The organism is Streptomyces sp. NPDC002577 (assembly GCF_053594815.1).
The window spans coordinates 1-180978 of the sequence record NZ_JBSFWK010000013.1; the positions used below are offsets into that span (position 1 = coordinate 1).

General features: G+C 70.6%; 148 protein-coding genes, 6 pseudogenes and 2 riboswitches. Of the genes and pseudogenes, 58 read left to right on the top strand and 96 right to left on the bottom strand.

The genetic code is table 11. From position 1 onward, the window contains the following. From ACWD4J_RS19070 to ACWD4J_RS19090, 5 genes and pseudogenes are all read left to right on the top strand, one after another. A pseudogene (locus ACWD4J_RS19070) lies at positions 1 to 94 on the top strand (sulfate adenylyltransferase subunit CysD); the annotation flags it as partial. 56 nt (positions 95 to 150) lie between these two features. Next, entirely contained in the window at positions 151 to 1350 is a 1200-nt protein-coding gene (locus ACWD4J_RS19075; protein WP_451396683.1) for a sulfate adenylyltransferase subunit 1, read from the top strand. 5 nt (positions 1351 to 1355) lie between these two features. Then, complete coding sequence (locus ACWD4J_RS19080) at positions 1356 to 2123, top strand: ABC transporter ATP-binding protein (protein WP_451396544.1); 768 nt, start codon at positions 1356 to 1358, stop codon at positions 2121 to 2123. Further along, on the top strand, positions 2110 to 2985 hold the full coding sequence (locus tag ACWD4J_RS19085) for an ABC transporter permease (protein ID WP_451396545.1): 876 nt from the start codon (positions 2110 to 2112) through the stop codon (positions 2983 to 2985). Before ACWD4J_RS19080 ends, ACWD4J_RS19085 begins: the two co-directional genes overlap by 14 nt. A 161-nt stretch (positions 2986 to 3146) precedes the next feature. Next, positions 3147 to 3590 carry an ATP-binding protein gene (locus ACWD4J_RS19090; protein WP_451396546.1) on the top strand — a complete coding sequence of 148 codons (444 nt, stop codon included), beginning with the start codon at positions 3147 to 3149 and terminating at the stop codon, positions 3588 to 3590. Here the strand turns inward: ACWD4J_RS19090 and ACWD4J_RS19095 are convergent. From ACWD4J_RS19095 to ACWD4J_RS19200, 22 genes are all read right to left on the bottom strand, one after another. Beyond that, positions 3550 to 5079 (bottom strand): amino acid permease, encoded by a 1530-nt coding sequence (locus ACWD4J_RS19095; protein WP_451396547.1) that lies wholly within the window; start codon positions 5077 to 5079, stop codon positions 3550 to 3552. The genes ACWD4J_RS19090 and ACWD4J_RS19095 overlap by 41 nt on opposite strands. Positions 5080 to 5211: 132 nt before the next feature. Further along, a complete protein-coding gene (argF, locus tag ACWD4J_RS19100) occupies positions 5212 to 6219 on the bottom strand; it encodes an ornithine carbamoyltransferase (RefSeq protein WP_451396548.1) in 1008 nt (335 codons plus the stop codon). Between the two features lie 133 nt (positions 6220 to 6352). Further along, on the bottom strand, positions 6353 to 7591 hold the full coding sequence (locus tag ACWD4J_RS19105) for an arginine deiminase (RefSeq protein WP_451396549.1): 1239 nt from the start codon (positions 7589 to 7591) through the stop codon (positions 6353 to 6355). Positions 7592 to 7620: 29 nt separating this feature from the next. Then, positions 7621 to 9417, bottom strand: a complete 1797-nt coding sequence (locus tag ACWD4J_RS19110; RefSeq protein WP_451396550.1) for an HEXXH motif domain-containing protein — start codon at positions 9415 to 9417, stop codon at positions 7621 to 7623. Between the two features lie 36 nt (positions 9418 to 9453). Continuing rightward, positions 9454 to 9696, bottom strand: a complete 243-nt coding sequence (locus tag ACWD4J_RS19115) for a hypothetical protein (protein WP_451396551.1) — start codon at positions 9694 to 9696, stop codon at positions 9454 to 9456. 100 nt (positions 9697 to 9796) lie between these two features. Beyond that, positions 9797 to 10906 carry an effector-associated domain 2-containing protein gene (locus ACWD4J_RS19120; RefSeq protein ID WP_451396552.1) on the bottom strand — a complete coding sequence of 370 codons (1110 nt, stop codon included), beginning with the start codon at positions 10904 to 10906 and terminating at the stop codon, positions 9797 to 9799. Then, entirely contained in the window at positions 10903 to 12066 is a 1164-nt protein-coding gene (locus ACWD4J_RS19125; protein WP_451396553.1) for an alpha/beta fold hydrolase, read from the bottom strand. Before ACWD4J_RS19125 ends, ACWD4J_RS19120 begins: the two co-directional genes overlap by 4 nt. Before the next feature lie 180 nt (positions 12067 to 12246). After that, positions 12247 to 16641, bottom strand: coding sequence for an FxSxx-COOH system tetratricopeptide repeat protein (gene fxsT, locus ACWD4J_RS19130; RefSeq protein ID WP_451396554.1), 4395 nt, complete (start codon positions 16639 to 16641; stop codon positions 12247 to 12249). Further along, on the bottom strand, positions 16642 to 17751 hold the full coding sequence (locus ACWD4J_RS19135; protein ID WP_451396555.1) for an AAA family ATPase: 1110 nt from the start codon (positions 17749 to 17751) through the stop codon (positions 16642 to 16644). Further along, positions 17748 to 19466, bottom strand: a complete 1719-nt coding sequence (locus ACWD4J_RS19140; RefSeq protein WP_451396556.1) for a VMAP-C domain-containing protein — start codon at positions 19464 to 19466, stop codon at positions 17748 to 17750. The genes ACWD4J_RS19135 and ACWD4J_RS19140 overlap by 4 nt, the downstream gene beginning before the upstream one ends. 228 nt (positions 19467 to 19694) lie before the next feature. Beyond that, entirely contained in the window at positions 19695 to 22280 is a 2586-nt protein-coding gene (locus tag ACWD4J_RS19145; RefSeq protein WP_451396557.1) for a polynucleotide kinase-phosphatase, read from the bottom strand. After that, the gene (locus tag ACWD4J_RS19150; RefSeq protein ID WP_451396558.1) at positions 22277 to 23839 is read right to left on the bottom strand and encodes a 3' terminal RNA ribose 2'-O-methyltransferase Hen1; all 1563 of its coding nucleotides are present in this window, start codon (positions 23837 to 23839) and stop codon (positions 22277 to 22279) included. Before ACWD4J_RS19150 ends, ACWD4J_RS19145 begins: the two co-directional genes overlap by 4 nt. A 52-nt stretch (positions 23840 to 23891) precedes the next feature. After that, positions 23892 to 24815: an LLM class F420-dependent oxidoreductase gene (locus ACWD4J_RS19155; protein ID WP_451396559.1), complete on the bottom strand. Its 924-nt coding sequence runs from the start codon at positions 24813 to 24815 to the stop codon at positions 23892 to 23894. A gap of 106 nt (positions 24816 to 24921) precedes the next feature. After that, positions 24922 to 25410, bottom strand: coding sequence for a DUF6099 family protein (locus ACWD4J_RS19160; protein WP_451396560.1), 489 nt, complete (start codon positions 25408 to 25410; stop codon positions 24922 to 24924). Between the two features lie 238 nt (positions 25411 to 25648). Continuing rightward, positions 25649 to 25972, bottom strand: coding sequence for a nucleotide pyrophosphohydrolase (locus ACWD4J_RS19165; RefSeq protein ID WP_451396561.1), 324 nt, complete (start codon positions 25970 to 25972; stop codon positions 25649 to 25651). Further along, complete coding sequence (locus ACWD4J_RS19170) at positions 25959 to 27128, bottom strand: AAA family ATPase (RefSeq protein ID WP_451396562.1); 1170 nt, start codon at positions 27126 to 27128, stop codon at positions 25959 to 25961. Before ACWD4J_RS19170 ends, ACWD4J_RS19165 begins: the two co-directional genes overlap by 14 nt. Positions 27129 to 27378: 250 nt before the next feature. Further along, complete coding sequence (locus ACWD4J_RS19175) at positions 27379 to 27768, bottom strand: cell division protein SepF (protein ID WP_451396563.1); 390 nt, start codon at positions 27766 to 27768, stop codon at positions 27379 to 27381. A 450-nt stretch (positions 27769 to 28218) separates the two neighbouring features. Beyond that, positions 28219 to 28788 carry a hypothetical protein gene (locus tag ACWD4J_RS19180; protein WP_451396564.1) on the bottom strand — a complete coding sequence of 190 codons (570 nt, stop codon included), beginning with the start codon at positions 28786 to 28788 and terminating at the stop codon, positions 28219 to 28221. Positions 28789 to 29216: 428 nt separating this feature from the next. Then, complete coding sequence (locus ACWD4J_RS19185) at positions 29217 to 29642, bottom strand: CBS domain-containing protein (protein WP_451396565.1); 426 nt, start codon at positions 29640 to 29642, stop codon at positions 29217 to 29219. 339 nt (positions 29643 to 29981) lie between these two features. Next, positions 29982 to 31109, bottom strand: a complete 1128-nt coding sequence (locus tag ACWD4J_RS19190; protein WP_451396566.1) for a baeRF2 domain-containing protein — start codon at positions 31107 to 31109, stop codon at positions 29982 to 29984. Positions 31110 to 31256: 147 nt separating this feature from the next. Next, positions 31257 to 31766, bottom strand: a complete 510-nt coding sequence (locus ACWD4J_RS19195; RefSeq protein ID WP_451396567.1) for an inorganic diphosphatase — start codon at positions 31764 to 31766, stop codon at positions 31257 to 31259. A gap of 257 nt (positions 31767 to 32023) precedes the next feature. Further along, positions 32024 to 32749, bottom strand: coding sequence for a transglycosylase SLT domain-containing protein (locus tag ACWD4J_RS19200; protein WP_451396568.1), 726 nt, complete (start codon positions 32747 to 32749; stop codon positions 32024 to 32026). 4 nt (positions 32750 to 32753) lie between these two features. Beyond that, a riboswitch (cyclic di-AMP (ydaO/yuaA leader) is annotated at positions 32754 to 32926 on the bottom strand. Positions 32927 to 33825: 899 nt separating this feature from the next. Here ACWD4J_RS19200 and ACWD4J_RS19205 point away from each other — a divergent pair. Further along, positions 33826 to 35778: an amino acid transporter gene (locus ACWD4J_RS19205; protein ID WP_451396569.1), complete on the top strand. Its 1953-nt coding sequence runs from the start codon at positions 33826 to 33828 to the stop codon at positions 35776 to 35778. Between the two features lie 131 nt (positions 35779 to 35909). Here ACWD4J_RS19205 and ACWD4J_RS19210 read toward each other — a convergent pair whose 3' ends face one another. Next, on the bottom strand, positions 35910 to 36311 hold the full coding sequence (locus ACWD4J_RS19210; protein WP_451396570.1) for a hypothetical protein: 402 nt from the start codon (positions 36309 to 36311) through the stop codon (positions 35910 to 35912). A gap of 224 nt (positions 36312 to 36535) precedes the next feature. On the opposite strand from ACWD4J_RS19210, the gene ACWD4J_RS19215 reads away from it, so the two are divergent. Beyond that, a complete protein-coding gene (locus ACWD4J_RS19215) occupies positions 36536 to 41188 on the top strand; it encodes an HAD-IC family P-type ATPase (protein WP_451396571.1) in 4653 nt (1550 codons plus the stop codon). Between the two features lie 108 nt (positions 41189 to 41296). Here the strand turns inward: ACWD4J_RS19215 and ACWD4J_RS19220 are convergent, their stop codons facing one another. Beyond that, positions 41297 to 42397 carry an Lrp/AsnC family transcriptional regulator gene (locus ACWD4J_RS19220; RefSeq protein ID WP_451396572.1) on the bottom strand — a complete coding sequence of 367 codons (1101 nt, stop codon included), beginning with the start codon at positions 42395 to 42397 and terminating at the stop codon, positions 41297 to 41299. Positions 42398 to 42453: 56 nt separating this feature from the next. On the opposite strand from ACWD4J_RS19220, the gene ACWD4J_RS19225 reads away from it, so the two are divergent. Further along, positions 42454 to 43692, top strand: coding sequence for a M20 metallopeptidase family protein (locus ACWD4J_RS19225; protein WP_451396573.1), 1239 nt, complete (start codon positions 42454 to 42456; stop codon positions 43690 to 43692). Continuing rightward, entirely contained in the window at positions 43689 to 44510 is an 822-nt protein-coding gene (locus ACWD4J_RS19230; protein WP_451396574.1) for an MFS transporter, read from the top strand. The genes ACWD4J_RS19225 and ACWD4J_RS19230 overlap by 4 nt, the downstream gene beginning before the upstream one ends. Before the next feature lie 70 nt (positions 44511 to 44580). Here ACWD4J_RS19230 and ACWD4J_RS19235 read toward each other — a convergent pair whose 3' ends face one another. After that, positions 44581 to 45108 (bottom strand): cyclophilin-like fold protein, encoded by a 528-nt coding sequence (locus ACWD4J_RS19235; RefSeq protein WP_451396575.1) that lies wholly within the window; start codon positions 45106 to 45108, stop codon positions 44581 to 44583. Between the two features lie 17 nt (positions 45109 to 45125). Continuing rightward, positions 45126 to 45791, bottom strand: coding sequence for an SDR family NAD(P)-dependent oxidoreductase (locus tag ACWD4J_RS19240; protein ID WP_451396576.1), 666 nt, complete (start codon positions 45789 to 45791; stop codon positions 45126 to 45128). Positions 45792 to 45979: 188 nt separating this feature from the next. Here ACWD4J_RS19240 and ACWD4J_RS19245 point away from each other — a divergent pair, with 188 nt between their 5' ends. Both ACWD4J_RS19245 and ACWD4J_RS19250 read left to right on the top strand, forming a co-directional pair. Next, a complete protein-coding gene (locus ACWD4J_RS19245; RefSeq protein WP_451396684.1) occupies positions 45980 to 46861 on the top strand; it encodes a helix-turn-helix domain-containing protein in 882 nt (293 codons plus the stop codon). 30 nt (positions 46862 to 46891) lie between these two features. Continuing rightward, positions 46892 to 47563 (top strand): annotated as a pseudogene (locus ACWD4J_RS19250) (N-acetylmuramoyl-L-alanine amidase). A 93-nt stretch (positions 47564 to 47656) separates the two neighbouring features. On the opposite strand, the gene ACWD4J_RS19255 reads toward ACWD4J_RS19250, so the two are convergent. After that, a complete protein-coding gene (locus ACWD4J_RS19255; RefSeq protein WP_451396577.1) occupies positions 47657 to 48595 on the bottom strand; it encodes an aldo/keto reductase in 939 nt (312 codons plus the stop codon). 99 nt (positions 48596 to 48694) lie between these two features. On the opposite strand from ACWD4J_RS19255, the gene ACWD4J_RS19260 reads away from it, so the two are divergent. Further along, a complete protein-coding gene (locus ACWD4J_RS19260; RefSeq protein ID WP_451396578.1) occupies positions 48695 to 49282 on the top strand; it encodes a TetR family transcriptional regulator in 588 nt (195 codons plus the stop codon). A 455-nt stretch (positions 49283 to 49737) separates the two neighbouring features. Here the strand turns inward: ACWD4J_RS19260 and ACWD4J_RS19265 are convergent, their stop codons facing one another. The 7 genes from ACWD4J_RS19265 to ACWD4J_RS19295 all read right to left on the bottom strand — a co-directional run bounded on the left by ACWD4J_RS19265 (position 49738) and on the right by ACWD4J_RS19295 (position 54606). After that, a complete protein-coding gene (locus tag ACWD4J_RS19265) occupies positions 49738 to 50430 on the bottom strand; it encodes an MFS transporter (protein WP_451396579.1) in 693 nt (230 codons plus the stop codon). Between the two features lie 80 nt (positions 50431 to 50510). Then, entirely contained in the window at positions 50511 to 51380 is an 870-nt protein-coding gene (locus ACWD4J_RS19270) for a helix-turn-helix transcriptional regulator (RefSeq protein ID WP_451396580.1), read from the bottom strand. 93 nt (positions 51381 to 51473) lie between these two features. Further along, a complete protein-coding gene (locus tag ACWD4J_RS19275; RefSeq protein WP_360840583.1) occupies positions 51474 to 51812 on the bottom strand; it encodes a MoaF-related domain-containing protein in 339 nt (112 codons plus the stop codon). A 48-nt stretch (positions 51813 to 51860) separates the two neighbouring features. Then, positions 51861 to 52562: a type 1 glutamine amidotransferase domain-containing protein gene (locus tag ACWD4J_RS19280; RefSeq protein WP_451396581.1), complete on the bottom strand. Its 702-nt coding sequence runs from the start codon at positions 52560 to 52562 to the stop codon at positions 51861 to 51863. A 29-nt stretch (positions 52563 to 52591) separates the two neighbouring features. After that, complete coding sequence (locus ACWD4J_RS19285; RefSeq protein WP_451396582.1) at positions 52592 to 52981, bottom strand: nuclear transport factor 2 family protein; 390 nt, start codon at positions 52979 to 52981, stop codon at positions 52592 to 52594. 33 nt (positions 52982 to 53014) lie between these two features. Further along, on the bottom strand, positions 53015 to 53614 hold the full coding sequence (locus ACWD4J_RS19290) for a flavodoxin domain-containing protein (RefSeq protein ID WP_451396583.1): 600 nt from the start codon (positions 53612 to 53614) through the stop codon (positions 53015 to 53017). 134 nt (positions 53615 to 53748) lie between these two features. After that, on the bottom strand, positions 53749 to 54606 hold the full coding sequence (locus tag ACWD4J_RS19295; RefSeq protein WP_451396584.1) for an MmyB family transcriptional regulator: 858 nt from the start codon (positions 54604 to 54606) through the stop codon (positions 53749 to 53751). 236 nt (positions 54607 to 54842) lie between these two features. On the opposite strand from ACWD4J_RS19295, the gene ACWD4J_RS19300 reads away from it, so the two are divergent. From ACWD4J_RS19300 to ACWD4J_RS19325, 6 genes and pseudogenes are all read left to right on the top strand, one after another. Then, entirely contained in the window at positions 54843 to 55859 is a 1017-nt protein-coding gene (locus ACWD4J_RS19300) for a zinc-dependent alcohol dehydrogenase family protein (protein WP_451396585.1), read from the top strand. A gap of 88 nt (positions 55860 to 55947) precedes the next feature. Further along, on the top strand, positions 55948 to 56322 hold the full coding sequence (locus tag ACWD4J_RS19305) for a DUF2255 family protein (protein WP_451396586.1): 375 nt from the start codon (positions 55948 to 55950) through the stop codon (positions 56320 to 56322). Between the two features lie 74 nt (positions 56323 to 56396). Continuing rightward, positions 56397 to 57020: pseudogene (locus ACWD4J_RS19310) on the top strand (cation:proton antiporter domain-containing protein); the annotation flags it as partial. Between the two features lie 44 nt (positions 57021 to 57064). Beyond that, positions 57065 to 57604, top strand: a complete 540-nt coding sequence (locus ACWD4J_RS19315; protein WP_451396587.1) for a nucleotide-binding domain containing protein — start codon at positions 57065 to 57067, stop codon at positions 57602 to 57604. Then, positions 57601 to 57819 (top strand): class II aldolase/adducin family protein, encoded by a 219-nt coding sequence (locus tag ACWD4J_RS19320; protein ID WP_451396588.1) that lies wholly within the window; start codon positions 57601 to 57603, stop codon positions 57817 to 57819. The genes ACWD4J_RS19315 and ACWD4J_RS19320 overlap by 4 nt, the downstream gene beginning before the upstream one ends. Then, positions 57798 to 57872, top strand: a pseudogene (locus tag ACWD4J_RS19325) (ribonuclease E activity regulator RraA); the annotation flags it as partial. The gene ACWD4J_RS19320 and the pseudogene ACWD4J_RS19325, both read left to right, overlap by 22 nt. A gap of 150 nt (positions 57873 to 58022) precedes the next feature. On the opposite strand, the pseudogene ACWD4J_RS19330 reads toward ACWD4J_RS19325, so the two are convergent. The 4 genes and pseudogenes from ACWD4J_RS19330 to ACWD4J_RS19345 all read right to left on the bottom strand — a co-directional run. Next, positions 58023 to 59735: pseudogene (locus ACWD4J_RS19330) on the bottom strand (CocE/NonD family hydrolase); the annotation flags it as partial. Next, positions 59732 to 60412, bottom strand: coding sequence for a DsbA family oxidoreductase (locus ACWD4J_RS19335; RefSeq protein ID WP_451396589.1), 681 nt, complete (start codon positions 60410 to 60412; stop codon positions 59732 to 59734). The pseudogene ACWD4J_RS19330 and the gene ACWD4J_RS19335, both read right to left, overlap by 4 nt. Then, on the bottom strand, positions 60412 to 60561 hold the full coding sequence (locus tag ACWD4J_RS19340) for a hypothetical protein (RefSeq protein WP_451396590.1): 150 nt from the start codon (positions 60559 to 60561) through the stop codon (positions 60412 to 60414). Before ACWD4J_RS19340 ends, ACWD4J_RS19335 begins: the two co-directional genes overlap by 1 nt. Before the next feature lie 27 nt (positions 60562 to 60588). Beyond that, complete coding sequence (locus ACWD4J_RS19345; protein WP_451396591.1) at positions 60589 to 61329, bottom strand: SDR family NAD(P)-dependent oxidoreductase; 741 nt, start codon at positions 61327 to 61329, stop codon at positions 60589 to 60591. Between the two features lie 148 nt (positions 61330 to 61477). On the opposite strand from ACWD4J_RS19345, the gene ACWD4J_RS19350 reads away from it, so the two are divergent. Both ACWD4J_RS19350 and ACWD4J_RS19355 read left to right on the top strand, forming a co-directional pair. Then, positions 61478 to 62110, top strand: a complete 633-nt coding sequence (locus ACWD4J_RS19350) for a TetR/AcrR family transcriptional regulator (RefSeq protein ID WP_451396592.1) — start codon at positions 61478 to 61480, stop codon at positions 62108 to 62110. Continuing rightward, the gene (locus ACWD4J_RS19355; protein WP_451396685.1) at positions 62111 to 62278 is read left to right on the top strand and encodes an LmrA/YxaF family transcription factor; all 168 of its coding nucleotides are present in this window, start codon (positions 62111 to 62113) and stop codon (positions 62276 to 62278) included. An 87-nt stretch (positions 62279 to 62365) separates the two neighbouring features. Here the strand turns inward: ACWD4J_RS19355 and ACWD4J_RS19360 are convergent, their stop codons facing one another. Further along, positions 62366 to 62578: a hypothetical protein gene (locus tag ACWD4J_RS19360; protein ID WP_451396593.1), complete on the bottom strand. Its 213-nt coding sequence runs from the start codon at positions 62576 to 62578 to the stop codon at positions 62366 to 62368. Between the two features lie 406 nt (positions 62579 to 62984). After that, positions 62985 to 63545 carry a TetR/AcrR family transcriptional regulator gene (locus ACWD4J_RS19365; protein ID WP_451396594.1) on the bottom strand — a complete coding sequence of 187 codons (561 nt, stop codon included), beginning with the start codon at positions 63543 to 63545 and terminating at the stop codon, positions 62985 to 62987. A gap of 115 nt (positions 63546 to 63660) precedes the next feature. On the opposite strand from ACWD4J_RS19365, the gene ACWD4J_RS19370 reads away from it, so the two are divergent. From ACWD4J_RS19370 to ACWD4J_RS19390, 5 genes and pseudogenes are all read left to right on the top strand, one after another. Continuing rightward, on the top strand, positions 63661 to 64353 hold the full coding sequence (locus ACWD4J_RS19370; protein WP_451396595.1) for an SDR family oxidoreductase: 693 nt from the start codon (positions 63661 to 63663) through the stop codon (positions 64351 to 64353). 57 nt (positions 64354 to 64410) lie between these two features. Further along, the gene (locus tag ACWD4J_RS19375; RefSeq protein WP_451396596.1) at positions 64411 to 65466 is read left to right on the top strand and encodes an aldo/keto reductase; all 1056 of its coding nucleotides are present in this window, start codon (positions 64411 to 64413) and stop codon (positions 65464 to 65466) included. A 136-nt stretch (positions 65467 to 65602) separates the two neighbouring features. Continuing rightward, positions 65603 to 66607, top strand: coding sequence for an NADP-dependent oxidoreductase (locus ACWD4J_RS19380; RefSeq protein ID WP_451396597.1), 1005 nt, complete (start codon positions 65603 to 65605; stop codon positions 66605 to 66607). Between the two features lie 92 nt (positions 66608 to 66699). After that, positions 66700 to 67563 (top strand): alpha/beta fold hydrolase, encoded by an 864-nt coding sequence (locus ACWD4J_RS19385; RefSeq protein ID WP_451396598.1) that lies wholly within the window; start codon positions 66700 to 66702, stop codon positions 67561 to 67563. A gap of 83 nt (positions 67564 to 67646) precedes the next feature. Next, positions 67647 to 67808: pseudogene (locus ACWD4J_RS19390) on the top strand (IS1380 family transposase); the annotation flags it as partial. A 447-nt stretch (positions 67809 to 68255) separates the two neighbouring features. Here ACWD4J_RS19390 and ACWD4J_RS19395 read toward each other — a convergent pair. Together ACWD4J_RS19395 and ACWD4J_RS19400 are read right to left on the bottom strand one after the other, a co-directional pair. Beyond that, positions 68256 to 69584 carry a class I SAM-dependent RNA methyltransferase gene (locus tag ACWD4J_RS19395; protein ID WP_451396599.1) on the bottom strand — a complete coding sequence of 443 codons (1329 nt, stop codon included), beginning with the start codon at positions 69582 to 69584 and terminating at the stop codon, positions 68256 to 68258. A gap of 162 nt (positions 69585 to 69746) precedes the next feature. Then, positions 69747 to 71795 (bottom strand): APC family permease, encoded by a 2049-nt coding sequence (locus ACWD4J_RS19400; RefSeq protein WP_451396600.1) that lies wholly within the window; start codon positions 71793 to 71795, stop codon positions 69747 to 69749. Between the two features lie 214 nt (positions 71796 to 72009). Here ACWD4J_RS19400 and ACWD4J_RS19405 point away from each other — a divergent pair, with 214 nt between their 5' ends. The 3 genes from ACWD4J_RS19405 (at position 72010) to ACWD4J_RS19415 (ending at position 74200) form a co-directional block, all read left to right on the top strand. Beyond that, positions 72010 to 72534 (top strand): hypothetical protein, encoded by a 525-nt coding sequence (locus ACWD4J_RS19405; RefSeq protein ID WP_451396601.1) that lies wholly within the window; start codon positions 72010 to 72012, stop codon positions 72532 to 72534. A gap of 320 nt (positions 72535 to 72854) precedes the next feature. After that, positions 72855 to 73523 carry a potassium channel family protein gene (locus tag ACWD4J_RS19410; protein WP_451396602.1) on the top strand — a complete coding sequence of 223 codons (669 nt, stop codon included), beginning with the start codon at positions 72855 to 72857 and terminating at the stop codon, positions 73521 to 73523. Then, positions 73523 to 74200: a potassium channel family protein gene (locus ACWD4J_RS19415; RefSeq protein WP_451396603.1), complete on the top strand. Its 678-nt coding sequence runs from the start codon at positions 73523 to 73525 to the stop codon at positions 74198 to 74200. The genes ACWD4J_RS19410 and ACWD4J_RS19415 overlap by 1 nt, the downstream gene beginning before the upstream one ends. Before the next feature lie 149 nt (positions 74201 to 74349). Here the strand turns inward: ACWD4J_RS19415 and ACWD4J_RS19420 are convergent, their stop codons facing one another. The 7 genes from ACWD4J_RS19420 to ACWD4J_RS19450 all read right to left on the bottom strand — a co-directional run bounded on the left by ACWD4J_RS19420 (position 74350) and on the right by ACWD4J_RS19450 (position 81377). After that, entirely contained in the window at positions 74350 to 75144 is a 795-nt protein-coding gene (locus ACWD4J_RS19420) for a DUF3159 domain-containing protein (protein WP_451396604.1), read from the bottom strand. A gap of 3 nt (positions 75145 to 75147) precedes the next feature. Continuing rightward, positions 75148 to 75546, bottom strand: a complete 399-nt coding sequence (locus tag ACWD4J_RS19425; RefSeq protein ID WP_451396605.1) for an OB-fold nucleic acid binding domain-containing protein — start codon at positions 75544 to 75546, stop codon at positions 75148 to 75150. Positions 75547 to 75728: 182 nt separating this feature from the next. Beyond that, the gene (locus tag ACWD4J_RS19430; RefSeq protein ID WP_451396606.1) at positions 75729 to 76448 is read right to left on the bottom strand and encodes a response regulator; all 720 of its coding nucleotides are present in this window, start codon (positions 76446 to 76448) and stop codon (positions 75729 to 75731) included. 212 nt (positions 76449 to 76660) lie between these two features. Next, positions 76661 to 79207: a DUF4118 domain-containing protein gene (locus tag ACWD4J_RS19435; RefSeq protein ID WP_451396607.1), complete on the bottom strand. Its 2547-nt coding sequence runs from the start codon at positions 79205 to 79207 to the stop codon at positions 76661 to 76663. 289 nt (positions 79208 to 79496) lie between these two features. Then, positions 79497 to 80261 (bottom strand): DUF3710 domain-containing protein, encoded by a 765-nt coding sequence (locus tag ACWD4J_RS19440; protein ID WP_451396608.1) that lies wholly within the window; start codon positions 80259 to 80261, stop codon positions 79497 to 79499. A gap of 1 nt (position 80262) precedes the next feature. Beyond that, positions 80263 to 80796, bottom strand: a complete 534-nt coding sequence (gene dut, locus ACWD4J_RS19445) for a dUTP diphosphatase (protein WP_451396609.1) — start codon at positions 80794 to 80796, stop codon at positions 80263 to 80265. Then, positions 80793 to 81377: a PaaI family thioesterase gene (locus ACWD4J_RS19450; protein ID WP_451396610.1), complete on the bottom strand. Its 585-nt coding sequence runs from the start codon at positions 81375 to 81377 to the stop codon at positions 80793 to 80795. The genes dut and ACWD4J_RS19450 overlap by 4 nt, the downstream gene beginning before the upstream one ends. A gap of 81 nt (positions 81378 to 81458) precedes the next feature. Between ACWD4J_RS19450 and ACWD4J_RS19455 the strand changes: the two genes are divergently transcribed. Then, on the top strand, positions 81459 to 81926 hold the full coding sequence (locus ACWD4J_RS19455) for a DUF3093 domain-containing protein (RefSeq protein WP_451396611.1): 468 nt from the start codon (positions 81459 to 81461) through the stop codon (positions 81924 to 81926). A gap of 179 nt (positions 81927 to 82105) precedes the next feature. Here the strand turns inward: ACWD4J_RS19455 and ACWD4J_RS19460 are convergent, their stop codons facing one another. The 4 genes from ACWD4J_RS19460 to ACWD4J_RS19475 all read right to left on the bottom strand — a co-directional run bounded on the left by ACWD4J_RS19460 (position 82106) and on the right by ACWD4J_RS19475 (position 85662). Next, on the bottom strand, positions 82106 to 83014 hold the full coding sequence (locus ACWD4J_RS19460; protein WP_451396612.1) for a hypothetical protein: 909 nt from the start codon (positions 83012 to 83014) through the stop codon (positions 82106 to 82108). Positions 83015 to 83026: 12 nt separating this feature from the next. After that, positions 83027 to 83323 (bottom strand): DUF4193 domain-containing protein, encoded by a 297-nt coding sequence (locus ACWD4J_RS19465; RefSeq protein WP_003997302.1) that lies wholly within the window; start codon positions 83321 to 83323, stop codon positions 83027 to 83029. A 428-nt stretch (positions 83324 to 83751) separates the two neighbouring features. After that, positions 83752 to 84999 carry a sensor histidine kinase gene (locus ACWD4J_RS19470; protein WP_451396613.1) on the bottom strand — a complete coding sequence of 416 codons (1248 nt, stop codon included), beginning with the start codon at positions 84997 to 84999 and terminating at the stop codon, positions 83752 to 83754. 9 nt (positions 85000 to 85008) lie between these two features. Next, positions 85009 to 85662: a response regulator transcription factor gene (locus tag ACWD4J_RS19475; protein WP_451396614.1), complete on the bottom strand. Its 654-nt coding sequence runs from the start codon at positions 85660 to 85662 to the stop codon at positions 85009 to 85011. Positions 85663 to 85982: 320 nt separating this feature from the next. On the opposite strand from ACWD4J_RS19475, the gene ACWD4J_RS19480 reads away from it, so the two are divergent. After that, complete coding sequence (locus tag ACWD4J_RS19480; RefSeq protein WP_451396615.1) at positions 85983 to 86156, top strand: hypothetical protein; 174 nt, start codon at positions 85983 to 85985, stop codon at positions 86154 to 86156. Positions 86157 to 86232: 76 nt separating this feature from the next. Here the strand turns inward: ACWD4J_RS19480 and ACWD4J_RS19485 are convergent, their stop codons facing one another. Continuing rightward, entirely contained in the window at positions 86233 to 87033 is an 801-nt protein-coding gene (locus ACWD4J_RS19485) for an inositol monophosphatase family protein (RefSeq protein ID WP_451396616.1), read from the bottom strand. 88 nt (positions 87034 to 87121) lie between these two features. Beyond that, positions 87122 to 88249 (bottom strand): ferrochelatase, encoded by a 1128-nt coding sequence (locus tag ACWD4J_RS19490; protein ID WP_451396617.1) that lies wholly within the window; start codon positions 88247 to 88249, stop codon positions 87122 to 87124. Between the two features lie 150 nt (positions 88250 to 88399). Between ACWD4J_RS19490 and ACWD4J_RS19495 the strand changes: the two genes are divergently transcribed. The 3 genes from ACWD4J_RS19495 (at position 88400) to sepH (ending at position 92361) form a co-directional block, all read left to right on the top strand. Next, positions 88400 to 89635, top strand: coding sequence for an MFS transporter (locus ACWD4J_RS19495; protein WP_451396618.1), 1236 nt, complete (start codon positions 88400 to 88402; stop codon positions 89633 to 89635). Continuing rightward, positions 89604 to 90914, top strand: coding sequence for a D-arabinono-1,4-lactone oxidase (locus ACWD4J_RS19500; protein WP_451396619.1), 1311 nt, complete (start codon positions 89604 to 89606; stop codon positions 90912 to 90914). Before ACWD4J_RS19495 ends, ACWD4J_RS19500 begins: the two co-directional genes overlap by 32 nt. Positions 90915 to 91317: 403 nt before the next feature. Continuing rightward, the gene (sepH, locus tag ACWD4J_RS19505; protein WP_451396620.1) at positions 91318 to 92361 is read left to right on the top strand and encodes a septation protein SepH; all 1044 of its coding nucleotides are present in this window, start codon (positions 91318 to 91320) and stop codon (positions 92359 to 92361) included. Between the two features lie 139 nt (positions 92362 to 92500). Here sepH and ACWD4J_RS19510 read toward each other — a convergent pair whose 3' ends face one another. Beyond that, positions 92501 to 93346 carry a sulfurtransferase gene (locus tag ACWD4J_RS19510; RefSeq protein WP_451396621.1) on the bottom strand — a complete coding sequence of 282 codons (846 nt, stop codon included), beginning with the start codon at positions 93344 to 93346 and terminating at the stop codon, positions 92501 to 92503. A 420-nt stretch (positions 93347 to 93766) separates the two neighbouring features. On the opposite strand from ACWD4J_RS19510, the gene ACWD4J_RS19515 reads away from it, so the two are divergent. From ACWD4J_RS19515 to ACWD4J_RS19525, 3 genes are all read left to right on the top strand, one after another. Further along, a complete protein-coding gene (locus ACWD4J_RS19515) occupies positions 93767 to 94573 on the top strand; it encodes a VOC family protein (RefSeq protein ID WP_451396622.1) in 807 nt (268 codons plus the stop codon). Positions 94574 to 94914: 341 nt separating this feature from the next. Further along, positions 94915 to 96630: a phenylacetic acid degradation protein PaaN gene (paaN, locus tag ACWD4J_RS19520; protein ID WP_451396623.1), complete on the top strand. Its 1716-nt coding sequence runs from the start codon at positions 94915 to 94917 to the stop codon at positions 96628 to 96630. 164 nt (positions 96631 to 96794) lie between these two features. Next, positions 96795 to 99710, top strand: coding sequence for a helix-turn-helix transcriptional regulator (locus ACWD4J_RS19525; protein ID WP_451396624.1), 2916 nt, complete (start codon positions 96795 to 96797; stop codon positions 99708 to 99710). A 103-nt stretch (positions 99711 to 99813) separates the two neighbouring features. Here the strand turns inward: ACWD4J_RS19525 and ACWD4J_RS19530 are convergent, their stop codons facing one another. After that, positions 99814 to 100956 carry an esterase-like activity of phytase family protein gene (locus tag ACWD4J_RS19530; RefSeq protein WP_451396625.1) on the bottom strand — a complete coding sequence of 381 codons (1143 nt, stop codon included), beginning with the start codon at positions 100954 to 100956 and terminating at the stop codon, positions 99814 to 99816. 885 nt (positions 100957 to 101841) lie between these two features. Between ACWD4J_RS19530 and ACWD4J_RS19535 the strand changes: the two genes are divergently transcribed. After that, entirely contained in the window at positions 101842 to 102171 is a 330-nt protein-coding gene (locus tag ACWD4J_RS19535; RefSeq protein ID WP_451396686.1) for a helix-turn-helix domain-containing protein, read from the top strand. A gap of 41 nt (positions 102172 to 102212) precedes the next feature. Here the strand turns inward: ACWD4J_RS19535 and ACWD4J_RS19540 are convergent, their stop codons facing one another. The 4 genes from ACWD4J_RS19540 to ACWD4J_RS19555 all read right to left on the bottom strand — a co-directional run bounded on the left by ACWD4J_RS19540 (position 102213) and on the right by ACWD4J_RS19555 (position 107703). Beyond that, a complete protein-coding gene (locus ACWD4J_RS19540) occupies positions 102213 to 102851 on the bottom strand; it encodes a thymidine kinase (RefSeq protein WP_451396626.1) in 639 nt (212 codons plus the stop codon). A gap of 64 nt (positions 102852 to 102915) precedes the next feature. Continuing rightward, on the bottom strand, positions 102916 to 104151 hold the full coding sequence (locus tag ACWD4J_RS19545) for an alkaline phosphatase family protein (RefSeq protein WP_451396627.1): 1236 nt from the start codon (positions 104149 to 104151) through the stop codon (positions 102916 to 102918). Then, positions 104151 to 104738: a DUF5998 family protein gene (locus ACWD4J_RS19550; RefSeq protein WP_451396628.1), complete on the bottom strand. Its 588-nt coding sequence runs from the start codon at positions 104736 to 104738 to the stop codon at positions 104151 to 104153. The genes ACWD4J_RS19545 and ACWD4J_RS19550 overlap by 1 nt, the downstream gene beginning before the upstream one ends. Positions 104739 to 104811: 73 nt before the next feature. Beyond that, a complete protein-coding gene (locus ACWD4J_RS19555; protein ID WP_451396629.1) occupies positions 104812 to 107703 on the bottom strand; it encodes a bifunctional acetate--CoA ligase family protein/GNAT family N-acetyltransferase in 2892 nt (963 codons plus the stop codon). Positions 107704 to 107941: 238 nt separating this feature from the next. On the opposite strand from ACWD4J_RS19555, the gene ACWD4J_RS19560 reads away from it, so the two are divergent. Next, positions 107942 to 108223, top strand: coding sequence for an HPr family phosphocarrier protein (locus ACWD4J_RS19560; protein WP_067284065.1), 282 nt, complete (start codon positions 107942 to 107944; stop codon positions 108221 to 108223). Between the two features lie 200 nt (positions 108224 to 108423). On the opposite strand, the gene ACWD4J_RS19565 is transcribed toward ACWD4J_RS19560, so the two are convergent. The 4 genes from ACWD4J_RS19565 to ACWD4J_RS19580 all read right to left on the bottom strand — a co-directional run bounded on the left by ACWD4J_RS19565 (position 108424) and on the right by ACWD4J_RS19580 (position 113274). Next, entirely contained in the window at positions 108424 to 109110 is a 687-nt protein-coding gene (locus tag ACWD4J_RS19565; RefSeq protein ID WP_451396630.1) for a GntR family transcriptional regulator, read from the bottom strand. A gap of 217 nt (positions 109111 to 109327) precedes the next feature. Then, the gene (locus ACWD4J_RS19570) at positions 109328 to 110089 is read right to left on the bottom strand and encodes a M23 family metallopeptidase (protein WP_451396631.1); all 762 of its coding nucleotides are present in this window, start codon (positions 110087 to 110089) and stop codon (positions 109328 to 109330) included. 13 nt (positions 110090 to 110102) lie between these two features. Beyond that, positions 110103 to 110263, bottom strand: a riboswitch (cyclic di-AMP (ydaO/yuaA leader). A gap of 234 nt (positions 110264 to 110497) precedes the next feature. After that, positions 110498 to 111880, bottom strand: a complete 1383-nt coding sequence (locus ACWD4J_RS19575; RefSeq protein ID WP_451396687.1) for a M16 family metallopeptidase — start codon at positions 111878 to 111880, stop codon at positions 110498 to 110500. A 23-nt stretch (positions 111881 to 111903) separates the two neighbouring features. Next, on the bottom strand, positions 111904 to 113274 hold the full coding sequence (locus ACWD4J_RS19580; protein ID WP_451396632.1) for a M16 family metallopeptidase: 1371 nt from the start codon (positions 113272 to 113274) through the stop codon (positions 111904 to 111906). A gap of 376 nt (positions 113275 to 113650) precedes the next feature. Here ACWD4J_RS19580 and ACWD4J_RS19585 point away from each other — a divergent pair, with 376 nt between their 5' ends. Continuing rightward, positions 113651 to 116104, top strand: a complete 2454-nt coding sequence (locus ACWD4J_RS19585; RefSeq protein ID WP_451396633.1) for a DNA gyrase/topoisomerase IV subunit A — start codon at positions 113651 to 113653, stop codon at positions 116102 to 116104. A gap of 1 nt (position 116105) precedes the next feature. On the opposite strand, the gene ACWD4J_RS19590 is transcribed toward ACWD4J_RS19585, so the two are convergent. Next, positions 116106 to 117251, bottom strand: coding sequence for a CobW family GTP-binding protein (locus ACWD4J_RS19590; RefSeq protein WP_451396634.1), 1146 nt, complete (start codon positions 117249 to 117251; stop codon positions 116106 to 116108). 312 nt (positions 117252 to 117563) lie between these two features. Between ACWD4J_RS19590 and ACWD4J_RS19595 the strand changes: the two genes are divergently transcribed. The 5 genes from ACWD4J_RS19595 (at position 117564) to ACWD4J_RS19615 (ending at position 122050) form a co-directional block, all read left to right on the top strand. Beyond that, positions 117564 to 118097, top strand: coding sequence for a DUF6082 family protein (locus ACWD4J_RS19595; RefSeq protein WP_451396635.1), 534 nt, complete (start codon positions 117564 to 117566; stop codon positions 118095 to 118097). A gap of 155 nt (positions 118098 to 118252) precedes the next feature. Continuing rightward, positions 118253 to 118489 carry a hypothetical protein gene (locus ACWD4J_RS19600; protein ID WP_451396636.1) on the top strand — a complete coding sequence of 79 codons (237 nt, stop codon included), beginning with the start codon at positions 118253 to 118255 and terminating at the stop codon, positions 118487 to 118489. Positions 118490 to 118592: 103 nt separating this feature from the next. Beyond that, positions 118593 to 119543, top strand: coding sequence for a sucrase ferredoxin (locus ACWD4J_RS19605; RefSeq protein WP_451396637.1), 951 nt, complete (start codon positions 118593 to 118595; stop codon positions 119541 to 119543). A gap of 54 nt (positions 119544 to 119597) precedes the next feature. Beyond that, complete coding sequence (locus ACWD4J_RS19610; protein WP_451396638.1) at positions 119598 to 121373, top strand: ATP-binding protein; 1776 nt, start codon at positions 119598 to 119600, stop codon at positions 121371 to 121373. Beyond that, positions 121370 to 122050 carry a response regulator gene (locus tag ACWD4J_RS19615; protein ID WP_451396639.1) on the top strand — a complete coding sequence of 227 codons (681 nt, stop codon included), beginning with the start codon at positions 121370 to 121372 and terminating at the stop codon, positions 122048 to 122050. Before ACWD4J_RS19610 ends, ACWD4J_RS19615 begins: the two co-directional genes overlap by 4 nt. Positions 122051 to 122123: 73 nt before the next feature. Here the strand turns inward: ACWD4J_RS19615 and ACWD4J_RS19620 are convergent, their stop codons facing one another. Genes ACWD4J_RS19620 through ACWD4J_RS19630 form a run of 3 tightly spaced genes read right to left on the bottom strand, consistent with a single transcriptional unit; the run spans position 122124 to position 124912 of the window. Next, positions 122124 to 123182, bottom strand: coding sequence for an ABC transporter substrate-binding protein (locus ACWD4J_RS19620; RefSeq protein ID WP_451396640.1), 1059 nt, complete (start codon positions 123180 to 123182; stop codon positions 122124 to 122126). Positions 123183 to 123234: 52 nt separating this feature from the next. Further along, a complete protein-coding gene (locus ACWD4J_RS19625) occupies positions 123235 to 124107 on the bottom strand; it encodes an ABC transporter permease (protein WP_451396641.1) in 873 nt (290 codons plus the stop codon). Beyond that, complete coding sequence (locus tag ACWD4J_RS19630; RefSeq protein ID WP_451396642.1) at positions 124097 to 124912, bottom strand: ABC transporter ATP-binding protein; 816 nt, start codon at positions 124910 to 124912, stop codon at positions 124097 to 124099. The genes ACWD4J_RS19625 and ACWD4J_RS19630 overlap by 11 nt, the downstream gene beginning before the upstream one ends. 161 nt (positions 124913 to 125073) lie before the next feature. Here ACWD4J_RS19630 and ACWD4J_RS19635 point away from each other — a divergent pair, with 161 nt between their 5' ends. After that, the gene (locus tag ACWD4J_RS19635) at positions 125074 to 125769 is read left to right on the top strand and encodes a response regulator (RefSeq protein ID WP_451396643.1); all 696 of its coding nucleotides are present in this window, start codon (positions 125074 to 125076) and stop codon (positions 125767 to 125769) included. 97 nt (positions 125770 to 125866) lie between these two features. Here the strand turns inward: ACWD4J_RS19635 and ACWD4J_RS19640 are convergent, their stop codons facing one another. The 6 genes from ACWD4J_RS19640 to ACWD4J_RS19665 form a co-directional block, all read right to left on the bottom strand. After that, on the bottom strand, positions 125867 to 127459 hold the full coding sequence (locus tag ACWD4J_RS19640) for a solute symporter family protein (RefSeq protein ID WP_451396644.1): 1593 nt from the start codon (positions 127457 to 127459) through the stop codon (positions 125867 to 125869). Next, positions 127456 to 127935, bottom strand: a complete 480-nt coding sequence (locus ACWD4J_RS19645; RefSeq protein ID WP_451396645.1) for a DUF485 domain-containing protein — start codon at positions 127933 to 127935, stop codon at positions 127456 to 127458. The genes ACWD4J_RS19640 and ACWD4J_RS19645 overlap by 4 nt, the downstream gene beginning before the upstream one ends. Positions 127936 to 128039: 104 nt before the next feature. Continuing rightward, entirely contained in the window at positions 128040 to 128720 is a 681-nt protein-coding gene (locus ACWD4J_RS19650) for a response regulator (RefSeq protein ID WP_451396646.1), read from the bottom strand. After that, positions 128717 to 129874, bottom strand: coding sequence for a sensor histidine kinase (locus tag ACWD4J_RS19655; protein WP_451396647.1), 1158 nt, complete (start codon positions 129872 to 129874; stop codon positions 128717 to 128719). The genes ACWD4J_RS19650 and ACWD4J_RS19655 overlap by 4 nt, the downstream gene beginning before the upstream one ends. Beyond that, positions 129871 to 130401, bottom strand: coding sequence for a DUF1453 domain-containing protein (locus ACWD4J_RS19660; RefSeq protein ID WP_451396648.1), 531 nt, complete (start codon positions 130399 to 130401; stop codon positions 129871 to 129873). The genes ACWD4J_RS19655 and ACWD4J_RS19660 overlap by 4 nt, the downstream gene beginning before the upstream one ends. A gap of 204 nt (positions 130402 to 130605) precedes the next feature. Continuing rightward, positions 130606 to 132729, bottom strand: a complete 2124-nt coding sequence (locus ACWD4J_RS19665) for a DNA gyrase/topoisomerase IV subunit B (RefSeq protein ID WP_451396649.1) — start codon at positions 132727 to 132729, stop codon at positions 130606 to 130608. Positions 132730 to 133169: 440 nt separating this feature from the next. Between ACWD4J_RS19665 and ACWD4J_RS19670 the strand changes: the two genes are divergently transcribed. Further along, entirely contained in the window at positions 133170 to 133400 is a 231-nt protein-coding gene (locus ACWD4J_RS19670) for a DUF7455 domain-containing protein (RefSeq protein WP_451396650.1), read from the top strand. 110 nt (positions 133401 to 133510) lie between these two features. On the opposite strand, the gene ACWD4J_RS19675 is transcribed toward ACWD4J_RS19670, so the two are convergent. The 6 genes from ACWD4J_RS19675 to ACWD4J_RS19700 all read right to left on the bottom strand — a co-directional run bounded on the left by ACWD4J_RS19675 (position 133511) and on the right by ACWD4J_RS19700 (position 142497). Then, positions 133511 to 134341, bottom strand: coding sequence for a S1 family serine peptidase (locus tag ACWD4J_RS19675; RefSeq protein WP_451396651.1), 831 nt, complete (start codon positions 134339 to 134341; stop codon positions 133511 to 133513). A 154-nt stretch (positions 134342 to 134495) separates the two neighbouring features. Beyond that, the gene (locus tag ACWD4J_RS19680) at positions 134496 to 136040 is read right to left on the bottom strand and encodes an RNA polymerase sigma factor (RefSeq protein WP_451396652.1); all 1545 of its coding nucleotides are present in this window, start codon (positions 136038 to 136040) and stop codon (positions 134496 to 134498) included. A gap of 399 nt (positions 136041 to 136439) precedes the next feature. Continuing rightward, positions 136440 to 137327, bottom strand: coding sequence for a FadR/GntR family transcriptional regulator (locus ACWD4J_RS19685; protein WP_451396653.1), 888 nt, complete (start codon positions 137325 to 137327; stop codon positions 136440 to 136442). Between the two features lie 163 nt (positions 137328 to 137490). Beyond that, the gene (locus tag ACWD4J_RS19690; protein ID WP_451396654.1) at positions 137491 to 139404 is read right to left on the bottom strand and encodes an ATP-binding cassette domain-containing protein; all 1914 of its coding nucleotides are present in this window, start codon (positions 139402 to 139404) and stop codon (positions 137491 to 137493) included. Positions 139405 to 139770: 366 nt separating this feature from the next. Continuing rightward, on the bottom strand, positions 139771 to 140529 hold the full coding sequence (locus ACWD4J_RS19695; RefSeq protein WP_451396655.1) for an NUDIX hydrolase: 759 nt from the start codon (positions 140527 to 140529) through the stop codon (positions 139771 to 139773). A 477-nt stretch (positions 140530 to 141006) separates the two neighbouring features. Beyond that, the gene (locus ACWD4J_RS19700) at positions 141007 to 142497 is read right to left on the bottom strand and encodes a DUF4192 domain-containing protein (RefSeq protein ID WP_451396656.1); all 1491 of its coding nucleotides are present in this window, start codon (positions 142495 to 142497) and stop codon (positions 141007 to 141009) included. A 132-nt stretch (positions 142498 to 142629) separates the two neighbouring features. Here ACWD4J_RS19700 and ACWD4J_RS19705 point away from each other — a divergent pair, with 132 nt between their 5' ends. Both ACWD4J_RS19705 and ACWD4J_RS19710 read left to right on the top strand, forming a co-directional pair. Then, positions 142630 to 144792 (top strand): RecQ family ATP-dependent DNA helicase, encoded by a 2163-nt coding sequence (locus ACWD4J_RS19705; RefSeq protein ID WP_451396657.1) that lies wholly within the window; start codon positions 142630 to 142632, stop codon positions 144790 to 144792. A gap of 221 nt (positions 144793 to 145013) precedes the next feature. Then, the gene (locus tag ACWD4J_RS19710; protein WP_451396658.1) at positions 145014 to 145634 is read left to right on the top strand and encodes a hypothetical protein; all 621 of its coding nucleotides are present in this window, start codon (positions 145014 to 145016) and stop codon (positions 145632 to 145634) included. A 349-nt stretch (positions 145635 to 145983) separates the two neighbouring features. On the opposite strand, the gene ACWD4J_RS19715 is transcribed toward ACWD4J_RS19710, so the two are convergent. The 3 genes from ACWD4J_RS19715 to ACWD4J_RS19725 all read right to left on the bottom strand — a co-directional run bounded on the left by ACWD4J_RS19715 (position 145984) and on the right by ACWD4J_RS19725 (position 148235). Next, on the bottom strand, positions 145984 to 146643 hold the full coding sequence (locus tag ACWD4J_RS19715; protein WP_451396659.1) for a hypothetical protein: 660 nt from the start codon (positions 146641 to 146643) through the stop codon (positions 145984 to 145986). A 68-nt stretch (positions 146644 to 146711) separates the two neighbouring features. Continuing rightward, the gene (locus tag ACWD4J_RS19720) at positions 146712 to 147413 is read right to left on the bottom strand and encodes a ribonuclease HII (RefSeq protein WP_451396660.1); all 702 of its coding nucleotides are present in this window, start codon (positions 147411 to 147413) and stop codon (positions 146712 to 146714) included. Between the two features lie 186 nt (positions 147414 to 147599). Further along, a complete protein-coding gene (locus tag ACWD4J_RS19725) occupies positions 147600 to 148235 on the bottom strand; it encodes a TetR/AcrR family transcriptional regulator C-terminal ligand-binding domain-containing protein (RefSeq protein WP_451396661.1) in 636 nt (211 codons plus the stop codon). 150 nt (positions 148236 to 148385) lie between these two features. Here ACWD4J_RS19725 and ACWD4J_RS19730 point away from each other — a divergent pair, with 150 nt between their 5' ends. Continuing rightward, entirely contained in the window at positions 148386 to 149933 is a 1548-nt protein-coding gene (locus tag ACWD4J_RS19730; protein ID WP_451396662.1) for an MFS transporter, read from the top strand. A gap of 160 nt (positions 149934 to 150093) precedes the next feature. On the opposite strand, the gene ACWD4J_RS19735 is transcribed toward ACWD4J_RS19730, so the two are convergent. From ACWD4J_RS19735 to ACWD4J_RS19750, 4 genes are all read right to left on the bottom strand, one after another. Continuing rightward, entirely contained in the window at positions 150094 to 151743 is a 1650-nt protein-coding gene (locus tag ACWD4J_RS19735; protein ID WP_451396688.1) for a DUF4153 domain-containing protein, read from the bottom strand. A gap of 293 nt (positions 151744 to 152036) precedes the next feature. Next, positions 152037 to 152945 (bottom strand): ADP-ribosylglycohydrolase family protein, encoded by a 909-nt coding sequence (locus ACWD4J_RS19740; protein ID WP_451396663.1) that lies wholly within the window; start codon positions 152943 to 152945, stop codon positions 152037 to 152039. 12 nt (positions 152946 to 152957) lie between these two features. Beyond that, positions 152958 to 153617 carry a histidine phosphatase family protein gene (locus ACWD4J_RS19745; RefSeq protein ID WP_451396664.1) on the bottom strand — a complete coding sequence of 220 codons (660 nt, stop codon included), beginning with the start codon at positions 153615 to 153617 and terminating at the stop codon, positions 152958 to 152960. A 99-nt stretch (positions 153618 to 153716) separates the two neighbouring features. Beyond that, positions 153717 to 154322, bottom strand: coding sequence for a YdbC family protein (locus tag ACWD4J_RS19750; protein WP_451396665.1), 606 nt, complete (start codon positions 154320 to 154322; stop codon positions 153717 to 153719). Positions 154323 to 154503: 181 nt separating this feature from the next. Here ACWD4J_RS19750 and ACWD4J_RS19755 point away from each other — a divergent pair, with 181 nt between their 5' ends. Both ACWD4J_RS19755 and ACWD4J_RS19760 read left to right on the top strand, forming a co-directional pair. Next, entirely contained in the window at positions 154504 to 155031 is a 528-nt protein-coding gene (locus ACWD4J_RS19755) for a TerD family protein (RefSeq protein WP_451396666.1), read from the top strand. Positions 155032 to 155363: 332 nt separating this feature from the next. Beyond that, complete coding sequence (locus tag ACWD4J_RS19760; RefSeq protein WP_451396667.1) at positions 155364 to 155996, top strand: LysE family transporter; 633 nt, start codon at positions 155364 to 155366, stop codon at positions 155994 to 155996. Between the two features lie 227 nt (positions 155997 to 156223). Here the strand turns inward: ACWD4J_RS19760 and ACWD4J_RS19765 are convergent, their stop codons facing one another. Next, positions 156224 to 159124, bottom strand: coding sequence for a vitamin B12-dependent ribonucleotide reductase (locus ACWD4J_RS19765; protein ID WP_451396668.1), 2901 nt, complete (start codon positions 159122 to 159124; stop codon positions 156224 to 156226). A 161-nt stretch (positions 159125 to 159285) separates the two neighbouring features. Beyond that, complete coding sequence (nrdR, locus tag ACWD4J_RS19770) at positions 159286 to 159840, bottom strand: transcriptional regulator NrdR (RefSeq protein WP_451396669.1); 555 nt, start codon at positions 159838 to 159840, stop codon at positions 159286 to 159288. A 548-nt stretch (positions 159841 to 160388) separates the two neighbouring features. On the opposite strand from nrdR, the gene lexA reads away from it, so the two are divergent. After that, positions 160389 to 161174: a transcriptional repressor LexA gene (gene lexA, locus ACWD4J_RS19775; protein WP_451396670.1), complete on the top strand. Its 786-nt coding sequence runs from the start codon at positions 160389 to 160391 to the stop codon at positions 161172 to 161174. Between the two features lie 135 nt (positions 161175 to 161309). On the opposite strand, the gene ACWD4J_RS19780 is transcribed toward lexA, so the two are convergent. The 4 genes from ACWD4J_RS19780 to ACWD4J_RS19795 form a co-directional block, all read right to left on the bottom strand. After that, positions 161310 to 163322 (bottom strand): ATP-dependent DNA helicase, encoded by a 2013-nt coding sequence (locus ACWD4J_RS19780; protein ID WP_451396671.1) that lies wholly within the window; start codon positions 163320 to 163322, stop codon positions 161310 to 161312. A gap of 72 nt (positions 163323 to 163394) precedes the next feature. Next, positions 163395 to 164369 (bottom strand): GNAT family N-acetyltransferase, encoded by a 975-nt coding sequence (locus ACWD4J_RS19785; RefSeq protein WP_451396672.1) that lies wholly within the window; start codon positions 164367 to 164369, stop codon positions 163395 to 163397. A gap of 40 nt (positions 164370 to 164409) precedes the next feature. After that, positions 164410 to 166413, bottom strand: coding sequence for an IucA/IucC family protein (locus ACWD4J_RS19790; protein ID WP_451396673.1), 2004 nt, complete (start codon positions 166411 to 166413; stop codon positions 164410 to 164412). 130 nt (positions 166414 to 166543) lie between these two features. After that, the gene (locus ACWD4J_RS19795; protein WP_451396674.1) at positions 166544 to 167902 is read right to left on the bottom strand and encodes a diaminobutyrate--2-oxoglutarate transaminase family protein; all 1359 of its coding nucleotides are present in this window, start codon (positions 167900 to 167902) and stop codon (positions 166544 to 166546) included. A gap of 298 nt (positions 167903 to 168200) precedes the next feature. On the opposite strand from ACWD4J_RS19795, the gene ACWD4J_RS19800 reads away from it, so the two are divergent. Then, positions 168201 to 169421, top strand: coding sequence for a trypsin-like serine peptidase (locus ACWD4J_RS19800; RefSeq protein ID WP_451396675.1), 1221 nt, complete (start codon positions 168201 to 168203; stop codon positions 169419 to 169421). A gap of 205 nt (positions 169422 to 169626) precedes the next feature. Here the strand turns inward: ACWD4J_RS19800 and hflX are convergent, their stop codons facing one another. Both hflX and ACWD4J_RS19810 read right to left on the bottom strand, forming a co-directional pair. After that, positions 169627 to 171150, bottom strand: coding sequence for a GTPase HflX (gene hflX, locus ACWD4J_RS19805; RefSeq protein ID WP_451396676.1), 1524 nt, complete (start codon positions 171148 to 171150; stop codon positions 169627 to 169629). A 204-nt stretch (positions 171151 to 171354) separates the two neighbouring features. Beyond that, positions 171355 to 172902 (bottom strand): M1 family metallopeptidase, encoded by a 1548-nt coding sequence (locus ACWD4J_RS19810; protein WP_451396677.1) that lies wholly within the window; start codon positions 172900 to 172902, stop codon positions 171355 to 171357. A gap of 57 nt (positions 172903 to 172959) precedes the next feature. On the opposite strand from ACWD4J_RS19810, the gene ACWD4J_RS19815 reads away from it, so the two are divergent. The 5 genes from ACWD4J_RS19815 to ACWD4J_RS19835 all read left to right on the top strand — a co-directional run bounded on the left by ACWD4J_RS19815 (position 172960) and on the right by ACWD4J_RS19835 (position 180887). Then, entirely contained in the window at positions 172960 to 174174 is a 1215-nt protein-coding gene (locus ACWD4J_RS19815) for a hypothetical protein (protein WP_451396678.1), read from the top strand. Between the two features lie 149 nt (positions 174175 to 174323). Further along, a complete protein-coding gene (locus tag ACWD4J_RS19820) occupies positions 174324 to 176720 on the top strand; it encodes a tetratricopeptide repeat protein (RefSeq protein ID WP_451396679.1) in 2397 nt (798 codons plus the stop codon). A gap of 143 nt (positions 176721 to 176863) precedes the next feature. Then, a complete protein-coding gene (locus tag ACWD4J_RS19825) occupies positions 176864 to 178171 on the top strand; it encodes a VWA domain-containing protein (protein ID WP_451396680.1) in 1308 nt (435 codons plus the stop codon). 164 nt (positions 178172 to 178335) lie between these two features. Continuing rightward, positions 178336 to 179517, top strand: a complete 1182-nt coding sequence (locus ACWD4J_RS19830) for a hypothetical protein (RefSeq protein ID WP_451396681.1) — start codon at positions 178336 to 178338, stop codon at positions 179515 to 179517. Beyond that, positions 179514 to 180887, top strand: a complete 1374-nt coding sequence (locus tag ACWD4J_RS19835) for an extracellular solute-binding protein (RefSeq protein WP_451396682.1) — start codon at positions 179514 to 179516, stop codon at positions 180885 to 180887. The genes ACWD4J_RS19830 and ACWD4J_RS19835 overlap by 4 nt, the downstream gene beginning before the upstream one ends. The last annotated feature ends 91 nt before the right edge of the window (positions 180888 to 180978 follow it).

Here is a 180978-nt window from a genome sequence, read left to right on the forward strand (position 1 = left end):
CGCATCTCGCCTGACCGAGCGGGGCGCGACCCGCGCCGACGACAAACTGTCCGAGGCCGCGATGGAAGACCGCAAGCGCGAGGGGTACTTCTAAGAATGTCCAGCATCACCAGCATCCCTGGCGGCCCGAGCCGTACGGGGCGCACCGCCATGCCCGAGGTCGACACCCTCCGCTTCGCGACTGCGGGTTCCGTGGACGACGGCAAGTCGACCCTCGTCGGCCGTCTGCTGCACGACTCCAAGTCGGTCCTCGCCGACCAGCTCGAAGCCGTCGAACGCGCCTCTGCCAGCCGCGGCCAGGACGCCCCCGACCTGGCGCTGTTCACCGACGGCCTGCGCGCCGAGCGCGAGCAGGGCATCACCATCGACGTGGCCTACCGCTACTTCGCCACGCCACAGCGCCGGTTCATCCTCGCCGACACCCCCGGCCATGTGCAGTACACGCGCAACATGGTCACCGGCGCCTCGACGGCCGAACTGACGGTCATCCTCGTCGACGCCCGCAACGGCGTCGTCGAGCAGACCCGCCGCCACGCCGCCATCGCCGCCCTCCTCCGCGTCCCCCACGTCGTCCTCGCCGTCAACAAGATGGACCTCGTCGAGTACGCGGAGCCGGTCTTCACCAAGGTCGCCGCGGAGTTCGTCCAGTACGCGACGGAGCTGGGCGTGCCCGAGGTCACGGCGATCCCGATCTCCGCGCTCGCCGGCGACAACGTCGTGGAACCGTCCGCGAACATGGACTGGTACGCCGGTCCGACCGTCCTGGAACACCTGGAGACGGTCCCGGTCGGCGACGACGCGGCAGGGGCGCCAGCGCGCTTCCCCGTCCAGTACGTGATCAGGCACGACGGGGTCCGCTACTACGCGGGCCAGCTGGTCTCGGGCACGCTGCGCGTCGGCGACGAGGTCACCGTGCTGCCGTCCGGCCGCACGTCGACGATCACCGCGATCGACGTGCTGGGCCGGGAGGAGACGGCGGCCTGCGCCCCGCAGTCCCTCACCCTCTGCCTGGCCGACGAGATCGACATCGCCCGCGGCGACCTGATCGTGCCGACGGCCGCCGCGCCGGACACCAGCCAGGACGTCGAGGCGGACGTCTGCCATCTGGCGGACCGGCCGCTGCGGAACGGGGACCGGGTGCTGCTGCGGCACACCACCCGTACCGTGCGCGCGATCGTCAAGGACCTCCACGGTGCCGGGGAGTTCACGGCCAACGACCTGGGCCGCGTCACGCTCCGCACGGCCGAGCCGCTCGCGCTCGACCCGTACGCCGATGTGCGCCGCACCGGCTCGTTCCTGCTGATCGACCCGGCGGACGGCGCGACCCTGACCGCAGGCATGGCGCGGTGACCTGAGTGACCAGCACGTCCGTAACGAACACGGCTGCCGCACCGGCCGTACGACTGGCGGGGGCCACCAAACGGTTCGGCGACGCGCTGGTCCTGGACCGCATCGACCTCGATGTGGCCGAGGGCGAGTTCGTCTGCCTGCTCGGCGCCTCCGGCTGTGGCAAGTCCACGCTGCTCAACCTGGTGGCGGGGCTCGACGAGCCGACGGCGGGCACGGTGACGGCGCGCGCCGCCCGGCCCGCGCTGATGTTCCAGGACCATGCGCTGTTCCCGTGGCTGACGGCCGGCGGAAACGTCGAACTCGCCCTGGAACTGGGCGGGATGGACCGCAAGGAGCGACGGGCGGAGGCCGAGCGGCTGCTCGCCCTCGTCCGTCTCCAGGGTGCTCATGGCAAGCGCATCCACGAGATGTCGGGCGGTATGCGGCAGCGCGTGGCGCTGGCGCGCGCGCTCGCCCAGGGCAGTCGGATCCTGCTGATGGACGAGCCGTTCGCCGCGCTCGACGCGATCACCCGCGACGTCCTGCACGAGGTGCTGACCGACGTCTGGGAGAAGCGGAAGCTGAGCGTCATCTTCGTCACGCACAACGTCCGGGAGGCGGTCCGGCTGGGACAGCGGGTCGTACTGCTCTCGTCGCGGCCCGGCCGGATCGCGCACGAGTGGCAGGTGGGCATCCCCTACCCCCGTCGTATCGAGGACCACGACGTCGCCGAGCTGTCCCTCGAGATCACCGGACATCTGCGTGAGGAGATCCGCCGCCATGCCCGCCACTGACCTGAAGCCCACCGGCGCGGACTCCCACGAGGACGGGGACGACATCTCCCTGGGCCTCGACGCCCTGGAGTCGCCGTCCGTGCCCGCCACGCGCCGGGCCGTGAAGAAGGCGGTGGCGCCGCTGGCCGCCATCGCCTTCGTCCTGGTGGTGTGGCAACTGGCGTACGCCCTGGGTGTCCCGTCCACCCTGCCCGCGCCGGCATCGGTGGCCGGGGAGCTCGGTGATCTGTGGCGTGACGGCACGCTGCTGCCCGCCCTGGGGCACAGCCTGGAGCGCTGCCTGTTCGGCTTCGCCGCATCGGTCCTTGTGGGTGCCCCGCTGGGGCTCCTCGTCCACCGGTACGCACCGGTCCGCACCGTCATCGCTCCCGTCCTGTCCGCGTTCCAGTCGCTGCCCGCGGCCGCGCTGGTGCCGCTGGCGGTGATCGCGCTCGGCGAGTCGGAACAGGCCGTGTACGCGGTCATCCTGCTGGGCGCCGTGCCGTCGGTCTCGATGGGTCTTGTCAGCGCGCTCGACCAGATTCCGCCGCTGCTGCGGCGGGCGGGCGTGACGATGGGCGCGACAGGGGTTCGCGCCGTGCGCAAGATACTGCTGCCGGCCGCGCTGCCCGGTCTGGTCGCGGCCCTCCGCCAGGGCTGGACCTTCGGCTGGCGGGCCCTGATGACCGCCGAACTGATCACCGCGACGCCCCTGCCGGGTGTCGGGCAGATCCTGAACGCGGGCAAGGAGAGCAAGAGCTTCACCCTGATCGTGGCCGCGGTGATCGTGATCCTGGCGATCGGTGTCCTGGTGGAGGCCCTGATCTTCCGCCCGGTCGAGCGGCGGGTGCTGCGGGATCGGGGGCTTGCGGGGCCCAGGTGAGTGCACGCGGGGGCCGGGGGCTCAGCGGGGGCGAGTGGTCAATCCCACAGGGACGTTCGTCCCGTACACACCTGACGGGAGGCTCTGCTCATACACCCCTTACCATTCATACGGTTGAAAGCAGGACCACATGGACCACCTGCTCCCGAACGGACCCCGCCGTGCACGATTTCCCCGCCCACGCCCCCGCCAGCTGGCGCATCGCACTGCCGCACACCGCAGCCGCCGTGCCCGTCGCCCGTGCCCTGGTCCGTACGGCGCTAGCCGAGATCGACTGCGCGGCCGACTCCGACACCGCTGAGCTGCTCACCGCCGAGCTGGTCGCCAATGCCGTGGAACACACCGAGGGCAACACGCCCATAGAGCTGGTCGTGGAGCTGCTTCCTTCCGGCTGTCAGGTCGAGGTGCACGACCCCGACCCGTCCCCGCCCGCCAGCCTCACCCGGCCGGAGCCGATCGAGCCGCCGGACCCGTTGCAGGAGCACGGGCGCGGACTTCTGCTGATCCGCGCCCTGAGCGGCTCCTGCGGTCACCGCCCCACCGCGACCGGCAAGGCGGTCTGGTTCAGGCTTCCGAAGGTGCCTGAGCAGCGGCGGCCTTCGTAGCCTCCGGCTCGTCATCGGCCCCGGCGCCGGAGTCGGCCTCCGTACCCGCCTCCGCCGAGGCACCGTTCGCACCGTCGGCCCCGAACCGCGAGTGACGGCGCCCGTACCCCGCGTACACCAGGACCCCCACCGCCAGGAACACGGCGAACTGCACCCAGGTCTCGATCCCGGTGCCGTACATCAGATACACGCAGAAGCCGATGCCGAGGATCGGGCTGACCGGGTAGAACGGCACCCGGAAGCTGCGCTTCAGCTGCGGACGGCGGCGGCGCAGCACCATCACGGCGATGTTGACGACGGCCATGACGGCGAGCGTGCCGATGGTCGTCAGGTTCATGATCGCGTCGAGCGGTACGACGGCCGCGGGGATCGCGAAGACGACGGCGACGATCCAGGTGCCGGCGACCGGCGTGGACGTCTTCGGCGAGACCCGCTCGAACACCCGCGGGACGAGCCCGTCGCGGGACATCGACATCAGGATGCGGGTCTGCCCGTACAGCACGGCGAGCACGACCGAGGCGATCGCGACGACCGCGCCGAAGGCGATGACGGCGCCGCCGACGGTCGAGCCGGTGACCTCGTTGACGATCAGCGAGAGCGCCGCGGGCGTGCCGGCCACACCCTCCGCGGAGAAGGCTCCGATGGCGGCGACCGCGACCAGGCAGTACAGCACGGTGACGATGCCGAGGCAGATCAGGATGGCGAGCGGGATATTGCGCCGCGGGTTCTTGACCTCTTCACCGGCCGTGGTGACGGCGTCGAAGCCGATGTACGAGAAGAAGGCCAGCGATGCGCCCGAGGTGATGCCCGAGAGGCCGAAGGGCGCGAAGTCGGAGAGGTTGCCCTGCTCGTAGGCGGTGAAGGCGATACCGCAGAACAGGATCAGGATGGCGATCTTCAGAACGGCCATGGCGGCAGTCGCCCGCGCGCTCTCGCGCATGCCGCGCACCAGGAGCAGCGCGGCGAGCACCATCACGATCACGGCGGGGACGTTCACGACGCCGCCGTCACCGGGCGGGTTCGCGAGGGCGGCGGGCAGCTCCCAGCCGATGAGGCTGTTCAGCAGCTCGTTGAGGTACTGGCCCCAGCCGACGGCGACCGCGGAGGCCGAGACGCCGTACTCGAGGAGCAGACACCAGCCCACGAGGAACGCCATGCGCTCACCGAGCGTCGCGTAGGCGAAGGAGTAGGAGGAGCCGGAGACCGGGATCGCGCTGCCCAGCTCGGCGAAGGAGAACGCCGTGAAGATGCAGGTGATCGCGGCCAGCACGAAGGAGATGACGACCGCCGGGCCGGCCTCGGCGACCGTGTCGGACAGGCCGACGAAGATGCCGGTGCCGACGATCGCGCCGACGCCGAAGCACACCAGCTGGAACAGCCCCATGGTGCGTTTCAGGCCGTGGCCTTCGAGGTCCGCCCCCGATTCGGCGACGAGTCGTTCGGGGGACTTGATCCGGAGTCCTGCTCCGGAGGCGCCTGGACGGGCCATGGGTGGTTCTCGATTCTGGTGGTGCTGTGCGCGACGGGGTGGGCCGCGCGCCGGCAGGACTCGGGATGGGTGGTCCGGGCCTGCCGGTGTTACGGGTGGTGCGAAGAACGTACGAGTGTAGTGGGGCGGGGCTCAGGCGAGCGTCGCGACGAGCACCGCCTTGATGGTGTGCAGCCGGTTCTCGGCCTCGTCGAAGACCACCGAGTACTCCGACTCGAAGACCTCGTCGGTGACCTCGATGGAGTCCAGCCCGTGGCGCTCGTGGATCTCGCGGCCGACCTTGGTGCCCAGGTCGTGGAAGGCGGGCAGGCAGTGCAGGAACTTCACGTCGGGGTTGCCGGTCACGCGCAGCACGTCCATCGTCACGGCGTACGGCGCGAGCGCGGCGATGCGCTCGTCCCAGACCTCCTTGGGCTCGCCCATCGACACCCACACGTCGGTCGCGACGAAGTCGGCGCCCTGCACGCCCTCGGCGACGTCCTCGGTGAGCGTGACGCGGGCGCCCGAGGTCTCGGCGAGCCGCTGGGCCCGCTCGACGATCTCCTCGGCCGGCCAGTACGACTTCGGGGCGACGATCCGTACGTCCATGCCGAGCAGCGCGCCGGTGACCAGGTAGGAGTTGCCCATGTTGAAGCGGGCGTCGCCGAGGTAGGCGAAGGCGACGCGCTCCAGCGGCTTGCTGGTGTGCTCGGTCATCGTGAGCACGTCGGCCAGCATCTGGGTGGGGTGCCAGTCGTCGGTGAGCCCGTTGTAGACGGGAACTCCGGCGTACTGGGCGAGGTCCTCCACGTTCGCCTGGCTGTCCCCGCGGTACTCGATCGCGTCGAACATCCGGCCGAGCACGCGCGCCGTGTCCTTCACCGACTCCTTGTGCCCGATCTGCGAGCCGGACGGGTCCAGATACGTCGTGGAGGCGCCCTGGTCCGCGGCCGCCACCTCGAAAGCGCAGCGCGTACGGGTCGAGGTCTTCTCGAAGATCAGCGCGATGTTCTTGCCGGTCAGCTGCCGGGTCTCGGTCCCCGCCCGCTTGGCCGCCTTGAGCTCGGCGGCCAGGTCGATCAGGCTCCTGAACTCCTCGGCGGTGAAATCCAGCTCCTTGAGGAAGTGGCGGCCGGTGAGACCGGTCGGGACTGTCGCCATGGGAGCTCTCCTGGGTGGACGAATACAGGGACGAATACGGGAACCATGGAAGTCTATACGATCGTCAACATTTCTATGCGATCTCGGCGGCTGACGCGGCACGTTTCAGCGCCTGCCGCGCCCTCGCCGGGGCCTACCCGCCCACCGCGTCCCGCTCCACCGGACAGCTCATGCACCGCGGCCCGCCCCGCCCCCGGCCCAGCTCGCTCCCCCGTATCTCGATGACCTCGATGCCCTGTTTACGCAGGTGGGTGTTGGTGGTCGAGTTCCGCTCGTAGGCGACGACCACGCCCGGCTCGACGGCGAGGACGTTGCATCCGTCGTCCCACTGCTCGCGCTCGGCGGAGTGCACGTCCTGTGTGGCGGTCAGCACACGGATCTCGCTCAGCCCGAGGGCCGCGGCGATCGCCCGGTGCATGTGCTCCGGCGGATGGTCGGTGACCTTGAGCTCCCGGCCGTCGACGCCCGGCTCGATGGTGTACGAGCGGAGCATGCCGAGTCCGGCGTACTGCGTGAACGTGTCGCCGTCGACCATCGTCATGACGGTGTCGAGGTGCATCAGCGCACGCCGCTTGGGCATGTCGAGCGCCACGATGGTCCCCGCGGAACCTGCGGCGAACAGCTTGTGCGCCAGCATCTCGACGGCCTGGGGCGTGGTGCGCTCGCTCATGCCGATGAGCACGGCGCCGTTGCCGATCACCAGGACGTCGCCGCCCTCGATGGTCGACGGATAGTCGTGCTGCCCCTCCGACCAGGTGTGGAACGGCCCCGCCCGGTCGGCGTGGAACAGCGGGTGGTGCCGGTAGATCGCCTCGAAGTGCACGGTCTCGCGCTGCCGGGCGGGCCAGCGCATCGCGTTGATCGACACCCCGTCGTAGATCCAGGCCGAGGTGTCCCGGGTGAAGAGGTGGTTGGGCAGCGGGTGGAGCAGGAAGTCGTCGAGCTCCATGACGTGGAAGCGGACGGATATGGGCTCGGAATGCCGTTCCAGGAACTCCCGTTTGGTCATCCCGCCGACCAGCGCCCCGGTGAGCTCGCCCGAGGCCATCGTCTCGAAGGCCGCCCGCAGATGGTCCGTGGCCAGCGGTCCGTACTCCTTCTCGTCGAAGACCCGGTCCAGTACGAGGTTCCTGGCCGCCGGTACGTCGAGGGCCTCGGTGAGCAGATCGCCGAAGAGATGGACGGTCACGCCGCGGTCGCGCAGCACGTCGGCGAACCCGTCGTGCTCCTGCCGGGCCCGGCGTACCCACAGGACGTCGTCGAAGAGAAGGGCGTCCTTGTTGCTGGGGGTGAGCCTTTTGAGCTCGAGATCCGGCCGGTGCAGGATGACGCGCCGCAGCCGTCCGGCCTCGGAGTCGACATGGAATCCCATGTCCTCATCCTGACCACTCGGGCGCGCGTTCACCCCTCGCTTGCAGCGGTCAGCAGTTCGGGACGGGCCAGCGCGCGCCGCGTGTCGCCGCGGCCCGGGTGCAGTGCGGCCCGGGCGACGATCCAGCCGGCGAGGGCGGCCGGATCGTCGGGGGTGCGCGCCAGCATCTCGGCGTACCGGGCGACGGCACCGGCAGCGTCACCGGCGGCCAGGTACTCGTCGGCTGTTCGGGGCGCGGCGGGCGGCGCGGCGAAGGCGTGGGTCCGGGTGTCGGACCACGGCGGGGCGCACGAGCGGAGGCGGGGCCGGGCGTCGGAGCCGTCGCGGACGAGGTTGCGCAGCCGCCACTCGGTGCGATGCAGCGCGGCGGCCGTACGCGCCCGGGCGAGGGCGGCCGCGTCCACCGGCTCACGCAGCCAGCCGTCGAGGGTCGCGGCGAGCCCGGACACCAGGCGCCGCCCGGGCGCGGTGAGCCGGCCGCTGCCGAGCAGGGTCCGCACGACGAGACGGGTCTGGAGCCTGCGGAGCGCGAAGTGGTAGGCGGCGACGGGGCTGCCCGGATCGTCGGCGAGGCGGTCGCGCCAGAAGCCCGTGACGGCCGTGAAGGCGTACACCCCGTGCAGCAGGCCCGTGAGGTGGCGCGGGTCGGGTCGCCAGGGGGCGTAGTGGCACTCGGCGCGGTCGTCGTCGAGCAGCTCGAAGAGGTGGAGGAGAGCGGCGAGTTTGCTGTGCTGGAACTCGTGGACCAGGGTCTCGGCCAGGGCTTCGGCCGTCGCGGGGCGCGAGATCACCATGGCGCCGTAGGCGTCGCCGCTGGTGGCGGAGGTGCGGACGAAGGGCGGGGGCGGGGGCGCCGCCGTGGTGCGTCCCCACGGCACGACGACGCGGACCGCCGCCGGGACCAGCCGTCCGGGCCCGTGCCCGGTGTCCGGCACGTCCCCACTGTCCGGGCCGCCTGCGCTGGGCGGCCGGTCACCGGTACGTGTCCCGAGCAGCGCCAGAGCCTCGTCGAACAACCTCTGCCAGGCCAACGCCTCCTCGTCGTCGAGCCGTTCCGCCGACACGGGCTCGTCGAGGTCGCGGTACGGATCGAGGTCGTCGAGCAGGACGGTTCCGCCGCCCGCGGAGGCGGGAAGAGCGAGGGTGCGCAGCGGAAGCCAGTGCGGTCCTGCCGCGGCCATCGCTCCGGGACTGCCCACGGGGACCGTGGCGGGGCGGCAGTGCACGGCCGGGACGCCGGGGGCGCCCGGCACGGTCACCGTGACCTCTCCCCCGCTGACCCGCGCCCGCCCCACCGTGGGGTGCGGCCCCACGCCCGGCACCCTCTGGCGGCCGAGGCCGGGCAGGTGCAGCGCACCGTCCATGAGGGGGACCAGAAGGTCGGCGGTGGTGCCCGCGTGCACGGCCGCCGCGACGGCCAGGGCACACAGGTGCCCGGCCTCGGCCCACATCGGCGGCCCGGACGACGTGCCGTGGCTGCGGCGCAGTACGTGGCCGAGCCAGCTGCCGGTCCCCGGTGCGAGCAGCAGCTTCTCCACGGCGTCAGGCGCCGCCTCGGCCGCCTCCTTGACGACGGCCCAGGCCCGCACGGACGGCGTCAGCGGCGTGGGCAGGGCGTCGATCCGGTCGAGCAGGGTCCGCAGGAGCAGCAGCCGGCGCGCGCGCTCGCCGCGCTCCAGGAAGGCCAGGGCCTCCGCTGAGCCGCCGCCCGTGGCGAGCTGGGCGAAAAGGTGGTCGGGCATCGCGAGCGGCGGATGCGGCGGACGGTGCGGCTCCGGGCGGTACGGGGGTGCCATGCCGTGCGTGGTCGTACCGTGCTGGGTCATTGCGCGCGGCCTTCGTGAGTGGACGGGCGGGGGCGGCTACTCGGCGCGGCCGGGTGGATCGCCGCCTCCGCCGCGGATGCTGGAGCGGGCGCGCAGCACCTCTCCGAGCAGGCGGGCCCGTGGTGGCAGGGGGGCGAGTGACTCCACGTCGGTGAGGGGCATCCCCGTGAGGTCTGCCAGCTCCGACTCCCAGGCGCGGGCTCCCGCGGCGTCCGACGTGGGGGTCGGATGGATGGCGACGACGTCGGCGTCGTGCCGGGCGGGTGCTGGCTGATCCAAGATCGGTCCCCCTTCACGCACGGTGGCACGCAATGCCCCGTCTCCTACCATCATGGCCAAGCGGGCCCTCGTCGGAAACCTGTGCGATCAAGCCACATGATCATGCGGACCGCCCGGATTCGCCCTGCCCCCGCGTCAACTCCCGCAGGGCGACATCCAGTTCCGCTGCCCGTTCGGGATCGTCGTCGACGGTGACCACGGCGTCGTACAGCTCCTGCAGCGCGGCGGGGCCCCGGCGGCGCAGCGCGGTGAGGATGCCGGTGATGTCCGTACGCGCCCTGGAGTGCCGGGGCAGCGTTCCGATGAGGGCGGGACCGAGCTGCCCGACCACGGTCTGCCGTTCGGCCGGGTCGGCCATCAGCGGATACGCGAGCAGCGCGGCCACGGCGCGCGGCAGCGGGGAGCGGACGGGCACCTGTGGCGGGGAGGGCGGCAGCTCCTCCGCCCGTTCAGGGCCGCGCAGCAGGATCTCCGGGATCTGCGCCGTGCGGTGCGCGGACCGCAGTTCGGCCACGTGGGCGCGCACGGCGGGGAAGAGCTTCTCGGGGTCCGGCAGAGCGGGCAGGTCGGCAGCCCGCTCTGCGAGCAGGGCGAGCACGATCTCGGAGAAGAGGCCGGTGGCACGGACGGGATCGTTGGCGGCCTCCCGCCCGCGGCCCGCCGCCCGCAGCACGGTCTGACGGTGGACCAGAGTCCGGTGCCCGGTGGGCAGGGCATCCGGTGGCAGCGGCTCCCGGAAGTCCAGGTCCTCCTCGAACGTCTCGCAGGCGTCGATGATCCACATCTGATCGACGAAGGACGGCACGGCGTCACTCGTGTACCGGTCGAGTGCCGACTCGAGGTCGATGGCCACCTTGTCACCGGTCGTGGCATCGGCGCAGAGCAGCCGGGTGTGCCCGGCCCGGTCGAGGACGCCGTGGCCGCCCCACCACACCCACAGCACGTCGCCCTGCGCCGGGGAGAGTTCATGGACGAGGGTGCGCCGGAGCGTGGCGCGGTCGGCGGGCTCGTACGGGATGTCCGGCGTGAAGTTCTCCAACGGGGCCAGGTGGAGCCTGAGTTGGGAGCTCGGGACGCCTGCGGCACGCAGCAGGGCGTGGAAGGCGACTGCGTCGCGGGCGGGTCCCGGCAGGTCCCAGGTGGGCCCCGCGCCGTACCGCTCGATACCGACGATCAGTGCGTGCACCCGATCGGGGCGAAGGTGGTTCACGGCAGGCGGTCCACGATGTGGCGGTATACGGCGGGGTTGGTCCAGTAGGCGCTGTGCGCGGCGGGGAACGGCTGGCGGCTGTCCACGGACACGTCGGTGACGCGGCCGGGGAAGAGGCCCGCGCCGAGGTACGCGAGCAGGTCGCGGGGGTCGTACAGATTGAGCCAGTCCGGAACGTGGGACGGCAGGGGCTGCGGATGGGAAAGCGAGGGCAGGGAGCCTGACTCGTACAGGAACGGCCCCTGGGAACCGGCCGTCACCAGCAGACGGACCTGGGGAAGCAGCGCGCCGACGAGGGTGTCGAGGGCGATGATGCCGCCGAGGCTGTGCCCGATGAGGACCACGGGAGCGGGCAACTCGGCTATCAGTGCGCGCAGTTCGGCCCGCAGGGGCTCGCCGCGGCTGAGGTAGCGCAGGATGTCGCCGGCGGCGGGATGGGCGGCCTCGGTGAGGGCGCGACGGCGGCGCAGTGCGGCCCGTGCCGCGGCGCCCGTCGCGATGCGCAGCAGGCGTCCGCGCAGTGTGCGTCCGCTGCCGGCGGGCGGCGCGCCCAGGGCCTCGGCGAGGCGGGCGGCCACGGCGTCGCGGGTGTCGCCGTCGGGGATCAGCGGCGCGTCGGCGTCGAGCGCCTCGGCGACGACACGGGCTGTCAGGGCGCGGGCGAGGAGGACGGCCAGGTCTTCCGGGGACAGGGCGGCGGCAGCCGGTGCGAGCAGCGGGTGGGCGGCCAGCGCCGTCGCGGCCTCGGCGAGCCCCGGGCCGAGTCCGGCCGCGGCCACGTCGCCTTGGGCGGCCAGTTCGCCCAGGCGGACGCGCACGGCCTGCTCCGGGCGGGTTGCGCCGGGAGGGCGTTCGGCCTTGGGGGGCGCGGCGGCCGCCGCCAGGGCGAGTTCGGCGTCGGGGTCGTCGTAGAGGACTCCCCAGGCGGCGATGTCGTCCCCGTCTCCGGAAGCCAGGGCCCGTCCGTGCCCCGTGGACGGCGGCAGACTGGCTCCTCCGGCGCCGAGTGTCGCACCGTGGGTGCCGCCCCAGTAGAACGGCACGAACCGCAGCCCGGACCGCTCGGCGTCGAGCGAGGCCCGGACCGTTCCGGCCAGCTCGGTGAAGCGCGGCTCGCGCACACCGGTCCCGTGGATGAAGACGACCGTCGTCCCCGTCATACGCTCAGGCCCCCCGTCGGCGTCATGACCGTGCGCGGCACGGCCGCGGCAGTCACATGACTGTCACAGCGTCACATGACCAGTGTGGCATGGACGTTGTGATTGACACCCCGGGCGATGGCACGCGGTGTCACCGCGCCGGGCGTTGGACCTTCTGCAGCGGTCTTCTGCAGCGGTCTTCTACAGGGGCATCGGCGCGAGGTCGCACTCGATGCGCCGCCGCTGCTGCGCCGCCAGCAGCCAGGGATGGTCGCTGCGCACCACGCGGGCGAGGCCCTCGACGGCACGCCGGCCCAGTTCGTCGGCCTCCTCCCCGCGGCCGAGCCCCCGCAGGTCCAGGGCGAGGTTGGCGGTGCAGGCGAGGGTCAGCGGGTGGTCCCGGCCGACAGCCTCGGTCAGCAGCGGCAGATTGGCCTCGTCGGCTTCGTGGGCGCGCTCGAAGTCCAGGCGGGCGTAGTGGTTGTTCGCCTGGCCGATGGCGACGGTCCGGGTCAGCACATGGTGCTTGCCGAGGGTCGCCGCGAGGCGTGCCGCCGCCGCGTCGTCGAGCTCCTGCGCGGTGTACACGTCCCCGAGGGCACGCCGGGTGGCCGCCACGTTGGCCATGGTGATGAGGGTGTGGGCGTGGTCGGGGCCGAGACGCTGCGTGTTGCGGCGCACGGTGTCCTCCCCCAGGGAGCGTGACCCTTCCAGGTCGCCGACCAAACGCCGGTCGACGACCACGTTGATCGCCACAGTGAGGGTGGCCGAGTGGTCGTCGCCGTAGCGCACCGTCAGACGGCGCAGCGTGTCCTCGGAGAGCTTCGCGGCTTCGGACACGGCGCCGTCGCGGCGCCGGAACACGGCGAGGTTGCGAGCGGCCGCCATGGCGGTGGGGTTGCCCTCGCCGACCGCCTCGCGCTGCCTGCGGTACGTCTCCTCCTGGCGGTCCCGCGCACCGGGGTAGTCGCCGCTCTCGCACATGTCGAGGGCCACGGCATTGAGGGTGTTGAAGGTCAGGCCGCTGTTCGGGCCGAACAGCAGGTCGCGCAGACGGTACGTCTCCTGGTCGAGGGCGAGCGCCTCCCGGTACTGCCCGCACAGGCGCAGCCCCACGCCGAGGGCGTGCGCCGCCTGGAGCGTCGAGGGGTCCTCGGGGCCGAACTGCGACATGGCCCGGTCGTACGCCTCCTGGGCGAGGTCGCGCGCCTGGGTGAACGCGCCCTGGTAGCGCAGCGCGTCGCACATCTGGGTCATCGAGTCGAGGAGCTCCTCCTCGTCGACACCGGCGCGGCGGGAGATCTCCAGGGCCTGTTCGTTGAGCGGGATCGACTCGGCGACCCGGCCGAGCACCCGCAGGCAGAAGGCCAGGAGCTTGGAGATCCGCAGGGCCTGGGCGTCGTTCTCGCCGGAGGTCCTGGTCCAGGTCTCGCGCGCCTGCCGGGCGAGGACGACCGCGTTCTCGTGGTCGCCCCAGTAGTACAGGAACGACGTCGTGTCGTAGATGAGCTCGCGTACCCAGGTGTCGTCGCTGGCGACCGCCTCCGAGGTCAGGACATGCGGCAGCAGCGCCAGGTACGCCGGCCACTCCAGGGACGAGGAAGGCTGACCGGGCTTCGCCGCGGACAGCAGCTGGTGCGCGGCGTCCCGGGTCGTCCGGCGCTCCTCCTCGCCGAGCTTGGTCAGCAGCACGTTCTGCAGCAGTCGGTGCATCTGCAGCGTGTCGTTGCGCAGGTCCAGCTTCACCAGCGAGAACTGGCCCAGGTCGCGGATGGCCCGGCTGAGTTTGATCGACTCGCGCAGCACCGGGTTGACGTCGGGCGCGATGTCGATACCGCGGCTGCCGCGGAGCAGCGACAGCGGCACGGGCTCGGGGGCCATGCAGGCGCAGATGTCGAGGAGTTTGCGGGCGCCGGGGTTGTTCTCGGCGATCCGGCCGAGCGAGATGTCCCAGGCCGCGGCGACGGAGACCGGATAGTCCGGGTTGGGGTCGAGTTCGAGGATTTCCGGGCTGCGCTGGTCGAGCAGGGCGAGGTACTCGCTGACGAGCATGCCGGTGACGCCCAGCCAAGCGCCCGCCTGCTCGACGGCGAGGGGCAGGTCGCCGAGTTCCTGGGCGAGCCGCCCGGCCTCCTCGCGGGACAGGTCGGGAGAGCGCTTCTGCAGCAGCTGGACCGACTCGTCGCGCTCGAAGACGTCCACCGGCAGCGGGGTGGCGACCCGCTCCCATTCGCGGTTGCGCGACGTGACGATGATCTTGCCTGGGCCGTTCGCGGGGAAGTAGCCGCGGACGGTCTCGATGTCCTCCGCGTTGTCGAACACCAGCAGCCAGTTGTCGTACGGCACACCCGTGCGCAGTGCTTCCAGGGCCGCGGGCACCGCGGTGTTGGCGGCCGGGGCGCCCCGGTTCTCCGCGTCGACCGGGACGACGCCGAGACGGGCGGCGAGCTGTGAGAGCGCACCGAGGATGAGACTCTCGCGCTCGGCGGGGATCCAGCAGATCACCTTGTACTGCTGCTGGTGGGTGTACACGTACTCCAGGGCGAGCTGCGACTTGCCCACACCGCCCAGGCCCTGCAGTGCGTGCGGCAGCACCGCCGCCGCGTCCTGGGCCTCCAGTTGCTCCTCCACCTGGGCCAGCAGCGCCGTACGCCCGACGAACGATGTGTTCCGCAGGGGTACGTTCACCAGAAGGGCGTTCCCTGCGCTGGTGGTGCTGCTGTGCATGTGTGGCTCAGCCTCCGGGGCTTGAGGGGCGGACGTGGCGGGGAGTACCGGGATCGGCACGAGCTCTCCAGGGGGTCTATCGGCGTTCTCCCCCTGGTCAACGCCGTCCGTGACGGACGGTGACGACTCCGGAGAATGCCCAGCAGGAACGAGATCGTGACGATTCATACCATTTGACGCATTTGGCGCGAGTTCAATAGTTTGAGGTAGTTCAATGCGATTGGCCCGTTCGCTGTACAGGTGACCGGAGAGCGCCCGCATGATGGCGAGCTCGGGGCGCCACCAGTCGTCCCACGGGTCGGGCAACGGGCGGCCCGTGGGATCGCGCACGGCGGCCCGCAGCGCCACCCCGCCTTTGCCGGCCGCAGGCAGTTCGCCGAGCAGGCCGACGATGCGGGCGAGTTGAGGGCGGGTCGTGGTGGCGAGCAGGGCCTCGCGCACTCCGTCGGCGAAGTCGGGGCGCCCCTCACCGGCACCGTCCCAGTCGATGAGGCCGCCCATGAAGATCTCCGCGAGATGAGCGGGGCCCGTCTCGGGCATGGCGCGCCGCTGGAGTTGGTCGATGAGGCCGAAGTCGAGGGGCACGGTGGCCAGATGGGCGGCGAGGCGGCGCGCCGCCGGAGTGGCGAGGGTGCGGAAGCGGCGCACGATGGCCCGGGCGGCGGCGGGCAGGCCGTGACGGGGGGCGTTCAGCCCGGGCGCGGGTGAGCCCTTGGTGAGCGCGCCCGCCAGTACGACGGGCAGTGCGTGCCGCACTCCCCGCTCGCCGGTCACCAGGTCGGCCCAGGCGGCCAGCGACTGGGGCTTGAGCGAGAGCACCGGCACGGGCACGGTGTCGTCTCCGCCCTCCGGCAGGGGACGCACCGGGTCCGGTCCGCTGGTCGGCGGGCGGTGCAGCAGACTGGGGTTGGGTGCGCCGAAACCGCCCGCCTCCAGGACCGCCGGGTACGGGTAGAGCGACGAGCGGTGCCGTAAGTGGGGCGGCAGGAGATGGACGACCGCGGTGGGTCCGGCGCGGCCGAGGCGGGAGAGCAGCGCGTCGGCGGCCCGGCCGACCCAGCCGTGCGCGAGGCCGTCGGTGACCACGAGGAAGATCCGGGCCCCGCTGCCGTCGAGGAGCTCGGCGGGGTCGGCGCCCGACGTGGTGTTCCAGCGCAGCGTCGGCGCACCGTCGGTGGGCAGGACCACCTTGACGGGGCGCACGTCGCGAAAGGCTCCGCTGGCCTCCGCCGCGGAGGTGAGCCTCGTCAGGTCCTCGTCCCAGATCCGCATCGTGGGGGCGTCGTCGGCGAGCAGGACCAGGTCGAACGCCGTGTCCTCGGCACGCCGGAAGTACGGCAGCCACAGATCGTCGGCCAGGGCCCGCTCGGCGGTGGCGACCTCGTCGAGTTCCAGGGCGGTACGGGACGGCACCCGGCGGCCGACCCGGTGCAGGGAGCGCGCGATCAGGGCGGTGCGCCGGGCGGGGGCGGGCCGCTCGGAATCGGGCAGGGGAAGCCACGGCCGGTCCAGACGCAGGGTCAGCGGGCCTTCGGGGTCGGCGTCCGGCACCGGCGGCGGCACGGTGCCGGCGTCGGGGAGCGGTGGCGTGAACGGGATGTCCGGCATCGGCCCCGGCGGCGGCCCCGGCTCCGACGGCGGCAGGGGCGGCGGCGCCTCGGTCTCACCGCTGCCGGGGGTGCGGCCTCGGCTGTGCCAGTACGCGGCGAGCCAGACGGCGTCGGCGAGTTCCTGCCAGTGGGGAGCGGACTCCGTCGCGTCCGGCGCGTCGTGACCCGCGGGTGTGCGGGGAGGATGGGCCGACGGAATCGCCCGGCCGGTGTCGCCGTCGCCGGGACCGGGTGCACGCTCCCTGGGAAAGCCGTTCATTCAGCGGCCCTTCGCGAGGTCGCGGAGCAACGACTCGACGAGCTTACGCCCGTGACCGTCCGCCTGGAAACCACCCATAGTGGTCAACTGGACAGCGTTGAGCAGTTGGTCGAGGGAATGCGTGCCGCCGCCCTGCACCCGCTGCAGGAACTGGTCGACCAGCGGCTCTGCCTGCTCCTGGTCGGCCTCGAAGTGGCTGCGCACGATCGCCAGGAGCTGCTCCTTGCCCGGCATGCGCATCTCCAGGGGCAGACACCTCCTGCGGAACGCGGCCGGAAACTCGCGCTCGCCGTTGCTGGTGATCACCACGATCGGGAACTGGCGGCACTCCACCCTGCCCCGCAGGATGTCCGCTCGGCCGCTCGGGTCGTCCGTGTGGACGCTCGCCGTGTCGGCGGCGTCACGAGCCAGCTCCGCGACCTCGTAACTGCCGTTCTCGAGCGCGTGCAACAGGTCGTTGGGCAGATCGATGTCGCTCTTGTCGAGTTCGTCGACCAGGAGGACACGGGGTCGGTGGTAGGGCAGCAGCGCCGTGCCGAGCGGGCCGAGGGTGACGAAGTCGCCCAGCGTGGGCGGTTGGTGCGGCCGCCGGCCCGCGTTCGGGGACTCGCCGGCGTGCTCCGGCGAGGGAGAGTCGGACGACGGACGCGTGGAGTCGTCGGGCCCGGCGGCGCGCGACTCGGCTCGCCACGCGGCTATGGCCTGGGCACGGCCGATGGCGTCGTAGGCGTACAGACCGTCCCGCAGGCTGGTGCGGCTGACGATGTTCCAGGACAGGACGCGGCCCAGGCCCAGTTCACGCGCGATCAGATAGGCCAGGGTCGACTTGCCGACTCCGGGCGGGCCCGTGACGAGCAGCGGCCTGCGCAGCAGGAGGGCCGCGTTGACGGTGTCGACCTCGGACTCGTCGAGGTGCGGGGTGATGTCGACGCGGCCGAGGCGGCGCAGCTCGGCGTCCTCGTCCGCGGGCGGTGCGGGCAGCGCGGGGCCGCCCGCGAACCGGCGCCAGGCCGGCGGCTCGGGCAGCGAGGGCGCCTCGCCCCGCGGGGGCACGCCCGTGGCTTGGAACACCCGCCAGGCGTGCGGGTCGCGCTCATCCTGCGCCGTCATGGCCGTGCCTCCTCACTGTCGGTGCGCGGTTCTCCGCCGGGGTCGGCCGCGCCATCGGGGTGGACAACGCCGGAGCCGTTGACGGAGCCGGCGGAGCTGATCTCGTGGAGGTCACGGCTGTCGTGGGCGCCGGAGCCGGGGCCCTGCCCGGTCGGACCGCCGAGCCTGCGGTCGACGACGTCGCCGTACGCATCGGCCCCCGGGCCACCGGGTGCGTCCACGGCCGTGTCCGACGCGCCGTGCATGGCGAGGCCGGCTCCCGCGTCGACGTCGACGAGACGCGTCGGGTCGTCCCAGAAGAAGGCGATGTGCCTGCCCAGCAGCAGCGGGCCCGCCACATCGTGCTCGGCCCTGCGCCGCAGCCGCTGGATCGCCAAAGGGATCTGGGAGGACGTCGAGACCGAGGCGAACACGGCACTGACCACTTCCCTGCGCTCGTGCGCGAAAACCCCCCTGCGGTCCCAGACCGCGAGGCCGATGCCCTCCGCGAGCGCCGCCTTGAGCGCCGTGAGCGCAGGCTCGTCGCCGGGCGCGTCGAGAACGACCGCCGTGCAGCCGGGCTCGCCCGCGAGCGCGGTCTGCCATTTGGCGAGGTCGCCGGGGTCCGGCCCGAGCCAGCTGTGGACCTTCACACCGTCCCGGCGCAGCGTGCGCCATCGCTCGCGCCACGCTGCCATGACGACCGGGTCGTCCGTGCGCATCCGGTCCAGGCTGCGCAGGTGCACTGCGTATTTCAGCGCGAGCGACATGGCCGCACCGTCCCCGAAACGCAGCCTCAGACCGGCCATGTCGTGGTTGAGCAGCTCATACGGGAGTATGAACTCGACGTAAGCCGCGGGGCGTTCGGGGTCGGGATGTTCGGCGGGTCCGTCGGTGCGCCCGTCGGCCCACAGCCGCGAGGCGCGCCGCAGGGCCCGTTCGAGGGCGGGGGCGAGTTCCTCGAGGGTGGTGTGCTCTGGCTCTGCGGGCTGCGGGTCCCAGCGGCCCGGCCCTGTGTTGAACCAGGACCGTACGACGATGTCGCCCGAGGTGTCCCGGGCGGGGTCGACGGCGACGATCAGGCAGCGCGGGATGTCCGGGTCGAGGACGGCGGTGGCGCGGGCGAGGCGCCGGTTCTCGAGGACGTGGGTCAGGCCGGCGTGCTGTGCCCAGGAGTCGGCCCAGCCGGCGAGGGCCGCTGCGTGCTCGGTGCCCGCCGCGTGCCCGGCGGCGTGGTCGAGGAGCAGGACGGCCGGCGGCAGACCGTCCGGCTCGACCATGAACTCCGCCAGGTAGCGCAATAACTGCGTGGGGGAGCGATGGAGGGGCACCTCGCACACGACGTCGGCGGCGAGGTCGTTGCGCAGCCGGTCGGCGGGGAGGACGTCTTCGGCGGCCTCCAGCAGGCCGTGGGCGGTGCGGATGTCGTATCCGCTGAGCGGCCCCTGCTGGAGGCTCACCGCCGGTGGCTGCTGGGCGGCCGTGGCGATGAGGCGGTGCAGTTCTTCGGCGGCTTCGGGACCCTCGTAGGCGTGGACGACGTCCACCAGCACGAGCTCACCGTCCCTGACGCTCAGCGCCGCGCGCACCAGGGTGACCACGTCCGGGCGCTGTCTGCTGCCCCGCAGGTCTATCGGGCGGCCGAGGTCCTGTCCGAGTAACTGGGCCAGCTCAAGGCGGCTCTGGGCGTCCTCGGTGCAGCCGAGTCGGCACAGGGCATCGGTCAGCAGGTTCACGAGCGTGCGTTCCGACGCACGCCTCGCATCGCCCCCGGGTCTGCCGAGTCCCGCTCCTGCCTCCACCGACCGTCCCCCATGAGTCGGTACGCCTGTCTGTACCGACCAGCGAAGTTAGCACGTCAACTCTCCCTTAACCAGGAGGGTTTGATGCGACCAGCGGGACGGCAGAGGCGGGCCCGGCATCTCAGACGTGGATCCACCGGCTCAGAGCCGGGGATCACCGGCTCAGAGCCGAGGGTCCACCGGCTCCGACTCCAGCGCCAGCACCGCGAACACCGCCTCGTGGACCCGCCACAGCGGCTCGCCCGCCGCGAGGCGGTCCAGGGCCTCGAGCCCGAGTGCGTACTCGCGCAGCGCGAGGGAGCGCTTGTGGCCGAGGAAGCGGCCGCGGAGTCGCTCGAGGTTGTCGGGGCGCGTGTACTCGGGACCGTAGATGATCCGCAGGTACTCACGGCCGCGGCACTTGATGCCCGGCTGCACCAGCCTGCCCTGCCCGTCGCGGACCCGGGCCTCGACGGGCTTGACGACCATGCCCTCGCCGCCGCGGCCGGTCATCTCCAGCCACCAGTCGGTGCCCGCCTGGACGGACGCAGGGTCGCCGGTGTCCACGAAGAGCCTGCGGGTGGTCCCCAGCAGCCCGCTGCCGTCGTGCTCGACGAGGCGGTCGATCAGCGACAGCTGCTCGTCGTGCGGCAGTGCGGCGAGGCTCCGGCCCTGGACGGCGAGGATCTGGAACGGCGCCAGGCGCACGCCCTCCAGACCGTCGGTCGTCCAGCAGTAGCGCCGGTAGGCGTCCGTGAACGCAGCGGCGTCCTCGGCCCGTTCCCGCTGTCTGGCGAGGAGGCCGCCCACCTCGGCCCCGCGCGCCGCGGCCGCCTCCAGGACGGCTATCGCGTCGGGGAAGACGGCACCGGAGGCGGCGCCCACCGCCGCGTACTGCGTGCGCAGCAGCCCGGACGCCTTCAGCGACCAGGGCATCGACTCGGCGTCGAGCAGCAGCCAGTCGGTCTCCAGTTCCTCCCACAACCCGGCCCGGGTCACGGCGGTGCGCAGCCGTTCGAGGATCTCCTCGGTGACGGTCGCGTCGTCGAAGAAGGGGCGGCCGGTGCGGGTGTAGAGGGAGCCGGTCACGCCTGCCTCGCCCGTGGTGGCCGTCGCGCCGAAGCGCTCGCGGGCCACGTCCGCGTCCCGGCACACCAGCGCCACCGCGCGCGAGCCCATGTGCTTCTCCTCGCACACGACGCGGGCGACGCCGTCGGCCGCGTACTGCGCGAAGGCCTCGGCCGGATGCTCCAGATAACCGTCGACACGCGAGGTCGCGGTCGGCGCCATCGTCGGCGGCAGATACGGCATCAGCCCCGGGTCGACGGCGAACCGGCTCATGACCTCCAGCGCCGCGGCCGCGTTGTCCTCGCGGACCGAGACACGGCCGGCGTGCCGGGTCTCCACGACCCGGCGGCCGTGCACGTCGGCGAGGTCCAGCGGCCGCCCCTCGTGCCCGCCGGGCGCCTCGGACGCCAGCGGCTTGGCCGGCTCGTACCAGACCTTCTCGGCCGGTACGTCGACCAGCTCCCGCTCCGGCCAGCGCAGGGCGGTGAGCTTGCCGCCGAACACCGCGCCGGTGTCGAGGCAGATCGTGCTGTTCAGCCAGATGGCGGTGGGCACGGGTGTGTGGCCGTAGACCACTGCGGCGCGGCCGCGGTAGTCCTCGGCCCACGGGTAGCGCACGGGCAGCCCGAACTCGTCGGTCTCGCCGGTCGTGTCCCCGTACAGCGCGTGCGACCGGACCCGGCCCGACGTACGGCCGTGGTACTTCTCCGGCAGGCCCGCGTGACAGACCACGAGCCGGCCGCCGTCGAGCACGTAGTGACTGACGAGCCCGTCGACGAACTCCGCGACCTGCTCTCTGAACTCCTCGCTCTCCCCGTTCAGCTGCTCGACGGTCTCGGCCAGACCGTGCGTGTGCTGGACCTTTCTGCCCGTCAGCCAACGCCCGAGCTTGTTCTCGTGGTTCCCGGGCACGCACAGGGCGTTGCCGGACGCGGTCATGGACATCACCCGGCGCAGCACACCCGGTGTGTCCGGGCCGCGGTCCACGAGGTCGCCGACGAAGACGGCCGTACGGCCCTCGGGGTGGGCGCCGTCGACGTAACCGAGCTTGCCGAGCAGCGCCTCCAGCTCGGAGCTGCAGCCGTGGATGTCCCCGATGATGTCGAACGGGCCGGTGAGATGCGTCAGGTCGTTGAGGCGCCTCTCTCGTACGACCTGTGCGTTCTCGACCTGCTCGGCTCCGCGCAGGATGTGCACCTTGCGGAAGCCCTCGCGCTCCAGGTGCCTGAGCGAACGGCGCAGTTCGCGGGTGTGCCGCTGGATGACGCGGCGTGGCATCCCGGCCCGGTCGGCACGGGCGGCGTTCCGCTCGGCGCACACCTCCTCGGGCACGTCGAGGACGATGGCGATCGGCAGCACGTCGTACTGCCGTGCCAGCTCGATCAGCTGCTTGCGGCTCTCCTGCTGCACGCTCGTCGCGTCGACGACGGTGAGCCGGCCGGCCGCGAGCCGCTTGCCCGCGATGTAGTGCAGGACGTCGAAGGCGTCCTTGCTCGCGCTCTGGTCGTTCTCGTCGTCCGCGACGAGGCCGCGGCAGAAGTCCGAGGAGATGATCTCCGTGGGCCTGAAGTGCTTGCGGGCGAAGGTGGACTTGCCCGATCCGGAGGCACCGACGAGGACCACGAGGGACAGGTCGGTCACGCCCAGGATGCGGGGGCTGCCGGCGGTGGTGCCGGCGCCCTGCTCGTTCTGGTTCGTCATGCGGCCTTCTCCTCCTTCGCGTCCGGTGGGGTGTCCTCGGCCGGCTGTGCGGTGTTCTTCGGGGTCTCCGTGCTGGTCTTCGTTCCGGACCCCGCAGCGGTCTTCAGCCGGAACGTGGCCATCTGTGTGGGTGGCCCCACCTCGGGGTCGTCCGGGCCGATGGGAGCGAACTCCACCTCGTACCCGTACCGCTCGGCCACCCGGTCCGCCCAGCCCCGGAACTCCTCCCTCGTCCACTCGAAACGGTGGTCCCCGTGGCGGACGTGCCCGGCCGGGAGGGTCTCCCAGCGCACGTTGTACTCGGCGTTCGGCGTCGTCACCAGCACGGTCCTCGGGCGCGCGGAGCCCAGGACCGCGTACTCCAGTGCGGGCAGCCGTGCCAGGTCGACGTGCTCGACGACCTCGCAGAGCACCGCCGCGTCGTACCCCTTGAGCCGGGTGTCGGTGTAGGCGAGCGAGCCCTGGAGGAGGCTGACCCGCTCCGCCTGCCGCTCGCCCATCCGCTCCAGCTTCAGCCGCCGCGCGGCCGTGGTGAGCGCCCGCACCGACACGTCGACGCCGACGATCTCCTTGAACCGGCTGTCCTTCAGCAGTTCCTGCACCAGCTGGCCCTGCCCGCAGCCAAGATCGAGCACGCGGCTCGCACCGGCTGCGCGCAGTGCCTCGATGATCGCCTGGCGCCGCTGCGCGGCCAGCGGCACGGGCCCCGATGTCGCCGGGCCCTGTTCGTCATCGACATCAGCGCTGGACTCGCCGACGGCGTTGTCGATCTCCTCGACCTCGGTGTCGTCCGTCTCGGCGAGCCGCACCAGCTCCAGCCGCTCCATCGCCGCCCTGGTCAGCGACCAGCGCCGCGCGAGATAGCGGCTGGTGATCAACTTGTGCTCCGGGTGCTCGGCGAGCCAGCCGTCACCGGCGCGCAGCAGCTTGTCGACCTCGTCGGCGGCGACCCAGTAGTGCTTGGCGTCGTCGAGCACCGGCAGCAGGACATAGAGGTGCCGCAGCGCCTCCGCCAGTCTCAGCTCCCCCTCCAGTACCAGGCGTACATACCGCGAGTCACCCCACTCCGGGAACTGCTCATCCAGCGGGACGGCGTCCGCGGTGACCGTCCAGCCGAGCGGCTCGAAGAGCGCCCGCACCAGTTCGGCGCCGCCGCGCGCGGGCAGCGCGGGCACCTCTATACGCAGCGGCAGCCGCTGCCCGGCCCGCTCGGGCCGGGCAGCGCACTGCCCTTTCATGGCGCTGGAGAACACCCTGCTCAGCGCCACGGCGAGCAGCGACGACGCGGCATACGGACGGTCGTTCACGTACTGCGCGAGCGCCGCGTCCGGCGCGCCGCCGCGCCCCTTGCCCTTGCCCCGCCGTACCAGTGCCACAGGATCCACCTCCAGCAGCAGCGCCGCCGTGCAGCGCTGCGCGGACGCCTCGGGGTAGAGGACGTGCGCGGTGCCGTAGGAGGTCGAGAACGCCTGCGCGTTGTCGGGATGCTTGTGCAGCAGAAACCCGAGGTCGGTCGCGGGGCGCTCCGGGGTGCCGGTGGTACTGATCGTCAGGAACACATGTCCGAGTATGGTCGCGTTCCGTCCGTGCCGACCAAGGAATTTCCTGCCGCTACGAAAGCTGCGACATCACCTGCGACGAAATGAGCTCCAGGTGGTCGAGGTCGTCCAGGTCGAGGATCTGGAGATAGACCCGCTGGGAGCCGATCGCCGCGTACTGCCCGAGCTTCTCCACCACCTCGGCCGGGGATCCGGCGAGGCCGTTGGTCTTGAGTTCGTCCACCTCCCGTCCGATCGCTGCCGCCCTGCGCGCGACCTCGGCGTCGTCCTTCCCGACACACACGACGAGTGCGTTGGAGTACACCAGATCGCTGCCCTTGCGGCCGGCCGCCTCCGCCGCCGCCCGCACCCGCCCGAACTGGCGCTCGCTGTCCTCGATCGAGGCGAACGGCATGTTGAACTCGTCCGCGTACTCGGCCGCGAGTCGCGGTGTGCGCGTCGCGCCGTGTCCGCCGATGAGCACCGGCACCTTGGCCTGCGCCGGCTTCGGCAGCGCAGGCGAGTCGGTCAGCTGGTAGTACTCACCGTCGTAGCTGAAGGTCTTGCCGACCTCCGTGCCCCACAGACCGGTGACGATCGCCAGCTGCTCCTCGAGCCGGGCGAACTTCTCCTTGGGGAACGGAATGCCGTACGCCTTGTGCTCCTCCTCGAACCAGCCCGCGCCGAGGCCGAGTTCCACACGGCCGCCCGACATCTGGTCGACCTGCGCCACCTGGATCGCCAGCACGCCGGGCCACCGGAAGGTGCCGGCCGTCATCAGCGTGCCGAGCCGGATCCGCTTGGTCTCCCGGGCCAGCCCGGCGAGCGTGATCCAGGCGTCGGTGGGACCCGGAAGCCCGTCGACGGAGCCCATCCGGAGATAGTGGTCCGACCGAAAGAACGCGTCGAACCCGAGGTCCTCGGTGGCCTTGGCCACGGTCAGAAGAGTGTCGTACGTCGCCCCCTGCTGGGGCTCGGTGAAGATGCGAAGATCCATACCTCCATCCTGCACGGTTCTGCACCCGCCGTGCCATGCGTCCCATCCGTCACATCTCACCGGTCACGCCGGTCATGCCGGCCTCATGAGCAACCTCAGCAACGCCCTACCCGGCCGCCGAATCCGGTTCCGGCTCCGGTTCCGGCACGCTCTGCTCCCGCACCGCGAGCCGGCGCAGCAACTCCAGCACCCGGTCGCGGCACTCGTCAGCCGCGTCGATCGCCTCCATGCACTGCCAGTACGCGCCTTCCTCGTCCGCGGAGCAGGCGATGCCGACGAGAGCTATGCCGACCTCGCCCAGCAGGGCGCCGAGGCCTAGCAGTGCCCTGCGCGCGTCGCCGATCTCCGTCAGCTGCGCCGCCCGTATCTCCCCGACGCCCAGCGCCGGAGGCCCCAGCGCACCGCAGCCTCTACCGCCCACCTCGCTCAGGCGGAGCGCCTCGCCCCGCAATTCCGGCGGCCCGTTGACCGCCAGCCGGCTCCCGATCGCCTGGGCCAAGGCCTGTGCCTGCCATGACTCCACCACGATGTCCGGCACCCCTGGGCTCTGCGCCAGGGCACGCCTGTTCGCTTCGATGAGCCGCACCGCCTCCATCGCCGCCCCCGTCAGTCCCGCACGCGCTGTCGCGCGCTGCCCGCACTCCTGTGTCCACTACCCAGAGTGAGTTGTCAGGAGATGAAAAACCAGAGGTCGTCCGGAATCTGTGGACAGAAAGCCAGATGTGGACAACACAACCACTCCGGAGAGTGACGAATAGCGGCCCTCCGCGGCGTATCCGCCTTCAAGGGGCGGCTCCCGGCGCATTCATGGAGCTTCAAGCTCTGCAAGGAGCTCAAGAGATCGGAAACCGCCGCTCATTGCGGTCGATCTTGGCGTCCAGTGCCGTCAGCGCATCGATCCCCAGCACCTCGCACAGCTGCAGCAGATACGCGAGGACGTCGGCGACCTCGTCCGTCACCCGGTGCGCCGACTCGGGGTCGTCCATCACCGCGGCCGACTCCTCGGGTGTCAGCCACTGGAAGATCTCGACCAGCTCGGACGCCTCCACGCTGAGCGCGGCGGCCAGGTTCTTCGGCGTGTGGTACTGCTGCCAGTTGCGGGCGGCCGCGAACTCGGCCAGCCTGCGCTGCAGCCCCGCCACATCAAGTTCTTTCACGGTCCAGGTCTACCACCGTCACGCCGTCCGCCTCAGCGGCCCATGACGCGTTCTGCACCGCCCCCACCAGCCGGATGTGCCCGCGCTCGCACGTCAGCACGGCCAGCCTCGCGAGCTCCCGCAACTGCCGTTCGTCCAGGCAGCGGTCGAACCCGTCGGCAAGCACGGTCAGGCACTGCAGCGCCTGCGGCACCTCGGCCACCGGATCGACCTCCAGGACGCCCGGTCCGGTGAGCAGCACGAGAGCCAGCGCCAGAAACCGCAGCTCACCGTCGCCTAGTCGCCCTGTGGGCGTGCGGACGCCATCGCCCCGGTCGAGCACCGCGCGTACCGTCCGGCTGTCCAGCTGCTCCGCCCGTACGTCCTCGACAGGGCCGATACAGCCCGCGCGTACCGCCGCGACCAGCTGCGCGTGCCGCTGGCCGCACTCCGACCGGGTGCGCCACAGGACCTCGGCGAGGTTGCCGCAGCCGCCGAGGAGCCGCCCCTCGTCGAGCGGCACCGCGCCGCGCATGCGCCGGGGCAGCGGGTCGCAGGCGAAGACCGACCGCAGCGCGACGATCACTTGTTCCGCCGCGGCGAGCACATGGCGCTGGCCGTCGGTCTTGCCCGCGACACGGAGCGGCAGCAGCGCGGTGCCGAGCCTGTCGTCGGGCAGCGGGGCGCGGGTCACCGGAGCGGTGCCCGCGGTGTACCAGGCCGCCTGGACGGCACGCCGCCCCGGGTCGCGCAGTGCCGTCTCGAGCAGCGTGAGCCCGCCGGCCGTCAACCGCTCGCCGACGATGCGCAGTTCGGGCTCTGCCTGTACGGCGACATCGAGCCGTACAGCACCGACCGGGCCGTCGACCGTACAGCCGAGACGGAATCCGCGCCGCTGCTGCGCGTCGGGCCTGGCGCGCTCGGGCACGCAGGCGGCCGGGTCCGGGAAGACCTCGCCGAGCTCCGCCCCGCCGGCGAGCCGCGCCAGTGCCTCGTACGCCCGCAGGGCACTGGACTTGCCGGTGCCGCTGGGACCCGCGAAGAAGGTGAGCGGGCCGAGCGGGAAGACGGCGCGGCGGTGCGACGCGAAGGCGGAGAGCCTGAGTTCGGTGATGCTCGGCCGGTCCGGACGCGTCGCGGGCGCCGCCGGGGTCGCGCCCCGGGAGAGCACGGTCATGTCCGGGACCGTAAGCGGCCGGGGATCAGGCGAATCGTTCCGCTGGAGCGACTTTCCTACGATCGGGGGACGGAGTCCGCAGCGCCGTCGACGTCCGAGGCGGTCCTGGGCGGCTGGGCGGCCTGGGCCGTCCTGGGCAGCCTGGGCCGTCCTGGGCAGCCTGGGCGGTACGCCGTTCGACTGCCGGGCTTCCCGCCATCGGGCCCGGCCTCGTCCACCAGGCCCGGACCTCGTAGCCGGTCGGATGCCCTCACACCCCGTGCTTCCCGGCCCCGGCGACGAGCCCCTGGACCTCGGTCCCGGGAGGTGCCAGCAGGAAGACGTTGCGGTCGACACGGTGCATACCGCTGCCGAGGCCGAAGACCACGCCGCTGGAGAAGTCCAGGACGCGCTTGGCGACTTCGGTCTCCGCGCCGGTCAGGTCCAGCAGGACCGGTACCTGCGCCATCAGGGTCTCCGCGACCTTGCGGGCGTCGGCGAAGACGTTGACGCGCAGCACCACGAAGCGCCGGTTCGTCTCGGTCTCCGCGTCCGGCAGCGCCCGGTGGCCCGGCCAGGACGGCCATTCGTCGCGGCTTCGCAACGGTACGACCTGGGCGAGCCCCTCCCACTGTTCGTCGGTGACGTCGTGGCTGTTCATGCCCCCACCCCGTCCGGGCTCGTCCTCATTGTCTGCACCAGCCAATTCTTACAAGCAGTCACCCGTTCGGCCCAACTGCGACACGGAGTGAAACGAGAACAGTGGCCGAACTCCCGTGCAATGGTGCGAACACCCTTGAGAGGAGCGGCAGTAAGAGGTACGCGCTCGGGAGCGATACGGTGCGGGCCTCGGCACGGTGTGGGGCAGGCAGACGGCCCGTCCGCATGCTGCGCGATCCCGGATCCGCCGATGCGGCGGTCCGGTTGAGCGATGGAGATCTGATCAAGGTGACCAGGTCGCCCGGGCCGAGAGACCGGCACGGGCCGATGGGCGAGTCCTGAAGACGCCCACCCTGCAGGCGCGAGTCCTGAAAACACCCACCCTGCGGGCGCGCGTCCCGAAGACGCCGACCTCGCGGGCGCGAGTCCCAGAACACCGACCCTGAGCACGCTACCCCTGTGGACGCAAGCCCTGAGGGCGCAAACCCTGTGGACGCAAGCCCTGAGCCCGCGAGTCCTCAGCGAGCGAATCCCCGGACTGGCTGCCAGGATCGGCCCTCTCCCGGCTGACGATGACGGCGAGCTGGCCCGTCGCCTGTCGGAGCGCCAGTTCGAGCGCGGCCGGGGTATGAAGGTCGCCGCTGCCGTCGGGCGGGACGAGCCACTGCAGGGACCGTCCGGACCGGTAGGGGGGCGGCACCGCGATCCAGGAGCCCTTGCCCGCGTAGCGGATGCCGGAGCCGATCCAGCGGCAGGCCGGATCCGGCGGCAGGAAGAAGCCGACTCTGTGGGCTGCGAAATCCACGAGTGTGGGGCCGGGCTCGTACTGCGGTGTGCGCAGCAGGGTGTCCAGCGTGAGCAGGCCGAGTTCCTCGGGGACGCTGAGCACGTCCCAGAACCGCCCCGAAGCCAGCACCACCGTCCCGTGTTCGCCGTACTCCCACTCCCGTTTGCATGCCCGGGGATCCTTCGCGGCCGCGGCGAGCCACTCCATGGCTTGCCTCGAGGCCGAATTCCTCATGACCCTCCTCCATGAAATATCTGCTTCGCACGATCGGACGGGGCACTCAACTCCCGCCGGGCACAAACCTGTTCGGATTCGTGGACCCGGTCCCGACGCGCTCATGCTTGTAGATATTTCTACGGTGCGGAAGGGGTGGCGAAGCCTGGCGTTTCTTGTAAATGCGTTCGGATGTGGTGACCCGCTCACAATTCACCCACACTTCCGGCGTTTTGGCTTCACCCATGCGACGGCTGTCCGATTCACCAGTGGGTTCAAACGGCGGGGGCGGGTGAGGTCGAGCGGGCGGCGGAGGCGGGGCGCGGAAGCGGCTCGCGCGGCCCCGGCCCGACCCCGTCCAGGCCCCGGTTCCGGCGAATCCGGCAACTTCCGCGCCCTCAAGGTACGTTGAGAGGCGTATACGGTTGCGGCCGACCTGTCGTAGCAGGTCAGATGCTGTATGCCACAACGGCCTCGACGAACCGGCCCACCTCCTTCTCCGGCAGGTTGCGCGCCAGGTCGGCCTCGCTGATCATGCCGACCAGCCGCTTGTTCTCGTCGATGATCGGCAAGCGGCGGATCCGGTTCTCCTCCATCGTTTCGAGCACCTGCTTGATGTCCGCATCCGCCTTCACCGTGACGGGCTTGCCCTGCGCCAGTTCACCGGCGGTCATCGTCGTCGGGTCACCCCCGGCGGCCAGGCACTTCACCACGATGTCGCGGTCGGTGATGATGCCGCGCAGCTTGTCGTCGTCACCGCAGATCGGCAGCGCGCCCACATCGAGGTCCCGCATGCGCCGTGCCGCGGAGTCCAGCGTCTCGTGCTCGCCGACGCACTCCGCACCGGGGTGCATGACGTCTCGCGCATTGGTCATGACAGCCTCCTTGCCAGCGGATCGGCCCCGGAGGCGGGGACGCCACGGCACCCGATCGGTCTGCCACGACCCCCCGGTCGCCTCCTGATGCCTTGGTCAGGTCCATTCTCACTCCGGCGGATCCGCGATGCACCCGAGGCAGCAGTCGGGACATCGGCCTCAGCCGTCCGCGCCCGCACCGGCCACGGCCGGCGAGAGCGTCGCCGGCGCTGTTCCGTCACCGCCGCCACTCCTCCGCACCGGGCCCGGCGTCTCCTCCGGGGGCACATGGATCGCGACCACTGACGTAACGTCAGTTTCAAGGCGTCGGGCTGCCCTGCCGCGGCACCGCCCCGCGGCTCACGACACCCAGGTCGTGGCGGTGTCGGAGTAGCGCAGCAGCACCCCGACCCCGTCGGCCAGCCGTGGTTCCTCCTGTGGCGGTACGACGACGAGCTCGGCGCCCGTACCGACGGCCGCCCGGATCAGGGCGGCGTCAGCCGGTTGCCGCTCGACGGCGGTCACGCCGAAGGACCGCAGGTCACCAGGGGAGAGGGCGATGTGCGTCGGCTCAGGTCCGGTCCACATCCGCGCGGGGGACTCGGTGCGCTCGCCAATGGTGCGCTCGTTGATCAGGAGGGATCTCGCCTGGCCCCGCTGCAGCGCGGCGACGGTGGCCGCCATGCCCTCCGCCGCACTGCTGTACCGGGCGCGGTGCGCCATGAACGTCTCCGCCTGAGCCCTGTCGCGCACCGCCATGCGTCCACGGAACAGCTCCACCAGTTCCTCCTCCAGCAGCGCCCGGCCCTCGCCGCCCTCCCCCGCACCGCCCTCGGCGACGACCACTCGCTCGCTCAAGCGCCGGGGCAGCCGGTGGAGCAGGACGGCGCGCGCCCACACCTCCCCGCACACCACGATCACCTCCGCACCGCCCCGGTCGGCCAGTTCCCCCAGCTCGCCGGCGACCTGTGCGACGCCCCTCTGCCAGTCCACGACGGGGAACCGCCGACGCGAGTGCGTCCCGGGAGTGACCCTGCTGATGGGCCACCTGCCCGTCTCCAGATCGACCTGCAGTTCCTCCTGAAGGCCGCTCTCGCCTCTGTGGTCGACACGGTGCACGACGACAGCCGTGTACGGGATGTCCGGTGCATGCTGAACCGCCAGCGGCATGGCATCGGGCAGTGAGGTGAACTCGGTCAGGTCGCGCACGGGCGGATCGGGCAGCTCCGCCACCAGGGCGAGCCGCCCGTGCGCCGCGAAGACGGCCTGGCCGTGCCGGCCCGGCACGGCCCTGTCGGCCCCGATCACGGCGGCCACGGCAGCGACGGTGGCGGTGTCGGCGCCCTGCGCGGCCAGGTCGTCCCGCACATGGCGTCGCCGCACGTCGTTGGCGGTCTCCGGGTCCTCGACGTCCCGGGACGTGTCCACGTAGGCGCATGCATAGGGACCCGGCCGTGCGTACAGCGGTTCAAGGAAGGACAGCTTCACGGTTGTCTCCTGGCCTCACCTGGCCTCACCCTCTGGCCTGGGGCCGACCGTCCCTGGCCTGGGGTCGACCGCCCCTGTCCTCAGGCCGACCGCGCGAACGCGCGTGGCTTGGCATGACCATGTGGCGACGCCCATTCACGCCTTTGGTCAGCCTGGTCGGCCCGGTCCGGCGGTCTGGCTCTCGGCGGCGCGCCGGCGGGACGCCTCGATCTCGGCGTAGGCCTGGTCGCGGCCTTCCCAGTGGGAACCCTCGACGGACTTGCCGGGTTCCAGGTCCTTGTACACCTCGAAGAAGTGGGTGATCTCCAGCCGGTCGAACTCCGGGACGTCCCCGATGTCCTGGACGGCGGCGTAGCGCGGGTCATGGGCGGGCACGCACAGCACCTTCTGGTCCATGCCCTTGTCGTCGCGCATGACGAACATCGCGATCGCCCTGCACTCGATGGCACAGCCCGGGAACGTCGGGTCCCCGGTGACGACCGGAGCGTCCAAGGGGTCGCCGTCGCTGCCGAGCGTGCCGTCTATGTATCCGTAGTCGGCCGGATATTGCGTGGAGGTGAACAGCATGCGGTCCAGTCGGATCCGCCCGATCGAGTGATCCATCTCGTACTTGTTACGGGACCCCTGCGGGATCTCCACAATCACGTCGAATTCCACGGTGGCCCTCCTTGTCCGCGTCCTCGGCCCGTCCACCGGACCCGGCCGCTCAGGGCACGGGTCCGGGTGGCGGGCCGGGCGTGGTCGCATCACAGGTCGGCCGTTTCCTGCCGTTCGGCTACCCCCTCGGATCGGCCATGAACGGGTTCGGTCCGCGCGTTTTCGCCTGGATTTCTCTGCGCGCGGCCGACGGCCCGTGCGGAATCAATCCGCGATCTTCCGATGGAAACAGGTACGTCGAGCGGAAAGCAGGTACGTCAGTAGGCACCGTTGACGTTGTCCATCGACCCATACCTGGCGGCCGCGTAGTTGCACGCAGCAGTGATGTTGGCGACCGGGTCGAAAATGTCCCACGACGTACCGGAGACGTGATAGGCGCGGAAGGTGGGGTCGATGACCTGGAGGAGGCCCTTGGAGGGGGTTCCCTTTGCGGCGTTGGAGTCCCAGTTGTTGACGGCCTTCGGATTGCCCGAGGACTCGCGCATGATGTTGCGGTGGATTCCGTCGTAGCTGCCGGGAATGCCATGCGCGGCCATGACGTCGAGCGACTGCCTGATCCAGCCGTCCAGGTTGTTGGCGTACGTCTTCCCCGACCCCTGCTTGGGTGTGGCTGACGCGACCGGCGTCCCCGGCTGGGCCTCGACCATCAGCTTGAGGCCGGGACGGATCTTCGTCGGATCGGCGCCGATGACCGCCCGGTTGTCCTCGTACAGCTTCTTCCAGCCGCCCACCACGTGGTGCGAGGCTGCGATCTTGGCAAGCGTGTCACCCGCGACCACGGTGTAGGGGGTCATCTTGCCCGTCGGGGCGGCGACGACGGGCGAGAGCCCCGGTGCGGCGGCGGTCTGCACCGCCGGTGCCGCCTCGGCACTGGTAGCGGCCATCAACGGTGCGGCGAACACGGCACCACCGGCACCCAGGGCGACGAGGCCCCGAGCCAGCGGATTGGTCTTGGGACGACGGTGCATTCCCTTTGCAGGCATGACGAATTCCTCTCCGCCGCCTGCGAGGTGAGCTGTCGGGTTCGGGCTGGAGATGCCCGGCCGCAGTGTGAATGCGACTTCACCCCGAGCCGGTCCGGTTTCCGGATCGGTTCCGGTTTCCGGATCGGCGACTTACCTGGGTTCCCCGCTCCTGCCATACGTGAGTGATCGCGGTTTCCCGGGCGGCGGCAGGATTCGGCGTGACCGACCGGAGTGGCGCGAACGTAAGCGAGAACGCCCGGCCGGAACAAGGGCGGAATTCACAGCGATATCCGTATTTGCGAGTCGAGCCGGTGCCGGACCGGGCTGTCCGTCGGCCCAACTCCCTTTCTCCGCGAGCCGGATGAAGCAAGGAGCCAGACATGCAGAAAACGGGCAGATCATCCCGACGTGAGGCATATCACTGGTGAGGTGGCATTTCTCGCGCCGCAACACGACTCAAAGTACAGAAAGTTGAATGAATAGGACGTGAGTGAACTTTGATGAGGAATAGTGCAAATCGCCCATAACGTCAGCTCCAGCGACTCTCGGCGCGCCGGTCGGGTTCTTTCCCGGACCGATCAGCTGACGCAACCTCAACCTCCTCTACAGAGGCTGGAGGTGGAGGTCCGCAGTACGAGTCGCAGCACGAGTCGCGTGGCTGATGCGATTACGGGGGGCGCCAGCGGCGATCGCGAGGGCAGCCGCCACCGGCGAGCCGCGCAGGCGACCACCGGCATCCTCGCCACGAGTACCTACGCCACCAGGAAGGCGGAAGCGCCGCGCCCCCTGCGCCACCGCCCGCGCCCCGCCTTCGTCGAGGGCAGAGCCATGTACGGCATGACACTGCGTGTTCGACCATGACCCGCGGGAGCGCCCGGCCGCACACTCTCGCACGGCCCGGATCGCGCCGCCTCGTCCCGGTACGTCCGCATGCCGACGAGCCGCGGGCACCGACCGCCCGGTCTTAACGCAAGCTTGACGCGCTCGACCCCCTGCATCCGTGGGCCCGTGCATCACTCTCCGCTTACGCTGATCCCGCCGTCCGAGTGATGGCCGGAATCCCATGCTGAGCCGCACATCAGGAGAGCACTCGAATGGCCACCACCGAACGCCCGCCTGCGAGCCGATTGCGCACGTGGATGCTGGAAGGCCTCTCCGACATGGCCGGACACCAGCAGGGCCCGGACGCCGCCGCGCCGGAGCCCGCCCACAAGGGGCAGCCCTGGTGGCGGGTGATGTGCCTGACCGGCGTGGACTACTTCTCCACCCTCGGCTACCAGCCGGGCATCGCCGCCCTCGCGGCGGGCCTGCTGTCCCCCATCGCGACCATCGTGCTGGTGATCGTCACTCTGGCGGGCGCCCTGCCGGTGTACCGGCGCGTGGCCGACGAGAGCCCGCACGGACAGGGCTCGATCGCGATGCTGGAGCGGCTGCTGACGTTCTGGAAGGGCAAGCTCTTCGTCCTCACCCTGCTCGGGTTCGCCGCGACCGACTTCCTGATCACCATCACCCTGTCGGCGGCCGACGCCTCCACGCACCTGGTGGAGAACCCCCATCTGACCGGCGTACTGCACGACAAGCAGATGCTGATCACCCTGATCCTGATCGCGCTCCTCGGCGCGGTGTTCCTCAAGGGCTTCCTGGAGGCCATCGGCGTCGCCGTCGCGCTGGTGGGGGTCTATCTCGTGCTCAACGCCGTCGTCGTGGTGGTCGGCCTGTGGCACGTGGTCACCGCGGGGCATGTCGTGACCGACTGGTCCTCCGCGCTGACCGCCCAGCACGGAAACGTTTTTGTCATGATCGGCGTAGCCCTGCTGGTCTTCCCGAAGCTGGCGCTCGGTCTGTCCGGCTTCGAGACCGGCGTGGCGGTCATGCCGCATGTCCAGGGCGACCCCGACGACACCGAGGAGAAGCCCTCGGGCCGGATACGCGGCACGAAGAAGCTGCTGACCTGGGCCGCGTTGATCATGAGCGTGTTCCTGATCGCCACGAGCTTCATCACCACGCTGCTCATTCCGGCGAAGGAGTTCGAGTCCGGCGGCCAGGCCAACGGCCGTGCGCTCGCGTATCTCTCACACGAGTACCTGGGCAACATCTTCGGCACCGTCTACGACGTCTCGACGATCGCCATCCTGTGGTTCGCCGGCGCCTCCGCCATGGCCGGGCTGCTCAACCTGATGCCCCGCTACCTGCCCCGCTACGGCATGGCCCCGCACTGGGCCCGCGCCGTCCGCCCCATGGTGATCGTCTTCACCCTGATCGGCTTCGTCGTCACCTGGATCTTCGACGCGGATGTGGACGCGCAGGGCGGCGCCTACGCCACCGGTGTGCTGGTCCTGATCAGCTCGGCGGCCATCGCGGTCACCATCGCCGCGCGCAAGGCCGGTCAGAGGGGCTGGACCATCGGCTTCGCCGTCATCTCCGCGGTATTCCTCTACACGACGGTCCTGAACGTCATCGAGCGCCCCGACGGTGTGAAGATCGGCGCCTGCTTCATCGCCGGCATCATCCTCGTCTCCCTGCTCTCCCGTCTCGCCCGCGCCTTCGAACTGCGCGTCACCCACGTCACGCTCGACGACATGGCAGGGCGGTTCGTCCGCGACATGGCCCACCGCAAGATCCGGTTCATCGCCAACGAGCCGGGCAGCCGGGACAAGGCCGAGTACCGCGACAAGATCGAGCAGATCCGCCACGACAACGACATCCCGTCCCAGGAGGACTTCGTCTTCGTCGAGGTGACGGTCACCGACCCCTCCGAGTTCGAGGCGGGCCTCACGGTGCGCGGCGAAGTCCTCCACGACCGCTACCGCGTCCTGACCCTGGAGAGCTCCTCCATCCCCAACGCCCTGGCCGCGCTGGTCCTGCACGTCCGCGACTCCACGGGCTGCACCCCGCACATCTACTTCGAGTGGACCGAGGGCAACCCCTTCGCCAACTTCCTGCGCTTCTTCCTGTTCGGCCAGGGCGAGGTCGCCCCCGTCACCCGTGAGGTCCTCCGCGAGGCGGAACCCGACCGCTCCCGCCGGCCGCGCGTCCACGTCGGCTGACCCGGGCGCCGGCGCCGAGTCCCCGGGAAGGCGCCCTATTTCTTTCCACGCCTTTTATCGATTGACGCATTCGGCCTACATTTCGGCGCATTCGGCTTACCGCTGGGTGCATTCGGCCGAATAGGCAGGACCTATTCGGTGGCGATTTTCCCGGAGCCGGTACGGGATTCGGCATCAGATCCGGTGGACCGGGCGGCGGACGCGGGGGCCAGTGTTCCTCCTCTGCGCAGGACGGCGTACCCGACGCCGATGCCGGCCGCCACGGGCCACTCCAGTACGCCGACCACACCGAGGGTTCCGAGGCCGAGGTAGAGGGGGAGCCCTCCCATCGCCGGCAGCACGCGCTGAGCTGTTCTGACGGGCATCGTGGCGGTCTTCACGACGGCGGAGGCGGCCTGGCCGACGGGAAGAGTGATGGAGAAGTCCCGCCAGGAGTGCCCGTTCGGGGGATGCTGCGTCTCCTCGCTCGCGACGGCTCGGCGCCTGGTGGTCTCGGCGGTTCTGGCGCGGGTTTGCGGGCCGGTGGCGTTCACGATTCATCCTCCTAATGCCGCATTCCTTCTGAATGTGTGACTTATTTGGCAATTATGGTTCTCTGAGACTTACGTCGCCTTCTGAAGTCCACGGAATCCTCTGAATGGCGTCTGCGCGCCCGGATTCCGCCGTCCTCAGCCCAGGTCCGTGGCCACCGGAGCGTGGCCCGTCAGAGAGCCGGAGGTGCCCGGTGCTGCCGTGGAGCAACGGGGTTCTGCCATCCATGTCCAGCCTGGTGTCCGTACCGGAGCCACGGAACGTCGTGACCGAGGCCGTGCAGTGCGTCCTCGGCGCGGCCCGTCGGAGCCGGCAGGTGGTGGGTGACGCTCTGAGCGGTCTGCCGGGCGGCCTTGCCGAGGTGGCCGCCGTACTGGCTGATGCCGGCCAGGACCGAGCGCGGCGGCGGGTCTGGTCCCGCGAGGGCAGGGCGCACATCGAGGTGCGCGGTCTGAGCGGGCGGGGGGAGCGGCATGACCGGCTGGTGTGCGCGCTGGGCACGGCGCTGCGCGCCGTGGAGGGGGTGCGCTGGGCGGAGGTGAACGCGGTTCTCGGGCAGGTGGTGGTCGACACCGACGCGGGCGGCGTCGACCTGGACGGCCTGGTGGACCTGGTGGAGCAGGTGGAGCAGGCGCACGGCAGCGATGCGGAGCCGTTCGCCGGCCATCGTCCTCATCCGCCGTTCGACACGGCGCCCGCGGTGCTGGCCGGGGCGTCGCTGGCCGCGGACTGCCTCGGCCTGGTGACGGCCGCGGTCGGCCGTGCGGCGCCGTGGTCCGCGCCGGCCCTGCTGCGGGTGCCGGTGGTGCTGGCGGAGACACAGCCGCGGCTGCGTCGTCTGCTGGAGGAGCGGCTCGGCCGGGCCCATGCGGAGATGGTGCTGGGGATGTCCAACGCGGCAGTGCACTCCCTGACCCGGGGGATGGCACCGCTTGCCGTGGATGCGCTGCAGCGGCTGTGGCAGCTCGCCGAGATCAGCGCCCGGCAAGCCGTGTGGACCGAGCGGGAGACCGAGCTCGTGGGAAGCGGCGATGGACTGCCTGGTCAGGCGCCCGAGCGAGCGCCCCGGCCGGCGCCGCTGCCCGCAGGGCCGGTGGAGGCATGCGGCGAGAAGACCTCGCTGGCGGCGCTGCTGGGAGCCGGAGGAGTGCTCGCGTGGACCCGCGACCCCGAGCAGGCCGCACAGGCCATCCTGGCGACCGTGCCGAAGGCCGCCGGGATGGGCCGGGAGGCCTTCAGCGCATGGCTGGGCAGGGACCTGGCCCGCGACGGTGTGGTCCCGATGGACGGGGCGGCCCTGCGGGTGCTGGACCGGGTCTCGACCGTGCTGATCGACTCGGCCGTCCTGTGCGGCCCCCGCCCCCGGCTCCTGTCGGCCGTGGCCACCGGCCGGCTGGACGAGGCCGGCGTGTGGCGTGCGGGGCAGTCGGCTCTGGCGGGCCGCTCGCTGCACGCTCTGTGCGGTCCGGGGCCGTGGGTCTGCGAGGGGTGGCGGCTGGAGCGTCCCGCTGACGCCCCCCAGGGGCGGCCGGACGCCCCTTCGGGGCTGGCCCTGGACCTGCTCGGCCCGGACGGGCGGCGCCAGGGACGCATTCTGGTCGGCTGTGAACTCGACCCGCTGGCCGACGCCCTGCTCGCGACGGCCCGCTCCGGTCCCCGCCGCCTGCTGCTCACCGAGCACGCGAGCGCCGGTGAACTGCTCGCCTGGGCCGACGAGGCCGTGCCGATGTCCGCCTCGCTGCACGAGGAGGTACGGCGCCTGCAGGCCGAGGATCAGGTCGTCCTCCTGCTCACGTCAGGCCAGGATCAGGCGCTGGCCGCCGCGGACATCGGCGTCGCCGTTCTGCGCCACCCCGGCGCTGACGGCGGGGTGTGCTGCTGGTCCGGGCACCTGATCTGCGGCCCCGGCCTGGCACAGGCCTGGCGAGTCCTGGCCGCCGTGGACGTGGCCCGCAAGGTCAGCAGCAGGTCGGCCCGCCTGTGCCTGGGCGGTTCGGCTCTCGGGGCGCTGCTCGCCGCCTCCGGTACGCGCCGCACGGTGGCCGGCCTGACCACCTCACCGATCTACGGTGCCGCCTTCCTCGCCCAGGTCGGCGGTGTCCGGGCGGCCCGCAGCCTCGCCTGCCGGCCCCTGCCACCGGCCCGCATCCGCACTGCCTGGCACGCCCTGGGGGCCCGCGAGGCCTTCGACGTCCTGGGCGCCCTCGGGGGAGACCCGGCCGACCGGTCGGTGAATGAGCCGTCGGCCGAACCGGTCCGTCCCTCGCGGCGCGGCCTCTCCGAAGCCGTACACACCGCCGCCGACGCCGTCGGCCTGGCCGCGGTGACCCGGGAGGCCGCACGGCTGCTGACCGCCGTACGCGAGGAACTGAGCGACCCTCTCACTCCCGTGCTGGCTCTGGGGGCTGCGGCCTCCGCCGCCCTGGGGTCCAGTGTCGACTGCGCCCTGGTGGGCGGCGTGATGGCCGGCAACGCCATGATCAGCGGTGTGCAGCGGCTGCGCGCCGAACGCGCCCTCGACGGTCTGCTCCTCGCCGAGCAGCAGACCGCCCGCCGGGTCCACTGGACACCCTCGGCCGCCACTGCCGCCACGGACCGGTCCCGGTTCTTCACCGGTCCGGAGCCGGACGAATCCCGGTTCTTCACCGGTCTGGAGAGCGCCCCCGAGCACACCGTCGCCGCAGAGCACCTGCGGGTCGGCGACGTCATCGCACTGGGGCCTTCCGACGTCGTCCCGGCGGACGCCCGGCTGCTGGCCGGCGACCGCCTGGAGATCGACGAAGCGACCCTGACCGGGGAGTCCGCCCCGGTCGCCAAGGATCCGGCGGCCACCCCAGGCGCCGACCTCGCCGAGCGGTCCTGCATGGTCTACCAGGGATGCACCGTGCTGGCCGGAACCGGTTACGCCGTGGTCGTGGCCACCGGCCCGCAGACCGAGGCCGGCCGCGCCGCCGACCTGGCCGGCATGGCCACCGCCCCACCCGGTATCGAAAGCCACCTGGCGGCCCTGGCCAGGACCGCGCTGCCCGCGGTCGGCATCGGCGGCGCCGCGGTCACCGTCCTCGGTCTGCTGCGCGGGGTGCCCGTACGCGAAGCGCTCGCCTCCGGAGTGGCCATCGCGGTCGCCGCGGTTCCCGAGGGCCTTCCGCTGGTCGCCAACGTCGCCCAGTCCGCCGCCGCGCGCCGCCTGTCCCGGCACGGCGTCCTCACCCGCTCCGCCCGCGTCCTGGAGGCATTGGGCCGCGTAGACGTCGTCTGCTTCGACAAGACCGGCACCCTCACCCAGGGCCGGCTGACCGTGACCGAGCTGGCCACGCCCGAGCACGACCTGCGTATGGACAGCGCAGCCGGCCGCCGTCTGCTGCAGACCGCGGCCAGAGCCTGCCCCGCCCCCGAGGCCGGCCAGACGCTGCCCCACGCCACCGATCAAGCCGTCATCCACGCCGCGACCACCCACTGCGAACCGGACCGCACCTGGCAGTCCCTCACGGAACTGCCCTTCGAAGCCAGCCGCGGCTACTCCGCCTGCCTGGGCACCGAATCAGGACACCCCTTCCTCGCCGTCAAGGGAGCACCGGAAACAGTCCTGGCCCGGTGCGGCACCACCCTCTCGTCATCCCCGGAGCACGACCGCGACAGCATCGTCGTCCTGGCCCCGGACCGGCTTCGCGCCGCGCACCGTCTCGTGCAACGGCTGGCCTCGGGCGGCCTGCGAGTCCTCGCGGTCGCCCAGGCCACGCCCGCCGCACCCGGGAGCCCCGACGACGATCCGGCCGACCTGGCCCACGACCTGACCCTGCTCGGCTTCCTCGCCATCGCCGATCCCCCGCGGCCGGGAGCCGCGGAAGCCGTCAAACGCCTGGTGCAGGCCGGAGTACGCACCGCGATGATCACCGGCGACCACCCGGCCACCGCCGCAGCCATCGCCCGCGAACTCGGCATCCCCGACGCCGACACCGTCCTCACCGGCGCCGAACTGGACACCCTGCCCGAACCGGCCCGCATCCAGCGGATCGCCCGGACCGCCGTCTTCGCCCGTGTCTCCCCCGAGCACAAGGTCCGGATCGTCCACGCCCTGCAACGCGCCGGACACGTCGTGGCCATGACCGGCGACGGGGTCAACGACGCCGCGGCCATCCACCTCGCGGACGTCGGCATCGGCCTCGCGGCCCACGGCTCCACCTCCGCCCGTGCCGCCGCAGACCTCGTCTTCACCGACCCCGATCCCACCCGCATCCTCAACGCCCTCGCCGAGGGCCGCACGCTGTGGCACAGCGTGCGCGACGCGGTCGGCATCCTGGTCGGCGGCAACGCCGGCGAAGTCGCCTTCACCGTGCTCGGCACCGCCCTGTCCGGCCGCGCCCCCCTCGGCACTCGCCAGCTCCTGCTGGTGAACCTGCTCACCGACATGCTGCCCGCCCTTGCCGTCGCCCTCGCCCCGGCCCGCACCCCCGGACCCGACGAAGACCTGCTGGCCGGCGGACCCGCGGCCTCGCTTTTCGGACGCGATCTGGCCCGCATGCTGGTCGTACGCGGCACCGCCACCACCCTCGGTGCCGCCACCGCCTGGCAGATCGGCCGCTTCACCGGCCTGGAGCGGCGCGCGAGCACCATGGGCCTGGCCGCCCTGGTGGGCACCCAACTCGGCCAGACCCTCGTCATCGGCCGGCACAGCCCCCTGGTCGTGGCCACCGCCGGGCTCTCCAGCGCAGCGCTCATCGCCGTCGTCCAGACACCCGGCCTCAGCCACTTCTTCGGCTGCACCCCCCTGGACCCGTTCGCCTGGGCGGCCGTCACCGCGTGCTCGGCCACCACCACCCTCGCGGCCGCCCTGGCTCCCCGCCTCTTGTTCCCCCAGCCCGCCGCCACACCCGCGTGACACTAGAGCGAAGCCGAGAGCCTGGGGGAGGGTGGGCACAGCCCACGCCGCGCTGGGCGTCCCGCCGGACGACGCCCGCGAGGACGGGTCGGCCATACGCGCTGAGGGTCACTCCCGTTCCACGGGGAGCCCGGCGAGCAGCGCCGCCTCCGCCGTGGCCACGGTGCTCTGGTCCCAGCGCCCCAGTGGCACGGACCCCAGCCGTCGTCCCGAGGGGTCGAGCACATGCCCGGCCAGTTTCACCGGCCACAGGGTCACCGCCCGATCGGCGACCGTGAGGTCGGGAAAGGGCGCGACCAGCCGGGACTCGAAGGCGTGGATGTCGTCGATCGAGCGCAGCCAGGCGGCGAACAGCAGGTTGTGCGGCCCCGAGAGCGAGGCGCACAGCCGGATCTCCCGCATCGCCGACACATGCGCTGCGATCCGCGCCGTCTCCCCCGGCGGCGCCGCGCACCACAGGCTCACGCTGACCGGCCACCCCGACAGGCTCCGCGCCACCTCGCACCGGAACACCAGAGCCCTGGACTCCTCCAGGCGGCGCAGCCGTCGGCGGACCGTGGTCGCGCTGAGCCCCGTACGCCGGGACAGCTCGGCCACGCTCTGCCGCGCGTCACCGGCCAGGGCCTGGACGAGCGCCTGGTCCTCACGGCGCACCGCCGACCGGCCGGGCTCGGCGCCGGTCGCCACCCGCACGGTGCCCCGCCGGCTGTCCCCGGCCAACTTGTCGGCCGACTTGTCCAGCCGCCACCGGCTGCCCTCGGTGTGCAGGGCGGTGGCGATCTGCGTACGGCTGGCCGCGACGCCCGGCAATGCGCCGATACGCATCCCGGTGTACCGGGCGACCTCGGCCAGGCTGCCGAAGACACACGTCAGCACCAGGTCACGGCCGCCGGTCACATGCTCGACGGTGAAGACGTGCGGGTCCCCGGCGAGTTCCGCCGCCACCTCGTACAACCGCCCGGGCACGCAGTCCACCTCGACGAACGCGACGATCAAGGGCATGCCCTCGATGCTGACCGCATAGCAGCTGAACCACGCGTGCCCCGCCTCCGACAACCTGGCCCACCGGCGCGCCGCCGTCGAGGGATCGACTCCCAAAGCCGCGCCGACCTCCTGCCAGTCGGCTCGGGGACTGCCCTGGAGCACCGTCACGAGACGCAGGTCAAGCTCGTCCAGGGTGGCGCTTTCCGGCAAATGATCGGTGAACATCGGCGGATCCAGGCGTAGCGGCGGAAGATGTGCATCCCGGCCGCAGGATACCGGCCATGTTCACGCTCGGCGACGCCACCGCCCTCACCGACGACCTGCGGCATCTGCGCCGCAGCCTGCACCGCGACCCCGAAATCGGGCTGCACCTGCCGCAGACGCAGCAGACCGTTCTCGCGGCGCTCGACGGGCTTCCCCTGGAGATCACCACCGGCACGGCCCTCAGCTCCATCACCGCCGTCCTGCGCGGCGGCCGGCCGGGTCCCGCCGTCCTGCTGCGCGGCGACATGGACGCGCTTCCGGTGCAGGAGACCACAGGACTGCCCTACACCTCCCGCCGCGCCGGCGTCATGCACGCCTGCGGACACGACCTGCACACCAGCGCCCTCGTCGGCGCCGCCCGGCTGCTCGCGGCACGGCGCGAGGAACTCGCCGGTGACGTGGTCTTCATGTTCCAGCCCGGAGAGGAGGGCTACGACGGTGCCCGCCTGATGGTCGACGAGGGCGTTCTCGACGCCGCCGGCGAACGCGTCGTCGCCGCCTACGCCCTGCACGTCGCCGCCAACACCCTTCCCGCCGGTGTCGTCGCCACCCGGCCCGGCACCGTGCTCGCCGCGTACGACGGCTTCGACGTGACCGTGACCGGCCGCGGCGGCCACGGGTCCGCCCCGCATACCGCCCAGGACCCGATCCCCGTCGTCTGCGAGATGGTCACCGCGCTGCAGACCATGGTGACCCGCACCGTCGACGTCTTCGACCCCGCCGTCCTCACCGTCGGGTCCCTGCACGCCGGCGAGGCACCCAACGTCATCCCCGAGACCGCGACGTTCAAGGGGACCGTCCGCACCTTCTCCGAACCCGTGCGGGCCCTGATGCGCGCGGCCGTGGTCCGTACGGTCCAGGGCATCGCCGACGCGCACGGCGTCAAGGCCGAGATCGACTACCGGGATGGTCACCCGGTCACGGTCAACGACGCCGCGGAGACCTCCTTCGCCACCGGCGTGGCCGAGGAACTCCTCGGCGCGGACCGGACGTTCGTCGCGCCGAACCCGATCGCCGGCTCGGAGGACTTCTCCCTCGTCCTCCAGCAGGTGCCCGGCGCGTTCCTGTTCATCGGCGCCTCCCCCGCCGACGGCGACCCCGCCACCGCGCCGATGAACCACTCCCCCAACGCCGCGTACGACGACGGCGTACTGCCGGCCGCCTCGGCCCTGCTCGCCGACCTCGCCGCCCGGCGCCTGGAGCGCGCGGCGGCCGACGGCGACCCGCGGGCAGCGGCCGGGGCGGTGACGCCATGACCGGCAGCACCACGTCCAGCAGCGCCGCCGCGCCGGCGCGCGACGCGTCCGGCACCGCGGTGGTGGGGCTGCTCGTCCTGTTCGAGGTGATGAGCGGCTTCACGCAGCTGGGCATCACACCCCTGCTGCCCGACCTCGCCGACGCCTACGGTCTGAGCGACTCCGCGGCGAACTGGGTGGGGTCGGTGCAGCTGCTGGCCGCGACCGTGTGCGTACCGCTGTTCGGCAGGCTCGGCGACCTGTACGGCCACCGCCGCATGCTGCGCATCGCGCTGGTGTGCGTGGCGGCCGGATCGCTCCGGTGCGCAGCCGCCTGTCGGTGGCCGACGCCCGCCGTGCCATCGCCCGCCTGGTCGGAGCCCTCACCGTGGGCGGGCTGCTCGGCGCCGCCTCGATGGGCGCGGCGGTCGGTGCCCTGGGCGGAGTCCGGGCCGCGCTGCTGGTACCCGCGGTGCTCGCGGCGGTGTGCGTGCCGCTGTCCTTCGTGGCGGTGCCCGAATCGGACGCACGGCGGCGGGGGCATGGACTGGCCCGGGTTCACGCTGCTCACCCTCGGCGCCACGGCGCTGCTCCTGGGCGTCTCCGCGCTCGAACACGACGAGGGCGTCGGCCCGCGGGTGCTGATCGGCGCGGCCCTGGGCGTGCTGCTGCTCGCCTGGTGGGTGCGGACGGAACTGCGCAGCCGCGAACCCCTGGTCGACGTACCGGCGCTGACCGGTCGTCAGGCCGGTCCGTTCTACGCGGCGGCCTGCTGCTTCGGCGTGGTGTACTTCGCCTCACAAGCCCCGGACGGCCCATGCCGGAGCCGGCGCCGGTGACGAGGGCGACCTGGCCGGTGAAGTCGTAGGTGGGATTCACGTGTTTTCCTCCCGTGGAGAGTGGGTCTGGTCAGGAGGCGGTCTCGATGGTGACCTTGGTCGCGGTGGCGAGGCGTTCAGTGTCGCCGTGCACGCTGCCGAGGATGATCAGGCCGGCGTCGCTGGAGCCGCTGCCTCGGTAGAAGAGGGCCAGGTTGCCCCAGGGGGCGTAGTACGCCAGGTCACCGGGCTTGGCTTCGGCAGCGTCCGGGGCGCCGGAGGTGGACAGCCGACGCGGTAGGTCAGCGATCTTCTCCGTCTCGTGGAAGTCGCTCAGGTTCAGCGTGAGCGGGAGCAGGGCGGCGAAGTCGCGGGCCGTGGCGCTGTCGTTCAGGGTGGCGTCGACCCGGTGGCCGTCGATGGTGAGGCGGACGTTCATGGCGGTGTCCTTGTCATGGGACGGTGAGGCTGGTGCCGTGGCCGCCTGCGTTCGCTGTGACGCGGAGGCGGAGGACGGGGCGGACGGGGGCGGGGCCGCCTCCTCGGTACAGGCGGTGACGGCAAGCAGCAAGGCGGTCGGGACGGCGCGGGCAAGGCTGGAACGGGTGGTCGGGCTCACGGCATCCTCCGGAGGCGTCAGTCGGGCAGGGGCTCGGCGTAGTGGCGGAAGCCGTCGCGCTTGAGGTGGATGTCGTACAGGCGGTGGGCCAGCACCTCAGGGCTGCTGTGCTCAGCGTCGGGGCGGATGGCTCCCGGGATGATCAACTGGGCGGTGTGGATGTTCTCCGGGGCGAGGGTGTCGTGCAGCATACGGGCATAGGCGCTCTCCGCGGCGAAGGCGATCGAGGTGCCGGCCCGGTCCGGGTGGGGGCGTACGGCGCTGCCGCCGTTGACGAACAGAAGGGTGCCGCGGCCGAGTTCGCGCATGCCGGGCAGGACGGCGTTCACCGCGGTGACGGGGCCCTTGACGGAGAAGGCGAGGGGCGCGTCGAGGTCGTCGGCAGTCGTGCCGAGGACCGGCTTCATGAAGTCGGCGCGGGGTACGGGGCTGTACTGCAGGATCTCGATGGGCCCCAGGCCGGCTGCCGCCGCGTACAGGGCCGCGTCCAGTGACGCGATGTCGAGGACGTCGGCGGTGAAGCCCCGCGCCCGGATGCCGTCGCGGACCAGCTCGGCGGTCAGCCCGTCCAGCTTCTCGGCGTTGCGGGAGATGAGGGCGACGGTGTGGCCGGCGGTTCCGAAGCGGCGGGCGGTGGCGAGCCCCAGGCCGGGGCCGGCGCCGACGAGGGCGAAGGTCGTCATGCTGTGGGTGGAGGGGCTTCGCTCGGGCTTGGGACGGACCTTGCCTGCATGGCGCTCGGATCGCCGCGCAGGCTGCTCCATGCCGAGCCTCACATGCCGAGGCAGGAGCGAGAAGCGGAGAAAGACATCCGGGGAGGGAGACATCCTGGGTGGAAACTCTCCCTCCTTCCTCTGATGCGTTCGGTGTCATGCTGAGCGGCATGACCGGCAATGTTCCCCTCAACGAGCTGGGAGAATTTCTCAAGAAGCGTCGCGCCGAGCTGAGCCCGAGCACTGTCGGCCTGCCCGACAACGGTGGCCCCCGCCGGGTCGCCGGGCTGCGCCGCGAAGAGGTCGCCCAGCTCGCTGGCATCAGCACCGACTACTACACGCGTCTCGAGCAGGGCCGTATGCAGGCGTCCGCGCCCGTGCTGGACACGCTCGCCCGGGTGCTCCGTCTCGACGACGACGAGCGCGGCTATCTCTTCCAGCTCGCCGGCAAGACCACCACCCGCACCCGCAGGCGGGGGCGGCAGAGGGTCCAGCCGCAGTTGCAGCGCGTACTGGACGATCTCACCGCCACTCCGGCCATCGTGCAGGGGCGGCGCGGGGACATCCTGGCCTGGAACGCGCTGGCGGCCGCGCTGGTCACCGACTTCTCCCGGATCCCGGAGAGGCACCGCAGCTACCCGCGGATCAGCTTCACGGATCCGGCCATGCGCACCCTGTACGCCGACTGGGAGACCTCGGCGCGGCTCGCCGTGGCGCAGCTGCGGATGGAAGCCGCGAGGTATCCCGAGGACCCCCGCCTCATGGAGCTGGTCGGTGAACTGTCCCTGCGCGACAAGCAGTTCGCCCAGTGGTGGGGCGACCACCGTGTCGCGGCCCGCACGGTGGGCACGAAGACCCTCAACCACCCGGTGGTCGGCGAACTCTTCCTGGACTGGGACACCCTGACCGCCAACACCGACCCCGACCAGCACCTCACCGTCTGGACGGCCGCACCCGGCTCCCCCACCCACGAACGGCTGCGCATCCTCGCCTCATGGGCCGCCGACCAGAACCTGACGGCCTCTCCTCCGCTCGCCTGAGAGCCCTATTCGCCGAACAGGCACTTCACCATGGACGACATACCCAACGGCCAACTGCCGCCGCCCCGGCGTGAGCTGTCCCGCCCCACCACGACCCGCCGGACCCTGCTGTTCGGTGCGGGCGCCGCGCTCGTCGTCGGCCTCGGCAATGCGGCGGCCGGCGTCGGCGACGACCTTCCGGGACAGCGTGGCGCGCTGCGGAACGGAACGGTCGACCAGTCCTCCGTCCAGTGGATCGCCGCGTCGGCCGCCAACTACCGCTACGCCGACCGACCCGACGACTACACCATCCACCGCATCGTCATCCACGTCACCCAGTCCCGCTTCACCTAGGCCGCCCGGGCCTTCCAGGACCCGGGGCACCGCGCCTCCGCCCACTACCTGGTCCGCGCCTCGGACGGACACGTCGCACAGCTGGTCCGGGAGGCGGACGTGGCCTACCACGCGGGCAACCGGAAGTGGAACGAGCGCAGCATCGGCATCGAGCACGAGGGCTTCGTCGACGCACCGGACCGCTGGTTCACCGATGCCGCCTACCAAGCCTCCGCCTAGTTGGCGGCAGCCATCAGCGCCCGCTACGACATCCCCGTCGACCGCGAGCACATCGTCGGCCACCACGAGGTCCGCGGTGCCACGCACACCGACCCCGGCCCGTACTGGGACTGGGAGCGCTACCTGCGTCTGGTACGTGCGACCAGGTAACGGGTGCCCGTTACACACGACTTGAACGATGAGTGCGGGTTGCCTGCCCGTAGCAGTCAGCCGGGCTCCGGTGGGCCTGGGCGGGTGCGCGTGTCACATACCTCGCCCGCCGATGCCGCCGTCGGGTGCGATCTCGTCGATGCGGGCGAGGTCGTCGGCGGTCAGCTTGAGGTCGGCGGCCGCGACGTTCTGCGCGACGCGCTCGGGGTTGCGCGAGCCGGGGATCGGGACGATGCAGTCCTTCTTCGCCAGCAGCCAAGCCAGGGCGAGCTGGGACAGGGTGACGCCCTTGCTCTCCGCGAGCCTGGTCAGCTCACTGACGATGGAGAGGTTCTGGTCGAAGTTCTCCGGAGCCCACCAGGGAATCATCTGACGGATGTCGCTCGCGTCGTAGTGCTCGCGGGACTGGACGGCGCCACTGAGGAAGCCGCGGGCGAGCGGGGAGTAGGCGACCAGGCCGATGCCGAGTTCCTCCAGGACGGGGAAGAACTGCTCGGAGTCGTGGGCGAAGATCGAGTACTCGTGCTGAAGGACCGAGATCGGGTGCACCGCGTGGGCGCGGCGGATGGTGTCGGAATCGGTGTTGGACAGGCCGAGGTACTTGACCTTGCCGGCGTCGACGAACTCCTTCATCACACCGACCACGTCCTCGATCGGGACGCTCGGGTCGGGGCCGTGCTGGTAGAGCACGTCGATCACGTCGGCGTTCAGGTTGCGGAGACTGTTGTCGACGACCTCCCGGATGTGCTCCGGCTTCGAGTTCGGAGCGAAGGACGGGGTGAGGCCGAACTTGGTCGCGATCGTCACCTCGTCACGGATCGGGGCCAGAGCGATGCCGAGCAGCTTCTCGCCCTCTCCCCAGCCGTACATCTCGGCGGTGTCGAAGTGGGTCACGCCGAGCTCGTGAGCGCGGCGGATCGCGGCGATCGACCCGGTGTCGTCCGAGGGGCCGTAGCCGAAGGCGGTGCCCATCGCGCCGTAGCCGATCTCGGAGACGGTCAGGCCCTGACGGCCCAGATTGCGCTGCTGCATGATCTACTCCTGCGAGTCAAACCAAACTGTTCGGTTTGAACATACAGCCATCAGCTGGCGTCGCCAAACCGAACGGTTCGGTTGGGTAAGCTGGGCCCCATGGCCTCCCGCAGCAGCGTCACCGACGCCACCAGTGACCGCATCATCTCCGCGGCCACCGCCGAATTCGCCCGTCACGGCATCGCGGGAGCGCGGGTCGAGCGGATCGCCAAGGCGGCGCGCACCAGCAAAGAACGCGTCTATGCGTACTTCCGCAGCAAGGAGGCGCTCTACCAGTTCGTCGCCGGCCGGGAGCTCGCGGCCATGGCCGAAGCCGTTCCCCTGGATCCCGCCGACCTTCCGGGCTACGCCGGCCGCATGCATGACCACGCCATCCGCCACCCCGAACGCCACCGGCTGATGATGTGGGGCCAACTGGAGCTGCCGGTCGGGGAGGCTCCCTCCGACGACCCGGTACAGGAGTCCCTGCGCCGCAAGATCGAGCAGATTCGCAAGGCGCAGGAGGCCGGCCACCTCGATCCCGCATGGGAGCCCGAGGACATCCTGGTGTTCGTCAGTCAGCTGGCTTTGTCGTGGGCCGGCCAGACCGGCCTCGTTCCCCTCGGCGAGGAACGCGACGCCTTCCTGGCGGCCCGCCAGGCAGCCATCGTCGCCGCCGTACAGCGCCTCTTCCCTGCGGCGGCATGAATCAGCAGGAGCGACCCGACGGTGCTGGGCCACGGATTCGCCGGCCAGGGTGACGTCCTCTTCGTCAGCCAGGGTGACGCCCTCACCGTGCCGCAACCCCGCCGATGCTGCCGCCCGTTCCCCCGCAGCTCGTTCGAGGACCCTTTGCATCATGATGGCGCCGCGTCCGTCCCCGCCGGTGTCACCCGTGGGGACGGACGCGTACGATCGCCGACCCCGTCGGCCGCGAGTTCGGCGAGTCCTGCTCCAGGCCGCGCGGCTCGAACTCGCCTCGGAGCCGAAAGCCGAAAGAGGTCTACGTCGTCCCGGGTGCGGGCCCCGTGGACCTCTACGACAAGACGGACCTGATCCCGTTCGACAGGCTGGAGGAGTTCTTCACCAAGAACCTCGCGTGAGCGGTGCTCGCGGAAAGCCGACCCGGAGCTGCCCCGGGGCGGCTTTCCGTCTGGCGGGGCTCAACGCCGCCGCAGACGCAGCACGGGGACCAGGTTCAGGAGCAGCCCGATCGCCGCGACGCCGGTGACCAGGTTCAGGCCGGGTCGGTAGGTGGTGAAGTCGGCTCCGCTGTCGCCCGCCCCGGCGATCACGGCGGTGAGCACGGCGAGGACGAGGGCGGCGCCGACCTGGCCGGAGGTGTGCACCAGGCCGGAGGCGAGGCCCTGTTCGGAGTCGTCGATGCCTTCGGTGGCCTGGGCCATGATGGCGCTGTAGCCGAACGCGAAGCCGCCACCCAGGAGCAGCAGGGACGGGAGCATGGCAGTCAGGTAGTCGGGCGAGGAACTGGCCGTGGTCAGGAACCAGACGTAGCCGAGGGTCAGCGAGGTCATCGAGGTGATGATCAGCGGCGCGGTGCCGAAGCGGTTGACGAGCCTGCCGGTGAGAGGCGAACCGACGGCGACGATCAGGCCGACCGGCAGCAGGGCGAAGGCCATGCGCAGGGGCGACCAGCCGAGCCCGTCCTGAAGGAACAGCGTCATCATGAACTGGAAGCTGAGGTAGGAGCCCATCAACGCGACGATGCTGAGGTTGGCCCGGACCGTGGTGGCCTTGCGCAGGATGCCGAAGCGGACGAGCGGGTGCCGGACCCGCTGCTCGATCAGGACGAAGGCGAGCAGCAGCAAGGCGGCGATGCCAGGAGAGCCGTACACGAAAAAGGGAGAGCCTCTTCCTAGGCGCGGGACGCATAGGAGGAAAGGCTCCCCCTTTGAAGGGAATACCTCAGCGCTGGTCAGGCGGAGCTGTCGCTGGTCGAGTGGCTGGGGTCCGCCGCCCAGGACGCCAGCATGCGCAGGCTGTCGTGGGTCGGAGTACCGGCTTCGGCGGTCCAGACGATGATCTGGAGGTCGGGGTCGGCGGCCCAGGTGACGGCGTTCCAGTCGAGATGCAGGTCCCCGACGACGGGGTGGCGCAGATGCTTGGCCCCGGTGTCCCGGACGGCGACGTGGTGGGAGCCCCACCACCGGCGGAACTGCTCATCCCGGACCGAGAGCTCGCCCACCAGAGTGGCGAGCTGTGTGTCCCCCGGGCTGTTGGCGTTGTGCATCCGCATCTGGGCGATGGCCAGCCGGGTGACGCCCTCCCAGTCCGCGTACAGCTCGCGCATCCTGGGGTCGGTGATGAGCAGCCTGATGTAGTAGCGCTGCTTCTCGGGGATCTTCGCGAAGTCGGTGATCAGGGCGGCGCCCATGGCGTTCCAGGCGACGATCTCGGTGCGCGGACCGATCACGAAGGCGGGGGTGTGCGCCATGTCGTCGAGCATGCGCTGCAGCTGCGGCTGTGCCTTGAGTCGCGGCTGCCGGCGGGGCGGGCGGAATTCGTCCTTGGCCGCGAGCTCGTACAGATAGGCGCGCTGATCCTCGTCCAGGCGCAGCACCCGGGCCAGGGACTCCAGCACGGACGGCGACGGCTGGATACGGCCCTGTTCCAGGCGGGCGTAGTAGTCGGTGCTGATGGCCGCCAGCACGGCGACCTCCTCACGGCGCAGGCCCGCGACACGACGCGAGCCGCCGTCGGGCAGACCGACGGCGGCCGGGTCGAGCTCGGCGCGGCGCGCCTTGAGGAATTCCCCCAGATCGTGGCGGTGAGGATCGCGGTTCATGCCATCACCTTTGCATCGGAAAACCGCGTTGTCAGGGGGAGAGATTTGTCCCTGGAAGTCCTCACCGTCGACAAGACGCGATGCCCTGCGGGATCAGCGGACGCGGGTCCACTTCCCGTGGAGCTGGACGAACTCGCCCCCGATGACGGAGCTGGCCATGCAGGTGCCCTCGGTGTAGTCCTCGATGTGAGTCACGTGGTCGCCGGCGTCGGGCTCGGTCCAGCGGACGACGTAGAGGCCGTCGCGGAGCTGGGTGGTGGTGTACTCCATCGTCTGCTTCCGGCCCTTGATGGCGCCGCCTGTCACCTCGAAGCTGACCTGGGTCGCCGAGTCGAAGGTGATCTCCACCGTGAAGTGGCCGAGCGGGGTGTCCGGGCCGAGGTCCGCCAGCCAGGTCTGGCCCACGCTGGGGAGAGTCGCGTTGCTGTCCATGGGTACTACCTCTTTCTTTGAACCTTTGAGCGGTGGTGCGGGGTGTCGTCAGCCGAGGGTCTTGACGACTTCCTGGGCCAGCGGGACGGCCGATGCGGGGTTCTGGCCGGTGATGAGGGTGCGGTCCGCCTCCAGGTGGGGGGCGAAGTTCTCGCCCTTGCGGTAGTCCGCGCCCACGTCCGCGATGAGGCGGTCCTGAAGCAGCCACTTCGCCCGGTCGGCGAGGCCGTTCTGGATCTCCTCGGAGTTGGACAGGCCGGTCAGGCGGTAGCCGGCGAACGGGGACTTCCCGTCGGCGTCCACGGTGGACAGCAGCGCGGCGGGGCCGTGGCAGACCAGCGACACGACCTTGCCGGAGGCGAGCCAGTCGCTGAGCAGCCTGCCGGCCGCGGGATCGTGGGACAGGTCCTCCATCGGGCCCCAGCCACCGGGCACGAACACCGCGTCGTAGTCGTCGATGTTCACGTCCTCGATACGGATCGGGTTGGCCAGCTCGGTGGCCTCCTTCAGCGCGGTCCGCATCTTCTGCGCGCCCTCCTCGCCGCCGTTGAAGTCCGGGGTGAGGCTGAGGGCGTCGGGGGTCGGCGGGACGCCGCCCGGGGTGGCCGCGGCGATCTCGTACCCGGCCTCCTTGAAGACGCCGTACGGACCGAGGGCCTCCTCGGCCCAGAAACCGGCCGGCTGCCGGTATCCGTCGGCCAGGGTCCAGTGGTCGGCGGCCGTGATGAGGAAGAGGATCTTCTTCGCCATGGGGTGCTCCCTGGAGTGAGTGCGGGCGGTCAGCCCTTCGCGGCCAGCTGGACGACGTGGCTGTCGGCGGCCTGGATCAGGTGGGTGAGCTTGCCGTCGGCGACCGTCCACAGGTGGATGAAGCGGGCGTCCGACTCCTCGCCGGACTTGGACACGGCGTGGTAGTGGCCGCGGACGAACACGTGCTCACCGGCGTCGTAGAACTCCTCGGCCACCGCGCCGAAGGAGGTGAACCGCGGCGCGAGCCGGCCGAAGAAGTCGGCTCCGGCGCTCGCCCAGGTCTTGTAGACGCCGCCGTAGGGGAAGCCAGGGGTGATGTCCCAGACGATGTCGGGGTCGATGACCTCGGCAACGACGTCCGGAGCCATGCCGGAGTCGTAGAGGCGACGGACGAGCGCGAGGTTCGGGGAGTCGGACATGGTGCTGCTCCTTTGCGGGTCAGGTACTTGGGTTCAGGCGGCGAGAGCGGCGCGCCCGGCGCGGAAGAATGCGGTCTGCTGCGCGACGCGGGCGCCGAGGCTCTCGGCGGTGGCGATGTCCGATTTGTGGACGGCCTCCGGGCCGGCGTCGACCGGGGTCTGGGCGCCGGCACCGACGAAGTAGCCCAGGCGGTTGATGTCGTTCTCGCTGCCGGTGGTCGACGCCCAGCCCGGCTGGACACCGAGGCTGACCCAGTGCATCCCGTGCTGGGCGGCCATGGTGAAGAAGTAGCCCAGGGTCGAGGACTTGTCGCCGTTCTTGGCACCGGAGTTGGTGAAGCCGGCGGCGATCTTGTCGGCCCACGTCTGGGTGTACCAGCGCTTGCTGCTCGCCTCGGCGAAGGTGTGGAAGGCGGCGGAGGCAGTGCCCATGTAGGTGGGGGCACCGAAGATGATCGCGTCGGCGGCGTCCAGCTGCACCCACTGCTCGTCGGTGATCGTGTCCACGGGTATGGAGATCACCTCGGCACCGGCTTCCGCGGCACCGCGCGCCACGGCCTCGGCTATGACGGCGGTGTGGCCGTAGCCGGAATGGAAAGCGACGGCGACCGTGGGGCGGGAGGTGGAAGACATGGGGGTATTGCTCCTCGAAAAAGATTGCGTGAATCGTGCTCTGGAAGCATGGCACGTAATTCGACAGCGAAGGTAGGAAGGATTCGTCCCTGGCTTTATCGTCCCTGGCTTACGCCGGGAATCATCTGCCGATTTTACGAATTCATGGCGGGGGTCGCCGCCCAGGAGGAAAGGAAGCGCAGGCCCTCGTACGTGCGCGAGTCGGGTTCGGCGCTCCAGACGATCAGCTGCTGATCGGGGTCGGCCACGCAGGTGAGGGCGGCCCAGGCAAGGGAGAGCTCACCGGCGACCGGGTGGTTGAACACCTTGGTGCCGCCGGTCCTGGGCACCACAGGGCGGCCTCCCCACCACTGGCGGAACTGGTCGTCCTGCACCGACAGCTCACCGACGAGGTCGGCCAGTCTCCGGTCGTCGGGGCAGGCCGCAGCCTGCCGGCGCAGCACGGCCACGGCGTTGCGGGCGGAGTCCTCCCAGTCGGCGTACAGCGTCCTCATGGCCGGGCCGGTGAAGAGCTGCCGGACGTAGTTGCGCTGCCTCCGGGGGACCTTCGCGAAATCGGTGCCGAACAGGGCGGCGGCCATCGGGTTCCACGCCAGGATGTCCAGGTGCCGGCTCAGGATCACCCCGGGGGACACGCTGAGCTCGTTCAGCACGGTGCGCAGCCGGGGGTGCGCCTTCTGCGGGGCCCGCCGCCGCGCCCGACCGGCCTCCTTTCCAGCCAGCTCGAACAGATGGTCTCGCTGGTCGTCACTGAGGTGCAGGACCCGGACGAGCTCGGACAGCACGGACGCGGAGGGGGGCATGCGACCCTGCTCCAGGCGGGTGTAGCAATGGGTGCTGATGGCGGCCAGCACGGCCACCTCGTCCCGGCGCAGGCCGGCCACGCGTCGCCGCCGGTCGGTTTCGGGCAGACCGACCGTACGGGGGCTGAGCTCGGCCCGGCGGGCCTTCAGGAATTGACCCAGCTCCTTACGGTGCGCACTGCTGTTCATACTGGCCAGTCTGCGCTGTCCGCTACTCGGCAGGGTAGGAAGGATTTATCCCTGGATACATCTCTCCGGGGGCGGAATTCTTCTCTGTACGGGCCCTGCGGGCGGTGACAGAGTCAGAGACCGGCCATTGTTTTTCACAGGCCGTCGGCACTTCTGTACACCCTTTTCACCATCGTCGACGAATCCGACACGTCCGGGTGACACCGCTGCCCGAGAAACGCATCAGGAGAAAAGTCATGCGCGCAACCGTGATCCACGCCCCCGGTGACATCCGAGTGGAGGACGCCCCCGAGCCCAAGATCCTCAAGCCGACGGACGCGATCATCCGCACGGTCGCCACCTGTGTGTGCGGCTCGGACCTGTGGCCCTACCGCGGCCTGGAGCCGGTCGGCGACCCGCACCCGATGGGGCACGAGTACGTCGGCATCGTCGAGGAAGTCGGCAGCGAGGTCGACAACGTCAGGCCGGGCCAGTTCGTGGTCGGCTCCTTCGCCACCTCCGACAACACCTGCGCGAACTGTCGCAACGGCTGGCAGTCCTCCTGCCTGAACCGCGAGTTCATGAGCACCTGCCAGGCCGAGTACGTGCGCATTCCCAACGCCCACGGCACCCTCGTGGCCACCGACGAGCACCCCTCCGGCGACTTGGTGCCGAGCCTGCTGGCCGTGTCCGACGTCATGGGCACCGGCTGGTACGCGGCCCTCGCCGCCGAGGTCAAGCCCGGCTCGACGGCCGTCGTGGTCGGCGACGGAGCCGTCGGCCTGTGCGGTGTCATCGCCGCGAAGGAACTCGGCGCCGAGCGCATCATCGCCATGTCCCGGCACGAATCCCGTCAGAAGCTCGCCCTTGAGTTCGGCGCCACCGACATCGTCAGCGAACGCGGCGAAGACGGCATCGCCCGCATCAAGGACCTCACCGGCGGCATCGGCGCCGACTCGGTACTGGAGTGTGTCGGCACCTCCCAGTCCATGAGCCAGGCCCTGCACTCCGCGCGACCGGGCGGCAACGTCGGCTTCGTCGGCGTCCCCCACGAGGTGGCCGTCGACGGCCAGGAGCTGTTCTTCTCCCAAGTCGGCCTGCGCGGCGGCCCGGCTCCCGTCCGCCGCTACCTGCCCGACCTGATCGACCGCGTGCTGTCCGGTCACATCACCCCGGGCAAGGTCTTCGACCTCACCCTGCCGCTGGAGCAGGTCGCCGAGGGCTACAAGGCGATGGACGAACGCCGCGCCATCAAGGCCCTCCTCAAGCCATGACCCGATCGCCTCGTGGGCGTGAGCTGCGCCGGCCGCGCTCACGCCCACGAGGCACACCCCGCCGCACGATCGTGAAGGAGGCAAGCCCATGACGACCTGGACGAACGACGAACTGACCCGGATCGAGCACGCCGAGGAACTTCGGATGGCCCCCTCGCGCAGCGACGGAACACCGCGCACACCGGTGCCGATCTGGGTCGTCCGTGACGGTGACGACCTCTTCGTCCGCTCCTTCCGGGGCAGCGCCGGGGCCTGGTACCGCGCGGCCCGGTCGAGCAAGGAAGGCCACATCCGCTCCGGTGGCGTCGCCAAGGACGTCACCCTCGTCCAGGTCACGGACCCCGGCGTCAATGACCGGATCGACGCCGCCTACCGCACCAAGTACGGCCGGTACGGCGCCCGTTACGTCCATCCGCTGGTGGCAGCGCGGGACACAACGCTCAAACTCGTGCCCCGTGGCTGAGCCGCAGGAGAACCCCCTTGCTCGGTCTCGAACTCGTCGTGGCCCTGGGCGTGGCCGTGCTGGCGGGCAACGCCGTGGGACAGCGCCTCGGCATCGCCCCGCCCGTCGTCCTGCTTGTGACGGGTGTGCTCCTGGGGTTCATCCCGGCGGTGCGGGAGGCGCAACTGCCTTTGGAGGTCGTGCTGTTGCTCTTCCTTCCGGTGCTGCTGTACTGGGAGAGCCTGACCACCTCCCTGCGGGAGATCCGCACCAACCTGCGCGTCATCGTGCAGTTGAGCACCGTGCTCGTCGTCCTTACCGCCTGGGCCGTCGCCGCGACCGGGCACGCCCTCGGGCTGCCATGGGGGCCGGCATGGGTGCTCGGCGCGGCCATGGCGCCCACGGACGCGACGGCGGTCGGCGTCCTCGCCCACGCCCTGCCACGCCGTCAGGTCACCATCCTGCGGGCCGAGAGCCTGATCAACGACGGCACGGCCCCGGTCGTCTACGGTCTCGCCGTCGGCATCACGGTCGGCGGGGAACACCTGAGCATGCCGCACGTCGGCGGGCTGTTCCTGCTCGCGTACGGCGGTGGAGCGACCGTGGGTGTCGCGGTCGCGTGGGTCAACATGAACCTCAGGCGCCGGCTGAAGGACCCCCTGCTCGGCAATCTCGTCATGATCCTGGCGCCCTTCACCGCTTACCTGCTCGCCGAGCTGATCGAAGCCTCCGGTGTCCTCGCGGTGGTCGTCAGCGGCCTGACGTGCCCGTTCCGCACACCGGCCGGGCCGCCGTCCTGGCCGGCAGCTGCTCGGCCCGCACCCTCGAACAGATCGCCCAGTTCTACGCGGCGGGCCTGCCCACCCACCACCTGGACGTCCTCGCCGCCGCGGCCGGACGTGACATCGCCGCCGAGGCCCTCGCCTGGTACGAGGCCCAGGACCCGGCATCACCCGTCCTGATCTACGCTTCCGCCTCACCTGAGGAACTCGCCGCCGTTCAGAGCGAGTTGGGCGTGACGGCCGCCGCCGAACAGGTCGAGCAGCTCCTTGGCACCCTTGCCGCCCGCCTCGTCGACCACGGTCTGCGCCGGCTCATCGTCGCCGGCGGCGAGACCTCCGGCGCCGTCACCACCGCGCTGGGCATCCGCACCGTCCTGGTCGCCGACGAGGCCGACCCCGGCGTCCCCTGGACGCAGGCGACCACGGCCTTGGGCGAGCTGGCGCTCATGCTCAAGTCCGGCAACTTCGGCGCCCCCGACCTGTTCCTGCGCGGCCTCGGCCTCGGGGAGACCGCCAAGTGAACCCGTACGACGACGAACCGGCGGCCCGCGCGGCCCTCGTCCGCACCGCCCGCTCCCTGTTCACCCGCGGCCTCACCCATGGCTCCACCGGCAACCTCTCGGTACGCCTGGCCGACGGAAGCCTGCTGCTCACCCCCACCGGATCGAGCCTCGGCACCGTCACCGAGGGGCCGGCCTGGCCCTGCACGGGGCCGTGCGCGACAGCGCCGCCCTGACCCAACTGACCCTCGACATCAAGGCGTTGGGCACCATCCCGCGCAAGAGCGGCAAGGCCGGGACGGGCACCGTCGACGTGCCGGTCACCTTCGGCGGCGTCACCTTCCACCCGGCGACATCCTGCACGCCGACGACGACGGCATCGCGCTCCTCCCCCGCACGGCTCCGGTCTGCCCGTAGCCGCCGCCCGCACCGGCAGGACGATCGCGGAGGGCCGCTCCGGGTCGCGGAAGACCTGCTGGTCCGCGACACGGAGCGTGGTGGCGGTGGCGTGCGGTTCACCGGTCCCGGTGTTGCGGTGGTCGCGCGGGAAGGCGCCGCTGGAGACCTGGACACGAATCCGGTGCCCGGGCTCGAACCGATGGTCCGTAGGCCACAACTGCACCTTCGCCAGAGCGAGTTCGTCGGCGCCCGTGATGCTGACGAGGCCGTCGCACACGTTCCGGGAGCGCCCCTTCGCATCCACGTCGCACAGCCGGACGAACACATCGGCGTACGGGAGGCTGGAGCGGAACCAGATCTCGGCGCTCACCTCACCGACGACCTCCACGGCATGGCCGAGAGGTTCGGAGGTGTACGTGAGGACATCGCTCCTGGCCTCCAGCCTGGTGTTGTCGACGGGTCCGGATCTGGCCGTGAACCACATGCGCGGGCCGCCGACGGCCGGGGTGGGGTTGGCCGGGTCGTAGCGGTATCCGTCGGGGGCCGCGTCGGCCGGGGGCGGCGCCACGGCCAGTGCCCCGTGCGGCTGGAGGTGGTGGCGCTGCGGCCGGTAGCCGGGCGGCGGCCAGGCAGGGAAGTCGCGCCACTGCCCGGCGCCCGTGACGAACAGGCGCACCGGCGCCCGCTCGGCGGCCTGCCGCCCCTGCGCGTGCGGCAGGCCGAAGTCGAGCGCCTCGCGGGTGATGCACGCGTAGGCGTCCACGGACATATGGGTCCACGGGCCGACGGTGAGCCGCGCGTCGACGCCGTTGTCCCGCAGCACTTGGAAGTCGCGTAGCTGGCCGGGCAGGAAGATGTCGTACCAGCCCCCGATCAGAGCGGCGGGCACGGTGATGCCGGACACGCGGCGCCGGTGATCGGCGTCGGCCCAGAACGGGTCCTCGCTGTCGTGCCGCAGAAAGTCCTGGATGAAGTCGGAACGGTGCCCCAGTGCGGCGGCATCGGCCCGTTCCAGTGGCAGCGTCGACAGGGCACGCCGCACCTTCCACTCCCCCAGGACCTGGCGCACCGCCGCGAGCCTGCGTTCCTGGGCGGCGACCTGGACGCCCCAAATGAAGGGGGTCTCCAGGGTGAAGGCGTCCGGCTGCAGGAAGTTCAGCATGAGCGCCGACTCCGAGACGCCTGGGACGATGGCCTTCACCTGGGGCGGCAGCTGGTCGGCCACCGCCCACTGCACGGCGCCGAGGTAGCTGCCGCCGACGAGCACCACCGCGTCACCGCACCACGCCTGCCCGACCAGCCAGTCCAGGGTGTCCAGGCCGTCCTGGCGTTCGCAGCACAACGGATCGAAGGGCCCGTCGGAGCCGAAGGTGCCCCGGGTGCTCTGGACCAGGACCTGGAACCCGCGCTCGGCGAGGCCGCGCGCCGTCTTGGTCTCGATGCTGCCGCCGCGGCCGTACGGGGTCCGGATCAGCGCCGTGGGCAGCCCGGCGCCGCCGGACGCCGGAACCCATCGGTCGGCCCGCAGCACGGCGCCGTCCTGCATCCGCACCGGCAGATCCCGCTCCACCACCAGTTTCCTGGTGGGCGGCGCGGCGAGGTGCTGCATCCGCTGGGTGATGTGGCTGCTGAGGTTCATGGCACCTCGACCGATCCGATGTATACCGTTCTGTCGGTGATCTTGCCGCGTACGGCTCTGCCCCGTACCGCGACCTGCGCCGTCCGGACCGCCCCGGCAGCAGCCCGTCCTCATGTGCGCTGGGCGAGTTTCCCTTTCCAGGCGGTGTCGAGTGCCTGCAGGAACACCTCGACCGGCTGGGCGCCGGACACGGCGTACTGACCGTCGAAGACGAAGAACGGGACTCCGCCGATGCCGAGTTGTCCGGCCTCTCGTACGTCGGCGTCGACCTCGGCGTCGAACGCACCGCCGTCCAGTGCCTCACGGGCCGCGGCCCGGTCGAGGCCGATCTCCGCGGCCAGGCCGGCGAGCACGTCGTGGTCGCCGACGTCGAGTCCGTCGGTGAAGTAGGCGCGGAAGAGCCGCTGGACCATGTCGTGCTGACGCCCCCGGCTCTCGGCGAAATGGATCAGCCGGTGCGCGGCACGGGTGTTGGTCGCGATCGCGGAGTCGAGGCGGAAGTCCAGCCCGATCTGCGCCGCACGCTGTGCGACTTGAGCGTTCATCGCCTTGGCCTGCGCCTTGGAGAAACCGCGCTCCTTCGACAGCAGTTCGTTGAGACCGACGGCTTGGCCGACCGGCAGATGCGGCATCAACTGGTAGCTGTGATAACGGATTTCGACGTCGGATTCGTGGGCGAACGCCTCCAGGGCCTGCGCGAGAAGCGTGTCGCCGATGTAGCAGAACGGGCACATGATGTCGCTCCACACATCGATGACGAGACGGCCGCCCGAGTGTGCGTACGCGCGCATCAGGAGCACACTCCGTCCGCTGCGCACACGCCCGCGGTGGAGTCCGACGCGAGCGTCACGAAGGCCGGACGCACCTCGGCCTCTTCGGGGGCGTGTTCAGGGGCCGCGTCGTCTTCCTGTACCGAGGCCGTGTGCTGACGTGATGTCATGTTCGAGGTACCTCTCCCCGATGAGTGTCAGGCGGCGGTCTGCGGTGTGAGCGACTCGGGGTGGAACTGCTCGACGCGGTCGCGCTTGATGTACATGTCCCAGTAGTGCGCGGCAAGTTCGTCCGGGTCGACAACCGGGAACCGGGCGCTGTCGACCGCCTCGGCATCGGCCTGGGCCTGGGCGGCCTCGCCCATTTCGCTGCGGGAGATGGAGGCCCCGATGGTCAGCGTGCCGGCGTAGACACCCGTACCGGCCAGCTCGGCGTTGAGGGAGTACAGGTAGTTGCGGGCGGCGGACATCACCGGGCCCACGCCGCTGAGATGCGGGAACGGCTGCGCCGCCGAGTAGCCGTGGGTCAGCAGGAAGGCTCCGTCCCCGCGCTCGGTCCACTCGGGCAGCACGGCCTGGACCACCTCGACCGGGGTGAGCAGCAGCAACGGGAGCAGGCCCTCCAGCGTGGCCGCGCTCACCCGGGCGGCCGGCGTGAAGCCCTGGTCGGCACCGATCGGCCCGTACTCGACCACGTCGATCCGTCCGAAACGGTCACGGATCGCCTGGACGAGGGCGGGCACCTCGGCGGGCTGAGCGAGGTCCACAGAGAAGGCGGCCGCCTCGATGCCCTCACCGGCGAGCTGCTCGACGAGTGCGTCAAGACGGTCCTTGCGGCGGGCCACCAGAGCGACACGGAAGCCCTCCCGGCCGAAGCGGCGGGCCACGGACACACCGAGACCGGTACCGGCGCCGAAGACGGCGATCACCTTGGACATAAGACTGCTCCTTGCGACGACAGTAATCTTGACCCATGGGTCAACTTAATATCGAAGGTAACACGGAACTTGACCTGTGGGTCAAGTTACCGCCGTCGGAGGATGCGACCATGAAGACCGCAACGCCAGGACCAGGAGGGACGACCGGATGAGGGCCGACGCGCGACGCAACGCGGAAAAGCTGCGGACAGCCGCCGCCGAACTCTTCCAGGAGCACGGCCTCCAGGTGCCCCTCAAGGAGATCGCCCGGCGGGCCGGCGTCAGCCATGGCACCCTCTACAACCTCTTCGGCACCCGCGAGGCGCTCATCGACGAGGTGGTGACCGACCTGGCCGCGGGCCGCCTCGCCGAGGTCGCCGAGCGCGCCCTGGCGTTCGAGGACGCCTGGGAGGGATTCGCGTACTACATCGAAAGCCTCTGCGAACTGCAGGCCACCGGTCCCGCGGTCGCCGACGTGGTCAGCGGACGCTATCCGGGCGCCGAGCGCCTGATGGACGTGTGCGGCCGGGCGCAGGACGCCGCCACGCGAATCATCGAGCGCGCCCAGGACGCCGGCACCCTCCGCCCCGACTTCACCGGCGAGGACCTCCTGTTCGTCCTCGGCACCAACTCCCTGCTCGCCCGCGCGGCCGCGGACGTCGCACCCGACGCCTGGCGCCGCGGCGTCGCCTTCCTGCTCGACGGCCTGCGCGCTCAGGCCGCCCATGCCCCGCTGCCCGTCGATCCACCGACCCGACAGCAGATGTACGACGTGATGGGCCGACTCACCGGCGCTCCCTAGCTGCGGGCTCACGGCGCCGAGGCCGACCAGGCCGCGCAGATCGCCACCCTCATCGCCTCCTCCGTAGAGGGCACCGTGGCCATGTGCCGGGCCGAGCGCAGCACCGGGCCCCTCGATCGGGTGGCCGCCCAGCTCCAGGGCCTGATCGACCACGCCATCGGGGCCTGAGCCGCAAATCCCCACTCGCCGGGTCGCCCCGACACCGGCACGGTCGGCGCCCCGCGCCCGGAGCGCGACGCACCGACCGGAGACCGCTCAGGCGCCGAGGGCAGCGCGAATCGCCTTGGCCTTCTCCTCGGTGAACACACCACTTTCCAGGAGCGAGAGCACCGACAGCACGCCGCCACGCGAGCCCCAACTGCCCTCATCGATCACCCGGAAGTTGACCCACCAGGCCGGAGCCGGCTCCGGCAGACCGCACGCCTCGGCCATCGATCTGACGCCGTCATTCGCCCCCGTCCCGGCCACTTCAACTCCCCTCCGCGATCGACGCCCTCCCGAGCCGACCGCCGAGGCGGATGGCCTGCCTACTGAACGCAACGCCGACCCCATTTGATCGCTTACGGAGAGAGCCCCCACAGGGGTCTCCTCTTCCATAGCCCGGATCCACGTTCACTCCCCCGTCGAGTGCAACCTGTGGACAGTCATCGTCCCGAATTGGGCCACCTCGTGGGGGGGGATGGCCACGTCCCACCGTTCTCAGGCGTCGGGCTGCGAGGTGTCGTCGAGTGCGTCGGTGCAGGAGATGCGCACACGCAGCCGGGACGGATCTCCAGGCAACACCAGCGGCCTCCTCTCCCCCCCGCCTCCGCCTGGCCGCGGATGCCTCGTCGCCCACGAGCGCGGTCGATGTGCACCCGCACCGCGCCCGTGATCAGCCCGCTTCGGTCAAGGCCGCGTGCGCGGCGGCGAGGATCTCCTCGGAGAGCGGGGAGCCCTTGGTGGCCCGGGACAGGACCAGCGCACCGAACAGGGTGCACAGGCGGACGATGCCGTCCTGGTCGTCACCGGCCAGGAAATCGGCGAAGTCGACCACCCCCTCGGCGTAGACGCGACGGGCCTCTCGCGCCCCGGCCTCGCGCGCGATGTCGGTGGCGAGCGCGGCGACCGGGCAGCCGTCCGCCGGGGCGTCGCGGTGCTCGACGGAGAGGTAGGCGTCGATCAGCGCCTGCTGGGCGGCGGCGCGCTGCCCGTCGTGCCGCTCGAGCCCGGCGCTGTAGCGCTGGGCGAGCTCGACGAAGGCGTGGGCGGTGGCCTCGTCGACGAGTGCCTCCTTGGAGGCGAACTGCTTGTAGAAGGCGCCGTGGGTCAGACCGGCCGCCTTCATCAGGTCGGCGACGCTGACCTGCATGCCCTGCTCCCGGAACAGCCGGGATGCGGTGTCCACCACCCGCCTGCGGTTTTCCTCCGCCTGCGCCTGCGATACGCGGCCCATGACCACCTCCCATTTGGATGTCGACTGGCATCTATCATAGGCCCGTGTTTAGATTGCCTTCATAATCTAAACAGTTGCGGGTGGCCGACGGCGCCCGCCACGACCAGGAGTGAACATGGAACTGAAGAACGCGGTCGCAGTCGTCACCGGCGCCAATCGGGGCTTCGGGCGGCACCTGGCCGCCCAGCTCGTCGAGCGCGGCGCGAAGGTGTACGGCGCGGCCCGACGCCCCGAGACGGTCGACGTGCCGGGCGCCATCCCGCTGCGGCTGGACGTCACGGACGAGGCGTCGATACGAGAGGCCGCGCGCGTGGCGTCCGACGCGACACTGCTGATCAACAACGCGGGCATCTCCACCGGCGCGACGCTGATGGGAGGCGACGTGGCTGAGGTGCGCCGGGAGATGGAGACCAACTTCTTCGGCCCGCTCGCCGCGACCCGCGCCTTCGCCCCCGTGATCGAGGGCAACGGCGGCGGCGCCGTGCTCAACGTCCTGTCCGCCCTGTCCTGGTTCCACCCGGCAGGACTCGGCTCCTACGCCGCGTCCAAGGCCGCCGCTTGGGCGCTGAGCGACGCGACCCGTGAGGAGCTGGCACCGCGCGGGATCACCGTCTCGGCGCTGCACGTCGGCTACATGGACACCGACATGGCCGCCGGCGTGCCCGCCGATCAGAAGGTCGCCGCCGCCGACGTCGCGGCCCAGGCCCTGTACGGCATCGAGACCGGCCTGCCCGAGATCCTCGCCGACGAGACCAGCCGGTACGTCAAGCAGAGCCTGTCCGCGGCACCCCAGCCGAACGCTGACTGACGCTCACCCCTCCACCCCGGCGCGACCACCCTCACACCCCTCATGCAAGGACATCTCATGCGCTATACGGCCTTCGGCCACCGGACCGGACTGCGCGTCTCCGAGTACGCGCTCGGCACCGCGAATTTCGGCACCGGCTGGGGCGCAGGCGCCGAGCCCGACGAGGCCCGGCGGATCTTCGACCGGTTCGCCGAGGCCGGCGGCACCTTTCTCGACAGCGCGGACGGCTACCAGTTCGGCGAGTCGGAGGAACTGACCGGAAAGCTGATCTCCGCCGACCGCGACCACTTCGTCCTGGCCACGAAGTTCACCCTCGGCGCCGCCCCGCAGCCGGACATCTCCAAGACCGGCAACAGCCGCAAGAACATGGTCGCCTCGGTCGAGGCCAGCCTGAAGCGCCTGGGGACCGACTACATCGACCTGTTGTGGGTGCACTTCCCCGACGAGCTCACTCCGATGGAGGAACTCCTGCGCGGGCTCGACGACCTGGTGAGCGCCGGCAAGATCCACCACGCCGCGCTGTCCAACTTCCCCGCCTGGCGCGTCTCGCGCGCGGTAACCCTCGCGGACCTGAAGAACTGGGCCCCGATCGTGGGCATCCAGCACGAGTACAGCCTCGTTGAGCGCACCGCCGACCGTGAGCTCCTGCCCATGGCCGAGAGCCTCGGGCTCGGCGCAGCCCTGTGGTCCCCGCTCGGCGGCGGACTGCTCACCGGCAAGTACCGCAGCTCCGCCGAGGGGCGCCTGAGCGACCTGGGCATGGTCATCCACACCGAGAGCACCGGCCAGAAGACCGCCGTCGTCGACACCGTCCTGGCGATCGCCGAGGAGACCGGCGTGACGCCCACCCAGGTGGCGGTGGCCTGGCTGCGCGAGCGCGCCGCCCGCTCCGTGGCCACGCTCGTCCCGATCATCGGCCCGCGCAGTCTCTCCCAGCTCGACAGCTACCTCGGCGCCCTCGACGTCCAGCTGACCGATGCGCAGTACACCCGCCTGGCCGAGGTCAGCGCGGTGCCGCTCGGCGTGCCCCACGAAGGGATCGCCGCCACCCTGGACCGCCTCCAGGGAGGCGCCGCCGACCGCGTCACCGCCCCGGTCGTGCCGGTGGCCTGATGGGTGAACGCGGCTGAGGACGAGGTGCGCCCGCGCCGCAGCCAGGAGAGCAACACAAATTATCTCGTACTGGGAGAAGCCCGGGGCGAGCGGAGACCCCGACCTTTCACGGACGGGAAACGGAACGGAGACGACGATGAAGGCTTTCATGGTCGAGAAGTACGGCGACCAGGCCGGGATGCGCGCCGCCGAAACACCCGACCCCCAGGTAGGTGCCGACGACGTCCTGGTCAAGATCCACGCAGCATGCGTGAACCCGCTGGACCTCAGGATCCGCAACGGAGACTTCGAGGCGTTCATGCCATACCGCCTCCCGCTCATTCTGGGCAACGACCTCGCCGGGACGGTCGTCCGGGTCGGCCCGTCCGTCACCCGCTTCGCGGTGGGCGACGAGGTCTACGCCCGGCCCGACAAGGACCGCATCGGTACCTTCGCCGAACTCATCGCCGTCCACCAGGACGACCTGGCGCCCAAACCGGCCACCCTCACCATGGCCGAGGCCGCCTCCCTCCCCCTGGTCGCCCTCACCGCATGGCAGGCACTGGTCGAGCGGGCCCGCGTGCAGCCGGGCCAGAAGGTCCTCGTCCACGCGGGCGCCGGCGGCCTCGGCTCCATCGCCGTCCAGCTGGCCAAGGCGCTGGGCGCGCACGTGGCCACCACCGTGAGCACCGCCAAGGTCGACCTGGCCAGGGACCTCGGCGCGGACGTCGTCATCGACTACCGCACCCAGGACTTCGAAGAGGTCCTCGACGGCTACGACGTCGTCCTCGACAGCCTCGGCGGCGAGAACCTCGCCAAGTCCCTGCGCGTCCTCAAGCCCGGCGGCATGGTCATCAGCGTCGCGGGCCCGCCCGACCCGGCCTTCGCCCGCGAACTGGGTGCGAACCCGATCCTCCGCCTGGCCATGACCGCCCTCAGCTTCAGAACCCGGCGCAACGCCAGGCGCCACGGTGTGACGTACTCGTTCCTGTTCATGAAGGCCAGCGGCGACCAACTCCGCGAACTCACCCCCCTCATCGACACCGGGAAGATCCGCCCCGTCATCGACCGTGTCTTCCCGTTCGAAGAAACCCTCCAGGCCATGGAATACGTCGAGAAGGGACGGGCCAAGGCCGGCAAAGTCGTCGTCGCGATGACGTAAGGGGGAAAACGAGTCCCAGGCGCCAGTCACCTCCGACAGCAACAAGACCCTGCACACCCCACTCCCCCGCCACACCACCTCAGGACCCGGCCATGAGCACACCGTCCAGTTCACCCGCCCCGATGTCGTACAAGAACACGCCGAACCGCTCCGTGTCCGTGCGTGGCGTGACCTTCGCCTACCGGCGGCTCGGCCCGGACGACGGCGTACCCCTGATCCTCCTCAACCACCTGTCCGCAGTCCTGGACAACTGGGATCCCCGCGTCGTCGACGGACTCGCCGCCCGGCGCCCCGTGATCACCTTCGACAACCGCGGCGTCGGCGCGTCCGGCGGCTCCACACCCGACACGATCGAGGCGATGGCTCGCGACACCGTGCTGTTCATCCGGGCCCTCGGGTACGACAGGGTCGACCTGCTCGGCCTGTCGATGGGCGGCTTCATCGCCCAGGTCATCGCGGCAGAAGAACCCGATCTTGTACGCAAGCTCATCCTCGCGGGCACGGGACCCGCCGGAGGCCCCGGCATCGACAAGGTCGCAAGCCTCACCATCAAGGACACCGTCAAGGCCGTCCTGACCCGCAAAGACCCCAAGCAGTACCTCTTCTTCACCGACACCGCCGGCGGCCGCCGGGCGGCCCACGCCTTCCTGGACCGGCTGAAGGAACGCACGGACGACCGCGACAAAGCCATCTCGCTCTCATCATTCCGCGCCCAGCTGAAGGCCATCCACCACTGGGGCCGCCAGGCACCGGGCGACCTGTCGCGCATCCACCAACCGGTCCTGGTGGCCAACGGTGAGAGCGATCGAATGGTCCCGAGCGTCAACACAGTCGACCTGGCGGCCCGGCTGCCCCATGGCGAACTCGAACCCCTCTACCCCGACGCCGGACACGGCGGGATCTTCCAGCACCACGACAGATTCGTCCCGCGGGCGCTCGAATTCCTGGAACCGTAGCCAGCCGCCGGACAGGTCCATGGCCCCTGCCCCGCACTCAGCGAGACCGGCACCAGGAAATCCGTCCTCGCACATCGCCACCACTCTGGGAGCCCCGCCGACTGCGGCTCCGCCTGTTGACCACGGCCGGACAGCTCGTCACCACCGGCCGTCGGTGAATCCTCCGCCTGGCCCGGCACTGGCCCTGGACCGGTCACATCACCACAGCCCTCGACCGGCTCACCCACCTGCCCGACCCAGGCTGACCAGCCAATTCCCCGTCCCCTGGACAGCACCTCACCAGCCGGACCAGTGGAACCCGGCGCCGCCCCGAGGCGACAATCGGATCTTCGGCATGCGCACCCTCAACCCACGGCACGAAAACGGTCCACCGACTCCGCCGGCGGACCGTCATGGAACTTCGAGGCCGACGCGCTGCTCGACGGGTTAAGCCCGACAAGTCGATTGACCCGCGCTATCTGATCCAGAACGACCACCTCACGCTTCGTCAGAAACAGCGTCGAACGAGCGTCAAGACATTTCCCGAACCCGTCCCTGACGGCGTTGAGACAGAGCGTTCTCGACCCACGCCCCCACTGCGAAGCCGCAGGTGAGACACGTGACGGAAACCTGCAACATGCTCCACCCGGTGGGCCTACGGAAACATGTCGGCACAACCCGCCCGCAACCTCGGGAATCAGACAATCAGCAGGTCAGGAGCCCTTTGCTACGGGCTCCAGAATCGCCACGCACTCCACATGATGCGTCATCGGAAACAGATCGAACGCTCGCAGCGTCCGCACCCGGTATCCGCCCTCGCGGAAGTACGCCAGGTCGCGGGCCAGTGCCGCCGGGTCGCAGGCGACGTACGCGATGCGGCGGGCGCCCAGTGAGGACAGGTACTCGACGGTCTTCTTGCCCGCGCCGGCGCGGGGCGGGTCCAGGACGATCAGGTCGACCTCGGTGATGCCGGTGCGCGGCAGGACGGCTTCGACCCTGCCCTGTTCGATGCGGACCCGGTCGAAGGCGGCCAGGTTGTGGCGGGCGTCCTCGACCGCGCGCTTGCCGGACTCGATGCCAAGCACCGCGCCCTTCTCGCCGAGCCGGTCCGCGAGGGCTCCCGCGAACAGGCCGACGCCGCAGTACAGGTCGAGCGCCATCTCGCCCTTGCGCGGCAGCAGGCCCTGCATCACGGCCTTGACGAGGGTGTCGGCGGCCTTCGGGTGGACCTGCCAGAATCCGCCGCTGCCGACGCGGTAGGTGCGGTCGTCGGCGCGTTCGCGCACGAAGGGCCGGCCGTGGACGCGGTGAACGCCGCCGTCCTTCTCGCCGATCCGCATCACCGAGACCGGCTTGTCGAGTTCGACGATCGGCAGGCGGGCGCCGGGCTTCGGCGTGAGGATCACCTGGCGGTCCTGGGAGCCGGTCGCGGCGATCGCCTCGATCGACTCCATGCCGGTCCAGTCGCGCTGCTCGATCCCGAGCTCGCTGACGCCCTCGGCGGCGATCATGCAGTGCTCGACCGGCTCGACCTCGTGCGAGCGGTGGCGGCGCAGCCCGGCCTTGCCGTGCTCGTCCACCGCGTACTGAACACGCGTGCGCCAGGCGGGGACCTGCCCGGCGGGCAGCTTGTCGCCCTCCGCGGGCATGACCGTGCCGTCCCAGCCGGCCTCCTCGGGCGTGAGGCCCGCGAGGCGCTTCAGCTGCTCCGCGATGACCTCGCCCTTCAGCCGACGCTGCGCGCCCGGCTTGGCGTGCTGCCAGTCGCAGCCGCCGCAGCGGCCGGGACCGGCGTACGGGCAGGGGGCCTCGACGCGGTCCTTGGACGCTTCGAGCACCTGCACGGCGTCCGCGCGCAGAAAGCGGGAGTCCTCCTCGCCCTCCGTGACGCGCGCGACGACCCGCTCACCGGGCAGCGCGTGCCGCACGAACAGCACCCGGCCCTCGGCGGTACGGGCAATGCAGTGGCCACCGTGGGCGACGGGGCCGACCTCGACCTCGTACTCCTCCCCCACCAGCGAGTTCTTCGGTTCTGCCTGCATGGCGGGGTGACTCCACAACGTAAGGAACGAACGGGGGGCGCAAGAGACGAACGGTCGGCGTGATCACCAACCGACGGCGTACGTCACGAACGGCCGGACAACAGCCCACCAGTCTACGTGGGTGCCGTCCGGCCGTTCGCCACAGGCCGGTAGGTGACCGGATCAGCTCTTGGCGCTCGACTCCTTGGGCCGCTTCTCCACCGGCCCCCGGCGCACCGAGCCCGGCGCGTTCCACTCCTGGCGCTTGCGGGCCCGCTTCCTCGCCACCTCGGAGGACTCCAGCTGGTAGGGCACGGAGGTCACCATCACGCCGGGCGTGAACAGCAGCCTGCCCTTGAGCCGGAGCGCGCTCTGGTTGTGCAGGAAGTGCTCGTACCAGTGGCCGACCACGTACTCGGGGATGATCACGCTGATCGCGTCGCGCGGCGACTCCCGGCGCAGCCCCTTGACATACTCGATGATCGGCCGGGTGATCTCGCGGTACGGCGAGTCGAGGACCTTCAGCGGTACGTCTATGCCCCGCCGGTCCCACTCGTCCTTGAGCGCCTTGGTCTCCAACGGGTCGACGTTGACGCTGAGCGCCTCAAGGGTGTCCGAGCGCAGCAGCTTGGCATAGGCGACGGCGCGCAGCGTCGGACGGTGGATCTTGGAGACCAGTACCAGGGAGTGGACCCGAGAGGGGCGGACCAGGTCGTCGGCCGGGCCCTCGGGGGCCGCGAGCTCCTCGGACACGCGGTCGTAGTGGCGGCGGATCGCTGTCATCGTCGCGTAGAAGATCACCATGCCGAGCAGGGCGACCCAGGCGCCGTGCGTGAACTTGGTGACGAGGACGACGACCAGGACGAGGCCGGTGAAGAAGGCACCGAACGTGTTGATCGCACGGGAGCGGACCATGTGACGGCGCTTCGCCTGGTCGGTCTCGGTCCGCAGATGGCGGTTCCAGTGCCGGACCATGCCGGTCTGGCTGAGCGTGAAGGAGACGAACACACCGACGATGTAGAGCTGGATCAGCCGCGTCGAGTCCGCTCCGTAGATCCAGACGAGCAGCACGGCCGCGCCGGCAAGGAGCACGATGCCGTTGGAGAACGCAAGCCGGTCACCGCGGGTGTGCAGCTGGCGCGGCAGGTAGCGGTCCTGCGCGAGGATCGAGCCGAGCAGCGGGAAGCCGTTGTACGCGGTGTTGGCGGCGAGGAACAGCACGAGCGCGGTGGCCGCGGCGAGCAGGACGAAGAAGAAGGTCCCGTTTCCGAAGACGGCGGCCGCGACCTGGGAGATCACCGGGTTCTGGACGTAGCCGTCGCCGAGCGGCTTGCCGTTCAGGAACAGGTCGTTGGCCGGGTCCTCGGCCATGCGGACGTGGGTGGTCATGGCCAGGGCGATGATGCCGCAGAACATGGTGACGGCGAGGATGCCCATCAGCGCGAGCGTGGTCGCCGCGTTCTTGCTCTTCGGCTTACGGAAGGCGGGCACGCCGTTGCTGATGGCCTCGACGCCGGTGAGCGCGGCACAGCCGGAGGAGAAGGCGCGCAGCAGCAGGAAGACGAGGGCGAAGCCCGCGAGGCCCTGGTGCTCGGGCTTGATCATGTAGTCGGCGGTGGGGGCCTTCATGGTGTCGCCGAGGACCAGCCCGCGGAACGCGCCCCACGCGATCATGATGAAGACGCCCGCCACGAACACGTACGTGGGGATCGCGAAGAGCTTGCCCGACTCCTTCACGCCCCGCAGGTTCATCAGCGTCAGCAGCACGATGATGCCGATCGCGCAGAAGACCTTGTGCTCGACGAAGAAGGGGATGGCCGAGCCGAGGTTCTCCACGCCCGAGGCGATCGACACGGCCACGGTCAGCACATAGTCGACGAGCAGCGCGCTGGCGACGGTCAGGCCCGCCTTGGGGCCGAGGTTGGTGGTCGCCACCTCGTAGTCGCCGCCGCCGCTGGGGTAGGCGTGCACGTTCTGCCGGTAGGACGCCACCACCGTGAACATCAGCACGACGACCGCGAGCGCGATCCACGGGCTGAAGTGGTACGCCGACAGGCCCGCGATCGAGAGGACCAGCAGAACTTCTCCGGGCGCGTACGCGACGGAGGAGAGCGGGTCGGAGGCGAACACGGGGAGTGCGATGCGCTTGGGCAGGAGCGTCTCTCCCAGCCGGTCACTGCGCAGTGCGCGCCCGATCAGGATGCGTTTGGGCACGTCGGTCAGTTTGGACACGCAGAGGATCGTATGCGTTCGAACGGGGGAGCGCCCACCCACCACCCCAGACGTTCGCAGGATGGCCATACGAGGGCGGCGACAGCCGCAGGTACGGGGATCGCGACGTGACGCGCGTCATGCGGAGACGGGTGTCCCGCGAGGTACCGTGGCGGGCGTTTTTCCTGCAATGTCCTGATGCGAAATGCCCTGGCGAGAAAGGGGGCCGGAGAGCGTGTCCGTCGGTCTCCCGTCCGTCATAGCCGCCACCGCCCAGTGGCTGATACGCGCCTATCCCCCGGCCTCCGGCACGCTCAGTGCCGTACTCGCCGAGGCGCAGGCCCGGCAGGCGGCGACCGTGGCCGCCTGGCTGCGGTACCCGACGGCGCTGGACGCCTCGCTGGTCACGCTCGTCGGGCCGGGCGGCGCGGGCCGCCTGGACTGGCTTGTCGGAGCCGACGCCGGTGAACTCGACGCCGACGAGGACGCGTGGCGCACCTGGGTCGACGAGGTCGTGGCGAGCTGGGCCGCCTCGCTGCTCACCGATCCGGCCCTGGCGGCCGCGGCCGTCGCGGCGCTGACCGGGTCCGAGCACCTGGGGGCCGCACCGGTCGAGTTCCGGCGCCTCACGGCCCCGGACACCTACGACAGGGACGCGGCTCCCCTGCTGCGCCACCCGGACCTGGTGCGGCCCGTCGCCGAACTGCACCGGGCGGGGCTCGTCGAGCGGCTGCAGGCCGACGCGGTGGGCGCCGACTGACGGCGCATGCCGCGGCCCTGGGCCACCCGTCCCACCCACCCGCATACGCCGTGCCCGCGCGCCCCGGCGCCACCGGACGCGCGCGAGCACCGGTGAGCGCCGGGCGCGCCGCCGGACGGCGCACGTCCGCCGCGCGATCGGTGCTGCCTCCGATCAAACGTGTACGCGGATGAGGGCAACGCAAGGGTTGCGTCATAAGCTCGTCAACGGGCAATGCCGTATGTGCTTGCCCCGTTGTTGCCCGGCCGACTGAGAGAGAAGAGTGAGCAGGGTGTTTTCGCAGGTCAGCGAGATGACGAGGACTGCGGGGTAAAGGTCAGGTGCACATCGTCATCATGGGCTGCGGACGAGTGGGCTCCGCTCTCGCGCAGACCCTGGAGCAACAGGGGCACACGGTCGCCGTGATCGACCAGGACCCCACGGCCTTCCGCCGTCTGGGCTCCGGGTTCGGCGGCCGCCGCGTCACCGGTATCGGCTTCGATCAGGACACCCTGCGCGAGGCCGGCATCGAGGAGGCGGGCGCCTTCGCCGCCGTCAGCAGCGGCGACAACTCGAACATCATCGCCGCCCGCGTGGCCCGCGAGATGTTCGGCATCGAGAACGTCGCGGCCCGGATCTACGACCCCCGCCGCGCCGAGGTCTACCAGCGCCTCGGCATCCCGACCGTGGCGACGGTCCGCTGGACCGCCGACCAGATGCTGCGGCGGCTGCTGCCGTCCGGCGCCGAGCCGCTGTGGCGCGATCCCACGGGCGGTGTGCAGCTCGCCGAGGTGCACACCTCGCCGGCCTGGGTCGGCCACAGGGTCAGCCGGCTCCAGGAGGAGACGGGTGTCCGGGTCGCGTTCCTGACCCGGCTGGGCGAGGCGATTCTGCCGACCTCGCAGACCGTGCTGCAGGAAGGCGACCTCGTCCACGTGATGATGCGGACGGACGACGTCGAGAAGGTGGAAGCGGCGTTCGCCGAGGGTCCTGAGGAGGGCGGTCACTGATGAGGGTCGCCATTGCCGGAGCCGGCGCGGTGGGCCGTTCCATCGCCGGCGAGCTGCTGGAGAACGGGCACGAGGTCCTTCTCATCGACAAGGCGCCGACCGCCATCTCGGTCGAGCGCGTACCGCAGGCGGAATGGCTGCTCGCCGACGCCTGCGAGATCACCTCGCTCGACGAGGCGGCGCTGCAGCGCTGCAACGTGGTCATCGCGGCCACGGGTGACGACAAGGTCAACCTCGTCGTCTCGCTGCTCGCGAAGACCGAGTACGGGGTCCCGCGGGTCGTCGCCCGCGTCAACAACCCCAAGAACGAGTGGCTGTTCAACGAGGCGTGGGGCGTCGACGTCGCCGTCTCCACGCCGCGCCTGATGTCGGCCCTGGTCGAGGAGGCGGTGAGCGTCGGCGACCTGGTCCGCCTGCTCCGCTTCAGCCACGGCGACGCCAACCTGGTCGAACTGACGCTTCCGCCCGAGTCGGCCCTGGCCGGCACGCAGGTCGGCGACGTCGAGTGGCCCGAGGACACGTCGCTGGTGACGATCATCCGCGGCAACCGCGTCCTCGCCCCTTCCCAGGAGGACTCCCTGGAGGCGGGCGACGAGCTGCTGTTCGTAGCCGCCCAGGCCCGCGAGGAACAACTCGAGGACCTGCTGTCGGTACGCCAGGAGGACACGGCCGGCTGACGCGAGTCGCTGCGGGCAATCGTGCCGCTGGGGCGGCACGGGTGGGCGCAGCGGCACCCCGCCGACGGCGGGCAACAGGCAACGACGGAGGGGCCCCGGAAATCTTCCGGGGCCCCTCCGTCGTACGAGTCCGTACCGTCCGCGCGGCCCTACGCCTCGCGCCGATGCCGCCCCGCCGTCGTCTTACGGTCCGGCTCCGCCTGCTCGGCACCCCCCGGCGTCGCCGACTCCTCCGCCTCCCTCGCCCGCTCCTCCGCCTCCATCTCGGCGAAGACATCGATCGGCGCGGGCGCCTTGGCGAGGAACACCCAGGTCAGCCAGACCGCCAGCAGGAACGGCGGGATCTTCAGCGCCACCAGGATCCAGCCGAGCTGGGTCGTGTCGGCCCACCAGTAGAGCGGGAAGAGGATCGCGCACTTGGCGAGGAGAATCAGCCCCCAGGCCCAACTTGCCTTCGCATACGCCTTCTTGCGGCCGGGGTTCCGCTTCCGCCAGGAGAGGTTCTCCTTGAAGACCGGGCCGAGGATGAGGCCGATCAGCGGAACGCCCGCGAGCGTCGTGATGATGTAGGCGAGGCCCAGGCCGAGCGTGTAGAGCATGCCCGGCAGATAGAAGTCCTTGGCGTTGCCGGTCATCATCGCGAAGACCACGCCGAAGGCGACGCCGAAGACACCGCTGAAGGCGTGCTTGACGGTGTCCTTCATGACCAGCCGGACGACGACCAGCAGCAGGGACACACCGAGGGCCGCGATGGCCGACGTGTGCAGGTCCTTGTTGATCGTGTAGATCGTCACGAAGAGCAGGCCGGGAAGCACCGTCTCCACCATGCCCCGCACACCGCCGAAAGCCTCGAAGAGCGCGGCCTCGGTCACTGCCCTGGAGTCGGTGGATTCGGCGTCCCCGTCCGTGGTCCGATGGTCGGTCGGCTTGTCGAGGGACGTCACCGGCTACTCCCGTCCGAGGGGTCTGAGTTCGTACTTCGGGTTGAAGAGCACCCGGCGGCCCCGGCTCATCGAGATCCGGCCCGATGCGATCAGCTTGCGCCCCGGTTCGATTCCCACGATGGAGCGCCTGCCGAGCCACACCACGTCCAGGGCCGCGGAGCCGTCGAAGAGCTCCGCCTCCAGGGCCGGGACCCCGGCCCGCGGTCGCAGGGTGACCGTGCGCAAGGTACCAGTAACCGTCACTATCTGGCGGTCGTGACAGTCGCCTATGCGCGTACAGCCTGCGGTGTCGGCGTCCTCGCGCAGCTCCTCCGACTCCAGGTCCTCCTGGGACGTGGAGAGCCGGTCGAGCATGCGCCGGAAGCGGCCCGCCGGCTTTTCGGAACGAGGAACAACACTCATGACAGGAAGCCTACCGGGGGGCTGTGACACTGGGGGTACCTCCCAGTCCCTTGAGGCGCTGGGGGAGGAACAGGTGCTCATCTGCACTCTTCCCTCTCGGATACCCGGCGGGCCCCACCCTCGAACCGGCAAACGGTCCCCCGGTGGCCGCACCGGCCCGGTGGGCCCCCACAGCCCGGCTCTCACCTCTCGAACCGGTACCCCATCCCCGGCTCCGTGATGAAGTGCCGCGGGTGCGACGGGTCCGTCTCCAGCTTGCGGCGCAGCTGGGCCATGTAGACGCGCAGATAGTTCGTCTCGGTGCCGTACGAGGGCCCCCAGACCTCCTGAAGCAGCTGCTTCTGGCTGACGAGGCGGCCGGTGTTGCGTACGAGGACCTCCAGCAGGTGCCACTCGGTGGGCGTCAGGCGTACGTCGCGGCCGCCGCGGTTCACCTTCTTGGCGGCCAGGTCCACGGTGAAGTCCTCGGTCTCCACGACGACCTCGTCCTCGCCGGTCCCGACGACGGGCTCCGCGCGGCGGACGGCGGCGCGCAGCCGGGCCAGCAGCTCGTCCATGCCGAAGGGCTTGGTGACGTAGTCGTCGGCGCCCGCGTCCAGCGCCTCGACCTTCTCGTCGGAGCTGTGCCGGGCGGAGAGGACCAGGATCGGCACGCGGGTCCAGCCGCGCAGCCCCTTGATCACCTCGACGCCGTCCATGTCGGGCAGTCCCAGGTCGAGCACGACCACGTCGGGGTGGCGGGCGGCGGCCATCCGGAGTGCGCCGGAGCCGTCGGAGGCCGCGTCCACCTCGTATTTGCGCGCCTTGAGGTTGATGACGAGCGCGCGGACGATCTGCGGCTCGTCGTCGACCACGAGCACCCTCGTGGGGGTCTCGGGGTCTCCCCCGGATGAGTGCGGCATGGGGCCTGCCTTTCTTCTGCTGCGGCGGTCGTGGGGGCCGGATGCCGTCGCACGGCCCGATCCTGTCGTACGGCCGGACCCTGCCGCACGGGATCCCGTCGCGCTGCCGGATCCCCCCGTGAGCCGACGAGGGGACGAGATCAAGCCGATGCGGTCGGGGGGACGTTCCGTTCCTTGCGCATGCCGGCTCATGAGTCCTTGCGCATGCCGGGTCACGTGACGGCCTCCGCGGGGAGGTACGGACCGTACTGCGGGCGGGCTGCGACCGCCTGGAGGGTGAGCACCATGGTGAGACCGCCGCCGGGCGTGTCCTCGGCATCGAGCGTGCCGCCCATCGACTCGGCGAAGCCGCGGGCGACGGCCAGGCCCAGCCCGACGCCGGTGCCGCGCGGGGCGTCGCCGTAGCGCTGGAAGGGCTCAAAAATGCGTTCCTTCGCCTCGTCGGGCACGCCGGGGCCGCGGTCGACCACGCGCACCTCTACGCGGTCGCCGAGCGCACTGGCCGCCACCAGCACCCGCTGCGTGCCCGAGCTGTACTTCACGGCGTTCTCGACGATGTTGGCGACCGAGCGCTCCAGCAGGCCCGGGTCGACGGCCACCATCGGCAGGCTCTCCGGAATGTCCAGGTCCACGCTGTCCTCCGGCACGCCCCCGAGCGCCATCGGCACCACCTCGTCGAGATCGATCTCCCGGATCAGCGGGGTGACCGTGCCGGTCTGCAGCCGGGACATGTCCAGCAGATTGCCCACCAGATGGTCGAGCCGGTCGGCGCCCTCCTCGATGCCCTCGAGAAGCTCCGCCTGGTCCTCCTCCGACCACGCCACGTCATCGGAGCGGAGCGAGGTGACGGCGGCCTTGATGGCGGCGAGCGGGGTGCGCAGATCGTGGCTGACGGCGGCCAGCAGCGCGGTGCGGATGCGGTTGCCCTCGGCGAGCTCCCGGGCCTGTTCGGCCTCGGACTCGAGCCGCTGCCGGTCCAGGATCACCGCGGCCTGGACGGCGAACGCGGCCAGCACCCGGCGGTCCTCGGCGGGCAGGACGCGGCCGGACAGCGCCAGCGCCATGTGGTCGCCGACGGGCACGTCCACGTCCGCCTCCTCGGGACGCTCGACGAGCGGCCTCGGGCCCACACTGCCCGCGCAGGTCCACGGCGCGACGTCGCTCTCCCGCTCCAGCAGCGCCACCGACTCCATGCCGAACGTCTCGCGTACCCGCTCGAGGAGGGCGTCGAGGGTCGTCTCCCCGCGCAGCACACTGCCCGCGAGGAACGAAAGGATCTCCGACTCCGCCCGCAGCCGCGCCGCCTGATGGGTACGGCGGGCCGCCAGGTCCACGACGGAGGCGACCGCGACGGCCACGGCGAAGAAGACGCCGATGGCCACGATGTTCCTCGGGTCGGCGATCGTGAGGCGGTGCAGCGGCGGCGTGAAGAACCAGTTCAGCAGGAACGATCCGACTGCTGCCGAGGCCAGTGCCGGGAACAGCCCGCCGAGCAGCGCGGCGGCCACGGTCAGCGCGAGGAACAGCAGCATGTCGTTGGCCAGCCCGAGATCCGCTTCGACATGCGTGAACAGCAGCGTCATCAGCGCCGGGCCCGCCACGCCCACCAGCCAGCCCCAGATGATCCGGGACCGGCCCAGCCGCGCCCCCCGCGCCACCGGCAGCCCGCGCCCCTTGGCGACCTCGTCGTGCGTGACGATGTGCACGTCCAGGTCGGGCCCCGACTCGCGGGCGACGGTCGCGCCGACACCGGGCCCGAAGACGTACTGCCAGGCCTTGCGGCGCGAGGAGCCGAGGACGATCTGGGTGGCGTTGACGCCGCGGGCGAACTCCAGCAGCGCCGAGGGGACGTCGTCCCCGATGACGTGGTGGAACGTGCCGCCGAGGTCCTCGACGAGGGTGCGCTGGGCCGCCAGCTCCTTGGGCGAGGCGGACGTCAGCCCGTCGCTGCGGGCGATGTAGGCCGCGAGCACCTCGCCGCCCGCGCCCTTCTCGGCCAGGCGCGCGGCTCGCCGAATGAGCGTACGGCCCTCGGGACCACCGGTCAGACCGACCACGATCCGCTCGCGCGAGCCCCATATCTTCGAGACGTGGTGCTCGCTGCGGTACTCCTGCAGGTACTCGTCCACCCGGTCCGCGACCCACAGCAGAGCCAGTTCGCGCAGGGCGGTCAGATTGCCGGGCCGGAAGTAGTTCGACAGGGCCGCGTCGACCTTGTCGGGTTTGTAGATGTTGCCGTGCGCCATCCGCCGCCGCAGCGCCTGCGGCGACATGTCGACCAGCTCTATCTGGTCCGCCCTGCGGACCACCTCGTCCGGGACGGTCTCGCGCTGCCGTACGCCGGTTATGGACTCGACCACGTCACCCAGCGACTCGAGGTGCTGGATGTTGACGGTGGAGACCACGTCGATGCCCGCCGCGAGGAGCTCCTCGACGTCCTGCCAGCGCTTGTCGTTGCGCGAGCCGGGCACGTTCGTGTGGGCGAGTTCGTCCACCAGGGCGACAGCAGGGGCGCGTTCCAGGACGGCGTCCACGTCCATCTCGGTGAAGGTCGTGTCGCGGTACGCGAGCTCCTTGCGCGGGATCTGCTCCAGGCCGTGCAGCATCACCTCGGTGCGCGGCCGGCCGTAGTGCTCCACGAAGGCGACCACGCAGTCGGTGCCGCGCTCCACGCGCCGGTGGGCCTCGGACAGCATGGCGTACGTCTTGCCCACGCCCGGCGCCGCACCGAGGTATATCCGAAGCTTGCCGCGTCCCATGGCCCCATTGTCTTCCCGTGACGGCCGAATACCGCCCGGTCAGCGCTCTGGGGCGGGCCGGTCAGCCTGGACTCGACGGTACCGCCGGGAATCGCGGCTTACGGGCGGGACAGCCGGTCAGGGGCTGTCTTTGACGCAACTCTGATGCCCGCATTGCGGGCATCGGCCCGCGGCGCAGCCGTAAGCCCCCGACAGCGGACGCGGCCTCGCGCCGGAAAGGCCGATGGGCCGCACCCGAGGGATGGGTGCGGCCCATCGGCCTTCGGCGACTAGACGCCGGCGCGCAGCGTCACCGCACCTCGGTGATCTCGGGCCCGCGCGAGAGCTGTCCCATGCCGCCGGAGAAGCGCGAGCCGCTCTGCTCCTCCTGCTGGACTCCTTCGGGCACCATCTGCGCGTCGTTCGGCAGCTTCAGGACGATCGGGTCGCGGGGCGCCATGGGGCCCTCCCCGCGGACGACCACGGTGTCCCGGAAGATCTGCTCCAGCAGGCCGGCCGTCTGCGGCTGCACCGCGCCCTGTCCGGAGATCACTCCGCGCAGGAACCAGCGGGGCCCGTCCACACCGACGAACCGGACCACCTGGAAGCCGCCCGTGCCGTCCGGCAGCTGCACCGGAACCTGCGCGCGCAGCTCCCAGCCGAGCGGGCCCTCGATCTCGTCGACGACACCACCCTGCTTGGTGATGCCGGAGGCGATCTCCTCGCGGACCTCGCCCCAGATGCCCTCACGCTTGGGGGCGGCGAAGGCCTGCAGCTGGATGGCGCTGTCCTGCAGCACCACGGTCGAGGCGACGATCGCGTCGCCCGCGACCTCCACGCGCAGCTCCATGCCCTCGACGCCCGGGACGAGGAGGCCGCCGAGGTCCACGCGGCCCTCGCCGGCTTCCCGTACCTCCGAGCTGTCCCAGGGGCCGTCCGGGCGCGGCGCGGGCTCGAGCCTTACGCGCTCCGCCTCCGCCTCGTCCGCCGCGTCGACGTCGACGACCTGCTCGGTCTCGCTCGCCGCGTCCGCCGCGTCCTCGGCGGAACCCCTATTCTTGCGACGTCCGAACACGTCACTGTCCTTCCCGGTCGGATACGACCGAAGCGTATCGATTCCCGCCCACGTGCCCATCAGCGCCGCCCACGGCGGCGTGACCGCCGGTGGACCCGAAGCCCCCTTCGGCCCGCGCCGAGTCGGGAAGATCCGCCACCTCGTGGAAGCGAACCCTCTCGACCTGCTGGACGACCAGTTGAGCAATCCGGTCGAAACGCTCGAACCGCACGGACTCGCGCGGGTCGAGATTCACCACGATCACCTTGATCTCCCCACGGTACCCGGCATCCACCGTCCCTGGGGCATTCACCAGCGCCACACCGAGGCGGGCCGCGAGACCGGACCTCGGATGCACGAAGGCGGCGTACCCCTCGGGGAGCGCCACCGCCACACCGGTGGGCAGGACGGCCCGCTCTCCGGGGGCGAGTTCGCACGGCTCGGTGGTCCGCAGATCGGCCCCGGCGTCACCCGGGTGTGCGTACTCCGGAAGCGGAACGTCGGGGTCGATACGCCGGATCTGTACGACGAGCGGCTCGCGGGCGCCAGCGGTCACGGGTTCACCTCGAAAGCGCGGACGCGGCGGATCTGGTCCGGGTCGTTCATGGCGGCCTGGATCTCGTCGGGGCGGCCGTTCTCGATGAAGTGGTCGACCTTGACCTCGATGAAGACAGCGTCGGCGCGGACCGCGACCGGACCGTCGGGGCCGCCGATCCGGCCGGTGGCCGTGGAGTAGATCTTCCGGCCGGCCACGGCGGTGACCTCGGCCTCCAGATACAGCACCGTGTCGACGGGCACGGGGAGCAGGTAGTCGGTCTCCAGCCGGCCCGTCACGGAGATGATGCGCAGCAGCCAGTTCAGCGAACCCAGCGTCTCGTCCAGCGCGGTGGCCAGCACACCGCCGTGCGCCAGGCCGGGAGCGCCCTGGTGGGCGGGCCGTACGGTGAACTCGGCGGTGACGCTCACTCCGTCCCCGGCGCGGGCCTCCAACTGCAGCCCGTGCGGCTGCTCTCCGCCACAACCGAAACACTGTCCGTAGTGCGCGCCGAGCAGCTCTCCGGGAGCCGGCGCGTCGGGGTGCCGCACGGGGGCCACGGCGTCGGCCGGCGGCGTCAGGCCCGTAGATGTACCACTCACAGGCGCAGACCTTACCCGGAGTATCCCGCCCCGACCGCCCTGGCCTCGGTCCCCCTCCGCCACCGTGCCAAGCTTGACCGCATGGAGCATTCCGTTTCTTCCGCGTCGCCTTACGAAGAGCGTCTGACCGCACCCCGTTCCTGGTGGGTCATCGCCGTCCTGGTCGGGATCGCGATGGCACTCATCCTGCTGCCGTTCGGCACGCTGCCACTGCTGGGCGGACTCGTCGGCGGGACGGCGGTCGCGTCGGTCGTGGTGAGCTCGTACGGCTCCGTGCGCCTCCGGGTCGTGGGCGACTCGCTGATCGCCGGGGAGGCGAAGATCCCGGTGTCGGCGCTGGGCGGGACGGAGATCCTGGACCAGGCGGAGGCCCTGGCCTGGCGGACGCACAAGGCGGATGCCCGCGCCTTCATGCTCCTGCGCGGCTACATCCCGACGGCCCTCCGCGTGGATGTCACCGACCCCGAGGACCCGACGCCGTACCTGTACCTGTCGACCCGGCACCCGAAGCGCCTGGCGGCGGCACTGGCGGCGGTACGGGCGTCGTAACCGGCGCGCACCGCCGCAACGGGCACCCGTCCGGCGCGAGCTCCGCGTCGCCGCGAGGTGGCATGTGCGGCTCCGTGCGCCACCACGTCGCTGTGAAACCGTGAATCCGGGAATCCGGGAATCGGCGACTCTGCCGGTGAAGGGCTACGCGGCCCTCGCTTCCGCGGGGCCGCAGGGCCTCAGAGGTCGAGCTTCTCCGGAAGCTCGCCCAGTTTGATGGCGTCGGCCGGCTTCTCCAGCGGCGGCAGCTGCGGGAGCTCCTCCCAGGGCACCTGACGCTTGCGGAGGCCGCTGCGAATGTGGTCGGCCAGCCTTCTGGTGTCGCGGCGGTTCATGAGCGCCCCGACGGCCGCTCCGACCATGAACGGCATCAGGCTCGGAAGGTTTCTGACCGTCCGCTTCATGATCTGCTGGCGCAGCTCGCGTTTCATGGGGCCGCCGAAGGCGGCACTCAGCGTCGCCGGCTTCTTGACGTCGACATCGCGCTCCTCCGTCCACGACGTCAGATACGCGGCGCTGCGCTCCTTGAGGTTGCCGGGCGGGCGCACGCCGTAGACCTCGTACAGCTCGGCGATCAGCTTCAGCTCGATCGCCGCGACGCCGGTGATCTCGGCTGCCAGCTCGGTGGGCATCGCGGGCGGTACGGGCAGCATCGCGGCCGCACCGACTCCCGCACCCACGGTCGAGGACGCCTTGGACGCTCCGGCGACCAGCTTGTCCGCGAGCTCCTCGGGGGTCAGGCCGGGGAACTGCTTCCGGAGAGTCGCGAGGTCGCGCACCGGGACGCGTGGGGCGATCTCGATGATCCGGTCGGCGAGATGGCCCAGGCCCGCCTTGGCCAAGGCTCCGCTCTTCCGTATGCCCTGCCTGACGGCGGCCGTTCGGCGCCCGGCCGGGCGCGTCTCGCCGTCCGCCGCCGAGACGTCCTCAGCCCGCTCCAGGGCCCCTGCCGGGCCGCCGGCGTGGGCCGGTTCGAGCGAGGCCGAGGCCTTTCGGCCTCGCTCGTCGTCACGCACGCCGTCAGACGGGCCACCGACCGCTTCCGCAGGGCGGAAGCGGCGCTTCCAGGGCGGAGTCGAGCCTGTCACGGCCGAGCCTGCTCAGTCGCAGTCGCGGCAGATCGGCTGGCCGTTCTTCTCGCGGGCCAGCTGGCTGCGGTGATGCACCAGGAAGCAGCTCATGCAGGTGAACTCGTCCTGCTGCTTCGGCAGGACCCGGACGGCCAGCTCCTCGTTCGAGAGGTCCGCTCCGGGCAGCTCCAGGCCCTCTGCGGCCTCGAACTCGTCTACGTCGACCGAGGAAGTCGACTTGTCGTTCCTCCGGGCCTTCAGCTCTTCAAGGCTGTCGGAGTCGACGTCGTCGTCGGTCTTGCGTGGGGTGTCGTAATCCGTTGCCATTTTCGCTCTCCCCCTCTGGGTGTCTGTGGTGTCTCAGCGCACGTAACGCGTGAGAGGCCGGACTTGTGCCCGACCCGAGGCGGAGATTTTGCCTCACATCAAGGTCTGTTACTCAATCGACACCCAACCGGACTCCGAACGAGTGATCGGCTTGGATGGCGAAGGTGACCGTACACGGTCCGAACATCACACTTCACGGGCGCCACCCCGTGTACTTCCCGTGATCAGGACCCCCGAAAACCCGCACGTAACCGGCTTTCCGACCAACTTCTTGATCACGGAGCGTATATGGCCGGAAATCTGCTCCTGTGATCGATCACACACGATCCGCTCGGGAACAGGCCCAGAAAATTCCGCGCAAAGCGAACAGGCCCGGCGTGTCGCCACAGAGGCGTTATTCCGCGTGTCGTGCGACACCTCGGGCCTCCTCAGGAGGGGAGTGTGACCCTCATCACGAGCCCACCTCCCTCGCGAGGCTCCGCGACGATACGACCACCGTGGGCGCGCGCCACAGACCGTGCGATGGACAGGCCGAGCCCCACACCCTTGTCGCTGCCGGTCCGCTCCGTACGCAGCCGCCGGAACGGCTCGAAGAGGTTGTCGATCTCGTACGCGGGCACGACCGGGCCCGTGTTGGAGACCAGCAGGACCGCCTGGCCGTGCTGCGCCTCCGTGGTGACCTCGACCCAGCCGTCGTCGGGGACGTTGTAGCGGACGGCGTTCTGGACGAGGTTCAGCGCGATCCGCTCCAGCAGGACGCCATTGCCCTGAACGACAGCTGGTGCGCATTCTCCGCGGATCGCGACGCCTCCCGCGGCGGCCTCCTCCCGGACCTGCTCGATGGCGCGCGAGGCGACCTCGGCGAGGTCGACCGGCTTGCGTTCGACTATCTGGTTGTCACTGCGGGCCAGCAGCAGGAGGCCCTCCACGAGCTGCTCGCTGCGCTCGTTGGTCGCGAGCAGTGTCTTGCCGAGCTGCTGCAGCTCCGGCGGTGCGTTCGGGTCGGAGAGCTGGACCTCGAGCAGTGTGCGGTTGATCGCCAGCGGCGTGCGCAGCTCGTGCGACGCGTTGCCGACGAAGCGCTGCTGGGCCGTGAAGGCCCGTTCCAGACGCTCCAGCATGTCGTCGAAGGTGTCCGCGAGCTCCTTGAGCTCGTCGTCCGGACCGTCCAGCTCGATCCGCCGGGACAGGTCGCTGCCGGCCACCTGGCGCGCGGTGCGGGTGATCCGGCCGAGCGGCGAGAGCACGCGGCCCGCCATCGCGTACCCGAAGGCGAAGGCGATCACGGCGAGGCCGAGCAGCGCGAGCAGCGAGCGGCTGAGCAGATTGTCCAGGGCGGCCTGGCGCTGGTGGTCGATGCACGTGTTGATCGCGGAGTTGAACTCGTCCAGTGTCAGCTTGACGTCGGCCACGTCAGGACACATCTGGCTCGAGACCTTGATGTCCGTACCGTCAACGATCTTGAACGGAGGCTCGTTGCCGACGTTCAGCGCCTGGGCGGCGAGCAGATAGATGATCGACAGCAGCAGGATGCCGGCGATCAGGAACATCCCGCCGTAGAGCAGCGTGAGCCGTATCCGGATCGTCGGGCGCAGCCACGGGAAGGGCGTTTCGGGACGTCGGGGGTCCCAGGTGGGCTTCGGTGGCGCCGCGGGCGGCGCGGGCGTAGTGGCCATGGACGGGGCTCAGATCCGGTAACCGGAGCCGGGGACGGTGACGATGACGGCGGGTTCGCCGAGCTTGCGGCGCAGCGTCATCACGGTGACACGCACGACGTTGGTGAAGGGATCCGTGTTCTCGTCCCAGGCCTTCTCCAGCAGCTGCTCGGCGGAGACGACCGCGCCCTCGCTGCGCATCAGCACTTCCAGCACGGCGAACTCCTTGGGCGCGAGCTGGACCTCCTTGCCCTCGCGGAAGACCTCGCGGCGGTTGGGGTCGAGCTTGATGCCCGCGCGCTCCAGGACGGGCGGCAGCGGGACGCTCGTACGGCGTCCGAGAGCGCGCACACGCGCGGTGAGCTCGCTGAACGCGAACGGCTTGGGCAGGTAGTCGTCCGCACCGATCTCCAGGCCCTCGACGCGGTCGCTGACGTCGCCGGAGGCGGTGAGCATCAGGACGCGGGTCGGCATCCCGAGTTCGACGATCTTGCGGCACACGTCGTCGCCATGGACGAGCGGGAGGTCGCGGTCCAGGACGACCACGTCATAGTCGTTGACTCCGATGCGCTCCAGGGCGGCCGCACCGTCGTACACGACGTCGACGGCCATGGCCTCCCGGCGCAGTCCGGTGGCCACCGCATCGGCGAGCAGCTGCTCGTCCTCGACGACGAGTACGCGCACGTCGCTTGTCCTTCCTCTGTCACCCGCAAGGCCCAAGGGCGCACGCGGGCACGGTCCGTCGTGGGATGAGGCCTCCATCCTGCCTCTTTCGGCCGTAAACCGGCTGTAAGGCGGGTGTGCTCACAGGAATGCGCGGAATTTTTCGCGTGACGGAGGTTTCCCCGGAAGTCCGCTGGGGGTAGGACCACCTACACCCGCGATCACGCTTTGCATGTGGCGTGCCACCGATCGCTTTCCGCAGAGCGACAAGAGACGTGATCGCCCCTTCCACGGGCACACCCCCGTGCCACCGACCCACGACCCAGGACGAGGGGCGCAGCATGGACGCATTCACCACGGGACTTCTGCAGCGCATAAAGGCGACCGAGACCGATCTGACCCGGGCTCGCGAGACGGGCGACGACTTCCTTGTGGAGGTCGAGCAGGGAGAGCTGGACGACCTGCGCCGCCTGGCCGCCGAGCACGGCGTGGAGGTCGGCGCGTCACGCGCCTGAATCCGCTCGCGGGAAGGGCCCCCGGCAGGTGCTGCCGGGGGCCCTCTCGTGTGCGGTTCCTCAGGGCGCGGGGCCCTCAGTCGTGCCAGGCCCCCAGCTCGTCCAGACGGGCCTGGAGCGGCTCGAACAGACCGGGCGGCGCCGCGATCGTCAGGTCGGTCGAGGGGGCGTCTCCCGGGCGGCCGCCGGTGAGGGCGCCCGCCTCGCGGGCGATCAGCTCGCCGGCCGCGTAGTCCCAGGGGTTGAGCCCGCGCTCGTAGTACGCGTCGAGCCGCCCCGACGCGACATCGCACAGATCGATCGCCGCCGAGCCGCCCCGGCGTATGTCCCGCACCTGCGGGATCAGCTGCCGGACGACCTCGGCCTGCTGGGTGCGGCGCTCGACGCGGTAGCCGAAGCCGGTGCCGACCAGGGCGAGCTCGAGGGCGGGAGCGGGCCGCACGTGCGCGGGCCTGTCGTTGAGGTACGCGCCCTGTCCCAGGACCGCACGGCAGGTCTCGCCGCGCATCGGCGCGTGCACGACGCCGACGAGCGTCTCGCCGCCCTTGCGCGCGGCGATCGACACCGCCCAACTCGGCAGCCCGTACAGGTAGTTGACGGTGCCGTCGAGCGGGTCTATGACCCACTGCACCCCGCTGGTGCCCTCGATGTTCGCGCCCTCCTCGCCGATCACGCCGTCGTCGGGACGGCGGTCGGCCAGCAGGCCCGTGATCAGCTTCTCGGACGCGATGTCCATCTCGGTGACCACGTCGACGGCGCTGGACTTGGTGGCGGCGACGCCCAGGTCTGCGGGGCGTCCGTCGCGCAGGAGCTCGCCGGCCCTGAGGGCTGCATCGAGCGCGAGCTCCAGCAGTTCGGCCTTCAGCTGGTCTGTCAACGGATCTCCTTGAGCTGGGTCGTCACCGGCGTATGCACGGTCTGGGTCCTCACCGGGGTTGCACCGGCCGGAAAGTCACGCGGGCCTGTCACGCGTACGGGCTGTCGGCGCCCGCGGCCGCGGGCTTCGGCCCGCGGGCCGGACAGCAGCCCACCGGGCACAGGTCATGGCTCGGGCCCAGCGCACCGAGGGCGCAGCGCTCCACGGAGCGCCCGCTCTCGGTGGCGGCGCGTTCCAGGACGAGCTCACGCACCGCGGCGGCGAACCGCGGATCGGCTCCGACGGTGGCGGAGCGGCGGACCGGCAGGCCCAGCTCCTCGGCCTTGGCCTTGGCCTCGGTGTCGAGGTCGTACATGACCTCCATGTGGTCGGAGACGAACCCGATCGGGGCCATCACGACCGCCGGGGCCCCGGCCCCGTTCAGCTCCTCCAGGTGATCGCAGATGTCCGGCTGCAGCCAGGGGATGTGCGGAGCGCCGGAGCGTGACTGGTAGACGAGCCGCCAGGGATGATCGATGCCGGTCTCCTCGCGCACCGCGTCCGCGATCAGCCGGGCGACGTCCAGGTGCTGCTTCACGTACGCACCGCCGTCGCCGTGGTCCTCGACGGGCCCGGAGGTGTCCGCGGCCGAGGTCGGGATGGAGTGCGTCGTGAAGGCGATGTGCGCCCCGTCGCGCACGTCCTCGGGCAGCTCGTCCAGGGAGCTCAGGACGCCCTCGGCCATGGGCCGCACGAAGCCGGGGTGGTTGGAGTAGTGCCGCAGCTTGTCGATCTTCGGCAGCTCCAGGCCCTCTGCCTCCAGGGCGGCAAGGGCGTCGGCGAGGTTCTCGCGGTACTGGCGGCAGCCCGAGTACGACGCGTAGGCGCTGGTCGCGAGCACGAGGATGCGGTGGCGGCCGTCGGCGACCATCTCGCGCAGGGTGTCGGTGAGATAGGGCGCCCAGTTGCGGTTGCCCCAGTACACCGGCAGGTCCAGGCCGTGGTCGGCGAAGTCCTTGCGCAGGGCGTCGAGCAGGGCGCGGTTCTGGTCGTTGATCGGGCTGACCCCGCCGAACAGGAAGTAGTGCTGCCCGACCTCCTTCAGGCGCTCCTTGGGGATGCCGCGGCCACGCGTCACGTTCTCCAGGAACGGGACGACGTCGTCGGGGCCCTCGGGGCCGCCGAACGACAGCAGCAGAAGGGCGTCATAAGGGGCGGGATCGAGCACTCGTGACATGCCTCCGATCCTGCCACCCCCCACTGACAGCCGGAAAACGGGCTTGTGAACGCCGACACCGCCGCGCACCGACCGGCTACGGCACAACCCTCGCACCCGTAATCTGTATCAGCCAGTTACACGCCTTACCGACGCCCGCCGGAGTCCTCGTTGCCCAGCCCCTACCGCGCTCTCTTCGCCGCCCCCGGCACCAAGGGGTTCTCGGCCGCAGGCCTTCTCGGACGGATGCCGCTGTCGATGATGGGCATCGGCGTCGTGACGATGATCTCGCAGCTCACGGGGCGGTACGGCCTCGCGGGCGCGCTGTCGGCGACCATCGCGCTGTCGGCCGCGGTGATCGGCCCGCAGATATCCCGGCTCGTCGACCGGCACGGGCAGCGCCGGGTGCTGCGGCCCGCGACGCTGGTGGCGCTGGCCGCGGCGGCCGGCCTGCTGGTGTCCGCCCACTTCGAACTCCCGGACTGGCTGCTGTTCGCGTTCGCGGCCGGCATCGGGTGCGTACCGAGCGTCGGCTCGATGATCAGGGCGCGCTGGGCCGCCCTCTACGGGGGCACTCCCCAGCTCCACACCGCGTACTCGTTCGAGTCGGTGATGGACGAGATCTGCTTCATCTTCGGGCCGATCATCTCGATCGGCCTGTCCACGGTCTGGTTCCCGGAGGCAGGGCCGTTCCTTGCCGCCGCGTTCCTCGCCGCAGGGGTCTTCTGGCTGACGGCCCAGCGCGCCACCGAGCCCGTACCGCACCCCCGCGAGCACCACACCCGCGGCTCGGCGCTGCGCTCCACGGGCCTCCAGGTCCTCGTCGCCACGTTCGTCGCCACCGGCGCGATCTTCGGCTCGGTCGACGTGGTGACCGTCGCCTTCGCCGAGGAGCAGGGCCACAAGGCGGCGGCGAGCCTGGTGCTCGCGGTGTACGCGGCGGGCTCGTGCGTCGCCGGCGCCGTCTTCGGGCTGCTGCACTTCACCGGCCGTCCCGCGAGGAGGTGGCTGCTGGGCATATGTGCGATGGCGGTGAGTATGATCCCCCTCCTACTGGTCGGGAACCTGCCGTTTCTGGCCGTGGCGCTGTTTGTCGCGGGCCTGTCCATCGCACCCACGATGATCACGACGATGGCCCTCGTCGAGCAGCACGTACCACGCGCACAACTGACCGAGGGCATGACCTGGGTGAGCACAGGTCTCGCGGTCGGCGTCGCGCTCGGCTCCTCCGCGGCCGGCTGGGTGATCGACGCCGCCGGTGCGGACGCCGGGTACGGGGTTCCGGCGGTGTCCGGAGCCGTCGCGGCGGCGGTCGGTTTCCTCGGGTACCGCCGGCTCAGTCAGCCGGTGCCTGTGCGGGGAGGGGCCCAGCGGCATGGCGAACGGGAAGAGCGGCACGTGGCGTAACTGGGCGGGGAACGTCACCGCCCGTCCGGTACGGGAGGCCACTCCCGCATCGGTGGAGGAGCTCGCCGACGCCGTACGGAAGGCCGCCGAGGACGGCCTGAAGGTGAAGGCGGTCGGCACCGGCCACTCCTTCACCTCGGCCGCCGCGACCGACGGCGTGTTGATCCGGCCCGAACTGCTCACCGGCATACGCAGGATCGACCGCGAGGCCGGCACCGTCACCGTGGAGGCGGGAACTCCGCTGAAGCGGCTGAACGCGGCCCTGGCCCGGGAGGGCCTGTCGCTCACGAACATGGGCGACATCATGGAGCAGACCGTCTCGGGCGCGACCAGCACGGGCACCCACGGCACGGGCCGCGAATCTGCCTCGATCGCCGCGCAGATACGCGCCCTCGAACTGGTGACGGCCGACGGCTCGGTCCTCACCTGCTCCGAGAAGGACAACCCTGAGGTGTTCGCGGCGGCCCGAATAGGCCTGGGCGCGCTCGGCGTCGTCAGCGCGATCACCTTCGCGGTCGAGCCGGTCTTCCTGCTGACCGCACGTGAGGAACCCATGGCCTTCGACGAGGTCATGTCCCGCTTCGACGAACTGCACGCGGAGAACGAGCACTTCGAGTTCTACTGGTTCCCGCACACCGGCAACTGCAACACCAAGCGGAACAACCGCAGCGCCCGCCCGGTCGCCCCGGTCGGCAGACTCAGCGGCTGGTTCGAGGACGAGTTCCTCTCCAACGGCCTCTTCCAGGCGGTGAATTCGCTGGGCCGGGCCGTCCCCGCGACCATCCCGTCGATCGCGAAGATCTCCAGCCGTGCCCTGTCCGCCCGGACGTACACGGATATTCCCTACAAAGTCTTTACAAGTCCGCGCCGGGTGCGCTTCGTCGAGATGGAATACGCCGTCCCGCGCGAGGCCCTGGTCGAGACGCTCCGTGAACTGAAGGCCATGGTCGACCGCTCGGATCTGCGGATCAGCTTCCCGGTCGAGGTGCGTACCGCGCCCGCGGACGACATCACACTCTCCACGGCGTCGGGCCGCGAAAGCGCCTATATCGCCGTACACATGTACAGAGGCACGCCTTATCAGGCGTACTTCACGGCCGCGGAGCGGATCTTCACCGCGCACGACGGACGGCCGCACTGGGGCAAACTACACACACGCGACGCCGAGTACTTCGCCGCGGCGTACCCGCGGTTCGGCGAGTTCACGGCGCTGCGCGACCGCCTCGACCCCGAACGGCGCTTCGGAAACGACTACCTGAGGCGGGTTCTGGGCGACTGAGCAATTAAGCCCATTTCCGGGGACTTTGTGAGGTGCGCCACGCGCAACGCGCGCGAACCCGCCATCCTGCGGCCAACTACGGCCCCCTGATAGAAGTTGGCTGGCGTGCCGCTCCACCCGAGTGGCCCCGAATGGAGTAGTGTTGCGAGCCCTGGGTCCGGTCTCCCGCCAGGGTGCCCGGGTCCATCCAGGACTGCCGGGAGGGGGCTCGATGCACAGGGTGACCAAGTTGGTCACTGAGCGTTGCGATTAGGTAACCGTGCCATAACGGCGATCCAGGGCCCGTGCCCGACACGCCGGGCAACTCGGCAAGGTTGTGGCAGGCTGCACCCGGGCAGGCCACACTCGACTAGCGGAAGCAGCGACGCACGTGACGTCGGCAGGCACCACCCGGGAGGTCCCCATGCCCGAACTGCGTGTCGTGGCCGTCTCCAATGACGGCACACGGCTGGTGCTGAAAGCTGCGGACAGCACGGAGTACACGCTTCCGATTGACGAACGGCTCCGCGCCGCCGTGCGCGGCGACCGTCCCCGCCTCGGCCAGATCGAGATCGAGGTGGAGAGCCATCTCCGCCCCCGTGACATCCAGGCGCGGATACGTGCCGGTGCCACCGCGGAGGAAGTCGCCCAGCTCGCGGGCATCCCCGTCGACCGCGTCCGGCGCTTCGAGGGTCCTGTACTGGCCGAGCGCGCCTTCATGGCCGAACGAGCCCGCAAGACCCCGGTGCGGCGCCCCGGTGAGAACGCGGGCCCCCCGCTCGGCGAGGCCGTCCAGGAGCGGCTGCTGCTGCGCGGTGCCGAGAAGGACACCGTCCAGTGGGACTCGTGGCGCCGCGACGACGGCACCTGGGAGGTCCTGCTGGTCTACCGGGTCGCGGGCGAACCCCACTCCGCGAGCTGGACGTACGACCCGCCGCGGCGGCTCGTGCAGGCCGTCGACGACGAGGCGCGCTCGCTGATCGGCGAGTCCGACCTCGCCGCGCCGGAGCCCAGCTTTCCGTTCGTGCCCCGCATCGCCCGGCTGCCGCGCGACCGGCCGCTGGACCGCGCCCTGGAGAGGCCGAGCCTGCCGGCGCAGGCGTCCGAGCCGCCCCAGGAGAGCCTCAGCGGCGACCAGGGCCGCGACTCGCTGACCAGCCTGCTCGAGGCGGTGCCGAGCTTCCGTGGCGACATGGTCGTGCCGGAACGTCCCTCGGCGGCATCCGAGCGTCCCTCGGAGGAGCCGGTGCAGGAGCCGGAGTCCGAGGAGCCGCCGGCACCCGCGGCTTCGGCCGGTTCCGCCTATGCGGACGTGCTGATGCCGCGCTCGGTGAGCAGTCACCGTGACCGTCTCGTCGGCGCCACCGACCGTCAGGCCGAGGCGGACGGCGTCCGGCCGGGCCGTCGCGCGGCGGTCCCGAGCTGGGACGAGATCGTGTTCGGCACGAGAAGGAAGAAGCAGGAGTAGCGGGGCCGGAGCAGCGCGGCGGCGTCGTACGCCTGCGTCGCTCCTGCCGCCGTCACGCAGAGGGACCCGCACCGATCAGGTGCGGGTCCCTCTGCGTACATGCCCCTGGGGATACGTGCCTTCTGCGCGGGCAGATGCGTCAGCCCGCCTCGGGACCCGTCGCCACCGGTCGTGACGCATCCGACGACCACTCGGACCACGAGCCCGCATACAGCGATGCCGGAATGCCGGCGACCGTCAGGGCCAGTACCTCGTGGGCCGCCGAGACACCGGAGCCGCAGTACACACCGACCTCGGAAGCCCCGGACGCGCCCAGGGACTTGAAGCGCGCGGCCAGCTCCTCGGCCGGCAGCAGGCGCCCGCCCTCCGCGGCGTTCTCCGCGGTCGGCGCGGAGACGGCGCCCGGGACATGACCGCCGACCGGGTCGATCGGCTCGACGTCACCGCGGTAGCGCTCCGCGGCGCGAGCGTCCAGGAGCAGACCCGTGCGGGCCAGCGCGGCGGCGCCGTCCGCGTCGAGCAACCCCATCGCGCCGGGCACGGGCTCGAACGTCCCCGGCTCCGGCAGCGGGATCTCGGTGTCGAGCGGGCCCTCCCATGCGGCGAGGCCGCCGTCGAGGACCCGCACCGAAGGATGGCCCGTCCAGCGCAGCAGCCACCACGCCCGGGACGCGGCCCAGCCCTGTCCGCCGTCGTACGCGACGACCGGGGTGTCGGGCGAGACGCCCGCCCGGCGCATCACCGCACCGAACCCGGCCACGTCCGGCAGCGGGTGGCGGCCGCCCGCGCCGGGCGGACCCGCCAGCTCGGCGTCGAGGTCGACGAAGACCGCTCCGGGGATGTGCCCGGCCTCGTATGCGGCCCGGCCGTCGAAGGGGGCCGACCCCTTGGCCGTGGTCAACTGCCAGCGGACGTCGAGCAGCACCGGCGGGTGACCACTCGCCAGTTCTTGTGCCAGTTCGGAGGCGGAGATGATGGCATTCATGGCTCCATCCTTGCGCACGGGGTGGCCGTGACGCCCGGGTCCGGCTAACGTGCCGCCGGACGGGTCCGAACACGCCCAGTGCGGGTCCGGGCACGCGCTGTACAACTGATGGACATCGCGCGGCCACGACCCGGGAACCGATGAGCAACGAGAACACGGGCATCCTCACGCCACAAGCCCCTCCGACACGGCGCGGCCGAGGCGCAGGCCACGGCAGGGAGTGCGAGCATCTGCCTGACGGGGTGGCGACCGCAGGATGGCGCAGGGCGACGCGTACGTGGAGCGTTGGCGCGTACGTGAAGCGTGGCAGCGAGCACGACCGACGGCAGCAGGCGACGGACTATCAGGTGGCGGTGCGGATGAGTGGCGAGGGCCCGTTCCGTATCCGGCGACACCGAAGGGGTCGAGGAGAGCGTGACGATGACCGAGGCGCGGGGGTCCGAGGACCGGCAGGACGACTCCGGCCGCGCACGGCGCACACTCGGTGAACCTTGCTGGGTGAGTCTGATGGTGCACGGCATGGAGGCCACCCAGGAGTTCTACGGGGAACTGTTCGGCTGGGAGTTCCGCCCCGGACCTCAGCAATTGGGGCCGTACGTCCGGGCCCTGCTCGACGGCGAGGAAGTGGCCGGCATCGGCCGGATGGTCGGGGGCCGGCAACTGCCCGTCGCCTGGACTCCGTATCTGGCCGCGGACGACGTGGACGCGACGGCCGCGACCGTGCGCCACTGCGGCGGCACCGTCGGGGTCGGCCCGCTGGACGCGGCCGCCGCGGGGCGCATGGCCATCGCATCGGACCCGGCGGGTGCGGTGTTCGGCATCTGGCAGGCCGCCGCCCATCTGGGCATGGCCGTGAGCGGAGTGCCGGGTGCCCCCGCCTGGAACGAACTCATGACCCAGGACACCGCGAGCGTCGCAAGGTTCTACCAGTCCGTGTTCGGATACAAGGAAGAGGCGGTCGTCTCGGCCGACTTCGACTATGTGACGCTGCATCTGGACGGCCGCCCGGTGGCGTCCATCCACGGCGTGGGGCGTGCGCTGCCGCGGGACCGCGGCGCCCACTGGATGACGTACTTCGAGGTCGCGGACGTCGACGAGGCGGCGGAACACCTGACCGACCTGGGCGGACATGTGCTGCAGCCGCCACACGACGGGGAGAGGGGGCGGACGGCGGCGGTGGCTGATCCGGAGGGCGCGGTGTTCACGCTCGTACGGACGGCGCTCTGAGACGAGCCGATGTGTTTCGGCCGGTTCGGGCGAGGACCATCCTGGCAACCCCGGCGACGGCCGGCGCACGACGAGCCGCCGCGAAGAAACCGCTTGCTCTCGCAATCCCGCTGATCTTCATAGTCGATTCGGCAGATCTTGCGTAGTCGATTCAGCAGATCTACTGATGTCCAGCCCTTCTGTGCGAGGCAGGATGACCCGCGGCCTGGATGCGTGGCCACCGGCTGGCGGCCCGTCGGTCACGGGTTCTCGAATGCAACGAGGTACCGGGGTGGAACAGCTCTCCTCCGCTCCTCATGCCGGGGCCGCTGCCCGGCTCCCTGACACCTCGTGGAGACTTCATGACCGACTGGCCTGCCCGGACCTACGGGATCTACGCGCGTCATCGGGAGGTGCTCGACCGGGCGGTCCGGGCGATCGACGCCGGAGAACGCGTGTCACCGTTCGGATCCGACGGGCATGCGATGCCCCGGGGACGAGCGGCGTGGCTGGGTGAGGCCGCGTTCCAGACCCTCCGGGGCCGGGTCCTCGATCTGGATCAGCCCGGCGCCCGAGGAACGGTGGCCACGGAGTCCTCGCCGTACGGCATCGAACTGGGCGTCTCCTACCCGTACTGCGAGCCGGACGAGCTCGTCCGGGCCGCCGGGCGGGCAATGGCCGGATGGCGTGCGGCGGGCCCGCACGAGCGGGCCGGTGTCGCGGTGGAGATCCTGCACCGGCTGAGCGACCGCAGCGTGGACATGACCCACGCTCTGCACCACACCACCGGGCAGTCCTTCGCCACGGCCTACCGGACCGGCGGTCCGGCGGCGCTGGACCGCGCCCTGCAGGCCGTGGCCCATGCCTTCGCCGAATCGGTGCGCAGCCTCCGTGTTCCGGAGTGGAGCCAGCGACCGGGCAGGAGCGGACGGCCGCTCATACGCGGTGTCCGCACGGTGGTACCGCGGGGGATCTCACTGCTCGTCGGCTGTCCGGTGCTGCCCCTCTGGAACGGCTTCCCGGGGCTGTTCGCAAGCCTCGTCACCGGGAATCCCGTGATCGTCAAGCCGCACGCCGGCGCCGTTCTGCCCCTGGCTCTGACGGTCCAGACGGCCAGGAACGTGCTGGAGCAGGGAGGTTACGACCCCAATGTGATCACACTGGCAGTGGAGGAGCCCGGCGAACAGCTCGTCGCCCGCCTCGCCACAGATCCGGCCGTCCGCATCATCGACCACACCGGACCCGCGCGGTTCGGAGACTGGCTCAGCCGACACGCCCGCCAGGCCACCGTGTTCAGCACCATGGCCGGGCTGAACACCGTGGTGGTGGACTCCACCGACGACTACGAGGGCATGCTGGGCCATCTCGCCGTGGCCCTGTCGCTGTGCGGCGGCCGGCTCAGCACGACGCCGCAGAACATCCTGGTACCCGTGGACGGCATCGAAACCGACAAGGGCCACAAGCCGTTCGAACACTTCTGTTCGGACCTGAGCGACACCCTGGACCGCTTGCTGTCCCACCCGCGGCGGGCCGCCGGCATCCTCGGCGCGATCACGAGCGACACGGTACGAAGCCACCTGACGGAAGCCGCGCGGCACGGCACCGTCGTGCGTCCGTCCCTGCCGGTGCGCCATCCGGACCACGACGCCGCGGACATACGGACGCCGCTGGTGGTCCGGGTGACGGCCGAACAGGAAGAGGTCTACGCACAGGAGTGGCCCGGCCCCGTGTCGTTCGTCATCGCCACCGATTCCACTGTGCACAGTCTGGACGTCTTCCGCAGGACCGTGGGCCGCCACGGCGCGCAGTTCGCGTCCGTCCACTCCACCGACCGCCTGGTCCTCGCCGCCGCGGAGGTGGCCTCTCACGACGCCGGTGCCCACCTGTCGGAGAACCCGAAGGCCTGCGGCCCCATCACCCAGAACGCCATCCTCAGCGATCTGCACGGCACGAGCACGGATCCGGCCGCCTTTCCGCCGCTGACCGACCCCGCCTTCGTCGCCGGGCGCTTCCTCGTCCTGCACGCGCGCCGGCACGCCGTGGAACGTCCCGCCACGGACGAACTCATCGGTGCATAAGCCACGGGCCGCTCCTGGGGGCTCCACCGCGGCCCACGGCGTCGGACTCTCGGAGCCGTGGTGTACAAACGTGCGATGGGCAGAGACCGAATACAGCCTCTTCTTGGGGGATTGCCCGGTCTGGTGGGCCGTCACAGCGACGGCCGGTTTCGGAGAGGATCGCGGTGAGTGCGGCGTACGACAGACCTGAACGGTTCGTGGACAGGGCGCCGTTCGTCAGCCGGTCGCCCGAACTCGACCGGCTGAACTGGGCACTTGCACAGTCGGGAAAGGGCGGTCCTGCGGTCGTCGACGTCACGGGTGAGGCCGGCATCGGCAAGAGCCGGCTGCTGACGGAGTTCGGTGAACGGGCCCGGCATCGGGGAGTGACCGTACTGCGCGGCCGGGCCACGGAGTACGAGCAGCACAGTCCGTTCCAGCCGTTCGCCGACGCCTTCGCTGACCTCCCCCCGCAGGGGCTCCGAGGCTACGCGGTGCCCGCTGAGCTCGCCCCGGTCCTGCGCTGCACGGCCGACGGGCACCCGGGCGGCCCGGAGGGCCGCGCCCCGTTCGGCATCCACCAGGCGATGGCAGCGCTGCTGACGCACCTCGGCGGCGAGGGACTCGTGATGATCCTGGACGACCTCCACTGGGCCGACCCCGCGTCGCTGGAACTGCTCGACCACCTCGTCCGCCACCCGGTGTCCGCGCCGGTGCTGCTGGTCGTCTCCCGGCGCGACCGCCAGGCACCGACCGTGCTGGCCGCCGCGCTGGCCCGAGGGGTGGACACCGGCGCCGTACTCCGGATCCCTCTGGGGCCGCTCGGTGAACAGGAATGCGTCGAAGAGCTGGCAGGAGGTCTACCGCGAGCGCTTGCGGCAGATATCTACGCGGATAGCGTGGGCAACCCGCTGTACTTTCTGGCGCTCCTGCAGGCTCATCGCGGGGCGCGGATTCCGGGGCGGCCGATCGCGAATACCTCGAACCGTGTCGCGTTCGGCGCGCCGGACAGAATCCCCGCGGGCCTCGGAGCGCTGCTGCTCGACGAGTTGTCGCCGCTGAGTCCGCTGGAGCGCCGGACCGTGGAGGCGGTCGCCGTACTCGGCGACCACACCACCGCCGCCATGCTCGGCACGCTCACCGGGGCCCGCTCCACGGAGATCGCGGACACGCTCGACGAGCTGATGCGCCGTGACCTCGTCCGGCCCGGCCTGGGCGGACGCGGGCTGACCCTGCGCCACCCACTCATCCGCACCCTGGTCCACGACGCCATCGCGCCCTGGCGGCGCGAGGAGTACCACAGACTCGCGGCGGCCGAACTGGCGAGACTCGGCGCCCCTGTCACCGAGCGGGCGCACCACCTGGAGCAGTCGCTGACCAGCTGGGACCCCCAGGCGGCCGACCTGCTGACCAAGGCCGCCGAGCAGACCGCCACCACCGCCCCGGCCATCTCGGCGCACTGGCTCGACGCCGTACTGCGGATCCTGCCGGACACGCCGGAACACCTGTCCAGACGCCGTGAGCTCATGCTGCTGCGCGCCCGTGCGCTCGGTGCGAGCGGTGGGCTCAAGGAGAGCCGGGAGCTGCTCCACCAGCTGATCGACATGACCGGCCCCGGCGGCGACGACGCCGTGCGGACCTCCGCGATCGCCCTGTGCTCCCTGATGGAGCGGCTTCTCCACGGCCACCGCGAGGCGGAAGCGCTGCTGCGCCGCGAACTGGCCGGAAAGCCGGGGCCGTCGCCGGCCCAGAGGGTCGAGCTCGGCCTCGAACTGGGTTCCGCCGCGGTCTTCGCCGCCCGCTACCCCGCCGTACGCGAGGAGCTCGCCGAGACGCTCGAAGCGGCCCGTTCGCTCGGCGACAAGATCGGAGAGGCGGGTGCCCTGTCACTGGCCGCCATGGGCGAGGCCTACGAGGGCGACACGGCGGCGAGCCGGAGGTACGCCGAGCTCGCCGCCGGACTGGTGGACACACTGACCGACTCGGACGTCGCCAGCCTGTGCGAGTCCCTGGTCAGACTGGGCTGGACCGAGGCGTTTTTGGAGAACTTCTCGGACACGGAACGGCACGCGGACCGCGGCCTCGGCGTGGCCCGGCGGACCGGCCGGCTGTACATGCTGTCGCAGCTGCTGGTGTGCAAGGCGTACGCCCACTTCAGCACCTGCCGACTCACGACCGCACTGGAGCTGGTCGACGAGGCCGAGCCCGTCGCGCGGGCAGTGGGCAGCGACGAACTGCTGGGCTTCACCCTGGCGTTGAGGTCCTTGATCCTTACGCAGGCGTGTCCGCCGGGAGATCCGCGTCCGCTGGCCGTCGCCGACGAGGCGGCGTCGGTGGCCGGGACGAGCTACACCTGGTGGGGAACCGCCTACTCGTGCCTGCTCGCCTACGCCGCGCTGAGCGCAGGGGATCCGCACCGTGCGCGGGATGTCATGCTGCGGGCCGGCGGGAAGGATCTGCAGCGGCTGCAGCGGTCGATGCGCCCAAGCCATCTGGAACTGCTCGTCACCGCATCGCTGGCCACTGGCGACACGGCGAACGCCGTACGCTGGGCCGAACTCGCCCACGAGGAGGCGAGCCGGCTCGGCCTGGCGGCCAAGCGCGCGTCGGGGTTGCGCAGCCTTGCGCAGGTCGCGGAGCACCGCGGCGACCTGGCCACGGCCGCACGGCTGTACGGCGAGGCCGCGGCCGAGAACGAGAGGTCCGGGACCACGCTGAGAGAGGTGCAGTCCCTGTTGTCCGGCGCCCCGCTCATGAAGGCCATCGGCGACGGCACACGCGCGGCTGCGATGTGGCACAGGGGCCGGCGCCTGGCCGCGGAAGGCGGAGCGGGACTGCTGCTGGGTGTGGCGGAGCGCGTACGCCCGAAAGTGTTCGACGTCCCGTCCGGACCGTCGGACAGGCTGGCCGCTCTGACGTCGCGCGAGCGGGAGATCGCCGAGCTGGTCGCCGAGGGCCTCACCAACCAGGCCGTCGCCTCCAGGCTCTACCTCAGCCCGCGCACCGTCGAGAGCCACCTCGCCCGGGCCTACCGCAAGACGGGAGTATCGTCCCGCGCCGCCCTGGCTTCGCTGGTCACCCGCGATACAGACGCCGGATGAGCGGCACGCCCGCCGCCGGCCGCCGCGTCGTGCGCGGGGCCGGAGGCGAGCGGGGGAAGGGCGCGCTCACACGGTGGCGCGCTCCCGGCAGGCCGGGGGTGTCTCAGGGCAGGCGTGCCGTCAGCCGGAGGAGCCTGGTGACCTGGGTGGCGTTGCCGTTGTCGTCACTGATGAGGGTGAGGCCTGCGATCTGCCCTGAGTGGGCGGACCCGGGCGTGACGAGCAGGCCCTCGTAGTTGTCCATCAGCGGGTTGGACTGGGGCCCCGGGTTGGTCGCACCGAGCGAGGGGCAGGCGCTGACGTCGGCCACGAGGTGCTTGTCCGCCGACAGATCCGTGCCGGAGGTGGCCAGATCGGCCACGTCGGACACGTCGGGGGCCTGTCGCACGGCCGGCACTCCGTACACCCTGGCGGTGTTGCCTACGCCCTGCTGCCAGGCCGCTTCCAGCACCAGCAGTCCTGACCGGCCGTAGGCGGCCACCTCGGATATGCGGTTTCCGGGGTCGACGTCGTAGCCGATCTGCTTCTCGAGCGTGTAACTCCCGCCTGCGCCTGCCCGGTAGACCAGGATGCGGCGGACGGTCGAGGCTCCGGACACCGGTGCGTCGCCGCTGAGTGCGCCTTCCATCACGGCGTAGACGTACCTGCCGCCGGGCGAGATGGCGAGCCCTTCCAGCGTGGCGTTGTACTTCGCCTCGCCCTCGGGGGCCACGCGGAACCGCTTCGGCACCTCGAGCGAGTCCAGCTCCCGGCCCGTGACGCGGTCGAAGATCCGGACCGACGGCTCGGTTTCCGAGCTGACCACGTAGTTGCCGTCAGGCAGTACGGCCACTCCCTCACCGTCGAAGTCGGTTGCGTCGTAAGGGGTACCGTCCGGCTTCGACAACACGAGGTCCCCGACGACGCGAGGGTTCCTGGCGTCGACGAAGAACCACAGACGGGCCAGCTCACCGTCGGCGTGGTCCACGATCGAGACGTATGCCCGGCGCCGGGCGTCGTACGCGAGGGCGGACAGCTCGCCGACCTGGACGCCGTCGACGACCTTTTTGTCGAGGGCGTCGCTGTAGCCCTGGACCCAGCCGGCCGATCCGCACATGAGCGACGTGCCCGGCTCGCTGCTGTTCCCGGATTCCGCGCTCGCGGGGACCACGCCCGCACCGACGACCAGAGCGGGACCGAGCAGAGCGACGGCCCATTTCTGCGTGTATCTGCTGGACAGTCTGCTTGTGCGTACGCGTAGAGACACCGTTTCTCCCGGCTGTTGGGGCATGGGACATCGCCGTCGTTGGCAGGAAAACGCAATCGGCTTGCCGCGGCTGGGCCGGCATGGCTCGCCTGATTTGAATGAGGGCCGTCGAGTCGACTGCCGTCGTCCAGCATGCCCGAATGAATCACGCCCTGACCCTCGTACCTTCCTACAGTATTTGACGCTTTGTGAGCCGCTCTCAACGACGGATTACACGAACTCGAAAGTACGGTGGATTTCCGTAGGGCGACATCCGTAGTTTCACGGATGTCCCCACCGTGGTCCGCGGGCAGACTGTCCGTGGCAGACGGCGAGCGCGCATCACCCATGCGCGGGGGCGACTGCCGCTCGGCATGCCGGGAGAAGGATCTCCCGCAGTGCGCCATGCTGCCGCTTCGGCCTCTTCGCGGCGGGCGGCGCCTGCGGATGCCTTCCGGCGTTGTGCATGGCGCGCTCCCCTCGCGTCATCGCCACGGGCCGGGCAGTGCGCCGACCGGTGGAACCGGTGGCCCCGGTCGGCGCACCTCAGCTCATTTCGGACGGCCGCCGACGACCGCACGACACCGGTATCGGTATCCGGCCGGCTCTCGATTTCGAAACGGTGCCGCATTACGGAGCGGCAACCTCGAGACACCGGATACGCAGTCCGCCGTCTCGCCCATTCACCGACTCGTTCATTCGCCACTCGCTCGTTCACCAACGATGCACGAATTTATGCGAGTTCAAATGAGCGGAGTGAAGCCTCCACCGATGGCACTGGCGAGTTGATAGCCGGCACCAGCGCCGCTGTAGCGGTACTCGGGGTGGTTCTTTCGCTGGTTGAGGCGCTGGTGTCCAGCGTGCGCCTTGGAAGCGCCCGAGGGCTTGAACGCTCGTGCGGCACAATTGGGACATGACGTCTTCCGGAGAACGCGCCGCCTACCGGCGGGTTCCCGGGCTTGTACTGGAGGCCATGGACGCCCGCTTCGAGCGGTACGCGTATCCGATGCACGCCCATCTGCGGTTGCGCCGTGCCGTGCGCTCCTGGCCGAGGGCACGGCACCATCGACGGCGGCCGCCGAGGCCGGCTTCGCGGACCAGGCCCATCTCACCCGGTGGTTCACCCGCACCTACGGTGTCACCCCAGCCGCCTACCGCACGACCAGCACCACACCGCCGCTTCCGCCTCGTGCCCCAGCTCGCGCCAGGACGTCAACCTCAGCGCGTCACGTCTGAAACGCGGCCTGACCGGCCACAGCCTCAGGGCACCGCACCCGTCACACGGACTCGGACAGCGCAGGGGAGCGTGTCTCGGCCGTCGCAGCTGTCATCCGGCGGCGGTGATGCCGACGGCACAGGACCTCGTAGCCGGCCTGGCCCGCAGAGCGGTCCACGTCGCCGATCAGGACCTGTTCGCCCTCGACCACCATGACGCCGTCCACCGTGCGGGCGTTGTGCGTGGCGCGGGCGCCGCACCAGCACAACGCCTCGACCTGCAGCGTCTCGACACGGTCGGCCAGCTCTATCAGGCGCTGGGAGCCGGGGAACAGGGCGGTGCGGAAGTCCGTCGTGATGCCGAAGGCGTAGACGTCCATGCTCAATTCGTCCACCACATCGGCGAGTTGGTCCACTTGATCGCGGGTGAGGAACTGCGCCTCGTCGACGATGACGTAGTCCACCCGCTTGCCGGACTCCAGGTGGTCCACCAGGTAGGCGCTCAGGTCCATTCCGTCGGCGACCTCGACCGCTTCCGTCACCAGTCCGAGACGCGAGGAAAGTCGGCCCTCGCCCGCCCGGTCGCCCTTGGTGAAGACGATCCCGACCAGACCGCGAGCCGACCGGTTGTGCCCTATCTGCAGGGCCAGCGTGCTCTTTCCGCAGTCCATGGTGCCCGAGAAGAAGACCAGTTCGGGCATGGGGATTCGGGGACCTTTCGGCATGGGGGATCGTAAGGGGGAGTTGGAAGGAGGGGCAGCGCGGTCAGGTGCGCACTTCGAGGAGCGGGACCAGCTGTTCGACGGCGGTCATCGAACCGTGGTTGCCGACCATCGCCGACTCCTTCGGTTCGCGCTCCGAGGCGATGATCAGTACGTCGTCACGGGCCGCGGCGACCACGTCCCCGATGCGGGCGTACACGCGCTCGTCGATGTGCGGGCCGAACCATCCGGCCTCGATCGCCTCGTCCCGGCCGGCCACCCAGAACTGCTCGCCGAGCACCTCGCGCCAGACGGTCAGGACGTCCGCCTCGGCGCCCGGCACCGCGTAGACATGGCGGGCGCGGCCCTCGCCACCCAGGAGGGCGACTCCGGCGCGCAGTTCCCAGTCCTCGTCGAAGTCGATGCGGTGCTGCTCGTCGAAGGGGATGTCGATCATGCCGTGGTCGGCGGTGACGTACAGGGCGGTGCGCGGCGGCAGCTGCTCGGCGAGGCGCTGGACGAGCCGGTCGACGTACATGAGCTGGCCGCGCCAGGGGTCGGAGTCGACGCCGAACCGGTGACCCTTGCCGTCCACCTCGGCGTAGTACGTGTAGACCAACGACCGGTCCCCCGCCGCGAGTTGCTCGGCGGCGAGGTCCATGCGCTCCTCGCCGGAGAGGCGGCCGTGGAACGTTCCGCCGCTCAGCGCGATCTTCGTCAGCGGGGTCTGTGCGAACGTCGGGGACGAGACCTGGGCGGTGTGCACGCCCGCCGCGTCCGCGAGCTGGAAGACGGTGGGGTACGGCTGCCAGGCGCGCGGTTCCGTCCAGGGGTTCCAGCGGAGCTGGTTCATCAGCTCGCCGGTGTCGGGGTTGCGCGCCGTGTAGCCGGGCAGGCCGTGGGCGCCGGGCGGCAGGCCGGTGCCGACCGAGGCCAGCGAGGTCGCCGTGGTGGCCGGGTAGCCGGCGGTGATCGGACGCCCCGTACCGCCCCGGGAGCTCTCCAGCAGGGAGGTCATGAACGGGGCCTCGTCCGGGTGGGCCTTCAGCTGCTCCCAGCCCAGGCCGTCGATCAGGAAGACGCAGTTCCGGTCGGCGGGGGTGAGCTCGGGTATCGCGGCGGCGGTCCCGGGTACGCCGAGGCCCGCGGCGAGCGTCGGCAGCAGGTCGGCGAGCGAGCCGGAACCGTACTCGGGGACGGGCGCGGAGGAGAGGGGCAGCGGCTCCGGGTGGTCCCAGGCGGGAGGGAGAGGAGCGGCCGCCGGGCGCCCTCCGTCATGGGCGGCGGGGGTGTGGGACATCAGCGGGCGGTCGCCGCGGTGGCTTCGGAGAGCGCCTGGGCGAAGGCCAGGGTCTGCCGGACGGCGTCCGGCCCGTCGCCCGCCTCGCTGACCCGCAGGCTGAGGTCGTCCGCGGTCGAGTTTCCGGTGTACCCGTGGTCCGCCTCGCAGTTCGGGTCGCCGCAGGCGGCGGGCTCCAGGTCGATGCGGGAGACGGCGCCCCAGCCGATGGTCAGGACGACCTCGCGGGGAAGGGTGCCCGGCACGTACTTCTCGGGGTTGGCGACGACGCGGCTGAGCACGACCGACGAGATCCGGCCGAGCTTGACGGACTCGGTGGACGTGGTCGCGTACGGCGTCGGGGACGTGTTGTCCGCGGCCTGCTCGTCGGTGTGGCTGACGATGAAGCGTGTGCCCGTGAGGACGAGCACCGTCACATGGCGGCGCACCTCGTTCGCGTCGAACGTCGTCTCCTGGTGGACCAGGTACGACCCGATGGCCTCGCCGCCTACAGCGGCCTCCACCGCCTCGGCCACGAGGGCCGGGTAATAGCCGCTGCGCTCGATCGCCGCTCGCAGCCCCTGGGTCGTCGTACTGGTCTTGGCCATGCGGACCATCCTACGGCCCTGGGGGTGGCCGGATGCGCGTCAGGAGGCGTCTCGGTCGGCGTCCCGCGGAGTCTCAGTAGGCGGGCAGGGTGCGCGGGCCGAGGTCGCTGCGGGCGGGCGGCGGTGCGAGCTGCACGGACGCACCGAGGACCGAGAGCCCGTGTGTAGCGACGACCACGGGCTCCAGCGAGACGGCGGCGACCTCCGGGTGGTCGTCGACGAGCCGGGAGACCCGCTGGAGCAGCTCTTCGAGTGCGGCCGTGTCCACGGGCGCCGCGCCGCGCCAGCCGAACAGGACGGGCGCGGTCCGGATCGAGCGGATCACGGACTGCGCGTCCCGGTCGGTCACCGGGATCAGCCGGTGCGCGGTGTCGCCGAGCAGCTCCGACGCGGCTCCGGCGAGGCCGAAGGACAGCACGGCACCGGCGGCCGGGTCGATGACCGCGCGGACGACGGTGTCGACACCGCGCGGCGCCATGGCCTGTACGACCGGGCGCAGCTCCTCCGGCTTGCCCAGGGCCTCGGTCAACTCGGCGTATGCGCGACGCAGTTGCTCCTCGTCGGCCAGGTCCAGCCGTACGCCGCCGAGGTCGGGGCGGTGCCTCAGATGCGGGGCCGTGGTCTTCAGCGCGACGGGGTAGCCGAGTCGCCGGGCGGCCCGCACGGCTTCGTCGGGCCCGGGTGCGGGCAGGGCGGGGCGTACGTGGATGCCGTACCGGCCGAGCAGCTCCTGGGCTTCGTCCGTGGTGAGGCTCATGCCGCGCGGGTCGCCGTAGCCGCGGGTCAGCAGCCCGTCGATCATCTGCGCCGCGCCGCTCTCGTCGATGTCCTCGTACTCGTGGACCTTCCCGGGCTCGGCGGCCTCACGCCGCCACTGCCCGTATTTGACGGCCTCGGCGAGCGCCCGCACGGCCCGCTCGGCGGCGGGGTAGGCGGGGATACGGGGGAGCTCGGCGGTGGTACGTGCTGTGGTGGGCAGGCGTTCCGCCGGGGGTGCCCCCAGGCCCTTGAGGCTCTGGGCGACGACCGGGTCTGCGCCACCACCCGGGACGGCGGGTGCGCTTCCGTCGTACCTGCCCGGCTTGGTGCTACGTGCCGCGGACAAGGCCGCCGCGAGCCCACCGAGCTCGACATGGACGACCAGCACCGGCTTCGCCGGCCCCGCTGCCACAGCCTCCCGCAGGGCACCGGCGAGGGCGACGTCATCCGCCCCGTCCTCCCCCAGCGCGGGGATCGCCGTGACGACCACGGCATCACAGCGGTCGTCGGCAAGCGCGGCGCCCAGCGCCGCCCGGAAGTCCTCCGGCGACGCCGCCGTCGTCAGATCCCGCGGCCGCAGCGGCCGCAGCCCCTCCGACAGACACGCGTCGTACGTGAGCAGCCCGAGCGACTCCGAGTTGCCGAGGATGGCCACCCGGGGACCGCCCGGCAGCGGCTGCCCGGCGAGCAGCAGCCCCGCGTCGACCAGCTCCGTGATCGTGTCCACGCGGATGACGCCCGCCTGCCGCAGCAGCGCGGAGACCGTGGCCTGCGGCAGGCGTGTGCCCTGCACCGCGTGCCCGAGCGGCGAGACCCCGCTGTGCCGCGCTCCCTGCACCACGACGAGCGGCTTCGCCGCCGCAGTGCGCCGGGCGAGCCGCGTGAACTTGCGCGGGTTGCCGATGGATTCGAGGTACATCAGTACGACGTCGGTGTCCGGGTCGTCGTACCAGTACTGCAGCATGTCGTTGCCCGACACGTCCGACCGGTTGCCGGCGGACACGAAGGTCGAGGCGCCTGTGACGCCGGTGACTCCGCCGCCGCGCCGGTGGAGCCGGGACAGCAGTGCGATGCCGATCGCGCCGGACTGGGTGAACAGCCCGATGCGGCCGCGCCGGGGCACCTCGGGTGCGAGCGAGGCGTTGAGCAGCATGTCCGGCGCCGTGTTGATGACACCGAAGGCGTTGGGGCCGATGAGGCGCATGCCGTACGAGCGTGCCTGCCGGACGAGTTCGCGCTGCCGCTCGCGTCCCTCGGCGCCGCTCTCCGCGTATCCGGCGGAGACCACGACGAGTCCCTGGACGCCGTGCTCGCCGCATTCGGCGACGACGTCCGGCACATGGGCCGCGGGTACGGCGACCACGGCGAGGTCGACGGGTTCGGCGATATCGCGTACGGAGCGGTGGGCGGGCACGCCGTCGAGCTCCGTCTGCTCTTGCGGGAAGGCCTTGTTCACCGCGTACAGGCGGCCGGTGAACCCGGCGTCGAGAAGGTTGTCCAGCACGCTGCGGCCCACGCCGCCGGGCGCGCGCCCGGTGCCGATGACGGCGACCGAACCGGGCCTGAGCAGCCGCTGGACCGAGCGGGCCTCGGCGCGCTGCTCGCGGGCGCGCTGCACGGCGAGCGAGCGGTCCGTCGGCTCCAGGTCGAACTCGAGGCGCACGACGCCGTCCTCGAAGCTCCGCTTCTGCGTGTACCCGGCGTCCGTGAACACCTTGATCATCTTGCTGTTGGCGGGCAGCACCTCGGCGGCGAAGCGGCGGATGCCGCGCTCGCGGGCGACGGCCGCGATGTGTTCGAGGAGCGCGGAGGCGACGCCTCGGCCCTGGTGGGCGTCCTGGACGAGGAAGGCGACCTCGGCCTCGTCGGCGGGCGCGGCGGCCGGCATGCCGTGGGCGTTGATCCGGTCGTAGCGCACCGTCGCGATGAACTCGCCGCCCACCGTGGCCGCGAGGCCGACCCGGTCCACGTAGTCGTGGTGGGTGAAGCGGTGGACGTCCTTGGCGGAGAGCCGGGGGTAGGGGGCGAAGAAGCGGTAGTACTTCGACTCGTCGGAGACCTGTTCGTAGAAGCTGACCAGGCGGTCGGCGTCCTCGGTGGTGATCGGCCGGATCCGTGCGGTGCCACCGTCGCGCAGCACCACGTCGGCCTCCCAGTGGGCGGGATATGCGTGCTGCTCCGACGGGGGCTGCGACGGGGTCTGCATGGGGTCAGCGTACGGGGCACCGGGGGCACTCGGAGCAGGACGGGCTTAGGCTTTCCGTTCGACCAGACGTGTACGTTCCGGGAGAACTGGAACGGCTGGGCGCGAGGCGAAGGACCCGTTCCCGGCCGTTCTGGACCGTTCCGGACCGGTCCTGGCTGTTCCTGACCGTTCCGGCACGTCCGCCGGTATGGAACACTGGTCTAGACAACCCTGAGAAAATCCTGAAGGGCAGCATCACATGGCTGAGCGCCGCGTCAACGTCGGCTGGGCCGAGGGCCTCCACGCCCGCCCCGCCTCCATCTTCGTCCGTGCGGCCACGGCCGCCGGCGTCCCCGTGACGATCGCCAAGGCTGACGGCACCCCGGTCAACGCGGCGTCGATGCTCGCTGTGCTGGGCCTCGGCGCCCAGGGCGGCGAGGAGATCGTCCTCGCGTCCGACGCGGACGGGGCGGATGCCGCCCTCGACCGGCTGGCGAAGCTGGTCTCCGAGGGTCTCGAGGAGCTTCCCGAGACCGTCTGACGAAAAACAGGCGAATTGCGGCGGAGCCGCGTCGGCTTCCTTTTCGGAGGCGGCGCGGCTCCGCCGCTTTTATTGGGGCGGTACTCCTGGATGCGCGCGCCATACCTTCAGAAGCCCGGCCGGGAATTCCGCACAGCGTCAAAAATGGGCAGCAAAAAGAGACCCCCACCGAATAACTCTCTTTGTATACGGTGCGTCTGTTAAAGCCGCGGACTCACAGTGTTTACGGCATGTTGCGAACCCCTCACACGGTCTCCGCGGTCCGGAAAACGCAGTCGATGTGCGGCAGTGGACCGTTCCGAGTGCAGCGTGGTCAGCGATCGCGCCCGCTCGGCGTCGCCACGGGCCACGGCGTCGACGATCGCGCCGTGCTCCGCCCACGCCTCCACGGGATGGGCGGGCGTCTCCACGGTGTACATCCAGGCGATCTTGTGCCTGAGCTGGGTGAGCAGCGCCGTCAGCCCAGGGCTGCCCGAGGCCTGCGCCAGCGTCTCGTGGAACCAGCCGCTCAGCGACCGCAGATCCTCGCTGTGACCCCGCCTGGCGCGCTCCTGACCCAGCCTGACCAGGCCGCGCAGCACCTTCAGATGCGCCTCGGTGCGGCGCTGCGCCGCGCGGGCCGCACCCAGCGGCTCGAGCAGCATGCGGACCTCCAGCAGGTCGGCGGCCTCCTGCTCGGTGGGCTCGGCGACACAGGCGCCCGCATGCCTGCGCGTCACGACGAAACCCTCGGCCTCGAGCGTGCGCAGGGCCTCGCGCACCGGGACACGGGACACCCCGTACCGGCGCGCGAGCAGTTCCTCGGTGAGCCGGCTTCCGCGCTCGTAGACACCCGCGACGATGTCGTCGCGGATTGCCGTGCATACCGAGTGCGCGGGAATCTGCATGACCGGACCTCCGCCTTAATCCCCGCGAAACGCGGTCGATTGACGCTTGTTGACTGACTCTATTGCAACAGGCGGGAATTTCCGACGGCGGGCCGGAATCCATGGATATTTTTTGGACAAAACGGCGCTCGGGAACGATGAAAGCCCCGGCTCGATGAGCCGGGGCTTCCCTGAAGTGAGGATTCGGTGAAGGCAGCTTCCCCGAACCGCTCTCGCGTCAGACCTTCACGCCGTGCGAGCGCAGATACGCGAGGGGGTCGATGTCGGAGCCGTACTCCGGGGTGGTCCGGGCCTCGAAGTGCAGATGCGGCCCGGTGACGTTGCCGGTCGCCCCGGAGAGGCCTATCTGCTGCCCCGGCGTGACCTTCTGGCCGACGGAGACGGCGATGGACGACAGATGGCCGTACTGGGTGTACGTGCCGTCGTTCATCTTGATCACGATCTGGTTCCCGTAGGCACCGCCCCAGCCGGCGGTGACGACGGTGCCCGAGCCGACGGAGTGGACGGGGGTGCCGGACGCGGCATGGAAGTCGATGCCGGTGTGAGTGCCGGACGACCACAGGGAGCCGCCCGTCTTGTAGCCGGTCGAGACGTAGGAGCCGGTGATCGGCAGCACGAAGGCGTTGAGGCGCTTGCGCTCGGCCTCGCGGGCAGCGCGCTCCTTGGCCTCCCGCTCCTTCTTGGCCTTCGCCTCGGCCTTGCGCTTCCGCTCCGCGGCCTTCTTCTTGGCGGCGGCCTCCTCGGCGGCCTGCTGCTGCGCGGCGGCCTGGGCGTCGATCTGGGCGGCGACGGACTCGCCGAGGGTGACGGCCTGCGTCAGGCCGGTCTGCTCGACGGTCGGGCCTGCCGCCATGGCGGGGGACGCGAGGGCGCCCATGACGCCGGTGGTGGTGAGGGCCGCGATACCCGCCGCGCTTGCGGTCGTGCGGGTCAGGCGGTTCGGACGACGGTGTTTCCCGGTGGCGCGGGTGAACGCCATGTAGTGGCTGGTCCTTTCCTTCCTTCTCGCCTACCGGGTTAGCTGACGGGTTCGGAGCAGGAAGGTCTCCTACGGGCCCCTCGGCACGGCAAGGGCCCCGATTCACCCCAGGGACTGCGATGGGTCCCCGGCTCCCCTGGTTCACACCGTCCGGGGACTCGGCGATCGCTGTCCGGTGCCGCGGGCGCGGCGCACTGCCTGACGAACAGCCGGACTGACGCTAATCGGGACATCTTTCAATCAACAAACGCAGCCTGGGATTTGTAGTGCATGCCACAGGGCAGACAGGCAGCCTCTCCAACAATTCGGACAAACGACGACCCCGGTGGCTCTGCAGCCACCGGGGTCTCTCCGGGCCCGGCCGGTGCTCGTGCCCGTCCGCGTGGGGCGGGCGGTCCGGCGTCGGGTCTAGCCCGTGACGACCGTCACTTCACCGATACCGAGCGCCCTGACGGGCTCCTCGATCTGGGAGGCGTCACCCACGAGGACGGTCACCAGACGGTCCACCGGGAAGGCGCTGACCGCCGCGGCCGTGGCCTCGACGGTGCCGGTCGCGGACAACTGCTGGTACAGCTGCGCCTGGAAGTCGTCCGGGAGACCCTGCTCGACCTGGTCGGCCAGCGTGCCCGCAACGGCCGCCGCCGTCTCGTACTTGAGCGGTGCGACACCCACCAGGTTGTGCACCGCGGCGTCGCGCTCGGCGTCCGTGAGGCCCTCGGCGGCGAGCGTACGCAGCACCTTCCACAGGTCGTCCAGCGCCGGGCCGGTGTTCGGGGTGTCGACAGAGCCGCTGATGGCCAGCATCGCGGCGCCTGTAGCTCCTCCAGGGGAAGTCGGCGCTGCCGAGCGGAGCACCTGCCCGAACGCCCGTACGCCGTAGGTGTATCCCTTCTCCTCGCGCAGGACGCGGTCCAGGCGCGAGGTGAGGGTGCCGCCCAGGCAGTAGGTGCCGAGCACCTGGGCGGGCCAGACGCGGTCGTGGCGGTCCGGGCCGATGCGGCCGATGAGCAGCTGCGTCTGGACCGCGCCCGGGCGGTCGACGATGACGACGCGGCCGGTGTCGTCGGCGGTCACCGGCGGCGCGGGACGGGGCTCGGCGGTCGAGCCGGTCCAGGCGCCGAGCGTGTCCGCGAGGAGCGCGTCCAGGTCGGTGCCGGAGAGGTCGCCCACGACGACGGCGGTGGCCGTGGCGGGGCGTACGTGCTTCTCGTAGAAGGCGCGCACGGCCGCGGAGTCGATGCCCGTGACCGTCTCCTCGGTGCCCTGGCGGGGGCGGGACATGCGCGAGTCCGCCGGGAACAGCTCCTTGGAGAGCTCCTTGGCGGCGCGGCGGGCCGGGTTGGCGGTCTCGTGGGGGATCTCGTCCAGCCGGTTGCGGACGAGCCGCTCGATCTCGCTGTCCGCGAACGCGGGCGCCCTGAGGGCGTCGGCGAGCAGCCCGAGGGCCTTCGGCAGCCGGGAGACGGGCACTTCGAGCGCGAGCCGTACGCCGGGGTGGTCGGCGTGCGAGTCGAGCGTGGCGCCGCAGCGCTCCAGCTCGGCGGCGAACTCCTCGGCGGAGTGCTTGTCGGTGCCCTCGGAGAAGGCCCGCGCCATGATCGTGGCGACGCCGTCCAGGCCGGCCGGCTCGGCGTCCAGCGGGCTGTCGAGAAGGATCTCGACGGCGACGACCTGCTGGCCGGGGCGGTGGCAACGCAGCACCGTCAGGCCGTTGCCGAGCGTGCCGCGGCCGGGCGCGGGGAAGGCCCAGGGCTTGGCGGGGCCGGCCTGGGGCTGCGGGTGGAATTCCATGATCACAGGGATTTCGGCCTCGGTCACTTCGCCGCCTCCTCGTCTGCGGTGCCGTCTGTGTCCTCAGCGGCCTCGGCCGCGGCCTCGGGGTGCGCGAGCGGCTCGTAGACGAGCACCGCGCGGTTGTCGGGGCGCAGGCGGGCCCTGGCGATGTCCCGCACCTCCTCCGGCGTGACCTCGAGCACCCGCTTGACGGCGGTCAGGGCGAGCTGCGGGTCACCGAACAGGACGGCGTACCGGCAGAGTTCGTCGGCGCGGCCCGCGACCGTGCCGAGACGGTCCAGCCACTCGCGCTCCAACTGCGCCTGCGCGCGCTCCATTTCCTCGGGCGTGGGGCCCTCCTCGGCGAACCGGGCGAGCTCCTCGTCGACGGCGGCCTCGATGACCGGGACCTCCACGTCGCCGGACGTCTTCACGTCCAGCCAGCCGAGCGACGGGGCTCCGGCCAGCCTGAGCAGCCCGAATCCGGCCGCGACGGCGGTGCGGTCGCGGCGTACGAGGCGGTTGTAGAGCCGCGAGGACTCGCCGCCGCCGAGGACGGTGAGCGCCAGGTCGGCCGCGTCGCACGCGCGCGTGCCGTCCTCCGGGAGCCGGTACGCGGCCATCAGGGCGCGAGCCGGGACCTCCTCCTCGACGACCTCGCGCAGCTGCTCGCCGATGATCTCCGGGAGGCTTCCGTCGCGCGGGGCGGGCTTGCCGTCGTGGGACGGGATGGACCCGAAGTACTTCTCGATCCAGGCGAGCGTCTGCTCCGGGTCGATGTCGCCGACGACCGACAGGACGGCGTTGTTCGGCGCGTAGTACGTGCGGAAGAAGGCCCGCGCGTCCTCCAGCGTCGCCGCGTCCAGGTCGGCCATCGAGCCGATCGGGGTGTGGTGGTAGGGGTGGCCGTCCGGGTAGGACAGGGCGGTCAGCTTCTCGAAGGCCGTGCCGTACGGCACGTTGTCGTAGCGCTGGCGGCGCTCGTTCTTGACGACGTCCCGCTGGTTCTCCATGGACTCGTCGTCGAGGGCGGCGAGGAGGGAGCCCATACGGTCGGCCTCCAGCCAGAGCGCGAGCTCCAGCTGGTGCGCGGGCATCGTCTCGAAGTAGTTGGTGCGCTCGAAGCTCGTGGTGCCGTTCAGCGAGCCGCCGGCTCCCTGGACCAGCTCGAAGTGGCCGTTGCCCTTCACCTGCTCGGACCCCTGGAACATCAGGTGCTCGAAGAGGTGGGCAAGGCCGGTGCGACCCTTGACCTCGTGACGCGAGCCGACGTCGTACCAGAGGCAGACCGCGGCGACCGGGGTCAGGTGGTCCTCGGAGAGCACGACGCGCAGGCCGTTGGCCAGCCGGTGCTCCTTCGCTGTCAGGCCGCCGGAACCGGCCTGCGCTGTGGCCGTGTGACCCATGGGCATGTACGTCCCTTCGATCGCGAAAACTGAAAGGTTCTGCAGCTCCTGCCACTGTATGCAAGGCGGCTGACACCTGGCGAAGTTCCAGCGGTCCGGGTCGGGGCGCCTGATCTCGTCGGTCGCGTGTCCCGTGGCGAGCGCGCGCCGGCGGGTGGGTTGGGGCCGCGGGGGATGGCCACCCGTGCGCACCGTCCCATGGGCGGCTCGCCGCAGGGCCGGCCAGGCATGGGCCGGGGCCCGGCAGACGGCCCCGCCACCGCCGTTGTCAGTGGCCCGGTCCACAGTTGTCGGTGGGGCGGTCCACAATGGTCCGCAGCAGATCCGTTCATGGCCCTGAGCCCGATGGCCCGGCAGACAGTGTGAAGGAGCCGCAGCAGCGATGGCCCGCCGCAGCACGAAGACCCCGCCGCCCGACGACTTCGAGGAGAAGATCCTCGACATCGACGTCGTCGACGAGATGCAGGGCTCCTTCCTCGAGTACGCCTACTCGGTGATCTACTCCCGGGCCCTGCCGGACGCCCGGGACGGCCTGAAGCCCGTGCACCGCCGCATCGTCTACCAGATGAACGAGATGGGCCTGCGCCCCGACCGCGGCTATGTGAAGTGCGCCCGCGTCGTCGGCGAGGTCATGGGTAAGTTGCACCCGCACGGCGACGCGTCGATCTACGACGCCCTGGTGCGCATGGCCCAGCCCTTCTCGATGCGTGTCCCGCTGGTCGACGGCCACGGCAACTTCGGCTCGCTGGGCAACGACGACCCGCCGGCCGCCATGCGGTACACAGAGTGCCGGATGGCCGACGCCACGTCGCTGATGACAGAGTCCATCGACGAGGACACGGTCGACTTCCAGCCGAACTACGACGGCCAGGAGCAGGAGCCGGTGGCCCTGCCCGCCGCGTATCCGAACCTGCTGGTGAACGGCTCGTCCGGTATCGCCGTCGGCATGGCGACGAACATGCCGCCGCACAACCTGAGCGAGGTCATCGCCGCCGCCCGCCATCTGATCAGGTACCCGGGCGCCGACCTGGACACGCTCATGAAGTACGTCCCGGGCCCCGACCTGCCCACGGGCGGCCGCATCGTCGGCCTCGCGGGCATCCGGGACGCGTACGAGACGGGCCGCGGCACGTTCAAGATCCGGGCCACGGTCTCCGTGGAGACCGTGACGGCGCGCCGCAAGGGCCTCGTCGTCACCGAGCTGCCGTTCACCGTCGGCCCGGAGAAGGTGATCGCCAAGATCAAGGACCTGGTCGGCTCGAAGAAGCTGCAGGGCATCGCCGACGTCAAGGACCTCACGGACCGTGCGCACGGCCTGCGCCTGGTGATCGAGATCAAGAACGGCTTCGTGCCGGAGGCGGTCCTGGAGCAGCTGTACAAGCTGACGCCCATGGAGGAGTCCTTCGGCATCAACAACGTCGCGCTGGTCGACGGCCAGCCGCTCACGCTGGGCCTGAAGGAGCTGCTCGAGGTCTACCTCGACCACCGCTTCAACGTCGTGCGCCGCCGCAGCGAGTTCCGCCGCGGAAAGAAGCGCGACCGGCTGCACCTGGTCGACGGCCTGCTGGTCGCGCTGATCGACATCGACGAGGTCATCCAGCTCATCCGCTCCAGCGAGAACTCCGCGCAGGCCAAGGAGCGCCTGATCAGGCGGTTCGCGCTGAGCGACGTCCAGACGCAGTACATCCTCGACACACCGCTGCGCCGCCTCACCAAGTTCGACCGTATCGAGCTGGAGGCGGAGCGGGACCGGCTGAACGCGGAGATCGAGGAGCTGACCCGCGTCCTCGAGTCGGACACCGAGCTGCGCAAGCTCGTGTCCAACGAACTGGCCGCCGTGGCCAAGAAGTTCGGCACGGAACGGCGCACGGTCCTGCTGGAGTCGGCGGGCGCCCCCGCGGCCGCGGTGCCGCTGCAGGTCGCCGACGACCCGTGCCGGGTGCTGCTGTCGTCGACGGGCCTCCTGGCGCGTACGCCCAACGGCAACCCCTTCGAGGACGGCGGCGGCAAGCGCGTCAAGCACGACGTGATCGTGTCGTCCGTACCGGCGACGGCGCGCGGTGAGGTGGGCGCGGTCACGTCGTCCGGCAGACTGCTTCGGGTGGCGGTGATCGATCTTCCGCAGCTTCCCGAGGTGACTCTGTCGCCCAACCTCTCGGGCGGCGCCCCGCTGTCGGAGTTCCTGTCCCTGGAGGCCGATGAGCGGGTCGTCTGCCTGACGACCCTCGACGAGTCGTCTCCCGGCCTGGCCCTGGGCACCGAGCAGGGCGTCGTCAAGCGTGTCGTCCCGGACTATCCGTCGAACAAGGACGAGCTGGAGGTCATCACCCTCAAGGAGGGCGACCGGATCGTCGGCGCGATCGAGTTGCGTACGGGCGAGGAGGACCTGGTCTTCATCACGGACGACGCCCAGCTGCTGCGCTTCCAGGCGTCGCAGGTCCGCCCGCAGGGCCGCCCGGCCGGTGGCATGGCGGGCATCAAGCTCGCCGAGGGTGCGAAGGTCATCTCGTTCACCGCGGTCGACCCCTCGGTGGACGCGGTGGTCTTCACGGTCGCGGGCTCACGCGGCACGCTGGACGACTCGGTCCAGACGACGGCCAAGCTGACCCCGTTCGACCAGTACCCGCGCAAGGGCCGCGCGACGGGCGGCGTGCGCTGCCAGCGCTTCCTGAAGGGCGAGGACTGCCTGAGCTTCGCCTGGGCCGGTGCGACACCCGCCCGCGCGGCGCAGAAGAGCGGCATGCCGACGGAACTGCCCGAGATCGATCCGCGCCGGGACGGGTCGGGCGTGTCGCTCGGCAAGCCGGTCGCGGTGGTGGCCGGACCGTCGGCGTAGGTCAGCCGGCGTCTGCCTGCTCGGATTCCTGCAGGTAGTCGGGTTCCTCCGGGTACTCGGCTTCCTGCGGGTCCTCGGCTTTCTGCAGGTCCTCGGCTCCGTCTGGTTTCTGGACGTAGCGCAGGACGCCCCACATGCTGCGCTCGTCGGCGTGGGGGGCGTCCGGGCTGCTGAGGGAGTCGTCACGGACGGCGTCGAGCTCCTTGTGAAGAGTGGCGATGTCAATGCCGTAACCGATGAGGACGAGCTGGGTGAGCCCGTCCTCGCCGTCGGCCCAGGGCTCCGGGTAGAACCGCAGGAACGGCCCCACGGCGTGCACGGCATACCGGTTGCGCGCATCCGCCGCACCGAAGTCGACGTGCCCCTTGATGCGGTAGAGCCCCTCGGGCCTGCGCTCCAGGAAATCCATCAGCCGACGCGGGCTCAGCGGCACGTCGGAGGTGAAGGAGAGACTGTCGTAGGCGACGTGCAGGTGGTCGCCGTGCCCGTCCGCGCCGTCATGCTCATGCATGTCGTCGAACGAGAGCTGCCCGACCCGCTCCTCGGCGGGCCTGCGGTCGAAGAGCAGATCGGGATCGATCCGCCCGTACGACGCGGGGACGACGGCCGCACGACCGGCAAGCCCGCGGACCAGTTCGATGGTCCGCTCCCGCTCCCCCGCCGGCACACGGTCGGCCTTGTTGACCACGACGAGGTCGGCGATGGCCAGATGCCGCTCGATCTCCGGATGCCGCTCCCGGGTGTTGCCGAACTCGACAGCGTCGACGACCTCGACCAACCCGCCGTACACGACGCGCGGATTCCCGCTGGCGAGAACCATGCGGACGAGTTCCTGCGGCTCGGCGAGGCCGCTCGCCTCGATGACGACAATGTCGATGCGGGCCGAAGGCCGGGTCAATGTGTCCAGGTACCGGTCGAGATCGCTCACGTCCACGGCACAGCACAGACAGCCGTTGCCGAGCGAGACGGTCGAGTCGCCGAGCGCTCCCGCCACAGCCATCGCGTCGATCTCGATCGCCCCGAAGTCGTTGACGATCGCGCCGATCCGGCTGCCTCTGCTGCTGTGCAGGAGGTGGTTGAGCAGCGTGGTCTTCCCTGATCCCAGGAACCCCGCGAGTACGACGACCGGGACCTGCCGCTCACTCAAGCTGGCGACCTTTCTTGTGCGACGGGTGTTGTACGGCGGTTCTTGTTCGACGACGGAGGACCGACCCAGAATATGTGCGCCCAGAACGGCGGCAAAGTGAACGATTGTTAGCAGCGCTTGCTGGGCACACACTCAGCACGGCGCCGGTACGCACGACAAAACCTTCCTGCCGTGCGCCTCCTCTACCGCCTCCCGCCGATCAGAGCCGCTCGGCACCCTGGGAGACGGCAAGCGCGACATCATCGCTCGCCGGTCCAATACCGTCGACCCGCACCGACGACCGGCGGACGGTCGCCTGAATCGGGGGTTGACATGGCCACACAGAAATTGGGAGCACGAGGGCTGGGCTGCGGCCTCGCCTTTGCCGCAGGGGCCCTCGCGTTCCTGGCCGCCCACAGGTGGAGCGACCGGCGTCTACAGAAGGAATACGCCGAACATCATCGCCACGCGGCGCTCGCCCAGCAGCAGCGACTGCAGTTCGACATGCTGAGCAGAGCGATGGACGACCCTGATCTGGCGGCCGTGCTCGACACCTTTGATACGCCTCTAGAACCACGGATCCTGCGTCAGTACCTCTTCGCGAACGCCGTGTACACGAATGTCCTACTTGCTTGGCGGGTCAACAATCTCAGCTGGGAGGAGCTTCACGGACACTTGCGGCTGATTTGCCAGAACGAGATCTTCCGCGACTACTGGGAAGCCACCCGACCGCATCGGGCGAGTCTGGTGGACTCGTCGGACGAGGCCCGCCTGGGCCGAATGGTGGACAAACTGATACGGGATCTGGAGGAGGCCGAAACCGAAGAGTGGTGGGTCGTCGGCCAACCTCCGCCCGAAACAAGTTAGTTGCCCGTGAAGCAGGAGTGGCACGCGCGGTTGACGAGGCGCTTGAATCAGGAACCTCCTCTTCCCTAGGGTAAGCGCGCGCGGTTACCCAGCTCGTCGACGCGCGAAACCCTGAGCCACTGGCTTCGCGTGGCTCCTTGAGACAGGATCCACTTTTGAGAATCGTGCGTCGCCTTGGTGCCTCCCCTCAACAGCGCGGAAGCGTCTCGGGACAGTCCTGCCCTGACGTGTTCGAGCTGAGCGACGGGAACTTCGCCGTCATCGGGACGGAGGCCACGGCGACGCTCGAGGAGGAGCTCCCTCCCGACGCTTCCCGCGCGGAGTATGAGCGAATCGTCATCGTAAGCCGTGAAACCCTGGTGCGCGCCAAGGCTGATATTCCCGACGCCTAGCAAGCCGCCCAACGCCGGGACCCGCGACACGGCGCGTTCGTCAAGTGCGCTCCATACGTGGCCGACAAGTCACGTGGGACCAATTCAGGTTAGGCTCACCTACGTGAGCACCTGCGCTACCGCCTCCCAGGCCCTCGACGAGCCCGTCGTCGGGACTGCCGCCACGGCGAGGACTTGGCTGCTGGTAGAGCAGCCGGGGCCCTGGGGTGCCAAGGCGCTCACCTCCAGCCACCTGGACCCGGTGCTCGGCCGCGCCCTGGAGGCGGCGGCCCAAGGGACGGGCGTACGCGTGGCCCTCATCCGGCGCCCCGGCCGCCACGCCGACTGCCACACACCCACCCGCCGACAGGTGTACGCAGCGCACACCACCCCCGGCAACACGTGGCTGCGAAGCGCCACAACGGAGTCCCCCGGGCAGTTGCTCAACCTCGATTTCCGGGCGCTCGGCATGGGTGATCATCACACCTTCGACCGACTCCTCCAGGGTGAGGCCCACACCGGCTCCCCGCTCACCCTCATCTGCACCAACGGCAAGCGCGACCGGTGCTGCGCGCTCCTCGGCCGGCCCCTCGCCGCCGAGCTCGAGACGTCCGGCGTCGACGGCGTCTGGGAGGTCACCCACCTCGGCGGCCACCGCTTCTCGCCGACGCTGCTGGTGCTGCCGTACGGGTACGCGTACGGCCGCGTCGCGGCTCACCACGTGAAGGAGATCCTCGAAGGCGTCCAGGAGGGCCGCATCGTCGCCGACAGGTGTCGCGGGAACTCCGCGTGGGAGCGGCCGGGGCAGGCCGCAGAGCTGGCGGTGCGTACGTCGACGGGCGAAGACCGCGCCGGCACGCTCACCGTCGTACGGACAGAGGGCACCGCCCCGCGCTGGGACGTGACCGTCGCCCACACCGACGGCCGCCGGTGGCGGGTCACCGTCGCCCAGGGGGCCTCCCTGCCGCCCCGCCCCGAGAGCTGCGGCTCGCCCCTGGGCTCACCGGCAAGGATGGACGTCGTCGCGGTACGGGAAGTCCGTCCGGCGGCCCGCACCGTCTGCCTCACCGGCTGAGACAGGCGCCACAGGGGCTTAGGCGGAGCCCGCCCGCCCCTTACCTTCGTACCCATGACCCCGACCCCCGCCGCCCGTCGACTGCGCCTCGGCCTGCCCCGGCGTGTCTTCTCCCAGGTGCTGCTGATGCAGCTGGCGATAGCCGCCGGAGTCACCGTGCTCGCCACCGGGCTCTTCCTCGCCCCGCTCAGCCAGCAACTGGACGACCAGGCGATGCGGCGTGCGCTCGCCATCGCCCAGACCACGGCGGCTCAGCCGCAGATCGCCAAGGATCTGCAGACCTCTCGGCCCACACCCGACGGGCCCGTGCAGGCCGACGCGGAGCGGATACGGCACGCCAGCGGCGCCGAGTACGTCGTGATCATGAACAAGCAGGGGATCCGCTGGTCGCACACCGAACCCAAGGAGATAGGCAAGCCGGTCTCGACCGATCCCAGCGTGGCGCTCGCCGGACACGAGATCATGCAGATCGACAGCGGCACACTCGGCCGCTCGGCGCGCGGCAAGGTCCCCCTGCGCGACGCCGACGGCAGGATCATCGGCGCGGTCTCGGTCGGCATCGAGTACGACAGCGTCCGGGCCCGGCTGATCAACGCCATACCGGGACTGTTCGCCTATGCGGGCGGAGCCCTGGCCGTCGGTGCGCTCGCCGCGTACGTGATCTCCCGGCGGGTGCAGCGGCAGACCCGCGACCTGGCCTTCTCGGACATCTCCGCGCTGCTCGCCGAGCGCGAGGCCATGCTGCACGGCATTCGCGAGGGCGTGGTCGCCCTGGACCGCGGCGGCCGGATCCGGCTGCTCAACGACGAGGCACAGCGGCTCCTGGGGCTCGACGCGGAGGCTATCGGGAAGTCTCTGGACACGGCGCTCGGACCGGGTCGTACGACGGATGTGCTGGGCGGGCGCGTCACCGGCAGAGATCTGCTGACGGTGAGCGGCCAGCGCGTACTCGTCGCGAACCGCATGCCGACCGATGACGGCGGCGCCGTCGCCACCCTGCGCGACCGAACCGAGCTCGAGCAGCTGGGACGCGAGCTGGACTCCACCCGCGGCCTGATCGACGCCCTGCGCGCGCAGGACCACGAGCACGCCAACCGCATGCACACGCTCCTCGGGCTGTTGGAGCTGGAGATGTACGACGACGCGGTCGAGTTCGTCGGCGAGGTCGTGGGCGATCACCGGGCCACCGCCGAACAGGTCACCGAGAAGATCCACGATCCGCTGCTCGCCGCCCTGCTGGTCGGGAAGGCCACGGTCGCGGCGGAGCGCGGCGTGGCGCTGTGGATCTCGGACGACACCCTCCTCCCCGACCGGCTGATCGACCCCCGGGGACTGGTCACCGTCGTCGGCAATCTCGTCGACAACGCCCTGGACGCCGTCGCGGGGACTCCGCACGCGCGCGTGGAGGTCGAGTTGCGCGCCGAGGGGCGCACGGCGGTCCTCCGTATCCGGGACACCGGGCCCGGAATCCCGGCGGAACAGCGCGAGTTGGTCTTCACCGAGGGGTGGTCCACCAAGAAGCCCCCGGCCCATGGCAAACGGGGCATCGGTCTCGCCCTGGTACGCCGGCTCGCTGAACGGCAGGGCGGCAGTGCCGAGGTCGGCGAGCCGGTCGGCGGAGGCGCGGAGTTCACCGTGGTCCTGCCGGAGGCCCTCACGGAGCCCGCCCTGGGGTCGGAATCCGCGCACACGGGCGCCACGGACGCCACGGACGCCACGGACGCCACGGACGCCACGGACGCCACGGACGCCACGGACGCCACGGACGCCACGGACGCCACGAAGAGTACGGGTGCTGCCCGTGCAACCACGAAGGAGGAGTCGCGATGATCGAGGTGCTGGTCGTGGACGACGACACCCGGGTCGCACGGGTCAATGCCGCGTATGTGGAAAAGGTCGCGGGCTTCCGCGTGGCGGGCGAGGCGCACACCGGGGCCGAAGCGCTGCGGCTGGTGGACAGCCTCCCCCGGCTCGACCTGGTGCTTCTCGACCACTATCTGCCGGACGAGACAGGCCTGGCAGTGGTGCGGGAGATGCGGCGCCGCGGCCACCAGACCGACGTGATCATGGTGACCGCGGCCCGTGACGTCTCCACCGTCCAGGCCGCGATGCGGCTCGGCGCGCTCCAGTACCTGGTCAAGCCGTTCGCCTTCGCCGGACTGCGCGCCAAGCTCGAGGCATACGCCGAGCTGCGCCGCACTCTCGACTCCGGCGGCCAGGCCGAGCAGGCCGAGGTCGACCGGATCTTCGGCGCACTGTCGGCCGGTTCGCAGCCGGAGCTGCCCAAGGGCCACTCCCACAACACCGCGGAGCTCGTACGCCGGGCGCTGGAGAGCGCCGAGACGCCGCTGTCGGCGCAGGAGATCGCGGACCTGACGGGGCTGAGCCGGCAGACGGCCCAGCGCTATCTGAAGCTGCTCGAGCGTGCCGGGCAGGCCAGGCTGACGCTGAAATACGGCGACGCGGGCCGCCCGCAGCACTGCTACGTCTGGGCGACCCGCGTCTGAGGGCGTGGTGGCCGGGGGTGACCGCGCGCCCCAGCAGGCAGGGCTGTCGGTCGGTTCAGCCGTGCGACAAGGATCAGCCGGCGGCCTTCTCCACGAACTCGGTGGTGTACGTCTTGCTCAGGTCGATCTTGGCGTTCTTGACGTTGGTGTTGAACGCCTTGAGGACGCGCTCGACGGTCTCGGGACCGTTCTCCGGCATCACACCGTCCGTCGTGAACATCGGCAGCGTGCTCTTGATCGACTGGGCGTAGAGGTCCTTGTCGCCCTGCGCGTAGTCGGCCGGCATCTTCGCGGCGATCTCGTCGGCGCTGTGCGTGGACATCCACTTGAGGGTCTTCACGAAGGCGTTGGCCATCTTCTGGACCGTGTCCTTGTGGCTGTTCACCCAGTCCGTCTGCATGTAGAGGCTGGACGACGGGTACGGGCCGCCGAGCGCCTCCTGCGAGCCCTCCGGGGTGCGCATGTCGACGAGGATCTTGCCGAGCTTCTGGTCGAGGACCGTCGCGACGGTCGGGTCCGTGGTCATGCCGCCGTCGATCGAACCCTTCTTCAGCGGGGCGATGAAGGTCGGTCCGGCGCCGACGGCGACCGGCGTGAACTCGCTGACCTTCACGCCGTTCTTCACCGCGAGGTACTTGGTGAGGAAGTCCGTCGACGAGCCGAGGCTGGTGATGCCGAGCTTCTTGCCCTTGAAGTCCTTGGGGGACTTGATGTCGTCCGCGGCCTTGTTGGAGACGATCTCCACCTCGCCCGGGGCCCGCGAGAACTGCACGACGGACTCGACGGCCTTGCCCTTGGTCTGCAGGTCGAGGGTGTGGTCGTAGAAGCCGACGGCGCCCTGGACCTGGCCGCTGACCAGCGCGGTCTCGGCCTGAACGCCGGCCGGCTCGCTCAGCATCTCCACGTCGAGGCCCTCGTCCGTGAAGTAGCCGAGCCGCTGGGTGAGCATCGCAGGCAGGTAGATGACCTTGTCCAGGCCACCGACCATGATCTTGACGTGCTCACCCTTGCCGCTCCCCTTGCTGCCGGAGTCGGCGGTCGAGCTCGCCGCGTCGTTGGCGCAGGCGGTGAGCGAGGAGAGGGCGAGCAGGCCGGCCGCTGCCAGCGCTGAGGTTCTGACGGTCTTACGCATGTTCGGTCACGTCCTTGTGATATTTCGGTACGAGGCGGGTGAATACGGGCGTTCAGCTGTCGGAATTCGCGGGCTTCCACTGGAAGATGCGGCTCTCGGCGAAGGTCAGCAGTCCCTCGGCGACGAGTGCGACGACCGCGAGGATCACCATCGCGGCGTAGACGCCGGCGGCGTTGAAGGTGCCCTGCGACTGCGCGACGAGCAGGCCGATGCCCTTCGTCGCACCGATGTACTCGCCGACGATGGCGCCGATGAGGGCGAAGCCGAAGCTGACGTGGAGGCTGGTGAAGATCCATGACGTAGCCGACGGGATGACCACCTGAAGCGTCACACGGCGGTCGCTCGCCCCGAGGATGCGGGCGTTGGCGACCAGGTTGCGGTCGACCTCGCGGGCGCCCTGGAAGGCGTTGAAGAAGACCGGGAAGAACACCAGGACCACGGCGGAGGCGACCTTCGAGGCCGGGCCGAGCCCGAACCAGATCACGAAGATCGGCGCCAGCACGATGCGCGGGATGGAGTTGAGGACCTTGATGTAGGGCCCCAGCACATCGGCGAGGAACGTGATGCGCCCCAGGGTGATGCCGAGGACCACACCGGCGATCACACCGATGACCCAGCCGATCAGCGCCTCGTAGAGCGTGTACCAGATCTGCTCCCCCAGGGAGCCGAGGGCGGTGCCATGCATGACCCATTGCTGGATCTGGTCCCAGATCTTCGAGGGCATGGAGAAGTTGAACGGGTCGATGACCTTGGCGCGCGCAAGCACCTCCCACAGGCCGAGCACGACGACCAGGAGCAGCACGCGGGCGACGGCGACGACCACTTTGCGTCTGCGGGCGGCGCGGGCCCGGGAGAGACCTCCGGCCGTCTTGGCGGTCTGGGCTGCCAGCGCGACTTCGGCCTCGGGCATGACCTCAGGCAACATGGGCGGCACCCCTCTCACGGGTGATGCGGACCTCTTCGCCGAGCGACTCCCAGATCTCGCGGTAGATCTCGATGAAATGCGGCTCCAGGCGGACCGTCTCGACCTTGCGCGGCCTCGGCAGGTCGATGTCGAAGACCTGCTTCACGGTGGCCGGCCCCGCGGTCATCACGACCACCTTGTCGGCGAGCGCGATGGACTCCTCCAGGTCGTGGGTGACGAAGACGACCGACGCGCCCGTGCCCTCCCACAGTTCGAGGAGCTCGTCCGACATCAGGGCCCTGGTCTGCACGTCGAGCGCCGAGAAGGGCTCGTCCATCAGCAGGATCTCGGGGTCGTTGACGAAGGTCGCGGCGAGCGCGACGCGCTTGCGCTGGCCGCCGGAGAGCTGGTGCGGGTAGCGGTCCTCGAAGGCGGCGAGTCCGACCCGGGCCAGCCACTCGCGGGCCTTCTGCTTCGCCTCCGCCTTCGGAACGCCGCGGAAGCGCGGGCCCGCCATGACGTTCGACAGCACCGTGCGCCACGGGAAGGTCGCGTCCTGCTGGAAGACGAATCCGACCTTGTCGCCCACACCGCGGACCGGCTCGCCGGCCACCAGGACCTCGCCCTCACTGGGCTCCTCCAGGCCACTGACGAGCGTCAGCGTGGTCGACTTGCCGCAGCCTGTGGGGCCCACGACGGCCACGAACTCGCCGCGGCCGACGGTCAGATCCAGATCCCTGACCGCGGTGTGCAGTCCTCCTGACGGAGTCCTGAAGACTTTGCTCGCGCCCCGCAGTTCGATCGCGGGGCTGGTGTCTGTGCTCATGGCCGGGACCGTAGATTCGGCACCGGACGCAGCAGCAGTCTTCTGGGCGCAATACCGTCTTCTGCTTGCAAAGGACTGTTGTGCTCGTTTTGCTCGCGCTACAACAGCTGAGCCGAAACACGGGCTTAACAGCTCGCCTGGGCTTGAGGGAAAGAGGCCCGATGATCGACGTTCTGGTCGTGGACGACGACTTCCGTGTCGCCGAGATCAACGCGAAGTACGTGGGAAAGGTTCCCGGCTTCCGGGTCACGGCCCGCGCCCACAGCGCTGCCCAGGCGCTGGCCACGGTGGAACGCGAGCGGATCGACCTGATGCTGCTCGACCACTACCTGCCTGACCAGACAGGGCTCGAACTGGTCCACCGGCTCCACGAACGCGGTCACGGCACCGACGTCATCATGATCACGGCGGCGAGCGATGTCGTCACCGTGCAGTCGGCGATGCGTCTCGGCGCACTGCACTATCTGGTCAAGCCGTTCACCTTCGCCGCGCTGCGCGCCCGGCTCGACTCCTATGCCGCGCTTCGGCGCACCGTCGACCGGGTGGGCGGCCGGGGCGCTGTGGGCGGACAGGAGCAGGTAGACCGGATCTTCGGCGCGCTGCGCACCCTGCCTGCCCCTTCGTCGCCGGGTCTGCCACGCGGTCACTCGGAGCCGACCACGGATCTCATCTGCGGTGTGCTGCACCGGGCCGACCATCCGCTGTCGGCCCACGAGGTGGCCGCCGAGACCGGGCTCAGCCGGGCCACCGCCCAGCGCTATCTGCGCCACCTCGAGCAGGCCGGGCGGCTGCGGCTCTCACTCAAGTACGGGGACACGGGGCGGCCTGAGCACCGGTACGCCTGGGTGATGCCCTGAGGCCCTGAGGCCTCCACGGTGCACCTGGAGGTCTCGATACGACGGCGATGCCGGGAGGCGGAAGTCTGCCCGCGCCGAGGCCGCCGGGCGGGCGCTGTCACACCGCACCCGCTCCGGTGAGCGAGCGCACCTCGGTCTCCGCGTGCTTCGCCTCGTCCGGCCGCTCCGGCGACATGACTGTGCCGATCCAGCCCGCAAGGAATCCGAGCGGGATGGACACCAGACCCGGGTTCTCCAAGGGGAAGAGCTGTACGTCCACACCCGGGAAGATCGAGTCCGGGCTCCCCGAGACCACAGGGGACAGCGCCACGAGCGCGAGTGCCGGCACCAGGCCCCCGTAGACCGACCACACCGCGCCGCGCGTGGTGAAGCTCCGCCAGAACAGCGAGTACAGCAGCACGGGCAGATTGGCGGAGGCCGCCACGGCGAACGCCAGGCCCACCAGGGACGCCACATTGAGGTTGCGGGCGAGCAGGCTCAGGGCGATCGCAACGGCGCCGATCCCGACAGCGGCGACGCGCGCCACCACCACCTCGCTGCGCCGCTTCCCGCCGGGACGGCGCAGTGACGCGTACAGGTCGTGGGCCACGGACGCCGACGCGGCAAGCGTGGCACCGGCGACGACGGCGAGGATCGTGGCGAAGGCAATCGCGGCGACAACCGCGAACAAAACCGTTCCCCCCGTGGAGTCGGCACCGCCGCCGAGATCAAGCGCCAGCAGCGGTACCGCGGTGTTCCCCGACGCGTTGGACACGCGCACCGCATCGGATCCCACCAGCGCCGCCGCCCCGAAACCGAGCACGATCGTCATCAGGTAGAAGGTGCCGATGAGGCCGATGGACCAGACGGCCGAGCGGCGTGCGGCCCGCGCGGTCGGCACGGTGTAGAAGCGGGACAGGATGTGCGGCAACCCGGCCGTCCCCAGCACCAGGGCAAGCCCGAGACTGATGAAGTCGAACCGCGCGGTCCAGTCAGCGCCGAACTTCAGCCCTGGCGCCAGGAAGGCATCGCCGTGCCCGCTGCGCTCGGCCGCCGTGCGCAGCAGCGCGTTGAAGTCGCCGTGGAACCGCACCAGGACAAGCGCGGTCAACGTGATCGCGCCGGTCAGCAGCAGGACCGCCTTGACGATCTGGATCCAGGTGGTGGCTCGCATCCCTCCCAACGACACATAGATGACCATGAGTGCGCCGACGCCGATCACAGTCCAGGTCCGCGCCGCCCCGCTCGTGCCCCCCAGCAGCAGCGCGACCAGGCTGCCCGCCCCCACCATTTGCGCCACCAGATACAGAACACACACGGTCACCGAGGAGGTTCCCACCGCGATACGGACCGGCCGTTCACTCATCCGCGCGGCGACGACGTCCGCGAGCGTGAAGCGCCCGCAGTTGCGTACCAGTTCGGCCACCAGGTAGAGCACCACGAGCCAGGCGACGAGAAAACCCACCGAATACAGCACTCCGTCGTAGCCGAACAGCGCGATCAGTCCGGTGACTCCGAGGAATGAGGCCGCCGACATGTAGTCGCCCGCGATGGCGAAGCCGTTCTCCATCGGACTGAACAGACGCCCGCCTGCGTAGAACTCCTCCGCCGAGCCCCGCCGGCTGCGGCTCACCCAGGTCGTGATCGCCAGTGTGACCGCCACGAACGCGCTGAAGAGCAACAGCGCCAGAGTCTGATGATCGTCCGTCACCGCTCGGTCTCCCGGGTCAGCTCCTGTGTGTTCCATCTGAGTTCGAGAGCGGCCCGGTCCCTTCGCAGCCGGGCGTGCCGGGCGTACGCCCACGTGAGAAGGAATGTGGAGAGGAACTGGCCGAGGCCCGCGAGCATCGCGACGTTCACGGCGCCCGCGACAGGCCGCGCCATCAGGTCAGGCGCCGTCGTCGCGGCCACGACGTACGCGACGTACCAGGTGAAGAAGACGGCGACCCCGGGGAAAACGAATCTCCGGTACCGGCTGCGCACCTCCTGGAAGGCCGGACTGCGCTGCACCTCCAGATAGATCTCGGCGGCGGTACCCGTCGGTCCCGCCGGATCCCGGCGCGCCTGTGGGACAGCGGAAGCACTCGGCCCCGTACCGTCCAACGTGCCCCAGCCGGAGGCGAGCGCCTCGTACCAGGGATCGTCGGGCCGGACCCGAGCCGCCTCGCCGCCGTCGTGCTTCTCCACCGAACTCTCCTTGTCCGCCGGCCGCTTCGGCCACGTGCCCAAGGATGGGCAGAACGGTCAGATCGCGGACTCTCCAATCCCGCCTCTTCACCCCATCAGGTGACTCAGCGCGCCGGCGGCTCGGCGAGCCCGTGCCGGTAGGCATAGCGCACCGCCTGAGCACGGTCCTTGAGTCCTGTCTTGGCGAACAGGTTGTTGATGTGTGTCTTCACCGTGGCGGTGGAGACATGCAACTCGCGGGCGATCTGCTGGTTGGACAGGCCGTCGGCGATCAGTACGAGAACCTCGGCCTCACGGGCAGTGAGGCTGTCCGGAGATTCCGCCGCAGAGGCGGACGCGGCGGGCTGGGACAACCTCTCAAGCAACCGCCGTTGGATCCCCGGCGAGAGTCCCGCGTGACCTGAGTGCACGCTCTCCACGGCCCGTACGATCTCGTCGCCACCGGCGTCCTTGGTGAGGTAGCCTCGCGCGCCCGCTTCGAGGGCCGGGAAGAGCGAGTCGTCGTCCGCGAAGGTGGTGAGCACGACGACCTGGGTGCCCGGGTGTTCCGTACGAATGCGCCGGGTCGCCTCGACGCCGCCGCAGCGGGGCATGCGCAGGTCCATCAGGACGACGTCCGGGGCCAGTTCTGCCACGAGGCGCACGGCTTCCTCGCCGTCACCGGCGGCCCCGACGACCTCGACGCCGGGCAGCAGTCCGAGCAGCATCACGATGCCTTCACGCACGACGGTCTGATCGTCGGCCACCACCACACGGGCAGGCGGCTTGCCGTCCTCCTGCGTCATACGGGGACCTTCAACGTCACCGCGAACCCCTCCTCGTACGGCCCGGCATCCAGCGAGCCGCCGAGCAGCTCGGCACGCTCCCGCATACCCAGCAGACCGTACCCGGCTCCGGTGTGGGTCAGTTCACCCGGATGCCCGCCCGAGTCCCATACTTCCAGGGTCACTTCATGCTCGCCGTAGTCGAGTCGTATGCGGACCTTGGCGCCTGGTGCGTGCTTGCGTGCGTTCGTGATGGCTTCCTGCGCGACGCGGCGGACCGCCTGCGAGGCCTCGGCCGGCAGCGGCCGGCGCTCACCCGCGACAGTGACGTCGGCACCGATCTCAGCGGTGGCCACCAGCTCTCTCAGAACCTCCTCCAGCGGGGACATCTCACCGCGCAGAGCTGAAAGCGCCTGACGCGTCTCCGCGAGGCCGTCGCGAGCCATGCCCCGTGCCGCCACCACCCGTTCGAGTATCTGCTTCCGGTCCGCGCCCCGTTCGATGAGCAGCCGGACCGCCTCCAGGTGGACAAGCTGCGCCGAGAGACTGTGCGCCAGGACGTCGTGGATCTCCCTGGCGATGCGGGTGCGTTCCGACAGCGCCGCGGACTCGGCCTCGGCCTCCCGGGCCGCCCGCTCCTGGGCGAGCAGCCGCTGGGCGTTGCCACGTGCCTCGGCGTCGAGACGCAGTACGTACCCGGCGAGTGCGATGCCCGTGGCGGTGGGCACCGTGGTCAGCCAGACATCGTTGTTGACCGCGGCGTACGCACCCAGCGCGATTGAAGCGACCGGCACCGCGGCTGCCAGGGGCAGCCTCTCCATGGCGCTGACGGCGCACGCACACCACAGCACGAGCGCCGCAACCCGGAAGCCGGTGCTCTGAGCCAGAGTCGCGATGCCCAACAGGACGGCGAGCAGGCCCAGCGATGGCAGCAATCGATGCTGGAGCGTGGTGCGGAAGAAAGCCCATCCGGCCAGACCGCAGAGAACGACGAGCAGCACGGCGCCGGCCGCCCCCCAGCCGTTGGCATGGCCGCTGTTGAAGGTGGTCGTCCACAGCAGCATGCCGAGGACCAACGTGCGCACGGTCCAGGCGATCAGCCGCCGTGCCCGCGAGACACCGGCACGGGAGAGGGCTTCCCGCAAGGGCCAGCGCGTCCACGCGTTGTACGTCATACGCGCTCCTTCGACTTCCACGATCGCAGGGACGCGCCCTCACCGGGCGCGGGGACCCCATCGGCGGGTGTGCCCAGGAACTGAGAGCGCCAGACCAGGATTCCGGAGCGGACCAGCAGGGTGACCGCGAGCGCGAGCAGCAGGGCCGCTGTGCCCTGATGAACACCGAGCAGGGCCCCTGCCCCGAAGAGACCCGCTCGAAGGCCTATGCCGGCCAGCCAGACGAGGACGCTGGCCTTGGTGCTCTTGCTCCACACGGCACCGTCCGGAGCCGCCCACACGCGTGTGGTCCAGGCCCAGCCGGCACCGGTGGCAATGCCGATCAGCAACTCGGCCGCGAGCAGGGCGGCAGACTCCCCCGGATGGTGGGCGTCGATCACGCCGGGCCCACGCAGCGCCATGAAGATCAGTACGCCGGGCACGACCCACCAGCGCCTATCCGCCGATATCTGCCGTGCCCGGAACTGACGCACGACCACAAGGACGACGACAGCGAGGATCAACAGGACATCGAACAGCCCGGACATCACGACCTCCGCGGACGGGGAAGAGCGAGGACGAACAACGCCTTCGACGCTACGGAAAACGCCAGGTCAGAAGATCGGAGCAGAGGTGGATCCCGGGTGGAGTCCTGGAAGGGCGGTGTCTCCACCTCAGGGTGGAGGCACCGGAAAGAGGGCAGGGCGCGGTGCCGTACGTCCGTACGGCACCGCGCCCTGCCCTGTACGGTCCTACGCGTCGATCCGCGACCGGTCCAGCGTGGCCGCCGAACCGGTGATGAACTCCTTGCGCGGCGCGACTTCGTTGCCCATGAGGAGATCGAAGACCTGCTCGGCCGCCTCCAGGTCCGAGAGGTTGATCCGGCGCAGCGTGCGGTGGCGCGGATCCATCGTGGTCTCGGCCAGCTGGTCGGCGTCCATCTCACCGAGGCCCTTGTACCGCTGGATCGAGTCCTTGTACCGGATGCCCTTGCTCTGGAACTCGAGAAGCTTGTCGCGCAGCTCGCGGTCCGAGTACGTGTATACGTACTTGTCCTGGCCCTTCTTCGGCTGGACCAGCTCGACGCGGTGGAGCGGCGGCACCGCCGCGAACACCCTGCCCGCCTCGACCATGGGTCGCATGTAGCGGTGGAACAGCGTCAGAAGCAGGGTCCGGATGTGCGAGCCGTCGACATCGGCATCGGTCATCATGATGATCTTGCCGTAGCGAGCCGCGTCGATGTCGAAGGTCCGGCCCGAGCCCGCCCCTATGACCTGGATGATCGCACCGCACTCGGCATTCTTCAGCATGTCCGAGACGGAGGACTTCTGGACGTTGAGGATCTTGCCGCGGATCGGCAGCAGTGCCTGGAACTCGGAGTTCCGCGCGAGCTTGGCCGTGCCGAGCGCGGAGTCGCCCTCGACGATGAAGAGCTCGCTGCGCTCCACGTCGTCACTGCGGCAGTCGGCGAGCTTGGCGGGCAGCGACGAGGACTCCAGCGCCGTCTTCCGGCGCTGCGCCTCCTTGTGCTGGCGGGCGGCGATGCGCGTACGGGCCGCCGCGACGGCCTTCTCCAGGATCGCGCGGGCCTGAGCCTTCGCGTCCCGCTTGGTCGAGGTCAGGAACTCCTTGAGTTCCTTGGCGACGACGTTCGCGACGATGCGGTTGGCCGCCGAGGTGCCCAGGACCTCCTTGGTCTGCCCTTCGAACTGGGGTTCGGCGAGGCGCACGGTGACGACGGCGGTGAGCCCCTCGAGGGCGTCGTCCTTGACGATGTCGTCCTCGGCCACACGCAGCAGCTTCTGCGCCCGCAGCACCTCGTTGACAGTCTTGGTCACGGAGCGTTCGAAGCCGGTGACGTGGGTGCCGCCCTTGGGGGTGGCGATGATGTTGACGAAGGACCTGACCGTGCTCTCGTACCCCGTACCCCACCGCAGCGCGACGTCCACGCCGAGCTCACGGGTCACCTCGGTGGGCGTCATGTGGCCCCGGTCGTCGAGGACCGGAACGGTCTCCTTGAACGTGCCCTGCCCGGAGAGCCGGAGGACGTCGCAGACCGGCTTGTCCGGCGCCAGGAACTCGCAGAACTCGCTGATTCCGCCGTCGAAGCGGAAGGACTCCTCGCCCTTACTGCCGCCCTCGCCCAGGCCGTACTCGTCGCGCACGACGATGGTCAGGCCCGGGACCAGGAACGCGGTCTGCCGGGCGCGCTGGTGCAGCGTATCCAGGGAGAGCTTGGCGTCCTTGAGGAAGATCTGCCGGTCCGCCCAGTACCGCACGCGCGTGCCGGTACGGGCCCTCGGGACCTTCTTGACCTTGCGCAGCCGCGCCGCCGGATCGAACGACGCGGTGGGGCCCTCGCCCTTGAACGCACCCGGAACGCCGCGCCGGAAGCTGATGGCGTGCGTGCTTCCCGCCCGGTCCACCTCCACGTCCAGCCGGGACGACAGCGCGTTCACCACAGAGGCGCCCACGCCGTGCAGACCACCCGACGCCGCATACGAGCCGCCGCCGAACTTTCCTCCCGCGTGGAGCTTGGTCATCACGACCTCGACCCCGGACAGGCCCGTCTTGGGCTCCACGTCGACGGGGATGCCGCGGCCGTTGTCCCGCACCTCCACGGACGCGTCGTCGTGGAGGATCACCTCGATGTGGTCGCAGTAGCCGCCCAGCGCCTCGTCGACGGAGTTGTCGATGATTTCCCAGAGGCAGTGCATGAGCCCGCGGCTGTCGGTCGAGCCGATGTACATGCCAGGGCGCTTACGGACGGCTTCGAGCCCCTCGAGGACGAGCAGGTGCCGCGCGGTGTAGTTGGAACCGTCCCGGTCTGCTCCGGTCAGCAGCGCTGTGGACGGCACGGACGTCTCGGCGGTCACGCGGTTCGCTCCTCGCTGAATTTCTGGTGGCCCCCTGTGGACAGGGGGCTGGCTTCGGTTGCCGGTCAGAGGGTACCGAGGCCTGATAGAGCCGTTGTAACGCCACCCTAGACCCAGTTCAGGGTAGTCCAGAGTCGCATACCTGTTCGATCCTTCGATGGAGTGAAGCGCACATCACGTTCCCTTCGAGGCATGAACCATTTAGCCTCGGGGCACGTCCTCATGAACAACCGGCAACCCAGCCGGGGGGACGAGACCTGAAAGACAGCGCGAAACCGTACGACGCAAAGAAACGCACTACGGCACATTCGCCGCCAACCGGCAGCAGACAGCCGCCTCGCGAAAGATTTTTTCGAGGAAAAGCCACGAGCGGGAACGTTTTGGGGCTGGTTGGATGTTGACCCTGGTACGACAGCTCGTCGAGCTAGAGAAGAGGCGACGTGACTACTGTTCTGACCCCCGCGAGCCCGCTGACGGCCGCTGATCGCTGCGACCGCTGCGGCGCCCAGGCATACCTGCGCGTCGTCCTGCTCAGCGGCGGTGAGCTGCTCTTCTGTGCCCACCACGGGCGCAAGTTCGAGCCGGAACTCAAGAAGATCGCCGCTGAGATACAGGACGAGACCGAGCGGCTGACGACCGTCCCGGCGTCCGCCACCGAAGAGGAACGCTGACACCTCGCATCCACGACGAGCCAGTTCCGGCATGAGGCCGGTGACCGGGCGGCTGCTCCTGCAATCAGGAGCAGCCGCCCGGTCTGGTACGTGGCCGTCGACAATCGCGGTCAGCCGTCCAGCCCCAGTGGCCCGATCACGGCTGAAACTCGCGTGTAGACCCCGGGACTGCCCGCCCATCCGCAGCCGCTCCCCCAGGAGACGAGGCCGACCAGCCGCCCCTTGGCGACCAGCGGACCGCCGCTGTCTCCCTGGCAGGCGTCTCGGCCCCCTGCACGCTCGCCCGCGCACAGCATGGACGCGGCGACATAGGTCCCTTGACGCGTTCCCGGGTACGCCTTCTTGCAGAGCTCGTCCGGCAGCACCCTCACCTGCGCGGCGCGCAGTGTGCGCGAGTACTGACCGGTGCCCGTGGTGTCGCCCCAGCCGTAGACCGTGGCTCTGGTCTCGGGCACATACGCCGGGTCCCCCTGCCGCGCCACGGGGATCACATAGCTCTGGGGAAGCGGTCTGGCCAGCGTGAGGACCGCCGCGTCTCCAGCGTGCGTGACGCTGTTGTGCTGGGGGTTGATCGAGACGCTGCGTACCGGGATCTCCTGGCCGTCCTTGGCGCGGAGATCACTGCGTCCCGCGATGACCTTCAGATCGTCCACACGGCCCGCCGGCCCGCCCAGGACATCCTCGCCCATACAGTGGGCCGCGGTGAGCACGGTCGTACGCCCGACCACCACTCCCCCGCAGAACTGCCCCGCGCGTGTACCCCCGAATCGGTCACGGCTGGACAGCGCCACCACCCACGGACTGTCGGCCACATCGACCGGGGCGCCTCCGACGACTATGCCGTCAGCCGCGGCGGGGATCGGCGCGGCCAGCGGCAGCACGGCCACCGCAGCCGCCATGGCCAGCCCGCCCCTCAGGGCCTTGCCAAGGGGGAAACGCATACACGCTCCTTACTCTGAGTTGCAACGGCACACCCAGGGTGATCCAGGACGGCATGGCTCGCACGCGCGCGCAGCCTCACGCAGTGGCGCGACGGAAAAGGCCCGGACGCCTCGATGCGGAGGCGTCCGGGCCTTTTCGGTGTTGCCGGGGCGACTAGTCGAGGTAGTCGCGCAGCACCTGGGAGCGCGAGGGGTGGCGCAGCTTCGACATCGTCTTGGACTCGATCTGGCGGATGCGCTCACGCGTGACGCCGTAGACCTTGCCGATCTCGTCGAGGGTCTTCGGCTGACCGTCGGTGAGACCGAAACGCATGGAGACGACGCCCGCCTCGCGCTCGGAGAGCGTGTCCAGGACGGAGTGCAGCTGCTCCTGCAGGAGCGTGAAGCTGACCGCGTCGGCCGGGACAACGGCTTCGGAGTCCTCGATGAGGTCACCGAACTCGCTGTCGCCGTCCTCGCCGAGCGGGGTGTGCAGGGAGATGGGCTCGCGGCCGTACTTCTGGACCTCGATGACCTTCTCCGGGGTCATGTCGAGTTCCTTGGCCAGCTCCTCCGGGGTGGGCTCGCGACCCAGGTCCTGGAGCATCTGGCGCTGCACGCGTGCGAGCTTGTTGATGACCTCGACCATGTGCACCGGGATACGGATGGTGCGGGCCTGGTCGGCCATGGCGCGGGTGATCGCCTGACGGATCCACCAGGTGGCGTACGTGGAGAACTTGTAGCCCTTGGTGTAGTCGAACTTCTCGACCGCACGGATCAGACCGAGGTTGCCCTCCTGGATGAGGTCCAGGAAGAGCATGCCGCGGCCGGTGTAGCGCTTGGCCAGGGAGACCACCAGACGGAGGTTGGCCTCCAGGAGGTGGTTCTTGGCGCGGCGACCGTCCTCGGCGATGATCTCCAGCTCGCGCTTGAGCTTCGGGGCGAGCTTGTCGGCGTTGGCCAGCTTGTCCTCGGCGAACAGACCGGCCTCGATGCGCTTGGCGAGCTCCACCTCCTGCTCGGCGTTGAGGAGGGGGACCTTGCCGATCTGCTTCAGGTAGTCCTTGACGGGGTCGGCGGTGGCGCCGGCGGCCGCCACCTGCTGCGCGGGAGCGTCGTCCTCGTCCTCGTCGGACAGGACGAAGCCCTGCGCGCCGTCCTCGGCGGGCTCATCGGCGCCGGGCTTGCCGGCGCCTGCGGTCTCCTCGACGAGCTCGTCGTCCAGGAGCTCCTCGTCCTCGCTCTTGGTGGTCTTCTTGGCCGCCGTCTTCTTCGCGACGACCTTCTTGGCAACCGCCTTCTTGGCCGTGGCCTTCTTGACCGTGGGCCTCTGGGCGGTCGCAGCCTCTTCAGCGGGGGCGTCGCCGACCGGCGCCTCGGGGGCGGCGGCGGTGGCCTTCTTGACCGTGGCCGTCTTGGCCGCCACCGTCTTGGTTGCGGTGCGCTTGGCCGGACTCTTCGCTGCGACGCTCTTGCGGGTGCGCTTGGGCTCGGCGGCACTGACCATCAGCGTCACACCCTCTTCCTCGAGGATCTGGTTGAGGCTGCGCAGTACGTTCTTCCACTGAGTGGCCGGAATCTGGTCAGCTTCGAAGGCCCGACGCACGTCATCGCCGGCGATCTGCCCATCAGCCTTTCCCCGCTCGATGAGCGCCATGACAGAGACGGACTCGGTGATCTCCGGCGGGAGCGTACGGGATGTGCTGGCCGACACGAACAACCTCTCGGAACGTTGGAAAACGGCTTACGGCCCCGTCCCGTGTGGACCGGAGCCGACGACCGCCGACTTGGGGATGGGCCGACGGGCGCAGGCGGGGGCCGGGGAGATGGACAGCGCCGTCAGCGGCGGCTGTATTCCCTCCTCGACTGTCACCTCTTAGGTCATCGCGCTGTTCCCAGGAGCGTTACGCCCAATCTGCGTGGCCCGAGTCACACCACGTAAGCACTCAAAAGCACCTAGATACGGTCAGATGCGATCACGTTTCGAGTCCAGCTCGATCATCTTCGCGTCGCTTGTGCCCACAGTCGGGTCCGGCGGCTTGTGCCCACAAACAGGCCCGGCGGCGCCTCCACGTCGCGTCGCCGGGCCAGGCACAGGCCTGCGGTCGCCGCCCGTCCGTCAGTGCTCGCGGGGGGCCGGCACCACCCGCTCCACCTCTGGGTGGACGGTAAGCAGTTGACGCATGGCCGTCTCGGCACCCGCTCCGTCGCCGGCGGGGAGTGCCTCGACGATGCGGGAGTGGAGCGCGAGGGACGCCTCGGTCGGACGGTCACAGCCCGTGACCGGACCTCCCGAGACCTGGAGGGCAGCCGACACGATGCCGGACAGGTGCTCCAGCATGCGGTTGCCGGCGACCTGGATGAGCAGCGAGTGGAACTCCGCGTCGGCGCGGGAGAACGTGACGGCATCCCCCTGCCCCAGGGCGTGCCCCATGATCTCGACCATGTCGGCCAGGCGCTGCTGGACGTCCTCACGCCCGTGCCCGGCGGCGAGACGGGCGGCGAGCGGCTCGATCGTCCAGCGCAGTTCGCTCAGCTCACGCCGCTGGTCGTCCCGCTGCGGCCCGAAGGCCCGCCACTCGATGATGTCCGGGTCCAGGAGGTTCCAGTCGCTGACCGGGCGCACTCGCGTTCCGACGTTGGGTCGGGCGCTCACGAGGCCCTTGGCCTCGAGTACGCGCAGCGACTCCCGGACGACGGTACGGGAGACCTCGAACCGCTGGCCGATCTCCTCGGGTACCAGCGGGCGATCCGCGCCCAGGTCGCCGGAGACGATCATCTGACCCAGCTGTTGTACGAGTTGGCCGTGCAGCCCGCGGCCGCGGCTGCCTGCGGCGCGTCGGCCCACACGGCCCAGCTCCGGGTCGGCTCCCTCCCAGGCGGGGGCGCCGACGCGGTCGGTGGCATGGGCCTCGGCGAAGGGGTAGCGGTCGAGTTCGCCCGGGCCGGCGAGGCCGGAGTCGGCGGGACGGGCGGCGGTCATCATGGTGTGCGCAAGGGTACTCACGGATCTTTTGTCGGCGCGGTCCCCAACTCCCTTGAGGGCTTTGGTGAAAAGCACACGAAAGGGTGATCGCTTACCCTGCCGCAATTGACGCCTTATCGGACAGAAATGAGCGTTCTACGGGAAGTTGCGGGCAGCACGGAAACGGAACGTGCGCCGAGAGCGGTCAGCGGACCCGGCTGCGCAGCGCCGTGAGCCCATAAGCACACAGCAGGGCGGTCAGCGACAACGCCAGCGCACCGCCCACCGGTTGAACGATCATCCGCACGCCCGCAGCCAGGTATCTCTCGGCCCCGAACGGCCACTGCCCGAGGGTGAGATCACGCAGCCGTGCCGGGAAACCGGCCGCGGAGCGCGCGGCGGGACGTTCCAGGGCCTTCTCCACGAGCGGCACGACGACCACCGGCACGGCGACGACTGCTGCGAGCCCGGCGGTCGTGGACCGGAAGATGCCGGCAGCCAGCACACCGGCCCATGCGCAACCCACGACGATGCCGAACCAACTGGCACACAGCGAGAGCCAGTCTGCGGGAACTCTGGTCAGTTCCGGTCCGTATACGAATTGCAACAGCGCGGCGTCGCAGCCGATGGTCAGAAATGCCAGCAGCAGGGCGGTGAGCGCCGCCACGACCAGCTTGGCGCAGAGGAGTCCCAGGCGCCGGGGGACGGTGCCGCGGTCCACAGCGAGGGCGGGATGGCGGAACTCGTCACCGAAGGCGAAGGCGCCCAGGAGTCCGGCGCCGAGAGCGGTCGGAGGCAGCGGAAACTTCTGCGGCCACGCGGCAAGCATGCGTGTCTGCGAAGTGTGTCCCGCTCTGGCGAGGAGCAGGGAGACGAGCGCGGAGACGGCGAGCAGGACAGCGGCCGTGGCATAGCCCGTCCCCACTCCGGTCGCTCGGTACAGCTCGTAGCGCAAGGGCCGCATTGGGCCGCGGGCTGGACGGACGGTGATGGGAGGAGGTAGCTGGGACAGCACTCCGGGCTCTGCGTGCGCGGGGGAATGACGGTTGCTCTGACATGGGGCCGCGGTCTTCTGCAGTCGATCACGGACCTCCTGCCGTAGGGCCAAAGACTCCTGCCGTTGGTCCGGGGCCTCCCGCCGCGGGCCTGGGGCAGGAGGGGATTCGGGAAGGTCTGTCTCGGATTCCGAGGGAGGAGCGTGGCCCGTGTGAGCGGCGTGCTCAGGCGGCGTGATGATGACCTTCGCACCCATGTCACCGATCTCATCCGCGAGTTGGTGGACGAGGATGCCGTGCCGATAGGCGATCTCACCGACGTCGGCGCAGGTGCTTCCGTACACGGAAAGCCGGTTGCCGTCCTCCTTGATCACCTCGATTGAGCGCTGTCCGGCCCGTGCCTCCTTGGTGAGCAGCAGGCCGAGCCTGGCCGCGTAGGGCGTACGGACGGCGACGCGTGGCCGGAGCCGGGTGCGGGCGAACTCCGCAACTTCCTGGTCGACGACGATTCTGCCCGCATCCAGGGTCACCACACGGTCGGCCGTCCGCGCGGCCTCCTTGGGATCGTCCGTACTGAACAGGACGGTGCCCCCCTTGGCGGCGTGCGCGCGCAGAATCCCGTGCAGCCAACGGCTCTCACGGGCAGACAGGCCATCGGCAGGGGCGTCCAGGACCAGGGTGTGCGGATCCGCCAACAGGGCACAGGCCAGCCCGAGGCGGCGGTCCATGCCCCGGGAGAGCATGTCGAGCCGCTCGCCGCGGAGGCTTACCAACCCCGCTGCATCGAGTACTTCGTCCACGCGTTGCACGGGCACCCCGGCGGCCGCGCAGAGCATCCGCAGTTGACCGCGCACCGTACGCGCCGGATGGCCCGGGACCTCCCCCAGAAGGACGCCCACTTCTCGGGACGGGTGCGGCAAGCAGTGCAAAGGGCGGCTTCTGAAGTACGTGATTCCGCGCCCGGGTTGGAGCTCGAGCATCAGCCTCAGCGTTGTCGTCTTGCCCGAGGCGGGGCCACCGAGCAGCGCCGTGACATGGCCGGGGAGCGCCTCGAAGGTCACGTCGTCGACGGCAGGGGGCAGCTTCTTTCGCGGATTGCTGGTCAGTCCGATGGCCTGGATCATCGCTTCCCTCATCGGAAGTGCGACCGCTCGGCGGCCGGAGCTCGGCGGCCTGACTCGTCCGCCGGATCAGGACGGAACGCGACCGCGGATACGGCAGCAAGATAGCGCGACATTCCCGTCTTTTCGGGCAGGGATCCACATGGGTGTCAGCCGTGGTCGCTCCGCAGTCCGGCGAACAGTCCGGCGTGAGCCCCTTGTCGGAATGTGCGATGACCCGCTCGATCAAGCGCGATTGACGCAGCAGCGCGGACACCGAGCAGCCCGGAACCAGTCACGCTCGGCTCGTTGGCTGCCCGGGATGAACACGGTCCCACCCACCTTGACGTGGAGCGAGCCCAACCGACGCGCCAATACGAGGTGGTGCGATCAGACTTCCGGGCGCAGCATCGGCGGGTTCAGCAACGTCGCTCCACCCGCGCGGAACAGCTGCGCCGGGCGGCCGCCCTGACGGGTGGTGGTACCACCCGTGGGTACCAGAAAGCCGACGGTGCCGGTCACCTTGCGATGGAAGTTGCGGGGGTCGAGGGCGACTCCCCACACCGCCTCGTACACGCGGCGCAACTCGCCGACGGTGAACTCCGCCGGGCAGAAGGCGGTGGCGAGCGACGAGTACTCGATCTTCGACCGGGCGCGCTCCACGCCGTCCGCCAGGATCTGTGCGTGATCGAAGGCGAGCGGGGCCGCCTGCTCGCCCTCACGGCCGTAGCCACCCTGGTTGAGCAGCGCCTCGACGGGCGCCCACCGCGCGCTGTACGCATCCCCGCCCGCCCGGGGAGCGGGTAGGTCCGGGGCGAGCACAAGGTGGGCGACGCTGACCACACGCATCCGCGGATCACGCTTCGGGTCACCGTAGGTGGCGAGCTGCTCGAGATGGGCACCGTTGCCCTGTGCAGGGGCGGCAGGGTCATGTGCGCACAGCCCCGTCTCCTCGGCGAGCTCCCGGGCCGCTGCCGCAGCGAGGTCTTCGTCGGCCCTCACGAACCCACCGGGAAGCGCCCACCGCCCCTGGAACGGGGGCTCACCCCGCCGTACCACCAGCGCGCACAGCGAGTGACGGCGCACGGTCAGTACGACCAGGTCGACAGTGACGGCGAAAGGCGGAAAGGCTGACGGGTCGTAGGGCATGCCGCGATCATAGTCGTCTCACTGACGATAAACACTCCCTTCGGTTGTGCTTCCAGGACCGATCCACCGTGCTCCGTATGACGTTCCATGGCGCGTTGCCCGTGCTGTCCGCCCGTGTCCGTGCTGGTCCGGCGGGTCGTGTCTCCAACGGACTTCTGTCGGTTTCTCCTTGATCGCGGTCCGCCCGAGCCTGCCTGCCCATGCGGGTCCGAGACGGCGGACTCGAGCGAAGAAGAGCGCGGACTCGTCCCGGCTCGATCGGCCCGGCCTCATCCACTGGACACCTCCGCCGGCACACAGAGTCACGGTTTCCGGTTACGGCGGAGTCTCGGATCGGCGCCCAGACCTTGGCCGCGGCTGTCGGGATCACGCGCTTTCATGATCAGGGCTGCCGTGATCACGTGCCGTCGTGGCCAAGCCCCGTCGTGACCACGCCCTGTCTTGACCACCTGGTTCTGTGATCAAGCGGCTGCGTGCTCACTGGTCGCTGCGTGAAGTGCGCCGGCCCACACGGCGCCGGACAGCGGGTCGGGTGCTCTGCTGGTTGACTCGTTTGCCTTTGGCTCCGGAGCTGCCCCCGTTACCTGACCTGCGACGCCGGGGGTCCGGGGCCATGGGCAGGACCGGACGGCCCATGCCCGAAAGCTGGGCACGGAGCTTGGCACGGGCCGAGCCGGCAGCGGGCGGGCGAGAGGACGGGGCCTGATCCGGGTCCGGTGCCGTGGCCTCCCGTTCGGCTCGTTCGCTGCGCAGGCAGCGGCGGATGGACTCCGGGTCCAGACCTTCGTTGCAGGCCCGGTGCAGCAGGACAGCGAACGTATAGCCCGGATCTGCGCCGAGGGCCATGGCCAGCGCCTCCCGGCCTTCCAGCTCGTCGCCGAGCGACCAGGCGACCCAGCCCGCGAGCGTCAGCGGCACCGCGGCATGCTCGCCGTAGGGACCGACACAGCGCCGCGCTAGCGCCCTCCACAGACGCAGAGCCGCAGGTGCCTCGTCGCCCTCCATCCACTCGGCCGCCTGATCACGCGTCGTCCGGTCCTGCAGCCCCAGGATGAGTGCCGCAGCCTCGTCGTGTGCGATCAGTTCGTCATCCCTCAGGTCGGCTCGGCGTGTCCCGCCGGCCGGCGGGGTGTCGGCGAGGCGGCCGATGATGCGGCCGGCGAGATCAAGGGTCTCCGCTGCGACCTTCGCGCCATCCGATTCGTCCAGCATCCGCGGGACCAGCGTCATGGCGGCGGCATCGAGGGCGCGCTCCTGTTCGTCGGCTGATGCTTGCGTTCCCCAGGGAACGAGCCTGGCCCTGAGCTCGCGCAGCGTCCCGCGCACCTGCATGCCCGCATAAGTGGCGGCAGCCGCCAGAACCGAGGTCCCGGGAAGGCCGAGCGAGACGCCTTCCGGAGGACAGCAGCGCCCTCCCGGGCAGCAGTAGGACCATGAACGACCGCCGGAGACGCACAGCGCCTCCACCACCGGGACGTCGAGACCACCACAGGCCGTGCGCAGCAACTGCGCGAGCGGCCGCAGACGTTCCATGACCTGCTGCCCCGACTCCGCCGCTGCGGGGTCCTGGCAGAGGAAGACGACCATGCCTTCGGGCCGGGCACCGCGCCGCTCGCTGCCTGTTACGAGACACTGGGCCAACTGCTCTGCGACGGACGGCCAGTCCTCCTCACGCTCAGGGATACCGAGGCGTGCACGGGCGCCGAAACGCCCGCGCCCGTTCCGGTCGTGCACCGTGACGAGCACGATGCTGTCCTCCGGCCGGTACCCGAGCAAGTACGGCAGGGCATCGGCCAGTTCGGACGCTGTGCGCAGAGTGATCTGCTGGTCAGCGGCCAGATCCGGGGACTCGCCGCGTCCGGAAGGAGCGGACCCGCCATGCCCGGAAGGAGCGGGTCCACCGTGTCCGGAAGGAGTCGTGATGTCGCCGGGTTCCGCGGCGCCTGTGGAGTCGTGGTGATTCGTCATGTGCCGACCTTCCCGCGGATCTCAATCTTCCGGTTTTCCTGTGGATAACTTTCGCCAGGAACACGACAAGAGTTGTCCACAGCCCGGCGGACCCGTTCGCGCGATGTCCGACCCATCGGGTTGCATGGGGGCATGAGCAACGAAGAACTGCGTACGGCGGCTGATGCCGTCCTGGCCCGTCTCGTCGGTGACCGGACGGGAGCCGCCCGGCTGCGCGAGGACCAGTGGCGGGCGATCGAGGCGCTCGTCGCCGACAAGCGCAGGGCCCTGGTCGTGCAGCGCACCGGCTGGGGCAAGTCCGCCGTGTACTTCGTCGCGACCGCACTGCTGCGCCAGCAGGGCAGAGGCCCCACCGTCATCGTTTCCCCGCTGCTGGCGCTCATGCGCAACCAGGTCGAGGCGGCCGGGCGCGCCGGCATCCACGCTCGCACCATCAACTCGTCCAACACCGAGGAGTGGGACGCCATCCAGGCCGAAGTGGCCGCGGGCGATGTCGACGTACTGCTCGTGAGTCCGGAGCGCCTCAACAACCCCGATTTCCGCGATCACGTCCTGCCCGAACTGGCCGCGGCAACCGGCCTGCTGGTGGTCGACGAGGCGCACTGCATCTCCGACTGGGGCCACGACTTCCGGCCCGACTACCGACGGCTGCGCACCATGCTCAGCGATCTTCCAGCGGGAGTCCCCGTGCTGGCCACCACGGCGACGGCCAACGCGCGCGTGACCGCCGATGTCGCCGAACAGCTGGGCACCGGCGGCAGTGCGGACGCGCTGGTGCTGCGCGGAGCACTCGACCGGGAGAGCCTGAGCCTGAGTGTGCTGAGACTGCCCGACGCCGCGCACCGGCTGGCCTGGCTTGCCGAGCATCTCGGCGAGCTGCCGGGCTCGGGGATCATCTACACACTCACTGTCGCGGCGGCCGAGGAGGTCACGGCCTTCCTGCGCCAGTGCGGTCACACCGTCGCCTCGTACACCGGGAAGACGGAGAACGCCGACCGGCAGCAGGCCGAGGACGATCTTCTCGCCAACCGCGTGAAGGCTCTGGTGGCCACGTCCGCGCTGGGCATGGGCTTCGACAAGCCCGACCTCGGCTTCGTTGTCCACCTGGGTTCGCCCTCCTCCCCCATCGCCTACTACCAGCAGGTCGGGCGCGCCGGGCGCGGCGTCGAGCATGCGGAGGTGCTGCTGCTTCCGGGGGCGGAGGACGAGGCCATCTGGAGGTACTTCACGTCGATCGCGTTCCCGCCCGAGGAGCAGGTGCGGCGCACGCTCGACGCCCTGTCCCGTGCCGAGCGGCCGCTGTCGCTCCCCGCCCTCGAACCACTCGTGGAGCTGCGCCGGTCCCGTCTCGAAACGATGCTCAAGGTCCTCGACGTGGACGGCGCGGTACGGCGGGTCAAGGGCGGCTGGATCTCCACTGGAGCGCCCTGGACGTACGACACCGAGCGCTATGCGTGGGTCGCCAAGCAACGGGAGGCCGAGCAGCAGGCGATGCGCGAGTACGCGACGACGACCGGCTGCCGGATGGAGTTCCTCAGAAGGCAGCTGGACGACGAGGAAGCGGCTCCGTGCGGCCGCTGCGACACCTGTGCCGGGGTTCGGTTCAACGACGCCGTGTCCCCGGCAGCGCTGGCCGCGGCGCGCGGTGAACTGGGGCGAGCAGGTGTCGAGGTGGAGCCTCGGAGGATGTGGCCGACCGGTCTCGAAGCAGTGGGCATCAGTCTCAAAGGACGCATTCCCGCGACCGAACAGGCAGCCGTCGGCCGGGCTCTGGGACGTCTTTCGGACATCGGCTGGGGCAACCGGCTGCGCCCCATGCTCGCGCCCCGCGCCCAAGACGGTCCGGTGCCGGACGATGTGGCGAACGCCGTGGTGGGCGTGCTGGCGGACTGGGCGAAGGGGCCCGGTGGTTGGGCGTCCGGCGCGCCCGACGCCCAGGCTCGACCGGTCGGCGTCGTGGCCATGACGTCGCACACACGGCCGCAGTTGATCCAGTCGCTGGCCACACGGATCTCGGAGGTCGGCCGCCTTCCTCTGCTGGGTTCCGTGGCTTACTCGCCCGGCGCCGACACCCTGCATGCGTCGCGCAGCAACAGCGCACAGCGGGTGAAGGCCCTGAACGGTGCCCTCACCGTGCCCTCTGAACTGGCTGCGGCTCTCGCTGAGACACGCGGTCCCGTTCTGCTCATCGACGATGCGACAGAGACCGGTTGGACGCTGGCGACAGCAGCCCGGCTCCTCCGGCGAGCAGGTGCCGAAGGGGTTTTGCCGCTCGTCCTTGCTGTACAGGGTTGACCGTGGCATCGTTTCGCAGCCCTGGCCAGGGATATAAGAAGCGAATCACGCCATTTCGATCAGCGGTCTCAATTGCTCGTTGCCGCAACGCACTCTGCCGGGAAGAATTGGAGTCGCTGCCGCACAGCCCTCTCTGCTCTGAAGGGGCTCTCCGCGGTGCGCTCCCCCAAGCCCGACCCCCACCCCCGCCCCCGTGTGGGCGTGTAGCCGAAGGGAGGATCGTGACCTTCGGATTCGCTCCGTCCAGTCCTGCTGCGGCATCTGCCGCGATGACCGTCGACTCCGCCGGCGGACTTGCCCGGATGCTGGAGCCCGCTGAATGGGCATCTGCAGGCATACCGCTGTTGCGCAATCCACGTGAAGTCGTGAACGGCCTGCATGCCCGGCACCGGCCGACGCCCGCGACCGCGGTGGTGGCCGTACTGGACCCGGATGAGCGGCTCAGGGCGAGCGCATCCTTCAGCCGACGCGCATCCGCCACGGACGGCTGGGTGTTCCGCAACGCACTGCTCTCACAGTTGCGTCGCGTCATTCCGCATGATCTCCGCCTCCGCACGCCTGTCCGCACCGCAGTACTGCTCTACTGCCGTGAGGGTGATGCGCGTTGGACGGAGGAGGACGGGGCCTGGATGTGGGGGTTGCGCGACGCGTGCACGCTGCATGGGCTGCGGTGCGGCGCGTACATCACGTTGACGCGTGACGGCTGGCAGGTACTGGGCGAGGGCCGCGGCGGCCGTCGGCCCAGCGCCGCCTCGGCGCCGACGCCGTTCACACAGGAGCCGCCGGCTCCGCGCTCCGGCGGCGCGGCGTCCGATGTGCTCCGCCGGGCAGCGGCACGCTGAGGCAGCAGACCCCCGAGGCAGCACCGCACCGAGGGCAGTGGCGCCGCCGTACCTGTGACCGCAGGGGAGCCGTCATCGTCACCACCCGAGCCGTACTGAAGCCAGAGGTGACGGAGACGGAGGCGGCGGCCTGCGGGAAACCACCGATTCCCCGCCCGCCACAGCCCCACGTCGGGTTGCCGATTTCACGCCCGTCACGGCGCACGCCTGTCAGGGACACGTGACCCGGCACATCGGCCCTCCGCTACGGCCGCCCCCATCCGAAGCCGGACGGAAACCGCGCGATCAAAGCCACCGTGTATGGGCATCCGCGTGGGATGCCGCCACGGCTCCGGGCAGGCGTCGGGGGTCAGACCCCCGCGCCCAGCACCGAGTTGATGCGCTGCGGATCTCCGCAGACGACGAGCAGGGCACCGGCCCGGCCATGAGCCAGCGGCAGGGCCCCGGACGCGTCCTCGTCGGAGCCTCCGTTGACGGCGACGATGACGACCGGACGAGACGCGACCCGGCCGACGGCCGTGGCCTCGGCGTAGAAGACGTCGTCACCCGCGTCATGCTGGGCCCAGTACGCGGCCTCGCCGAAGGACAGCTCATGGGCGGCCCACGGATGCGGCTCACCCGTGGTGATCACCAGGATGTCCCCGGGCGCACGGCCCGACTCCAGCAGCAGGTCGACGGCTTCTTCCGCGGCGTCCAGCGCACCCTCGACCGAGGCCGGGATCAGCTGGATCTGCGGCGTCCCGGACGTCGTGGAAGGCGCGGGAGCCGACGGAGAAGACGGCGAGGAGGCCGGGGCGGACGGCCCCGGCTTGGCGGCCACCGACTCGCGCGACGAGCGTTGCGCGGGCGGCATCGGCCGGACAGGACCCGGGCGACCGGGGCGCGGCGCAGCCGCGGGGCGCGGGCCGGGTACAGGGCGGGGGGTCGGCGCGGTACGGCTGCTGGCCGAAGAGGCGCGGGGACCCTGGGCACTCTCGTGAATCTGAGGCTCCTCGGGAATGAGAGGCATGAGCTGATGTTTATCAAACGCCGTTGCGGTTCGCGTCGGCGGGTGGCACATGAGTGCGAACTGAATCGTCAGAAATCGAAGCCGAGCTGCCCCTCGATCTCCGGAACGCTTCCTTCCGCCCAGGTGCGGGCCTTCTTGAGGTGTCGCCACCGGGGCAACGCATCAAGATACGCCCACGAAAGCCGGTGGTAGGGGGTGGGGCCCCACTCCTCCAGCGCGGCCCGGTGCACCGGGGACGGATACCCGACATTGGCCGCAAAGTCGAAGTCTGCATGGTCGACACCCAGTTCGGCCATCATTTTGTCGCGCTGAACTTTGGCGATCACGGATGCGGCCGCGACGGCCACGCAGGACTGGTCGCCCTTGATCACCGTACGGACCCTCCAGGGAGCGCCGAGATAGTCGTGCTTCCCGTCGAGGATGACCGCGTCAGGCCTGACCGGCAGCGCCTCGAGGGCGCGCCCCGCCGCCAGCCGCAGCGCTGCCGTCATCCCCAGGTCGTCGATCTCCTCCGGGGAGGCGTGACCGAGGGCGTGGCACGTGACCCAGGTGAGCAGCTCAGTGGCAAGCTCGGTGCGTCGCCTGGGAGTGAGCAGCTTCGAGTCGGTCAGCCCTTCGGGCGGGCGACGCAGTCCGGTGACCGCCGCGCAGACGGTGACCGGCCCGGCCCACGCACCCCGCCCGACTTCGTCGACACCGGCAACGATCTTCGCTCCGGTGGTGGCTCTCAGGGAGCGCTCGACACGGTGGGTGGGTGGTTCGTAGGGCATGGCGCACAAAGCGTACGCCGCGCGGGGCACCGCGCAACACCCAGGTCAGGGAAACGGAGCGAGCCCGCGAGGACACCGCACACCACCTCGGCGGCAGGCGTGCCAGGGACGGGCCCGCTCACCCTGCCTGCACACGGGGCTCGCCCTGCCCGCGCAGGGGTGCTCCGCGACCGACTGCGACCCGCGTCACCCGCCGTCCGGGCGCAGCAGCGGCATCATCAGCCGGTCGATCACGTCCTCGATGTCACGCTCAGTCCATTCGCTTCCGCACATCTTGGAGCGGTACATCATCATCGCCGGGATGACTTCGCACACATAGTCGTCAGCCCCTCCCGAGCGGACGTCTCCCCTCTCGATTCCGCGAAGCAGCACCTCTTTGACGAGTCGGACCGTCGGCTGAACGACGCCTTCCAGGATCAGGCCGTGAAACCGCTCAGCGGCGATCACGTCACACTCGTGAATTACCGCACGCAAAGCAAATCCGGGTGGCGAGTACATCGCCTCGCGCAGCTGACGGCACAGTTCCAGCAGGTCCTCGCGGACATCTCCAAGGTCCGGCGCGGCACCGAGAGCCGACAGTCCCGCCTGGAGGGCGTCCGCGACCAGATCCTCCTTGGACGGCCAGCGGCGATAGACGGCCGCCTTTCCGGTCTGCGCGGCCGCGGCGACCCCCTCCATCGTGAGCCCGTTCCAACCGACCGTACCGAGCTGGTCCAGGGCGGCCTCGAGGATCGCCCGCTCGAGCACGGGTCCACGCCGACGCAGGGAGGTCGCCGGGGGGGCCGTCTGAGCGGGAGCGGCCGTCCAGCGCGAAGTATCCATGTCCATCTCTCCGATGTGCGGGTGCAGCAGCCTACGCAAGCAAGCATCTGGGCAGCATCTTCAGTGAACGCTTGCGTTCACTGTTGGGGAGTCACTACCGTTGACGCGACAGTGAACGCCCGCGTTCACTAATGTTCTTGTGGGGGAACCATGACTACCTCTCAGTTAGTCCACGACCAGAAGCCAGGGGCGGCTCGCCGGGAGGGGCGCCCCGGCATAGCCCTGACCGTCATCGCAGCCTGCCAACTCATGGTGGTACTCGACGCGACGATTGTGAACATCGCGCTCCCGCACATCCAGGATGCGCTCAAGTTCTCTACGACCGACCTCACCTGGGTCGTCAGCGCGTACACACTGACGTTCGGCGGACTGCTGCTGCTCGGCGGCCGTGCGGGCGACATCCTCGGCCGGCGCCGGGTCTTCATGACCGGCATCCTCCTCTTCACCCTCGCCTCCCTGCTCGGCGGACTCGCACAAGAGCCCTGGCAACTGCTGGCAGCGCGCGCCCTGCAGGGCGCGGGTGGCGCGATCGCCTCGCCCACCTCACTGGCCCTGATCACCACAACGTTCCCCGAGGGGCCGGAGCGGAATCGCGCGTTCGGCGTCTTCGCCGCGGTCTCCGCGGGCGGCGGCGCGATCGGCATGCTGGCGGGCGGCATGCTCACCGAGTGGCTCGACTGGCGCTGGGTGCTCTTCGTCAACGTGCCCATCGGTGTGCTGATCGCCGTGCTGGCCCCGATGTTCATCAACGAGTCCGAGCGCCATCCGGGACGCTTCGACATCGCGGGCGCGCTGACGTCGACGGCCGGCATGGCCTCTCTCGTGTACGGGTTCATCCGGGCCGCCGAGGAGGGCTGGCGCGACAGCCTCACGCTGGGGTCGTTCGGGGCGGCGGTCGTGCTGCTCGTGGCTTTCGCAGTCATCGAGAGCCGGGCCAGGGAGCCGATCACTCCGCTGAGGATGTTCGCGGACCGCAACCGTTCCGGCACGTATCTGATCATGCTGAGCCTGGCCGCGGCGATGTTCGGCATGTTCTTCTTCATCGTGCTCTTCGTGCAGAACGTGCTGGGGTACACGCCGATCCAGGCGGGTCTCGCCTTCCTGCCGGTGACGGTCGCGATCGCGACGGGCGCGGGCCTGTCGCAGCGCCTGCTGCCGGTGCTCGGCCCCAAGCCGTTCATGATGACCGGCTCGGCGCTCGTCGTGCTCGGGCTCGGCTGGCAGACGTTGATCAGCCCTGACAGCTCGTATCTCGGCGGGGTGCTCGGCCCGATGCTGATCTTCGGTTTCGGCATGGGTCTGAACTTCGTGACGCTGACGCTCACCGCGGTGTCCGGCGTCGCCCAACACGAGGCGGGTGCCGCATCGGGTCTGCTCAACGTGACCCAGCAGGTGGGCGGTTCGCTGGGCCTGTCCATCCTGACCACCGTGTTCGGTACGGCGAGCAGGGACGAGGCGAAGGTCCAGCTCCCGGACTTCATGGCGAACGGAACGGCGGAGCAGAAGGCCGCCTTCGCGAAGTCCGGGCAGCTGCCCGCGCCGTGGGGCCATGACGTGCTCGCCCACGGCATCTCGACCGCATTCATCCCGGCCGTCGCGATGGCCGCACTGGCGCTGCTCACGGCAACGCTGGTGATCCGCGTACGCAAGAGCGACCTGGAAGCGCTGGCCGGGGCGGCAGGGCCCTCGGGGGGCTGACCGCGGCAGCCTCGGAGCCGCCCCCACTCGGAACTCGGACGAGGAGCGTGGGTGCCGGGCCCTCCTATGACGGCGGGAGGGCCCGGCACCTGCGGGCTCCTCTGCGGTACGTCGGCCCCCTCCGCGCCATGGCGGATTCCCCGGTCGTACAGCCCGTTCCTCAGCGGTACATGAGATCCTGTCGCACCTTGCTGCACGTCTCCCAGTCGTCGGTCAGCGGCCGGTCGTCGAGGGAGCGCCGGGCGTGTGCCTCACCCCAGCTGGTCGCGTACCAGGGCCCGTCGTCCCGAAGGTCCTCGGCGATGTCCTGCAGCGCGCAGGAGCGCAGGGGCTCATCGAGCCGGTCGAGGGCCGGTACGGCGTCGGCGGACAGCTCTCGCGCATAGTCGAGGTCGAACTTGCCGGTGGCCTCGTAGCGCTGGACGTTCTGCTCCGCGATCAGGCCGTCGGGAGACAGCAGCCCGAAGGTGAGCACACCCGCCGCGGCACTCGCCGCGACGACACGCGGAAGCCAGCGAGCGCCCCACGCTCCGGCCGCCATGATCAGCACGATGACGAGGCCGAGCCAGAGCTCCACGGCGACCACCGAGAGCCTCAGCCGCGTCAGTCCGTACGCCTCCACGTACATGTCCATGCGCCGCACCGCCGACGCCACGACAACGAGCGTGAGAACACAGAGAGTTCCCAGCACCCCGCGTACCAGCCCTCGATCGCCCAGCGCGCCGCGCGGAGCCCAGCGCAGCGCGAACACGATGACGAGCAGCGTGAGCAGGGTGGCGATCAGCAACTGCCAGAACCCCTGCCGTGCGTACGCCGAGTACGTCAGGCCCGTCTTCTTCAGTACGGCGTCGTATCCGCCGAAGAGCACGACGAGCTGGACCGCGTTGAAGGCCGCGAACAGCACGCTGAGCACGATCAGCGGCAGCGCCCACTCGACGCGGCCGCGAGGCCGGCCGGAGGTCACCACGATCCGGTCCCACCGAAGGGGCGCCGCTGCCGTGTGGGCGGCCGCCAGCGCGCCGGCCACGCCTAGGGCGAGGAGCAGCAGGCGCCAGGGCCCGTCCGAGACCGATGCGTCGGGCATCAGATCACCGAGCACGTCCGCGAAGGCGGCGTCGGCCGAGGCGAACAGCGCACCGAAGACCAGCAGCAGACCCGCGGTCACGCCGACAACGCGCACGGCGGTGCCGAGGTTGCCCCGGGAGCCGCCCGTCCGGTCGCGCAGGCCGCGCCAGCCCCACGAGAGACCGGTGAGGAGTGAGGCGAGGACCCCGAACGGGCCCAGCAGCACACCGGGCCAGGTGCGCGAGCCGTGCAGCGCGAGCGAACCCAGCGCCACGGCGGAGACGACGGCCAGGAAGGACGGCCAGGTGGCGTCGCGCAGGGCGGGCACGAGCAGCAGGGCCAGCCCGCCGATGGCCCACACGAGAGTCCATGGGCGCGGCCGGCGGCGCGCGGCCTGGGCGGCGAAGAACGCGCCGAGCGCGGCCGGGATCGCGACGATCAGCAGGTTGAACGCCAGACCGTCGCCCAGCAGAAGCATGCTGAGTACGCCGGTGGCGAATACCGACCAGAGCGTCGCTGCGCGGATACGCGCGGGAGGCTCGCCGTGCAGTGGCTCGAGCCATGGGCCGCCGGCGGGGAGCGGATGGTCCCAGTCCGAGGCGCCGGCATCGATCACCTCATGGGCGCTGTTCGGCTCGTTCGCTTCACTCGGTTCGGCCGCGCTTCCTTTCTCGTTCGAGTCGTCGGCGCTGCTCGCGTCGTGATCTGCCGGCTCCGCTTCATCGGCCGGCTGCCCTTCAGCCATCGGCTCCGGCTGGGACGGTCTGTGGGACACGGGACCCCCTCCCGACCGGTCGCGAAGGCCCACGCGCGCGTGGCGGTGTCAGTCGGCGACCGGTGTCTCGTTCGGCGCACGCCCGAGCATGATCAACAGGCGGCGTGGCGGAAAGGCTAGCCGCGCAGGGGGCGGGAGGCGTGGCACCCTGGGCACTGTGGCATGACCGTGACAGAAAGAGACTCGACGCCGTAATGGACGGTTCATACGGAACGGCGTCATAGCCGACGAACAAATTCAGGCGGTGCCCGGCATCCAGGCCCTCACGCCGTCCCGCCCGTCATCCAGGCCGGCAAGGCCTCCGTCCGATTCAGCCATTCGGCCGGTGGCGAGCCCGCCTTGCCCCCGGCGATCACGCCGCCGACGATGGCGCAGGTCGTGTCCACGTCGCCGCCCACCTGGGCGGTGTTCCAGAACGCCTTCTCGAAGTCGCCGAGGCCCCGTGCCGCCGACCAGACCGCGAACGGCACCGTGTCGTGGGCCGTCGTGCGTCGCCCGCAGCCCAGCACGGCGGCGACCGTCGCCGTGTCGCCGTAGTCGAGCATGTCCCGGGCCCGCCGGAGCCCCGCCCCGACGGCGCTGCGCGGTACCAGGGCGATGACGCCGTCGAGCAGCGACTCGGGCGTCGGGAGACCCGAGGGGTCCGCGGCCAGCGCTGCCGCGGCGGCGACCGCCATCGCGCCCACGACGGCCTCGCGGTGCTGATGGGTGGGGTAGGCCGAGATCTCCGCCTGGTGCGTGGCCTGCTCGGGGTCGTCCGCGTACCAGGCGCCGAGGGGCGCGATCCGCATCGCGGCGCCGTTGCCCCAGGAACCCTGGCCCTTGAACAGCGCGGCAGACAGCTCGCGCCAGTCTCCGCCCTCGCGGATCTGGCGCAGCAGCCGGTTCACCGCAGGCCCGTAGCCGCGGTCGAAGTCGTGGTGCTCCGCGAACGACTGCGCGAGCGCGTCCTGGTCGATCCGGTGGTGCGCGGCCAGCACGGCCACCACGGAGCAGGCCATCTCGGTGTCGTCCGTCCACTGCCAGGGGCCGGACGGCACCTCGCGGCGCTTGAGCAGCGGATAGTGCGCGGGCACGAAGAACTGCGAGCCCAGCGCGTCTCCGACGGCGAGTCCGCGCAGGCTGGCCAGAGCGCGGTCCAGGCGCCCGTCGGCAGAGGAGTCAGCGGTCATCTCGCTGCCACTTTATCCGGTGACCCCGTACGGTTCCGGTTCACGCCAGCGGTCGAAGGGCCGGTCCAGCGTGTACTTGCCGTTCTCCCCGAGGACGAGCATCCGCGTCTCGCCGTTCCCCGGGTTCGACAGGCACTCGAACTCGGCCACCGTCCAGTGGAACCAGCGCATGCAGAACAACCGCATGGTCAGACCGTGGGTGACCAACAGCACGTTCGGCGGATGATCCGGCGCCTCGAAGCTGCGGAACAGACTCTCCAGGAACGCGCCCACCCGGTCGTAGACGTCGGCGCCCGACTCGCCCTGCGCGAAGCGGTAGAAGAAGTGCCCGTATGCGTCGCGATAGGCCTGCTGAAGCCGTACGTCGTCGCGGTCCTGCCAGTTGCCCCAGTCCTGCTCGCGCAGTCGCGGTTCCTCACGGATCCGCACCAGTTCGGGGTCCAGTCTGAAGGCGCGGAGGGTCTCATGGGTTCGGCGGTACGGCGACACGTACACGCTGACGCGTTCTCGCCCGAACAGTTCCCGGAGTCTGTCGCCGGTCTCCTCGGCCTGGCGCCGGCCCGTCTCGGTGAGCGCGAGTGCGTGGTCCGGTTCGCGCTCGTACACGGTGTCGTCGGCGTTGCCCACCGACTCCGCGTGCCGGACGAGGACGATGCGCCGTGGTCGTGCCATGGTCAAACCCTAGATGCGTCTCCGACAGTCGAGCACACGTACGGACCATCCGGCTTACGTGAGATCACGCACGCCTGGAAAGGGCATCGCGCGTCCGTGTCACACGGTCCACGAGGGCTCCAGCTCCACGATGTCTCCGGCCAGGCCCGCCACATCGGCGTCCGTCTGGGCCCGCAGAGCAAGGCGCTCAACGCGTTCGACCCGGTACTTTCCGTGCTCTGCGGCCGACTGCCACATCGACAGCACCAGGAACTCGTGGTCGGGCGCCTCTCCGAACAGACCCCGCACCATTCCCGGAGAGCCGGCCATGGCGGGGTTCCACACCTTCTCCTGCATCAGCGCGAAATTCTCGACGCGGTCCGCATGGACGCGGCAGTGCGCGACACGCACCACATCTGCGTCCGTGAAGCGGGGTTCGAAGCCGGTCTTCACATCGAACCGGTGCTCGAAGAGCTTCACCTGGGCGTCCTTGAAGGTGCCCGACTGGGCGGCGGCGAGCCGGTCGTGGGAGCGCGCCATGAACGAGTCGTAGAAGGTCCGGTTCTCCCAGAAGGCGAAGACATGGGCCACCCCGGGCCGCAGGCGGCTCCATCCCCCGCCCTGCCCACGGAAACCCGGCTCCCCCGGAAGCCCCGCCCATTTCCGCTGCCCCCGTTCAAAACCGCGGCGGTCCACCACGGTGCAGCGAATCCACTTGACCAGCACCGCGCAATCCTAAGGCCAGGGACCGTGACCCCGGTCTCACTCGGTCGGAGGATCCCTTCAACAACCATGAGTTCTCCGGCTGTTGACCACCGCGGACCGCACGCCGGGGAACCATACTGGGCAACAGACCGAACAGACGGACACATACCGAAGCAGGTCGGATTCGGGGAGGGCAGGTCTCTTGGCCAGTCTCAACAAGGGACTCAAGAAGGTCGAAGTACGGCTCCGGTGGGACCCGAGCCCACTGGGCCGGCCACCACACGACCTCGACATCGTCGCCGCGACGTACACGGCGGACGAGCCGTACGGGAGGCCGTCGTACGTCGTGCACTTCGGCAGCCGGTCGCCCGACGGCACCATCACACTCAGCCGGGACAGCCTGACCGGTCAGGGCTTCGGCTCCGACGAGGTGATGGTCCTGGAGCTCGAGCGGCTGGCGGCCCGGCACGCGCGCGTAGTGGTCGGTGTGGTCATCCAGCAGCGCAGCGGCGAGATTACGTTCCAGGACATCGCCAACGCGCGCGTGGTGATCGTCGAAGGCCATACGGAGCTGGCGGCGGTCGACTTCACGCAGGTCGCCGCGTCCACCGCGGCCACCGTCGCGGAGTTCACCCGGGACACCTCCGGGGAGTGGGAGCTGCACGAAGTGCTGCGCGGCTTCGACGGGGACCCGGAGTCCTTCGCCGCCGTCATGGGCAGCCGTTCCTGATCCTTCCGGGAACGCCTCGACGGGCGGTGCGGCCGTTCGCCGCACCGCCCCGCACAGGTTCCTGCCGTCGTCGACGCGGGCGGCCTCGCAGTGCTCGATGTAGCCGGTCTTCTTCGCCGGCATCGGCAGGTTCGGATGTCCGGTGGTGCGCAATAGCCCGGAGCCGTCGACTGAGACGGCCGCGTAATTGAGTTGCCCGGCCGGCCGGGCGCCCCCGAGGATCTGCCCATGACCACGACGACTGTTTCCGTGCTGCCGATGTCCTCCTCCGCTGCTGCGGGGCGGGGCCAGCAGCAGCCCGGCTGTCCTCGGAGGTCGACTCTGCACCGCGCATGAGCGCGGCCCTGGTCGCCGGGCTCCTGGCCGGCTATGGCATCGCCATGCCTGTGGGAGCGGTCGCGACGTATCTCGTGGCCCTCACTGCGCGGACGTCGTTGAGGGTCGGTGCTTGTGCCGCTTTGGGCGTCGCGACCGCTGACGGCCTGTATGCGCTGATCTCGATGATCGGGGGCTCGGCGCTCGCACCCGCCATCAAGCCGATCACACTGCCTCTGCACTGGGCATCGGCCGTAGTGCTCCTTGCGCTGGCATGCCGAAGCGCCGTGACGGCCATCGCCATGTACCGCAAACGGCAGGACGCGGGCAGGGCTGACCGGGAACTGATGAGTCCGGTGCGGGCGTATCTCGGACTCCTGGGCATCACGATGATGAACCCGATCACCGTGATCTATTTCGCGGCCCTGGTGCTCGCCGGCCAGGGCACCACCGCACCGGACCACTGGGACAAGGCTGTGTTCGTCATGGCGGCCTTCGCAGCCTCGACCAGTTGGCAACTGCTGCTCGCCAGCGGCGGAGCACTGCTCGGTCGCGTGCTGACAGGCCCTCACGGTCGTTTGTTCACCGCCCTGGTCTCCAGCGCCGTGATCGTTGGACTTGCCGCCCATCTACTGGTCTCCCAGTCATGATCGGCCGGTCACCTCGGCCGCGTAGGCGGCTCTGACGGAAGTCGCTCGGGTTGACGTAGCGGGCGCGGCTCGTGCTGTGTCGGCGAACATCGTTGAGTCGGTCACGCCACCCAGGTCAGCGACACAGCGAAGGGGACCGGCCGATGACCGGTCCCCTTCGTGAGCTGCTGGTCAGCTACATGTACGGACTACGCCGGATGGTGCGTCCAACGCAATTCCGCCTCTGATCAGCTGCAGCCGCTGGTCGAGCCGCAGCCCTCGCAGATGTAGCAGGACCCGGCGCGCTGCATCTTCGTACCGCAGGAGAAGCACAGCGGGGCGTCGGCCTGGATGCCCAGCTGCATCTCCACCAGCTCGGCGCTGGTGTGCGCCTGCTTCGGGGCGGGCTTGGCCGCCTCCTCCTTGGGCGCGGCGGCCACGGCCTTCAGCTCCTGCGCCCGCGGTGCGGACTGGGCCAGGCCCTCGACGTCCACCTCGACATCGTCGACGGACTGCTCGTACGAACCGGTCTCGAGGTGACGCTGGCGCTCCTCGGCGGAGTGGATGCCGAGCGCCGAGCGGGTCTCGAAGGGCAGGAAGTCCAGCGCCAGGCGGCGGAAGATGTAGTCGACGATCGACTGCGCCATCCGCACGTCCGGGTCGTCCGTCATGCCGGCCGGCTCGAAGCGCATGTTCGTGAACTTCGAGACGTACGTCTCCAGGGGCACGCCGTACTGCAGACCGACCGAGACGGCGATGGAGAAGGCGTCCATCATGCCCGCGAGGGTGGAGCCCTGCTTGGACATCTTCAGGAAGACCTCACCGAGACCGTCGTCGGGGTAGGAGTTGGCCGTCATGTAGCCCTCGGCGCCACCGACCGTGAAGGACGTGGTGATGCCGGGACGGCCCTTCGGCAGACGCTTGCGGACCGGGCGGTACTCGACGACCTTCTCGACCGCGGCCCGGATGGTGTCCTCGGCCTTCGCGGTGACCTCGGCCTTCTCCTTCTCCTTGGTCTTCGCGGAGAGGGGCTGGCCGACCTTGCAGTTGTCGCGGTAGATCGCGAGCGCCTTGACGCCCATCTTCCAGGCCTCGAAGTAGATCTCCTCGACCTCCTCGACGGTCGCCGACTCCGGCATGTTGACCGTCTTGGACAGGGCGCCGGAGATCCACGGCTGGATCGCGGCCATCATGCGGACGTGGCCCATCGCGGAGATGGAGCGCTCGCCCATGGCGCAGTCGAACACCTCGTAGTGCTCGTGCTTGAGGCCCGGGGCGTCGACGACATTGCCGTGCTCGGCGATGTGGGCGACGATCGCCTCGATCTGCTCCTCCTGGTAGCCCAGGCGGCGCAGGGCCTGCGGCACGGTGCCGTTGACGATCTGCATCGAGCCGCCGCCGACCAGCTTCTTGAACTTGACCAGCGCGAGGTCGGGCTCGAGGCCGGTGGTGTCGCAGGACATCGCGAGACCGATGGTGCCGGTCGGGGCGATGACGGAGGCCTGCGAGTTGCGGAAGCCGTTCTTGTCGCCGAGGCGGACCACGTCCTGCCAGGCCTCCGTGGCGGCGGCCCAGATCGGCGTGTCCAGGTCGTCCATGCGGACGGCCTTGTCGTTGGCGTCGGCGTGCTGCTGCATGACGCGCAGGTGCGGCTGCGCGTTGCGGGCGTAGCCGTCGTACGGGCCGACGACCGCGGCGAGCTCGGCGGAACGCTTGTACGAGGTGCCGGTCATCAGGGAGGTGATGGCACCGGCGAGCGCGCGGCCGCCGTTGGAGTCGTACGCGTGGCCGGTCGCCATCAGCAGGGCCCCGAGGTTGGCGTAGCCGATACCGAGCTGACGGAAGGCGCGGGTGTTCTCGCCGATCTTCTGGGTCGGGAAGTCCGCGAAGCAGATGGAGATGTCCATCGCCGTGATGACGAGCTCGACGACCTTGGCGAAGCGCTCGACGTCGAAGGACTGGTGGCCCTTGCCGTCGTCCTTCAGGAACTTCATCAGGTTCAGCGAGGCGAGGTTGCAGGACGTGTTGTCCAGGTGCATGTACTCGCTGCACGGGTTCGAGCCGTTGATCCGGCCGGACTCCGGGCACGTGTGCCAGTGGTTGATGGTGTCGTCGTACTGGATGCCCGGGTCGGCACACGCCCACGCGGCCTCGGCCATCTTGCGGAACAGCGCCTTGGCGTCGACCTCCTCGATGACCTCGCCGGTCATGCGGGACGTCAGGCCGAACTTGCCGCCCGACTCGACGGCCTTCATGAACGTGTCGTTCACACGGACCGAGTTGTTGGCGTTCTGGTACTGGACGGAGGTGATGTCCTCGCCGCCCAGGTCCATGTCGAAGCCCGCGTCGCGCAGCGCGCGGATCTTCTCCTCTTCCTTCACCTTGGTCTCGATGAAGTCCTCGATGTCCGGGTGGTCGACGTCGAGGATGACCATCTTGGCCGCGCGGCGCGTTGCGCCACCCGACTTGATCGTTCCGGCGGAGGCGTCGGCGCCGCGCATGAAGGACACGGGACCGGAGGCGTTGCCACCGGAGGACAGCAGCTCCTTGGAGGAGCGGATACGGGAGAGGTTCAGGCCGGCACCGGAGCCGCCCTTGAAGATCATGCCCTCTTCCTTGTACCAGTCGAGGATCGACTCCATGGAGTCGTCGACGGACAGGATGAAGCACGCGGAGACCTGCTGCGGCTGCGGGGTTCCGACGTTGAACCAGACGGGGCTGTTGAAGCTGAAGATCTGGTGCAGGAGGGCGTACGCCAGCTCGTGCTCGAAGATCTCGGCGTCGGCGGGCGAGGCGAAGTACTTGTAGTCTTCACCGGCCTTCCGGTACGTCTTCACGATGCGGTCGATGAGCTGCTTGAGGCTCACCTCGCGCTGCGGGGTGCCGACGGCACCGCGGAAGTACTTGCTGGTGACGATGTTGACCGCGTTCACCGACCAGAAGTCGGGGAACTCGACGCCGCGCTGCTCGAAGTTGACCGAGCCGTCGCGCCAGTTGGTCATGACGACGTCACGACGCTCCCAGACCACCTCGTCGTACGGGTGCACGCCGGGGGTGGTGTGGATGCGCTCGATACGCAGCCCCTTGCTCGCCTTGGTGCCCTTGGCTCGGGAACCTCGCGCTGCCGGGCCGCTCGCCGTCTCTGTCATGCCGCCTCCCTATATCGGGCTAAAACGCCCTGAAGTGCCATTTTCTTCCTATGGCACGTTTGTCTGTCTTGCGTTGCGGGCGCCGCTTTTGCCGCCCGCAACAGGTCTTTGGTCGCCGCCGCACTCCGGCCGGGCCGGTCCGCCCGGTCCAGGCCTGCCGGTCAGTCGGCGGCAGCGGCGGGCACGGGGACTTCGGCAGTCTCTCCGGACCCGCGGTCGGTCGCTTCGCGCCCTGCGCCCGCGCACTGCGGGTCCGCGGCGGGCCGCTCTGCCGGGTTCTCCCTCAGCTCTGTGATGGCGGCCTCGAAGTCCTCGAGCGAGTCGAACGCCCGGTACACGGACGCGAAGCGCAAGTAGGCGACAAGGTCGAGTTCCTGCAGCGGGCCGAGGATGGCCAGCCCCACATCGTGGGTGGTCAGCTCGGCGCTGCCGGTGGCGCGCACGGCCTCCTCGACCCGCTGGCCGAGCTGGGCGAGGGCGTCCTCGGTGACAGGCCGTCCCTGGCACGCCTTGCGCACTCCGTTGATGACCTTGGTGCGGCTGAAGGGCTCCGTCACTCCACTGCGCTTGATCACCATCAGCGAGCAGGTCTCCACGGTCGTGAACCGCCGGGAGCAGTCGGGGCACTGGCGGCGCCTGCGGATCGACGTGCCGTCGTCGGTCGTACGACTGTCGACGACTCGACTGTCGGGGTGCCTGCAGAAGGGGCAGTGCATGACTTCCAACCCTCCTTCACAGCAGACTCAATAGCCCCAAAAGGCGTCACACGCCCCTCGAAGCAGCCCCAAGCATAGGCGATGCCGGAGGGTCCGAAGGACCGGGGGACCACAACTTCTGGGCTACGACTGCAATCCAACCACTAGATCTGGGGTTTGGCCGCACTTTCGGCACCATCGCGTGTCGCGCCACGGAAAGACCGTGGTTTACGCAGGTCCCGCCACATGTCCGGCCTCACACCTTGCCGCGCGTACCGCCCGTTTCGCAGGCAATCCGGGTCGATGCCGAGGCATGCCCGGGTCGGTGCGCGGCCGGGCGGAAGCCGGATGGCAGACTGGAAGCCCCACAAGGGAGCTCTCGATCCCGGCGGTGAATCGTAGCGGATTGAGCCCAAATGCCTGACACGCCGGGCGACAGCCATACACCCGGACTCATGATCAAGTGCGGCAATCCGCGATATTTCACTCGAACGTGTGTTTGGCGCAACCTTTCGAAAGCAACTACCGTTGTCCAGCTAGGGAGAACATCTCGAGAGGGGCCGACCGACGTGACCACCACCGCAGACAGTGCCACCATCACTGCCCAGGATCGCTCCCAGGGCCGACTCGAGCCGGTGCATGCCATGAACGACGCAATCGCAAACCAGGAGGGGGCGAAGCCCGTCCGCTCCCTGCCGGGCCGACCTCCAGGCATCCGGGCTGACAGCTCCGGACTAACCGACCGGCAGCGGCGGGTCATCGAGGTCATCAGGGACTCCGTGCAGCGGCGCGGTTACCCACCGTCCATGCGGGAGATCGGGCAGGCGGTCGGCCTCTCCAGCACCTCCTCGGTGGCCCACCAGCTCATGGCACTGGAGCGCAAGGGCTTCCTGCGCCGCGACCCGCACCGGCCCCGTGCGTACGAGGTCCGCGGCGCCGACCAGCCGACGGTCCAGCCCACCGACACGGCGGGCAAGCCGGCCGCGTCGTACGTTCCGCTGGTCGGCCGGATCGCCGCCGGTGGCCCGATCCTCGCCGAGGAGTCGGTCGAGGACGTGTTCCCGCTGCCCCGGCAGCTCGTGGGCGACGGCGAGCTGTTCGTCCTGAAGGTCGTCGGCGACTCCATGATCGAGGCCGCCATCTGTGACGGGGACTGGGTGACGGTGCGCCGCCAGCCGGTCGCCGAGAACGGCGACATCGTCGCGGCGATGCTCGACGGCGAGGCCACGGTCAAGCGCTTCAAGCGCGAGGACGGCCATGTGTGGCTGCTTCCGCACAACTCCGCGTACCAGCCGATCCCCGGTGACGAGGCGACGATCCTCGGCAAGGTGGTGGCGGTGCTGCGGCGGGTGTGAGACTCCGCCCCTGACCGGGCCCCGGGACCACTGCGCCGGTCCCGGGGCCCTGCATTTTGTCGCCCGAGCCGCCAAGGGGCCGCGGGCGCCAGAAGCTGCCGAGACCACCTGGTGTCCGCACCCGCTCGCCGCGGCCTACCGGCCCTCCGCCTCGCCGTCCGTGGCGGCCTCCTTGGCCGTCGCGTCGATCGCCGCCAGCGAGCGGCGGACCTGGTTGCGGTCCGTCGTGTACCAGAAGTCGGGCAGGGACGCCTTCAGATAGCTGCCGTAGCGAGCCGTGGCCAGCCTCGGGTCCAGTACGGCGACCACTCCGCGGTCCCCCGATGCCCGTACGAGACGCCCGGCGCCCTGAGCCATCAGCAGCGCCGCATGGGTTGCCGCGACGGCCATGAAGCCATTGCCGCCGTTCTCCTCGACGGCCTTCTGGCGGGCGCTCATCAGCGGATCGTCGGGGCGCGGGAAGGGGATCTTGTCCATGACCACCAGCTGACAGCTGGGCCCTGGCACGTCGACTCCCTGCCAGAGCGACAGCGTGCCGAACAGGCAGGTCTTCGGATCGGCCGCGAAGTTCTTGATCAGCTCGCCGAGGGTCTCCTCCCCCTGCAGCAGTATCGGGAACTCCGGGATGCGGGCGCGCAGCGCCTCGGCCGCGGACTGGGCGCCGCGCATGGAGGAGAACAGGCCGAGTGTGCGCCCGCCCGCCGACTGGATCAGTTCGGTGAGCTCGTCGAGCATGTCACCGCGCTCGCCGTCGCGAGCGGGGCGGGACAGATGCTTGGCGACATAGAGGATGCCCTGCTTGCGGTACTCGAAGGGCGAGCCGACGTCGATGCCCTTCCATACGGGCAGATCCTCGCCCTCGCTGCCCGGTGTCCCCGCGATGCCTTCGGGGGCCAGGCCCAGCGAGGCGCCCACGCCGTTGAAATCGCCGCCCAGCTTCAGTGTCGCCGAGGTCAGCACCACGGAGCGGTCCGCGAAGAGCTTCTCGCGGAGCAGGCCGGACACGGACATGGGAGCGACCCGCAGCGAGGCGCCGAAGCGGTCATGGCGTTCGTACCAGACGACGTCCCACTCGGAGCCGTTGGTGATGCGCTCCGCCACGTCGTGCACGGTCTCGACGGAAGCCAGCGCCTGCTTGCGCACCGCGTCCTCGTCCTGGACGGACTTGTCACGGGTGGTGCCGAGGGCCGAGATGACGGTGCGGGCGGCGTCGCGCAGCGCCATCAGCGCATAGCCGAGGTCCTCGGGGATCTCCTCCAGGCGGCCCGGCAGGGCCAGCTCCATCAGCCGCTCGAAGCCCTCGGCGGCGGTCTGCAGCTGATCGGCCGCCTTCTCGTTCACCAGCTTGGCCGCCCGCCGCACGGCACGGTTCACCTGGCCCGGTGTGAGCTCGCCGGTGGCCACTCCGGTGACCCGGGAGACCAGCTCATGGGCCTCGTCGACGATCAGGACCTCGTGCTGCGGAAGGACCGGGGCACCTTCGATGGCGTCGATGGCGAGGAGTGCGTGGTTGGTGACGACGACCTCGGCGAGCTTCGCGCGCTCGCGCGCCATCTCGGCAAAGCACTCGGCGCCGTACGCGCACTTCGAGGCGCCGAGGCACTCCCGGGACGACACGGAGATCTGGGCCCAGGCCCGGTCCGAGACACCAGGGGTGAGATCGTCGCGGTCGCCGGTCTCCGTCTCGTCCGCCCAGTCCCGCAGTCTGAGCAGGTCCTGGCCGAGCTTGCTGGTGGGTGCGGCCGCCTCGAACTGGTCGAAGAGACCCTCCTCCTCGTCCTGCGGCATGCCCTCGTGCAGGCGGTGCAGGCAGAGATAGTTGGAGCGGCCCTTGAGCATGGCGAACTCGGGGCGGCGACGCAGCAGCGGATGCAGCGCGTCGACCGTACGCGGAAGATCCCGTTCCACGAGCTGGCGCTGGAGCGCCAGGGTGGCCGTCGCCACGACGACCCGGTCCCCGTGCGCGAGCGAGGGCACCAGATAGCCGAGCGACTTACCGGTGCCGGTGCCCGCCTGGACGAGCAGATGGGAGCCGTCGTCGATCGCCTCGGCGACGGCTTCGGCCATGGCGACCTGGCCAGGCCGCTCCGTGCCGCCGACCGCGGTGACGGCGGCATGCAGGAGGTCGGGGAGTGAGGGCTTCGTCATAGGTCATCCACCCTAGTGCGTGGCTCTGACAGTCCCGGCCCCGAGACAGCCAGGGGCAACCAGGCTGCGAGGTCAGGTCGTCATCCGCAGCGCGCGGTCGCGGACCATGATCGCCGCCCGCTTGCCGGGGAGGTCGACCTCCGCCGAGAAGCGGAAGCCCGCGCTCAGAAAGGCGGAGACGGAGGGAGTGTTGCGCAGGTCGGGTTCGGCGATCACGCGGGTGCAGCGCAGTCGATGGTCGAGCACCAGATCGGCGACGGCTCTGAGCAGGATTGTGCCGAGTCCCCGGCCGCGGTGGGCGACACCGCCGATGAGGAGGTGGACTCCGGTGTCGTGCGGACGGGCGGGGTAGTAGCGGGAGACCGGGTCGAGGTCCGCGCGATAGATCTCCCAGTAGCTCATCGGGGCGCCGTCGAGCACTCCGAGACAGGGGACGCTGCGTCCGTCGCCTTCGAGCTGGGGACGCAAGTGGGCCTCGGTCACTGAGGCGGGGCCGTCGAGCTCCCAGAACTCGGCCACGGCCGGGTCGTTCATCCAGCGGCTGATGAGCGACAGATCGCGTTCCACGCGGACGGGGACGAGCCTGAAGACGCCCGCGGGTGTGCTGGCCGGGCCCCATGCGGCGAGGTTGTCGAGCAGATCGTCGTCGGCGAAGGCCGCGAGGTCCGCCGGCATGAGCCCCGCGAGGGGCTGCGCCTTGTCGTGCCCGCCGGCGTCCGCGGCGGCGGGCGCTTCAGCGAGCGTGGTCACGCGGGCTGCCGACGGAGCCTGCGCGCCGCCTGCGCGCCCTGGCCCCTCAGCGGGCTGGTCGGCTTCCGGCTCCGGGGCGGCATCCGTGAAGAGAGCGACGAGCTCGTCCGGCAGGTGCAGGTCCAGCGTGTCCTGGCTGTCCGCGTCCTGGCTGTGGGTGTCCTGGCTGGGCGTGTCCGCGCCGGCATCGGTCGCGGTCCCGGTGGCGGGCCCGGTCTCCGGACCGGTCCGCGGACCGGTCCCGGTGGCGGTGGCGGTGGGGGCACCGGCGTCGGTGCTCGCATCGGTGGGAGCCACGGCGCTGCTCCTCTCTCGAAGTGCGGGTGGGTCATGTACCTCAGGAATGAAGGGGGTTGGCGATCGTGACGTAGACGGACTGGGTGTCGACGGGTCCGACGAGCTCGTCGAGACCGTGCACGCGAGTGAGGAGGTTGGCCTTGCAGCGCAGCACAGGCGAGTCGAGGAGCTGTTCCGGAAGCGGGGTGCACAGACCCTGAGGTCCCCTTGCGACGTCGCGGAGGAACTGGCGGAACGCGGCGAGCAGCAGTTTCTCGTCGGCGAGGCGCTGGGAGCCGAACGCTCCGATGAGGCCGAAGACGTTGTTGATCGCCAGGTAGTAGGCGAAGCGCTCGTCGGTGACCGCGTCGGAGACGAACGTGTCGCTGAGTTCACCGATACCGGGGAGGCGCTTGTCGAGCTCGTCACGCCGCGACTCGCGGAAGTAGTACCCCTGGTTGTCCCGGTAGCGGCCGCCGATGGGCCAGCCGTCGGGGTCGAGAAGCACGAGCGTGTTCTGCTGATGAGCCTCCAGCGCGATGCCCGCCTCGCTGTCGAGCCACAGCACGGGGCGTACGGCCTGCTGCAGATAGCGCAGGAACCACTCGGCGGCGACGGCTCCCCTGGGGCGGCCCGTCCGTCCGGCGAGTCCGGTCACGAGCTCGGTGAGCCGCGACCGCATGGGGGTGCGGTCCTGTCCTGCGGGCTGGTCCGGCGGCCGCGGCGAGACGAGTCCTGCGATGCAGGAGACGTCGTCACCAGGGCCGAAGGGGTTGTGTCGGATCATGACGTCGAGCCCTGGCAGGGGGGCGCCGTCGGGTCCGTCGACGGCGAGCCAGGCCGGGTCGCGCACGATGTCGAAGCCCGGGTGCGCCTTCTGCCACTGCTCCGCGAGGCCGCTGCGCAGCAGACGGTGGACCTCGACGCCGCGGTGGAGTTCCTTGCGGAGGTTCTCCCGGCGGGAGTTGGTGATGCGCAGCCCCAGCGACAGCTTGAGCATCACGGGTGCGCCCGAGCGGTACACGGTGCGTACGGAGGAGGTGGGATGCCACGGTGAGCCGTGGGCACCGAGGTCCTTGAGGAGGCCGGCCTCGAGGAGTTCCGCGGTCTCCGGGCGGTAGGCCATCTCGCGGATCTGCCACGGATGCATCGGAAGGGCGGTGTATCCCTCGGGCAGCGGCAGTCCGTCACCGGCGAGAAAGGCAGTGAGCTGCGCCGCGGGGACTGCGCGGCCGCGCTCGGTCCATGCCGAGTCGGTGGCGAGGACGGACGGGGCCACAGCCATCCAGTGCAACGGGAAGGCTCCCCTCGACTCCGGGGAGTAGAGCCGCGATTCGGCCTCCGTCAGTCCTTCGCGGCTCTTCGGGGCCGGGTGCAGGGGGTGTCCGAGGAGCAGCGCCTGCTCGGCGGCCAGAAAGAGGTCCGGTGCGTCGCCGGGGCTCCTCCTGCGGTCGGCGATGAACATGGCCGTACGCTGCACGGAATCGGCGACCCGCGCCACGAGGTCGACGCCGTCGCCGAGTTGCAGGGCAGGAACACCCTGCGGAACGTCCTGTGCTGCCGAAACGTCCTCGACGACCGGTCCGTCACCTTCCGTGGGGCCGTCCGCATCGGCTGCCGCCCCGCCCGCCTCCCCCACGCACTCACGCGCGAGCAGCGCCGCGACGGTCACCGCGTCGACCGACGGCGCGCTGTCCGGGCCGTCTTCGAGATACGGCAGGCCGAAGCGGTGCCATCCGCAGGCCGACCAGTAGTGCACGGGCACGAGAAGTGCGGTGCAACTGGCGTCGAGTGGTACACGCAAGGTGCCCTGTTCCGGTGCGGCGAGGTTCTTCTCCCGCACCCAGCAGCGCAGCAGGTTCTCGACGGCTGCCCCCTGTGCGGCGATCCCTGGATCGGGGTGTTCCAGCAGGTCGGCGGTTGCGCCGCGCAGGTGTTCGGCCGCCTGGCCGCCCTCCTGCTGCCGGGGTACGGAGAGGGGCTCCGCGAGCAGTGGCGCCTGCGGGCCATCGGTGCCGTGCAGGGGGATGTGGGAGCGGCCTTCTGGTTCGGAGTTGGCGTTCAAGGAAGCTTCCTCATGGGGTCGTTCGGGCTCGTACGGGACGGACCGTGGCGGCGCGGGGCGGGCTGTGACGTTTGAAGGCGGCTCTGTTCGACGCGATCGGCCTCTCGTCTCCGGTCGACGCTGATCGGCGCTAGTCGACGTGGTGCCGGTGCACCGCCGCGGCCAGCGCGTCGGCGAGACGGTCGAGAACCGCGGAGGCCTGCTCGTCCGTGAGGGTGAGCGGAGGAAGAAGGCGTACGACGCTGGAGTGCCTGCCGCCGAGCTCCACGATCAGTCCGCGGCGCAGGCACTCGCGCTGGACCGCGGCGGCCAGCTCGGGCGCCGCGGGCGGCGGGCCGGGAGCCGTCGGATCCTCGGCCGCGGGGTCCACGAGCTCGATGCCGATCATCAGTCCGCGGCCACGCACATCGCCGACGCACGCGTACTCGGCGGCCAGCCCCTGGAGTTGGCCGAGCATACGGGTGCCCAGCACCCCGGCCCGCTCTGCGAGCCGGTTCTCCCGGACGTACGCCAAGGTGGCCGCGCCCGCCGCCATAGCAAGCTGGTTGCCGCGGAAGGTGCCCGCGTGGGCGCCCGGCCCCCAGGTGTCGAGATCGTCCTGGTAGACCACGACGGCCAGGGGCAGGCTGCCGCCGATGGCCTTGGACAGCACCATCACGTCGGGTGTGATGCCGCTGTGTTCGACCGCCCAGAACGTGCCGGTCCGCCCGACACCGGTCTGCACCTCGTCGGCGATCAGCGGAACGGACCGGGCCGCGGTGATCTCGCGCATGCGCCGCAGCCAGTCGTCGGGGGCGGGGATCACGCCGCCCTCCCCCTGCACCGGTTCGAGGATCATCCCCGCGGGCTGGGGCACACCGGACTTGGGATCGTCCAGGAGGTTCTCGGTCCAGCGTGCGGCGAGCTCGGCGCCGCGGGGGCCGCCGACACCGAACGGGCAGCGGTAGTCCTGCGGGTACGGAAGTCTCGCCACCCGTACGCCGGTCGCGCCACCGGATGCGTCGAGCGCCCCCGCCGTCATGCCGTGGTACGCGCCGGCGAAGGCCAGCACGTCGCTTCGTCCGGTCGCCGTGCGCACCAGCTTCAGTGCGGCCTCGACCGCATCCGTGCCGGCGGGGCCGCAGAACTGGATGCGGGCGCGGTCGGCGAGGCGGGGCGGAAGGGTGCGGAACAACTCCGTCGTGAAGGCGTCCTTGACGGGTGTGGCCAGGTCGAGGACGTGCAGCGGCGCACCGGAGTCGAGGACTTTTCTGATCGCCTCGAGCACGACCGGGTGGTTGTGTCCCAGCGCCAGCGTCCCGGCGCCGGAGAGGCAGTCGAGATAGCGCCGGCCGTCCGCGCCTTCGATCGTCAGGCCGCGGGCCCGCACGGGCACGATCGGCAGGGCGCGGGCATAGGTGCGCGCAGCTGATTCGCGCGCCGACTGGCGGCGCAGAATCCCCTCGAATGCGACGGGCGCCGCCGCGGGCGCAGGCTCGGTCACGGCCACGACTGTCGGTCCTCCCGCTGTTCCCTGGCGAAATCCCGCCCGGTGCCGGACGAGTTCCCGCTTCAGCTGGGCGGGTTCCCGCTGAGCGCAGGCGAGTTGACGGGGGCTGAACGCACGGAGCGACTGCCCCGTAGGTTTCCAACGACGCCGGGGCCGGAGGATCACGGGTTGGCGGAAGATCCTTGCCTCGATGGAACCGTCGCCGTCGCGTCCGCCGTCCCCCACGGCACCGGCACCGTGTGCGGTGCCGTTCGGCCGGACAGGCCGGCCAGTTCGCAGAGACCAGGGGGGTCACACCATGCGAGCCATCCGCCGGATCCCAGCCGCGCGTCGCGGACGGAATTCACGGCGCAGAACGTCGGTGGCGGGCGCGGTCGCCCTCGGCGCCGTACTGGTGTTGACCGCCACGGCGTGCGACGGCTCGGGCGAAGACAACGCGGGCGATGAGCCGTCGGCCGCCGGCACCCGGACGGACGACGGCAGGTTCGAGATTCCGCAGAACATCCAAGACCGGCTCAAGGAGCACGGGATCGACCTGGACAAGTGGCGGAACGGCGCCTGGAAGAACTGGGACAAGGACGACTGGCTGCGCGAGGCCAAGGACTTCGTCAACCCGGTCATCGAGGGCCTCTGGGACCCGGACCGGATGCGCGACGCCGAGGACCCGGACACGGGGGTCGCCGACGATCTCGCCGGCGACCAGGGCGTCACCGACCCGACGCCCGCTCCCGTGGCGGCGCGGACGGTGAAGACGCCGTACCACGCCGACGCGGCCGAGGCGGGCAAGGTCTTCTTCGACGGGCCGGAGGGCTCGATGGTCTGTTCCGCGACCGTGGTCGAGGATCCGGCGCACCCCGGCAAGTCCAATCTGGTGTGGACCGCGGGCCACTGCGTGCACGCGGGCAAGGACGGCGGCTGGTACCGCAACATCGCCTTCGTCCCGTCGTACAACAACGACGGCAAGTCGGTCGATGACCTGCAGAACGCCACCAGGGAGGAGGTCGCTCCGTACGGCGTGTGGTGGGGTGACTGGGCGGCGACCTCCGACCAGTGGATCGAGCAGGGCGGGCCGACCGGCGGGCAGGGCGCTCCGTACGACTTCGCCGTCATCCATGTGACGCCCGAAAAGGGCGGTGAGGGCAAGTCCCTCGAGGAGACGGTGGGTTCCGCGCTTCCCGTGGACTTCGACGCGCCGGCCGCGAACGAGCTGAGGAGCCTCACGGCGATCGGCTATCCGGCGGCGCCGCCCTACGACGGTCAGCTGCTGTACCGGTGCACGGACAGGCCGGGCCGGCTCTCGCTGTCCGGGTCCACGCCGACGATGTACCGCATCGGCTGCACCATGACCGGCGGTTCGTCCGGCGGCGGCTGGGTCGCGCAGGGGTCGGACGGCACGCCGACGCTGGTGTCCAACACCTCGATCGGCCCGGTGACGGCGGGCTGGCTGGCGGGTCCGCGGCTGGGCAAGGAGGCCGAGGCCGTCTATGACGCGGTGAGCGAGAAGTTCGCCGGGCAATGACCTCGGCAGCACGGCGGTGAAGGGGCGGCGGAGTGCCGCGCGGATGCCTTCACCGCCCCGCCGTCGTTCGCACGCCGTGCTGCATCGCTGCAGGACGGTGCACGTCCGGGCGGTGGACACGGCGAGGGCCCGCCCCCTGTGCAGGGGACGGGCCCTCGTCCTTTGGCCCTCTGGTCCGGCTTGCCCGGACCTCAGTGGGCGCCTGTCAGTGTCCGGCCGCCCGGGCCCCCGGCAGCGCCGGCACATACGGTGCCAGTTCGGCCGCGAGCTCCTCGTGCACCCGTGCCTTGAGCAGCGTGCCCTCCGCGGTGTGCTCCTCGGAGATCACGTCGCCCTCGGCGTGGGCGCGTGAGACGAGCCGGCCCAGCGAGTACGGCACGAGGGCCTCGATCTCGACCTCGGGCCGCGGCAGGTCGTTGTCGATGAGCTGGAGCAGCTCGTCGATGCCCTGGCCGGTGCGGGCCGACACGGCGATCGAGCGCTTCTCGATCCGCAGCAGCCGCTGGAGCTCCAGCGGATCGGCCGCGTCCGCCTTGTTGATCACCACGATCTCGGGCACGTCGGTCGCGCCGACATCACGGATGACCTCGCGCACGGCTGCCAGCTGCTCCTCCGGCGCCGGGTGGGCGCCGTCCACCACGTGCAGGATCAGGTCGGCGTCGCCGACCTCCTCCATCGTGGAGCGGAACGCCTCGACGAGGTGGTGCGGCAGATGCCGGACGAATCCGACGGTGTCCGCCAGCGTGTAGAGCCGGCCGCTCGGGGTCTCGGCCCGGCGCACGGTCGGGTCGAGGGTGGCGAACAGGGCGTTCTCCACCAGCACACCCGCGCCCGTCAGCCGGTTGAGCAGCGAGGACTTGCCTGCGTTGGTGTAGCCCGCGATGGCGACGGACGGGACCTTGTTGCGCCTGCGCTCCTGGCGCTTGATCTCGCGGCCGGTCTTCATCTCCGCGATCTCCCGGCGCATCTTGGCCATCTTCTCGCGGATCCGCCGCCGGTCCGTCTCGATCTTGGTCTCACCGGGACCACGGGTGGCCATACCGCCGCCTGAGGAGCCGGAGCCACCGCCACCCATCTGCCGGGACAGCGACTGACCCCAGCCGCGCAGGCGCGGCAGCATGTACTGCATCTGCGCGAGCGACACCTGCGCCTTGCCCTCTCGGGACTTGGCGTGCTGGGCGAAGATGTCGAGGATCAGGGCGGTGCGGTCCACCACCTTGACCTTGACGACGTCCTCGAGGTGGATCAGCTGGCCCGGGGTGAGCTCACCGTCGCAGACCACGGTGTCGGCCCCGGTCTCGAGCACGATGTCGCGCAGTTCCTGGGCCTTGCCGGAGCCGATGTAGGTGGCCGGGTCGGGCTTGTCGCGGCGCTGGATGACGCCGTCGAGCACCAGCGCGCCGGCGGTCTCGGCCAGCGCGGCCAGCTCGGCGAGCGAGTTCTCCGCGTCGGTCACGGTCCCCGAGGTCCACACGCCGACGAGCACCACGCGCTCCAGGCGGAGCTGTCGGTACTCGACCTCGGTGACGTCCTCGAGTTCGGTGGAGAGCCCGGCCACACGGCGCAGGGCCGCACGCTCGTGACGGTCGAACTGGTCTCCGTCCCGGTCTCCGTCGATCTCGTAGCTCCAGGCGACGTCCTCTTCCATCAGGGCATCGGCCCGAAGACCCTCGGGGTAGTTCTGAGCGAAGCGCTGCTCGTCCTGGGAAGGGGAAGAAGAGGAGGTCATTGGATCCTTACGTCGATACGGGAGTGAAACGGTGACGGACGTGAGCCGTCAGCAGGGTCAACGATCGGGGCTGTCCTGGGATTCCCCGGAGCACAGCCGGGCCGTCCCGAGAAGTCCGAGCGGAGGTCCGCAGCGGCCGCGCCGCCGACGTGAAGATGGTCGCACGGCGCGGCCCGCGTCGTCATCCGGGTTATCCGCCGGACGTCAGCGGGGTGACCGGGCGGGATTGCCCGCGGCCTCGGTGTGCCAATCCGGGTGTCCCGGCATCGGCGGCGTCTTCGTTCCGTACAGCCAGGCGTCGAGGAATCCCCGCAGGTCGCGCCCCGAGATGCGGGAGGCCAGGGAGATGAAGTCCGCCGTGGTAGCCGTCCCGTCACGGTACGTGTCGACCCACGTCCGCTCCAGCTGCTCGAAGGCCGCCCGGCCGATCTCCTGCCGCAGCGCGTAGAGCGCGAGCGCGCTGCCGTCATAGACGATGGGGCGGAAGATGCTGATCTTCTGGCCGGGCTCCGGGGCCTTGGGGGCGGCGGGCGGTCCGCCGGACGCCCGCCAGGAGTCCGACTGGCCGTATGCGGCACGCATCCGCTCGTCGAGCGACGGTCCGCCCTTCTCTGCTGCGTAGAGGGCCTCGTACCAGGTCGCGTGACCTTCGTTGAGCCACAGGTCCGACCAGGTCCGCGGGCTCACGCTGTCGCCGAACCACTGGTGCGCCAGCTCGTGCAGCATGATCGACTCGATCGTCCAGGCGGGGCGGCCACGCACCGTGAAGAGCTCTCTCTCGAAGAGAGAGAGCGTCTGTGTCTCCAGCTCGAACCCCGTCTGGGCCTCGGCGACCAGCACGCCGTACCGCTCGAAGGGGTAGCGGCCGACCCGGCGCTCCAGCCAGGAGATCTGGTCCGGGGTCTTCTTGAGCCAGGGCTCCAGCACCTTGCGGTCCTTGGTGGGCACGACGTCGCGTACGACCAGTCCGTGCGGCCCCGTCCGGTACAGCACCGACGACTTGCCGATGGACACCTGGGCGAGCTCGGTGGCCATGGGGTGCAGCGTCCGGTACGCCCACGTGGTGGTCGAGCCGGCCCGCGTTTTGCCGGCGGGCACGCCGCCCGCGACCGCGGTGACGTTCGAGGGCGCGGTGATGCGGAACGTGAACAGTGCCTTGTCCGAGGGGTGGTCGTTGCACGGGAAGACCCGGTGTGCGGCGTCCGCCTGGTTGGCCATGGCGAGGCCGTCCTTGGTGCGGACCCATCCGCCGTCCACCTTGTCGGGCGACACCGGATTGCTGGTGTGCCGCACGGTCACCCGCATCGCGCTGCCGCGGGCCAGCGGCAGGAACGGCGTGACGACGAGGTCCTCGCCCGCCTTGGTGAAACGGGCCGGCTCGCCGTTGACCTCGACCGACCGGACCGTGCCGTGCCCGAAGTCGAGGTTGAAACGCATGAGCGGGCTCGTCGCCCGGGCGACGATCTTGGTGACCGCGTCGAGCGGCTTGCTGTTGTCGCCGCGATAGGTGAGCGAGATGTCGTACGACGTCACGTCGTAACCGGGATTCCCGAGGTACGGGAAGAGCCGGTCGCCGACGCCGAGCGCGGGGGGTCCGGCCGCTCGCGGTGAGCCGGAAGAGGGGGCGGCGGGCAGGGGGGCGCTCGCGGCGATGAGAGCGGCGCAGGCCGCCGGGGCCAGCAGCACGGTGCCGATCCGGAAGGTCCGGGAGGCATTCGCTGGCGGCGCCTTGGTGCAAGGGGTGAACAGCATGGACCACGGCTACCAGCGCGCCGCGACGCCCGGCCGCATGGCCTGCAGCGGACCGTCATGCGCTGGCTGCACGAGGAGCCCGGCTGCTGGGACGTCGAGGTGCTGTTCCTCCGCGATGACGACACCCGGGCCCGGGAGGCCCTCCACGTCGTACTGAACATGGCCGACCGCGAGCAGTCGCCGCAGCTGTCGGTCCCGCCGGACACGGCCGTCCTGCCCGGTGACGCGGGCGTCCCGCCCGGCGGCCCGGCCACCGGCGCTCCGCACCTGTCGCAGGCCGGGATCGAGCCCCGTGCGGGCAGCATCAGTCTGGTGCTGGACGTGACGGGCGCGCCGCTGGAGCGCGCCGCACCGGAGCAGCCCGCGGCCGGCGAGGCCCTGGCCGCTCTCCGGCGTGAGTTGGCGCACTCGCGGCAGCGCGGCGCCCGACCCGCCGTCGCCGTCCTCGGCGCCGATGCGTCCGCCGGCGAGCCGGTCGCGGCTGTGCACGCCTTACGTGAACTGGCCGACCACGGCGCTCGATTACTGCTGGTGGTGCGCGACAGCGACAGCGGCAGCGACAGCGGCAGCGACAGCGGGCGCGGGTTCGCGTACGAGATGGCGTACCGGCTGCTGCCGGAAGACCGCGCCGAGCGCTGGCTGGCGCGGATCGTCGAGCGCGTCGCGCTGCTGGCCGCCGCCGAGAAGCGCTCCAGGGACGTGTACCGCCGGGTGGAGCGCCGCGTCGTCGATCCGCCCCGTCCGACGGCGTACGGGGCACGGGCCCGGCTGTGGACGGTGCAGCTCGCGGGCGAGGCGGGGACGGAGGAGCGGCATCCGCCGGCCGCGCCCCGCGCCTCGGCGGAGGGCGGAACGGCCCGGCGGGCGGCCTTTCTGGAAGAGCTCTCGTACGCCGAACAGGCCGTGGAGACCTACCTGCTGCGCGCCGAACGCGCCGAGCGCGAGCTGCGCGGCGTGCTCGACGCGCATCTGCGGCTGCGCGGCCTGCTCGCCGCCCAGCAGGCACGGCTCGACGGGCAGGGCCTGGCCGAGCACCCCGACGCCGTGGGCGCCTTCGGCAAGGCGCAGCAGTTGCTGATGGGCGGCCCGTGCCCGCTCACCGACGCGGAGCACGCGGTGCAGGCGTTCGCCCGGGTGGTGCGCCGGCTCACGCGGGAGGCGGCCGAGCAAGGGGGTCCGGCGGATACGGCCGGTGGTGCGGACTCTCCGCCCGATTCGGCGGATGCGGCCGGTGCGGAATCCCCGGCACCCGATGAGACTGGTGACCGATGACCCGGTGTCCGCACCCGGGGTGCCCCGGCACGGTCACACCCTCCGGGTACTGCCGGGTCTCCGGCGAGCTCGTCGACCCCGCCACCCGGCTCCATTCGTCCGCCGCGGTCCCGGGATCCCCAGCGAGCCCGGGTCCCACGGCGCCCCTGTTGCCCTCGGCGACCGAGGGGGAAAGCCCCTCCGCCGTCCCGGAGCCCCACGCCCCGGAGCAGTCCGGGTCGTGGGTCGTCGTCGTGCCGGATCCCGGCCCCGGACCCGCCCCGGGCCGCACCGCCGACGTCGAGCTCCCTCACGAGAGCCCGGACCCCACGCTGCTCCCCGAGATCAGACCGCGGGGCGGAACGGCGCCGGGCACCCCGCGCCCGCCGGAGGCCCACGGCACGCCGGACGCCCCGGGCGCAGCGGACGCGGTGAGCGGACTGCTGCTCGCCGACCAGTACCGCGTGGTCAGGCGGATCGGCCACGGCGGCATGGGGGAGGTCCTGCTGGCGCTCGACACCAAGGTCGACGATCGCGAGGTGGCCGTGAAGGTCCTGCGGCCCGAGCAGTCCGCTGTCGCGCGGGACGCCCTGGCGAAGGAGCGGCAGGCGTTCGCGGAACTCAACCACGAGGGCATCATCTCCGTCTTCAACTACGGGCATCACGACCGCTTCGGGGACTTCCTCGTCCTGCCGTACGTGGACGGGCTCAACCTCGAAGAGGTCCGCGCCCTGGCGAGGCGCGAGCCCGAGCGGTTCGGGGGCGCGCGGTTCCACGAGTTCGTCCTCGCGTACGGGGTCCGCGTGCTGTCCGCGCTCGCGCATCTGCACGCGCCCGAGCGCAGGAAGGTCTACGGCGATCTGAAGCCGCAGAACGTGATGCACGACGGCACCACCACGAAGCTCATAGACGTGGGGAGCATCCGGGGCGAGCGGGCGCGCGGCCTCACCACCGACGGCTATCGCGCGCCGACCGTGCCCGTCACCACGGGCGCGTCCACCGGTCAGGACGACCTGTTCAGCCTCGGCGAGACGCTGCGCACCGTGTGCGGACTGGGTGCGACGCGGCACGATCTCGCCCGGCTCGGCGCCCTGGACCGGCTCGCCTCGTCCGGTCCCGACGAGGTGACGGCAGGGGCCGCCCTCCTGATGACCGCGCCCGCGCCGCAGGGCCTGGGGCTGGTGTCGCTCGCCCGGGTGCTGCAGCGTGCCACGCGCGAGGAGCGGGCGGACCGGTTCGCGACGGCACGGGAGATGGCCGAGCAACTTCGAGGCGTCTTCCGGGAGCTGCGGTCGCTGCGCACGGGTCTTGAGACGTTCGAGCCGTCGCCGCTGTTCCTGCAGTCGCCCTACGCCCTCGAGGGCGCACTCGGCGTCGCTCCCCGGCTGTCGCGGTGGGCGGCTCCGCCCGAGGACGACGGGCCGCGGGCGCCCCTGCACGCGGCGCCGTCCGCGGCGGATGTGGCCCAGCGGCTGCCTGTGCCGCGACCGGATCCGGACGACGCGCACCACGCCGAGCTCAGCCGGCTCTCCGACGCCGACCCGGCGGCGCTGCTGCAGCACACGAAGGCGTGGTCCGGCTCCGCCGAGGTTCATCTGCTGCGCTGCCGACTCGAGTTGAGGGTGGCGTTCCGGGTGCCCGACTCCCCCACCGTCGAGGGCCCGACCACCACGGAGCCCCGTCTCGCCGAAGCCGAACACGAGTTGCGGCTCGCCACCGAGGCCATCGGCGCCGGGCGTGCCCGGCATGACTGGCGTGTCGACTGGCACAGCGGGCTGCTCGCGCTCGCGCGGGACCGGGTCGAGGACGCCCGGGACCACTTCGACCAGGTCTACGCGGCGATCCCCGGCGAGTACGCTCCGAAGCTCGCCCTCGGCTACTGCGCCGAGCGGCTGGGGCGCCGCCATGAGGCGCTGACGTTCCACGAGGCCGTGCGGCTGCGCAATCCCTCGCTGGGCGGCGCGGCGTTCGGCGTCGCACGGGCCTGGCTGGCGCAGGGCGGCCCGCAGGCCGACGCCTACGCGGTCGAGGCGCTGGACGCGGTGCCGCAGCACTCGCGCCACCGCACCGCCGCTCGTACCGCCGCCGTGCGCATCGGCGTCAGCCGGGCGCAGGACGCCCGGCAGCTGGGCGCGGTGCTCCGGCGCCTCGCCAGGCTGTTCCACGAACACGGCCTGACCGACGAACAGGCCCGGGTGCGGATGAAGGCGGAGGTCTGGGAGGCCGCGCAGAACCTGCTGGCGCGCGGCTCCCTCGACGCCCGGCAGCTCGGCGCGCTCTCCGACGCACCGGACGCCGCACGCATCGGTTTCCCCGGCGACGAACGGCAGTTGCGCAAGGATCTGTCCCGGTTCTACCTGGGCCTCGCCCAGCAGGCGGCGCGCTCCGACGCACCGGGCGGCGGAGAGCTCGCCGAGCGGCTTCTGGACCGGGCCTACCAAGTCCGCCCGTTCGCCTACCGACACAACAGGGACAGCCCATGGTTGGGGAAGAGGATCAGCAACTGGCTGCGGGCCGCGGCGCTCACCCCGCCGAGGGTCCGGCCGCCACGATCGGACTCGAGGTGAGCCAGGTCGTCGAGCTGCCCAGACCCAGGCCGGTCCCCAGAGGAGGGCGCGCAGGCCCAGACAGGGCGAGCGCGCCTGAGCCGGACGCGACGGGCACGGGGTCAGGCACAACGCTCGTACCCAAGGCGCAGGACACCGCCCGTATGTACGCGGTGATCACCGTCTCCGTGCGCCGCCGCCCCCGCGCCGCCCGCCCGGTGCCGGACGCCGCGCCGCGTCTCGCCGAGGTGCTGCTCATCGACCACTCCTCCTCGATGGTCAACCCGCCGAGCCGGCTGGCCGCCGCCCGTGAGGCCGCGGCGGCCGCGCTGGACCGCATTCCGGACGGCGCGCGCTTCGCGGTCGTCGCCGGGCGGGACCGGGCCGCCATGATCTACCCGCGGAAGTTCGGGCTCGCGGTCGCGGACGCCCGCTCGCGGGCCGACGCGACGGTCGCCCTGCACGCCTGCACCCCGGGCGGCGGCACGGCGATGGGCACCTGGCTGGAGAGGGCGCGCCTGCTGTTCCGCGAGCTCCGCGACGTGCCCGGAAAAGACACCTTCGTACGGCATGCGCTGCTGCTCACCGACGGCCGGAACGAGCCGGGATACGAGTCGCGCGACGAGCTGCGCGAGCGGGTCGGGACCTGTGCGTCGGAGTTCACCTGCGACGCCGTCGGCATCGGGGACACCTGGGACACCGACGAACTCCTGCTGATCACGGGCGAGCTGGGCGGCCGGGCGAGCGCCGTGGGTGATCTCGCCCGGCTCTCCGGCGAGTTCGCGGCGCTCACCGAGCGGGCCGTGGAGCGCGACATCACGGGGTTGCGGCTGCGCCTGCACCACCGGGCCGACGTCACCCTGCACTCCTTCGAACAGGTGCATCCGACACGGGTCGCGCTGCGGCCGGTCCACGTCGACGTGTCCGCGGTGGAGTCGGGGGCAGGCGGGCCGATCGAGGAGTACGCCACGGGGGCGTGGCGCGAGGAGACGCGCGACTATCTGCTCTGCGTCAGCGCTCCGTACCGCGCCGACCAGCTGGGCAAGGCGCTGTTCCTCACCGAGGTGGAGGTCGACGTGACGGGGCCTGCGCGGGACGAGATCGAACTTCCAGAGCCCGCCGCTGTGTTGATGCGCTGGTCGGACGCGGCGGACCTGTACAGCAGGCTCGATCCGCGGGTCGCCCACTACCTCCACGAGGAGGAGTTGCACCGTACGTTCGAGCAGGGCTGTGCCGCACTCCGCAGGGGCGACACGGCGGCCGCTGAGGCCCACTTCGCCCGCTCCTGGACCCTGGCGACCCGGACCGGCGACACGGCCATGCAGGACCACCTCCGCAAACTCGTCGACGTACGGCGTGGCGCCGAGGGCCCGTCGGTCCGGCTCCGCCCCGTCATCGAGCGGTTCGACATCGAGGCGGCCCGGATCCAGGCGAGCACGAGCGTCCTGCCGACCGGGGAGCAGGACCAGTGAGCCGTGGAGCGGGACCAGAGAGCCGTGGAGCGGGACCAGAGAGCCGTGCAGCGGGACTGGAGAGCCGTGCAGCAGTGCCGGTGAGCGGGGCGGGCCCCCAGGCCCAGGAGGCGCCTCCCAGGCTCTTGAGGCACTGGGGGAGGGTCCTGCAAGGCGCCCGCACCGTGGCCGCCGTCGGCGCCGAGATGGGCAGGCGCCTGTGGCGGTACGCGTGGCCGTCGCCCGCGGGCCGCAGCAACCGGGCGTATCTGCGGGACCGGTTGATCGCACTGCCGCTGCTGGCGGTGATCGCCTTCGGCACGTTCGGCTGGGCGTACGCCGACGTCCGCGGGGACTCCGCGTATCTCCGGGACCACATCGCGCCCACGCTGGTGGATCTCGCCGACGCCAGGGTGTCGCTGGAGATCGCGCAGGGCGAGGCGAGCGAGGCTCTGCTGGACGAGGACGGCGCGGTGGAGCTCAGCGGGCTCAGCGAGCGGTACCGGACGCGGATGAGCCGGGCCACCCAGAGCCTCAACCAGATCGCGCAGCACGGCGCCCTCACGGTGCCCGAGCAGCAGAAGCTGAGCGTCGTCTCGGGCCTGCTCGCGGACTACGGCGGCTGGATCAACCGCGCCCAGGCGGACGGTGACCGGGCCCTGCGCAGAGCCGAACTCAGCTACGCCCAGAGCATGGTGTGCGACATGAGCCCGGGCAGCGACACCGGCAAGAGCAAGAGCAAGAGCGAGGGCAACGGCAAGAGCGACGACACCATGTACCCGGAGTGCAGGCGGTCGACCGGCTCCTCGGCGACCGCGACCACGATCGTGGACCGGATCTCGTCCCTGGAGCGGGTACTCCGCGGCCGGCTGAAGGCGCGCGCGGCGTGGGGCGGGGGCGTGATCGCCGCCCTGGCCGTCTCGGCCGTCGCCTTCGTCCTGCTCTCCGCCGGGCTGACCCGTACGGTCGTCTTCCTGCGCCACCGCTTCCGGATCCGCCTGAGCCTGCCGTTGATGGTGGCCGCGCTGCCGCTGGCGGCGATCCCGCTGCCCGCGGTCGATGCCGTACTCGCGTACCACGCGCAGCAGCAGGTGGTGCCGAGCGCCTCCGACCTCTCCGGCCGGACGTCACCGGACACCGAGGTGCTCGCCGAGCAGCAGTGGGGCGGAAGTCTCAACCCGCTGGCCATCCGCGCACTGGAATCGTCGGTCGACCACGAGCTGGACACGGGCCGCCTCTCCTTCCTGGACGGTGTGGCGCCGTTCGTCATGCCGGTGGGCGTGGTCGCCGCGGCCGTCATCGGCGGCGCGCTGCACACGTACCGCCGCGAGTACCTCCTCCTCGCCCGCCCGGGAGCGGCCTCATGAACCACCCGCGCCGTGTCCTCCGTACGGCCCTGGCCTGCGCCCTGTTCGCCCTCGCCGCACTCTCCGGCGGCTGTACGGAGGGCGGCAGGGGCACGCTCCGTGTCCTCGGGCCCTGGACGGGCCCGGAGGGCAAGGCGTTCGCAGCGATGCTGAGGAAGCTCGACGACGACACCTCGTACACGTACGCGTACGAGGGGACCAGCTCCCTGCGCGAGACCCTCGTCGCACAGCTCGAGGCGGACGACCCGCCCGACGTGGCGATCCTCAACAGCGTCGGCGAACTGACCGAGTACGCCAACAGGGGCAAACTCAAGCCCCTCGGCGAGGCCGCCCAGCGCGCCTTCCCGCCCTGGGCGGGCGCGCTGCGGGTGAAGGGCCTGCTCCACACCTACTGGGTCCCGTTGAAGGTGGACCTCAAGAGCCTGGTGTGGAGCAAGAAGGACTCGTCCGGCGGCAGTGCCGCGCCGAAGTGGTGCATAGGCCTCGCGTCCCAGGCCACGTCCGGCTGGCCGGGCACCGACTGGATCGAGGACATCCTCCTGCACCAGGCCGGACGCTCCGAGTACACGGACTGGGCCACAGGGAAGCTGAGCTGGCAGGACGACGTGGTGAAGCGGGCCTGGAAGACCTGGGCCGACCTGCTCGGCCCCCGCTCGCCCGACTCGATCGAGAAGTCCCTCAAGATCTCCTACGAGGGCACGGCCGACGCGAACGGCACCTCGCGCGGCCTGCTCGACTCGACCGACGCGCTCGGGAACTGCACGCACGAGCACCAGGGCGCGTTCGTCCGCTATCTGTACGCCGGCGACGACATCCGCGTCCAGCCGTCGTCCGACTTCCTGCAGGGCCCCAGCGAGTACAAGCGCGCCTACGAGGTGTCGGGCGACATGGCCGCGGTGTTCAGCGGCAATCCCGACGCGCAGGGGCTGGTCGAGCGGCTCTCCAGCCCCAAGGCGCGCGAACTGTGGCGGCGTATGGCCAGTGAGGTGTCCCAGCCGGAGCCGCAGCCGCTCTTCCCCGCATCGGCCGATCCGCAGCCGACCGACCCGATCGGCCGGGAGATCGCCGGCATCCTGACCGACGAGACGAACACGCTCTGCTTCGACGCCTCCGACGTCATGCCGCCGTCGCTGCGCGACGCCTTCCACCGCGCCGTACTGGAGTACTTCCGAAGCCCCACGGACGAACGCCTGGGCGGCCTGCTCAAGAAGCTGGACTCGGTGCGGAATGCGGCGACCGGATCCACCAGCTCATCCGGTTCATCCGGTTCATCCAGATCATCAGCTTCGCCTGGTTCATCTGCGGGCGACGAGGGCCAGGACAGCACAGCCCGCCCGCCCGACAGCATCTGCGCGTCATCGGCAGGCTAGGCCCTGTCGTCACATTCCCGTCGTCCGCCCGGAGGGCGGGCCTCGCGGTGTCTGGTGCGTGCGATCGCAAGGCGCCGGAGCGCCCTCGTGG

Bases quoted from the DNA above. Each gene is read 5' to 3' on its own strand.
- ACWD4J_RS19565 (WP_451396630.1), bottom strand. From the start codon at position 109,110: ATGCAGATTCCCGCGCACTCGGTATGCACGGCAATCCGCGACGACATC.
- ACWD4J_RS19275 (WP_360840583.1), bottom strand. From the start codon at position 51,812: ATGGACAGCAACGCGACTCTCCCCAGCGTGGGCCAGACCTGGCTGGCG.
- ACWD4J_RS19095 (WP_451396547.1), bottom strand. From the start codon at position 5,079: ATGGCCCGTCCAGGCGCCTCCGGAGCAGGACTCCGGATCAAGTCCCCC.
- ACWD4J_RS19380 (WP_451396597.1), top strand. From the start codon at position 65,603: ATGAAGGCTTTCATGGTCGAGAAGTACGGCGACCAGGCCGGGATGCGC.
- ACWD4J_RS19105 (WP_451396549.1), bottom strand. From the start codon at position 7,591: ATGGGATTCCATGTCGACTCCGAGGCCGGACGGCTGCGGCGCGTCATC.
- ACWD4J_RS19815 (WP_451396678.1), top strand. From the start codon at position 172,960: ATGCGCTGGCTGCACGAGGAGCCCGGCTGCTGGGACGTCGAGGTGCTG.
- ACWD4J_RS19345 (WP_451396591.1), bottom strand. From the start codon at position 61,329: ATGTCCAAGGTGATCGCCGTCTTCGGCGCCGGTACCGGTCTCGGTGTG.
- ACWD4J_RS19205 (WP_451396569.1), top strand. From the start codon at position 33,826: ATGGCCACCACCGAACGCCCGCCTGCGAGCCGATTGCGCACGTGGATG.
- ACWD4J_RS19700 (WP_451396656.1), bottom strand. From the start codon at position 142,497: ATGACGAATCACCACGACTCCACAGGCGCCGCGGAACCCGGCGACATC.
- ACWD4J_RS19365 (WP_451396594.1), bottom strand. From the start codon at position 63,545: ATGGGCCGCGTATCGCAGGCGCAGGCGGAGGAAAACCGCAGGCGGGTG.
- ACWD4J_RS19715 (WP_451396659.1), bottom strand. From the start codon at position 146,643: ATGCCTCTCATTCCCGAGGAGCCTCAGATTCACGAGAGTGCCCAGGGT.
- ACWD4J_RS19825 (WP_451396680.1), top strand. From the start codon at position 176,864: ATGTACGCGGTGATCACCGTCTCCGTGCGCCGCCGCCCCCGCGCCGCC.
- ACWD4J_RS19690 (WP_451396654.1), bottom strand. From the start codon at position 139,404: ATGATCCAGGCCATCGGACTGACCAGCAATCCGCGAAAGAAGCTGCCC.
- ACWD4J_RS19560 (WP_067284065.1), top strand. From the start codon at position 107,942: ATGGCTGAGCGCCGCGTCAACGTCGGCTGGGCCGAGGGCCTCCACGCC.
- ACWD4J_RS19230 (WP_451396574.1), top strand. From the start codon at position 43,689: ATGACCGGCAGCACCACGTCCAGCAGCGCCGCCGCGCCGGCGCGCGAC.
- ACWD4J_RS19780 (WP_451396671.1), bottom strand. From the start codon at position 163,322: ATGACGAAGCCCTCACTCCCCGACCTCCTGCATGCCGCCGTCACCGCG.
- ACWD4J_RS19510 (WP_451396621.1), bottom strand. From the start codon at position 93,346: ATGAATGCCATCATCTCCGCCTCCGAACTGGCACAAGAACTGGCGAGT.
- ACWD4J_RS19280 (WP_451396581.1), bottom strand. From the start codon at position 52,562: ATGGCGAAGAAGATCCTCTTCCTCATCACGGCCGCCGACCACTGGACC.
- ACWD4J_RS19540 (WP_451396626.1), bottom strand. From the start codon at position 102,851: ATGCCCGAACTGGTCTTCTTCTCGGGCACCATGGACTGCGGAAAGAGC.
- ACWD4J_RS19215 (WP_451396571.1), top strand. From the start codon at position 36,536: ATGTCCAGCCTGGTGTCCGTACCGGAGCCACGGAACGTCGTGACCGAG.
- ACWD4J_RS19295 (WP_451396584.1), bottom strand. From the start codon at position 54,606: ATGAACAGCAGTGCGCACCGTAAGGAGCTGGGTCAATTCCTGAAGGCC.
- ACWD4J_RS19160 (WP_451396560.1), bottom strand. From the start codon at position 25,410: ATGGAGGCGGTGCGGCTCATCGAAGCGAACAGGCGTGCCCTGGCGCAG.
- nrdR (WP_451396669.1), bottom strand. From the start codon at position 159,840: ATGCACTGCCCCTTCTGCAGGCACCCCGACAGTCGAGTCGTCGACAGT.
- ACWD4J_RS19185 (WP_451396565.1), bottom strand. From the start codon at position 29,642: ATGACCAATGCGCGAGACGTCATGCACCCCGGTGCGGAGTGCGTCGGC.
- ACWD4J_RS19455 (WP_451396611.1), top strand. From the start codon at position 81,459: ATGGAGCATTCCGTTTCTTCCGCGTCGCCTTACGAAGAGCGTCTGACC.
- ACWD4J_RS19490 (WP_451396617.1), bottom strand. From the start codon at position 88,249: ATGTCACGAGTGCTCGATCCCGCCCCTTATGACGCCCTTCTGCTGCTG.
- ACWD4J_RS19650 (WP_451396646.1), bottom strand. From the start codon at position 128,720: ATGACGCAGGAGGACGGCAAGCCGCCTGCCCGTGTGGTGGTGGCCGAC.
- ACWD4J_RS19225 (WP_451396573.1), top strand. From the start codon at position 42,454: ATGTTCACGCTCGGCGACGCCACCGCCCTCACCGACGACCTGCGGCAT.
- ACWD4J_RS19810 (WP_451396677.1), bottom strand. From the start codon at position 172,902: ATGCTGTTCACCCCTTGCACCAAGGCGCCGCCAGCGAATGCCTCCCGG.
- ACWD4J_RS19240 (WP_451396576.1), bottom strand. From the start codon at position 45,791: ATGACGACCTTCGCCCTCGTCGGCGCCGGCCCCGGCCTGGGGCTCGCC.
- ACWD4J_RS19595 (WP_451396635.1), top strand. From the start codon at position 117,564: ATGGCCACACAGAAATTGGGAGCACGAGGGCTGGGCTGCGGCCTCGCC.
- ACWD4J_RS19705 (WP_451396657.1), top strand. From the start codon at position 142,630: ATGAGCAACGAAGAACTGCGTACGGCGGCTGATGCCGTCCTGGCCCGT.
- ACWD4J_RS19375 (WP_451396596.1), top strand. From the start codon at position 64,411: ATGCGCTATACGGCCTTCGGCCACCGGACCGGACTGCGCGTCTCCGAG.
- ACWD4J_RS19370 (WP_451396595.1), top strand. From the start codon at position 63,661: ATGGAACTGAAGAACGCGGTCGCAGTCGTCACCGGCGCCAATCGGGGC.
- ACWD4J_RS19085 (WP_451396545.1), top strand. From the start codon at position 2,110: ATGCCCGCCACTGACCTGAAGCCCACCGGCGCGGACTCCCACGAGGAC.
- ACWD4J_RS19740 (WP_451396663.1), bottom strand. From the start codon at position 152,945: ATGACCGCTGACTCCTCTGCCGACGGGCGCCTGGACCGCGCTCTGGCC.
- argF (WP_451396548.1), bottom strand. From the start codon at position 6,219: ATGGCGACAGTCCCGACCGGTCTCACCGGCCGCCACTTCCTCAAGGAG.
- ACWD4J_RS19170 (WP_451396562.1), bottom strand. From the start codon at position 27,128: ATGACCGTGCTCTCCCGGGGCGCGACCCCGGCGGCGCCCGCGACGCGT.
- ACWD4J_RS19580 (WP_451396632.1), bottom strand. From the start codon at position 113,274: ATGCCCATGGGTCACACGGCCACAGCGCAGGCCGGTTCCGGCGGCCTG.
- ACWD4J_RS19255 (WP_451396577.1), bottom strand. From the start codon at position 48,595: ATGCAGCAGCGCAATCTGGGCCGTCAGGGCCTGACCGTCTCCGAGATC.
- ACWD4J_RS19145 (WP_451396557.1), bottom strand. From the start codon at position 22,280: ATGACGAACCAGAACGAGCAGGGCGCCGGCACCACCGCCGGCAGCCCC.
- ACWD4J_RS19660 (WP_451396648.1), bottom strand. From the start codon at position 130,401: ATGTCCGGGCTGTTCGATGTCCTGTTGATCCTCGCTGTCGTCGTCCTT.
- ACWD4J_RS19625 (WP_451396641.1), bottom strand. From the start codon at position 124,107: ATGTTGCCTGAGGTCATGCCCGAGGCCGAAGTCGCGCTGGCAGCCCAG.
- ACWD4J_RS19300 (WP_451396585.1), top strand. From the start codon at position 54,843: ATGCGCGCAACCGTGATCCACGCCCCCGGTGACATCCGAGTGGAGGAC.
- ACWD4J_RS19200 (WP_451396568.1), bottom strand. From the start codon at position 32,749: ATGCCTGCAAAGGGAATGCACCGTCGTCCCAAGACCAATCCGCTGGCT.
- ACWD4J_RS19555 (WP_451396629.1), bottom strand. From the start codon at position 107,703: ATGCAGACCCCGTCGCAGCCCCCGTCGGAGCAGCACGCATATCCCGCC.
- ACWD4J_RS19615 (WP_451396639.1), top strand. From the start codon at position 121,370: ATGATCGAGGTGCTGGTCGTGGACGACGACACCCGGGTCGCACGGGTC.
- ACWD4J_RS19270 (WP_451396580.1), bottom strand. From the start codon at position 51,380: ATGAACCGCGATCCTCACCGCCACGATCTGGGGGAATTCCTCAAGGCG.
- ACWD4J_RS19515 (WP_451396622.1), top strand. From the start codon at position 93,767: ATGACCGAGGCGCGGGGGTCCGAGGACCGGCAGGACGACTCCGGCCGC.
- ACWD4J_RS19545 (WP_451396627.1), bottom strand. From the start codon at position 104,151: ATGTCCCACACCCCCGCCGCCCATGACGGAGGGCGCCCGGCGGCCGCT.
- ACWD4J_RS19725 (WP_451396661.1), bottom strand. From the start codon at position 148,235: ATGGATACTTCGCGCTGGACGGCCGCTCCCGCTCAGACGGCCCCCCCG.
- ACWD4J_RS19550 (WP_451396628.1), bottom strand. From the start codon at position 104,738: ATGGCCAAGACCAGTACGACGACCCAGGGGCTGCGAGCGGCGATCGAG.
- ACWD4J_RS19260 (WP_451396578.1), top strand. From the start codon at position 48,695: ATGGCCTCCCGCAGCAGCGTCACCGACGCCACCAGTGACCGCATCATC.
- ACWD4J_RS19800 (WP_451396675.1), top strand. From the start codon at position 168,201: ATGCGAGCCATCCGCCGGATCCCAGCCGCGCGTCGCGGACGGAATTCA.
- ACWD4J_RS19735 (WP_451396688.1), bottom strand. From the start codon at position 151,743: ATGGCTGAAGGGCAGCCGGCCGATGAAGCGGAGCCGGCAGATCACGAC.
- ACWD4J_RS19655 (WP_451396647.1), bottom strand. From the start codon at position 129,874: ATGACGTACAACGCGTGGACGCGCTGGCCCTTGCGGGAAGCCCTCTCC.
- ACWD4J_RS19835 (WP_451396682.1), top strand. From the start codon at position 179,514: ATGAACCACCCGCGCCGTGTCCTCCGTACGGCCCTGGCCTGCGCCCTG.
- ACWD4J_RS19350 (WP_451396592.1), top strand. From the start codon at position 61,478: ATGAGGGCCGACGCGCGACGCAACGCGGAAAAGCTGCGGACAGCCGCC.
- ACWD4J_RS19425 (WP_451396605.1), bottom strand. From the start codon at position 75,546: ATGAGTGTTGTTCCTCGTTCCGAAAAGCCGGCGGGCCGCTTCCGGCGC.
- ACWD4J_RS19570 (WP_451396631.1), bottom strand. From the start codon at position 110,089: ATGGCGTTCACCCGCGCCACCGGGAAACACCGTCGTCCGAACCGCCTG.
- ACWD4J_RS19290 (WP_451396583.1), bottom strand. From the start codon at position 53,614: ATGTCTTCCACCTCCCGCCCCACGGTCGCCGTCGCTTTCCATTCCGGC.
- ACWD4J_RS19110 (WP_451396550.1), bottom strand. From the start codon at position 9,417: ATGACCCAGCACGGTACGACCACGCACGGCATGGCACCCCCGTACCGC.
- ACWD4J_RS19500 (WP_451396619.1), top strand. From the start codon at position 89,604: ATGGCGAACGGGAAGAGCGGCACGTGGCGTAACTGGGCGGGGAACGTC.
- ACWD4J_RS19075 (WP_451396683.1), top strand. From the start codon at position 151: ATGCCCGAGGTCGACACCCTCCGCTTCGCGACTGCGGGTTCCGTGGAC.
- ACWD4J_RS19585 (WP_451396633.1), top strand. From the start codon at position 113,651: ATGGCCCGCCGCAGCACGAAGACCCCGCCGCCCGACGACTTCGAGGAG.
- ACWD4J_RS19180 (WP_451396564.1), bottom strand. From the start codon at position 28,788: ATGAGGAATTCGGCCTCGAGGCAAGCCATGGAGTGGCTCGCCGCGGCC.
- ACWD4J_RS19335 (WP_451396589.1), bottom strand. From the start codon at position 60,412: ATGCGCGCGTACGCACACTCGGGCGGCCGTCTCGTCATCGATGTGTGG.
- ACWD4J_RS19415 (WP_451396603.1), top strand. From the start codon at position 73,523: ATGAGGGTCGCCATTGCCGGAGCCGGCGCGGTGGGCCGTTCCATCGCC.
- ACWD4J_RS19635 (WP_451396643.1), top strand. From the start codon at position 125,074: ATGATCGACGTTCTGGTCGTGGACGACGACTTCCGTGTCGCCGAGATC.
- ACWD4J_RS19620 (WP_451396640.1), bottom strand. From the start codon at position 123,182: ATGCGTAAGACCGTCAGAACCTCAGCGCTGGCAGCGGCCGGCCTGCTC.
- ACWD4J_RS19175 (WP_451396563.1), bottom strand. From the start codon at position 27,768: ATGAACAGCCACGACGTCACCGACGAACAGTGGGAGGGGCTCGCCCAG.
- ACWD4J_RS19465 (WP_003997302.1), bottom strand. From the start codon at position 83,323: ATGGCAACGGATTACGACACCCCACGCAAGACCGACGACGACGTCGAC.
- ACWD4J_RS19765 (WP_451396668.1), bottom strand. From the start codon at position 159,124: ATGACAGAGACGGCGAGCGGCCCGGCAGCGCGAGGTTCCCGAGCCAAG.
- ACWD4J_RS19470 (WP_451396613.1), bottom strand. From the start codon at position 84,999: ATGGCCACTACGCCCGCGCCGCCCGCGGCGCCACCGAAGCCCACCTGG.
- ACWD4J_RS19155 (WP_451396559.1), bottom strand. From the start codon at position 24,815: ATGGATCTTCGCATCTTCACCGAGCCCCAGCAGGGGGCGACGTACGAC.
- sepH (WP_451396620.1), top strand. From the start codon at position 91,318: ATGCCCGAACTGCGTGTCGTGGCCGTCTCCAATGACGGCACACGGCTG.
- ACWD4J_RS19720 (WP_451396660.1), bottom strand. From the start codon at position 147,413: ATGCCCTACGAACCACCCACCCACCGTGTCGAGCGCTCCCTGAGAGCC.
- ACWD4J_RS19135 (WP_451396555.1), bottom strand. From the start codon at position 17,751: ATGACGGCGCAGGATGAGCGCGACCCGCACGCCTGGCGGGTGTTCCAA.
- fxsT (WP_451396554.1), bottom strand. From the start codon at position 16,641: ATGAACGGCTTTCCCAGGGAGCGTGCACCCGGTCCCGGCGACGGCGAC.
- ACWD4J_RS19340 (WP_451396590.1), bottom strand. From the start codon at position 60,561: ATGACATCACGTCAGCACACGGCCTCGGTACAGGAAGACGACGCGGCC.
- ACWD4J_RS19695 (WP_451396655.1), bottom strand. From the start codon at position 140,529: ATGCCCTACGACCCGTCAGCCTTTCCGCCTTTCGCCGTCACTGTCGAC.
- ACWD4J_RS19220 (WP_451396572.1), bottom strand. From the start codon at position 42,397: ATGTTCACCGATCATTTGCCGGAAAGCGCCACCCTGGACGAGCTTGAC.
- ACWD4J_RS19125 (WP_451396553.1), bottom strand. From the start codon at position 12,066: ATGACGGGGACGACGGTCGTCTTCATCCACGGGACCGGTGTGCGCGAG.
- hflX (WP_451396676.1), bottom strand. From the start codon at position 171,150: ATGACCTCCTCTTCTTCCCCTTCCCAGGACGAGCAGCGCTTCGCTCAG.
- ACWD4J_RS19305 (WP_451396586.1), top strand. From the start codon at position 55,948: ATGACGACCTGGACGAACGACGAACTGACCCGGATCGAGCACGCCGAG.
- ACWD4J_RS19610 (WP_451396638.1), top strand. From the start codon at position 119,598: ATGACCCCGACCCCCGCCGCCCGTCGACTGCGCCTCGGCCTGCCCCGG.
- ACWD4J_RS19480 (WP_451396615.1), top strand. From the start codon at position 85,983: ATGGACGCATTCACCACGGGACTTCTGCAGCGCATAAAGGCGACCGAG.
- ACWD4J_RS19760 (WP_451396667.1), top strand. From the start codon at position 155,364: ATGAGCGCGGCCCTGGTCGCCGGGCTCCTGGCCGGCTATGGCATCGCC.
- ACWD4J_RS19285 (WP_451396582.1), bottom strand. From the start codon at position 52,981: ATGTCCGACTCCCCGAACCTCGCGCTCGTCCGTCGCCTCTACGACTCC.
- ACWD4J_RS19385 (WP_451396598.1), top strand. From the start codon at position 66,700: ATGAGCACACCGTCCAGTTCACCCGCCCCGATGTCGTACAAGAACACG.
- paaN (WP_451396623.1), top strand. From the start codon at position 94,915: ATGACCGACTGGCCTGCCCGGACCTACGGGATCTACGCGCGTCATCGG.
- ACWD4J_RS19435 (WP_451396607.1), bottom strand. From the start codon at position 79,207: ATGGGACGCGGCAAGCTTCGGATATACCTCGGTGCGGCGCCGGGCGTG.
- ACWD4J_RS19245 (WP_451396684.1), top strand. From the start codon at position 45,980: ATGCTGAGCGGCATGACCGGCAATGTTCCCCTCAACGAGCTGGGAGAA.
- ACWD4J_RS19730 (WP_451396662.1), top strand. From the start codon at position 148,386: ATGACTACCTCTCAGTTAGTCCACGACCAGAAGCCAGGGGCGGCTCGC.
- ACWD4J_RS19675 (WP_451396651.1), bottom strand. From the start codon at position 134,341: ATGCGTTTCCCCCTTGGCAAGGCCCTGAGGGGCGGGCTGGCCATGGCG.
- ACWD4J_RS19430 (WP_451396606.1), bottom strand. From the start codon at position 76,448: ATGCCGCACTCATCCGGGGGAGACCCCGAGACCCCCACGAGGGTGCTC.
- ACWD4J_RS19745 (WP_451396664.1), bottom strand. From the start codon at position 153,617: ATGGCACGACCACGGCGCATCGTCCTCGTCCGGCACGCGGAGTCGGTG.
- ACWD4J_RS19575 (WP_451396687.1), bottom strand. From the start codon at position 111,880: ATGGAATTCCACCCGCAGCCCCAGGCCGGCCCCGCCAAGCCCTGGGCC.
- ACWD4J_RS19395 (WP_451396599.1), bottom strand. From the start codon at position 69,584: ATGCAGGCAGAACCGAAGAACTCGCTGGTGGGGGAGGAGTACGAGGTC.
- ACWD4J_RS19630 (WP_451396642.1), bottom strand. From the start codon at position 124,912: ATGAGCACAGACACCAGCCCCGCGATCGAACTGCGGGGCGCGAGCAAA.